Raw genomic sequence first — 223,161 nt, 5'->3', positions numbered from 1 at the left:
CCACCTCGGCCACCAGGCGTGGCAGATCGGCCATCGAACCGACCTCGACAAACGGTGCCTGCTCACGGGCGCTGCTGGCGATGCCGTACAACTCGATGCCGAACGGCAGCAGGAACTGCGCCACGCTCTGACCGATGTCGCCAGTGCCGACGATCAGCACTTTGCGTCCGACCAGACTCTGGCCGCTGCGATTGTCCCACTTGCGTTCGACCTGGCTGACCAGTCGCGCCAGCACTTCGCGCTCATGGCCGAGGATGTACGTCAGCACGTACTCGGCCATCACCTGACCAAAAATCCCCACCGCCCGGGTCAAACGATAATCGCGGCGCAAGCCGTCAGCGAGCAACGGCGTGATGCCGGCCCAGGTCGATTGCAGCCATTGTGGTTGATGGCCCTGACGCAACAGGGTCGCCAGCAAATCCGGCTGACCCAGCCACACCGGGCAATCGGCGGCCTGACGGGCCAGTTCGGCGGAATCGCCGCTGGTCAGTACTTCAAGCTCGGGCGCTGCCTGACGCAGCAGCCGGGCGTATATCGCGTGGTCGTGTTCAGCAATCAGAACGCGCATCTTCAAACCTTTCGCAAACCGTGCAGACGGCCGCCGGAGTTCAGACGGCCATCGCGGTAAAAACAGTTCCAGGGTTAACCGAGGCCCAGAACAGGGCCTCGCAGATCAGACCGGGTCGTTGCGTCGCAGCAACTCTTCGGGCAAGTGCTCGATGTACTCGTCCTCGGCCGGCGGCATCTGCAGGTGGTAGCCCTGCTTGTCGAGGTTTTCCAACACCACGACGATGTCCTCGCTGGCCAGTTTGCGCTCGGGCGTCAACACCAGACTGAAGGCAAATATGGCTTTGCCGAAAGCCGCCATCAGGCCCTCGGGCACGCGTTCCAGCTCATCGCTCTTGAGCACATAGAGATACATGCCCTTGCGCTTCGAGCTTTGGTAAATAGAGCAAATACGTTTCAAGGCTGTTCTCCGGCGGTGGCCAGGCTGTCGAGCAGCTTCTGGCCCATGAGTTCGCGGCGCCAGCCACGCAACGACTCAGGCAATTGGTAAGGACCCTCCGGGAAACCGCTTTTGACCAGGGCTTCGAGGGTTTTCTTGCGCAGCATCAGTTCCGGGGCGATGCCCAGACGCTCGGCCTCAGCCTGGCCCAATGCGCGCAGTTGTTTGATCAACGCAGCGGCTTCGATCGGCAAGGGCTCCGCTACGGCGGGCGGCCATTGATCAGGCCCCACACTGCCAGAGCGTTTGATCAGATCAAGCAGAAATTGGCCGTCCTGACGCACGGTACGCGGGTGCATGTCTTCGATCTTGCCCAGCGCCGCAAGGTTGTCCGGTTGCGTGCGGGCCAACGGCCACAGCGAATGCTCACGAACGATGCGATTGCGCGGCAGATCGCGAGCGCGGGCTTCTTTTTCCCGCCAGGCGCACAGCTCACGCAGTACCGCCAGTTGCGCACGCGAGAGTTTCCACGCCAGTTTGGCTTCGCGGTAAACCTCGTAAGGGTCGGTTTCGCGGCGCAGGTTGGCGACCAGTTCGGCACCGTCCTCCAGCACCCAGGCAAACTTGTCGTCAGACAATTTCGGCCGCAGTTGTACGAATACTTCCGCCAGATGCACAGCATCTTCAGCGGCGTAGCTGATTTGCGTCTCGGACAACGGGCGCTGCAACCAGTCGGAACGGGTTTCGCCTTTCGGCAGTTCGATACCCAGCACTTCCTGCACCAGCCGCGAATAGCCCATCGAGAAACCGAGGTTCAGGTAAGCGGCGGCCAGTTGCGTGTCGAACATTGGCGCCGGCAGGCTGCCGGTCAGGCGCAACAGCACTTCGAGGTCTTCGCTGCAGGCGTGCAGGACTTTCAGCACCGCCGGGTTTTCCAGCAGCGCGGCCAGCGGTTGCCAGGCGTTGATGGTCAGCGGATCGATCAGGTAGGCGCGTTTGCCGTCGCCCACCTGCAGCAGGCCGGCAATCGGGTAGAAGGTGTCGACCCGCATGAATTCGGTGTCGAGGGCAACGAACGGCAGCTGCTGCCACTCGGCGCAAAACTGCGCGAGGCTTTCGTTGTCGCGAATCCAGTGAATATCGATGGCCACACGGCTCTCCCTTGAAGAATGGCGCGCAGTATATATCGCCACTGGCGATTTACGCGCCTGCGAAGGGCAAGAGCTGTAACGAAATGTCCTGCCAAAGGACAAGAATAGTCTTACAGAGGAAGCCGAAATGCTCTCATTCGGCAGCATCTACGGCGGACGGGGTTCAGTCTTTGGCCAGGACGCCGTCGATCACCGCGCCACGGCAACCGGCAAACATGTCCAGATCAGGCTGATAGACCTTGCTCTTGACCTCCAGCAGGCCAAGCATCGAGTGGAACAGATTGTCCTGGCTTAACGGTTTATCGCGACTCATCTGCAGACAATGCGTGTCGACCGAATAGGCTTTCTGATAGTTGTCGGAGAACCACGCCAGCATCGCTACATGCTTTTGTTGTTCAGGCGCGAGCATGTAAGGCGTGCCGTGCAGGAACAGGTTGTACTCGCCCAGCGACTCGCCGTGGTCCGACAGATACAACATGGCGGTATCGACTTTGTCCTGATTGCTGCGCAACACATCGATCAGGCTCGCCAACACATGGTCGGTATACACCAGCGTGTTGTCGTAACCGTTGACGATACTTTCGCGGCTGCAATTGTTCAGCGCGTTACTTTCGCAAACCGGGGTGAAGTGCTCGTATTGCTTCGGATACCGCTTGAAGTATTCCGGGCCGTGACTGCCCATCTGGTGCAGGACCAGCACGGTGTCCTTGTCCAAATGATCGATAAAGCTTTGCAGGCCTTGCAGGAGGATTTCGTCACGGCATTCGCTGTTGGCGCACAACGCCGGATCTTTCAGGTTGCTGACATCCTGCAAGGTGACCCGATCGCAGGTGCCTTTGCAGCCGGACTGGTTGTCGCGCCAAATCACGTCGATACCGGCACGCTTGAGTACGTCGAGCAGGCCTTCTTCATTCTTCGCTTTGCTCGCGTCGTAATCCTTGCGCCCCATGTTGGAGAACATGCACGGCACTGATACGGCGGTTTCAGTGCCGCACGAGTGTACGTCGGTAAAGGCGATCAGCCCGGCTTCCTTGTCCAGTTTCGGCGTGGTGTCGCGGTCATAACCGAGGATGCCGAAGTTCTCCGCCCGCGCACTTTCACCGACGACCAGTACCGTCAGGGATTTACGCGGTTGAAGTTTCACCTGCGGATTACGCTCGGCGTCCTCACCGATCTTGACGAACGGTTGTTGCGCCGAAACCACTTGCTCCCGCAGGTAACCGGCCGATGCGCCGATGTAGTTGCTGGGCACCAACATCAGGCGAATTTCGTGATGGTTGCGAAACAGTGAGGAAAGGCCTTGATAGTTAGCCAGGGCCACGCCGCCAATTACCGCTGCCGAGGCGACACTGACAATAACCTTACTGAACAACTCACGGTGCCAGCGACGATAATTAATCGGCAACTTCCACAACAACCAGGAGGGCAAGACACCGAGCAGCAGAATATAAGCAAACAACTTCAACGAGAGCAGATCACGCACTTCCGTTGCATTGGTTTCGGCAAAGTTACGAAACATGCCGGCATCGATCATGACGCCATATTGACCCATGAAGTAAGCCACACCGGCGCTGATCAGAAATATCAGCATCAACAACGGTTTGAGCAACGGGCGAAAAGCCAGAAGCGTCAGCACTATGTTGAATGCCGCCAGAATCATCACCCCGAAAGCCACGCGCATGGCGATGCCCTTGCTATCGGCGGCAGTGATCTCGAACAGGTGCTGCCAGAGGACAAGATTGCAGCCGATTAAAAGAAAGGCGCTGGCAACCAACGTCACCCATTCCGGGCGCACGGCTTTTAACTTCAACATAGAAAGGGTAATTCCTGAAAAGAAGCGCCCCGGGCGCTGATGAAAAATTCATTTGTGAAAATTTCATCAACTAAGGCATGACAAACTTTAAGCAGGCAACCATCAATTTTTTGTGAAAAAGACGCCAACGATTAGTTGGCTTTTGGCAATACGCCGAAACTTGCGATGTATTTGAGAATGGTTCAGGTTTTATTCAGTAAAAAGAACTCGGCTGCCCATTGTGGGAGCGAGCCTGCTCGCGAAGAGGCCGGCACATCCAATATTTTCGGTGGCAGAAAGTCCGCTTTCGCGAGCAGGCTCGCTCCCACCGAGGGTGGCGGGTTATCGAGTTTTTAAATACTGCTGTGGATTTTCTGGTTTGCCCGGCGCAAGCGGTTCCGCGCCTAATCGTCGGCCCCGCTCAAAGGTCTGATGATGGAAAATCTCCGCGCCACCGCTCGCCCTGCTGTCTGGTTGATGCTCGCCATCATGCTTGTCGCGATCAATTTGCGTCCGTCGATGGCGGCGGTCGGCCCCTTACTCTCGGCGATTCGCGGCGACATCCCGCTGAGCTTCAGTGTCGCTTCACTGCTGACCATGCTGCCGGTGATGGCAATGGGGCTGGCGATGTTCTTCGGTCTGGGTATCAGTCAGCGGCTGGGCGAACAACGAACGGTGCTCCTGTCATTGTTGATCATTGGTCTGGCGACGGTGTCGCGGCTGTTTATCGAATCGGCAGCCGAACTGATCGCCAGCGCCGTGCTGGCCGGCATCGGTATTGCACTGATTCAGGCGTTGATGCCGGCACTGATCAAATCGCGCTTCGCGGATAACGTCGCACTGTGCATGGGCCTGTACGTCACCTCGATCATGGGCGGCGCGGCGATCGCAGCTTCGTTTGCACCACTGGTGATGATGCAAACCGGCGGCTGGCGCGCCGGTTTGGCCATCTGGGTGATCCTGGCATTCCTGGCGCTTGTGTTTTGGTTGGCGCAAAGCAGCCCGCAGTGCTCCAAGGTGGCGGCGACAACCGGAAAGGATTCGTTCTTCACCAATTCCCGCGCTTGGTTACTGGCGATCTTCTTTGGTTTGGGCACAGCGTCCTACACCTGTGTTCTCGCTTGGCTCGCGCCGTACTACGTGGAAAAAGGCTGGAGTGAACAAAACGCCGGGCTGCTGTTGGGTTTTCTGACAGCGATGGAGGTGATTTCCGGCTTGGTGGTTCCTGCTATCGCCAATCGCAGCCGGGATCGCCGCGTGATTCTGATGGCGCTGCTGACGCTGATCATCGCCGGGTTTTGCGGCCTGATCCTCAGCCCGCAACAATTCAGCCTGCTGTGGCCGTGCCTCTTGGGTTTGGGTATTGGCGGTTTGTTTCCGATGAGCCTGATCGTCTCGCTCGATCACCTCGACAATCCGCAACGCGCCGGTGCCCTGACCGCTTTCGTGCAGGGCATTGGCTACTTGATCGCCGGCCTTTCGCCGCTATTGGCTGGAGTGATCCGCGACCAACTCGGCAGCTTCGAGTGGGCCTGGTGGTCGCTGACGGCTGTAATGGCGGTGATGTTGCTGATGGTGTGGCGCTTCAATCCTCGACATTACGCTCGACACTTTCCCGCATCTAGCTAGAGGCCTCTGGCCATCTTTGTGCGGTTTAATTGTTAACGTCGTATTACTAAAACTTTCTGTCCCACAACTGACCGTGAAATGTCCTACAGGGGTTTCTCCTGGCACCATCGTTCCGCTAGGATCGTTCGCACACGTTTGCGCGGATTCAGCGCAAGGAGCACAGCGAGACAGTACGGATGCTGAACAGTAACTTGCTTCGAAAGCTCGATATGCAGGATCTCATGGTGTTTGTCGCCGTTTATGAGCAGAGCAGCGTCACCGATGTGTCAGAAACCCTGTTCGTCAGTCAGTCCACCGTCAGTTACTGTTTGAAAAAACTGCGCACCAGTTTCGAAGACGAACTGTTTATCAACACCCGCACCGGCATGCGTCCGACCTACAAGGCCAGCACCATGTACGGCCATGTGCAGAAAATCCTCGAAAGCATCAACCTCTGCCACGCCGGCGCCCCCACGTTCGATCCGACCCGGCAAGCCGTCACCTTCAACATCTGCGCGCCGGAATACTTCGAGCAACTGATTCTGCCGCGCCTGCTGAAGCGTTTCGATTTCGATGATTTGCCTGTGATGGTCAACATGCACAAGTTCGAGACCGACGTCCCGGCGGATGAACTGCGCGACGGCAGCCTCGATCTGGTGATCAGCTTCGGCCCCAACTTCCATCGCCACCACACCGATCTGAAATCACGGATGCTGCTGGAGGATGATCTGGTCTGCGTCTTCGACAAACGTGCCACGCCACTGGAACCGCGCCTGAGCCTGCAGGCCTTTACCGAACGCCGACATGTGTTCCCGACGCCGTGGACGTCGACCACCAACATGGTCGATGGCTGGCTGGCGCGGCAAGCGCAGAAGCGCCAGATCGTCGCGCGCTCGAACAGTTACAGCGCGGCACTGAAAATGATCACCGGGACCGACTTCATCCTCACCCTGCCCCGCCGTATCCAGCGCTTGCTGACCAACGAGGCGGTGTTCAATCACTGCGAGGCGCCGAACGGCTTGCCGGGCTTCACCCTCGACATGCAGTGGAGCCAGAGCGTTGATCAGGACAGCGCCAACCTGTGGTTGCGCGAGCAGGTAGTCAAGGTGTGCAGCGAACTCGAAGTGGCTTGAGTCCTACACGCCAATGGCAGTTTTGCTATAGGACTCGCGATCCATGTCGACCAGTTCGACGCACAACTGTACTTCGACGCCGGCCGGCCATTCGCACAGATCCTGCAACACCGCCAACAGGCTTTGGGACAACTGCTTCTTGATTTCAGGCGAACGTCCGCTGAGCAGCGCCAGCTTCACATATACGAACGCGCGTTCAGCCATGGCGGTGCCGACCTTGAAGGTCTCGACTTTCACCGCACGGCTCTTGATATCGAACTCCGCCGCAAACTGACCGGAGCCCACCAGTGTGTTGTTGAGGCGGATCAACGCGACGTCGGCGTTTAACTGCGGCAGGTTGGCGGTGTATTCCATGTGCAGGTGTGGCATTGCAGGTCCCCAGTCAGTTGGCAGAAAGGTCGTACATATAGCACAGCTCTGTCCTACCCTCCCGGGGACTTTCCAATGTGGGAGCGAGCTTGCTCGCGAATGCGGTCGTTCAGCGACACTTCAGGTGCCTGATGCACCGCTTTCGCGAGCAAGCTCGCTCCCACACGGTATGTGATGTTCATCAGGATGCATTCAGCGGCCGTTCACTCATGAACTGCTCGAGCCTGGAACGCAACCAGCGCTCGGCAGGATCACTGTCCACATGGCTGAGCCAGACCATCGACAGATCCAGCGTCGGCGTTTTGAACGGGAACGGCTCCTTGAACAGTAATCCGGAGGTGGCCATGGCCGCCGCGGTGTAGTCCGGCAGGCTGGCAATCAGATCAGTGCCGGCCAGCAGCGCCGGCAGGGCGCTGTATTGCGGCACCGACAGCACCACCTGACGAGTGCGACCGAGCTCCGCCAGCCACTCGTCCGCGAAACCACTGACATTGGCCGTGTGCGAAACCAACACGTGCGGGCGCGCGCAATATTCATCCAGCGTCAGCGGCGTATCGCTCGCGTCGGCGCGCAGAATGCTCGGCTGGATGTGCCGCAGCAGTTTGCGCTTGGCATTGGCCGGCAGCCCTCGGGTCTGGCTGATGCCGACCGTGATGTCGCCCGCCGCGAGCAAGTCGGGGATCCGCCAGTAATCGACGTGTTGCACCACGAACACCACATTCGGCGCTTCCTGACGCAACGCACGCAACAGCGGCGGCAGCAGACCGAACTCGACGTCATCGGACAGGCCAATGCGGAAAGTCATGGTGCTGACGGCCGGGTCGAAGTCGCGGGTCAGGCTCAGTGCGACCGACAGTGAATCCAGCGCAGGCTTGAGATGGCGGAAAATATCTTCGGCACGGGCCGTCGGTTCCATGCGATGGCCGACGCGGATAAACAGCGGGTCGTTGAGCATCGTACGCAGACGATTGAGTGCCGAACTGATGGTCGGCTGGCCGAGGAACAGCTTCTCGGCCGCCCGGGTCACGTTGCGTTCGAGCATCAAGGTCTCGAACACCACCATCAGGTTGATGTCGGCCTTGCGAAGTTCATTGCGGTTCATCCATTGCCCCCTGCCCCCCGGAATACCGGCAGTGTAGAAAGGCCTTGGGGCTGACGTCCATCAACCTTTGCACCACTGAGCGAAGCCTTAGCGAACGGTCAGCGATTTCAGCCCCAACCCCATCACTCGCGCATCATCGTTCAAGCCCAGATTTCGTGGGCTGGTGGCGTCGGGTAAATGCACCTTGATATTCAAAACCCGGCCATCGTCCAGTGTTGCCCGCACGGCCGCGTCGAGCGGGATTACCAGCAGATTGCCCTCAACCTGCGTCAACCGCGTCGACAAGGCCTCAACGCCATTGATGCTGACGATGACCCGCTGGGTCAACTTGGGCGGCATGACGAAAGCCAGAACGTCGATCACAATCGAAGAAGCCTGTGGCGCTACCCGCAGTGCAATTTCCGCGTCATGCCCCTCACTCCAGGTACCCCAGGTTTCCGGAGCGGCCCAACCTTTGACCAACTGCCGGGTCTTGCGGTTGAACACTTGCACCCGTCCTGGCTGGCTCAAGGGAACAACTGACATCGAGCGACCCTCATCAACCATCGCCAAACATTGATCGCAGCGTTTCCAGCCTGGTGCCAGTACGACAAAGTCGTCGACTCTGGTCAGCAGATCGGTATCGCTGTGAACATTCTCGATAGCCAGGTCCAGCGCATCATCGTCGAGGATGTACAGCGTATCGGCCTCGTACTGCCCCGAATTCAGCCGGCGTTGCGCCTCCCGCTGGGCGATGTCAAGCGCCTTGGGGCTCATGCGCCCCATATAAACAGCATCGGTATTCATGCCATGAACGGCAGCAAAATCGGCAATGACTCGCCACTGGTCCGACTGGTTTTTGGGGATCAACGCACGGATGTTCTTGTAGTGCGCCGCCGCGCTGCTCCAGAACGGATCGTGCATGGGGCTTGCCCAGGTCGAAGTTGGCGCAACCGTCTTTGCCGCTCTCAAGCCCGACCAGGCCATGCGGGTATCGACGACTTGTGCCGTCAGCGCCACTGCCAACAGCGCCATGGCGATCTGCGGACGATAGCCACGCACCACCAGAAACGTAATCAGCAAAACGATGGCGTAGAAGACAGGCCAGAACATACGGCCCGAGGCGCGGAAGATGCTTGCCAGCCCCTCGATCGTCTTCGGTAGCGGATAACTGAACGTCTGTGCGCCCAGACCCATTTGATTGGACAACGCAAACAGGCTCAGCCCGACCATCGCCAACAGTAGCCATGGCCAACGACTCAGCAGCGCGTTTACGCGAGTTTTGCCTCGGCATATGGAGAAAACCGCCAGAGGCACCAGCAGCAGGACACCGAGACCCAAATAGTTGAACCCCTCGTAATCCCCGCCGCCCTTGGCGAAGCCTGGCAAAACGAATGACCATCCTTCAGCGTCAATCAGCGATAGCAGATTCATCCGATACCAGCCGAAACCGCCACCTCCCGCTCCGTCGACAATGCTGAAATAACCCGCCTGCCAGCAACACACGCTGACCACGGCAAACAGGCTGCCAAATTCGATCAGCCCCTGACGACGGGTCAAATTGCCGGTCATGACTTTGCCAAAAAGATCGGCAATCCAGAGCAAAGCCACCATGACCAGCAGGTAGGCATGCACCAGCGCCGTGGCGGCAAGCAACACGCCCCATGCCCACCGTCGCCGGGCAAGCGCCGGATGGAGGGCCAGATAGAGGGCAGCAAGGATGAGAAAGTGTCCGGCAAGGGAAAGATGCCCGCCGGTGCGCAAAAACATCGGCGGCGAAAACACCAACAAACCGGCCCCCAACAAACGCAGCACCGGGTTGTCGGTAATCAGGCCGAGCAGTTTCCAGGCAAACCAGGCCTGCAAAACAAAACAGGCCAGCAGCCACAAGCCGAAATACTGGAATGTTTCCGGCAGCCAGCCATTAAAAGGTTTGAACAACAGGGCCATTAGTGGATTGGAGTCGGAAAAAATGATCGCACTGCCCAGCTCCAGCCCATAGGACGGGTTGAGTCCGAGCGGAAAAGTCCACGGCGAATGGCGGAAATACACCCAACCCAGATAATGCGTCGCCGGATCACCGTCCTTAAGCCAGGCGATGTTTTGCGGATCCAGCGCTTGCGGTCCGACCACCAGGAAAAACGCCAGTACACCCAACAATATTGGCAGCAGCGCGAGGGTTGGGTGCTTGCTCGACTCCCTCATCGGTATGTCCAGAAGTTATGCAGCACAAAGGTGAATGCCGGGATCGTCAGCGCCACCGCACCGATGCCCAGCAAATAGTGGAGCCCCGCCATTTGCGCAGCCCAGGCGACGAACATCGCCAGCCAAAACCCACAGACCGAAACCAGCAGAAACCGCAGCAGGGTTCGGCCATGCAATCGGGCCGAGAAGCTCCAGGTGGTATTGATCACATACGACACTAGCGTCGCCACGGCAAAAGCCACGCCGTTGGCGAGGGGCGGTAGCGGACTGATGAAGTTGATGAATAAAACCGCGACCAGTGCATGTAGGGCCGTGACGAACAATCCGGTCACGGCGAAACGCAAACCGCGCTGGATCAGCGTTGATTTCCCGGCTGGGGTCACGGTTTTTGCGCCAGTACAAAAACGCTCAAACCCGCCAGACGGTTCATGCCCATCAGCGGTAGCTCCAAGCTGCAAAGCGTCTTGAGCAGCGTGTTCACCAGCGGATGATGGCGCTTGAGCTGCGAACGCGCAGGCCGGGCTTGCGCGCTCTGCGGTAACAAGCGCAACGCCGCCGCAATCGGAAACACCGCGCCGAAATAATAGGCCCCACGCTGCACCGTCAAACCGGCATCGTGCGCCAGTGTTTCGAACTGCGCCAACGTATAGCGGCGCTTGTGCTCGAGAAAATCATCGTGTCCGCTCCACAGAAACTGGAACGCAGGCACTGTCATCAGGAATCGGCTACCGGACGGCACTTTATCGACATACATCTTGAGCAAGCCGAGGTCGTCGTCAACATGCTCCAGCACGTCCATCAACAACACTAGGTCGGCATCGATCGTTTCGATCCCTCGACGGTAGTGCACCGGTTTGCCGGCGGTGGTCGCACTGGAATCGGCGGGGTAGCTGATGTCCACGCACCACGCTTCTCGTGCATCGGTATGCGTCAGCAAATGATGGGAGAAAAACCCCGAGCCGGCGCCGACATCGAGGATCCGTGTGATCGGCGCCTCACCGAGCAACCGCGTGGTGGCCGAGGCTTTCGAGCAGTAGTACCAATGCTCGTTGATGCTGTCGCCGAGGATGTCGGTTTCCTTGAGATCCATATATCAGTCCTTGGGGTCGTAGACGCGACGCACCAGAAAAACCGGTCGGCGTTTTGATTCGATATAGGTGCGGCCCAGGTACTCACCGAGCACCCCGATGCCGATCAATTGCAACCCACCGAGAAAGGTCACGGCCACCATCAGCGAGGCATACCCGGGCATGTCGACACCGTGAATCAAAGTGCGCACGACAATGAAAATAGCGAAGGCGAAAGACACCAGCGACACCACCGCGCCCACATACGTCCAGACCCGAAGCGGTTCGGTGCTGAAACTGGTGATGCCCTCCAGCGCGAAATTCCACAGGCGCCAGCCGTTGAACTTGCTCTGCCCCGCCACGCGCTCTGGTCGTTCGTAATCAACGTGAGTGGTGCGAAAGCCAACCCAGGCAAACAGGCCTTTCATAAAGCGGCGAGATTCGGGCAACGTCAGCAAGGCATCGACCACGCAGCGATCCATCAGGCGAAAATCACCGACGTTCTCGGGCAGAGGCTGCTCGGCGATCCTGTTGTGCAGGCGGTAGAACCAGTGAGCCGAAGTCTGCTTGGCCCAGGTGTCGCTGCGCCGACTGATGCGGTGACCGAGCACAACTTCATAACCCTCACGCCAGCGCTCGATCATTTGCAGAATGATCTCCGGCGGGTCCTGCAGATCTGCGTCGATCGGCACCACGATCTGCCCGGTCGCGACCTGCAAACCGGCAGACAATGCTGCTTCTTTGCCGAAGTTGCGACTCAGGTCGACGATACGCAAACGCGCATCGTGCCGCTGATGTTCGAGCAGGCGTTCCAGTGTGGCATCGGTGCTGCCGTCGTTGATGAACACCAGTTCGAGATCGATCAACGCCTGCGTCTGAAAGACCTCATTGATGCGCCGCAGAAACGTGTCGAGGCTGTCCTCCTCGTTAAAAACGGGGATCACCAGCGATAATGTCACCTGCCCGGCCTGTTGCGTTCCGTGCTCAGTCAAAGGAGTGCTCTTTTTATAGTGTTTGTCGGTCGTTGAATGATTTTCGACGCCATGAGCCGTCCCGTATTAAGCAGTAGCGTCCTCGGCGTTGCAAGGGTCAGAGGGCGTCATATTGGCCAATCCAAAGGCCTATTGCTGCGCTCTAGCCCGCGCTCTTCAGAAACATCCGCGAACGATTGGAAACAAATGTCCGATAGCCAAAAAAACCGTCTGCGCTAGGCTTGCGAGCATGCGCCACAGAGGCTGTCGCACAAATGAATCGCATGGAGCGAACCGAATGTATTTCGAGATTTACAGGCAATCCAGAGGCACCCCGAGCACCGGCAAAGGGCAATGGCGCTGGAGACTGAGGGCGGGCAACCACGAGACCATTGCCAGTGGCGAGTCTTATGTGAACAAGGCGGATTGCCTGCATGTGATTGGATTGATCAAGGCTGTGCAGGGGGAAACACCGGTCAAGGAGATTTAACCGCGCGGGTCGATGCAGTCTTAATCCTCATGCCACGGAAGAAGTGAAAAAACCTCTTCAGATCGGCCTGCAAGGACAAGGCGCTGCATAACTCGACGCATAAGGATGTGTATGACTTGACCAAACGGAAGCTGGGGCATTCACAGTCGTGAATGCCTGATGCGGAGGTGATGTTGCTACCGCTGAAATGACAAAAAGCCCCATAGATTTTTCATCTGCGGGGCTTTTTCTGTAATGGCGAAGAGATGGGGATTCGCCGCCCTTATTAACCCCTAGCGAAATCCCCCTTTCGCAGTAGATTTCGCTAAAGGCCAAAGCTGTTTTCATTTTGCTGCTCGTCGCGGCAATTCGACCGGAGTTTCCTTGGCAACGAAATAATGGCACTATCGCGACCTTCCGCCCCTCGCCCTGCAACTAGCAAAAAAATGAGCCAACGTCAATGACAAACCCCAATTTAAAATATAGAAGAGACATAGACGGCCTTCGCGCGCTGGCTGTTATTTCTGTTGTGATTTTTCACGCGTTCCCGACTCTGGTGCCAGGGGGATTCGTTGGCGTTGATATATTCTTTGTCATATCCGGTTTTTTAATCGGCACCATACTACTTAAAAGCATTGACCGAGGCACTTTCAGCTTTTCAGATTTTTACGCCAGAAGGATACGTCGAATCTTTCCAGCCTTGACCCTGGTGCTAATAACTTGCTGGGTTATTGGAAAGCTTGTCTTGTTACCGAACGAGATGACTGAACTCTCCAAGCACATCGCAGCAGGCGCAGGATTTGTAGCAAATTTTGCATTCTGGTACGAGAGCGGATATTTCGACACCGCAGCAGAACTAAAACCATTACTGCATCTATGGTCACTCGCAATTGAAGAGCAATTCTACCTGCTTTTCCCCATGATACTTTGGGCGGCCTGGAAGGTAAGACTTAGCGCTATCAAGCTAATTTTAGCTATTGGATTAGTATCACTGATTTTGAATCTCTACTTCATCGGTATAGATCCAAACGCCACATTCTACCTACTGCCGACCCGCGCATGGGAACTGCTGGCAGGCACCTTGCTGGCTTGGGCCTGCTTACAGCCGTGGTGGGCGTCGAAGTTCGAAGGGCAGCAATCCAGGCTCAACGACGCGCTTAGCGCCGCCGGGCTCGCACTCATATTCTTCGCACTATTTAGTTTCAAGCCGAGCGATCAATTCCCCGGCTGGCGCGCAATACTTCCTGTGCTGGGGTCGGTACTCCTGATAGCAGCAGGACCTTCATCTATCATTAACAGACGAATTTTCTCAACACGGGTGGCTGTAGCCATAGGCTTAATCAGCTTTCCGCTGTACCTCTGGCACTGGCCTCTGCTTGCGTTCGCCCGCATAGTCCAAAGTGAAGAAACCAGTATCGAGATAAGATCGGCGGCGGTCGCAGCATCAATATTACTAGCATGGATTACTTATTCATTAATCGAGAAGCCGCTTCGCACCGGAATAGTAAAGCAGCCGCGTCAAACCCCGGCTTTTGTCGGATTGATGATAGTTATCGCGCTTGGCGGATTTGCAACCTATAAACACCCAGTCGCTACCCCGCTGGAGACTAAAAACGAAGCAGCCCGAGCCATCGAGAAAAATACCGCAATTTCGCTGACGAACTGCGCAACCAGATTTCCCGACTGGAACACCATGACTGATAACCCGTGCCTGATTCAGGATGGCTTGATTACCAGCGCAGTCATAGGTGACTCACATGCAGCACACCTGTTTGCAGGTCTAAGCACCTACTCTAAGGCCGACCAGGGTTTAGCTGTTTTTCCGGCCAGTTGTGCTGCGCCATTTTACGATACGTCTACTGCTCAAAAGGACAAAGCCGCCGCGAAGGTTCGCGCGAATGCATACCGCCTCATCAATGAGGCATATGATTACGCCTCAAAAGACAGCAGCGTAGTAAACGTACTTCTTGCGCATAACCCAAGATGCTCTTGGGAAGACGCTGTAGACATTCGAAACCCTGGCGAGAAGGATTTCAGAAAAGTTCTGGAATCAGGCATGAGAAGATCCTTCGAAATGCTATCTGAAGCCAAGAAGAATATTGTCGTGGTTCTAGACAATCCAAACCTGCCGTTTGACCCATCGGCATGTGTCACACGTCCTTTCCGAATTACCGAAAAGAATGATGGCTGCTCATTCCCAAGGAAAGTTTACGATCAGGACAGCGTAAATTCCGCCTATAACGAAATTGTTCAACGCGTCGCAAAAGACTTCACCAACGTAAAAATAATCGACTTATCGTCGTTGTTCTGCGATTCCGACAGTTGCTACGCTGCGAAGGGCGGAAAAGTTCTATACAACGACAGAAACCATCTATCTATGTACGGCTCGCAATACGTTGCTCCGTACATTCTAAAGTCCATGCGCCACGAAAAAAATGAGCGCACCACGCAGCTTTAGTCGTTATCGATAGCTATGACCCGGGCAGAGCTGAACTGGCTGAAATCAAGGATGACAATATGAAAATTCGTGCACTCGGGAAAGATTGCTGAATGCACGCCGTCTTTGGTGGCAAGGCCAGCACTGACATGATCAATGCGAGCGCAAACGGATTACATTGATAAAAGCTTGGCACAGACGGGGTGCAATCAGCCCCCGTTCGCCGATGTCTTTGATGCCCCATAACTCCATTCAATCTGTCAGCCCGCAGGGCCAGCATTGTCTTGCGAGCGATACCCCCCTTCGATCTGCCAGCGAGTTCAGCTCGCCCGCCCCACCCAAAACACGCGACCGACTCAGAGGCCCCTTGCAGCCGCTCAAGCAGCTCAGGGATGCGCAACAGTCGCTTATTGCTGAACAGAGCCTGGCTGCAGCGTAGGGAACCGCGCAATGCCCCGAAGCGACCTCACGGTGCCTTTGGCCCTGGAAACGCCCCGAACAAAAGTCCGAAAACGAAAAAGCCCCCGTAATCATCAATGATTACGGGGGCTTCGTCTTGTTCAATAATGGCGGAGAGATAGGGATTCGAACCCTAGGTACCGGTGAAGGTACAACGGATTTCGAATCCGTCCCATTCGGCCACTCTGGCATCTCTCCAACGGCGCGCATCATAACAACACTTTTACCGAAAGCAAACCCTCTTTCGAAAATTTCTTCGTGCTATCAGATGCTTGCGTCGATTAAAGCGGTACGCCCAGACGATTGGCGACTTCTTCGTAGGCTTCGATGACGTCACCGAGGCCTTGGCGGAAGCGGTCTTTGTCCATCTTCTTCTTGGTGTCCTTGTCCCACAGACGGCAGCCGTCCGGGCTGAACTCGTCGCCCAGGACGATCGAGCCGTCGCTGAATACGCCGAATTCAAGCTTGAAGTCGACCAGCAGCAAGCCGGCGTCGTCGAACAGCTTGGTCAGTACTTCGTTGACCTTGAGCGACAGTTCTTTCATGCGAACCAGTTGCTCGGCGGTGCCCCAACCGAATGCCACGACGTGGGATTCGTTGATGAACGGGTCGCCCTTGGCGTCGTCCTTGAGGAACAGCTCGAAGGTGTACGGGTTGAGCTTCAGGCCCTCTTCGACGCCCAGACGCTTGACCAGGCTGCCGGCGGCGTAGTTACGCACGACGCACTCGACCGGGATCATGTCGAGTTTCTTCACCAGCACTTCGTTGTCGGCCAGCAGTTTGTCGAATTGGGTCGGTACGCCGGCCGCTTCGAGTTTCTGCATGATGAAGGCGTTGAACTTGTTGTTGACCATGCCTTTGCGGTCGAGCTGCTCGATGCGCTTGCCGTCGAACGCCGAAGTGTCGTTGCGAAACAGCAGGATCAAGCGGTCAGCGTCGTCGGTCTTGTAAACCGATTTGGCTTTGCCGCGGTAGAGTTCTTCACGTTTTTCCATGATGGGCTCCGCTTGCTAAGTAGGTGGGCTAGGCGATGTGGCGCCAGTCGAGCCCTGAATCTTGATCGGCCAGTTGCAGCCAGTCCGGGTCGCACCCGAGGGTGTCGACAAAACATTGCCGGGCCAGCTGCGGCAGGTTGTTCTTGCTGCTCAGATGAGCCAGGACAAGGTGTTGCAAGCCCTGCCAGCCCAACTCGGACACCAGGAAAGCCGCCTGATGGTTGTTCAAATGTCCCAGCTCGCCGCCCACCCGCTGCTTGAGAAAGTACGGGTAATGACCACGGGCCAGCATGTCGCGACAATGGTTGGACTCGATCATCAACGCATCGAGGTCCCGATAACTGTCCAGCACCCGCTCGCAGTAGGAACCCAGGTCGGTCAGCAGGCCGAAGCGCCGCTGCTCATGATCACTGAAGACATACTGGGTCGGCTCCTGCGCATCGTGGGCCACGGCAATGACCCCGATGCTCAGTGCACCGATCTGCAGTTGCTCGCCGCCAGCCAGAAAGCCTGCGGGTTCAATCGGTTTGCGCATCCCGCGCAGGGTGCCGCGACTGAGGTAGACCGGTAGATTGTAGCGCCGAGACAGCAAACCCACGCCATGCACGTGGTCGGCATGTTCGTGGGTCACAAGTATCGCGCTCAGTTGCGCCGGGCTCACACCCAGGCGCAACAAGCGTTTTTCGGTTTCCCGCAGAGAAAAACCACAATCCACCAGCACGTACGTATCAGCACTGGCGATCAGCGTGCCGTTCCCTTGGCTACCGCTGCCGAGAACGGCAAAACGCATTGTTGATCAGCCCAGGTTATCCTGAATCACGCTCAACACTTTGCGTGCCACTTCAGCCGGCGCGACGGTGTTGATGTTTTTCTCGACGGTCACCTGAATATTCTCGCCAACCTTGCTCAGGCGAACCTGATAACGCTCGGCACGGGCTTCAACTTCTTCCTTACTCGGCGCACTGCCGAACAGGCTGCTGAAGAAACCAGGCTTGTCATCTTTCTTCTCGGCTTTTTCGGCCAGGTTGATGTAGTACAGGCCGAGGCTGCGGTTGATGTCTTCAACGCGCCATTCGCCTTGTTCCAGTGCACGGCCAACGCTCGACCAGGCACGGTCCAGATCGGTACCGACGTTCAACACCGGGTTGCCGCTGCCGTCTTCGCTGAGGCTGACACGGCTCGGCGTATCGAAATCACGCGAGGCCAGCATCGACACCGAACCGCCCTTCTCGGAGATTCGGCTCATGCTTGCGAGCATGTCGTCGACCAGCGCTGCGTCCAGGCCAGTGTTGACCGAACGATTGGTGAAGGCCACGTCGGCAGTGCTGCCGGCAGGACGTTCGGCGCTGACCACGTAGATTTCGCTGGTGTTGCGCTGCACGCCCGGCTCGATCCGCACACGCACGCGGGTTTCGCTGTCGCTGGCAATGCCGGCTGCGCTCAGGCGCTTGGCCATGGACGCGGACAGTTCGTCGGAATGCTGCCAGGTGGTGGTGAATTCGCCGGTTTGCGGACGTTGTTCATCCAGACGGAAACCGTTGTCCTGGAAGAACTGCACAGCCACTGGCCAGACTTCGGCCGGTGGATGCTGAGCCACGACCCAACGCGAATCACCGCTCTTCTGCAGCGAGTAATCGCTGGCATCGGCAACGGCCGACAGCGGCTGAGGACGCGGAACAATGTATTCGCCCTTGGCGGTGTCATCAGCGACGTTGCGCGGGATCGGCAACAGCGGATCCAGACGCTTGGAGGTGCTGACCTCTGGTGGCAGTTGCATCGGTGCAGTCTGTTGCGCTTCCAGGTAATCGCTACCACGGTCACGGAAATAACCTTCCGGGCCCCAGACCCATCCGCAGCCACTGGTGCTGGAGATAATCAAGGCAAGTGCGGAAAGTCCGGCCATTCGCTTCATGCGTTGTACTTCCTCAATTAAACCAGGACGCTGCACTGGCGCAGGGCCGAGCGCAGCGTTTCATGACAAGGTGTGCTCAGCCAGGTCAGTGGCAGGCGGATGCCTTGATGCATCAGGCCCATTTCGACCAAAGCCCACTTCACCGGAATCGGGTTGGCTTCGATGAACAGGTCTTTGTGCAGCGGCATCAGTTTTTCGTTGATTGCCCGTGCGGTGTCGGCGTCGCCCTTGAGCGCGGCCTCGCACAGATCGGCCATTTCGCGCGGCGCGACGTTGGCGGTCACCGAGATGTTGCCTTTGCCACCCAGCAGGATCAGCTCGACGGCAGTCGGATCATCGCCGGACAGCACGATGAAATCCTTGCTCACACCATCGATGATCGCTTTGGCGCGCTTCAGGTCGCCCGTGGCTTCCTTGATACCGATGATGTTCGGCACGGTAGACAGGCGAATCACGGTCTCGGCCTGCATGTCGCACGACGTGCGGCCAGGAACGTTGTAGAGAATCTGCGGAATGTCGACCGCTTCAGCGATGTGCTTGAAGTGCTGGTACAGGCCTTCCTGAGTCGGCTTGTTGTAGTACGGAACGACCAGCAGGCAGGCATCGGCGCCGGCTTCTTTGGCGTTGCGGGTCAGCTCGACGGCTTCGCGGGTCGAGTTGGCGCCAGTGCCGGCGATGACCGGAATGCGCCCGGCAACCTGTTTGACCACGGCTTTGATGACGGCGATGTGTTCTTCTACATCAAGGGTTGCCGACTCGCCGGTAGTACCGACCGCGACAATGGCATGGGTGCCGTTCTTGAGATGGAAGTCCACGAGTTTGCTGAGGCTGTCCCAGTCAAGACGCCCTTGTGCATCCATGGGAGTGACCAGTGCCACCATACTGCCCGCAATCATGAAACCGCTCCTGCCGGAAAAAGAGAGCGGTAATGGTACTGGCGCCAAGATGCTTGCACAAGCGAAGTACTGCGCTGCCGCCATTCCCCTTGGCGCCGCTTTTCGCTACCCTTCAGACTTTGATCGGTACTGATCAGCTTGTACGCCGGGTTCCAGCCTCCCTTTACGGCCTCCCAGACCCCGTTCCTGCGTCGCATCGACGCGCTCCCGCTACAGTGGAGCGAGCCGCGAGCGCTTGGCGGGTCTCTTTGTACGGACAGCCATAACAGGCACTCCCGGCGGCAAACGTCCGTAACCTACCGACCGCTCATCGCTTTAGGAATGCTGCATGTCCACCCCCACAGTTCGCGAACAATTCCTTGTCATCAGTGCCCTCGGCGCCAACCCCATGGAGCTGACTAACGTCCTGTGCCGCGCCAGCCATGAAAATCGGTGCGCCGTGGTTACTTCGCGCCTGACTCGCCACGGCGAATGCAGTGCGCTGATCCTTGAGATCTCCGGCAGCTGGGACGCCCTCGCTCGCCTTGAAGGCAGTCTGCCGGGCCTGTCCAAGAAACACGCTTTCACCGTCAATGTGGTGCGTAGCGCACCGCTGGAAAATCGTCCGCAGGCCCTGCCGTACGTGGCCTATGTGAGTTCGGCGTATCGCCCGGACATCATCAATGAGCTGTGCCAGTTTTTCATGGACCACAACGTCGAACTGGAAAACCTGACCTGCGACACGTATCAGGCGCCGCAAACCGGCGGCACCATGCTCAACGCCACGTTCACCGTGACCCTGCCGGCCGGCACCCAGATCAGTTGGCTGCGCGACCAGTTCCTCGACTTCTCCGATGCGATGAATCTGGACGCACTGATCGAGCCTTGGCGCCCACAGAACCCAATGTAAGGAAGCTTTCATGGCCGTTGTCATCGACCAACCGGTTGCCGATTTCGAAGCACCTGCCACCAGCGGGCAGACCGTCAAGCTGTCTGCCCTGAAGGGCAAGCAAGTGGTGATCTACTTCTACCCAAAGGACAGCACCCCGGGCTGCACGACTCAAGGCCAGGGCTTTCGTGATCAACATGAAGCGTTCAAGGCTGCCAACACGGAAGTCTTCGGCATTTCGCGCGACAGCCTGAAGTCCCACGAGAACTTCAAGGGCAAGCAAGCGTTTCCGTTCGAGCTGATCAGCGACAAGGACGAAGCCGTCTGCCAGTTGTTCGACGTGATCAAATTGAAGAAGCTGTATGGCAAGGAATATCTGGGCGTTGATCGCAGCACTTTCCTGATTGATAAGGACGGTGTGCTGCGTCAGGAATGGCGTGGTGTGAAGGTGCCGGGGCATGTGGATGCGGTGCTGGCTGCTGCTCAGGATCTGAACAAGGCATGATGGTTTTGCGTCGTTCCCACTGACGCCTTCGCGAGCAGACTCGCTCCCATTTTAAACCGTGTTCGCGTTGGCAACTCGGTCAAATGTGGGAGCGAGCCTGCTCGCGAATAGCCTTCCTGCAAAATCTGGATCAACCGCTACAGCAGCGGCGCCACCACCGGCTCCTTGCGCGGCCACGCATCCAGCACAGCTTTGAACAGCGTAGCCAGTGGAATCGCAAAGAACACGCCCCAGAACCCCCACAACCCGCCAAACAACAGTACGGCGCAGATGATTGCCACCGGATGCAGATTGACCGCTTCCGAGAACAGCAAGGGCACCAGCACGTTGCCATCCAGTGTCTGAATGATCCCGTACACCGCCATCAGATAGATGAACTGATCGCTCCAGCCCCACTGGAACAGCGCAATCAACAACACCGGCACGGTCACCACCACCGCGCCGACATACGGCACCACCACCGAGACGCCGACCAGCAACGCCAGCAGTGCCGCGTAGTTGAGACCAAGCGCGACGAAAGCGATGTACGTCACCCCGCCGCAAATCACGATCTCAATGCCCTTGCCGCGGATATAGTTGGCAATCTGCCGATTCATCTCCTGCGCGACCCGGGTGATCAGCGCGCGCTCACGCGGCAAGTAACCACGCACCCACTCGCCGATCATGGCCCGGTCCTTGAGGAAGAAGAACACCAGGATCGGTACCAGCACCAGATAGATCATGATGTTTACCAGCAGCGGCAGACTCGACAGCGAGAAAGTCAGCGCCCACTGGCCAAACTTGCCGATCTCGCCACGCGCCGCCTCAATCGCCTGCAACACTTGCTCGTCAGAGACCAGATGCGGGTAACGCTCCGGCAACAGCAACAGCAGCGATTGCCACTTGGCGAGCATGCCCGGCAGTTCATTGAACAATGTGATCAACTGATGCCAAAGCAGCGGCAGCACCACGACGATAAACAGCATCAACGCGCCCATGAACAGCGCAAACACCAGGCCCACCGCCACACCACCCGGCACGCGCAGGCGTTCCAGCGTGACCACCAGCCCCTGCATCAGATACGCCAGCACCATTCCTGCCAACACCGGCGCGAGCATGCCGCCGAGGGTAAGCACGGCCGTGAAGGCGAGAAACAGCAGCACCGCCAGCACCACCGCTTCTTCATCGGAGAAATAGCGCTGAATCCAGTCGCGTAACACTTTGAACATCAATAATCCTTAGGTCTTTTACGCTGTCGGTTTCAGGCTTTTTTCAACCAGTAACGGTAGACGCCCGCTTCGTCCTCTTCGCGCAGCAGCGTATGACCGGCCAATCTGGCAAAGGTGCGAAAGTCGCGTTGCGAGCCGGCATCTGTGGCGATCACCTTGAGGACGGCGCCACTCTGGAGTTTGTTGAGTTCCATTTTCGCCTTGAGCAACGGCAACGGACAATTCAGGCCACTGGCGTCCAGTTCCACGTCATGGGCTACAGCGTCGGTCATTGCGTCACTCCGGTTCGGGTCGTCGAGCTGCCTAGAATATCTGGTCGCAGCTCCGGTGTCCGGCTACAGTAAGGTCTTTGTCTTCTAAGGCTTTGTGCATGACTTTTCTGCGCCCTACCCTGCTGACGCTCGCTTGCCTGCTCGCCTCACCAGGCTTTGCCGACGATCTGCCGTCACTCGGCGACGCCAGTTCTGCCATTGTCTCGCCGCAACAGGAATATCAGCTCGGTCGCGCCTGGCTGGCCATGTTGCGTAGCCAGGTTTCCCAGCTCAACGATCCGCAGCTCAAAGACTACGTTGAATCCAGTGTGTACAAGTTGGTGGAGACCAGTCAGGTCACTGACCGGCGCCTTGAATTCATTCTGATCAACAGCCCGCAGCTCAACGCCTTCGCGGCGCCGGGTGGTGTGGTCGGGGTCAACGGTGGCCTGTTCCTCAATGCGCAGACCGAGGGCGAATACGCTTCGGTACTGGCGCACGAACTGGCTCACTTGTCGCAACGCCACTTCGCTCGCGGCGTCGAAGCCTCGCAGCGCATGCAAGTGCCGATGATGGCCGCGCTGCTGGCCGGCATCGTCATCGCGGCGGCCGGTGGCGGTGACGCCGGGATCGCGACCATCGCCGGCTCGCAGGCAGCGGCGATTCAATCGCAACGCACCTTTTCCCGCCAGAACGAACAGGAAGCCGACCGCATCGGCATCCTCAATCTGGAAAAGGCCGGGTATGACCCGCGTTCGATGCCGACCATGTTCGAGCGTCTGATGCGCCAATATCGTTTCGACGCCAAGCCCCCGGAATTCCTGCTGACTCACCCGGTGACCGAGTCGCGTATCGCCGATACCCGCAACCGTGCCGAACAGGCCAAACCGGGCGGCATCGAAGATTCCAAGCGCTATCAGTTGATCCGCGCTCGCGTGCAGTTGATCTACGAAGAAACCCCTGGCCTGGGCGCCAAGCGCTTCCGTGCGCAACTGGACGAGAACCCGAAAAACGATGTGGCGCGTTACGGTCTGGCGATCGCTCAGATCAAGGGCGGCCAGCTGAACGAGGCTCGCGAGAATCTCAAGCAATTGCTGGCAACGTCGCCAAACGAAATCATCTACAACCTCGCGCAGGTGGATCTGGACATTACCAACAATCGCCTGCCGGACGCGCAATCGCGGGTTGACCGGATGCTCGCGCAATATCCGGGCAACTATCCGCTGAATCAGGTGCGCGTTGATTTGCTGCTCAAGCAGAATCGCGCATCTGATGCCGAGAAAGCGCTGGAAGCGTTGCTCAAATCACGCCCGGATGATCCGGACGTCTGGTATCAGGTCGCCGAAACCCGTGGATTGTCGGGGAACATCATTGGCCTGCATCAGGCCCGTGCCGAGTATTTCGCGTTGGTTGGCGATTACCGCCAAGCGATCCAACAGCTCGATTTTGCCAAGCGCAAGGCGGGCAGCAACTTCCCGCTGTCGTCGCGTATAGATGCCCGCCAGCGGGAGCTGATGGAGCAGGAGCGGATGATCAAGGACATGATGGGCTAACCCTCGAGCCATCCAGACAAAAGCTTCAGGCATAAAAAAACCGCCTCTTTCGAGGCGGTTTGTTTTTTTACCTTAGCGCTGGATTATTCAGCCAGTTTGAAGGTGATGAAGCTGGCACGACCTTGACGCAATACGCGCATCGACACCGAACGGTTCTTCGGCAGCGCCTTGGCGATCTCACCGAACTCCTTGCTGGAGCCGATGGCCTGGTTGTTCAGGTGCGTGATGATGTCGCCAGGTTGCAGACCGATCAACGCTGCAGGACCGTCCTGCACTTCCTTGATCACCACACCACCTTTGAGGTCGTAGGTTTTCTTCTGCTCGGCAGTCAATTCACCCACGGCAACACCGAGACGGTTGCTGGTGGTTTCAACGCCGGACTTAGGCAGCGCATCCAGCTCTTTGTCTTCGTCCGGGATCGCGCCAACGGTCAGTTCGACATTCTTGCGCTTGCCTTCACGAATCACTTCCAGATTGGCTTTGGCGCCAGCTTTCAGTGCACCGACAAGATGCGGCAGGTCAGCCGACATGACGATCGGCTGGCCGTTCATGCTCAGGATCACGTCGCCCACTTGCAGGCCGCCCTTCGCAGCAGGGCCGTCATCCTGAATCTGTGCAACCAGCGCACCGGCCGGTTTATCCAGACCGAACGACTCGGCGAGATCCTTGTTCACTTCCTGGATGACCACACCCAGCCAGCCACGACTGACCTTGCCACCGCTCTTCAGCTGATTGGATACGTCCATCGCCACGTCGATAGGAATCGCGAACGACACGCCCATGAAGCCGCCGGAGCGGGTGTAGATCTGCGAGTTGATCCCGACCACTTCACCGTTCAGGTTGAACAGCGGACCACCGGAGTTGCCCGGGTTGATCGGCACGTCGGTCTGAATGAACGGCACGTAGTTTTCGTTCGGCAGGCTGCGGCCGACGGCGCTGACGATACCTTGGGTCACCGTGTGGTCAAAACCGAACGGTGAACCGATTGCCACGACCCACTGGCCGGCTTTCAGGTCTTGGGATTTACCGAGCTTGAGCACCGGCAGATCCTTGCCTTCGATTTTCAGCAAAGCCACGTCAGAGCGCGGGTCGGTGCCGATCAGCTTGGCTTTCATTTCACTGCGGTCGGCGAGGCGGACGAGAATTTCGTCGGCATCGGCAATCACGTGGTTGTTGGTCAGGATGTAGCCATCCGAAGAGATGATGAAGCCCGAACCCAGCGACTGTGCTTCACGCTGACGACCACCACCGCCCGGCGAACGCTGCTGAGGCGGCATGCCACGCTCGAAGAACTCGCGCAGCATCGGCGGCAGGCCTTCCAGATCAGGCATCTGCTGGTTCACTTTGCGATCCGGCAGTTTTTGCGTGGTACTGATGTTCACTACTGCTGGCGAAGCTTGTTCGACCAATTGGGTGAAGTCAGGCAAATCGGCCGCTTGCGCAGCAGGCACCGCCTGACCGAGCAACAGCACGGTGGCGAAAATGGAGAGATAAGATTTCAAACTTGGTATCGACATACAGCTCCCGTTACGACGAGCAGGGTTAAGCGATATGGAGCAAGGAACACCGGAAACCACCGACCGGTATTTTTGTCCGGGAACAACAAACAAGGCCAGAGCCGTGAGGCTCTGACCTATAAAAAATTTTCGGGGTATTTGCAAATGAAAATGCTCAGCAAACATTTCATCTACGTCTCGACGAAGAAGTTGTAATGACTGAAATCAGCTCACTGCTTGCTGGTTGCAGTGCCATCAGTGTTACGCATCGACAGAGCAATTCGTTCGGCGGTACCAATCGGGATTTCGCCAACCACCGTCACCATCATTTCGCCTTCAGGCGTGGTCAGGCGGCGGGAAACCGCAACGGTCGGGCCCAGTTGAGTCCGCGTGTCAGTGACGGTTGCGCCGTTTAATGGCTCAAGGAAAACCGAAAAACGCGCCAGACCATCGTCATACAGCAGGCTGTTGACCTGTGTCTTGGTTTCCGGATCCTTGTGCGAGGTGCTGCTGGTCAATTCAAAACCAGGTGGTAGCCATTCAGAATGCCAGACCTGTGCGGTCTTGATGGCCGAGGCCTTGTCGCTGTCGAGCGTAATCGCTTTACAGTCGGCATCAGCCTGCAAATCCTTGTCCGAAGGAACTTCGTCAGTATCGAGACTGGTGAACTGGAAGCGTTCGAGCAACTGCCCCTTGTCGTTCAGAAGCAACGACTTCAGCGGCAAGCCCGTTTTCTTGTCCAGATGCAATTCGAAGCCGTAACGATGCTGGTCGCGAGGTGTCAGCGATACGATCACTGCATCTCGCCCGGCCACGCGCGATTTGCCGATGACGGCAAGGTCATACCAGTTTTTCAGCTTTTGCGGATCGAGAGGACGAGCGGCTGAGTTGGGAGAATCCCCCAGCCCGGCAATCAGGGTGCCGCTGACGCATTGAGTATGCCCATCAATGCGCACGACTTCCTGTGCCGAACCGTCGAGCTGGAGTAAACGCTCGCGGACCTGGCCATTCTGGACGCGATGCCAGATGTTATGGGTAGAAAAGCTACCGTTACGCTCGTAAACGAATGTGCCGTGAAAGCTTTGCTGCTGCTCGGCCTGGCCCAGACGGGTCAACCAGTCCTGGGCCTCATCAGCGTGGGCTGGAACAATGAACCAGCCACTGAGCAGAAGCGAAAGTAGAGGTATGGCGCGCATGATCCTCCTTAACGGTTTTCCAGACTTGCAGCACGTGCGTAAGGCAACGCGCTTTCAGTACCTTTCAGTGCAGCCTGTTGAGCGTGCTGACGCAGGTAGCCTGGCAGACGCTGATCATGCCAGCCTGGTTGACCTTGCAATACGCCGTTGGCCATCGGGCCAGTGGCTTCCGAACTCTCGCTGTAGCCCGCCAGAACAGCCGGCCCCTTGACCTGTGGGGTCGCCAGGGTTGGCTGATTGGACTGCTGAGCCAGTTCGACACCGGCAATTTCGTCCTGGTTGTACAGGCGAACACCGGCCAGAACGGCAACAGTTACCGAGGCTGCAACAGCCAGACGGCCGAGGTTGCGCCATGGGCTGCGAGATACTTTGGCCGGAGCCGTTTCGTCTTCCAGTGCAGCAGACACTGCCGCAGCGATGTCCAGACGTGGCAGCAGCAGATCCTTGTGCATGGCTGCCCGAGCGATCTGGTAACGAGCCCAGGTCTCACGGGTTTCTACGTCGTCCAGTGCATTGAGCACTCGACGCAATTCCAGTTCGTCCGCTTCGTTATCCATCACTGCGGACAGCGATTCCTGCAGGGCTTCACGACTCATGGCGTTCCTCTCTTGGCTGTCGCCGCTGTCTCAGTTTTCCTGCAACAACGGCTGCAGGGCTTTATCGATGGCCTCCCGGGCGCGGAAAATCCGGGAGCGCACGGTACCCACCGGACACTGCATGACGCTCGCAATGTCCTCGTAACTCAGACCATCGAATTCACGTAAAGTTAAAGCCGTACGCAAATCCTCTGGCAGTTGCTGAATGGTTCGATGGACGGTGCCTTCGATCTCATCCCGCAGCAGTGCACGTTCTGGTGACTCGAGATCCTTGAGGCCATGATCGCCATCGTAGAACTCTGCATCTTCGGAACTTACATCGCTATCCGGTGGCCGACGGCCGCGTGAAACCAGGTAATTCTTTGCCGTGTTGATGGCAATACGGTACAGCCACGTATAAAACGCACTGTCGCCGCGAAAGTTTCCAAGTGCTCGATACGCCTTGATAAAGGCTTCCTGAGCCACGTCCTGGGCTTCATGGGTGTCGTGCACAAAACGCACGATCAACCCGAGAATCTTGTGCTGATACTTCAGCACCAACAGATCGAAAGCTCGCTTGTCGCCGCGTTGAACGCGCTCGACCAGCTGCTGATCCTCTTCCTGGGTTAGCATGAACACTCCTCGATAAGCCCGAAGGAGACTTGCATAACTAAACGACCAGACTTGCAAACATAGACTCGGGCTTTTCGCAAAAGTTCTCCCCCTCCAGGCAAGTTTCCTGCGGGCTCTGATTTGGCACGCACGAAAAACGCAGCTCGGGATAAACCGGCTGCGCGAATAATCTTGTCATCGGTTTCGCCGACAGGAATCCAAACGCGAATTCCGCACTGAAGCCGACACTGTCCCTTATCTCTGGCACCGACTATTGATCTTGGGCCTTTGGCAAAAGTTCCAATTATTTATAGCCTTCACCACCTGACATTGGGCAACCCTGTGCAGAAAAAGTCTGTTTCAGCACCGATACAGTCGTCTTTTCCCCAAACGGGTGAGAAAAACTTCCGACGAAGCACACGGTTTTTTCGCTCACAGTAGTTTCACAATGCCATATCGGCCCGGCTATTGTGCCGCTCCCCCCCTCTATATACTAGTGGGCTGTGTGGCTGTCTTGACTCGCCGATCCAGCTGTCTTGCGCCACCCCCGACCCGGGTCGCTTTGAGCGGAATCCTGTAATGAGCCAACAATTCCAACATGATGTTCTGGTCATAGGCAGCGGTGCTGCCGGTTTGAGTCTCGCGCTGACCCTGCCGGGTCATTTGCGCATTGCTGTATTGAGCAAGGGCGATCTCGCCAACGGTTCGACCTTCTGGGCCCAGGGTGGCGTCGCTGCCGTGCTGGATGACACCGACACTGTCGAATCCCACGTCGATGACACCCTGAATGCCGGCGGTGGTCTGTGCCACGAAGACGCCGTGCGCTTCACCGTCGAGCACAGCCGCGAAGCCATTCAATGGCTGATCGACCAAGGCGTGCCCTTCACCCGCGACGATCAGTCCGGCACCGAGGACGGCGGATTCGAATTCCACCTGACCCGTGAAGGCGGCCACAGCCACCGCCGCATCATCCACGCGGCCGATGCCACCGGCGCGGCGATTTTCAAAACCTTGCTGGCCCAGGCCAAAGAGCGTTCGAACATCGAGCTGCTGGAGCAGCGGGTCGCCGTCGACCTGATCACCGAACGACGCTTGGGCATGGAAGGCGAGCGCTGCCTCGGCGCCTATGTACTCAATCGCAAAACCGGCGAAGTCGACACCTACGGCGCTCGCTTTGTGATTCTGGCCTCGGGCGGCGCAGCCAAGGTCTACCTCTATACCAGCAACCCCGATGGCGCCTGCGGTGATGGCATCGCCATGGCCTGGCGTTCGGGCTGCCGCGTGGCAAACCTTGAATTCAACCAGTTCCACCCGACCTGCCTGTATCACCCACAGGCCAAGAGTTTTCTGATCACCGAAGCCCTGCGCGGCGAAGGCGCGCATTTGAAGCTGCCCAATGGCGAACGCTTCATGTCCCGCTTCGACCAGCGCGCCGAGTTGGCACCGCGCGACATCGTCGCCCGGGCCATCGACCATGAAATGAAGCGTTTGGGCGTTGACTGCGTATATCTCGACATCAGCCACAAACCCGAAGCGTTTATCAAAAGTCACTTCCCGACTGTTTATGAGCGTTGCCTGGGTTTCGGCATCGACATCACCAAACAGCCGATCCCGGTCGTGCCGGCCGCGCATTACACCTGCGGTGGCGTGATGGTCGATCAGAACGGCCGCACCGATGTGCCAGGCCTGTATGCCATCGGCGAAACCAGCTTCACCGGCCTGCATGGCGCCAACCGCATGGCCAGCAACTCGCTGCTGGAATGTTTCGTCTATGCCCGCTCGGCCGCAGCGGACATTCTCGCGCAACTGGACCATGTCGCCGCGCCAAACGCCCTGCCCGTCTGGGACGCCAGCCAGGTGACCGACTCGGACGAGGACGTGATTATCGCGCACAACTGGGATGAACTGCGGCGGTTCATGTGGGACTACGTTGGCATCGTGCGCACCAACAAACGCCTGCAACGGGCGCAGCATCGCGTGCGCCTGCTGCTGGACGAGATCGACGAGTTTTACAGCAACTATAAGGTCAGCCGCGATCTGATCGAATTACGTAACCTGGCGCAAGTCGCCGAGCTGATGATCTGCTCAGCCATGGAGCGCAAGGAAAGTCGCGGCCTGCATTACACCCTCGACTATCCCGACATGCTGCCCGAGGCACTCGACACTATTCTGGTGCCGCCCACCTACGCCGGCTGAACTTGAGCCGTACTCGCAGGCGTCGATGCACATCGGCGACCTGCGAATCTCGCGGCACGCAGATCGATCTGACCCGCCACTCCCCGCGCAAACGAAAGCGCAACACCACGATCATCGGCAGCGCCAGGCTGTCCGGCCGCAACTGTACGGCTTGCCAGCCATCCGCCTGATTCCACAATTGCCAGCCATCGGCATCACGGCGCAATCCGCAGAATGCTCGTGGATGACTCAGCAGAATCTGCCTCGGCAACACCCAAACGCCATGCAGCAGACAAGCAAAAGCACCGAGCAGACTGGCCCAGAGTGGAATAGATAGAAGAAACAAAGCACCCAGTGCGAACGCCTGGGCCAACAGATACGCCGCCAGCAACTGCCGTGAGGCATGCCAGCGGCATTCGAACGTGTTACTTGGGCTGGACACGGTCCAGGATCATGCGAACCATGCGCTGCAATTCCGGATCTTCAGACTCGCTGCGCTCCATGAACCAGCCGAACATGTCCTGATCCTCGCACGTCAGCAGACGCACATACAGATCGCGATCCACCTGATTCAACGTGGCGTAAACCTCCTGCACGAACGGCACCAGCAACACGTCAAGCTCAAGCATGCCGCGACGGCTGTGCCAAAAGAGGCGATTCAGTTCAACTTGTTCGACCATGGAGCCCTCCTCAAATTTGGCGGCAAGTATACAGCCCCGAGACAGGTCGCACAGTCGGCTTTGGTCGGGGACCACCGATCCTTTATCAACTACCCATTTCAACAACGCGCCCTTATGATGTGCCCCAGTCTATTTACCCTGCGAAGACCCATGGCCGATTCTGCTTTTTTCTGCACCCTGTCTCATGAAGGCGTTCTCGCGGTTCGCGGCGCGGATGCCGGAAAATTCCTGCAAGGCCAGTTGACCTGCAACCTCAATTACCTGAGCGACAACCGCGCCAGCCTCGGCGCCCGTTGCACGCAGAAAGGCCGGATGCAGTCGAGCTTCCGCATTCTGCTCGAAGGTGACGGCGTGGTCCTGGCGATGGCCAGCGAGCTGCTGGAGCCGCAACTGGCGGATCTGAAAAAGTACGCGGTGTTCTCCAAATCAAAGCTGACCGACGAAAGTGCCGCCTGGGCACGTTTCGGCCTGGAGCGTGGCGATAACGCCCTGACCAGCCTCGGCCTGGACCTGCCGGCCGAAACCGACAGCGTCGTGCGTCACGAAGGCCTGATCGCGATTCGCGTCTCGCCGGATCGCGCCGAACTCTGGGCACCGGCCGATCAGGCTGATGCGATCAAAGCGGAATTGTCCGCCGCCCTGCCTGAAGCCGAGCTGAATCAATGGCTGCTGGGCCAGATACGCGCCGGTATCGGCCAGGTCATGCCGAGCACCCGCGAGCTGTTCATTCCGCAGATGCTCAACCTGCAAGCCGTTGGCGGCGTGAGTTTCAAGAAAGGCTGCTACACCGGCCAGGAAATCGTCGCGCGCATGCAGTACCTGGGCAAACTCAAGCGTCGTCTGTATCGCCTGAGCCTGGACGCTGCCGAGTTGCCGGAGCCTGGCACACAACTGTTTGCACCAAGCCACAACAGCTCCATCGGCGAAGTGGTGCTGGCTGCCAAGGCCGGGCAAAACATTGAACTCCTGGCGGTGCTGCAGGCCGAAGCTGCCGAAGCCGGTGATCTGCATCTGGGCACCCTCGAAGGTCCCGCGCTGCATCTGCTCGACCTGCCTTACGAACTGGATCGCGACCGCGAAATCCAGCGCTGATCGCAGCATTTGTTGCAACACCCTAGAGAGTTTAAATGAGCGAACTGGCGGAAAAAGTCCAACAGGATTTGGTTGAGGCCATCGACAACGATGACCTGGTTCTGCCCACGTTGCCGGAAGTGGCCTTGCAGATTCGCAAGGCTGCTGAAGACCCGGAAATCAGCGTCAGCGACCTGAGCAAAGTAATCGGCCGGGACACGGCGCTGTCGGCGCGCCTGATCAAAGTGGTCAACAGCCCGCTGCTGCGCGCCGCCCAGGAAGTCACCGATCTGCACACGGCGATCACTCGACTGGGCATCAACTACAGCAGCAACCTGGCGATCGGTCTGGTGATGGAGCAGATTTTCCACGCCCGCTCCGAAGTGGTCGAACAGAAAATGCGCGAAGTCTGGCGCAAGAGCCTGGAAATCGCCGGGGTCAGTTATGCGCTGTGTCGCCGCTACACGCAGCTCAAACCCGATCAGGCAGCGCTCGGTGGTCTGGTGCATCAGATCGGCGTGCTACCGATTCTGACTTACGCCGAGGATCACTACGAACTGCTGTCGGATCCGGTCAGCCTCAACCATGTGATTGATCACATTCATCCGCTACTGGGCGACAAGTTGTTGCGCGTCTGGGAGTTTCCGGAACGGTTGGTGGAGTTGCCGGGGCGCTATCAGGACTTCAAGCGCGACTCGACGACCATCGATTACGTCGATCTGGTGCAGGTGGCGAGCCTGTATTGCCACAAGGACACTGATCATCCATTTGCGCGGATTGATCCAATGACAGTTCCGGCGTTCAGGAAGCTGGGAATCGATCAGGAAAACAAGGAACTGTGCGCGGATCTGGAAGAGTCGCGGACGATGTTTTACTGATCCAGCACCGAGACGCGCCCTTCGCGAGCAAGCTCGCTCCCACATTGGAATGCATTCCCCTGTGGGAGCGAGCTTGCTCGCGAAGGAGCCAGCAAAGGCGCCGAAATCATCCGGCGATAAAACTGACCCGCACCTTCAACCCCGCCTGCTCTCCATCATGCAGACTGATCTGCGCCAGATGCGCCCGGCAGATCTCGCCGACAATCGCCAACCCAAGCCCCGAACCCGCCACCTGCTGATTACGCCGGTAGAACCGCTCGAACACCCGATCGCGCTCTTCCAGCGGAATCCCCGGCCCGTCATCTTCAACCTCCAGCACCGCCGGCGCCGTCACGCGCAAAATTACATTGCCACCCGGTGGCGTGTGCGCCAAAGCGTTGTCCACCAGATTGCTCAGCAACTCATTGAGCAACGTCGGTTCACCGCGCAACCACACCGGCTCGTCGGCCTCCAGTGCCAGCGCCACGCCGCGTTTGTGCGCCAGCGGCGCCATGGCCATGCCCAGTTCCCGGGCCAACTGGCTCAGATCCAGTAATTGCGCACCGCCCTCGGCAATCGCCCGCGCACCATTTTCGACACGCGCCAGCGACAGCAACTGATTGGCCAGATGGGTCAGGCGATCAGTGCTTTGCGCCGAGGATTCCAATGTCGTGCGCCACGTCTCGGGTTCGTTCGAACGCAGGCCCAGTTCAAGCCGCGCCTTGAGTGCCGCCAAAGGCGTACGTAACTCATGGGCCGCATCGGCGATGAACTGCGCCTGGCGTTCAAACTGCCCGCGCAGACGCTCGGTAAAATGGTTGAGCCCACGCACCAACGGCCACAGTTCATGCTGCACTTCAACCAATGGCAGCGGGCGCAAGTCGTCGGGCTGACGCTCTTCTACCGCCGTGCGCAAGCGCTCCAATGGACGCAATGCCGCACTGACCGCGAACCAGACCAGCAACAAAGCGCCGATCGCCAGCATTCCCAATCGCAGCAAGGTATCGGCCGCCAGACTGCGCGCCATGCTCACCCGCGCTTCGTCGGTTTCAGCGACGCGGATTTCCGCCATGCCGTTCATGTTCGGCTCGGTCACGGCCTTGAGCAGGCTGACCACGCGCACGTTTTGCCCTTTGTAGGTAGCGTTGTAGAAACGCGCCAATGCAGGATAGCTGTCCGTACGCGGCGTACCCGGCGGCGGGCCGGGTAGGTTTTCATAGCCGGAAATCAGCTTCTGATGGATGTCATTGACCTGATAGTAAATCCGCCCGGCGCTGTCATAAGCAAAAGTGTCGAGTGCCACGTAAGGCACATCGGCACTCAGTGTGCCGTCACGTTGCGACAGTCCTGCCGCGATGGTCCGCGCCGAGGCCAACAAGGTGCGGTCGTACGCCGTGTCGGCGGCTTCGCGACCATTCCAGTAGGCACTCAAACCACTGGCGAGCATCAATACCACCAACAGCAACGCGAGGTTCCACAGCAAGCGCCAGCGCAGGCTGCTGGGCTTATGCATCGCGGCTTTCCAGCAAATAGCCGAGGCCGCGGAAGGTCACGATCGCCACCGGTTGACCGTCGAGTTTCTTGCGCAAACGGTGCACGTAGATTTCGATGGCATCGGGGCTGGCTTCTTCATCAAGACCGAATACCTGCGCGGCCAGTTGCTCCTTGCTCATCACCCGCCCCGGACGAGCGATCAGCGCTTCGAGCACGGCTTGTTCGCGTGAGGTCAGCGTCAGTAATTCTTCGCCGAGGGTGAAGCGTCGGGTGTCGAGGTCATAGGCCAGCACGCCACAACGCTGCTGGCGTTCGCCGCCGAGCACACTGCGTCGCAGCAAGGCTTTGACCCGCGCTTCCAATTCCGTCAGTTCGAAGGGTTTGGCGAGGTAATCGTCGGCACCGAGATTGAGGCCATGGACGCGATCTTTCACATCACTGCGCGCGGTCAGCATCAGCACCGGCAGATTTTTTCCGCGTGCGCGCAAACGCGCCAGCACCTCGAAACCGTCCATGCGCGGCAGGCCTACATCGAGGATCGCCACGGCGTATTCCTCGCTGCTCAATGCCAGGTCGGCGGCCACACCATCGTGCAACACATCCACGGTCAGACCGGTGCTCTTGAGCGCCTGAGCGACACTTTCGGCCAGTTGCAGATGGTCTTCGACGAGCAGGACACGCATGGATTTTTACCTCGTTCAGGGATGGCCGACGCCACGCTTTGCCGCGGAGTTTACAGCCGCAACCGCCGCTGTGAAGCCCGAAAACCGTGAAAGTCAGCTGAAAGGTTAGTGAAAGGTTAGCCGGTTAGAGTCGACCCACGGACAGTCCCGACTGCCGTCGCTGCTGCCACACAGCGCTACGAAAAACGCCACGAAGCGTTTTCGACCAATAAGAACAATAAACGGAGTACACCCGCATGCCGTCCATGCAGCCTCAGGCGTCCACGCCTGTTCGCCCTTCCCGTTTCAGCCACACCGCCCTCGCCAGTGCCGCCGCGCTCGCCGGTTTTTCGCCATTGAGTTTTGCCGACTTCATTGAAGACAGCAGCGCCACCTTCGAAACCCGCAACATGTATTTCAACCGCGACTTTCGCGACGGCACCAGCGCTCAGCAATCCAAGCGTGACGAATGGGCCCAGGGCTTCATGCTCAATCTGCAATCGGGCTACACCGATGGCACCGTGGGGTTCGGTGTCGATGCTTTAGGCATGCTCGGCGTCAAACTCGATTCGAGCCCCGACCGCACCGGCACCGGTCTGCTGCCGACCCACGATGATGGGCGCGCGGCAGACGAATACTCGAAAGTCGGCCTGACCGGCAAAGTGAAAATCTCCGCCACCGAACTTAAAATCGGCAGCCTGATTCCTGAACTGCCGATCCTCAAACCGAACGACGGGCGCATCCTGCCGCAGACCTTTGAAGGTGGTTTGCTGACCTCCAAAGAGATCAAGAACCTGACCTTCACCGGTGGTCGACTGGAGAAAGCCAAGGACCGCGACAGTACTGATTTCGAGGACATTGCCCTCAACAACAAAAACAGCCGTTTTGCTGGCACTGCTGCCGGCAAGCACTTCGACTTTGGCGGTGTGGACTACAAGTTCACCGACAAGATCACTGGCAGTTACCACTTCGCCCAACTCGACGAAGTCTACAACCAGCACTTCTTCGGTCTCGTTGCTTCGCGGCCGATGGGTCCCGGCACGTTTGCCACTGACCTGCGTTTCGCCGTCAGTGATGACCAAGGTGCCGCCCGCGGTGGCGAGATCGACAACCGCTCGCTAAACGGTCTGGTCAGCTACGCGCTGAGCGGCCACAAGTTCAGCGCCGGTTATCAGCACATGTCTGGCGACAGCGCCTTCCCGTATGTCGATGGCAGCGACCCGTATCTGGTCAACTTCGTGCAGATCAACGACTTCGCCGGCGCTGAAGAGCGCTCCTGGCAGGCACGCTACGACTTTGACTTCGCCAAACTCGGCATCCCCGGCCTGACCTTCATGAGCCGCTACTTGAGCGGTGACAACATCAAGCTCAAGAACGGCGAGGAAGGCAAAGAGTGGGAGCGCAACACCGAGATCAAATATGTAGTACAAAGCGGCGCCTTGAAGGATGTCGCCGTGCGTTTGCGTAATGCCACTTACCGTTCCAACTACTCGGCTCGCGATGCAGACGAAGTGCGTTTGCTGGTGAGCTACAGCGTCGCGCTTTGGTAAATGCCCGTAAGTGAAAAACACGTCGAATAACAACAATGCCCGTGGAGAATCGAATGAACCTGTCACTGCGTAAAGTTGCACTGGCCGCCAGCTGCGTCCTGTTTGCCGGCCAACTGATGGCTGAACCGAAACGTCCGGAATGTATCGCCCCGGCATCGCCGGGCGGTGGTTTCGACCTGACCTGCAAACTGGTGCAGAGCGCACTGGTCAACGAAAAACTGCTGACCAAACCGATGCGCGTCACCTACATGCCCGGCGGTGTCGGCGCAGTGGCGTACAACGCCGTGGTCGCTCAGCGCCCTGCCGATGCCGGCACGCTGGTGGCGTGGTCGAGCGGTTCGTTGCTGAACCTGGCTCAAGGCAAGTTCGGTCGTTTCGATGAAACCAACGTGCGTTGGCTGGCTGCGGTCGGCACCAGTTACGGCGCCATCGCGGTGAAAAGCGATTCGCCCTACAAGACCCTCGACGATCTCGTTCAGGCCTTGAAGAAAGATCCGAGTTCGGTGGTGATCGGTTCCGGCGGCACCGTCGGCAGCCAGGACTGGATGCAAACCGCCCTGATCGCCAAGGCTGCCGGGATCAACCCGCGCGACCTGCGTTACGTCGCTCTCGAAGGTGGCGGCGAAATCGCGACCGCCCTGCTCGGTGGCCACATCCAGGTCGGCAGTACTGACATCTCCGACTCCATGCCGCACATCCAGAGCGGTGACATGCGTCTGCTCGCAGTATTCGCCGACAAGCGTCTCGACGAGCCGGAAATGAAAGACATCCCGACCGCTCGCGAGCAAGGCTACGACATCGTCTGGCCGGTGGTGCGCGGCTTCTACCTGGGGCCAAAAGTCAGCGACGAAGATTACGCCTGGTGGAAAGACTCGTTCGACAAACTGCTGGCCTCGCCGGAGTTCGCCAAGCTGCGCGATCAGCGTGAACTGTTCCCGTTCGCCATGACCGGCCCGGAACTCGACACCTACGTGAAGAAGCAGGTCGCGGACTACAAAGTGCTGGCCAAAGAGTTCGGCCTGATCCAGTAACCGTCCCTGCATCCCACGGCCATGTCCCTCGTCAGGGGCATGGCCCAGGAGTTTGTCATGTCCACACTTCTACAACGCATTTTTGCCTCGGTGTTGCTGCTGGTCTGCGTCGGCCTGGCACTGATGGCGTGGCCGTACCAAGCGGCTTTTTCCTACGAACCGGTCGGCCCGCGCGCCTTTCCTCTATTGATGCTTGCCCTGATGGGCGCGGCACTGCTGTACATGGTGTTCCGCCCGGCAGCGATCAAACACAGTGATGACGAGCCGCCACTGGATCGCGAAACCCTGACCAAGATCGGCATCTGCGTGGTGCTGTTGCTGGTGTTCGCCGGCACCTTCGAACCCCTTGGTTTCATCGTCGCCAGCATCCTCACCGGCGTACCGATGGCTCGCCTCTATGGTGGCCGCTGGTTGCCGAGCGTGGTGATCATCAGCCTGATGGCCATCGGTCTTTACCTGTTGTTCGACCGCGTGATGGACGTTCCGCTGCCTCTCGGCCTGCTCAGCGTTCTGGAGAACTGATATGGATACTCTTGGCTATTTGGGTCAGGGTTTCGGCGTTGCGCTGAGCCCGTACAACCTGGTGACCGCGCTGTGCGGCACGCTGATCGGCACCGTCGTCGGCCTGCTGCCGGGCCTGGGCCCGATCAACGGCGTGGCGCTGCTGATCCCGATCGCATTCGCCCTTGGCCTGCCGCCGGAGTCGGCGCTGATCCTGCTGGCAGCGGTATATCTGGGCTGCGAATACGGCGGTCGGATCAGTTCGATTCTGCTGAACATCCCGGGCGAAGCGTCCACCGTGATGACCACCCTCGACGGCTACCCGATGGCCCGCAAAGGCCTGGCCGGTGTCGCGCTGTCGTTGTCGGCGTGGAGTTCGTTTATTGGCGCGTTTATCGCCACCTGCGGCATGGTCTTGTTTGCTCCGCTGCTGGCCAAATGGGCGATTGCTTTCGGCCCGGCGGAATACTTCGTGTTGATGGTGTTTGCGATTGTCTGTCTCGGCGGCATGGCCGGAGATCGACCGTTGAAAACCTTCATCGCGGCGTTGATCGGTCTGTTCCTGTCGACCGTCGGCATCGACGCCAACAGCGGTGTTTATCGCTTCACTGGCGACAATATTCACCTGACCGACGGCATCCAGTTCGTCGTGCTGGTGCTGGGCCTGTTCTCCATCAGCGAAATCCTGCTGCTGCTGGAAAAAACCCACCACGGCCAGGAAGCGGTGAAAGCCACCGGTCGCATGATGTTCAACTTCAAGGAAGCGGCGTCGGTGTTCGTGGTCAACGTCCGTTGCGGCGTGCTGGGCTTCATCATGGGCGTGTTGCCGGGTGCCGGCGCGACCCTCGCCAGCGCCGTGGCCTACATGACCGAGAAGCGCATCGCCGGGGCCAGCGGTAAGTTCGGTGAAGGTGATCCCCGTGGTCTCGCCGCACCGGAAACCGCCATCGGCGGCGCAGCCTGCGGCGCACTGGTGCCGATGCTGACCCTTGGCGTACCGGGTTCGGGCACCACCGCGGTGATGATCGGCGCGCTGTCGCTGTACAACATCACCCCGGGTCCGCTGCTGTTCCAGCAACAACCGGACATCGTCTGGGGACTGATCGCCTCGTTGTTCATCGCCAACGTCATGCTGGTGATCCTCAACATCCCGATGATCCGCATCTTCACCCGCATCCTTGCCGTGCCGAACTGGGCGCTGGTGCCGGTGATCGCGATCATTACCGGGATCGGCGTTTACGCGGTGCACGCCACCACATTCGACCTGTTCCTGATGATCGGCATCGGCATCTTCGGTTACATCCTGCGCAAGCTGGACTTCCCGTTGTCGCCGCTGCTGTTGGGCTTCATCCTCGGCGGTCTGATGGAGCAGAACCTGCGTCGCGCCCTGTCGATCTCCAACGGTGCACTGGAAATCCTCTGGTCGAGCCCGATCACTTTCGGTGTCTGGGTGCTGACAGCGATCATGTTGTTGATGCCGATCATCCGCATCTGGCGTAAACGTTCGGCCGCGCAACGCGCCATTGCCGATGTTTGATCGGTCCTCACTGAAATCCTGGTGGGGCACCCCGCTGGTCGGTCTGCTGGGCGGTTACCTCGCCAGTCAGATCGGCTGGCCTCTGCCGTGGATGGTCGGCTCGTTGCTGGCGATCATCCTCGTGCGCTGCCTGACCCCGTGGCAACTCACGGAAATCCCTGGCGGCCGCAAGTGCGGCCAGTGGATTGTCGGCATCGGTATCGGCCTGCACTTCACCCCGGTGGTGATGGAGCAGGTGCTCAGTCATTTCGGCTTGATCTTCTTCGGTGCGCTGGTCACCAGCCTGTCGGCGGTGGTCGGCGTGTGGTTGATGCGCCGTACCGGTGAGGATCGCGCCACGGCGTTTTTCTCGAGCATGCCCGGTGGTTCCGGGGAAATGGTCAATCTTGGCGCACGCAATGGCGCGATGCTCAGCCACGTCGCGGCGGGGCAAAGTTTGCGGGTGCTGGTGGTGGTGTTGTGCGTGCCAGCGGCGTTCAAGTATTTGCTCGGTGACGGAAATCCGATTGCTCACGCTGGCAGCGTCGATTGGCGCTGGCTGGCGATTCTGTTTCCGGCGGGCGGTTTGCTCGCGTGGCTCTGGCAGCGTTTGCGCCAACCCAATCCGTGGTTGTTCGGGCCGTTGCTGGTGAGTGCGGCGGTGAGCATTGGTTGGGATCTGCACATTGGCTTGCCCAATGGCGGCAGTCAGATTGGTCAGTGGTTGATTGGCAGCGGTTTGGGCTGTCACTTCAACCGCCAGTTCTTCCGCCGCGCGCCTTCATTCATGGGGCGGACGTTGATCGGCACGGCGTTGACCATGTTGATCGCGACACTGGCGGCGTTAGGGTTGAGTGCTTTGACCCATCTGGATCTGCGTTCGCTGACGCTGGGCATGATGCCCGGCGGGATTGCCGAGATGAGTCTGACGGCGGAGACGCTGCAATTGTCGGTGCCGCTGGTGACGGCGATGCAGGTGATGCGTTTGTTGTTTGTGCTGTTTCTGGCGGAGCCGTTGTTCAAGTACTGGAACCGTAATCCCGAGTAAGTCTGGAAGCTGATCGTTCCCACGCTCTGCGTGGGAATGCAGCCCGGGACGCTCCGCGTCCCAAGCGGACGCAGAGCGTCCATTGAGGCATTCCCACGCAGAGCGTGGGAACGAGATTACGCGACAGGTGGAAGACGCCACTCGATCGGCGTCTCGCCATTCTGTTCGAGAAACTTGTTGGTGCGGCTAAAGTGCCCACAACCCAAAAACCCGCGATACGCCGACAGCGGCGACGGATGCACCGACGTCAGCACCAGATGCTTGGTCGCGTCGATCAGCTTCTGCTTGCTCTGCGCGTGCGCGCCCCAGAGCATGAACACCAGATGCGGCTGACGCTCACTGACCAGTTCAATGATCCGGTCCGTAAAGAACTGCCAGCCCTTGTCCTTGTGCGCATTGGCGTTGGCGCGCTCGACGGTCATGGTCGTGTTGATCATCAACACGCCCTGATCGGCCCAACTCTGCAGGTAGCCGTGATTGGGAATGTCGATGTTGAGGTCGCGTTTCAACTCTTTATAGATGTTGACCAGCGACGGCGGTGCCGGCACGCCCGGTTGCACCGAGAAGCACAAGCCGTGGGCCTGCCCCGGGCCGTGATACGGGTCTTGGCCTAGAATCACCACCTTCACTTTATCCAGCGGCGTCGAGTTCAAGGCATTGAAAATCATCGGCCCCGGCGGATAGATTTCCTTGCCGGCGGCCCGCTCCTGCTGCAGAAACTGGCGCAACTCTGCCATGTAAGGCTGGTCGAACTCAGCACGCAGTGCCTCCTTCCAGCTCGGTTCGAGTTTGATACGGTCGTCAGCAGTCATGGTCATACCCGGCAAAAACAATGGGGCGAACCCTAGGAAAGCCGACCACGCTTGTCAATTGATCTGACGCAGATCCGGCATTTTCCCACACAACGATCATACTGATCGTTCAAATTCCCGATCGAGGTCACGATGAATCTGCACTTCGAAGAACTCACCGGCACCGACGGCGCCCGCATCGGTATCGCCAGCCTGGATGCTGAAAAATCGCTGAACGCGCTGTCCCTGCCGATGATCAATGCCCTCAGCGACAAACTGAACGCCTGGGCCAAGGACCCGCAAATCGTCTGTGTGCTGCTGCGCGGCAACGGCGCCAAAGCGTTCTGCGCCGGCGGCGAGGTGCGCAGCCTGGTCGAGGCCTGTCGCGCCCACCCGGGTGAAGTGCCGCCGCTGGCCGCGCAGTTTTTCAGCGCGGAATATCGCCTGGATTACAGCCTGCACACCTATCCGAAACCGCTGATCTGCTGGGGCCATGGGTATGTGCTCGGCGGCGGCATGGGTTTGCTGCAAGGCGCGAGTACGCGGATTGTCACACCGAGCAGTCGTTTGGCGATGCCGGAAATCACCATTGGTCTGTACCCGGACGTCGGTGCCAGTTGGTTTCTCGCCCGGCTGCCGGGCAAGCTCGGTCTGTTCCTCGGATTGACCGGTGCGCACATCAACGGTCGTGATGCGATCGATCTGGATCTGGCTGACCGCTTCCTGCTCGACGAACAGCAACCAGACCTGATCGAAGGCCTGCTGCAACTGAATTGGCAGGAACAGACCGACGTGCAACTCAACAGCCTGCTCAAGGCCCTGCAACAGGAAGCCGTGGCGCAAATGCCCGAGGCGCAATGGCTGCCACGTCGTCAGCAGATCGACGAACTCCTCGACGTCAGCGACGTGACCTGCGCCTGGAAAGCCATCAGCCTGCAACGCGACAGCAGTGATCCGCTGATCGCCCGGGCGGCGAAAACCATGAGCGAAGGCTCGCCTCTGACCGCGCATCTGGTCTGGGAACAGATCATCCGTGCCCGGCACCTGTCGCTGGCCGAAGTTTTTCAGATGGAATACACCCTGAGCCTCAATTGCTGCCGGCACCCGGAGTTCAGCGAAGGGGTTCGCGCGCGGTTGATCGACAAGGATCAGAAGCCGCACTGGCACTGGCCGGATATCAACAATGTGCCGGAGGCGGTGGTTGAGGCGCACTTTCACAAGGTCTGGGAGGGGCGGCATCCGTTGGCGGATTTGACGCAGTATTGAACTGACGCGATGCTCGCGATGACGACTGGATTCCCATCGCGAGCTGGCTCAATCGGTCGCCATACGACTCAGACATTCAGCTCGTAAAACTGAATGATCTCCGTCATCGCCCGCTGCGCTTCTTCGTCGCCCTTTATCAAAATGTCTTCGACATCCCTCAATGGCGGAAGAGGATGCAGACGTTCAGCAATCTGCATCGCGCTGTAGTCTTGAGTCGCTGTTCCTTCGCTGACTCTTATGAAGCCGATAGCGCTTTCGCCTGCGGCAAAATGATTGGAAACCCGGATTTTCGGTGCCATGCCGTAATCCACCACGATCACCAGATCATCGCGCTCACGGTGAAACTTCAAGTTGTCGATCATCAGCCTGCGTTCGGAAAAGTCGATCCCGTCAAGGCCTTCTCCGCGATTGATGATCACGTCCCTGCCGAGGCCATCGTATCGGTAGATATCATTTCCGGCGCCGCCGGTTAGCGTGTCATTGCCCGGCCCACCCAACAGCAGATCATCACCGGGGCTGCCCGTGAGCACGTCATGCCCTTCCATGCCTCGGATTTCCCCCGCGCCGCTTATCGTGTCGTTGCCTCGACCACCGACTAACGGCAGCGCCCGTCCGTCTCGCAGAGACGTAAAACGCGTTGAATTGTTAACGGTTACACCCGTATGAAAAGTCTCTGGCGCAGGGCCCAGCTGACTTGACTCCAAGAGTTGTTTCAAACTCACGACCGACCCATCGGCGAAATTCAAGAGCTCAATCCCGGCACCCTCAAGTTCACCGTTGAGGGGCAAGACGATGCGAACTTTCTGTATCCCACCCCAATTGATATCGAGTGTCGGATGGAGCATTTTGGCTCTTGGCGGATTGCGGTGTGCCCCACGACCTGGGTTGGGTTCCAGCTCGACAAGTGTGGTTTCTATCAGCGCAGCACCCCAGCTCAATTGCAGTGCATCGCGCTGCGCATCTGCTGGAAGGACGACCGTGTCCTGATCGATCAACCCGTACTCGTCTTTCCACCCCGCTACGCCAACTTCTGCTCGGTGGAAAACAGGGTTCGGCACATCCGCAATCGTGGTAGTTGCTCCGGCGTGCGCTTGCACGATGTAGGTGTCGGCACCGTCTTCACCGTAAAGCCAATCATCCCCTGCCCCGCTGACCAGATAGTCGGCGCCCTCGGAGCCCAGCAAGGTGTCGTCACCTGCACCTGCGGATAAAAACGCGCCCGGTGTTCTCTCGCCGACAGTGCCGTAGTCAAGTGGGGAGCCTGCATAAGCGACAATCAGATCGTCTCCCGCGCCGCCGTGGAAAACGTTTTCCACTTCGACGTTGACTCGCCCGCCGGCATCGTCGCCAGGGACGATTTTGCGTTTGATCGTTTCAGTTGTGACATCCCAGCGAAACGCCTTGGGCACCGTTTCCCCCGAACCGAAGCTTGCTGCCGGATAGATGTACCAGCCCTCAAGCGCGCCGGATTCCTTACGGTCTTCAACCAATACATCTCCCGTATTGAATGAAAAGCCGTTGGCCGAGCCGGATCGATAATAGCGAGGCGCCTGACTTGAAGAGGCTATGGCCCCATCGGCTTTCACCTGCTTATGTTCGACACGGGTTGTGGTTTTCGACTGCCTTTCACTGACCACGGCTTGCCCTGCATCAACCTTCATCCATGGCGGCGTTTCAGACAGTGTTCCCGCTTCGACGCCGTCATCGCTCAGCTCGGTGTGAGTGATGTAACCGGTGTCGCTAGTCGTGATATGACTGCGAACCCAGACGCCTTGATCACTCAAGGTGAAACCTGTGGCGTGTTTGCGGGCGTAGCGCTTGGATTTGATTTGCGCGAGGAATTTTTCAGTCCAGTCAACGGGGTGATCAGATGCCACAGGGCGTTGCGCCGCGATGGTTGCATCGTCTGGCTGAACCGGATCTTCAACTTTGCTTTGCTGGATTCCTGTGGCGGTTACAACTTCCGCTGCATATGACTCGGGCACCATTATCGGCGGCAATGTTTTGCGCAGGACATCCTCATAACCAAGTACAACGCCATCGCTGAAACTGAATGTGGAATCCGTCCATTGCTCGTGACTCTTGATGAGTATCGCGTCGCCCGCGCCATTGGCCAGCCGCAAAACCGTGCCGACGGCAACTTCGATAATGTCGGCTTTCAGACTTTGTGCGGAAAAGCCTGCGCCGAACCTGATGATGTTTCGGCCGCCGGCATCGGTAACAATATCCAGACCATCGCCAGCGCCGAAATAGTAAACATCAGCGCCGTCATGGCCTTCCAGCACGTCGTTACCGGCACCACCATCAAAAACGTTATTGCCGGAATCTCCACGAAGGTGGTCTACACCCTCCCCGCCCAACAATGTGTCGTTGCCACCACCACCCAGCAAGGTATCGTTGCCTGAACCACCGTCCAGATAATCTGCGCCGTGCTCAGCCTCGGCTGTCTGCTCGTAGTCGCCGGATAAAATGTCATCATCAGCACCACCGTAAAGTGTGTCGGCGCCCAAGCCGCCCAAAAGGGTATCGTTTCCTTCATCGCCTTGAAGGTAATCATTGTTGATTCCACCTGACTGCAGGTTGGACACATCGCCATCTAGCACGTCATTTCCTGCGCCACCAATCAAGGTATCGGAGCCACCCATTCCCTGAAGTGTGTCATCGCCCGCTCCGCCATCAAGTAAATCATTGCCGTGATACCGAATCGGATGCTCAGCATAATCTCCGGCCAGCGCGTCGTTACCTTCACCTCCAAACAGCAGATCATCCGCCCCACCGCCCCAGAGTGTGTCGTCTCCCGCACCACCGTCCAGCAGGTCATTTCCAAAAAAGTGGGAGGCATCACCGGCAACGCCGTTCAGTACATCGTCATCGCCCTTGAGAGTGTCATTGCCTGGACCACCATAAATCGCATCGGCTCCACCGTTACCAGCGAGCCAATCATCGCCACTGCCACCGTCCAATACATCGTTGCCATGGTGTTTGCTTTGCAGTCCACCTCCCCAGTCGAGGTTATCTCCCAGCACTGTGTCGTTACCGCTTCCTCCGGCCAGCGTGTCATTCCCCCCTTCCCCCCAAAGAAGATCATCTTCAGTTCCGCCATCGAGCAGATCGTCGCCCCATCCGCCATTGAGAACATCGCGACCGCCCTGGCCGTAGAGAACATCGTTATCGCCCTGCGTCGAACTGTTAAAGGAGGCCTTTGAAAAGACAGTTCGGTGACTGGTGACACCACCGCCTATAAGAACGTCGACGCGTTTGAATCCCCATTTCTGCTCCAGCGCGCCGGTCGTTTCATCCCCTGATAAAACGTCATCTCCCGCACCTCCAATCAGCGTATCCCGATCGTTACCGCCCAGAAGCACGTCCTGGGATGCCGTACCGATGAGCAAATCGTGACCTGCCCCTCCATCAAGCCAATCGCCGCGAGTTGCTTTCCCTTTAGAGTCGCCAGCGGCCATGGCTTTTTCGAGCGTCGTCTGTTTATCCCCAAACAACTGATCGTTTCCGTCCTTGCCGAATAATCGATCTGATCCGCCAAGTCCGAGAATGACGTCGTCTTTTGCAGAGCCATAAAGCACATCGGCCTTGTTTCTCTGTTTTACGTTGGCCAATAGCAAGGCGTTGCCCAGTTCATCGTATGAGAACTGATCCCCGGGAACATTGGGGTCGATATCTTTCGCTTTCCAGTCGCCCTGAAGAACTAGATCGGGAGCAGAGACCGTATGGCCTTGGTATTCAGGAAGACGGATGCCAAGCATCCCGGGGCGGAAGTGCTTGATAACGACGAGATCATTCAGACCATATTTGACGTTGAGCGTGGGTTCAGTAAGTTCTTCGATGAGGGTCAGGGTGATGGCCTGATCCTCGGTCGACCAGATATTGCTCAAAGGGGCACGACGTTTGAGTGAAGGAATCGGCGAGCCGTTGATCCACAGCTGGCCATTGGCGTTGGCGTCGAAGATCTCATCGATGCCATCACCGCTGGAAAATTCATAGCGATCGCTGCCTTCGCCACCGATCAAAGAATCGTTACCCATTCCTCCGAGCAAAACATCATCACCGGCCATTCCGTAAAGCACATCATTGCCGTCGCCTCCGGCAAGCAAGTCATTGCCGCGTCCACCCTCGATGACATCGTGACCTGCCTGCCCATTGATCGTGTCATTGCCCGCGCCGCCATAGAGATGATCAGTGTTCGCACCGCCCGCGAAAGACCGCGCGCCGTCATCACCGAACATGACCAGCGGATTCAGCACACCGGTGGTCATCGGCGCCTGTTTACCTGAAGCGAGATCGGAGTAGGAAAACTTCTGCAGCGAGTGTTCTCCAAACGAGCCCTGAGTTCGGGCAATCAACCGGGCCAACATCTGCGCACGATCGGCAAGCCATTGCGCAGTGATGAAACCTTCGCCGGTCAGCGGATCGTAGAGTTCCAGTCCGCGTCCGGAGTAACCGTCATCGCGTTGTATGACGATTTCACTGAGTTGCTTCAGAGAATTGCGCAGCGCCAGGCCGATGGGTGTCGACTCACCCGCCAGTTTTACCCATGAGTTCGCGTTTCCGTATTCACCTATTGATCGGGTGACGATGCTTTGAGACTGCTCTGGTGAAAATGCCGAGAAGAATGCGTGAGCGTTGGTGGCGAAGGTTTCATCGGTGGTAGGTGGCGCTGCTGAATCGCCGTCGTAGGTGCGCTTGAACATGTCCAGGAATTCGTTCTGGCCATAGCGCAATATCAGGTCGACCACCGCGGAAACCGGCGTGCCTTTCACTACATGCTGAATCAGCGGATTGAGGCTGCCACTGGCGAGCGCGATATTGATTTGCTCTGGCACCACGGAAAGCAGACTTTGCAATGGATTGACGCCGAAATTGCTGATCGCCGCCCGCAGGCCGACACTGTATGAATCGATGGCGAACAGAATATTTTTATAGTCATCGAGCCTGTTGGCTTGTGCTTGAGTCGGCGGACCGCCATCTTCTCCTTGCGAATCACCAGCGGAGATCAATCTCCAGGTTTCATAGGGCGGCGCTCCACCCAACAGGCTGAATCCGACGGTCCCGGACCAACCGGCGTTATGGCTCACGGCTGTATCCTTCTCTCCGCAAGCCTCACTGAACAGTGCCTTGCCGATCGCACTGGCATCAATCTCTGCAATCTGGCTGATGGATGGAACCGTCCAGGGTGCCAGTCGACCGGCGAGGGATCCGTCGATCAAGGTATTGATGAAATTGGCGGCGACCTGATTCGATGACAGCTGCATCAGCTCTCCACTGAAGATTTTATTCAGTCTCAGTTCACCTTGCCGCGAGGTATAACCGCGAATCAGGGCGGAGTAGGCACCCTTTCCGCCGTTGGCATCAATGGCCACGGCAAGCCAGAGCCTGGCGCTTTTGAGAATTTTTCCCGCTTCATTATCGACAGCGGTAACGTCGGAAACTCTTCCGCCAATAATATCGAATAGCTTTTGATACAGCGGAGCGCAGCTAGCCCCTGTTAATTTCAGCGCAAGATATTCGATATCTTCAGAATCGAACATCAGCCCCTTGCAAATATTTGCTGCATTTAAAATTTCTGATTTTTCCAGATCATTAAAAACATAACTCATCGTTACTTCCTTGTAATAACAGAGCGTGAAAGATAGCTACTGAGAAACTTAAGCATTTCAGGTGATTCGCGTAATGACGATAGACCGAGACTTACCCGACCGTGCCCTCCGGAAAAGTCAAAGCTGTGTAACTCCACGGTGCAAAAAAAATTCAAACTTCCAAAATCCAGATTTTCCAATTGGGTTCTGCTGAACTTGGCCAATTTCTCGTCAGTCAGTTCTTCCTCAGCAGCCGGGCGAATCAAGCCGTTACAGCTTATCAATCGAGGGGTGCCATCACGCCGCGGCCAGTCGGTAATGACAAACTTTCGAACGGAAGCCTCATTCTTGAAATGCGGCGGAGGTGCATTAAGCCAAAGCTCCAGCCCAGGATAGTTTTTCAACTTAACAATCAACTCATCCGGCCAATTGACGTGCCGATAGCCCCGCTCATGGGGCTCGGTATTCTCTTTTCTTGTATAAAGCCCGGCGTTCAGTTTATAAAGACGCCAACTTTCCGGGATCGATTTCAGGCTCTGATCCTGGTACCGGCGCAAACCCGTCCCTGTCCACCAGAAATGCCCCTTGAGCGTATTGGCAAGGCAGGCTTTTTTATTCGCCAATTCAGGCATGCCCACGTAAAACTCCGGGACCAGAGTCTTATCCACATAGCTGCCGCCCAGTATGGGCACCTGCTTCAGGCTCGCCAGCTTCTTTTGACAGGCCTCCTGATCCGCGTAATAGATTGCCATCGCCACGGCGACTTCTTCTTCACGGATATAAAAACCCACCACGCAATAACAGACATAAATAAACAAGCCGTATGCCAACAACTTCTTAAAGCATTTAACCCATTGCTTACGCGACATCCGGAGCACTTCAAATCTCCCTGTCAAACTGAGGAACAGGCTGTTTCTTCAGATAGCCGGACGTCGCGCTTTCAAAAACCTCAAAGTATTGTTTCGTGCCGGACTCCACATCGAATCTACTCGCCGTCAACTTCGCAGCGCTGCGAAGGCAGTCGTACTCATCAACGGAATCAAGAACTTTCGCTATACGTTTGGCGATACCGTGATGATCGAAGAAATCCACCAGCATTCCATTGTGACCATCGACGATCACCTCCCTTACCGGAGCCGTATCTGACGCTACTAACACACACCCTGCCGCCATCGCCTCCAAAAACGACCAGGACAAAACAAACGGATAGGTCAAATAAACATGAACCTTTGAACAATCCAGAACTGCCCGGAAAGTCTGGTAAGGAAGCTTCCCTGTGAAATGAACGGTGGAATGATCGAAACTTACCTCTGCCTCCATCCTGCTGCGCCAATTTGCATAGCCAACCGGCTTACATCCATAACTGACGTCATCACCGCCCACTATGATTATCTGGGCATCGGGATACTCAGCCTGAATATGCGGGATCGCTCGCATAAAACTGTGAAACCCGCGATAAGGCTCAAGATTCCTCGCGACATAAGTAACGATCGGCTGCCCGGCTCTCAGTTCGACGCCATTGGGCAACCTGACGACCCCAACTTTCGCCAGGTAAGAATTTTGAATGACGCCCTCGTGAATAACCCGAATGGCCGACTGATAAGCGGCCGGAAACAGACTGCGCTGCCACCGCGTGGGCGCAATGGCAATGTCGCATTGCTCGAGATTCAAAAGATGCAGCGAATTGAGCACTCGCAGCCTTGATGACTCTCTTGTGGCTCGCGGGAATTCAGGGTCGAACCCGGAATCCGCGCCGTGCGCTCGATAGTAATATTCGCAATAGTGAATAAGCGGCGTGTCAGGATAGACATCCTTGACGAAGAGCGTTTCCCCCCATCCGGGATGAGCGAGAATCACGTCTGGCCGATAACCTGACTGTTTCAGCCTGCTCAGAATTTCAAAAACCTTCTGTCCATCAGTCACCGCTTGTTGGTAACGGGTCAGATAGGGATGAATATCAGCCGGTGCTCTGCTGGCGGCGCGGTATCGATATATTTTCACCTCTGCGATACCCGGCGCAGTATCCCGACCTATCGCCAAAACCGCATAACGCCTGGCAATCGCCGCCAGCACTACGTGACGGAACTGGCCCGGAAAGTTTTGGTGAATCACAAGAAGCTTCATAGCGGCATCGTCCTTTTATTCGCCGCTATTGAACTGAGTTTTGCTCACCTCGTTCGGCACGAACAAACGCTAACAAATGCAAGGAAATGAAACTGTAGGAAGCGTCTGGGAATGCCCTAGGAGATGGCTAATGGGACGATTTTTCGACGGGCGTAAAAAGGCGGGGCGACATCCGTCGGCGGATTTGAGGGTTTACTGAGCCTATCGCCGGATTGGACAGGAAGCCCTGTTTACATCCTCTCCGGCCGAGCGACATTGGGCTCATCTGCCCTGTACGCAAAGTCTCATACTTGGTTTATGGCTTTTGCTCACGAAGTGTTTTTACTCTCGTGAACGCCGGAAGCGCCCACCCGCGTTTCCAAGGATGACTCTTTGACTATGGACAGTCTCATGACGGGCAATACCCTCGTAATCACACCTTCGCAGATTCACCCGCCCCCCCCTGACGATCAATCCACACCAGAACCTGACGACATCCACTCGTCAAACGCAGGCAGCAGCAGTGCCATCCGGCAACCGCTGGGTAATCCGGGTGGGGCGTTGTCCTGGCCTATCCCCCTCAGCGCGGACGAACAACGCCGCTTGCGGCTGATCACGATGAATCATGCACACCACTTGGGCGATCAGCCGCTGGTGATGCAAACCAAGGGCGGTGTGCTGGAGTTTTTGCGTTATTGCTGTCCACTCCCGGATAACATCGCGAACGATCCTGCCCGGATACTCGAAAGCCTGCTCCGCTCCCCGCAAGGGCAACTGATGGGCAAATCGCTGCAACAGAGAATGCAGGGTATCGGCAGCGAAAGCAGCGCAATGGATTACCTGCTGGCGGGGATCGCACTGCAGATGGATCCTGAGTCGATCACTGACCCCCATCGCAACAAGACAGCCGGCTTCGAGCTGGCCAGCTATCGACATTGCGGACGGCATGCATCTGACGTCGTTGCTGACCTCGCCGAACACTTGAGCCGTGAAGGGAGAACCTGCGCTGCCCTGGCGAAAACCGGTGCATACCTTTTGCTGGGCAGGTCGGCACCGCAGTTTCTGATTGCGGACATACCCGGGAATGTGAAAGTCGGCAGTCTGGCATGGGCGAACCTGACCATTGCGGCAATGACCATCGAGGCTCAAACACCGGGCAAAGTCCCTGCCATGTCGTTTGCCCAGGTCATGAGCAAGTCTGAAAGTGCCCGCCTGGTTGACGCTGCATCCAGCCAGCGCATTCAGACAATCGTGTTACTCGATTGGGCTGTCGCCAACCAGATCATCCTGCAAAGAAACGATGACACCTACACCGCCGGGCAACTTGAAACGATAAGAGCGGCATTTAACCAAGAGCTTGATGAGCGGCTAGCTGCCGCCAGAATACTGGACAAAGAATTACCGACACGAAAAGACATTGCCCTGGCCACATTGATAGAGCGGTTTGGCGATCTGGGCACGCTTTTCAAAGTCAAGGCACTCCACACGGATACGTATCGCGGCGAGAGTGGGCAGACGGGTTTTAGTGGCATTCATTCGCTACTGGATTACGCGATGATGGATTTACCCAATCCACGGCCACTTGCATCCAGTGATGCCCGCATCCCGCTGGAGGCTTTGAATAGCAACCCGACGTTTGGCGTGAGGGAAGCTTTCGAACAGCAGTTCACGTGCGCTATCCAGGATAAAAAAGCCGCCGTCAATACAACGGTCAGGCACATGATCTCGCTGCTTCCACCTGAGGACAGAAAGAACTTCGAGTGTGGAAAAATCGTTTTTTTCCAACAAGGCTCATTTGTGTCCGATGGCTTTTTCAATCACACATCTGGCCCGAACGAGCCCGGGCTGCTCATCAGGACGGAATTGAGCGGCAAGTTCCAGGCCTATGAAATCAACATCAATAAAAACTCGATTGAACGAACCGCCCTGCACAGGGCAAGGCAACAGGAATCAAGGGAAGCCAACAAGTATTTTACGACCAAAGCGCTTATCCCCCGTGACGCGGCGACTGAACTGGGTCGTGAGCGTGCTTTGAGCGAGTCACTGGTAAACAGTTTCAACAGCGCCCGGTCCTGGGCAATTGCCGACGCCTTTGTGCAACATCTCGATCTCGATGATCCTGCAATCAAAGAGCTGGCACGCGGGCAGACGCCCATGGACGACTATTACCGGCCCAAACCGTTAGGTGAGTTTTTGTTGAACCTGATCCCCTTCAGATCGGCCATTGTCAATTTTCAGAAGGGCAACTACGGCGAGGCGGTATTTGATCTCATCGTGGATATATTCGGTTTTCTCACGGCGGGCGTCGCCACTGCAGGGAAACTGATCAGGATCGGCAGCACTGCTTTGTCCTCCGGCGCCAAGGCCTTGAAGACCGCTCATGTCATCGGTGTCGCCACTATCGATGTGCTCAACCCGGTGGGCGGCTTGGGTGATCTGGCCAGACTCGTGGGGACCGGTGGTCTTTATCTCTTGTCCAAAGGCGCCAAAGCCGTCAACCGACTCAGGGGTGCCGCCGACCGTTACGAGGTGTTGAAGGCAATAAGCAATCAATATGACGCTGCGGCAACGGGCGCCATCAAAGTCGCCGACGAAACAGTGGAAGGCGCCGCCGTGCTCAAGGGCGGCCAATGGTATTCATTTGATGTCGACACGATGCGGCCTTACGGCAGCCCGATCAAGGAGTTCGCCGTCGCCACTCAGGCTGTCGCCGGTAACGTGGTCGCTTCATACGTCGATGAGTGGCACGAGCTAAGCCATGATCTGTTTCGTCACTACAGTGTGCCCGCGTCCAGAATCGCCGGGCTCTCTGGCAACAGCCAAGGGGTGTATGTGGCCGCCGATGGGCATCTCTCCCACATACGCCATACCGATAGCAACGGTAAAACAGCGGTGTACGAGGTCAGGCAAGTCACTCGCAATGAAGACGGCGTCGTGCAGGCGCGGGTCTATCATGGCAACCGGCAAACCGAATTACTCGTTCAGCGTATTCAGGGTGACCAGTGGCAACGACTGGGCGCGCGTGGAGGCGGAGGAGTGGCGGTGGAGATTACCGCGTTGCACTTGCGGATATGGGAAGCCTTGCCGCCGGCGGAAAGGCAGCAAGTGACTCGCAGCGGCTTTGCTCGCCAGTATCTATTGCCGCAAAAAACATTTCTGTATTACGTCAAGCCCGACGGCGAATTGAGCGCCGCCGGCGTACTGGTGCGTGACCGCCCCGCTGGCACAGCCTTTAATCTGCCGAACGCAGAGCATGTCCGTGAATGGCAGAACATGACGCAAAACGCCCGAGACGAAATGACCATGGGGGGATTTATCAGCCTGCATCACTTCAACCCGGGCGCCTTCAAAAATTACGTAACAGCTGAGGGTCGCTTGCGGCCCGCCGGCGAAGCGTTACTGCACAAGGCGAGCGGTGGGAGCTATAACAAATTAACTGATACCTATTTAAACCAGTGGTATGCGTTCTTCACACAACCGGGCAATACGGTCACACCGACGCAATTCATGCAGCAACGTAAGCTCAACCCCTCCATATGGCAAAAGTACGTCAGACAGGATGGAGCCCTGACAAAAAAGGCTATCAGACGTCTCAACGCGAGAAAAAACCTCGATCAGCCTGCCCCGGCCCAGCCACCTGAAGCGCAGGCGATGCAGGCAATCGAGGTGCCCGGTGGGTCCCCGAGGAACAGGACCCAGATGGTCACTGCCGAGCACCTGCGGCGATGGGAGGCAATGCCTCGAACTGAGCAGCTGACGCTGACCCGCGAAGGCTTTGCGCTGCAGAATAATCTGCCGCGAAAAACATTTGAGTACTACGTGAAGCCTGACGGTCAATTGAGCGAAACCGGCGTACTCGTGCGTGACCGTCCGACAGACAAAACCTTCAATCGGATAACCGAAACCCATATCCGTGACTGGCAAAAAATGTCTCAGCAAGAACGTAATGACATGACAATCAAAGGATTTTCCGGTCATTACTATCTTAACCCGGAGACCTTTACGACCCATGTACGAGCCGATGGAAGCCTGACGCCAGTGGGACAATCGATGCTGCACCGAGCGACCGGTGGCACCTATACCACGCTGACAGATGACCATTTACGCAGGTGGCAGGCGCTTTCGGGGCAGCAGAATAACACCCTCTCGGCAGAGGAATTCGTCCGTCAACACGCACTCGATCCTGCTAGATGGCAGGCCAGAGTCAAAGCTGATGGAACCCTCAGAACCGCAGCCTTGCAACGTACGGAGAAAGCGCCCAGGCGGACTTCGGAAGAACACAAGGACAGGATCACTGCCGGACACTTGCGGGCCTGGGAGGCGTTATCGAAAACGGAGCAACAGACGCTCAAGCGTCGGGGCTTTGCCCGACAGAACAACCTGCCTCGAAAAACATTTGAGTACTACGTGAAGCCTGACGGCGAATTGAACGCAACCGGCGTATTAGTGCGGGACCGTCCTGCCGACCTGGCGTTATACCAACCGGATGAGATACACGTCTGTCACTGGCAAAACATGTCTCAGCAAGAGCGAGACACAATGACCTTGGAAGGATTTGCCGGTCATTATCATCTTAATTCGAGTACCTTCTACAATTATGTCCGGGTCGATGGAGGCCTTAGGCAAAGAGGGGAGCTCCGGATGCACAGGGTAGCGAGCCTTGCTTATAACGAGATTACCGACCAACACTTACGCCAGTGGGACTCGCTTCTCAGGCTTGCGGACAACACCGTTACGGCGACGGAGTTCCTGCGCCAGAACAGACTCGATCCACGCCAATGGATAACCTTGGTCAACATAGACGGCACATTAAAAGAAACAGCCTTGCGACGTGTCGAAGGAGCGGGGCAAAGTACCCAGCCACTTCTCGAAGGCCAACAATCTGAAACGAGTACGGCACAAAAGCGGCCAGCGCAGGACTCGCTGGAATCACCGCCACCAAAAAGACCCGCCGACACGCCTGATCGTGTAGAGGAAGTTCCCGACCCCTCCTCGTACATCTTGCCTGTCGCTATCAAAGTTGAACCCGAGGCTTCCTCGTCATTGCCTCATCAAACCGACAATACGTTACCGATCCTGCAGGACCCGCGAGACCCGACAATCAGCCTGACCTTATCCCTCGAGGGGCCGATCAATGACATCCGTATCGCCAATTGGGGTGGCTTGTTTGACGGTCTCGATAGCGCAAGCAAAAAAAGCGTCTCAAGCCAGATCAAGGAATCGATCAAAGACTGGTTGCGTACCGAACGAAAGCATCAGTCGCGGTTTGATCAGACGCTGGAAGTGCTCACGGCACTGGATGACGGTGGCCCCTATCGCGGCGCGTCCGTGTGGGCGCGACGCGATATTGCCAAGTTCGAAGTGCTGGGACCGTACGCAGGCAAATTCCATGAATCAGATGCGTCGTTGTTTCAGGAGATACGCAAGCAAGGTTCACGGGCTGTACTGACGTACTTGTTCGGCACGCGCTCGGGCAATCGCTCGGTGAGTGCGCTGCACACGGGCAATACCCTGAGCCTGATCAATACTTCGCAACTGGGCGGCGGGCCGGCATGGCGGTCGAATAACGTCATTTCCATCGCAGTTGGAAAAAACCTGACGTTCTATGTGGCGCAGAACGACATCAAAAAAGGTGAAGAATTACTGGTGGACTATGGGTTGTCCTATCAGCCGATACCGGATATCGCCATCAAGCCGGAACCAGGTCACTGAATGTTCGGGCACCAAAGCTGCTACGGTTCTTGATTCGAGGGTGCGCTGTACAGCCAGCCCTAATCCTGAAGATATCCCCCGGGCACAAAAAAGCGGCGCTCTATGCGCCGCTTTTTCATTTGCGGGTGATTACCAGCGGTTGCCACGTCCGTTGTGGTCACCGCGTCCGCTATGGCGATCATAGTTGCCACGACCGCGGTGATCGTTGTCCCAACCGCCGCGACGTTGGCCATCCCAGCGTCCGCGATCATTGCCGTGCCAGCGACGGCTTTCGTAGTGACGCGGGGCCGGTTGATAGTAACGCGGCGCCGATTGGTAATAGCGCGGTTGCTGATAGTACCGCGGGGCTGGCTGGTAATAGCGTGGCTGCGCGTAATACCTGCTGCCACCGTTGTAATAGTTGCCGCCCGTGTTGTAGTAGGCCGGTGCAGGTGATGTGTAGACCTCTGAGCTGTAATACGAGTCCGCGTAGGAGTACGGGACGCAACCGGCAACGGAAAACATCAACGCAGCAAGCAGAAGAATTCGTCTATACATGGCGGCCTCCTGGACCGCGGGTTGGCCACACCAGCGACGCTGGCAGGCGACAGTCATTTAATCGGCGACTGTCGAAAAATCAGACAGCGTTTTCGGCATCTGGTGCGTTCCTGCAACAAGTTGAAACAAGTGATTTATGAAACCTTGTTCATCCGCAAAAACGCTGTCATTCAACCGCTGATTAATGGTGGCCACCGTGATATCCGCCGCCGTGATAACCCCGTCCGTAACCGCCCCGATATCCGTAGCCACCGTAGTAATAACGCGCGCCGCCGTAGTAGCGCGGACCGTAATAACCACCGTAAAAATAGGGTGAGTAATAACCGGGATAGTAGTAGGAGGCGGGGTAAGCATCGTAGGGGCCGGCGTAGTAGTAACAGCCGGACAAACCGAACATCAGCACTGCACCAAGCAACATCTTCTGAACACGCATGGCGGCCTCCTGAAAGACCCACGGCCACAACGGAACAGAGCAGCCGACACACGTTTGACTGGCGCGAATCAATCAAGTGCCCATTCCCGCTCGGCTTCAGATCAGCGGTGTCCGCACCATCGCAAGTCCCTGTGGGAGCGAGCTTGCTCGCGAAGGCGATGGATCAGACAAATCATTGTTGAATGACATACCGCATTCGCGAGCAAGCTCGCTCCCACAGGTTCGTGTCCATCCCTCCTACGATGCAGGAGCGACCATTCGCGCCGCACATGGAGCAGTTATTTCCACGCAGTGACACTAGAATGCATGCCATCGGGCCACTGCCAACGGAACTGCCATGCCGCTTCGTTCTCCCCTGTACTCGCAACGCTCGCTGGTCCTGACGCTGATCGCCCTGCTCGGCGCCGGTTTTCTCGCCACCTCGTTGCTCAGCTACTACGCCTCCCGCGAGTCGATCCGCGACAACATCGTCAACACCGAATTGCCGCTGACCTCCGACACGGTCTACTCGGAAATCCAGAAAGACCTGGTCCGGCCGATCCTGATTTCCTCGATGATGTCCCGCGACACCTTCATGCGCGACTGGGTGGTCAACGGCGAGCAGAATCCCGAGCAGATGACCCGTTACCTCGACGAAGTCATGACCCATTACGGCGCCTACACCGCGTTCTTCGTCTCCAACGCCAGCCACACCTACTACCACGCCAAAGGCGTGCTCAAGCAGGTCAAGGTCGATGAGCCGCGCGACGCCTGGTACTTTCGTGTGCGCGACATGAAGGAACCGTACGAAATCAACGTCGACCCTGATCTGGCCAACAAGGACAACCTGACCTTCTTCATCAACTACAAGGTTTACGACTACCACAACCGCTTCATCGGCGCGGCGGGCGTTGGTCTGACCGTGGACGCGGTGATCAAGCTGATCGACAAATATCAACAGCGCTATCAACGCAGCGTGTACTTCGTCGACACCTTTGGCCGACTGGTGTTGACCGGCGCCGACGGTGGCCCGGAAGGCGCGCACATCGGTCAGAGCCTGAGTGAACTGGAGAGCATGAAGAGCCTGGTCAGCCAGTTGCCCAAACCCCACAGCGGCAGCTACGAATATTCCGCCCACGGTCAGGGGCATTTCCTCAACGTGCGCTTTATCCCGGAGCTGAACTGGTATCTGTTTGTTGATAAACGTGAGGATGGCGCGCTGAGCGAAATCCGCCAGTCGCTGTACCTGAATCTGCTGATCTGCCTGTTGGTGACGCTGATCGTTCTGGCACTGCTCAACCGCGTGATCAAGCGCTATCAAAGCAAAATCCAGGCGCAGGCCATTCTCGACAGTCTCACCGAACTGCCCAACCGCCGTGGCTTCGACATTCTCGCCGCACAGGCCCTGCACGAAGCGCAACGCGAGACCAAACCGCTAACGGCGTTGCTGCTCGACCTCGATCACTTCAAAGTGTTGAACGACACTTACGGGCACATGGCCGGCGATCAGGTGTTGATCGGTTTTGCCCGCGATCTGCAAAGCTGCCTGCGCCACGCCGACATTGTCTGCCGCTGGGGCGGTGAGGAATTTATCGTTTTACTGAAGGACACCGACGGCGACACCGGTCAGAAAATTGCCGAGAAGATCCGCCAGCACGTCGAACAACACGAATATGCCTACGACGGTCACCGCCTCAATCTGACAGTGAGCATCGGCGCCACCACGCTGCAACGCGATGACACCTTGCACAGCCTGCTGTCGCGGGCCGATCATGCGATGTACCGGGCCAAACACACCGGCCGTAACCGCACCTGCGTGGAAATGCCTCACTCGACTTATGCCTGATTCCGACGTTAAACCCGACCTTTGCCCGGCCTGCGGCGCCCGCAACGACTGCAGCCTGGCCGACCCGCGCACTGCTGACCGCGAATGCTGGTGCTATGGCGTCAGCATCGACTCGGCCGTGCTTGAGGCGCTGCCGCCAGAACTGCGCGACCAATCCTGCCTGTGCCCGCGTTGCGCGCAGGTCGAGGCGCAACTGCAAGCGGCCAAGCGCTCGATCCCGTAAGATGCGCCGCCCTTCAATCACCGAAATCTGAACATGCGCGTCGACCGTTTCCTCAGCAACCTATCCCGCTACAACCGTCAGCAGGTTCGCCTGTTGCTGGTGGAAAAGCGCGTGCGGATTGACGGAAAAGTCGTCAGCGATCCGCACAGCGAGGTGCTGGAATTCAGTCGCGTCGAAGTCGATGACGAAGTCCTGCAAAGCGGCAAAGCGGCGCGCTATTTCATGCTGCACAAGCCGCCGGGCTGCGTCAGCGCTACCCGCGATCCGCAGCACCCGACCGTGCTCGACCTGATCGATGAGCCGGACAAGGACGATCTGCACATCGCCGGACGGCTGGACTTCAACACTACCGGCCTGATGCTGATTACCAACGACGGCGCGTGGTCACGCCGCCTGACCCAACCGCAGACCAAATTGCCGAAGGTCTACTACGTCGAGACCGAGCAGGAGATTGGCGCGCAATATGCGAGCACCTTTGCCGAGGGGATTTACTTCGCGTTCGAGGATCTGACCACGCAGCCGGCGCAGCTGGAACTGCTCGGCCCACGCTCGGCGCGGCTGAGCATCGTCGAGGGTCGTTACCATCAGGTGAAGCGCATGTTTGGGTTCTTCAACAATAAAGTCCTGCGCCTGCACCGCGAATCCATGGGCCCGCTACTGCTCGATAACGCGCTAAAACCGGGCGAGTACCGCGCTTTGCGCACCGAAGAGATTCATTTGTTCTAAGCCCGCGACCGCTCAGCAGAAGTTGTCGAACAATTTACCAACGGCACTTGCGCGATCCCGACTCCCCTGCTTGAATCAGGACGTCGGCCAGATTGTGACCGATGAGTCACAACATACCTCTAAGAAACTTTTTGCCGGTCGTCAGCCCTCTGGGTTGCGCCTCAGCCGGCAGACTGCCCGCCAATAACAATACCCGTCGACCTGCCGTACCGGATCGACATGGGCCAAGCAAATTCCAGGCGTATGCCTACCTGTCACAAAGCTCGTGCAATCTCTATTTGCGCGCATACCCGCTTGCTTGCCAGGAGTCTTATGACATGAGGCCAGAAATCGCTGTGCTGGATATACAGGGTCAGTATCGGGTTTACACGGAGTTCTATCGCGCAGACGCCGCAGAAAAGACCATCATCCTGGTCAACGGCTCGATGGCCACGACTGCGTCGTTTGCACAGACTGTGAAAAACCTGCACCCGCAATTCAACGTGGTCTGCTACGACCAGCCCTACGCGGGCCGGTCAAAAGCCCACAACCGCCACGAGAAACATCTGACCAAGGACGTCGAAGGGCAGATTCTGCTCGAACTCATCGACCACTTCGCCGCCGAACACGTGCTGTCGTTCTCCTGGGGCGGCGCCGCGACCCTGGTCGCCCTCGCCCACCAGCCACGGCGCATCGAACGGGCGGTGATCAGCTCGTTCTCGCCGGTGATCAACGCGCACATGCTCGATTACCTCGAACGCGGCGTCGACTACCTCGGCCAGCGCGACGGCGACCGCGTCGGCCATCTGGTCAACAACACCATCGGCAAACATCTACCGTCATTGTTCAAACGCTTCAACTATCGCCACGTCAGCAGCCTCGCCGAGCACGAATACGGGCAGATGCACTTCCACATCAGCGACGTGCTGCACAGCGATCGGCAGTGCTATCTGAATGCAGCGAAAAAAATCAACGTACCGGTGCTGTTTCTGAACGGCGAATGGGACGAGTACACCGCTGCCGAAGACGCACGCCTGTTCGGCAACCACGTAGCCCAGAGCACGTTCACCACGCTGCAAGCCACCGGGCACTTTCTCGATATGGAACACAAAGCGGCATGCCGCGATAGCCAGAACGCCTTGCTCGGCTTTCTGAAACCGGCGCAGCAGACCAGCCGAACGCGTTACTCGTTTGTTCAGGATCAACATGCACTGGCAATTTGAAAGAGAGTCGTCGCGAGCGAGTCTGTGGGGTGGGGATTCTGCTTTACGCACCGCAGTGCTCGCCCGCGATTGACCGTTTTCAGTGATTCAAAGCGTTCATGAGTAAAAGAAAAACTTCAAATCCGTGGCCGAGTCTGGTACAAAGTCAGCCGCTCTGAGCGGGTATAGTTTAATGGTAGAACAGTAGCTTCCCAAGCTTCCGACGAGGGTTCGATTCCCTCTACCCGCTCCACTCGAATTTTGGTCTCACGTTGTGTTTTTTGACGGGGGATGCAAGAACAGCAAAAACCGGCCTACAGGGCCGGTTTTTTTGTGGCTGGGATTTGGAAGAGTCAATATTCTGAAACCAGTCTATCTTCGCCCCGTTCGTGTCACGCCTTGAAAAACATGCCTCACCCCATACCGTCCAGATGCCTTCTAACCTAAAAAGAGGGGCCGTTTTATCGTCCCACTCATTGAATATCAGTGATTGCATCACTGGAAATTGACGACTAACATCTCCCAAAAAGGGAGGAGGCATGGATGCGGATAATGGCAAGAGCAACCTTGCGGCAATTCTGGGAAAGCAACCCTGCTTTCGCTGAGTCTGAGACACCGCTTGTTGAATGGTATCGCCACATGGAAAAGGCCAGCTACCGCACGCCACAGGAAGTAAAAGCCGAACTGAGAACAGCCAGCATCCTTAAAGGCGCAAGAGTTGTTTTCAATATCGGTGGTAACAAGTATCGAGTGATTTTGGCAATTGACTATCAACGACAGCTTGGCTTCATCCGTTTCGTTGGCAGCCATGCCCAATATGACAAGATCAACGCGGAGACCATCTGATGAACATAAAACCCATTCGGAGCCCGGAGGACCTGGCCGCAGCTTTTGTACGCATGGAGCAGCTTTGGGGCGCCGAGCTCAATTCGCTTGAAGGTGACGAGTTGGAAATACTCGCATTGCTCATCGAGAAATACGAAGACGAGCATTACCCAATGCCCCCCTCTGATCCAATAGAAGCGATTAAATTTCGCATGGATCAGCAGGGATTGACCCCACGTGATCTCGAACCGTTCATTGGCACCAGTGGGCGAGTATCTGAAGTATTGAATCGAAAACGTAAACTGAGTTTATCGATGATCAAGCGCTTGCACGAAGGCTTGCGAATCCCCTACGAAAGCCTGCTCGCAGGGTCCTGAATCTTCTGGTTTCAAAGAAAAACGGCTTCAACGGCCGTTTTTTGAGATGGGTGCCTTCGCGCAGTGAGGCGAAGTCACCAACCACAGTGATTCGCTGGCGATTTTCCCGACATTACAGATCCACAACACTCCACCGGTTTTCACCTCCCGCCCGACCGACTAGCATTTCCCCATCACCCACCACCCTCCCCCTGCGCGGCCATCGACGAATACGCGCCATCACTTTCGAGGGATTCCAATCGCGGCCACTTTGCCGCTGACGACCGAACTCAAAAGAGCCCTTCACCATGACGCAAAACATTTACGACGATCCCGAATTCTTCCAGGGCTACAGCCAGATGAACCGCTCCATCGGCGGCCTCGACGCGGCGCCGGAATGGCCGGCGCTCAAGGCGCTGTTGCCATCCATGCATGGCTTGAACGTGGTGGATCTGGGCTGCGGTTATGGCTGGTTCAGCCGTTGGGCCATTGAGAATGGTGCGGCGAGCGTGCTGGGGCTGGATGTCTCGGAGAAGATGCTGGAGCGGGCGCGGGCATCTACGACGGCGGCGAACATTCGTTATGAGCGCGGCGATCTGGAACAGCTCGACCTGCCCGCCTGCAGTTTTGATCTGGCTTACAGCTCACTGGCGCTGCATTACATCAAGGATTTGCCGGGGCTGTTTGCGCACCTGTACGCCGCGCTGAAACCGGGTTCGCATTTTGTGTTTTCCATTGAGCATCCGATCTTTATGGCACCGCGTAATCCGGGTTGGTTGATTGACGCTGAAGGGAATAAGCGTTGGCCGTTGGACAGCTATCAGTTGGAGGGTGAGCGGGTGACCAATTGGCTGGCCGAGGGTGTGATCAAGCAGCATCGTACGGTCGGGACGTTGCTCAACTCGTTGATTGATGTGGGGTTCACGATTCGTCATGTCAATGAATGGGGGCCGAGTGATGCTGAAGTGGCGGCGCAACCGGCGCTGGCGGAAGAGCGGGAGCGGCCGATGATGATGTTGGTGGCGGTGCAGCGCTGAGCGGGTTTGCAACTTGAGAAGCCCCCTCACCCTAACCCTCTCCCAAAGGGAGAGGGGACTGACCGCGGTGCCAGTACGAGCTACGCCGACGTGCAAAATCCAGCCGAACTCAGGTTTGGAAACAATACAACTCGGCTCCCTCTCCCTCGGGAGAGGGCTGGGCGGGCGGCGTTCCGATGAGGGGGCCGTCCGAAAGCGCACCAAAAATCTCAAGCCGAACAACAGACTCAATTGATTTCAACGTGTCGCAACGATAAACAGCCTAGGAAATGGCAACAGCACCGAGCCATCCGCCAACGCCGGATAAGCCTTCTCAACCTCCGCCAGATACTGCTCCAGGTACTGCGCCTTTTCCGCCTCGGTCAGCGGACTCAAAAACGGAATCAACCCGCTGCCCTTGAACCACTCCACCACACCCGCCGCCCCGCCAGACAACTGATGGTGGTAGGTTGTGCGCCACGCATCGACCCGCGCGCAGTGCCGTCGCAGCATAGAGAAATAATCGCTGGCACTCGCCATGTCGGTACGCTGCCCCGCAGCGCCTGAAAGCTTGCTCGCCCACGGACTATTCGCGGCGACTTCACGCATCAAACGGTGGGAGGGTTCATTGAGGTTGTCCGGCATCTGGATCGCCAGGCTGCCGCCCGCCGACAACTTGCTGGCCAGCGCCGGCAGCAACGTCGCGTGATCCGGCACCCACTGCAAAACGGCATTAGCGAAGATCACATCGAACGGCCCGTCATCGGACCATTTATCAATCTCGGCGACATCAAAGCGCAAATCCGGCAAGCGCTTGCGAGCCGCATCGATCATGTCTGCCGAGCTGTCCAGCCCGCTGACCTTCGCCCCGGGAAAACGCTGTACCAGCAACTCTGTAGAGTTACCGGGACCACAACCGATATCGACCACGGTTCGCGCCTCAGGCGTGGGAATCGCCCCCAGCAAATCACGGGCCGGGCGGGTGCGTTCATCTTCGAAAGCGACGTATTGTTTGGCGGACCAACTCATTGCGTTCTCCTGTCGGGGGGCATTCCAGCGGTTCGACACGATACCGCGATCTGGCACGCGTGCCTGCCCTACCAACGTCCGATGACGTGAGCGGATTTGTAATTAGAATTTTCCACCAGCCGCAGATGTCTGAATTTCAAGACTCCTCCCAATAAGGAACACGGCAATGAAATTCGCAAAAATCTCCCAGAAGCTCGCGATGGTGGCCGGTAGTCCGAAGACCTTCATGGGCGCATTGATCCTGATCGGCTTGTGGGGCTTGAGCGGGCCGATTTTCCATTACAACGACACCTGGCAACTGATCATCAACACCTCGACCACGATAATCACCTTCCTGATGGTCTTCCTGATCCAGAACACGCAGAACCGCGACACCGACATTCTTCATTTGAAGATCGATGAATTGCTCTTGGTGACCAAAGAAGCGCAGAACGCGATGCTTGGGCTGGAGGCGCTGGATTTGAAGCAGTTGGAGGCGTTGCGCAGGCACTACCGCTCGTTGGGCGAGGGTGAGGTTTTCAATCTTGAGGGGCTGGGCGAGAAGAGCAAGTCGAAGCAGGATTTGAATGAATGCTGAAATGCAAGAGACCGCCGCCCACGGCAGCGGTTTCTTGAAGCTTGATTAACGGCTGGCTTGCAGCTGGCGGGCCTTCTCCAGATGGCTTTGCAGCTTCGGCAGTGTCTCGTCGGCAAACGCCTTGATCTCCGGCACGTCGGTGGTCTGCGCTTCCTGCTGAATCTGCTCGATGGCCTCTTCAGTGGCTTTTACCTGACTGGCGGCGTAAGCCTGATCGAAGGAGGCGCCGTCGGTCACTTGCGGCATCAACTCCTTGGCCTTATCGGCCAGCTCCTCACGGGGCGCGACGGGCAGGTCGAGCTTCTTGGCGATTTTCGCCAGATGCTGGTTGGCCGTGGTGCGGTCGTTGATGACGACGATGGTGTAGTCCTTGACCTCTTTCGATTCGGCTTTGCTGTGGGCCAGACGACTGGCCTCGATGTCGGCCATGCCTTTGGCCGAGGCATCGTTGATGAAATCGGCGGGCGACTGGGCAAAAGCGCTGCTGGCACACAGGCCCAACAATGATGCAAAACTCATGGTGCGTATACGGGTGGCCATCCGGCTCATGGTCGCGCCCTCCTTACTTGCGAAATTCAAGCGGGAGCTTACGCCCCCGCCTCTCAATCAAAACTACCTTCACCGACTACTTCGATTTCTGAGCGGGCTTGCGGCCCATGTCTGGCTTTGGCTCTTTGTCGACAGTCGTTGTGGTGGTTTTCCCACCTTTGCGACCTGCTTCAGAGGCCTTGGTTCGATCGTTGGCGAAGTTTCCCGAGTTCGAGTTTCTTGAGTTAGGCATGATTCTCTACCTCTTGGTAATGATCGTGGCGGGCAGGTGCCCGCCTAAGATTGAGAATTTTCTCGCCGGCAAAGGTTTAGAAAAGTTGCAGTCGCTGCGACGAACGGCGCGGATTTATCAGCTGTTGAGTGCGTGATGGTTCAAGCGTTTGGCGGCGTACATCGCCTGATCGGCATGTCGAAACAGTTGCTGTTCCTCACTGCCGTGCTCTGGATAGCGGGCCACGCCGATGCTTGGTTCGATGTGCAGGTTGTGGCCATCGAGGCGCATCGGTTGCACCAGTACCTGTCGGATTTTTTCCGCCACGCCGTCAGCATCTTCCGAGGCCTGAACGCTGTGCAGCAGCACAACAAATTCATCGCCGCCGATTCGGGCCACGGTGTCGGTCTCTCGCACGCAGCCCTTGAGGCGATTGGCCACGGTTTGCAGGAGCATGTCGCCGACAGCATGGCCAAAGGTGTCGTTGACCTGTTTGAAGCGATCCAGGTCGACATACAGCAAGGCCATGTGCCCGGATTGCTCGCGAGCGCCAGCCAAAGCAGCTTTCAAGCGATCACGCAGTAATTCGCGGTTGGGCAGTTGCGTGAGTTGATCGTACTGCGCCATGCGCCGCAGGCGGGCGTGCAATTGCTGACGCTCGATGGCCGTGGCGACCTGGGCGCAGACGTATTGCAGCAATTCCTTGTCCTGCTCGGTGTAGCGCTCGCCGCCGGGCAGGCTTTTGACGATCAAGGCGCCGATGGTGCCGTTTTTCGAATTCAACGGTACGCCGAGCCAGCAAGGCGCATTCTGCCCGGCCACCAGTTCGGCGAAATCGGCTGGGGAATCTGCACTGTCCGGCGTCAGAAGAATCGGCTGGCCGCTTCGGATAACTTCCGTGCACAGACGCCCGGTGACGGTGCCGGGCTGTTCGGGCTGCAGCTCGTGATCGTCGACGTGATAAGGGAAATTCAGTTGCGCGCAATGCTCGTCGTAAAGCGCCACAGAGAAATTCATCGCCGGCAGCCATTCGCCGATGATCAGATGAATACGCTTGAACAGCGCCAGCAGATCTTCCGCCGCATGGGCCGCTTCGGAAATCGCGTACAACGCTGCCTGGCGGGATTCGGCCTGCTTGCGCTCGGTGATGTCGCGCGCCACGGCGATGCGCAGTTGATCGACTTCCGACCAGCGCGCCGACCAGAGGATATGCACGACGCTGCCGTCCTTGCGCAGGTAACGGTTTTCGAAGTTGAGCTTGGGTTCGCCGCCCATGATTTCGTTGGCGGCTGCGAGCGTGCGTTGACGATCCGCCGGGTGCACCAGCTCGATCATTTGCCGGCCGATCAACTCTTCAGGCGAATAACCGAAAACCCGTTCGCAGGCGGCGCTGACAAAAACGAAGCGGCCTTGCTTGTCGACCGCGCAAACGGCGTCCAGCAACAGGTCGATGTAACTCGCCAACGGCGCGGAGTTTCGGCTTTCCATGGTTCAGCGTGGGTGTCCGGGCAATGCAGCACTGATCAACCATCCCTGACCTTGGGTTCGCGCATCCTTGCAAACGATATCAAGCCTTGTGCGGCATCAGCCCCGGCAATGCGTGTACCAGCGCGTTGATGGCAAAACCGATGAACATCACGCCACACAGCCGGGTGATCAACAACTCATGACGCTGATACAGCGTGCGTACCCGTTGCGCGCCGACCACGCCAATCAGAATAGCGTAGGCCAGCAGGCCGCCGAGGAAACTCAAGGCAATCAGCGCCGGCAACATTGACCAGTTGAGCAGCTCGGCGCGGCTCGACAGCAGCGCGGTGAACGTCGCGACCGCCACCGGATAGGCCTTGGGATTGGTCAAGCCGAACAGAATGCCGTGCCAGAACGGCTTGCGCGCCGCGCCTTGGGGTTCGTCGCCGTTGCGGCGCTGGGCGCGCACCGCTCGCCAGCCGAGCCAGAACAGGTACAAGCCACTGAGCACGCCGAGCACATCGAATGCGCTGCTGCCGATTTCCCGGGCGCCGACAATCGCGATCAGCGCCGTGCTGCACCAGACCACATCACCGAGCAGATGCCCGCAAAGAAACCCCGCCCCGGCACGCCGCCCGTGGGCTGCACCGATGCCGAACACCGCCAGCACACCCGGCCCGGGCGTGATGCCATAAATGAAACCCGAGGCCAGCACGGCCATTAGCAACGATGGAGTCATGGGAAACCTGCAAGCGCCAGAACACGTGGCGGCCAGTCTATATCAGCCGCTTGCGCGTGTTCACTGCTCGTCGTAAAAACGCATGCCGGCGTACGGTTTTTGCCGGCAGGCTGCCAGTCGCAAAGCGAGATCGCCGACATGGGCTTCGAGTTTGTGGCCATCGGGATCAAGAAAATAGAACGAGGCACCTTCGCTGCGGTTGTCGCGCCATTCCTGCACATTCGCGGCTTTTAGCTTCTGCACAAAACCTGCGAAGTCGGTGGCACTGAGGCTTAACGCGTAATGGGTGTAATCGACGCACGGTTCGCTTGAGCGCAGCGGATCAAGCGACAGACACAACCACAGTCCCGGCAGCGACAGGTAGGCACCGGCGTCCCACGTCGCTTCGACACGCAAATGCAGCACATCACGGTAGAACGCCAGACTTCGCTGCAAATCGCTGACCGCAAGGGTCAAGTGGTTGAGGCCGGTGAGCATTGGGTCAGTAACCTCTGAGGTCTTCGGGGACGATGTATTGTTGACCGTCGTAAGTCAGGGTGATCTGTTTTTGCTTCAGGCGGGTGGTATTGGAAACGCACTCTTTACCCGATTGAGTATTTTTCATTTTGCTGCCGCTGGTGGTGACGATCAAATCGGCCAGACCATGATGACTGGAAGGACCGATCTCGACGGTTCGGCGAATCGTCTTTGTGTAGCCTTCGCAATCATTCATGAACTCGCCATTGCTCTTGGCAACCACCAAGCCCTCCAGCACCGGCCGCAACTCATTGCCTTCGCGAACATACAGCGCCAAATCGGTTTTTTCGTAGGGAATGGCGTGGGAACTGTGCGCGAACTTTGAACGCAGACCAAAAGCCCGAACCTCCGGCGCCAGTCGATAACGGGCGGTGTCGATGCGCAGATCCTCAAAGCGCACGGCATCGGAGTTGTAAGCGCCCGGTTTACGGTAAGTGGCGATGGGGTTGTAAGTGCTGGCGTTGACGATCGACAGATCCAGATCGAACACCCCGGCATCATCGCCGCCGGCGTCGGCAAGGTAGGTGGATTTGACTGCGATCGCCTGATTCTGCACGGCTGGCCAGTTTTTGCAGCGCGACATGGTTTTGCCGTCGAAGTCCTTGGTCTGGCAGGCGGCCTGGGCCTGGGCGGTCACCGACAAAAGACCCATTGCGATAAAAGAGCCCAGCAGTGTGTTACGCGAAATCATTGTTCTTCCTTGAGTAGAAAAAATCTGTCTTAGAGGCCTTTGAAATCTTCAGGCATTACGTAGTTTTTGCCGTCATAGCGAAGTGTCGTCAAGACCGGTTTTTGCGTGACGGTATTGGATACACACGCCTCGCCTTCGCCCTGGCCAACGGTCGAGCTACGGATCGTCTTGATGATCAGGTCGGCAAAGCCATGGCTGCTGGTCTTGGCCAACGCCACGGTTCGCGTAGTCTCGTAGCGCTCTCCCGCACAATTGCCATCCCACTCCCCGCCATATTCATAAACCACCAGTCTGTCCATTACCGGACGCAACGCGTTGCCCTCTTTCACATAAAGCGACAACCAGGTTTCATCCAGAGGATTCACGCGCGAAGAGCCTTTGAACCGTACTCGCACGCCAAAGGCCTGCAATTGCGGCGCGAGCTTATAGCGGGCGGTATCGAATTTCAGTTCGTCCAGCGCGATGGCATCCACAGAGAATGCCGAGGGCTGATAAAAGCTCGCTAACGGCTGCGAGTCTGCGCTCGCCACCAAGGCCAAACGCAGATCGTAAAGCCCTATAGTCTCTGACGCGCCATACACCGGATCGGGCGAGAAATGGGCGGCCGCGGTGAGCGTCAACCCTGGATACGCCGGCCAATCCTTGCAGAGGGAAAAATCCATCTCCTGCGCCGTTGGCGCCGGCGTGCAATCGGCCAATGCCTGCCCCGCCAGCAACCACCCGCACAATGCCGCACAACCGATCCAGCCAGACTTCACTGTCACTTCCCGCTCCTTGATAACGTTTCAGCCGCGCACTATCCCCTGCTGTATCGGCCCTTTCAACAGAATCATCAACACATCAAAACGTATTTCGCCTTACCCTGAATGGGCTGGCCGTTAGCTGATGTTATGAATCCACTATTTTCAGTGTCTGGAAGTCAGTCTTCGCGAGCAGGCTCGCTCCCACAGGGGAATGCATTTCAAATGTGGGAGCGAGCTTGCTCGCGAAGGCGTCAGAAATGACGCCGCAGATCTCAGAACTTGTCGAGCGTGCGCAATTTCTGCGGCAAGCCCCACAACAGCAACGCCGCCGCGATCAGGGCCGCCACGCCGATCACATACAGCGCCGGCGTGGTGCTGCCGGTCAGGTCCTTGATCCGCCCGACCATCACCGGGCTGACAATCCCGCCGAATTGCCCCAACGTGTTGATCACCGCAATCCCGCCCGCCGCACCCGCGCCAGCCCCGGCCAACAACTTCGGTGGCAGCGTCCAGAAACTCGGAATCGAGGCGATGATCCCGGCGCCAAGCAAGCCAAGAGCAACGATCAAAAACGTGGTGTGGCTGGCGAAAATGCCCGCACTGAAAAAGCCGATCGCACCGACGACGACCAGCCCGGCGACAAACTTGCGCCGCTCACCGGTGGCGTCCGACAAGCGCCCGATCACCACCATGCTGATCGCCCCGCAAATGTACGGAATCGCCGTCAGCAGACCGATCATCACCGGACTCTCGGTGCCGGCACTGCGGATCAGTTGCGGCGCCCAGAAATTCAGACCGTAGGACGCCACCTGGATCAGAAAGTAGATCAAACCCAAAGTCAGAAAACCGGGAATCTTCAACGCCGCGAGCAGTGAACCACCGCTCTTGTGCGGTTCATGCTGGGCAATGCGGCTGGAGAGCAATTTCTTCTCGTCAGCAGTCAGCCAGTGCGCATCTTCGATGCGATCCTTGAGCAACGTCAGCACCAGAAAACCGAGGCCGATACACGGCACGCCGCCGAGCAGGAACAGCCAGTGCCAGCCGCGCATTTGCAGCACGCCGTCGAGGTGTTCGAGCACCAGCCCGGAGAACGGCGCGCCGACCAGTCCGGCAAACGCCGAAGCGAGAAACAGCATCGAAGTGATGCGGCCACGGAAATGCTGCGGGAACCACAGCGTCAGGTAATACAAAACGCCCGGGGCAAATCCGGCCTCCATCGCACCGATCACAAAGCGCAGCGCGTAGAACTGCCATTCGCTGTTGACGAACACCATCGCTGCCGTCGCCACGCCCCACGACATCATGATCCGCGCGATCCAGCGGCGTGCGCCGACCTTGTACAGCATCATGTTGCTTGGCACTTCGAACAGCACGTAACCGACCACGAACAGCCCCGCGCCGAGGCCATAAGCGGTATCGCTCAGGCTCAGGTCGGTCTGCAACTGGAATTTGGCGAAGCTGATGTTGATGCGGTCGAAGAAGGCGAACAGGTAGCAGACCATGATCAGCGGCATCAGGCGCCAGGCGACTTTGCTGACCAAGGCTTTTTCAGCGTCGTGATCGACGGACGGACGGGCGCCCGCCTCCATTACATTGAGGCTCATAGCTTTTCTCCAGGCGGACTGCCGGTGGGCGTCCGATTGTTTTTGTTGTCTGGTCATGACGCTCACTGGGGAGCGCTTTTTTGTGGGAGCGAGCTTGCTCGCTCCCACAGGGGGATTTGTATATTCAGATGGGAAGCGGGTGCAGGTCGCAGTTGCGTCCGGCCTTGGCCAGTTGACCGGGCACTTCGTGGCCCAGAAGATTCGGCAAGCCACGCGAAAGTTTCAGCAGCAGCGGCAAATCGATGCCGGTGTGAATACCGATCTCATCGCACAGGTTCACCAAGTCTTCAGTGCAGATATTGCCCGACGCACCCGGCGCAAACGGGCAGCCACCGAGACCACCAAGCGCCGCATCGAAACGCCGCGCCCCCGCCTCATAAGCCGCCAGCACATTGCACAGCCCCAGACCCCGGGTGTTGTGGAAATGCAGGGTCAGATCGGCCGGCGCAACCCGCTGCAACACCCGCCGTACCAACCGATCCACTTGTCGCGGATTGGCCATTCCAGTGGTGTCCGCCAGAGTGATGCCGGCAATGCCGAGCTCCTGATAGGCGTCGACGATTTTCAGCACGCGATCCTCGTCGATCTGGCCTTCGAACGGGCAACCGAACGTCGTCGCGATACTGCCATTGAGGCGCACGCCGGAGCCGCTGGCAAACGCCACAATCTCTGCAAACGCCGCCAGCGAATCCTCGCAACGCATGCGCATGTTGGCCAGGTTGTGCGTCTGGCTGGCGGACATCACCAGATTCAGTTCATCGGCACCCGCCGCCAATGCACGCTGCGCGCCTTTGAGGTTGGGAATCAGTGCGACGTAAATCACTCCCGGCTGGCGCTGAATGCCGGTGAAGACTTGCTCGCCGTCCCGCAGTGCCGGAATGGCTTTCGGCGACACAAACGAACCGGCTTCGATACGGCTGAAACCGGCCAGCGATAGTTGATCGATCAGGGCGATCTTGTCAGTGGTTTCCACCCAGGTCGGCTCGATCTGCAAGCCATCGCGGGGCGAGACTTCCTGGACGACCAGGGTTTGCGAATAGTCTGTGATCATTGCACCACCCCTTGGCTTTTCAGGCGTTCGATGTCGAGTTCAGTCAGGCCCAGGCCGGCAAGGATGCCGTCGGTGTGCTGACCAAGTTTCGGCCCCGACCAGTTCACGCCGCCGGGGGTTTCCGAAAGTTTCGGCACGATGCCGGGCATCTTTACTGTCGCGCCGCCGGGTAATTCGGCATTGAGCAACATGTCTCGCGCCTGGTAGTGCGGATCGGCAACGATGTCGGCCACCGAATAGATCCGGCCCGCCGGCACTTCGGCGGCTTCGAGCGCGGCGAGTACGGCGTCGATCGGCAGACTGCTGGTCCAGTGAGTGATGGCGGCGTCGAGCAAACCGCTCCTGGCGGCGCGCCCGTCGTTGTGAGCGAATTCTTCTGCGTCAGCAAGATCGTCGCGACCGATGGTGTGCATCAGCCTTTTGTAGATCGGGTCACTGTTGCCGGCGATCACCACATAGGCGCCGTCAGCTGTCAGATAGGTATTGGAGGGAGCAATGCCCGGTAACGCGCCGCCGCTGCGTTCGCGGACATGACCGAGCATGTCGTATTCCGGGACCAGACTTTCCATGACGTTGAACACGCTTTCCGCCAGTGAAACGTCGACAATTTGCCCACCGCCCTGCCCGGTCTTGACCCGCAGCAGCGCCATCAGCGCGCCGATTACCGCATGCAACGACGCTAGCGAATCACCCAGGCTGACACCCACCCGCGCCGGAGGCGACCCCGGGGCTCCGGTGGTATAGCGAATGCCGCCCATCGCTTCGCCGATCGCGCCGAAGCCGGGACGGTCGCGGTACGGGCCGGTCTGGCCGTAACCGGAAATCCGTACAAGGGTGAGATTGGGGTTCAGCGCGTGGAGCACATCCCAGCCGAGGCCAAGTTTCTCCAGCGCACCGGGGCGCAGGTTTTCGATGATCACGTCAGCGTCGCTGGCCAGTTGCTTGACCAGTTCAATGCCTTCGGCGGACTTCAGGTTGAGTGCCAGGGATTTCTTGTTGCGTGATTGCAGGTACCACCACAGCGACGTGCCTTCATGCAGCTTGCGCCATTTGCGCAGCGGGTCGCCCTGACCCATGGCTTCGATCTTGATCACTTCGGCGCCGAACTCGGCGAGCATGCGCGCAGCGAACGGCGCGGCGATCAGGGTGCCGATCTCGATCACTTTGATCGCACTCAAGGGGGCAGTCATCGTGGGGTACCTCTTGTTCTTGGAATATGTCGCCAAGGCTAGAGGAACGATGATCGGGCAATCCAGCCGTCTCTCGGCAATGGGCGTTCGCCAAATGCGAACGCTCAAAGGTGATGTGGTGAATTCGAGGCCGCCTTCGCGAGCAAGCTCGCTCCCACAGGGTTTCGTGGCGGCTGCAGATTCTGTGTTCAACACATATCCACTGTGGGAGCGAGCTTGCTCGCGAAGAGGCCGGAACATTCACTGGAGATCTACGCGCCCTGCCCCCGCAAATGCTCAAACAACAACCGACTCACCGGCGACAACCCCGCCTCCTCCCGCACCACCACAATCAACGCGCGATCCGACCAGTCATCCGTCAACGGCACCGCGTGCAACCCCAGCGCCTGTCCAAACAGTTCATAAGCACGCTGCGGCAAAATCCCGATGCCCATGTTGGCCTGGACCATCCGGCACACCGCATCGAACCCCGGCACATGAATACGAATGCGCAGGACTTTACCTGCCTGTCGCGCCGCCGCATGGGTGCGCATGTTGATCGAACTGGCCGCGTGCAGACCGACGTAATCGCTGTCCAGCGTCTCATCGAACGCCACCGATTCACGCGCGGCCAACGGATGCTCCGGCAGCATCACCACCACCAGTTTGTCCTGACGGTACAACACGCTGTGCAGACCTTTGGTGTCGCTGTCGTTGGAGCAAATACCGAGGTCCGCCACGCCATCGAGCACACCCTGAATGACCCCGGCGCTGGGCCGTTCTTCAAGGTCGGTCTTGACCTGCGGATGCTGCGCGGAGAAGTCGCGCAGGTCTTCGGGAAGAAACTGAATGATCGCCGACAGGTTCGCCAGCATGCGCACATAACCGCGAACGCCGTGGCTGTGCTCGCCGAGTTCCAGGCCCATTTTCTCGACGTTGAACAGCATCTGCCGGGCATGGTGCAGCAAGGTTTCACCGGCCGGCGTCAGCGTCATGCCTTTGGCCTGACGCACGAACAGGCTGATCCCGAGCGCCTCTTCCAGCTCCATCAGCCGCTTGCTCGCCGCCGACACCGCGATGGCTTCACGCGAGGCCGCACGGGTCAGCGTGCCCTCTTCGTGCACGGCGACAAACAGTTGCAGGGTGATCAGGTCGAGGCGGCGGATCAGGCTTTTTTGCAGCATGGAGGGCTCGCTGACTGGGGTTCGTCCGAGTCGGCAGGATAGCCCGGATTTCAATCACGTCGACACTGTGATTACCCCGCCGTCAGTCCGCTGCCGTCAACAATCGCACCAGATGAGCCGCTTCATTTTTCTGCCCCAGCAGCAACACGGACGAACCCTGCAGACAGGCATCCAGTGCAATCCACTCGATACCGGCGGCGCCTTCGATATCAAATGCAGGATCCACGGCACCATCGACCAAAAAGCCCCCCGTGAGTAACCGTCGGGAGCCGTCCGAGGTCTGGCCGACCGTGACGATTCGCGGGCCGGGAGAGTCATTCAGCGCGAACCCTGCGCTCCAGCTTTTCAGATCCAGTGACTGCGCGGCTGCGGTAATGACGGGTGTCCCGCGGTTGAACGCTGGATCAGTCTTGCCAGTGAGATCGATCCCGCTGATGAAGCCATGCTGACGTTTCTCCCCGGCGGACGACTCGACGGCAGATCCGATCAACAACAAACGCTGCGCCGATTGCACAACGATACGATTCACCGAGGTTTCAAGCGGTACGCCGGCATTGTGCAGATTCAGCAGCAGCGTGCCTTTCGCGCCGAACGACTCAGCAACCTGCCCGGAACTGTCGTAAGCCATGACCAGGCCCTGATTGGTCACTTCTGTCTTGCCATGGACAAGAATCTGTCCATCGCTTGACTGTGTGACCCCGTGCAACGTGATCGCCAAACTGGAAAGCGTCACGTGAATCCAGCCTTTGCCAGCAAACGCCGGGTCATCCTTGCCATCCAGAGAGAAACGCGTCAACAACCCGCTGCCCCCTTGAGAGGTGACGAAAAGCAATCTGTCCGGCAGCGCTTTCGCTGGCGTGGATTGCGCCAATATCAAGCGCCCGCCCGTGGCATAGTCGAGCGCAGGAATACGCGTCGGCACGACTCGGTAGCCAGTCTGTGCGTCACCAAACTCGGGGTCGAGCGTACCGTCGGATTTGAATCGAGCGATGATTTGCTTGAGCTTGCCCTCGGTATCTGCAAGCACTGCGCTCATCCAGAATGCACCGCTCGCATCGACAACCAGATTCCCGCCTTGTGATAACCGACCCTGCGCAAACTGGCCAGTCAGGTAACCACCCTGGCCGAAACTGCTATCGAGATATCCGTTTGCGAGCAGTCGCGCCAGGCCGTAATGCGAGGCACCCGATGCATCGATGACAGTCGTACTGACCATGATCCGCCCCGAAGGCAGCACGGCGACACTTTTGCCGATGGTTTTGCGCGCATCAGGAAACTGCAGCGTTTGCAGGCCTGAATGGGCGAACGTCTGATCCAGCTCACCTGCGGACTGCGCTCTGTGTGCATTTTCTTTCGGCATGTTCGTGTGCTCCTCGAGAGATCGGAGTCGCCCCCCGTTGTCAGAGCATTCGATCCGAAGCAACCACGCCGGACAACTGACAGAAATGACAGTTTTTTAGAAGAAAACGAAATTACCGACCAAGCGAATGAAGCTAAAAAATTGGTAGTTTTTACAGGTTCGCAAGGAATCACGTCATGCCAACCTCTCGATTCAAATTCAGCCTGAAACGAGAAGAGCAATGAGCACTCCCGTTAAGCCCGATACCAAACCATTCCCGCCGACTATCACGTTCCCCGAAGAGGGAAAGGAAACGGGGGCTGCAACACTGTTCCTCGGCAGCGGTACACCGGAGGCTCTGGTGCAGGTTTGGAACATTGAAGAGACACATTCGCTGGGTGGAGGAAAGGTCAGCGCAAATGGACGATGGGCGTTTAGCTTCAGCGGTGCCCAATACCCGGGTGAGCATGGGATTAAGGCCCGCCAGGAGGTGAAAGGCGAGATGTCAGATTGGAGTGAGGTGCGCAAATACAAGGTGCTCTTGCGGCCCCCCATCAACATTCCGGTAATTATGGAACCGGAGGAAGAAGCCGAGGTAAATACCGTTCCGGTCTTTCATGGCGATGTCACCCAGCCCATTGGCATCGTTAGCATTATCAATTTGGACAACGACCTGGAGATTGCCAGAGCAAACGTCGGCAGCGATATGCAATGGCATACTCAACCTACCCTCCCCCTAGAGGAAGGCAGGTATCGTATATCCGCCATTCACAACATCAATGGAAAATTGTCAGATTGGGGCCGTGTTCGAACGTTTACGGTGATCACTGAGGACGAAGGCAAAGGCAAAGGCAAAGGCAAGGGCAAGGGCAAAACCTAGCATCCAAGCCCGTTGCCCTCGTCATGACCGCTCAAAACGCATTGCGAAAAATCTCCTCGATCTGGCGATGGTCCGCCGCCCGAGGATTGGTCAAACCGCAGGCGTCTTTCAACGCATTGCTCGCGAGCAGCGGAATATCACTGAGCTTTGCGCCGAGTTCACGCAAGCCACCGGGGATCTCGACATCCCTGGCCAGACAGCGGATTGCTGTGATCGCCGCCTGAGCGCCCTCTTCTGCGCTGAAACCGCGAATATCGGCACCCATGGCATGGGCGACATCGGTCAGCCGCTCGGCACACACCAGCGCATTGAACGTCTGCACATGAGGCAGCAGCACGGCGTTGCACACGCCATGGGGCAAGTCGTAGAACCCGCCCAGTTGATGCGCCATCGCATGTACGTAACCGAGCGAGGCATTGTTGAACGCCATGCCGGCGAGGAATTGCGCGTAAGCCATATTCTCGCGTGCGGCGAGGTCGCTGCCGTCGCGCACAGCCAGGCGCAGGTTGTTGCTGATCAGGGTCATGGCTTTCAGCGCACAGGCGTCGGTGATCGGATTGGCGGCAGTCGAGACATACGCTTCGATGGCGTGGGTCAGCGCATCCATGCCAGTGGCAGCCGTCAGACCTTTGGGCATGGCGACCATCAATTCCGGGTCGTTGACCGACAGCAGCGGCGTGACGTTGCGATCGACGATGGCCATTTTTACGTGGCGTGATTCGTCGGTGATGATGCAAAAACGAGTCATTTCACTGGCGGTGCCGGCGGTGGTGTTGATCGCGATCAGCGGTAGTTGCGGCTTGCTCGATTGATCGACGCCTTCGTAATCACGGATCTGCCCGCCGTTGGTCGCGCACAGGGCAATGCCTTTGGCGCAGTCGTGCGGCGAACCGCCGCCCAGCGAGACGACGAAATCGCAACGACTTTCCTTGAGCAGCCCCAGCCCCGACTCGACATTGGCAATGCTCGGATTCGGCTTGGCGCCGTCGAAAATCACCGAATCGATGTCCTGCATCGCCAGTTTCTCGGCGACCATCGTCGCCACACCCGCCTTGGCCAGCCCAGTGTCGGTGACGATCAGCGCCTTGCGAAAACCGTAGTTGCGGATCGCGACCATGGCTTCGTCGAGGCAGCCACTGCCCATGATGTTTACCGCCGGAATGAAAAAGGTGCTGGTCATGCGCGTGACTCCTGACAGGGCCGAATCGATTGCTGGAATCCGGCGGGTAGACACAGCATCGACCGATCAGTCATGGCGGATGTTGATCTGGCTCAATGCCCGCTCGTGATAAAGTCGCCGCCCATCAGCCCTTTGTTTTGAGACCGCCTACGCAATGACCGATTTTCTCGATGTCGACGCCACCCTCGAAGACTGGAGCGCCCTGCGCGCCGCGACCGACTTCAGTGGCTTGCTGGTGGGCAACGGTGCCAGTCGCGCGGTCTGGGATGACTTCGGCTATGACTCGCTGTTCGAAAACGCCCGTACGGTGGAAGAGAAACCGCTGAGCCCGTCGGAACTGGCGGTGTTCGACGCGATGCAAACGCGCAGTTTCGAGCAGGTCCTCGGCGCGCTGAAAACCACCAGTCGGGTCAACAAGGCACTGGCCGTCAGCTCAGCGGCGCCGCGCAACCGCTACTACGCGATCAAGGAAGCGCTGATCAACACCGTGCACGCTGTGCACATTCCGTGGCGACTGGTGAAAGCCTCGACTCTGGCGACGCTGAATGAAGAACTGACGCGTTATCGCACGGTGTTCACCACCAATTACGACTTGCTTAACTACTGGGCCGTGCAACACAAAACCGAGGTCATCGATGACCTGTTCAACGGTGCCAATGCCAGTTTCGATCTGAGCGAAAGTGCCTCTGAAAAACCGCGTTTGCTGTACCTGCACGGTGGTCTGCATCTGGTGCGCAATCAGGACGGCACCGCGCGCAAACTGACTTCGACCGAAGGCACGTTGCTCGGCAGTTTCGCGATCAACAACACGATCAAGACGCTGGATGACGTGCCGCTGTTCGTCACCGAAGGGCCGAGTGCGGACAAGCTCAAGAGCATTCGCAGCTCGGATTATCTATCGTTCTGTTATGAGCAATTGCTCGGGCACGGCGGCAGTTTGTGCATCTTTGGCCATGCCTTGGGCGAGCAGGATGCGCACATTGTGCGGGCATTGCGTTTGGCGAAACCGGCGACGGTGGCGATCTCGATTTATCCGCGCAGTGCGGCGTTCGTTCAGCATCAGAAGCGGCATTACGCGCAGGTGTTCGAGGGCACAGGGGTTGAGTTGCGGTTTTTTGATGCCAAGAGCCATGCGCTCGGCAGCCCGAAATTGTCGGTGCCGGTCGAGGTTTGATGTAAACCGGTCTGACGCCTTCGCGAGCAAGCTCGCTCCCACATTGGAACGCGGTCTACTGTGGGAGCGAGCTTGCTCGCGAAGCTTTTAGCAGACAACTCATTCCTCAGCGCTGTGCACCACCACCAGCAACTGCGCCTGCACATCCCCAACCGACCTTATCCGATGCGGTTTCTGCGCATTGAAGTGCAACGCATCGCCGCGCTCCAGCAGCACCTTCTCGTTCATGAAGTCCACTTCAACCTGCCCTTCATGAACGAATAGAAACTCCTCGCCCAAATGCTCCTTGAAGGTTTTGTCGCTGAACTCGCTTGGCGGATAGATGATGAACGGCAGCAGGTTGCGTTCGCTGACCTGATGGGCCAGCACCGCGTAACCGGGGCTCTGATCATTGGCGGCGAGTGACTGGCGCTCATGGCTGCGCACCAGGCTGTAGCTGTCGAGGCTGACGTTGTCTTCGGAGAACAATTCCTCGACTTTCACATTCAGCGCTTTCGCCAGTTTCAACGCGGCAGCGATCGACGGGGTGTTCAGCCCGCGCTCGACTTTGGACAGATAACTCTTGGTCATGCCGGATTTTTCAGCCAGTGCCTCAAGCGTTACGCCAAGTTTTTTTCTCAACAATTTCAATCGGATAGACATTCGCGACGGTTATTCCAGCAAGGAAGCGACGATTTGTGCTTGCCAATGACACTTTGTGTCATATAGCCTCTTTCGTGTCATTTGCACTCACCCAAAGGACACAGACATGGCCAAGACATTAGCACTACCCAAAGACCAACTGGTCAAGCAAGCGCTGACCCAGATGCAAAAAAGCCTGGCGGATAATACGTGGACGGACCGGCAAAAGCTGGCCCTGACCTGCCGGATTCTCTTCGAGAACGGCCACGACTCAGGGCTCGCCGGGCAAATCACCGCCCGTGGCCCGCTGCCCGGCACCTATTACACTCAGCAACTGGGCCTGGGTTTCGACGAAATCACCGCAAGCAATCTGCTGTTGGTCAACGAGGATCTGGAAGTCCTCGAAGGCCACGGCATGGCCAACCCGGCCAACCGTTTCCACAGCTGGGTGTACCGCGCTCGCCCGGATGTGAACTGCATCATCCACACCCACCCGACCCACGTCGCGGCGTTGTCGATGCTGGAGGTGCCGCTGCAGATTTCCCACATGGACCTGTGCCCGCTGTACGACGACTGCGCATTTCTCGAGGGTTGGCCGGGCGTGCCGGTCGGTAACGAAGAAGGCGAACTGATTGCCGGTGCGCTGGGCGACAAACGCGCGATCCTGCTTTCACACCACGGTCAGTTGTCGACCGGTACGACGATCGAAGAAGCGTGTGTCATCGCCCAACTGATCGAACGCGCGGCCAAGCTGCAACTGCTGGCGATGGCCGCCGGCACGATCAAGCCGATCATCCCTGCACTGGGCCGCGAGGCGCATGACTGGATCGCCAAGCCGAAACGCCACGCCGCCGCCTTCAATTACTACGCCCGGCAGAACCTGCGTCAACACGCCGATTGCCTGAACTGAACCCTGCTACGGAGAGATTCCCATGTCCACTATTCACGGCATCATCGGCTACACCATCACCCCGTTCGGCGCCAACGGCGAAGGGCTGGATCTGCCCGCCCTCGGTAAGTCGATCGACCGCTTGATCGACAGCGGCGTCCACGCTATCGCGCCATTGGGCAGCACCGGCGAAGGGGCTTACCTGAGCGATGCGGAGTGGGATCAAGTCGCCGAATTCAGCATCAAGCATGTGGCCAAACGCGTGCCGACCATCGTCAGCGTGTCCGACCTGACCACCGCCAAAGCCGTGCGCCGCGCGCGCTTCGCCGAAGCCCACGGCGCCGACGTAGTGATGGTGCTGCCGGCCTCGTACTGGAAGCTCACTGAAGCGGAAATCCTCGCCCACTACCGCGCCATCGGCGAGAACATCGGGGTGCCGATCATGCTCTACAACAACCCGGCCACCAGCGGCACCGACATGTCCGTAGATTTGATTCTGCGCATCGTCAATGGCGTGGAAAACGTGACCATGGTCAAGGAGAGCACCGGCGATATTCAGCGCATGCACAAGCTGCAATTGTTGGGCGACGGTCAGGTGCCGTTCTACAACGGCTGCAATCCACTGGCGCTGGAAGCGTTCGCTGCCGGGGCGAAAGGCTGGTGCACGGCGGCGCCTAATCTGATTCCGCAGTTGAACCTGGATCTTTATGACGCGGCCATGGCCGGCGATCTGGACCGCGCGCGGGATTTGTTCTATCGCCAGTTGCCGCTGCTGGATTTCATCTTGAAGGGTGGTTTGCCAGCGACGATCAAGGCCGGGCTACGTCAGACCGGGCTTGAAGTGGGCGATCCGCGCTTGCCGGTGTTTCCGTTGAGTGAGGCGGGTCAGACGCAGCTGCAAACGATCCTGAAAACCCTGCGCTGATCTCACTGACACAAAGCAAATTAAATGTGGGAGCGAGCCTGCTCGCTCTCACAGGGATTTTTGGTGGATTTGAAAATGGGTTCAGAGGACCGGCAAGGTCTTGTCCTTGATCACTTTGCTCGGCCCGTTCGCCTTCACACTGGCAATGCCTTTATCGCACGCCGCCTCCGAGGAATACGCTTCGCTGCTGCCGATGATCTGGTGATTGGCCGCTTTCAGGTTGAAATACGGATGGCCGTCCTTCGTCGACTTTTTCTCGTAGCGTTCCTCCAGCGGACTGTTGATCTGTACCGAAGCAATGCCGCTGTCCGCCGCCGCGCGGGTGGTGTACAGCTCACTGGTCAAAATGGTTTCGGCATTCGCCGCTTTCAGCACGAACCTGAACTGGCCGTTGCTGCTTTTACTGATTTCGTACCATCCGGACATGCTCGTTGCTCCTTGGCGATTGAGAGATTTCGCGCCTGTGAGTAAAGACCAGCCCCAGCCTTCTGTCGCCTGTACCGGCCCCTTCGCGAGCAGGCTCGCTCCCACATGGGACCGCATTCCAGTTGCAGAACGCGGTCGAAAGTGGGAGCGAGCTTGCTCGCGAACGGGTCGCTGCGGTGCCGGCTATTTCACCACCGCCCGCACCACCGAAAACTCCGGCGCACTCACCCGCCGCTGACTCAGATAACGCGTACAACTCACCCGCAAGAACGAAGCAAAATTCACCACCTCGCCGCGATAATCCATCACCTCTTCATACAGCTTGGCGATCAGTTGGTTGGTGGTCATGCCATCGACCTCTGCGATTTCGCTGAGGATGTCCCAGAACTGATTTTCCAGGCGCAGCGTCGTCACCACGCCGCAGATGCGCAGCGAGCGCGAGCGTGACTCGTAGAGAATCGGGTCAGCCTTGACGTAGAGCTCGCACATCGGCGAAACCTCGTTTACAGGGTGATTTTAGTGCCGAGCAAGCCGAGGAAACCGGCCAGCCAGTTCGGATGCGCCGGCCACGCCGGGGCGGTGGCCAGATTGCCTTGAACGTGGCCTTCCGTCACCGGAATGTCGATGTACGTACCGCCCGCCAGGCGCACCTCCGGGGCACAGGCCGGGTAGGCGCTGCATTCGCGACCTTCAAGAACGCCAGCTGCTGCCAGCAACTGCGCGCCGTGGCAGACCGCCGCAATCGGTTTGCCGGCCTTGTCGAAGGCGCGCACCAGATCGAGGACTTTTTCGTTGAGGCGCAGGTATTCCGGGGCGCGTCCGCCTGGGATCAACAGCGCGTCGTAGTCCGTCTCTTTGGCTTTGGCGAAGTCGAAGTTGAGGGCGAACAGGTGACCGGGCTTTTCGCTGTAGGTCTGGTCGCCTTCGAAGTCATGGATCGCCGTGCGCACGGTTTTGCCGGCGGCCTTGTCCGGGCACACGGCGTGGACGGTGTGACCGACCATCTGCAGGGCCTGGAATGGCACCATCACTTCGTAGTCTTCGACGTAATCGCCGACCAGCATGAGAATCTTTTTCGCGGCCATGGGGAGGACTCCTCTGGAAATTGCCTGGGAGTATTCAAGGTAGACCTTATCCAGCGGCTCGGGTAACAACCGGCTACTACCTGAAAGACCGTGTCATCGTTCTTCGCGAGCAGGCTCGCTCCCACATTTGGAATGCATTCTCCTGTGGGAGCGAGCCTGCTCGCGAAGAGGCCCTCAAACTGTACGCCTAAGTCCGTGCCTAGCTGTAACACTCCTAAATTCGCGGATTATGGCTAGATGAGGACACCTCCCAGCCACCTACGATTCTGGTCTCCCCTCATGTCCTCGCGCGAAAACACCGGCATGGCCCTCGGCCTGCTCGGCGTGGTGATTTTCAGCCTCACCCTGCCTTTTACCCGCATCGTGGTGCAGGAACTGCATCCATTGCTCAACGGTTTGGGCCGCGCATTGTTCGCGGCGATTCCGGCGGCGTTGCTGCTTTTGTGGCGGCGCGAGAAATGGCCGACGTGGCAGCAGGTCAAAGGTCTGAGCCTGGTGATCGCCGGGGTGATCCTGGGTTTTCCGGTGTTGTCGGCGTGGGCCATGCAAACCTTGCCGGCGTCTCACGGTGCGCTGGTCAACGGCTTGCAACCGTTGTGCCTGGCGCTGTATGCCGCATGGTTGTCGCACGAGCGTCCGTCGAAAGCCTTCTGGGCCTGCGCGGCATTGGGCAGTGCGTTGGTGCTCGGTTATGCGTTGTACACCGGGGCGGGCAGTATTCAGGCGGGTGATCTGCTGATGCTCGGAGCGATTGCCATCGGTGGTCTGGGTTATGCCGAGGGCGGCCGTTTGGCCAAGGAGATGGGCGGCTGGCAAGTGATCTGCTGGGCGCTGGTGCTGTCGACGCCGCTGTTGATCGGGCCGGTGTTGTACCTGGCGCTGCAACATCAGGGCGCGGTGTCGGCGAAAACCTGGTGGGCGTTTGGGTATGTCGCGTTGTTTTCGCAGTTTCTCGGATTTTTCGCTTGGTACGCCGGGCTGGCCATGGGCGGGATTTCCCGGGTCAGTCAGGTCCAGTTGCTGCAGATTTTCTTCACCATTGCGTTTTCGGCGCTGTTTTTTGGTGAACATGTCGAGCCGATTACCTGGGTGTTTGCCTGCGGGGTGATTGCGACTGTGGTGCTCGGGCGAAAGACCACCATCAAACCCCATGTGGGAGCGAGCCTGCTCGCGAAGGCGGACTGACAGTCAACGATGATGTTGGCTGTTAGGGCCCCTTCGCGAGCAGGCTCGCTCCCACAGGGTTTTGTGTCAGGCCAGGTAGCCGTCAGCGCGCAGCAGGGTTTCCAGGCAGTGCTCGCTGATGTTGTAGAAGGCTTTCAACTCTTCGATCTTCACCAACAACTGAGCCGGATCCACCGGCTCGGCGCGCTTCACCGCGAGAATCATCTTGTTCTTGTTGGTGTGTTCCAGCGAGATGAACTCGAACACTTTGGTCTCATACCCGCAGGCCTCAAGGAACAACGCACGCAGGCTGTCGGTGACCATTTCCGCCTGCTGCCCGAGGTGCAAACCGTATTGCAGCATCGGCTTGAGCAGCGCCGGGCTCTGGATCTGCAGACGGATCTGTTTGTGGCAGCACGGCGAGCACATGATGATCGACGCGCCCGAACGAATGCCGGTGTGGATCGCGTAGTCGGTGGCGATGTCGCAAGCATGCAGGGCGATCATCACGTCCAATTCACTCGGCGCGACGCTGCGCACGTCACCGCACTTGAACACCAGCCCCGGATGATCGAGCTTCGCCGCCGCGGCATTACACAGGTTGACCATTTCCTCACGCAGCTCGACGCCGGTCACTTCACCCTCGGCTTTCAAGGTGTTGCGCAGGTAGTCGTGAATCGCGAATGTCAGGTAGCCCTTGCCCGAACCGAAATCCGCCACGCGCACCGGTTTGTCCAGCGCCAGCGGCGACGAGGTCAGCGCATGACTGAACACTTCGATGAACTTGTTGATCTGCTTCCACTTGCGCGACATCGCCGGGATCAGCTCGTGCTGGGCGTTGGTCACGCCGAGGTCCTTGAGGAACGGTCGGTTCAGCTCAAGGAAACGGTTTTTCTCACGGTTGTGCTCGGCGGATGGAGCTTCGCGCAATTGCTGAGGTTTGCTCTTGAACAGCGAACTCTTGCCCTTTTTGCTGTATTCGAGCTGGGCTTCGTCGGTTACGGCGAGCAAATGCGCATTTTTGAACGAGACCGGCAGCAGCGCGGCAATCGTCGCCACGCCTTCACTCAACGGCAGGTTTTTGGTGATGTCGCGGGTTTTGTAGCGATAGACAAAGGACAGGTTCGGCTGCGCCTTGACCGTCACCGCTTTGATAATGACCCGCTGCAGTTCCGCCTCTTCACCGACGTATTTGGCCAGCACCAGTTTGATGAAGCCGTTCTGGTCGAGGCTGGTTTGCAGCAGCTCGACGAACTGGGTGTGGTGATCGGGCGCGGGTTTGGTGGCAGGAGCAGTAACGGACATGGAAAAGCGGCCTCGGACGGGCGAAATCGGGAATGGCGGGTATTTTAGGGGGGATGGAGGTTGGGGACACGTTCTTATTTACCGAACGGTTGGTTAAAGCGGCCCTCACCCTAGCCCTCTCCCAGAGGTAGAGGGGACTGATTGGGGGATATTGACGAGATACACCGACTTGAACGATTTGCTTTGAATCCATAATCGACACGGTTTTTCAGGTCGATGTCGAGCGCAAGACATCTCGGTCGGCCCCCTCTCCCTCTGGGAGAGGGCTGGGGTGAGGGGCTTTCAGGCCAACACCACTAGACGATTCGGCAACTCATTCCTCACCTGCGTCACTGGCACATGCACCTTCAGCAATTCCCCGCACGCTTCGATGCAAGTGACAAACCCCTCCAGCGTACGCCCCTGCCTGACCTGCTCGGTAAACGCCGCCACAATCGCATCCCAGGATTTATTGTCGAGCCGTTTGGAAATCCCCTCATCCACCAGAATCTCCACATACCGTTCAGCCTCGCAGACAAAAATCAGCATCCCGGTGCTGCCCACGGTGTGATGCAGGTTTTGCTCAAGAAACTGCCGCCGCGCCAAATTCGACGCGCGCCAATGGCGTACACGACGCGGGATCAGATGGGTGGTGATTTTCGGCAGACGAAACAGCAGGCACAGCACGATAAACGCGCCCCACTGCACCAGCAGCAGGCTGTGCATGGTCAGCCAGCCGGTCAGGTAGTGGACGACGCCCGGCACCACCAAAGCCAACAGGCTCGCCCACAACAGCGGGATGTACGCATAGTCATCGGCGCGCGCCGCGAGCACTGTCACCAGCTCGGCGTCGGTGTCGCGCTCGACCCGGGCGATCGCCTCGGCGACTTTGCGTTGTTCGTGTTCAGTCAGTAATGCCATGTTGAAAAGTGCCTGCTCATTATTCTTTTAAGGTCACCAGCCGCCGGATGAACCACCGCCGCCGAAACTGCCTCCGCCGCCGCTGAAGCCTCCACCCCCACCGCCGCCGCCAAAACCACCACCACCGCCGAAGCCGCCCCCTCCTCCGGAGCCTCCCCGGCCGGCAGGCAGGATACCGAGCATCTGGCAGACAAACACCGTCAGGATGAACAACATCACCAAAAACACGAACAATCCCGGATGCCGCGAGATGAAATCATCGGACGGGTCACCGCTCGACTCATATACCGTCGACGGCTCGTCGAGCGGATTGCCGCCCAGCACCACCAGCATCGCCGCCACGCCATCGCTGATGCCTTTGCTGAAATTTCCACTCTTGAACGCGGGCGTGATGACTTGATGGATGATCACCGACGTCTGCGCATCGGTCAGGCGGTCCTCCAGGCCATAACCGACTTCGATACGCAGTTTGCGCTCGTCACGGGCGACGATCAGCAGCGCGCCGTTATTCTTGTCCTTTTGCCCGATGCCCCAGTGCCGCCCGAGCTGAACGCCGAAGTCTTCAATGGTCGTGCCTTGCAGATCCGGCAACGTGACGACAACCAACTGCTCGCCGGTCGCCTGTTCGTGGGCCTGCAACTGCTGGCTCAGTTGCGCGCGCACTGATGGTTCGAGCATCTGCGCTTCGTCCACCACTCGCCCGCTCAGCGCCGGGAACGTCAATTCGGCCCGGGCGCTGACGGCGAACAGCCACAGCATCAGCACCAGGCCCATTTTCAACACGCGCATGGACAACCTCGAATCAGAATTTCACTTCCGGGGCCTTTTCCGCGCCGGGCGTGGTGGCTTCGAAGGTTTCGCGGACCGGCAGATCGCTGTACATCACGCTGTGCCAGAGGCGACCGGGGAAGGTACGGATCTCGGTGTTGTATTTCTGCACCGCCAGAATGAAATCGCGGCGCGCCACGGCAATGCGGTTTTCCGTGCCCTCGAGTTGCGATTGCAGGGCGAGGAAATTCTGGTTGGCCTTCAGGTCCGGGTAGCGCTCGGACACCACCATCAAGCGGCTCAATGCGCCGGTCAGTTGATCCTGCGCCTGCTGGAATTGCTTGAGCTTTTCCGGGTTGTCGAGGGTGCTGGCGTCGACCTGAATCGAGGTCGCCTTGGCCCGGGCTTCGATCACTGCCGTCAGGGTTTCTTCTTCATGCTTGGCGTAACCCTTCACGGTTTCCACCAGATTGGGGATCAGGTCGGCGCGGCGCTGGTACTGGTTCTGCACCTGGCCCCATGCGGCTTTGGCCTGTTCGTCGAGGGTCGGGATATTGTTGATGCCGCACGCCGTCAGCAACGTGGCCAGCACCAGCAGCGTGGCGACCTGCAAACGCGAGCGATAGGTTGGACTTGCATTCATCGCAGTGATGCTCCTTGGCACATATCATTATAAAAACCGAGCGCGAAACATTCTCAGCGGGCTCTTGGGGCATAATCGGCCGCGTCGCTGGATTACGACGGGGCAATGGGCTAAAAAGTGCCCTGCGTGATCATGCTGCCAAGTGTCGGCTGCCGTTTTTGGCTCTGTTTCTTTGAGCCTGTACCCGAACAACAATAGTCGCTCCCTAAATTTTGGCTGGCCGGCGTTGCATTGCCGCTTGGGCCCTTGAGAAAAATATTCATGAAGAAGCTGTGTTTGCTGGGTCTGTTCGTCAGTCTGGCCAGTCATCAAGTAGTGGCCGCTACGACCCCGGTACCCCTGGAAAACAAGGACGCGTTCATCAGCAACCTGATGAACCAGATGACCCTTGATGAAAAGATCGGCCAACTGCGCCTGATCAGCATCGGCCCGGAAATGCCCCGCGAGCTGATCCGCAAAGAGATCGCTGCCGGCAACATCGGCGGCACCTTCAACTCGATCACCCGCCCGGAAAACCGTCCGATGCAGGACGCGGCCATGCGCAGCCGCCTGAAGATTCCGATGTTTTTCGCGTACGACGTGATCCACGGTCACCGTACGATTTTCCCGATTCCGCTGGCCCTCGCGTCGAGCTGGGACATGGACGCCATCGGCCAGTCCGGCCGTGTTGCCGCGAAAGAAGCCGCCGCCGACAGCCTCGACATCACCTTCGCGCCGATGGTCGACATCTCCCGCGACCCGCGCTGGGGCCGCAGCTCCGAAGGGTTCGGTGAAGACACCTACCTGACTTCGCGCATCGCTGGCGTCATGGTCCGGGCCTACCAGGGTGCTACACCGAGCGCCGCCGACAGCATCATGGCCAGCGTCAAGCACTTCGCCCTGTACGGCGCCGTCGAGGGTGGCCGCGACTACAACACCGTCGACATGAGTCCGGTGAAGATGTACCAGGATTACCTGCCGCCGTACCGCGCCGCCATTGATGCCGGCGCCGGCGGTGTGATGGTCGCGTTGAACTCGATCAACGGCATTCCGGCCACGGCCAACACCTGGCTGATGAACGATTTGCTGCGCCGCGACTGGGGCTTCAAAGGCCTGGCGGTCAGCGACCACGGTGCGATCTTCGAACTGATCAAGCACGGTGTCGCTCGCGACGGTCGTGAAGCGGCGAAACTGGCGATCAAGGCCGGCATCGACATGAGCATGAACGACACCCTGTACGGCAAAGAGCTGCCGGGGCTGCTCAAGGCCGGCGAGATCGAACAGAAAGACATCGACAACGCCGTGCGTGAAGTGCTCGCCGCCAAGTACGACATGGGCCTGTTCAAGGATCCGTACCTGCGCATCGGCAAGGCTGAAGATGATCCGGTCGACACCTACGCCGACAGCCGTCTGCACCGCGCCGAGGCCCGTGAAGTTGCGCGTCGCAGCATGGTGTTGCTGAAGAACCAAAACGAAACCCTGCCGCTGAAGAAAGACGCGAAAGTCATGCTGGTCGGCCCATTGGCCAAAGCCCCGATCGACATGATGGGCAGTTGGGCTGCCGCCGGTAAGCCGGCGCAATCAGTGACCCTGTTCGACGGCATGAGCTCGGTGATCGGCAACAAGGCGAACCTGATCTACGCCCGTGGCGCCAACATCACCAGCGACAAGAAGGTCCTGGATTACCTGAACTTCCTCAACTTCGACGCGCCGGAAGTGGTCGATGATCCGCGCCCGGCCAACGTGCTGATCGACGAAGCAGTGAAAGCCGCCAAGGACGCTGACGTGATCGTGGCAGCGGTGGGCGAATCCCGTGGCATGTCCCACGAATCCTCCAGCCGCACCGACCTGAACATCCCGGAAAACCAGCGCGAGCTGATCCGCGCGTTGAAAGCCACCGGCAAACCGCTGGTATTGGTGCTGATGAACGGCCGCCCGCTGACCATTCTCGAAGAGAACCAGTCGGCTGACGCGATTCTGGAAACCTGGTTCAGCGGCACCGAGGGCGGCAATGCCATCGCTGACGTGCTGTTCGGCGACTACAACCCGTCGGGCAAACTGCCGGTGACTTTCCCGCGCTCCGTGGGCCAGATCCCGACGTACTACAACCACCTGAGCATTGGCCGGCCGTTCACGCCGGGCAAACAGGGCAACTACACCTCGCAATATTTCGATGACACCACGGGGCCGCTGTTCCCGTTCGGTTATGGCCTGAGCTACACCCAATTCGCCCTGAGCGACATGGCGCTGTCGTCGACCACCCTGAACGCCAGCGGCAAGCTCGACGCCAGCGTGATGGTGAAGAACACCGGCAAGCGTGACGGCGAAACCGTGGTGCAGCTGTACATTCAGGATGTCACCGGCTCGATGATCCGCCCGGTGAAGGAACTGAAGAACTTCCAGAAAATCATGCTCAAGGCCGGCGAACAGAAAGTCGTGCACTTCACCATCAGCGAGGATGAACTGAAGTTCTACAACGCCCAGCTCAAGTACGCAGCAGAGCCTGGCAAGTTCAACGTGCAGATCGGCCTGGATTCCCAGGACGTGACGCAGCAGAGCTTTGAATTGCTGTAACCCCCCGGCGCCCCTGATCGTTCCCACGCTCCGCGTGGGAATGCCTCAAGGGACGCTCCGCGTCCAGTGACGCGGAGCGTCACGGGCTGCATTCCCACGCAGAGCGTGGGAACGATCAACGGTGAGCGACTAGCCGCGGCGGTCGAGAATGTTGACCACCACCCGATCCACCCAGCCCCACACCCGCTGCTTCACCCGTCGCCACAACGGCCGGCGCTGCCACTCCTCAAGACTCACCAACTGACTCAGTCCGAAGTCCTTCACAAAACTCGCCTCGACCGCTGCCGTCAACGACGGATCCAGCGCCTCCAGATTCGCCTCCAGATTGAAGCGCAGGTTCCAGTGATCGAAGTTGCACGAACCGATGCTCACCCAGTCGTCGACCAAGACCATTTTCAGGTGCAGGAAGCACGGCTGATATTCAAAAATCTGCACCCCGGCCTTGAGCAGTCGCGGGTAGTAGCGATGCCCGGCATAACGCACCGAAGGGTGATCGGTGCGCGGCCCGGTCAGCAGCAAGCGCACGTCGACTCCGCGCGCCGCTGCCTTGCGCAGGGAGCGGCGGATTTTCCAGGTTGGCAGGAAGTACGGCGTGGCCATCCAGATGCGTTTTTGCCCGCTGTTCAGCGCGCGAAACAGCGACTGCAGAATGTCGCGATGCTGGCGGGCGTCGGCATACGCCACGCGGCCCATGCCCTCACCCTTGTCCGGCACCCGTGGTAACCGTGGCAAGCCGAAATGCGCGGCCGGGCGCCAGGCGCGGCGATAGCGGTTGGCGATCCACTGACGATCAAAGAGCAATTGCCAGTCGATCACCAACGGCCCACGGATCTCGACCATCACTTCGTGCCATTCGCTGCTGTCATGACCCGGGGTCCAGAACTCATCGGTGACACCGGTGCCGCCGACCACCGCCAGACATTGATCGACCAGCAGCAACTTACGGTGATCGCGGTAGAAATTACCGACCCAGCGCCGCCAGTTCAGCCGATTGTAGAAACGCAGTTCGACCCCGGCATGAGTCAGGCGCTGACGCAAATTGAGCGTGAACGCCAGACTGCCGTAATCATCGAACAGACACCGCACCCGCACGCCCCGCTCGGCGGCCAGCACCAACGCTTGCACAATGGTTTCGGCACAGGCACCGGCCTCGACCAGGTACAGCTCGAGTTCGATCTGTTCCTGCGCGCCAGCGATCTGCTCGAGCATGCGCGGAAAGAATTGCGGGCCGTCGATCAACAATTCGAACCGGTTGCCGTCGCGCCACGGGAACACCGCGCCGCGCATGTCAGCGCGCCGTGAAAATCAGCACCGCACCCACCGGCACCGACAGACTGATGGCCGACAAGTCGGCGAGTTTGCGCAGGCTTTCCAGCCCCGGCGCGAGGTCGAAATCCTCGGCGTTGATCACCAGCGGCTCCAGAGTCACCACTTGAAAGCGGCGGTCATCGAGACGCGTCGCCAACAATTCAGCGGGGTATTCGTGTTGTTTGCCGTGCAGGTTGACGGTCAGCGGCAAACGCAATTCCAGCTGCGCGCCGGGGGCCAGATCGTTGATCGGGCGCAGATCGATCTGGGTGGTGATGGTCGCTTCGGGGAATTGCTCGATCTGGAACAGCTCCTTGCGCATGCGCTCATCGCGCAGCGGGATGCCGCTGTTGATCGAGTCCAGCTCGACTTCGACTTCAGCGCGACCGTTAGGGTCGACCTTGCCGTGCAGCACCAGAAAGCGCTGAACTTCGGAAACATTGGCGTTTTTCGTGCTGACGAACGACAGCCGCGACGACTCGCCGTCCAGGTACCAATTGGCCTGCGCCGGCAGCGCGACGGCGGCGAGCAGCAGGCTGGACAGGGTTGCACAGAGGGAGCGGTTGAACATTGAACACTCGTGGGGCCGATAAACCTGCACGAACCTTAACCGCCCACGCGGTTATTGCAAACTGAAGATCATCCAGTGGGAGCGAGCCTGCTCGCGAAGACGTCATCTGCCTCAACAGAGAAGGTGCGCCTGCTATTGCCTTCGCGAGCAGGCTCGCTCCCACAAAAAACCATCGGGTGTTTTCAGGGATTGAGACGACAGCCCTGGCGTTCGCTTTGCCAATGCGCGCTGTTGCTGCGGCCCATGCCGCTGACGGTGATGGTTTTACTGGCACTGTCATCCGTGAAACCGCTGGTCGGCAGCCATTGTTTGACATAGCCACGGCAATATTCGGAATCGTTGTTCATCACGTAACGGCACGAACAATATTCCTTGGCGGTGTACGCACTGATGATGTCCGGAAACGCCCACAGATTCTCGCGCTCGTAAACGCCCCAACCGAGCAGCAGGACAAGCAACAACAGCAAAAAGCGCTTCATGGCTGCACCGCCTTCAACACACGCTTAAGCAACTCGTTGTGGCGATAACTGCCGTCGCGATCATCGGCGTAACGCACGATCACCAGCCTCTCGCCAGGAATCACGTACAACGCCTGGCCCCAGTGACCAAGGGCTGCGAAGGTATCGGGCGGTGCATCGGGCCACGGAGACGCGGCGCCATCCGCCGGACGATTGAGCCACCACTGACCGCCGGGCACGGCTTCGTCCTGATGAGCCTTGTAACCGGCGAACGGTTTAAGGTTGAACGCGAGCCAGTCTTTGGGCAGCAATTGCCGATCATTCCAGCGCCCGTCGCGGGCCATCAACAGACCGACGCGCGCCAGATCCCGGGCTGTCAGGTAAGCGTAAGACGAGGCGACAAACGTGCCGCTGGCATCGGTTTCCCACACGGCGTGGCGAATGCCCAAGGGCTCGAACAACGCCGTCCACGGATAATCCGGATAACGTTGTGGGCCGACGATGTTTTTCAACGCTGCCGCCAAGAGATTGCTGTCGCCACTGGAATAACGGAAGGTCTGCCCCGGTTCGGCGTAGGTGTCGTGCTCAGCGGTAAATGCAGCCATGTCGCGATGACCACGGGTGTAGAGCATCGCCACCACCGATGATTTCAGTGGCGCGTATTCGTAGTCCTCCTGCCAATCGATGCCGGACGCCCAGTGCAGCAGATCGGCGATTTTGATGGCGGGATGTTTTGCCAGCGGCGGGTAAAACTTCACGGCTGGATTGTCGAGTTTGAACAGGCCTTCGCCGTAAGCGACGCCGAGGACGGTGGCCATCAGGCTTTTACTGATCGACCAGGTCAGGTGCTGTGTTTGTGCTGTGGTCGGGCCGGCGTAGCGTTCGTAGATGATCTGGCCGTCGCGGATGATCAGCAACGCGTCGGTACGGATGCCTCTACGGGTGGTGTCATCGCGGGGTGGGAAGGCGTAATTTTCCAGTGCCTCTGTATCGGTGACCTTCGGGCCGGTTGGCCATTCTTCGCCCGGCCATTGTTCGGCGTGGACGGTGAAGCTGATCAGCAACAGGAACAGGGTCAGGCCTTTGCACATGGGGAGGGCTCTGGGAATCAACCTGCTGAGATTAGTCGGGGTTTATGACAGATGTGTGGTGTTGTTGAGGCCGCCTTCGCGAGCAGGCTCGCTCCCACAGTTGAGCGAGTTCCTTCAGTTGGAATGCCATCAAACTGTGGGAGCGAGCTTGCTCGCGAAGAGGCCAGTCAAGCCTGCGCCAACGCCTTGGCCAACCGCTTGGCCCGAGCGCCGGAGGCCAACTGCATCACCCCCTGATCGCGCTGCCACATCTGCGCCCACTCTGCCGGCCCGTCAGCCAACGCTTGGCTCACCTCCCCCTCCAGCGCTTCAAACTGCGCAAACAATCCACCCAACAACACATGCCCGGCCGGATTGTTCGGCGGTTGCCGGCTCGCCTCGGCACAACCGGCCAACAGCGCCAGCAAACGCAGTTGCAGCGCCTGCGGCCAGTCACTGTCCTGCCCGACGCCATACAACCACGCGGTCATCGCGCTCAGCACGTAGACATCCTCAAGGGTGCGAAACGGTTTGACGTAAGCATCCCAACCATCACCGGCGAGCAACTCACACAACGCCCCATCAAGCTGCAAGCGGCCATGACTGATGTCCGGCATCAACGGCAGCGCCGGCAGTTTCTCCACGGTCACGCCGGGTTCGCCGGGATAGACCACGGCCAGACTCAGGCGCGGCGTTTCACCCGGTGCTTCACTGCGCGCAGCAATCAGCAACCAGTCCGCCGCATCGCCCGCCGTGACGAAATCCTTGCGTCCACTCAAGCGCAAATCGCTCAGCCTTGTGTGCATGTCCGCCGGGCGCAAACTGCGCTGTTCGGTCGCACACAAAGCGCCCAGGCTCAGCGGCGCACTCGGCCACAACATGCGCAAAGCCGCTTGATAACCGACCAGAAACGCCAGCCCCGGCGTCGCCATTCGCCGCCCGCCCGCGACCGCCAATTCGAACGGTGTGACGTTACCCAGTTGCTGCAACAACGTCGCAAAACCCTCGGCCAGGTCAGCAACGGCGGGTAATCGGTCACGGCTGTGCAGCAGATCTGGCCAGGGCATAAGAGGCTCCTTGTGGGCTGTCATATAAGCATCACCGAACGTTCATGGCGATGACACCGGGGCTACATAGCCTGACTTTGCACAACACGGCTGCATAAAGAAAGTCGATCGGCTGCAACCCACGACGGGTTAAAGGCCCGTACGGAGATTCACATGACTCAGATCGCCCGCATCAGCGACACCGGCAATGAACGCCGCCTGCAAGCCGAACGCCTGATCGGCGCCGAGGCCTTGCAGCAAGCCCAGGCCCTGCGCTTCAACGTCTTTAGCGGCGAGTTCAACGCCAAGTTGAAGGGCGCGGAACTGGGTCTGGACATGGATGATTATGATGTTCACTGCAGCCACATCGGCGTACGTGACTTGAACACCGGGCGCCTGGTGGCGACCACGCGTTTGCTCGATCACACGGCCGCCAGCAGCCTCGGCAAGTTCTACAGCGAAGAAGAATTCAGCCTGCATGGCCTGGCGCATCTGCAAGGCCCGATCCTCGAAATCGGCCGCACCTGCGTCGACCCGGCTTACCGCAACGGCGGCACCATCGCGGTGTTGTGGGGGGAGTTGGCCGAAGTGCTGAATCAGGGCGGCTACAGCTATCTGATGGGTTGCGCGAGCATCCCGATGCAGGACGGCGGCATCCAAGCCCACGCGATCATGCAGCGTCTGCGCGAACGGTATCTGTGCACCGAACACCTGCGCGCCGAGCCGAAAAATCCGCTGCCGACGCTGGATATTCCATCGAACGTGATCGCGGAAATGCCGCCGCTGCTCAAGGCCTACATGCGTCTGGGCGCGAAGATCTGCGGCGAGCCATGCTGGGATGAAGATTTCCAGGTCGCCGACGTGTTCATCCTGCTCAAGCGCGACGAACTCTGCCCGCGCTACGCCAAGCACTTCAAGGCGGCGGTGTGATGAGCCGGTTGCGCGTGTACGCGCGGATCGCGCGGGTGCTGCTGGTGGTGGCGCTGGGTTTGACCATGGCCAGCGTCTTCGGCGTATTTGAACGGATTGGCCTGGCGCATTCGATGGAGCGGCGTCAGCGCTGGTCGCGGTTCTTCATGGCGCGCCTGAGCAACGCCCTGCCCTTTCGCCTGACCGTGCACGGTGAGCTGCCGAAACAGCCGATGCTATGGGTCAGCAATCATGTGTCGTGGACTGACATTCCATTGCTTGGCATGCTCACGCCACTGTCGTTTCTATCCAAGGCCGAAGTGCGTACCTGGCCGGTGGCCGGTTGGCTCGCGGCGAAGGCTGGCAGCCTGTTCATCCGTCGCGGTTCGGGCGACAGCCAGTTGATCCGCAAGCAGATGACCCGTCACCTGCAAACCGATCATGCGTTGCTGATGTTTCCGGAAGGCACCACCACCGATGGCCGTTCTTTGCGCACCTTTCACGGTCGTTTGCTGGCGGCGGCGATTGATTCCGAGGTGATGCTGCAACCGGTGGCGATCCGTTATCTGCGTGACGGCAAAATCGATGCGCTGGCGCCGTTCATTGGCGACGACGATTTGCTCTCGCATCTGATGCGTTTGTTCAGCAACGATTGCGGCGATGTTGAAGTGCACATTCTCAAGCCGATTGCCTGTCAGGGGCGTGAGCGTGCGGCGCTGGCATTCGAGGCGCAGCAGGCGGTGCAGAAGGCGTTGTTTGGTGAGGTGGCGAAACCGTCTGAACCGCGTCGTGCAGGTGAATTGATTGCTGCTTGAAATCCCCCCTGTGGAAGCGAGCCTGCTCGCGAAAGCGGTGTTTCAGCCAATATAGATGCTGAATGAAACGCCGCCTTCGCGAGCAGGCTCGCTCCCACATTTAGATCCTCGGTGATTCGGGGTTTTGTGCGAAGTCCTGGAGTTGGGGGTAAAACAAGCGGAAGTCTTCGCTAAGCGGCTCATACAACCGCCGCAACTCCTGCATCGCCCCCGCCAGTTCTTCCGGCCGGGTCAGACGCCGCGAGATCCCGCGCAACACCTGCTCCAGCACTTCAAATTGCTGATACGAACCCAGCCAGTCATTGGCGACCATGTGCGGGGCGATCTTCGCCAGCCGCTCCGGCAGTTGCCGCTCGTGGCTCAGCACCCGATACACGTCAGCGGTGAAAACCTCCAGCGGCTGATCGGCATACAGCCGCCAGTCCCGCGCCAGGCAATGATCGAAAAACACATCGAGCACGATTCCGGCATAACGCCGGCGCGTCTCGGTAAACCGCCCCAGCGCGACGTCCACCAGCGGATGGCGATCGGTGAATACGTCAATCCGTCGATGCAGTTGAATGGCTGCTTCCACCTCCGGCGCAAACTGCCCTTGCAGCCGGCCTTTGACGAAGTCGCCATACAGACTGCCGAGCAGTTGCCCGGGGCGCTGGCCACCGAGGTGTAAATGTGCGAGATAGTTCATGGGCGCAGCTTAGCACTGCGGCCCATAAGCCATACACCCATGTATCGTTATAACGCGATATACCAATTTATGCTGACGTCAGATCAAAATCATATTGGTGTATCGCGATCTAACGATTTATATTTCGCCACATCGCGATATAGCGTTGTACACATTGTGAGCACCCTGCCATGAACCTCGACCTCGACGAAATAATAAAAGCCCTGGCGCACCCAGTACGGCGAGACATCCTCAACTGGCTGAAAGACCCGAAGAACGAATTTCCGGAACAGTTGCACAACCACGAGTACGGCATCTGCGCCGGGCAGATCGATCAACGCTGCGGCCTGTCGCAGTCGACTGTTTCCGCACACCTCGCAACGTTGCAACGCGCCGGTCTGATCAGCAGCCAGAAGGCCGGGCAATGGCACTTTTTCAAACGTAACGAGGACGTGATCCAGGCGTTCCTCAGCACCCTCAGTAAAGAGCTCTGACCCTTAACGTCAGCCAGCCGACAAGGAAACCTGCATGCCCCTCTCGCTACTCATCCTCGCCTTGAGCGCCTTCGCCATCGGCACCACCGAATTCGTCATCATGGGCCTGCTGCCCGATGTGGCGGCCGACCTCGGTGTGTCGATCCCCGGCGCCGGCTGGCTAGTGACCGGTTACGCCCTCGGCGTGGCGATCGGTGCGCCGTTCATGGCAATGGCCACCGCCAAACTGCCGCGCAAAGCAGCACTGGTCGCGTTGATGGGCATCTTTATTGTCGGCAACCTGCTCTGTGCCATTGCCAGTGACTACAACGTACTGATGTTCGCCCGAGTGATCACCGCGCTGTGCCACGGTGCCTTCTTCGGCATCGGTTCTGTCGTCGCGGCCAATCTGGTGCCGGCCAACAAGCGTGCGTCGGCGGTGGCGTTGATGTTCACCGGCCTGACTCTGGCCAACGTCCTCGGTGTGCCGCTGGGTACCGCGCTGGGTCAGCAATACGGCTGGCGCTCGACCTTCTGGGCGGTGACCGTCATCGGCGTGATTGCGCTGATCGGCCTGATCCGCTTCCTGCCGGCCAAGCGTGACGAAGAAAAACTCGACATGCGCGCCGAACTCGCCGCCCTCAAAGGTGCCGGGATCTGGCTGTCGCTGAGCATGACCGCGCTGTTCGCCGCTTCCGTATTCACCCTGTTTACCTACGTTGCCCCGCTGCTCGGCGAAGTCACCGGCGTGTCGCCACGTGGCGTGACCTGGACGCTGATGCTGATCGGCCTGGGCCTGACTGTCGGCAATATCATCGGCGGCAAACTCGCCGACAAAGGCATGGCCGCGACGCTGATCGGCGTGTTCATCGCCATGGCCGTGGTCTCCACCGTGCTGACCTGGACCAGCGTCGCGCTGATCCCGACTGAAATCACCCTGTTCCTCTGGGCCACCGCGTGTTTTGCCGCCGTGCCGGCGCTGCAAGTCAACGTGGTGACCTTCGGCAAAGCCGCTCCAAACCTGGTTTCGACTCTGAACATCGGCGCCTTTAACGTCGGTAACGCCCTCGGCGCCTGGGTTGGCGGCAGCGTCATCGCCCACGGCTACGGCCTGACCAGCGTACCGCTCGCAGCCGCCGCGCTGGCCGTGCTCGCCTTGCTGGTGACCCTGATTACTTTCCGTCAGAACGGCAATGCCGATCTGGCCCCTGCTACTAACTGATTAACTTTCCACTTACGAGGGTTGTAGACATGGCAACTATTTTTGATCCGATCAAACTCGGCGACATCGAGCTGGCCAACCGCATCATCATGGCGCCGCTGACCCGCTGCCGCGCTGACGAAGGTCGCGTACCAAACGCGCTAATGGCCGAATACTACGTACAGCGCGCCTCCGCTGGCCTGATCCTCAGCGAAGCCACGTCGGTAACGCCGATGGGCGTTGGCTACCCGGATACCCCGGGCATCTGGTCCAACGACCAAGTGCGCGGTTGGGCCAACGTCACCAAAGCCATTCACGGCGCGGGCGGCAAGATTTTTCTGCAACTGTGGCACGTCGGCCGGGTTTCCCACCCGTCGTACCTTAACGGTGAAGCACCGGTGGCCCCGAGCGCGATTCAACCGAAAGGTCACGTCAGCCTGGTGCGTCCACTGGCCGACTACCCGACGCCGCGTGCACTGGAAACCGCTGAAATCGCCGACATCGTCGACGCTTATCGCACCGGTGCCGAGAACGCTAAAGCCGCCGGTTTCGACGGTGTGGAAATCCACGGCGCCAACGGTTACCTGCTCGACCAGTTCCTGCAAAGCAGCACCAACCAGCGCACCGACAACTACGGTGGCTCCTTGGAAAATCGTGCGCGCCTATTGCTGGAAGTGACTGACGCAGCGATCGAAGTCTGGGGTGCAGGCCGTGTCGGCGTGCACCTGGCGCCGCGCGCTGACTCCCATGACATGGGCGACGACAACCTGGCGGAAACCTTCACTTACGTCGCACGGGAACTGGGCAAGCGCGGCATCGCGTTCATCTGCTCCCGTGAGAAAGAAGGCGCCGACAGCCTCGGCCCGCAATTGAAAGAAGCCTTCGGCGGCCCGTACATCGCCAACGAGCGCTTCACCAAGGACAGCGCTAACGAGTGGCTGGCCAGTGGCAAGGCTGACGCTGTGGCGTTTGGTGTGCCGTTCATTGCCAACCCGGATCTGCCGGCTCGTTTGAAGGCGGATGCGCCGTTGAATGATGCGCGTCCGGAGCTGTTCTACGCTAAAGGCCCGGTGGGTTATATCGACTATCCGACGCTGTAAGGCATACCGCAGAAACGCGAAAGCCCCCGACTTGTGAGAGTCGGGGGCTTTTTTTGTGTTCGCCTGGAGAGCTATTGCGCGGCTGAGTACGTAGCCCCTCACCCCAGCCCTCTCCCAAGGGAGAGGGAGCCGATCGGGGAATGTTCGAAATCGCAGTTCAACCGGATATTCCACGTCGGCGTATCTCGAAAGAACACCTCGGTCAGTCCCCTCTCCCTCTGGGAGAGGGTTAGGGTGAGGGCAAGCGGCTCACACTCATTCACACAGAAGACACAAATTCCCTACAAAATGCGTAGCTCGCTACGTTTAAACTCCCCGCCGCACGCCTATATAAAGGCAGGCCAATTGACATAACCTGTGCCAATTACGCATTTTGTTTCATTTGCGCAGGCTGGGGCTCAGGCGCAGCATATCCAACCCTGTATCGACCCAACGCTCGGCCTCGGCATGCAGCTCAAAGCTGTCCGGCGCCAGAAGCCATCCATACAGCAGGCCATCGATGTAAGCGTGAATGCTGATGGCCGCGCGGGCAGTGTCGAGATCTTCCGGCAACTGGCCGCGATTCACCGCATTACGCAGGGTCAGTCCGATACGCTCATTGCACTCGAGACTGGCCACCCGGCGCTGCTGGCGCAAATCGCACATTTCATCGGTGAACTCGCACTTATGAAACAGAATTTCGTTGATACGCCGGGTTTTCGGGTCCAGCGCAACTTGATGAAACAAATGAATCAGCAATTTGCGCATGCAGCCCAGCGGGTCGAGTTCGTCTTCGCTCTCGCTGGCCTTGGCCAATTCATCCAGTGGCTCATGCAGGCTGTCGAGCATCGCCTGGACCAGGTCCGCCTTGTTGCTGAAATGCCAGTAGATGGCACCGCGGGTGACACCGGCCATTGTCGCGATGTCGGCCAACGTCGTACGAGCGACGCCCCTTTCATAAAAGGCTTTCTCCGCCGCTTCCAGAATCTGGCTGCGGGTTTCTTGAGCTTCCTCTTTGGTACGACGGACCATGACAGTAAAACCTCAAACAGGATGTTTCAGGGATGGCTGAATATCCGCTGAATAAAGAGGGGGCGATCTCTCGCGGATCGGCTCCCCGGCCTACAATTTCAAACCTTGCAACGACTTTTGTAACGGGCTGGGTACGCGGCAAAGGTATTTACAAACAACCATGAACGTAAGTATATTCCTTAGCAAGCTACTTATCCACCCGGTATCCTTTTTTTACCCTTACACACTTCTTGTGCGCTCTTTGCGCGCCTGACCCGAGGATCTTCATGCAATTCAAGCCAGCTGTTACCGCTCTGGTCACTGCCGTCGCCCTGGCATCGCTGCTCAGCGGATGTAAAAAGGAAGAAGCGGCACCGGCCGCTCCACCGCCTCAGGTCGGCGTCGTCACCCTGCAACCACAAGCCTTTACCCTCACCTCCGAACTGCCGGGCCGCACCAGTGCGTACCGCATCGCTGAAGTTCGACCGCAGGTCAACGGCATCATTCTCAAGCGTCTGTTCAAGGAAGGCGGCGATGTCAAAGCCGGCCAGCAGCTGTATCAGATCGATCCGGCGGTCTATGAGGCGACCCTGAAAAGCGCCGAAGCCAGCCTGCGTTCGACCAAGTCGATCTCCGACCGCTACAAGCAACTGGTCGATGAGCAGGCCGTGAGCCGTCAGGAATACGACACCGCCGTGTCCAACCGCATGGAATCCGAAGCGTCGCTGCAGAGCGCGCAGATCAACGTGAAATACACCAAGGTGTACGCGCCGATCTCCGGCCGCATCGGCCGTTCTTCGGTCACCGAAGGTGCACTGGTCAGCAACGGCCAGGCCGACGCGATGGCAACGATCCAGCAACTGGACCCGATTTACGTCGACGTGACCCAGTCTTCGGTTGAGCTGCTGGAGCTGCGCCGCGAGCTGGAAAGCGGTCGTCTGCAAAAATCCGGTGAAAACTCGGCAGCGGTCAAACTGACCCTGGAAGACGGCAGCCAGTACAAGCTCGACGGTAAGCTGGAATTCTCCGAAGTCACGGTCGACCCGACTACCGGTTCCGTGACCTTGCGCGCGGTGTTCCCGAACCCGGATCACACCCTGCTGCCAGGCATGTTCGTCCGCGCCCAGTTGCAGGCCGGTGTCAACGCCGCGGCCATTCTGGCACCGCAGCAAGGCGTGACCCGCGACCTCAAAGGCACCCCGACCGCTCTGGTCGTTGGCGCCGACAACAAGGTCGAACTGCGTCAGCTCAAGGCCAGCCGCACCGTCGGCAGCCAGTGGCTGATCGAGGACGGCTTGAAAGCGGGCGATCGCCTGATTACCGAAGGGCTGCAATACGTGCGTCCGGGTGTTCAGGTCAACCCGTCCGAAGCCACCAATGTCGGCACCAAGAACCCGGCCCCCGCTCAGGCAGCTGACAAAGCCGCCGGCGGCAAAGGGGAGTAATCCATGTCAAAATTCTTCATCGACCGTCCGATTTTCGCCTGGGTAATTGCCCTGGTGATCATGCTGGTCGGGGCACTTTCGATCCTGAAATTGCCGATTAACCAATACCCGAGCATTGCGCCACCGGCCATTGCGATCTCCGTGACCTACCCGGGCGCTTCGGCGCAAACCGTGCAGGACACCGTGGTCCAGGTGATCGAGCAGCAGCTCAACGGTATCGACAACCTGCGTTATGTGTCCTCGGAAAGTAACTCCGACGGCAGCATGACCATCACCGCGACTTTCGAGCAAGGCACCAACTCCGACACCGCGCAGGTGCAGGTTCAGAACAAGCTGAACCTCGCTACCCCGCTGTTGCCGCAGGAAGTGCAGCAACAAGGTATCCGCGTGACCAAGGCAGTGAAAAACTTCCTCTTGGTGATCGGTGTGGTATCGCGTGACGGCAGCATGACCAAGGACGACCTGTCCAACTACATCGTGTCGAACATGCAGGACCCGATCTCGCGGACCGCCGGTGTCGGTGACTTCCAGGTCTTCGGTGCCCAGTACGCGATGCGCATCTGGCTCGACCCGGCGAAGTTGAACAAGTACAACCTGACCCCGGCTGACGTCAGCTCCGCGATCTCGGCGCAGAACGTCCAGGTGTCGTCCGGTCAGCTCGGCGGTTTGCCAGCGCTGCCAGGTCAGCAACTGAACGCCACGATCATCGGCAAGACCCGTCTGCAGACTGCCGAGCAGTTCAAGGCGATTCTGCTGAAGGTCAATCAGGACGGCTCGCAAGTGCGCGTCGGTGATGTCGCCGATGTCGGTCTGGGTGGTGAGAACTCGACCATTTCCGCACAGTTCAACGGCAAGCCATCGTCGGGTCTGGCGGTGAAACTGGCCAACGGCGCCAACGCCCTCGACACCGCCAAAGCCCTGCGCAAGACGATTGACGAGCTCAAGCCGTTCTTCCCGCAAGGCATGGAAGTGGTGTTCCCGTACGACACCACCCCGGTGGTGACCGAGTCGATCAAAGGTGTGGTTGAAACCCTGGTCGAAGCGATCGTGCTGGTGTTCCTGGTGATGTTCCTGTTCCTGCAGAACTTCCGCGCTACCGTCATCACGACGATGACTGTGCCGGTGGTATTGCTCGGTACATTCGGCATCCTCGCGGCCTTCGGTTTCAGCATCAACACCCTGACCATGTTCGGTATGGTGCTGGCCATCGGCTTGCTGGTGGACGACGCCATCGTCGTGGTGGAAAACGTCGAGCGGGTGATGAGCGAAGAAGGCTTGTCACCGAAGGAGGCGACCAAGAAGTCCATGGGCCAGATCCAGGGCGCACTGGTCGGTATCGCCCTGGTGCTGTCGGCGGTATTGCTGCCGATGGCGTTCTTCAGCGGTTCCACCGGTGTGATCTACAAGCAGTTCTCGATCACCATCGTTTCGGCCATGGCCCTGTCGGTGCTGGTTGCGCTGATCTTCACCCCGGCGCTCTGCGCAACCATGCTCAAGGCGATTCCGAAAGGCGAGCACGGCACACCTAAAACCGGTTTCTTCGGCTGGTTCAACCGCAGTTTTGACCGTGGTGTCAGAAGCTATGAGCGCGGTGTCGGCAACATGCTCTCGCGAAAAGCCCCGTACCTGTTGGCCTATGTGCTGATCGTGGTCGGCATGATCTGGCTGTTCACACGCATTCCGACCGCGTTCCTGCCGGAAGAAGACCAGGGCGTACTGTTCGCCCAGGTGCAGACCCCGGCCGGTTCCAGTGCCGAACGTACGCAAGTCGTGATCGACGAAATGCGTTCCTACCTGCTGGAGAAAGAATCCGGTGCGGTGTCTTCGGTGTTCACCGTCAACGGCTTCAACTTCGCCGGTCGCGGTCAGAGCTCGGGTCTGGCATTCATCATGCTCAAACCGTGGGACGAGCGTGACGCGAGCAACAGCGTGTTCGCCCTCGCCCAACGTGCGCAGCAACACTTCTTCAGCTTCCGCGACGCGATGGTGTTTGCTTTCGCCCCGCCAGCGGTACTGGAATTGGGTAACGCCACCGGTTTCGACGTGTTCCTGCAGGATCGTGCCGGTATCGGTCACGAAAAACTGATGGAGGCGCGCAACCAGTTCCTCGGTCTGGCGGCGCAGAGCAAGGTGCTCTATCAGGTGCGTCCGAACGGCTTGAACGACGAGCCGCAATACCACCTGGAAATCGACGATCAGAAAGCCCAGGCCCTCGGCGTGAGCATTGCCGATATCAACAGCACGCTGTCGATCTCCTTCGGTAGTAGCTACGTCAACGACTTCATCGACCGTGGTCGGGTGAAGAAGGTCTACGTGCAAGGTCAGGCCGGTGCTCGCATGAGCCCTGAAGACTTGAAGAAGTGGTACGTGCGCAACAGCGCCGGGACCATGGTGCCGTTCTCGGCGTTCGCCAAAGGCGAGTGGATCTACGGTTCGCCGAAACTGGCGCGCTACAACGGTGTAGAAGCGATGGAGATCCTCGGTTCTCCGGCGCCGGGTTACTCCACCGGTGAAGCGATGGCCGAAGTCGAAGCGATTGCCAAGAAACTGCCGGCGGGTGTCGGTATCTCCTGGACCGGTCTGTCTTATGAGGAACGTCTGTCGGGTTCACAAGCGCCAGCGCTGTACGCCCTGTCGCTGCTGATGGTGTTCCTGTGTCTGGCGGCGTTGTACGAGAGCTGGTCGATTCCGATCGCGGTTATGCTCGTGGTACCGCTGGGGATCATCGGTGCGCTGCTCGCTACCAGCCTGCGCGGTCTGTCCAACGACGTGTACTTCCAGGTGGGTCTGTTGACGACCATCGGTCTGGCAGCTAAAAACGCCATTCTGATCGTTGAATTCGCCAAGGAACTGCATGAACAGGGACGCAGCCTTCGTGACGCGGCGATTGAAGCCTGCCGCATGCGTCTGCGCCCGATCATCATGACCTCGCTGGCCTTCGTCCTCGGTGTTGTACCGTTGGCGATCTCCACTGGCGCAGGCTCGGGAAGTCAACATGCGATCGGTACCGGCGTGATTGGCGGTATGCTCACGGCCACGATCCTGGCGATCTTCTGGGTCCCACTGTTCTTCGTTACGGTTTCGTCCATCGGCCAGCGTAAGATCGCTGACGAGGATGAAACGACTGAAACTCCTAAAGAGGCTGGCCAATGAGCAAGTCGCTACTCTCCATCGCAGTCGCCGCCTTCGTGCTGAGCGGTTGCTCGCTGATACCTGATTATCAGCAGCCTGAGGCTCCGGTCGCAGGTCAGTACCCGCAGGGGCCGGCCTATTCGCCGGCCCAGGCTCCGGCGCAGGCCGCTGCCGAGCAGGGCTGGAAGCAGTTTTTCCATGATCCGGCGCTGCAACAGCTGATCCAGGTGTCCCTGGAAAACAACCGTGATCTGCGTGTCGCGGCACTGAACATCGATGCGTATGCGGCCCAATACCGCATCCAGCGTGCCGACCTGTTCCCGGCGGTTTCGGCTAACGCTGCCGGCAGCCGTCAGCGTCTGCCAGCCCGCGCCTCGCAAACCGGCGACTCGATGATCAGCAGTTCGTATTCCGCCACTGTCGGCATCAGCGCCTATGAACTCGACCTGTTCGGTCGGGTTCGCAGCCTGAGCGAACAAGCCTTGCAACAATACTTCGCCACTGAAGAAGCACGTCGCAGCACCCAGATCAGTCTGGTCGCCAGCGTCGCCAATGCTTATCTGACCTGGCAAGCGGACAAGGAACTGCTCAAGCTGACCCAGGACACCCTCGGTGCCTTCGAAGAAAGCTACAAGCTGACCAGCCGCAGCAACGAAGTCGGTGTGGCTTCGGCACTGGATCTGGCGCAGTCGCGCACCTCGGTCGAGAACGCTCGTGCACAATTGGCGCGTTACACCCGCCAGGTGGCGCAGGACGAAAACAGCCTGACCCTGCTGCTCGGCACCGGTATCCCGGCCAATCTGCAAGCGGCCAAACCGCTGGCGGATGACCTGCTCAGCGACGTACCGCCGGGGCTGCCTTCGGATCTGTTGCAACGTCGTCCGGACATTCTGCAAGCCGAGTACAACCTGAAAGCGGCCAACGCCAACATCGGCGCGGCCCGTGCCGCGTTCTTCCCGAGCATCAGCCTGACCGCCAATGCGGGCAGCCTGAGCCCGGATCTGTCCGGCCTGTTCAAGGGTGGTTCGGGGACGTGGCTGTTCCAGCCGCAGATCAACCTGCCGATCTTCAACGCCGGCAGCCTGCGCGCCAGCCTCGACTACGCCAAGATCCAGAAGGACATTGGCGTGGCGAACTACGAGAAGTCCATTCAAACGGCCTTCCAGGAAGTCGCCGATGGCTTGGCCGCACGCCAGACCTACACCGAGCAGTTGCAAGCGCAGCGTGACTTCGTGCAGGCCAACCAGGATTACTACCGCCTGGCCGAGCGTCGCTACCGCATCGGTGTCGACAGCAACCTGACCTTCCTCGATGCCCAGCGTCAGCTGTTCAGCGCACAACAAGCGCTGATCACCGACCGCCTCGCGCAGCTGACCAGTGCGGTCAACCTGTACAAGGCCTTGGGCGGTGGCTGGAATGCGCAAACCGCGCAGAATGAACCGCTGAAAGAAGAAGCACCGAAGATGAAGTTGTTCTGATCATCGGCTGAATACAAGGAGCCCACCGATTGGTGGGCTTTTTGTTGCCTGTCAGAAAGGTGTGTTGTCTGGGCTGGCCCCTTCGCGAGCAGGCTCGCTCCCGCAGGGGAGCGCATTCCAAATGTGGGAGCGAGCTTGCTCGCGAAGAGGCCCTGACATTCACCCAAAAATCCCGGCTCAATCTTGCGTTCGATAATCGCCCAAAACCCGCTTTTCCCAATTGAATCCGAACATCCGCGCCCCGCACCATTCGCTTCACAAAACCAATAACAACAGGTTCGACACCATGTTCCCGCGCCCTGCCCCGTCCGGCTGATTGCCGTCGTTTCACCTCTGACCACTTTTCATGTCTGCACCCCGAAAACCGGTGGCAGCGCACCCGTTCGCCTTAAAAAAACAAGAGAGACCCGAGCCCATGACAGCTTCCCCTGCGCCTTACGCATTTCCCGGTCTGATAGCCCTGGCCCTGGCTGGCGCGGCCCTGCCCGTTGCGGCTGAAGAAGCCGGTTTTATCGAAGGCGCGAAGGTCAACCTGAACCTGCGCAACTTCTACATCAACCGCAACTTCACCAACCCGACCAAGGCCCAGGGCAAGGCCGAAGAGTGGACGCAGAGCTTCATCCTCGACGCCAAGTCCGGTTTCACCCAAGGCACCGTCGGCTTCGGCATGGACGTGCTCGGTTTGTATTCGGTGAAGCTCGATGGCGGCAAAGGCACCGGCGGCACACAATTGCTGCCGCTGGATCACGATGGACGCCCGGCGGACAACTTCGGCCGCACCAACGTTGCCTTCAAAGCCAAACTTTCCCAGACCGAAGTAAAGGTCGGCGAGTGGATGCCGGTGCTGCCGATCCTGCGTTCGGACGACGGCCGCTCGCTGCCGCAAACCTTCCGAGGTGGGCAGATCACCTCGAAGGAAATCGACGGACTGACCCTCTACGGCGGCCAGTTCCGCGCCAACAGCCCGCGCGACGACAGCAGCATGAGCGACATGTCGATGACCGGCAAAGCGGCGTTCACCTCTGATCGCTTCAACTTCCAGGGCGGTGAATACGTTTTCAACGAAAAACGCACGCAGATCGGTCTGTGGAATGCCGAACTCAAGGACATCTACAGCCAGCAATACGTCAACCTGATTCACAACCAGCCGCTGGGCGACTGGACGCTGGGCGCCAACCTTGGCTTCTTCTACGGCAAGGACGATGGCAGCGCCCGCGCAGGGGACCTCGACAACAAGACCTGGTCGGGCATGTTCTCGGCCAAATACGGCGGCAACACCTTCTACGTCGGCCTGCAGAAACTCACCGGCGACAGCGCGTGGATGCGGGTCAACGGCACCAGCGGCGGCACTCTGGCCAACGACAGCTACAACGCCAGCTACGACAATGCGCAGGAACGCTCCTGGCAGTTGCGTCACGACTACAACTTCGCCGCCATGGGCGTGCCCGGCCTGACCCTGATGAACCGCTACATCAGCGGTGACAATGTGCACACCGGGACGATCACCGACGGCAAGGAGTGGGGCCGCGAATCGGAACTGGGTTACACCGTGCAGAGCGGCGCGTTGAAGGACCTCAACTTCAGATGGCGCAACTCGACCATGCGCCGGGACTTCAGCAACAACGAGTTCGACGAGAACCGCCTCATCGTCAGCTATCCGATCAGCCTCCTGTAAACACCGATACTCCCCTGTGGGAGCGAGCTTGCTCGCGAAGAGGGCTTAACATTCAACAGAGATGTTGACTGATACACCGCCTTCGCGAGCAGGCTCGCTCCCACATTTGATCTCCTACAGGCAGTTAATCGCCATTGGTCAGGTGAAGTGGCACTTCGCCGGGCGGCGGGTAAAGTGACAAAACCTGAAAGTCTCAGGCGCTTCACCCTTCCCGCTTCCGTTTGTTGTAGTTGGTCCCCCAGTAGTGAACCAGGTTGTCATCGGAAGACACCGCCGATCACCGGAGGACCTCCTCATGATCACACCCGTCAAAGCAACACCCGACTGGGACGCCAAGGCGTACCAGCAGTTTTCCCGCCTCAGGCAACGCCCGGTCAATGAATTGCTCGACCGTGTCGACCTGCACAACCCGCAACGTATTTACGACCTCGGCTGCGGCACCGGCATTGCCACGCAGTTATTGGCCAAGCGCTGGCCGCGCGCGCAGTTGCAGGGGATCGACAGCTCCGCACAAATGCTCGCCGAAGCGCGCTGCCTGCCGGTCAAGGCGCTGTGGAAACACTGCGACTTGCTCAATTGGCAACCGGAGCAACCGGCGGACCTGCTGTTTGCTGCGGCTGTCCTGCACTTCATCGATGACCATGAAACGTTTTTGCCGCACCTGCTGGGCTTTCTCAATCCCGGCGGCTGTCTGGCGGCGCACATGCCGGACTGGCGCGATGCGCTGTGGTATCGGCTGATGCTCGACACCCTGGAAGACGCCGGCCCGGGCGGCACGCCGTTGGGCACACCGCATCTGCGCCAGCGCATGGCCGCGCGGCCGTTGTTGTCACTGGAGGATTACTACCGCTTGCTTGCGCCCATGACCACGTCGCTGGATATCTGGGAGACCGAGCAGTTGCAGGTGGTCGACGGCAAGTCGCCAATTTATGACTGGGTAAAAGTCTCGGCGCTACGGCCGGTGATGCAGGCGCTGAGTTCAGAGGAACAGGCGCGGTTTATCTATCACTATCTAATGCGGGTGCATAAGCATTATCCGCAGGAGGGGGATGGGCATACGTTGTTTGCGTTCAAACGGATATTTATTGTCGCCAGCGTTTGAATGAGTTGTGCTGATTGATGCGCAACGGCGTCTGCCCCCTTCGCGAGCAAGCTCGCTCCCACATTGGACTTGTGTCGATCACAAAACAAATGTGGGAGCGAGCTTGCTCGCGAAGGCGTAATTTCAGGCGCCTTCACTCCCGGGATTCAACACCCAGCTCATCCCACACCGATTCGGCCAGATGAAACGTCGCATTCGCCGCCGGAATCCCGCAATAAATCGCACTCTGCATGATCACTTCCTTGATCTCGCCACGGCTCACGCCATTATTGGCCGCCGCACGCAGGTGCAGTTTCAGCTCGCCTTCACGGTTCATGCCAATCAGCATGGCGATGGTGATCAGGCTGCGCGTATGCCGAGGCAGCCCCGGACGCGTCCAGATATCGCCCCAGGCATGCCGGGTGATCATTTCCTGAAACTCCGAGTTGAACTCGGTCAGCGCGGTCAGGCTGCGATCGACATGCGCATCGCCCAACACCGCGCGGCGAACTTGCATGCCTTCGTCGTAACGTTGTTTCTCGTCCACAAAAACTTCCTCACTTAGCCTGCAAAAACGCCAACACGCGATCACTGAAATCCGCGCCAGCCTGCACGTTGGACAGGTGCGCCGCATAGAACTCGGCGTATTCGGCACCGCGCACATGCTCCTGAATGAAATGCCCACCGGCCGGCGGCGTCACCGCATCTTCGGTGCCGGCAATCACTAGCAACGGCACATTGATCGAGGTCAGTTGCTCGCGAAAATCGGCATCACGCACCGCTGCGCAGTTGGCCGCGTAACCTTCAGGCGAAGTGGCCGCAAGCATGTCGGTAATCTGCTTGGCTGCCGCCGGATGTGCTGCCGAAAAGTCTGGGGTAAACCAGCGGGCAATCGATGCATCACGCAGGGCAACCATCGCCGCCACGCCATCGCGCAGCACGGTTTCGATGCGTGGATTCCACACCGACGGATCGCCGATTTTAGCCGCTGTGTTGCAGACGATCAGCTTGTGCAGACGATGACCAGCATTGATCCCCAGCCACTGGCCGATCAGGCCACCCATCGACAATCCGCAGAAATGCGCACGCTCGATGTGCAGCGCATCCAGCAGACCAAGGACGTCGTGCCCGAGTTGCTCGATGCTGTACGGGCCCGGCGTCACCAGCGATTGGCCGTGACCACGGGTGTCGAAACGCAGCACACGAAAATGCTCGGTGAACGCTGGCATCTGCGCGTCCCACATGTGCAGGTCGGTGCCCAGCGAGTTGGACAGCACCAGCACCGGTGCATCGACCGGGCCCTCTATTTCATAGTGCAGTTCGCCATCGGCGAGTTGAACGAAAGCCACAGCCCTCTCCTTTCAGACAGACAATGCGTTGTGTTCGGCCACCGCACGCTCGACCCAGGTTTGCGCCTGACCGAGGTAATGGGCGGGGTTCAAAAGATGATCGAGTTCAGCGCTGCTCAATTCGGCGGTGACCTGCGGTTCGTCACCGAGCACGGCGCGCAAATGACGTTGCTCGGCCACCGCGCGTTTGCAGCATTGCTCAAGCAGATGATGCGCGGTGTCGCGGCCGACTCGTTGCGCAAGCACGATGCTTACCGCTTCGGCCAGCACCAGCCCTTGGGTCAATTCGAGGTTGCGCGACATACGCTCAGCGTCGACCTCCAGCCCTTGCGCCAACAAGCGAGCCTGTTGCAGCGAACCGGAAACCAGGCAGCAAATCTCCGGCAGGGTTTCCCATTCGGCATGCCACAGACCGAGGCTGCGTTCGTGTTCTTGTGGCATCGCGCTGAACAGCGTCGAGACCAGACCGGGCACCCGCGTCGCCGCACCGATCAACACCGCTGCGCCGACCGGATTGCGCTTGTGCGGCATGGTCGACGAACCGCCCTTGCCCGGCGCCGATGGCTCAAAAACCTCGGCGGCTTCGGTCTGCATCAACAGGCTGATGTCGCGGCCGAATTTGCCGAGGCTGCCGGCGATCAAACCGAGTACCGCACCGAACTCCACCACGCGATCACGCTGGGTGTGCCACGGTTGTTCCGGCAAGGTCAGTTGCAGTTCTTCGGCCAGCGCTTGGGCAATCGGCATCGCCTGATCGCCCAAGGCTGCGAGCGTGCCGGAGGCGCCGCCAAATTGCAGCACCAGCAGACGCGGTTTCAGTTCGCGCAGACGTTGGCGACTGCGAGTGACAGCGCCCAGCCATCCGGCGATTTTCATGCCCAGGGTCACCGGCGTCGCGTGTTGCAGCCAAGTGCGTCCGGCCAGCGGTGTCGCTGCATGGCGTTGCGCTTGGGTGGCGAGAGAATCGGCCAGTTGCGCCAGATCACTTTCAATCAATTCCAACGCCTGACGCAATTGCAGCACCAGACCGGAATCCATTACGTCCTGACTGGTCGCACCCAAATGCACATAACGCTCAGCATCGGCATCGGTGGCGGCAATCTGTTTGCCCAATGCCTTGACCAGCGGAATCGCAGAGTTACCGGCCGTGGCAATCGCCTCGCCCAGCGCCGCGAAGTCATACAGACCAGCGTTGCAAGCCGCCGCAATCGGCGCCACCGCAGAGGACGGAATCAAGCCGACCCGCGCCTCGGCCCGAGCCAGCGCCGCTTCGAAGTCGAGCATCGCCTGCACACGGCCCTGATCGCAGAACACCTCGCGCATATCGCGGGCAGTGAAGTAGGCATCGAACAATTGATTGCCCGGTCGCTGAGTCATAAACAGTCCTTGCCGGCGCGGGCCATGGCAGCCCGCGCACTTCGGGTTAGAGATCGTGGTGCAAGTACGCCGCCTGCTTCGGCAAGCGCAGACTGAACAGGAACGCGATCGCCATCATCGCCGTCACGTACCAGTAGAAGGAGTTTTCCATGCCGATGTTCTTCAGGCTCAGCGCGACGAATTCCGCCGAACCACCGAAGATCGCATTCGCCACCGCATAGGCCAGACCGACGCCGAGGGCGCGGACTTCCGGCGGGAACATTTCGGCTTTCACCAGGCCGCTGATCGAGGTGTAAAAACTGACGATCGCCAGCGCTATTGTGATCAACACAAACGCGAGAAACGGGCTGCTGACGCTTTTCAGGCTCAACAGAATCGGCACGGTGAACAGCGTACCCAGCGCGCCGAACCACAGCATCGAGTTACGTCGACCGATCTTGTCTGCGAGCATGCCGAACAGCGGCTGCATGCACATATACAGGAACAGCGCGCCGGTCATGATGTAGCTGGCGGTCTTGGCGTGCATGCCGGCGGTGTTCACCAGATATTTCTGCATGTACGTGGTGAAGGTGTAGAAAATCAGCGAGCCACCGGCGGTGTAACCGAGCACGGTGATGAACGCGGCTTTGTGATCGCGGAACAGCGCGCTGATGCTGCCGGCGTCTTTGTGCGCGCGGGTTTCCTTGTTGGTGGTTTCTTTCAAGCTACGACGCAGGAACAGCGAAATCAGCGCCGCCACTGCACCGACCACAAACGGAATCCGCCAGCCGTAGGCGCGCAGGTCTTCTTCGGTGAGGAACTGCTGCAGGACCACTACCAACGACACCGCCAGCAGTTGCCCGCCGATCAGCGTCACGTACTGGAACGAGGCGAAAAATCCGCGCTGGCCCTTGAGGGCGACTTCGCTCATGTAGGTGGCAGTGGTGCCGTACTCGCCGCCGACCGACAGGCCTTGCAGCAAGCGTGCGAACAACAGCAGGACCGGTGCCCAGACGCCGATGTCCTTGTAGGTCGGCAAGCAGGCGATCAGCAACGAGCCGAAGCACATCATCAGAATCGAGATGAGCATCGAGTTCTTGCGCCCGTGCTTATCGGCGACCCGGCCAAAAATCCAGCCGCCAATCGGGCGCATCAGGAAACCGGCGGCGAACACGCCGGCGGTGTTGACCAGTTGCACCGTCGGGTTGTCCGAGGGGAAAAACGCCGGGGCGAAATAGATCGCGCAAAAGGCGTAGACGTAGAAGTCGAACCATTCGACGAGGTTGCCGGACGAGGCGCCGACAATGGCAAAGATACGCTTGCTGCGCTCTTCACCGGTGTAATGGGAGGTGGTGGTTGTCATTGTTTTTCACTCGATAGGGACAGTGAGAGTCTAGACATACTTTGCAACAGTCCCGTTCCACATCCTATATCGATCGTTCCCACGCTCCGCGTGGTAACGCATCCGGTGACGCTCCGCGTCACGGTGGACGCGGAGCGTCCAGGGCGGCATTCCCACGCAGAGCGTGGGAACGATCATGTAGGAGCTGCCGTAGGCGGCGATCTTTTGATCTTAATAATCGAAGAACACGGTCTCGGCATCGGTGCCCTGCAGAATCACATTCCACTGGTAAACGCCCGACGCGTCCTGCTTGGCCAGCAAGGTACTGCGACGCTCGGCCGGTACGCATTCGAGCAACGGATCATCAACGTTGGCCGGCTCGCCTTCAAAATAAATCCGCGTCAGCAAGTGCTTGACCAAACCACGGGCAAACACCAGCACCACCAAGTGTGGCGCCTGGATCGAGCCTTTAAGCCCTTCAACCGTGCCCGGTTTGATCGTGGTGAAGCGAAAGCGCCCTTCAGTATCCACCGGCACCCGGCCAAAGCCTTCAAAATTCGGATCGAGCGGTTTGTCCTGCTCGTCTTCCGGGTGGTCGTATTTGCCGGCGGCGTTGGCCTGCCAGACTTCGAGCATGGCGTCGTTGACGACATCACCATTGCCATCCACCACCTGCCCGGTGATCGCCACGCGCTCGCCGAGGGTTTGTTCGACGGTGAGGTCTTCGCGGTTCAGCCAGGTCAGACCGATGTGGTAATACGGCCCGACGGTGTGGGACGTGGTCGCAGTCAGCGTCATCTTATTTCTCCATCGGCGTGGCTTCACGCCCGCGCAGCACGATGTCCCAACGATAACCGAGGGCGTAGGACGGAATGGTTTTTTCCAGATCGAAACTGGCGATCAGGCGTTCCTTGGCCGAAGTGTCCGGCACGCAGTTGTAGATCGGGTCGTACGCCAGTAGCGGATCGCCCGGGAAATACATTTGCGTAACCAGACGGGTGAGGATGCTCGGCCCGAACAGCGAAAAGTGGATATGCGCCGGGCGCCAGGCATTGTGGTGGTTACCCCACGGATAAGCGCCGGGCTTGATGGTCTGGAACTGATACCAGCCATCGGCGTCGGTGACGGTACGGCCGGTGCCGGTAAAGTTCGGGTCCAGCGGCGCGTCATGCAGGTCGCGCTTGTGGTTGTAGCGGCCGGCGGCGTTGGCCTGCCAGATCTCGACGAGAATCCCCGGCACCGGCAGACCGTTTTCGTCCAGTACACGACCGTGAACGATGATGCGTTCGCCCTGTGGCTCGCCTTCATGCTGGGCGGTCAGGTCGTTATCGGTATCGCCTACACGCTCGGCGCCGATGGTCGGCCCGGTGATTTCCGACAGCGAATGCGGCAGAAACACCAACGGCTTCGACGGCGAACGCAGGTTGGTGGATTGATACGTCGGGTGCAGGTACTCAGGCTGAGTGCCTTCCTGCGGACGACGGTAACCAGGCTTGTCAGACATGTCGCTTTCCTCTGTTCTTTTTCGTCACGGCTTGCGTCAGACGCGTTCGATGGCCAGGGCCAGACCTTGGCCGACACCGACGCACATGGTCGCCAGACCTTTCTTGCCACCGGTCTTTTCCAACTGATGCAGCGCGGTCAGCACCAGACGCGCACCGCTCATGCCCAACGGGTGACCCAAGGCAATGGCGCCACCGTTCGGGTTGACCTGCGCAGCGTCGTCGGCCAGACCCAATTCACGCAGCACCGCCAAACCCTGGCTGGCAAACGCTTCGTTGAGTTCGATCACGTCGAAATCGTTGACGGCTACGCCCAGGCGCTCGATCAATTTTCGCACCGCCGGCACCGGGCCAATGCCCATCACACGCGGTGCCACACCGGCGCTGGCCATGCCGAGCACTTTGGCGCGGGCGGTCAGGCCATGTTTTTTCACCGCTTCGGCGGAAGCCAGAATCAGTGCGGCAGCACCGTCGTTGACCCCGGAAGCGTTGCCGGCGGTAACGGTTTTGTCCGGGCCGTTGACCGGTTTGAGTTTGGTCAGTGCTTCAATCGTGGTGTCGGCGCGCGGATGTTCATCCTGGCTGACCACGGTTTCACCCTTCTTGTGGGCAATCCGCACTTCGACGATTTCTTCAGCGAAAAATCCTGCAGCCTGCGCGGCGGCGGTGCGTTGCTGACTGCGCAGGGCGAAAGCGTCCTGATCGGCGCGCGAGACTTTATAGTCGTCGGCGACGTTGTCAGCGGTCTGCGGCATCGCGTCGACGCCGTATTGCGCCTTCATCAGCGGGTTGATGAAACGCCAGCCGATGGTAGTGTCTTCCAGTTTCATGTTGCGCGAGAACGCCGCATCAGCCTTGCCCATCACGAACGGTGCGCGGGACATCGACTCGACGCCGCCGGCAATCGCCAGCTCCATCTCGCCGCTGGCGATGGCGCGGAATGCCGTACCGATCGCGTCCATGCCCGAAGCGCAGAGACGATTGAGGGTCACGCCCGGCACGCTGTCCGGCAGGCCCGCCAACAGCAGCGCCATGCGTGCAACGTTGCGGTTGTCTTCGCCGGCCTGGTTGGCGCAGCCGAGGAACACTTCGTCGATGGCGTTCCAGTCCACCGAGGGATTGCGTTCCATCAGGGCCTTGATCGGCACGGCGGCCAGGTCATCAGCGCGAACGGCGGACAGTCCGCCGCCGAAACGGCCGATGGGTGTGCGAATCGCGTCGCAGATATAAACGTCGCGCATCATGCTTCTCCCGGTGCCTGGCCGTGGGCCGCGGCGGTGCGCGCTTCGAGATCGCGCAGCGCCGTCAGTTCGACGTCGGTCGGCTCAGCGGTGGTCTCAACGCTGTCAGCAAAACGAATCGCCCAACCGGTGGCCGCGACCACTTGCTCGCGGGTCACCCCCGGATGCAGTGCAGTAACCACGAATTCGTGGGTGCCCTCTTCCGGTTCCATGATGCACAGGTCGGTGATGATCCCGACCGGTCCGGCGCCCGGCAGGCCCAGACGTTTGCGCGAATCGCCGCCCTCGCCATGACCGACCGAGGTGATGAAATCGAGCTTGTCGACAAACGAACGCGCCGACTGTTTAAGGATGATCAACACGCTTTTTGCCGAACCGGCAATTTCCGGCGCGCCACCGGCACCCGGCAGGCGCACTTTCGGCGAGAAGTAATCGCCAACCACGGTGGTGTTGATGTTGCCGAAACGGTCGACCTGCGCGGCGCCGAGAAAACCGACGTCGATGCGCCCGCCCTGCAGCCAGTAGCGAAAAATCTCACCGGTCGGCACCACGGTGTCGGCGGTTTCCGCCAGCTCGCCGTCACCGATCGACAGCGGTAACACGCTTGGTTTCGCACCAATCGGGCCGGATTCGTAGATCAGCACCACATCCGGCGACGAAGTCAGGCGCGCGAGGTTGGCGGCTTTCGACGGCAGGCCGATGCCGACGAAGCACACCGAGCCGTTCTTCAGGCGACGTGCCGCGGCGACGGTCATCATTTCATTGGTGGTGTAAGTCATTACTTGGCCTCCGAAGCAGCGGCCAACTTGGCCTGGAACTCGCTGAAATCAGCGCAGCCATGGATGTATTCGTTGATCCACGCGGTAAACGTCTCACGGTCGCGGGCGATCGGATCCCACGCCTGATAGAAACGATTGTCACGCTCGTTGTAACCGTGGGCGTAGGACGGATGTGCGCCGCCGGGCACATGACAGACCGCGCTCAAGGCCCAGGTCGGCAATACACAAGAATTCATCGGTGCGTTGAGATCGTCGACAATTTCTTCGACGGTGACGATGCAGCGCTTGGCAGCCAGTGCGGCTTCTTTCTGCACGCCGAGAATGCCCCACAGCAACACGTTGCCCTTGCGGTCGGCTTTCTGCGCGTGGATCACGGTCACGTCCGGGCGCACCGACGGCACGGCCGCCAATACTTCACCGGTAAACGGGCAAGTCACAGTTTTGATCAGCGGATTGACCTTCGGCAGGTCGGAGCCGGCGTAGGCGCGCAGCACCGCGAATGGCAGGCCGGATGCGCCGGCCACGTAGGCATTGGCCAGGTCGGCATGGCTGTGCTCTTCGATTTCCAGCGCGTGCGGCCATTGCTTCTCGACCGCGTCACGCAGGCGGTGCAGTGAACCGACCCCCGGGTTGCCGCCCCAGGAGAAAATCAGTTTGCGCGCGCAACCGGCGCCGATCAGTTGGTCGTAGATCAGGTCAGGCGTCATCCGCACCAGTGTCAGATCTTTCTTGCCCTGACGAATGATTTCATGACCCGCTGCCGTAGGGATCAAGTGAGTGAAGCCTTCGAGTGCGACGGTGTCGCCGTCGTTGACGAATTGCTTCACCGCGTCGTGCAGCGAAAGGATCTCAGCCATGGAGCGGGCTCCTGTTTTTGTAATGAATCGCCAGTGATAAAAAGGCGCGAGGTTCAGCGCCGGAGTCACTGCAGATTAAGCCTGGGAAATTCGCCAAACAATCCGATAATCGACTGAGTGTTCGTTTATCGAACAGATTGTTGTCAACCTATCGTTCGGTATTGATCGCTCCCACGCTCCGCGTGGGAATGCATCCCGGGACGCTCCACGTCTCTTTCAAAGGCCGGAACGCGGAGCGTCTCTAGAGGCGTTCCCACGCAGAGCGTGGGAACGATGAGGCGCTGAAACTCAGGTCGCATCCGCATGACTCACCATGCCCTTGATCAATACTGCCGCCGTTGCCAACGCCGCCGGGATCACCAACGCCGTCAACACCTGCTCGAAATTCCAGCCAAGGCCCAGCAACGTAGCGCCCATCCACGCCCCGAGAATCGCGCCAAAACGGCCAATCCCGAGCATCCACGACACACCAGTCGCCCGCCCCTGCGTCGGATAAAACCGCGCCGCCAGCGACGGCATCGCCGATTGCGCACCGTTTACACACATCCCCGCCACCAGCACCAAAGTCGCCAGCAACGTGATGTTGCCCAGGCTCTGACCTACTGCGTAGGCAAACACCCCGGCCAGCAGGTAGAAAGTGCCGATGACCTTGTGCGGATTGAAGCGATCCATCGCCCAGCCGACCGCGACCGCACTCAGCACCCCGCCGAACTGGAACAACGCACCGATAAATGCGGCTTGCTCCATGCTCGCGCCACTGTCACGCATCAGCGTCGGCAGCCAACTGGTCAACAGATAAACAATCACAAGTCCCATGAAATAGGTCAGCCACAACAGCAGAGTGCCCGTGCTGTAAGTGCCGGAGAAAATCACCGCAAACACGTTGCGCGCCTTGACGGTTTTCTGTTCCGGCACGCTGAAACTGGAGGCTTGGGCGACGGTGACCGGATCGATCGGCGCCAGGGTTTTGCGCACTTTGTCGGTGCCACGGTTACGGACGACAAGGTAACGCGCCGATTCCGGCAGCCAGAACAGCAGCACCACCGCGAGGATCAGCGGCAAAATCCCACCGATCAACAACAGACTGTGCCAGCCGAACGCTGGAATCAGCTTGGCGGAAATAAACCCGCCACCGGCCATGCCGAGGTTGAAACCGCAGAACATGCTGGTCACCAGCAGCGATTTCTTGCGTTCCGGGGTGTATTCCGAGAGCAGTGTGGTGGCGTTCGGCATCCCCGCACCCAAGCCGAGACCGGTCAGGAAGCGCAGCACCAGCAGTTGTTCAACGTTGCTGCTGTACGCCGACGCCAGGCTGAAAGCACCGAACAGAATCACGGCACCGACGAGTACGACTTTTCGCCCGAAGCGGTCAGCCAAAGGCCCGGAACCCAGTGCGCCGAAAACCATGCCGATCAACGCGGCGCTCATCACCGGGCCGAGGCTGGCGCGGTCGATGCCCCAATCCTGCGACAGCGCCGGGGCAATGAAGCCCATCGCGGCGGTGTCGAGGCCATCGAGGAAGACGATCAGGAAACACAGGATCACCACCCGCCACTGATAGCGCGAGATCGGTTGGGCATTGATGAAGGTCTGCACGTCGAGGCAGTTACCCACAGCGGACTGAGGCTGGTTCATTATTTTTATTCCACGCAAAAAACGCAGTCGAACGGCGGCCGGCCAGAGAGCGGCACAGCTACAAGAATAGAAGGTTGCAATCAGGCGTTGCGGTGAATCCGGCAACAGCGGTTGGAGCGGAGACAGTCGGGGAGCATGCGCATGGTGAGTTGCCTCTTGTCATTATTATGGGAGTCGACAGTCCGGCGGGCTCATTCACATCAGCGCCGGATGACGCTGCCGCGACATTAATGATCCGAGGGTTTTAGCGTCAATTCGATAAACGCAACACTGTGCGTTTATCGAACAGCTTCATCAGGCAAACAATTGCGCGCTGAGATCGCGACTGGCGCTGAGCAGGCCCGGCAGAAAGCGTTGCTCCAGCTCGGTACGGCTGACACGACCGGCGTGGGTACTGACGTTGAGCGCCGCCACCACTTGGCCAGACGCGTCGTAGACCGGCACGGCAATCGAGCGCAGGCCTTGTTCCAGCTCTTGATCGACGATGCACCAGCCTTGCTGCCGCACTTCTTGCAGGCATTCGAGCAACGCATCAGGTGTATGGATCGTGCGGCTGGTCTTGGCGACCAGTTCGGCGTGGTCGAGGTATTCACGCAGCGACGTGTCGTCGAGTGCTGCCAGCAGAATCCTGCCCATTGAGGTGCAATACGCAGGCAAGCGACCGCCCACCGACAGGTCCACCGAAATCAGCCGCTGGGTGGTCGCAGAGCGGGCGATGTAGAGAATGTCGTCGCCTTCGAGCGTGGCCATGTTGCAGGCTTCGTGCAGTTGCTCGCTCATCCGGTCCAGATAAGGCTGGGCGGATACCGCCAATGGCGTCGACGACAGATACGCGTGACCGAGAGTCAGGACTTTTGGCAACAATGAATAGGTGCGACCGTCGGTGGTCGCGTAACCGAGCTTGATCAGCGTATGCAGGCACCGGCGCACGGCGGCGCGGGGGATTTCCGTGCGGTGGCTGATCTGGGCGATGGTCAGATGCCGCTTGCGCTCCTGAAACGCCTGCACCACCGCCAGACCCCGGGCCAGCGAGGTCATGAAGTCTGGATCACCGGTCAGCGCCTGGATGCGTTTGGCCGGCGAGGCGACGATCGGCGGCGCCACGGAGGTGAAGGAGTTGCGCATTTGATCGTTCATTTCTTGTCCTTTTATCCGGCACGGATCAATGGGCTATACAAGCGGCTCGCCGACCAATGCACAAGCGTCGGACCTGCAAGATTGGGCGATTATCGAACCGTCGACCGATAATCGCAATCAACGGTTGCGGCCGTTTCATGCTTCTTTCGGGGTTTACTCAACTTTTCTCGTTATCCGAATCACACCCTTAGTTGTTCGACTAAATGGCGCCAAAAACCGATCGCTCGCCCAATAAAGGCCATCACGCACTTCAACTAGCGACAAAAGTTGCGAGTCACAAAACAATCACACATCCAGAACCGTTTTTAACTTGGCAAAGATAGTCATTCCTGAATCGACCGCTATAATGCACCTCAGTGGCACCTCGTTTTTAATCGCTGAGGTCGCCACCTGCTGAGGTGATGTCCATCACCAACAGCCCGGCCAGCGCCTGACGCTCATTACTCATGCAACGCCTGCGCTCGCTGAAACAGGAAACTGATGCTGCGTCAGTTTTTATCTGGTGCCGTAGCCGCCTGTAACACGGAAGTCTTGATCGCCCCACCGATGACGCCAATGCCTGTCCGGGCGTTGAACTCGCGGTGGTTACGTTCAATCGATTCGTTGCAGTGCGTTTCACCAGACAACTAAATCAACTCATACAGGTAGCACTGTGACGAAAGACGAACTGCGCGCGGAACTTGAGCGCCAGGAACAACGTTACAAGGAAGTTTACGGCGGGGAAGTCACCACCTACGCCGCTCAGCCCGAACCGGAACGCAAAGCGTGGCGTAAACGCCCGACCGTTCAGGATCAGGTCTTCAAGCAAGAAATCGAAAAGATCGAAAAGGAACTCAAAGCCGAAGAGCCTTGAGCCACGGTTTTGTATCTTTTGAGGTTTACGTCCACACCGGTTACAAGCGCGGTGGAACGACGATGCCTTGCGCGCCCGCTACCCGCGGGCAGCGGCCATCAACCGGTCTGGCTGACTGAGGACGGGCGTCCTACAGGTTTCACAGATATTTCAGACAAGCGTTTGAGCCCTCGATGCGCGGGTGAAACTGCCTGTAAAAAATGTCTTTAATCAATTAAATCAAAGACTTGAAAAACCCTGCACCACGCTAGGTTTTCATGTACTGCAACAAATTAAATCGAAGAAGTGTGTAACCGATGAGCAGGTAGGGGATCGATTTCCAGTCTTTTCTGGCATAATCGCGCCCCCTTACGACCGGGTCAGAAAACCTTCATGATCGATTTATTCAGCGGACTGGATGCTTGGGTGCTTGTGAGCCTCTTGCTCGCCCTGACGTTTGTCCTCGCCTTCGAGTTCATCAATGGATTTCATGACACCGCTAACGCGGTAGCCACTGTTATCTACACCAAAGCCATGCCGCCCCACCTGGCGGTGTTCTTTTCCGGTGTGTTCAATTTCCTCGGCGTGCTGCTGGGCGGCGTTGGCGTGGCGTATGCCATTGTCCATTTGCTGCCGGTTGAACTGCTGATCAATGTGAACACCGGCCATGGTCTGGCGATGGTGTTCTCGTTGCTCGCCGCGGCAATCGCCTGGAATTTGGGCACCTGGTACTTCGGTATCCCGGCGTCCAGCTCGCACACCTTGATCGGCTCGATCCTCGGTGTCGGCCTGGCCAACGCCCTGATCAACGATATTCCGTTGGCCGACGGCGTGAACTGGCAGAAAGCGATCGACATCGGCGCCTCGCTGGTGTTCTCGCCAATGGCCGGCTTCCTGATCGCCGCGCTGATCCTGATCGGCCTGAAGTGGTGGCGCCCGCTGTCGAAGATGCACAAGACACCGGAGCAACGCCGCAAGATTGACGACAAGAAGCACCCACCGTTCTGGAACCGCTTGGTCCTGGTGATCTCGGCCATGGCCGTGAGCTTCGTGCACGGTTCCAACGATGGCCAGAAAGGCATCGGCCTGATCATGCTGGTGCTGATCGGTATCGTCCCGGCGCAGTTCGTCCTCGACCTGAACAGCACCACGTATCAGATCGAACGCACTCGCGATGCGACCTTGCACCTGAGCCAGTTCTACCAGCGCAACGCCGATTCGCTGGGTGAATTCCTGGCCTTGGGCAAAAGCGTGGAAGGCGACCTGCCGGAGAAGTTCCGCTGCAACCCGCAGCAGACCGAACCGACCATCAGCGCCCTGCTGCACACCCTCAAAGGTGTAGCGGACTACCACTCGCTGTCGTCCGATAGCCGCATCGAAGTGCGTCGTTACCTGCTCTGCCTGGACGACACCGCGAAGAAGGTTGGCAAACTGCCTGGCCTGGAAGCCCGTGAAAAGGCTGACCTCGACAAGCTGCGCAAAGACCTGACCACCACCACCGAGTACGCCCCGTTCTGGGTAATTCTGGCGGTCGCCCTGGCCCTGGGCCTGGGCACCATGGTTGGCTGGAAACGCGTGGTACTGACCATCGGCGAGAAGATCGGCAAGCAAGGCATGACCTACTCGCAGGGCATGTCGGCGCAGATCACGACTGCCAGTCTGATCGGCATGGCCAACATCTTCAGCCTGCCAGTGTCGACCACTCACGTTCTGTCTTCGGGCGTGGCGGGCACCATGGTCGCCAACAAAAGCGGCCTGCAGGGTGGCACGGTTCGTACCATTCTGTTGGCGTGGGTGTTGACCCTGCCGGCGACTGTTGCGCTGTCGGCTGGGTTGTTCTGGCTGGCGTCGAAGGCGTTGGGTAGTTGATAGATAGCGGCACATGAGAAAGGCGCGATTCGAGAGGATCGCGCCTTTTTTTGTGTTTGGGGGATTGGATTGGGGGCATATCCGTTGCTGCAGGGGCTGCCGCTGGCGGTTTCGCTCTTACAGCGAGTCCCTTTTTCAAACGCCAAAAAGGAACCAAAAGGCTTTGCCCCTGGCGTACGGCACTTCGCTTAGGCTCAGTGTTCCCTCGCTACGGTGTCCATCCGGGGGCATCGCCTACGGTTTGCTTCGCTGCACCTCCTCTCGATGTATGCGGCTTCGCCGCACGGCGCTGCGCGCCTACCCCCGGATGAACACCTCCGCTCGGCCTGCCGATGGGGCAAAAGATCAAAAGCCAAAGCCAAAGCCAGATCAAAAGCCACATCAAGAGCCCCTCACCCTAGCCCTCTCCCGGAGGGAGAGGGGACTGATTGCGTGGAATGGAAGAGGTACGCCGACTTGGGATACCGAGTCGAACTCAGATTTTGAAAAGCCCAAAAACCGGCTCCCTCTCCTCGGGGAGAGGGCTGGGGTGAGGGGTGAATCCAACACCGAACAAAAGCCGGCCGCATGCTCTTCCCCACTCAATAGGCCGAGTGTCAGCTCGCCTGCTCTTGATCTTGCTCCACGGGCGACGTCGGAAGGCTGAGTGGAGGGATTGATCCGGGCGTGGGAGCGCAGCGACCGTTTGGCGAAGCCAAACACAGCGAGAGGAGGTGCAGCGAAGCAAACCGTAGGCGCTGCGCCCGGATCGATCCCGGAGCGAAGGAACCCCGAGCCCCAGCGAGCGGGCCGCACGCAGGAGCAAGCCTTTTCGGTTACCTTTTCGGCGTTTGGAAAAGGTGACCCGCCGTCAGGGCGGAACCCTAAGCCGCCATCACCCAAAAAACGGATATACACACAAAACCACCAAAAGCCTGGTCGGCCCAAAGGCCGCCAAGACACAAAAAAAAGGGGCAACCGAAGTCGCCCCAAAATGCCTTGCGTGCTCATCAACCCAGAAGAATCACTTCTTGCGCTTATTCGCATCCTTCCAGATAAAAAATCCAAACCCTGCAAAAAACAGAACCATCAGCCCTACAGTCAGGACCCCGGCAAATACCACGTTATCGAAAAACATGACTGGCCTCCTGGCCCCTGCTCTGCTGCGATGGAACTAAGTTACCAAACACACAGGCGCACAAATTGACCGGGATCAATACCAGCAACGAAGGAGAGTAAAGGAGGGAAAATAACTGACCTGCATCAACGGATGCAGGAGGAGATCAACGCTTTTTCGGCTTGTTTTTTGACTTTTTCCTGGCTTTTCCCAGGGGCATAGCCTGCTCGAAGGCCTGACGCACTTCGTTCAGGCGCTTCTCGTTAAGGTCATGCACGCGCTTGGCGCGTTCAGCGCCGAGGTCAATCAGTTTGTCGTCTTGGCTCATGGCGTCATTACATCACTTGAATGAATCACAACTGCCACATCACCGGCAGGACTGCGCCAATAATGCCGCCTGACGCTGGCACTGACCAGCCATTGCCAGCGACGACAGGCAACAATTGATGTACCGAACAACAGTTTTGCCCGCAGAATCTGCGCTTTGCGCCAAACCCGAGGATGTTTGCCGTGCCTTTGCACCAGGATCTGCCACCGCTGATGGCCTTGCGCGTCTTTGAAGCCGTGGCCCGCCACTTGAGCTTCATCAAGGCCGCCGACGAGTTGTCGGTGACGCAAAGCGCGATCAGCCATCAGGTGCACAAACTCGAAGCATTTCTGGATCAGCGACTGTTTGTCCGGCGTACCCGCGCAATCGACCTGACACCCGCCGGCGCAGCCTACTATCGCCAGATCGAACCGGCACTCGCCGCCATCGCCGCCGCCAGCCGCGAATTGCGCGGCAATCAACGCACGACCTTGCGAATCGGCCTGCTGGCGTCGTTTGCCACCTTGTGGCTGGCCTCGCGACTCAGCGACTTCCGGGCCAGACACCCCGACATCCATGTCGAACTGATACCCGCCGTGCAGTTGGCCGACGTCAAGGGTGGCGAAGTCGATTTGGCCATTCGTTACGGCAAGGGCCGTTGGCCGGACGTACAGGCCCGACGCTTCATGACCGAAACGCTGACACCGGTGTGCAGCCCGGCCTTCAAGCGAACGGGTGTGCAAAACGGTCCCCTGTTGATGGCCAAATCGCTGCAACCGTTCGAATGGACTGACTGGAGCCAGCACAGCGGCATCGATCTGGCTCAGGTACCGAGCGTCATGCTGCATGACTACAACATCGTGGTCGAATCAGCCGTCGCCGGTCAGGGCATCGCCATGGGACGGCAATGCCTGATCGCTCGCCGTCTCAAGGAAGGCTCCTTGGTGCCGGCCTTTGATACCACGCCTCTACGGGGTGACATCGGCTATTGGCTGGTGACGCCGGAGCGGCCCTTGTCCGCGCCGGCCGCGTGTTTCAGCCAATGGCTGGATGAAGCCGCCGACGCATGAGCCATTTCGATTCATCGGATTAAATCTATCCGTTTGTCGCCCTCCCCTCGTTTCAACATGCTGAGGCCCTTCATTCAGGAGGTCTCAACATGAGCGAATCTCTGCGCGAGCGTATCGAACAACTCGGCCTGCACCTGCCAACACCGAGCCAGCCCATCGCCAACTATATCAACCACGTTGTCAGTCAGAACCAGTTGTTCATCTCAGGACAGATTCCGTTGCTGGATGGCAAACCTGCATTCATCGGGCGGCTCGGTGAAGCCATCAGCGAAGCAGAGGGGATCAACGCTGCCGAACTTGCCGCACTGGGTTTGCTTGCCCAACTGAGCGATGCCCTGGGCGATGACCTATCGAAACTGGTGAGAATTATCCGCCTCGGTGTTTTTATCGCCGCCACGCCCCAATTCCAGCGTCAGGGCGCGGTCGCCAATGGCGCTTCCAACCTGCTGGTCAACGCGCTGGGCGACAAGGGCCGGCATGTCCGCACCGCCGTCGGCGTCGCCAGCCTGCCCAGCGGAGTCGCGGTAGAGCTCGACGCGATTTTCGAGCTCAAGCCGTGAACAGCGAGGACGTCGAACACCTGCGGGCAGCCACACCAGGCTGCGCGCGGATCATTCACTTCAACCACGCCGGCTCTTCATTGCCAAGTCAGGCCACCCTCGATGCGATAATCGAGCAGTTGCAACGCGAAGCACTGGGCGGGCCGATGGAGGCCGCCGATCTGCAGATTCAGCAACGGGCGCGCACCGCGGCCGCGCAAATGCTGAATACCGAACCCGAGAGCATCGCCTTCGCCAGCAGCGGCTCGGCAGCATGGAGTCAGGCATTCAATGCGCTGGGGTCCTGGCAAGCGGGTGAGCGGATTCTGGTCGGGCGCCATGAGTGGGCCGGCAATCTGGCGTGCATCGCTGAAGCGGTGAAGGCCGGGGCACGTCTGGACGTCATTCCCTGTGACGCCCACGGTGCAGTCGATCCGCAGGCACTGGCGCAGATGATTGACCACAACGTGCGGCTGATCGCACTGACCTGGTTGCCCGCCAACGGTGGCCTGATCAATCCCGCCGCGCAGATTGGTCAGGTCGCGCAACGACACGGCATCCCCTACTTCGTCGATGCCGGCCAGGCCTTGGGGCAGTTACCTTGCGATGTTCAGGCCTTGCATTGCGATGTGCTCAAAGGCGCGGGACGCAAATACCTTCGAGGCCCGCGCGGCACCGCTGTGCTCTATGTGCGGCCGGGCTTCATGCAGCGTTTGCTGCCGGTGCAGCGCGACGTGCTGTCGGCGCCGTGGGACGGCCAGCGGTTTGCCTTGCGCGAGGATGCCCGGCGTTTCGAAACCAGTGAAGTGTCATTGGCGCTACTGGCCGGACTGGCCAATGCGCTGGAAGAACACAACCGCATCGGTGCGCAGGCCATACGCCGGCGAATCGAGCAGATGAGCCGCCCGCTGCGCCAACGCTTGCAGGACATTCGCGGATTGTCATTGCAGGATCTCGGCCGCGAGCGTCAGCAATCAGGGCTGATCGCCTTTACGCTTGAGGGCTGGGATTGTCTGGCCTTGAAACAGGCGCTGGCCATGCGAGGGATCAACATTGGCGCCAATGGTGTCGCCTACACCCCGCTGGACATGCAGGCGCGAGGGCTTCAGAACATTGCGCGGATCTCGCTGAGCTACCTGAACAGCGAGGCAGAAATCGACATATTACTGACAGCGCTGAGCGAACTGGCCGCCCAGCCTCAGATCTCGATATCCACCCACAAGCCCTGACGCGGTTGATCTTCCATCAGCGGCACCACCGGCACGGTGTTATCGGCGTTCAGCTCGGTACCGGGCACGGCCAGATGCTCTTCGGGATCTTCGTCGGCTTCGCGCCGACGACGATCACGCTCCTGCTGGCGGCGCTGTTCTTCGCGCGCCATCAGGCGATCCTCTTCCGGATCGCGCTTTTGCAGATCGATCGTGCTTTCGTTGGAGCTTTCCTGCACCGGCACCACCGGCGGAATATCCGGCCGCTGGCGGATCGGATCCTGCTGGGATGTGATCGGCACAGCGCTCAGGGGGAGCATCGGTGGCAACATATAAAGGGTCTCCTGTCAGCAGGCTATCGGCTGCGGCAAAGGCGCCTTGAGCCGTCGGTCGCAAACTTGTGACCGGGTTAACACTCACCGGTGCCCTGTTCTCTCGTAAAACCGACGCATGACCGCCGCCTGCTTCGACTTGCAGCTTGCAGCTAAAAGCTCGCAACTGCTGCTAATCCTTTGGCCTCGAGCCCTCATTCCGTTAAGATAGCCCGCTTTTTCAAGGTGGGAGTCAGGCAGCATGGCGCAGCAGTATCAACCGGGGCAACGCTGGATCAGTGACAGCGAAGCAGAGCTTGGTTTAGGCACCGTTCTGGCACAGGACGGCCGCTTGTTGACCGTGCTTTACCCGGCCACTGGCGAAACCCGCCAGTACGCGCTACGGAATGCGCCCCTGACCCGCGTGCGGTTCTCGCCGGGTGACAGCATCACCCACTTCGAAGGCTGGAAGATGACCGTGCAGCAAGTCGACGATGTCGACGGGCTGATGGTCTATCACGGCCTCAATGGGCAGAACGAAGCCGTCACCCTGCCGGAAACCCAGCTGTCGAACTTCATCCAGTTCCGTCTCGCCAGCGACCGTCTGTTCGCCGGGCAGATCGACCCGCTGGCGTGGTTCTCGCTGCGTTACAACACCCTCGAACACACCAGCCGCCAGTTGCAATCTTCGCTCTGGGGCCTGGGTGGCGTGCGTGCGCAGCCGATTGCGCACCAATTGCACATCGCCCGTGAAGTCGCCGACCGTATCGCGCCGCGCGTTCTGCTGGCGGACGAAGTGGGTCTGGGTAAAACCATCGAAGCCGGTCTGGTGATCCATCGCCAACTGCTTTCGGGCCGCGCCAACCGCGTGCTGATCCTCGTCCCGGAAAACCTCCAGCACCAGTGGCTGGTGGAGATGCGCCGCCGCTTCAACCTGCAAGTCGCGCTGTTCGACGAAGAACGCTTTATCGAAAGCGATGCCACCAACCCGTTCGAAGACACCCAACTGGCGCTGGTTGCGCTGGAGTGGCTGGTCGACGACGAGAAGGCCCAGGACGCACTGTTCGCTGCCGGCTGGGATCTGTTGGTAGTCGACGAGGCGCACCACTTGGTCTGGCACGAAGAGAAAGCCAGCCCGGAATACTCGCTGGTCGAGCAACTCGCCGAAGTCATCCCGGGCGTGCTGCTGCTCACCGCCACCCCGGAACAACTCGGTCAGGACAGCCACTTCGCCCGACTGCGCCTGCTTGATCCGAACCGTTTCCATGACCTGGCTGCATTCCGCGCCGAGAGCGACAACTATCGCCCGGTGGCCGAAGCCGTTCAGGAACTGCTCGACAAGGGCCGTCTCTCGGCCAAAGCGCACAAAACCATTCAGGGTTTCCTCGGCAACGAAGGCGAAGCCCTGCTGACCGCGGTCAACGACGGTGACACCGAAGCCAGCGCGCGCCTCGTGCGTGAACTGCTCGACCGCCACGGCACCGGCCGCGTGCTGTTCCGTAACACCCGCGCCGCCGTGCAGGGTTTCCCGGAGCGCAAACTGCACCCGTACCCGCTGCCGTGCCCGGACGAATACCTCGAACTGCCGCTGGGCGAACACGCCGAGCTGTACCCTGAAGTCAGCTTCCAGGCGCAGCCGGACGCCAGCGAAGAAGAGCGTTGGTGGAAATTCGACCCGCGCGTCGAATGGCTGATCGATCAGCTGAAAATGCTCAAGCGCACCAAAGTGCTGGTGATCTGCGCCCACGCTGAAACCGCGATGGACCTGGAAGACGCCCTGCGCGTACGTTCCGGCATTCCGGCCACGGTGTTCCACGAAGGCATGAACATCCTTGAACGTGACCGCGCCGCCGCCTACTTCGCCGATGAAGAGTTTGGCGCGCAAGTGCTGATCTGCTCGGAAATCGGCAGTGAAGGCCGCAACTTCCAGTTCGCTCACCACCTGGTGCTGTTCGATCTGCCGTCGCACCCGGACCTGCTCGAGCAGCGTATCGGTCGTCTCGACCGGATCGGCCAGAAACACATCATCGAACTGCACGTGCCGTACCTGGAAACCAGCCCGCAACAGCGCCTGTTCCAGTGGTACCACGAAGCACTGAACGCGTTCCTCAACACCTGCCCGACCGGCAACGCCTTGCAGCATCAGTTCGGCCCGCGCCTGCTGCCGCTGCTCGAAGAAGCCGACGACAGCGAGTGGCAAGCGCTGATCGACGAAGCACGCACCGAGCGCGAACGTCTGGAAGCCGAGCTGCACACCGGTCGCGACCGTCTGCTGGAACTCAACTCCGGCGGTGCTGGCGAAGGTGAAGCGCTGGTCGAGGACATCCTCGAGCAAGACGATCAGTTCGCCCTGCCGATCTACATGGAAACCCTGTTCGACGCGTTTGGCATCGACAGCGAAGACCATTCGGAAAACGCCCTGATCCTCAAGCCGAGCGAGAAGATGCTCGACGCCAGCTTCCCGCTGGGCGACGACGAAGGCGTGACCATCACCTACGACCGCAATCAGGCGCTGTCGCGCGAAGACATGCAGTTCATCACCTGGGAACACCCGATGGTGCAGGGCGGCATGGACCTGGTGCTGTCCGGTTCGATGGGCAACACCGCCGTCGCGCTGATCAAGAACAAGGCGTTGAAGCCGGGCACCGTGCTGCTGGAACTGCTCTACGTCAGCGAAGTGGTCGCCCCGCGTTCGCTGCAACTGGGCCGTTACCTGCCGCCGGCCGCCCTGCGCTGCCTGCTCGATGCCAACGGCAACGACCTGTCGCCACGGGTCTCGTTTGAAACGCTGAACGATCAGCTGGAAAGCGTGCCGCGCGCCAGCGCCAACAAGTTCATCCAGGCCCAGCGCGATCAGCTGACGCCACGGATCAACGCCGGTGAAGACAAGATCGCCCCGCGTCACGCCGAGCGCGTGGCCGAGGCCCGTCGCCGTCTGGCGGCCGACACCGACGAAGAACTGGTGCGCCTGACCGCGTTGCAAGCGGTCAACCCGACCGTGCGTGACAGCGAACTGGATGCGTTGCGCCAACAGCGTGAGCAGGGTCTGGCGATGCTGGATAAAGCGGCGTTGCGTCTGGAAGCGATTCGGGTGTTGGTAGCGGGCTAAACCGCCCTGCTCCACCGCTGAAAACAACAAGGCCCGCAGTGATGCGGGCCTTTTTTGTTTGCCGTAGATCGTTCCCACGCTCTGCGTAGGAATGCCTCAGGGGACGCTCCGCGTTCCAGCTCCGGAAAGGGACGCAGAGCGTCCCGGGCTGCGTTCCCACGCAGAGCGTGGGAACGATCATCATGCCGTCGCCACTGCAACCTCTGGCTCAACCACAGCAACCAACCCCTCCTTCATCCGCTGCGCATCCCGCACAAAACAACGCGCTGCCAGAAACAGAAACACCATCGTCAAGAACAGCGCCACCGGAATCAGGTACATCGCATCATGCAGCCCGACTGCCTTGAACGCCTCGGTCATCTGCTCAGCTCCCGCCGACAGCATCGCGGTGTGCGCAAAGTGATCGGACAATCCACCGACCACCACCGGCCCCAAACCACCGCCGAGCAAATACAACCCGGCGAAGAACAACGCCATCGCCGTCGCCCGCAGGCGCGGCTCGACCACGTCCTGAATCGCCGTGTAAACGCAGGTGTAGAAGTTGTAGGCAAACAACCAACCGACGCTGAACACCGCGACAAACACGCCAATCTCGATCCGCCCCGAATGCAGGGCCCACGCCGTGCACAGGGTCGAAATAATCAGGCTGAACGCCGCAAACAGCAGCCGCCCGTTGGCCACGCGCTGGTGAATCTTGTCGGCGATCCAGCCGCCCAGGGTCAACCCAACCAGCCCGGTCACGCCAACAATTATCCCGGTGGCCACCGCCGCTTCCTGCAACGGCATGAGGAAATAGCGCTGCAGCATCGGCACCAGAAACGAGTTGCAGGCGTAGGTAGCGAAGTTGAAGCACAACCCGGCCATCACCAGCCAGAGAAAGGTCGGCACCGCCAGAATCCGTCGGATCGGCTTGTCGACCTTTTCTTGCGAAACCTGCACGTTTTCCGCCGCGCCGCGCTTCGGCTCTTTGATAAAGAACATGAAAATCGCCAGCAGCAGACCCGGCACCGCTGCAATAAAGAACGGCGCGCGCCAGCTGTCGAACGCCTTCACCATCCAGCCAATGGTGAAGAACGCCAGCAACAGCCCCAACGGCAAACCCAGCATGAAGATGCCCATCGCCCGCGCCCGACGATGGGCCGGAAACAAATCACCAATCAGCGAGTTGGCCGCCGGCGCATAACTGGCTTCGCCGATGCCGATGCCCATGCGCACGATCAGGAAACTCCAGAAACTGCCGACCAGGCCGTTGACGGCAGTCAGCGCACTCCACGTTGCCAGGCCCCAGCCCATCAATTTGCTGCGCGAACCGGTATCGGCCATCCGCCCCAACGGCAGACCGGCAATGGCATAAACGATGGTAAACGCGGTGCCGACGATGCCCAGTTGAAAGTCACTGAGGTGCCATTCCATGCGGATCGGCTCGATGATGATCGCCGGAATGGTGCGGTCGAAGAAGTTGAACAGGTTAGCGAGGAACAGCAGGAACAGAATGCGCCAGGCATTCGCCGCTTGGGTCGAGTTCTGCATGGGTCCGTCTCTTTATTGTTATGGGGCTTCACTGCCAGCGCATCCGAGCCCGGAACCTGCAATCTAGTCAGCCCTGACAGGCCTGTCTGTGATTATTCGTCTGCCTGATATCGGGCCATGGCACTGTAACGAAACGTAAGCCCTTGAAAACGCTTGAATCCCCCGAAAACCGGGGCTTTTGCGGCAAAACCTTGCCACAAAAAAATAGTTTCGCGCCCCCCTTCCCAAGTCTGCGGCAAAGCCTAGAATGGCCGCCGGATCCGTCCGGATCTCCCGATCAATCCCTTTGATACCCTCGCCCATGTCTGAAGTCAGTCCGTGTCTGAATTGCGGTGCCTGCTGTTCCCATTTTCGCGTGTCTTTCTTTTGGGGTGAGTGCTCATCTTCCGGGGGCACGGTGCCTGATGAACTGGTCACACAGATCAGTCCCAGCCGGGTGGCGATGAACGGCACCGACTGCAAATCGCCGCGCTGCACGGCGCTGGTCGGCGAAGTCGGCAGCGAGGTGAAGTGCTCGATTTATGAATTGCGCTCCAGCCCCTGCCGTGAATTCGAGTCGTCATGGGAAAACGGCGAGCAGAATGTCGATTGCGACAAGGCCCGTGCGCGTTTCGGTTTGCCGCCCCTGCAACCGGACTGGGCGCAAATCCCTTTCGAACAGATCGCTTAAGCCTTTAGCGCCAATCGCTATGACGCTAATGCCGAAATCATTAGCGCCAATGTGCCACTACCCCTTGCGCAGCAAAAACCGCCTCTATACTCCTGACATTCGCCTGCGTTCATCACGCAGTCAGGACGACTTCAGTAATGGGGCATGCTATGGAGTGGCTTGGTTTGCAGTTTGTTACCGAGCTGCCGGAGAGCGGGCAGGTCATTTTAGATTGCACACATAATCCCTTGCTGGTGCTGGTCGCCTATCTGGTCGCCTGCGCCGCGAGTTTTGCCACTCTCGACATGGCCGAGCGGGTTGGCCACGCCGAAGATCTGCGCTCGCAGAGACTCTGGCGCTGGATCGGCGCGACGTGCCTGGCCGGCGGCATCTGGGCCATGCATTTTATCGGCATGCTGGCGTTTCAGGCGCCGATTGAAATCGGCTACGACCTGCCTATCACGCTGTTCTCCCTGCTGATCGCCCTCCTCGCTTCGTGGCTGGCCATGCATACGCTGAGCGAATCGCAGCCCAGCCTGGTGCTGTACCTGAAGACCGCCATCGTCATCGGTCTGGGCATCGCCGGCATGCATTACGTCGGCATGGCGGCGATGGAGTCGAGCGCCACGGCCTACTACCAACCAACGCTGTTCGTGCTGTCGATCGCCATTGCCATCGGCGCCAGTTTCGCCGCGCTGTGGGTGGCCGGCTATTTGCGTGAAGGCAGCGGTCTGGGTCATCAGATGCTCAAGTACAGCGCCGCACTGATTCTCGGCGCCGGTATTTTCAGCATGCATTTCACCGGGATGGCCGCGCTGAATCTGGTCTTGCCGGCAAACAGCTCGCCGTCTATAGCAGCCGAAACCAGCCACCTGCAATTGGGGCTCACGGTCGCGCTGATCATTTTGCTGATCCTTGGCAGTGCGATCAGCGCGGCGCTGGCCGACAAGAAACTGCAGAACAAGGAACACGACCTGCGCCGGGTCAACGCCCTGCTCGGTCAACTCGATCAGGCACGCATGTCGTTGCAGCAGGTGGCCAACTACGACGCATTGACCAACCTGATCAACCGCCGGGGCTTCAACCAGATCTTCGCCGAGAAGCTCAGCCAGAAGGCCAGTGAAGGCGGCATGCTCGCGGTGATGTTTCTCGACATCGACCACTTCAAACGCATCAACGACAGCCTCGGCCATGACGCCGGTGACGAACTGCTCAAAGTCATCGCACAGCACATCAAAGGCTCGGTGCGCAGCCATGAAGACGTGGTCGCGCGTTTCGGCGGCGACGAGTTCTGCATCCTGATCGGCCTGCGTGACCGCGAAGAAGCGCGCACCATGGCGCAACGCATCATGCTGAAAATGAAGGAGCCGATCGAACTGGCCGGGCGCCGCATGGTGATGACCACCAGCATCGGCATCAGCCTGTTTCCGGAGGACGGCACCACCTGCGAGGAACTGCTCAAGCATGCCGATCTGGCGCTCTATCAATCCAAGGGAGCGGGACGCAACGGCCTGCATTTTTTCAGTTCCAACCTCAAGACCCGCGCCAGCTTCGAACTGCAACTGGAAGAAGAACTGCGCCATGCCCTGCGTGAAGAAAACGGTCTGACCCTCTATTACCAACCGATCTTCGAACTGAAAACCGGCCGCGTCACCAAACTGGAAGCGCTGATCCGCTGGCAGCATCCGCTGCATGGCTTGCTGACCCCGGATCGTTTTATCAGCATCGCCGAAAACAACGGCCTGATCGCCGAACTGGACAATTGGGTGCTGCGCCGGGCCTGCAAGGATCTGGGTGAACTGTCACGACATGGCTGCGAAGAACTGAAAATTGCCTGGAACTGCTCACCGCTCAACCTCGCCCGTGAAGAGCTCGCCATTGAAATCGAACAGGCATTGCACAGCGCCGGGGTCGCGCCGGAACGGCTGGAACTGGAAGTGACCGAAAACGCACTGATGGGCAACATCGCCAACACCTTGGTGCTGCTGCGGCAGATCCGTGCGCTCGGTGTGTCGTTATCGATCGACGACTTCGGCACTGGCTATTCGTCGCTGGCCTACCTCAAGCGCCTGCCGCTCAACACCTTGAAAATCGACCGTTCGTTCATCCTCGACATTCCCACGGCGACCGCCGACATGGAGATCGTCCAGGCGATCATCGTCATGGCCCACACCCTGCATTTGCAAGTGGTCACCGAAGGCGTCGAAAGCCTCGAACAGTACGAATTCCTTGAGCGCTCGGGCTGCGATTTCATTCAGGGTTACCTGCTCAGCCGCCCGGTGCCGCTGGACGAGCTGCGCCCGGTGCTGGAAGAAATCAATCAGCGCAAACATTCACATGCGGTCAATCCGTTGATTCTGGCGCGCGGTACATTTGCACCAGTGTCGCTGGATCCTGCGCCAAATAGCCTTGCGCCCCATGCAGGCGCATCAGTTGTGCGGCCAATCCGCTGATCGGCGTCGCCGAACCCTGTTCGCGGGAGAATTTCACGGCGGTGTCGAGATCCTTGAGCAGCGTGCGCACGTGCCATTTGATCGGTTCGAAACGGCTTTCAGCCATTTGCGGGGCGAGGATCTGCAAGGGTTTGGAATCGGCAAAACCGCCGGCCAGCGCTTCGGCAATCAGGCTGGCATCGACCCCGGCCTGTTCGGCCAGCGCCACTACTTCGGCAATCACCAGCGCATTGCAGGCGACGATCATCTGGTTGCAGGCCTTGGTCACCTGCCCGGCACCGATGCCGCCCATGTGCGTGACGCGCTGACCGAGATTGAGCAATACCGGGCGCACACGCTCCAGATTTGCCGCATCGCCACCGACCATGATCGCCAGACTACCCGCCTCGGCACCGACCACGCCGCCGGACACCGGTGAATCCAGCCAGACCATGCCGGTTGTATCCGCCAGCGTCGCCGCCATTTCCCGCGTTGCAGTCGGTTCAAGGCTGGAAAAGTCCACCAGCAACTGGCCGCCTTTCGCCCCTTCGGCGATGCCGCCAGCGCCAAAAACCACCTCGCGCACCACCGCCGTATCGGCCAGACACAACATCACCACGTCGGCGTGCTCGCACAATTCAGCCGGGCTGGCCACCTGCCGGGCACCGGCCTCGACCAGTGGCGCGCACTTGGCCGGGTTGCGATTCCATACGGTCAGCGGGTAACCCGCCGCCAACAGACGCCGGCACATGGGCAGGCCCATCAGACCGATTCCGGCGAACCCCAACGAAGGTAGCGTTGACATCATTTTGCCTCTTTTCGATTAAAGATCGCCGAATAATGGCCGATTCATCAACGATCAGGAAAGGATTCCCCCCAGCGACAGTCAGGCCAAGTCCCTGACGCTCGGGCTCAATTCGCGCACATAAAAGACGCGAGATCTTATTCCGTGAGGTTCGCAGGCAACTGGCCAGCGAGCCAACCAGTCCAGGTATATGGCGCACAATGACTTCTAAAAACAATCCCGCCACTGCGGTATCCGATCTGACTTTGAGCCCCGCCGCCAACAGCCCGTCATCGTCGAAACCATTGGTCCCGTCGCGCCCGCTGTCGACCCAGCAATACCTGTACTTCACCGAAACCAACACCGATCGCATCCTCGACAACCTCGACGGTCTGCGTGATCTGGTGTTCCCGCGCCCACCGCACCTGGAAGGCGATAACGAACAGCACAACGACCAGGAATTCCCATCGGTGTGCCTGATCGGCCTCGGTCGTTGCGGCTCGAACATCGCCCTCGACGTGGCGGAGTTGGTGTACAACGCGCGCAAGTTCTACCTCAACGAATTCAACAACGAAGACCGCGCGGCGGACCGCCGATTGGCCGACAAGGGCTACAGCCCGGCACAGTGGATCAAGCAAAACCTGCGCATCGGCCCGAACAAATCGACCAAACCGGTGTTTCTGGTCGAACCGCTGGTGATGCTCGGTGACCTCGACAAGGACATCGCCGGGCGCATCCGTTTCTCGCGCAAGGGCGAGAAAAGCGGCTTCCTGCGCGACTACAGCAAAATGAAGATCATGGACTTGTCCGAAGTCCACGCCGGTGGCGCCGGTAACGCGCCGATCCTCGGCCAGTACCTGGCGAAGATCATCCTCAACAAGGACACCCAGCGCTTCTCCAGCCCTGACTGGAAAATGATCCACTCGTACCTGATCGACAGCTGCGGCATCAAGGCCAACCAGTCGCGCCTGTATTTCTCGATCTTCAGTGCCGGCGGCGGTACCGGTTCGGGCATGGCTTCGGAATTCGGTCTGGCCCAGCAGCACTCGTATATGAACAAGACGTTCGACACCAAGCCGATGGACGAGCATGACGGCAAAAGCGGTCATTCGTTCGTGTTCGAACCGATCTTCACCAGCGGCATCTGCGTACTGCCGAACATTTCCGACCACCGCAGCGAAATGTCCGAGGCGCTGCACATCAACGCCGGTCGCCTGCTGTGCAAATACCTCTCGGAAGAATGGGACTTCTCCTACAACTTCGCCAACGAAGACAGCAGCGAAGCCAGCGTCATGGGGCGTATCCGCCCATGGAACGCGATGATGCTGATCTCCAACGACATCATGCGTTACGCCGAAGAGAGCGATGACGGCAACATCCAGAACATTGATGTCAATGCGATGGAAAAGCACGCCAACCAGTACATCTCGCAGCAGATCTTCAACATTCTGACCGCGCAGGCAGTTACCACGGACTACGACCAGAACTATTTCCGCCGTGCCGGCATCGACATTGGCGAAACCATTCGCCTCGACGCCAACGACCTGTTCATGAGCCTGGCCGGCCCGGTGGCGATTGCCTACGCCGAATCGGTGGTGCCGGAAACGCCGCCGCCGAGCAGCGACAAATTCAAGGTGTTCGATAAAGAGCCTCAGCGCCTGAACATCGACGACCTGTTCTTCCGCTCGATCGACCTGCCGCACTTCAACAAAGTGACGCAGGCGATCGAAGGCATCAGCCTGTTGCCGATCGAGTCCAAGCGTTATCGCGCGTCGCTTGAGCAGTACAAGAATTCCGGTTACGACGCTGCGGCACTGCACGACCTGCACTTCTTCAAGAACTGCTCGTCGGTGGTCTCGATTGTCTCGCTGCCGAAAGACTACAAGCTGTCGTACATGGACCTGAACCGGTTGAAGACCCACCTCAACAGCCTGTTCCCCAACACCACGCTCAAGCGTTACGCGCTGGTGATCGGTGCCTCGGCCAACCTGTCGCTGACCACGTTGATCGCGAAGAGCCCGTGCCTGTCGGACGACTTCCTGACTTTGATCGTGGCGTTTATCAAGCGCTGCTTCGCGAAGAACCCGTACCGTTTCGACGAGACCCTGGACAACTCGATCCTCGACTTCATCATCAATGAAGAATTCGACGAAGACCGTATCGACGACCTGCTCAACGAATTCGAAAACCCGGCGAAGATCCTCGATACCAACTGGTACGCAATCAAGCCGATGTACGAGAAGAAGTACCGCGAGCTGATCAACGACAAAGAGAAGTTTGTCTCGATCAACGACATTCGCCTGTCGCGTGATTGCGTGAAGAAGTCGATCAAGTACCTGCGTGAGATCTATCGTCACCGGATTGGCAAGACCAAGGTTATTTCCCTGAATAACCATACCGGCAAGTCGTTCTCGGTCTGATCTGAGACCGAGTCGCCCCCTTCGCGAGCAGGCTCGCTCCCACGATCGTTCCCACGCTCTGCGTGGGAATGCCGCCCGGGACGCTCTGCGTCCCAATGCGGACGCAGAGCGTCCATTGATGCATTCCCACGCGGAGCGTGGGAACGATCATATCCAGAAACAATTAAGCAGCCGTTAGGCTGCTCACTAAACTGTTCCCGTTACGTTTACGTCACCGTGATGCCACCCGCGCTTGTGGTGTTTCTCTACGGCAACGTGCCATCACGCTACTCCGCTACACACTTTTCGCTGACGGCCGTACGCACCATCAAGGTGCGACGTCGGAAGTGGCTGCCCTTTCCTGGATCAGAATCCACGGCGAAACCACCACCGCCCACAACGCCGGATCACGTTCGAAAATATCCAGCGCCCGCGTTTCAGACAGCTTGGCGACTTTGTCTTCGGCCAGCCAGGCGGCGACTTTCTCGCCCTCATCCGAGGCCACAGCCTCGGCGGCAGCAATCAAATCAAGCATAGGGTCGACCCACAATAGGGCACCCTTGGCGAAGAACGGCTCCAACTCTTTCCAGGTAATAGATGCGGTTTCACCAAGCAGCTTGGCATAGAGGGTGCTAGGTTCTTGATTCATGGGTGCTGTCCGGAAAAGAAATCGACGCGAATGATAACGTTGGTGGTCCGTCAGCAAAACCCGGTTGCAAAAGGCTGCACCGAACGAAAAGAGCAGGAACGCCAAGGAATGCTGCAGATTGGGATATATGCCCGCTAACGCCCCGCCGCGATTCTGTCTTTTTCATTCAAAAATGCGACACCCCCAGGTTTTGCCCCTCGGCGCCCGCTTCCCAGGCTGACAACCGGCGCTCTACACTGTACCGGTACAGTTGCCGGGGGCATTTCCGGAGGGTATCGCAAAGATATCTGACCCGGTTCTGCTGCTACGGCGCCAGAACTCAAAAAAATTACAACAGTAAGAGTGGAGCACTATGACTAAGGCTACTAAGCAGATTTCCAAACTGTTTGCCGCTATGGTTCTGGCCGGGGTTGCCAGCCATTCGTTCGCAGCTGACACCATCAAAATCGGTATCGCCGGTCCTAAAACCGGTCCAGTAGCCCAGTACGGCGACATGCAGTTCAGTGGCGCAAAAATGGCCATTGAGCAAATCAACGCCAAGGGCGGCGTCGACGGCAAGAAACTCGAAGCCGTTGAATACGACGATGCCTGCGATCCGAAACAAGCGGTAGCCGTTGCGAACAAGGTCGTCAACGACGGCGTCAAGTTCGTGGTCGGTCACCTGTGCTCCAGCTCCACTCAACCGGCTTCGGACATCTACGAAGACGAAGGCGTGATCATGATCACTCCGGCTGCCACTAGCCCGGACATCACCGCCCGTGGTTACAAAATGGTCTTCCGCACCATCGGTCTGGACAGCGCCCAGGGCCCTGCCGCCGGTAACTACATTGCCGATCACGTGAAACCGAAAATCGTCGGCGTGCTGCACGACAAGCAACAGTACGGTGAAGGCATCGCCACCGCGGTGAAATCGACCCTCGAGAAGAAAGGCACCAAGGTTGCCGTGTTCGAAGGCGTCAACGCCGGCGACAAAGACTTCTCCGCCATCATCGCCAAGCTCAAGCAAGCCAACGTCGATTTCGTCTACTACGGCGGCTACCACCCAGAGCTGGGTCTGATCCTGCGTCAAGCTCAGGAAAAAGGCCTGAAAGCCAAGTTCATGGGTCCGGAAGGCGTGGGTAACGACTCGATCACCCAGATCGCCAAGGATGCGTCCGAAGGCCTGCTGGTGACCCTGCCGAAATCCTTCGACCAGGATCCGGCCAACATCGCCCTCGCCGATGCGTTCAAAGCGAAGAAAGAAGATCCAAGCGGTCCATTCGTGTTCCCGTCCTACTCGGCGGTTGAAGTGATTGCCGAAGGCATCAAGGCAGCCAAGTCCGAAGACGCGGCCAAAGTGGCTGAAGCCATTCACGCCGGGACTTTCAAGACTCCGACTGGCGACCTGAGCTTCGACGCCAAGGGCGACCTGAAAGACTTCAAATTCGTGGTCTACGAGTGGCACAACGGCAAGCCTAAAACTGAAGTATCGCCTCAGTAAGGCGTTGCCTGACTGACTGCCAATAAAGCCCACGGCGTGCCGTGGGCTTTGTTTTACGAATGTAATGGGCCGCGCTGGCGTGATCCGCCAGTCTCCCCACCTGAAAATCTCAAAACCGTCATCAGCGGTTCGCTGGCAAAACCCGGATTCGAAGTGGATAAAGATCCACGGGGCCGGGCGGGAAAATGACTCCACCAGTGAAATGCGTATCAGGTTTTTAGGAGCGCTGTAATGCCTGACATCTATCACTTCTTCCAACAGCTGGTTAACGGCCTGAACGTTGGCAGCATGTATGCCTTGATCGCCATCGGCTACACGATGGTCTACGGCATCATTGGAATGATCAACTTCGCCCACGGCGAGGTGTACATGATCGGCTCCTACGTGGCGTTCATCGCCATTGCCGGGCTGACCATGATGGGACTCGACAGTGTCCCGCTGTTGATGACCGCAGCGTTTATCGCCAGCATCGTCGTCACCAGTTCCTACGGTTACAGCATCGAACGGATCGCCTACCGCCCCCTGCGCGGCAGCAACCGTCTGATCCCGCTGATTTCCGCGATCGGTATGTCGATCTTCCTGCAGAACACGGTTCTGCTGGCGCAAGACTCCAAGGACAAAGCTATCCCCAACCTGATTCCGGGCAACCTTGCCTTCGGCCCAGGTGGCGCACAAGAAGTGCTGATTTCCTACATGCAAATCGTGGTGTTCGTGGTGACAGTGATCGCCATGCTCGGCCTGACGCTGTTCATCTCCCGCTCTCGCTTGGGTCGCGCCTGCCGCGCCTGCGCCGAAGACATCAAGATGGCCAATCTGCTCGGCATCAACACCAACAACATCATCGCCCTGACCTTCGTCATTGGTGCCGCGCTGGCAGCCGTTGCGGCTGTGCTGCTGAGCATGCAATACGGGGTGATCAACCCGAACGCCGGTTTCCTCGTCGGCCTCAAAGCCTTCACCGCAGCGGTACTCGGCGGTATCGGCAGCATCCCTGGCGCCATGCTCGGCGGCTTGGTGCTTGGGGTGGCGGAAGCGTTTGGCGCCGATATCTTCGGCGACCAGTACAAGGACGTCGTGGCTTTCGGCTTGTTGGTTCTGGTGCTGTTGTTCCGTCCGACCGGCATTCTGGGCCGTCCGGAGGTTGAGAAAGTATGACTAGGAATCTTAAACAGGCGCTGTTCAGCGCTTTGCTGGTGTGGGCCGTGGCCTACCCGGTACTCGGTCTGAAACTGACCATCGTCGGCATCAACCTGGAAGTGCACAACACCAGCCCGACCGTGCTGGCGACCATCGCCATCTGTTCGGTGCTGATGTTCCTGCGCGTGCTGTTCAACCAGCAGATCAGCAAAGCCTGGCGTTCGTCGCCGGGCTTGCCGCTGATCCCGGCCAAGGCGAGCAACTTCCTCACCCTGCCAACCACCCAGCGCTATTTCATCATTGCGCTGATCCTGGTGGCGCTGGTGTGGCCGTTCTTCGGCTCCCGTGGCGCGGTGGACATCGCGACGCTGATCCTGATCTACGTGATGCTCGGCCTCGGTCTGAACATCGTCGTCGGTCTGGCCGGTCTGCTTGACCTCGGCTATGTCGGTTTCTACGCCGTCGGCGCCTACAGCTACGCGCTGCTGTCGCACTACTACGGCTTGAGCTTCTGGATCTGCCTGCCGATTGCCGGCCTGATGGCGGCGACGTTCGGCTTCCTGCTGGGCTTCCCGGTGTTGCGTTTGCGCGGTGACTATCTGGCGATCGTGACCCTCGGCTTCGGTGAGATCATCCGTCTGTTCCTGCGTAACCTGACCGACATCACCGGTGGCCCGAACGGCATCAGCAACATCGAGAAACCGACGTTCTTCGGTCTGACCTTCGAACGTAAAGCCGCAGAAGGCATGCAAACCTTCCACGAATACTTCGGCCTGCAATACAACTCGATCAACAAGGTGATCTTCCTTTACCTGGTTGCTCTGTTGCTAGCGCTGGCTGCGCTGTTCGTCATCAACCGCCTGCTGCGCATGCCGATCGGCCGTGCGTGGGAAGCGCTGCGTGAAGATGAAATCGCCTGCCGTGCACTGGGTCTGAATCCGACGATCATCAAGCTGTCCGCGTTCACCCTCGGCGCTGCATTTGCCGGTTTCGCCGGTAGCTTCTTCGCAGCGCGTCAGGGCCTGGTGACGCCGGAATCGTTCACCTTCATCGAGTCGGCAATCATCCTCGCCATTGTGGTGTTGGGTGGCATGGGCTCGCAGCTGGGTGTGATTCTTGCGGCCGTGGTGATGATCCTGTTGCCGGAAATGATGCGTGAGTTCAGCGAGTACCGCATGTTGATGTTCGGTGCCCTGATGGTGTTGATGATGATCTGGCGTCCACAAGGTCTGCTGCCGATGCAACGCCCACACATGGAGTTGCGAAAATGAGCCGCGAGATCTTGAAAGTTGAAAACCTGAGCATGCGCTTCGGCGGCTTGCTGGCGGTCAACGGCGTGGCCCTGACCGTCAAAGAGAAACAGGTGGTTGCACTGATCGGGCCGAACGGCGCGGGCAAGACCACCGTGTTCAACTGCCTGACCGGTTTCTACAAGCCATCTGGCGGCAGCATCCTGCTGGACGGCGAGCCGATTGAAGGCCTGCCGGGCCACAAGATCGCCCTCAAAGGCGTGGTGCGCACCTTCCAGAACGTGCGGTTGTTCAAGGACATGACGGCGGTCGAGAACCTGCTGATCGCCCAGCACCGTCACCTGAACACCAACTTCCTGTCCGGCCTGTTCAAGACCCCGGCGTTCCGCAAAAGCGAGCGCGAGGCCATGGAGTTTGCCGAGTACTGGCTGGAAAAGGTCAACCTCAAAGAGTTCGCCAACCGTACCGCCGGCACCCTGGCCTACGGTCAGCAACGGCGTCTGGAAATCGCTCGCTGCATGATGACCCGTCCGCGGATTCTCATGCTCGACGAACCGGCCGCCGGCCTGAACCCGAAGGAAACCGAAGACCTCAAGGCGCTGATCAGCGTGCTGCGTGAAGAGCACAACGTCACCGTGCTGCTGATCGAACACGACATGAAACTGGTCATGAGCATTTCCGACCACATCGTCGTGATCAACCAGGGCACGCCTCTGGCTGACGGCACGCCGGAACAGATCCGCGACAATCCTGAAGTGATCAAAGCCTACCTGGGGGAAGCGTAAATGCTGCAGTTCGAAAACGTTTCCACCTTCTACGGCAAGATCCAGGCCCTGCACAGCGTCAACGTCGAAGTCCGTCAGGGCGAAATCGTGACCCTGATCGGCGCCAACGGTGCCGGCAAGTCGACGCTGCTGATGACGCTTTGCGGTTCACCGCAGGCGCACAGCGGCAGCATCCGCTACATGGGTGAGGAACTGGTCGGCCAGGACTCGTCGCAGATCATGCGCAAGAGCATCGCGGTGGTGCCGGAAGGTCGTCGGGTGTTCGCCCGTCTGACCGTTGAAGAAAACCTCTCCATGGGCGGTTTCTTCACCGACAAGGGCGACTATCAGGAACAAATGGACAAGGTCCTCGGCCTGTTCCCGCGCCTGAAAGAACGCTTCAACCAGCGCGGCGGCACCATGTCCGGCGGCGAACAGCAAATGCTCGCCATCGGCCGTGCGTTGATGAGCAAGCCGAAACTGCTGCTGCTCGACGAGCCGTCGCTGGGCCTGGCACCGATCATCATCCAGCAGATTTTCGACATCATCGAAATGCTGCGCAAGGACGGTGTGACGGTGTTCCTGGTCGAGCAGAACGCCAACCAGGCGCTGAAAATCGCTGACCGGGCGTACGTTCTGGAGAACGGCCGCGTGGTCATGCAAGGCACCGGTGAAGCGCTGCTGACCGACCCGAAAGTACGCGAGGCATACCTCGGCGGTTGATGAGTGTTGCTGAATGAAAAACGGCCTTCGGGCCGTTTTTTTGTGCCTGCACGATTTTCAGATTCTCCAAAAATCCCTTGTAGGAGCGAGCCTGCTCACGATGGCGTCGTGTCATTCAACATCGCCGGTATCTGACATGACGCCATCGCGAGCAGGCTCACTCCTACAGGGTTTTGCGTTTTTCAAAAAAGATTTTGAGCGGGCTGTAACGCAACGCCACCTCGTTTCTCTAGAGGGACAAGCAAGCGCAACAGCGCTTGTAAAAACCCTGAACAAGACTGGAGAAACATCATGACTGCTACCACCCGCACCCTGTCCGCTACCGCCCTGGTTCTGGCCCTCGGTTCTGCCCTGAGCATGACCGCTGTATCGACCGTCCACGCTGCTGACGCCGACATGGAAAAATGCTTCGGCGTGGCCATGAAAGGCAAGAACGACTGCGCCGCAGGTGCAGGCACTACCTGTGCCGGCACCGCAAAAATGGACTATCAGGCCAACGCCTGGAAACTCGTTCCTAAAGGCACCTGCGCCACCACCGAGAGCAAGACCTCGCCGACCGGTTTCGGTCAGATGGAAGCCTTCAAAGCCAAGTCCTGATCTGCGAACTGCCTGAGTGACGATCATGCTCACTATCAATGACCATGCCCAATCCCGCACTCAGGCAGCCCGCACCGGGCTCCCGCCCCGTGCCGGGCTGGGGCTCAAGACCGGGCACTTTCGTGAAGTGCTCGGTTCATCACCGGACATCGGCTTCTTCGAAGTCCACGCCGAAAACTACATGGTCGACGGCGGTCCGTTTCATCATTTTCTCGGTTTGATCCGCGAGCAGTATCCGCTGTCGCTGCACGGTGTCGGCTTGTCCATCGGTGCCGAAGGACCTCTGGATAAACCACATCTTCAGCGCCTTGCCGAACTGATTCGACGCTATCAACCGCAATCCTTTTCCGAACACCTGGCCTGGTCGAGCCATGGCCCGATGTTTCTCAATGACCTGCTGCCGCTGGCCTATGACACGCCGACGCTGAACCGCGTCTGCGAGCATATCGATGAGGTGCAGAACACCCTCAAACATCCCATGCTGTTGGAGAACCCGGCGACGTATCTGGCATTTCAGCGCTCGACCCTTGATGAGGCGGAGTTCATCGCCGAGGTCATCCGTCGCAGCGGTTGTGGTCTGTTGCTGGACGTCAACAATGTCTACGTTTCCTGCGTGAACCATCAGCGTGATCCGCTGGCCTATCTCGATGCCCTGCCCTTGCACAGGGTTGGCGAGATTCATCTGGCCGGGTTTGCCGAAGATTGCGACAGCCTCGGCGACCGTTTGCTGATCGATGATCACGGTGCGCCGATCGATCAAGCCGTCTGGGCTTTGTACCGGCAAGTGCTGCAACGTATTGGCCCGATAGCAACGTTGATCGAGCGCGACAATCAAGTGCCAGCGTTCGAGGTGCTACTGGCGGAAGCTCAGCAAGCTGACGCGCTTTTGCTGGATGCCGGAGCACGCACATGAGCACTCAACGCGCTTTCGCTGCAGCGCTCATCGACACGCGGCTGCCTTGCCCCGAAGGCCTGTGCAGTGCCAACGGCGCTGATCCGGCGAGCCGTTTCGCGGTGTATCGCAATAACGTGCAAGGTTCGCTGATCAATGCGTTGGGCGACAGCTATCCGGTGGTTGCGCAATTGGTGGGCGACGAATTCTTCCGTGCCATGGCGGCCGTTTTCGTACAACAGCAACCGCCGCAAAGTCCGTTGATGAGTTGCTACGGCGAAGCGTTCGCGGACTTCATTGCAGCGTTTGAACCGGCCGGCGGCGTACCTTATCTGGCCGACGTGGCACGCCTTGAGCACCTGCGTACCCTCGCCTATCACGCGGCCGACGCGCTGCCCGTCCGGCCAGAAGAAATCACAGCAGCACTGACTGATGCGCAAACGCTGAGTGAACTGCGCCTCGACCTTCATCCCTCCCTGCACCTGCTCGACTCAGACTTTGCCGTGGTTGCGATCTGGGGCGCACATCAGCACGACTCGACGCTGGAGGGAATCGACGTCAACCAAAGGCAACACGCCTTGGTGTTGCGCAATGGCCTGGATGTCGAAGTATTTGCCCTCGACCCCGGTGCCAGCAGATTTATCCGCAACTTGATCGATGGCCAGACACTGCTGGCAGCGGCTGAAAACAGCCCTGAGTTCGACCTCGCGCAAACCCTCGGCTTGCTGATCGCGCGCAACGCCATTACCCACTTGAATAACAAGGAACTGCCATGAAAACGCTCATCACTCGCGCCATCGCGCTGCTGGAAAAAATCCCCCACAGCCTGATCGCATTCATTGCACGTTTCTCGATTGCCGCGGTTTTCTGGAAGTCAGGGCAGACCAAGGTTGAAGGCCTGGCCATCGACCTGATCGACGGCAGCTTTCAACTCGGCTGGCCACGGCTGGCCGACTCGACCATCCCGTTGTTCAAGAGCGAATACCATGTACCGCTGCTGTCGCCAGAGATTGCCGCGCACATGGCGGCGTTCGCCGAACACTTTTTTCCACTGCTGATCCTGATCGGCTTCGCTACGCGGTTTTCGGCGCTGGCGTTGTTGGGCATGACCCTGACCATTCAGCTTTTTGTCTATCCGGATGCTTATCCAACCCACGGCACCTGGGCGGCGGTGTTGCTGTACTTGATGACGACGGGGCCGGGCAAGTTGTCGATTGATCATTTGATTGCCCGCCGCTTCGCAAAATAAACACAATCTTTGTGGGAGGATGTCAGCGCTGGAGGCGGTCCAGCGCTTCGCCACTGCGCTTGAACCAGCCGATCAGATAATCCGCGAGCACCTGCGTGCGCTTCGGCAATCCGCCCTGATACGGATGCACCAGGTACATCGGCATGCGCCGGGTCTGAAAATCGCGCAGGAGCCAGCGCAATCTGCCGTCAGCCAATTCCGCTTGCAACAGGTAGGAAGGCAATCGCGCGATACCGGCACCACTGAGCGCGGCTTTCTTGAGGAGGTTGTAATGGTTGCTGGCAAACGGTCCTGACACGCGGACACGCAGCAATTCATGCTGCTGGTGATACAGCCATTCTTCACGCCCGCTGTAGTGGCTGTTGAGCAGACAGCGATGCTCGGCAAGTGCCTGTGGCGTCAGCGGTTCACCGAAACGCTCGAGATACGCCGGGCTGGCACAAGTCATTTCCTGCCAGGCCAGTAACGGTTTGGCCACCAGACGTTCGTCATTGGCCACGTCACTGCGGATCGCCAGATCAAAGCCGTCCCGTGACAGATCGCGGTAACTGTTATTCAACTCAAGCTCGATCTGCACCTCGGGGTACTTATGCGAAAACTCCAACAGCAGACCGTCGAAGAAGGTTTCTCCCAGTGACACCGGCACCGTCATACGTACCGGACCGGCCATGTCGTCCTTCAACCGCGCCAAGGCCTGACGCGCCCTTTCCACCTGGACGACCAGCGCCTGCGCTTGTGGCAACAATGCTGCGCCAGCGGCGGTAAGGCTCAAGCGCCGGGTAGTGCGTTGCAGCAACACCACAGAAAACTGCGCTTCGAGCTGGCTGATGCGCTTGGACAACTGGCCCTTACTGCAACCCAATTGCTGCGCCGCCAAGGTAAAACTGCCGGCCTCGACCAGCACAGCGAACGCCGCCAGATCATCCATTTCGCTCATGGATTGTTTCCATTTGAAAACCAAAGGTTGCCTATTAGCGCGCTTATCCGCAGAAAAAACCACTCTAGACTGAAACCTCATTCAATCACTTGAGGTACAGCACGATGAAGATTCTGTTGATAGGCGCTGGCGGCACCATCGGTTCGGCGGTGGACAAAGAGCTCTCGCAACGCCATGAAGTCATCCGCATTGGCCGCACCAGCGGTGACTTGCAGGTGGATATCAGCGACAGCGCATCGATCCGCGAACTGTTCGAAAAGACCGGCAAGTTCGATGCACTGGTGTGCGCTGCGGGCAACGTGACCTTCGCGCCGCTGGGCGAGATGACTGAAGACAGCTTCGTCCTCGGTCTAAAAGACAAATTGATGGGCCAGGTCAACCTGCTGCTGATCGGCCGCGAATTCGCCAATGACGGCGCTTCGTTCACCTTCACCACCGGCGTGCTCAGCCACGATCCGATCCGCAGCGGCGCATCCGCAGCGCTGGTTAACGGTGCTCTGGACAGCTTCGTCCGCGCCGCCGCCATCGAACTGCCACGCGGCCTGCGAGTGAACTCGGTCAGCCCGACCGTGCTGCTGGAAGCGATGGGCAAATATGCACCGTACTTCCGTGGATACAAACCGGTTCCTGCGGCGGATGTGGCATTGGCCTACGCGAAAAGTGTCGAAGGCCTGCAAACAGGTCAGACGTTTCACGTTGGCTAAACCCTTGTGATGAACGGTCAGGCTGCGTAACGTGGCGGCACTTGTCTGGAGAGCCGAAGATGCGTGTTGCCCGTTCGTTAGTCGTTGTTGCCCTGCTGCCATTATTTGCCGCCTGCCAGTTGTTCGATGGCCAGCGAGAAAGTGCCTCGCATGTCGGGCAAACGCGGATGCAGGGGCAACTGACCGCTGCTGACGGCAAACTGGTGTTTCAGCCATGTCAGGATCAGCGTCAACTGGTGGTCAATGACATCGGTGGCACCAGCATTCTGCAAGAGGCCGCTACCCTCGCCGACGAGCAAGGCAAGCTGTTCGCCGATGTGCGTGGCAAGGTGGCCGGCGATCGACTCGACCTGACTCAGCTGTATCGCGTCGAACGCTCGGGCACGGCGTGCGATGATCCGAATTTCAAACTGCTGATCCTGCGCGCCGCCGGCCATGGCCCGGAATGGAACGTCAAGGTCAGCGGCAAAGGCATGGTCATCGACCGCGAAGGCCAGCCAGCACTGGCCGTGCCGTACATTGAAGATCAATTGGGCGACGGCCGCTTCAACCTCAGCAGCGAAGCCAACAACCAGCGCATCGAATTGTGGGTCGCGCCCCAGCGCTGCGTCGACAGCAACACCGGCAGCGTGCAGCACATGAGCGCCGAGTTGCGCATCGACGGCCAGGTGCAGCGCGGTTGCGGGTATTTCGGCGGATCGCGCAACGACTGAGCGTTTTAGCCTCACCGGATCCGGCCTTTGCGGCTTATAATCGCGGCCTTCAAACGCCCTGGCGCAGTTGTGCGCCCCGCGAACCCGGATCCTCGCCATGTTACGAATCACTGAACTCAAGCTGCCAATCGACCATCCCGAAGAAGACCTGCGCCCTGCCATCGTGCAGCGCCTGGGCATCGCCAGCGATGACTTGCTCGATTTCACCTTGTTCAAGCGCAGCTACGACGCGCGCAAAAAGTCCTCCGAACTGTGCTTCATCTACACCATCGACCTCGAAGTGCGCGACGAGGCCAAGGTGTTGGGCAAGTTCGCCGACGACCGTAACGTCAACGTGGCGCCGGATGTCAGCTACAAATTCGTCGGCGAAGCGCCAAGCGACCTGAGCCAGCGTCCGATCGTCGTCGGTTTCGGCCCGTGCGGCATCTTCGCCGGCCTGCTACTGGCACAGATGGGCTTCAAACCGATCATTCTCGAACGTGGCACAAAAGTGCGTCAGCGCACCAAGGACACCTGGGGCCTGTGGCGTAAAAGCGTGCTCAACCCCGAGTCCAACGTGCAGTTCGGCGAAGGCGGCGCGGGGACGTTCTCCGACGGCAAGCTGTACAGCCAGATCAAAGATCCGAAATTCCTCGGGCGCAAAGTCCTGCACGAGTTCGTCAAGGCCGGCGCGCCGGAAGAAATCCTCTACGTCAGCAAGCCGCACATTGGTACGTTCCGTCTGACCGGCATGGTTGAAAACATGCGCGAGCAGATCCGCGAACTGGGCGGCGAAGTGCGCTTCCAGGAACGCGTCAGCGACGTGCTGATCGAAGACGGCCAATTGGTCGGCGTGCAACTGGCGAGCGGCGAAACCCTGCATTCGAAACACGTGGTTCTGGCCCTCGGCCACAGCGCCCGCGACACCTTCCGCATGCTCCACAGCCGTGGCGTGTTCATGGAAGCCAAGCCGTTTTCGGTGGGTTTCCGCATCGAACACCCACAATCGCTGATCGACCGCGCGCGCCTGGGCAAGTACGCCGGCCACCCGAAACTCGGTGCTGCCGACTACAAACTGGTGCACCACGCCAAGAACGGCCGTTCGGTCTACAGCTTCTGCATGTGCCCGGGCGGCACCGTGGTCGCGGCGACCTCCGAGCCGAACCGCGTGGTCACCAATGGCATGAGCCAGTACTCGCGTAACGAGCGCAACGCCAACTCCGGCATCGTCGTTGGCATCACCCCGGAAGTCGATTATCCGGGCGGCCCGCTGGCGGGGATCGAGTTGCAGGAACGCCTGGAATCCCACGCCTTCATCCTCGGCGGCAGCGATTACAAGGCGCCAGCGCAACTGGTTGGCGACTTTATCAATGACATTCCATCGACCGAGCTGGGCGAAGTCGAACCGTCGTACAAGCCGGGCGTGGCGCTGGGCGATCTGGCCTTGGCGTTGCCGGATTTTGCCATCGAGGCAATCCGGGAAGCATTGCCGGCGTTCGAGAAGCAGATTCGCGGCTACTCGCTGCATGACGCGGTGTTGACCGGGATCGAGACGCGTACTTCGTCACCGCTGCGCATCACTCGTAACGAAACGCTGCAGAGCATGAACGTGAAAGGCCTGTTCCCGGCCGGTGAAGGCGCCGGTTATGCGGGCGGGATTCTGTCGGCGGGGGTTGACGGGATTCGCATTGCCGAAGCCGTGGCGCGCGACATTCTCGGCCTCGAAGCTTGATCGGCATTAGCTGACACAACACAAACCCCCTGCTCGCGAAAGCGGAGTGCGTTGCCTGACACACTGCCTTCGCGAGCAGGCTCGCTCCCACATTGGTTTGTGTGTTTCTTCAGATATTGGCGCGTAACACTGAGGTCGGGAGCGGCTCACCGTGCTCGGCACTCGCCGCCACCGCTTCGATCAACCTATTCAATTCATACCCCTGCGCCTTCAGCCAATCCTGATCGTAATAGGTGTCGGCATAGCGCTCGCCGCCATCGCACAGGATCGCCACGATCGACCCCGACTCCCCCGCCGCTTTCATTTGCTGCGCTGCCATCAAGGCGCCGATCAGATTGGTCCCGCTCGACCCGCCAACATGGCGGCCCAGGCGCTGCGCCAGATAATGCATGGCCGCCAGTGACAAGGCATCCGGCACTTTGACCATCGCATCAATCACCTTGGGCAGAAACGACGCTTCAACGCGCGGTCGGCCAATGCCTTCAATGCGCGACCCGCAATCCAGACGCAAACTCGCATCGCCGGTCTGGTAGTAATCGAAGAACACCGAACGCTCGGCATCCGCGCACAACACGCGGGTGCAGTGCTGGCGATAGCGCACGTAGCGGCCAAGCGTTGCGGTGGTGCCGCCGGTGCCGGGGCTGGAAATCAGCCAGCTCGGCTCCGGGTGCTTTTCGTAGCGCATCTGCTGGAAGATCGATTCAGCGATGTTGTTGTTCGCCCGCCAGTCAGTGGCGCGTTCGGCGTAGGTGAACTGATCGATGAAGTGACCATCGTGCTCACGGGCCAGACGCTCGGATTCGGCGTAGATCTGCGTCGGATCTTTTACCAGGTGGCTTTTGCCGCCATAGAACTCGATCTGAGCGATCTTCTCTTTGGAGGTAGTCGCCGGCATCACCGCAATAAACGGCAGCCCAAGCATCCGCGCGAAATACGCCTCGGAAATCGCCGTCGAGCCGCTGGACGCCTCGATCACCGGCGCGCCGGGCTTGAGCCAGCCGTTACACAGCGCATAGAGAAACAGCGAACGCGCCAGGCGATGTTTGAGACTGCCAGTCGGATGGCTGGACTCATCCTTGAAATACAACTCGATGCCGGCAAAACCTGGCAGCGGCAAAGGGATCAGGTGGGTGTCGGCGCTGCGCTGAAAGTCCGCCTCGATGATGCGGATGGCTTCGCGGGCCCACTGTCGGGTGTCGCTCATGGTGAGGGTTCTCATTGAATCGGCAGAGATAAATCGGTTCGAAAGGCTCACTCATAAGCTTAGGAAAAAACCTACAGCCCGCACAGATACAGCTGAGTCTCAATATGTCAGGCAACTGCTAGGCTCAGCGTGGCTTGGGCTAGACGCCTTGTAACGACATATAACAAAAAAGAATATAACTTTTGTTTTAACAACTAACAGTACGGGTTAGGGTGTCCCACCTTTTTGACGATTCGATGGAGAGCGACCTTGCCTCTGCGTAGCACTTTCACGCGTTTCTTTCAGTTGGAAGCTGCCAGCGGTCTGTTATTGATCGCCGCAGCCATTCTGGCCCTGATTATCAACAACTCGCCACTGTCGTGGCTGTACACCGGCCTGCTCGACACACCGGTGGTGGCGCAGATCGGTGCGTTGAAAATCGCTAAACCCCTGCTGCTGTGGATCAACGACGGTCTGATGGCGATGTTCTTCCTGCTCATCGGCCTGGAAGTGAAGCGCGAAGTCCTTGATGGCCAGCTGTCGAAACCGTCGCAGATCGTTCTGCCCGGTGCAGCCGCGATCGGCGGCATGCTGGTACCGGCGCTGATCTACTGGTTCCTCAATCGCGACAATCCGGCAGCCCTCGACGGCTGGGCGATCCCGACCGCGACCGACATCGCCTTCGCCCTCGGCGTGCTGGCTCTGCTCGGCAAGCGTGTACCGGTTTCGCTGAAGTTGTTTCTGATGACCCTGGCGATCATCGATGACCTTGGCGCCATCGTGATCATTGCGATCTTCTACTCGGGCGAACTGTCGACCCTGTCACTAGGCTTGGCGGCAGCTTGTATCGCGGCGCTGGTGGCGATGAATCGCTTGGGCGTGGTCAAACTCGGGCCGTACATGATCATCGGTCTGATCCTGTGGGTATGCGTGCTCAAGAGCGGTGTCCACGCGACGCTGGCCGGTGTGACATTGGCGTTCTGCATCCCGCTGCGCACGAAAAACGCCGAGCCGTCGCCGTTGCTGACCCTCGAACATGCGCTGCACCCATGGGTGGCCTACGGCATTCTGCCGCTGTTCGCCTTCGCCAATGCCGGCCTGTCGCTGAGCGGCGTCACCGTGGAAAGCTTCACTCATCATGTGCCGATGGGCATCGCGGTAGGCCTGCTGTTGGGCAAGACCGTCGGCGTGTTCGGTCTGACCTGGCTCGCGGTCAAAACCGGCATCGCCGCCCTGCCCCAAGGCGCAAATTGGGGTCAGGTGCTGGGTGTGGCAATCCTGTGCGGCATCGGCTTCACCATGAGCCTGTTCGTGGGTTCGCTGGCGTTTGAACCGGGCGTGAGTGATTACGCCGGGATGGACCGGATGGGCATTTTGACCGGGTCTATTCTGGCGGCGTTGATTGGTTATGCGGTGACGGCGGCGGCGAGTCGCCGCAATACTCTGCAAAACGCTTGAGACGCATTTTTCTACAAAAGTCGAAGCCCTTCTATCCAGAGGGGCTTGGCTCTGAACCTTGCAAGTGTGCTATATCTTTGGTCGACAGCCGCACCTTCTCAGCACCGACTCTGGAGTCATCCATGTCACGTAAAGCAGAAAAACGCCCTATGACGGACGATCAGATCTCCGTACAGGAATCGCGGATTCCGGATATCGCTCTGAAGGCATTCAGCAACGCCTACAGAATGGCGCTCGCCAATGGTGCTGCAGTGCTCGTTGCTAAAGATGGCCAGCTATTTGAAGTGACACAGAAGAGTTCCGTTGTTTTGCGCACAATCGGTACCTACGGAAATCTGAAAAGCGGCACTCGCCTGCACATCAATAAATCCTCGAAACAGGTTATTTCTTGAGCACACCGAGAATACGGATATTCGCAGGCCCGAACGGGTCAGGAAAAAGCACCTTCAATCGACTCGTTCCAGCGCATTTGCTGGGAAATTACATAAATCCTGATGACATAGAACGTTCAATCAAAGATACAGGGTATTTTGACTTCACCTCCTATCGCATCGAAGCTCACAAAGAACACATCTTTGAATTCTTTCGTGAGCACGCTCTACTCAAGAAATCCCCTCACTTATTGGCAAAGCTTGATTCCCTGACAATCGACGGTGAACGGCTTAGCTTCGTAAATACTGTAATCGACTCGTACGTCGCATCAGCCCTTTCCGACTTCATACGAAGATCTTTGATCAAAGAGCGAATCAGCTTTACGTTTGAAACTGTCATGTCGTCCTCTGACAAGGTCAAACTGCTCGCCGAAGCTCATGCTTCCGGTTACCGGGTTTATGTTTACTACGTCGCTACCGCCGACCCTCAGATCAACATTGCCAGGGTTGCGTATCGTGTTAAACAAGGTGGGCACAGCGTTCCTCCTGAAAAGATAGAGGCGCGGTACTGGAGATCTTTGGAGCTTCTGTCTGATGCCATCCTGACCTCCAACAGAGCCTACATTTTCGACAACTCGGATGAAGGTAGCGAAGGCCTCACGCAGATTGCGGAGATCACCGATGGCGAGCTGATTGAGATCAAATCAGATACTCAGCCACCTTGGTTCAAAGAGTTCGTGCTCGACAAATTACTGTAGTGCGCTGAACAAATTTTCCCTGCGGGCCAGTTCTCTGAGTCTCGAAAAACAGCCTATCTACAGATCAGCATCCGTCGAACAATCCCCACGTATTCGGAGACGGTCCTACAGCCACCATTTTCCTGCTTCGTTAACGTTGCGCAGCCCTTTGCGAAGGGCTGTCGATGGATGAACGAAAGGACGATCAGTGGCTGGCAACCAGGACATTCCTCGGGTTCAAAACCCACCGCAAGGCGACGGGCATCACATCACCTACCGCTACATGACGGCCACTGAACTGGCCGAACGCGACGCCAGACAAAACGCTTACGACGCCATGCTGGCGCGGCAGGAGGCTTTCGAGCGCAGCCGTGAGGTGGCGGTTAAAAAGACAGAGCCCGTTCGTGCCGGCTGCGTATTCGCCAAGTCCTGCAAATTGCCGGATGCGATTATCGATTACTCCAATCCTGCGGGGATGGTGCCGACTGACAGCCTGAAGGATTACGGCGATCTGACCCTGTTGGGCGCGCGTGCGGCGGATGAAAGTGGCGCAGTTCCTCTCAAGAAAATCGGCGCAACTGCTATTCCAGTTGGATTTGGCAGTCTGGCTCTGGCGGGGTCGGTATTTGAAGCACTGCCCGCCGTGGTATCCAGCGCGGCTGTTGCGCCTTTGGTTGGTTTGGTTGCGTTGTTTACGCCATCGAATCTTGGCGACAGTGCGCTGTATACCGACGAACAACTGCGTGGACTTGAACAGGCGCGAACGCGTGTTCGGTTGAGGGTCGAACAGCAGGCCGACGGCAGTCTGAAGGGCTACGGCTTTTACACCGGCAAGAATCGCGATTGGGAAATGGTTGATGTCGTGCAGTTCAAGTTGCGTGGCAGCCAGTTCATTGCTGACTTGGGTGAAGGTGTAGAACTGATCTGGACGCCTGCCGTGGATGGCTCGGACATCCTTGGTATTCCCGCGCTGGAAGCTGCACCGCAGGCACCGCACATCTGGGTGTATCCGCCGACGAAAGCGGCAGAAGGGATTCTGGTTAACCCGGTTTATCCGCCGGAGTATCGGGATTTTATTCTGGTGTTTCCGGCGGAGTCGGGGGTTAAACCGGTATATATCGTTATCAATTCCCGAGCTGGGGATCACGAGTACCATCCGCCGCCTGATTTCCTGCCTGCCTTCCCTGATGCGAAAGTTGTGGGACGTAAAACAGCGGTGCAAGGTGGCGGGGCGAAACGCAAAAGATGGAAAACCGCCAAAGGATTTATTCTTGAATGGGACTCGATGCATGGCGCGGTAGAAAAGTATGACGCCAGAGGTAAACACATTGGCGAGTTCGATCCAGACACGGGCGAGCCAACATCTACAAAAAAGAACAAAAAATCGAAAAAAGGAAAGAAAAGGAGTATTGAGCCTTGAGATTCTTGGTAGAAGCTTTTGACAAGAAAACTGACTTCCAAACAGCGGTAGTTGAACTGCCCGAGAATTGTGCCGAGCAACTCAAATCGATCATGGGTTGGAAAACAGAGCAGCAAGGGTGGGAAGGCTACGACCTGAATCAGCTACAGCTCAAAGCCATTGAGGCACTGATTCACAAGTCCATCGAAGATCCGCGCTATTACTTTCAACTGACGTGTAATGGACGTTGAACAGACTAACAAAAAACCCCGACCAGTCACCTGATCGGGGTTTTCTTTACCCTACATTCCGCTTAGTGCGAAACGCGGCTGGTCCCGCCAACGGTGGAGATGCGCACGCGCTCGCCAACGCGGAACACTTCATTCTCCTGAACCTGCTGCACATAGGCACGCATGCTGCCGTCGTCTTCACGCACGGTGATTTCCACGCCTTGGGTACGGGTCAGACCTTCTTCCGTTGCCGAACCGATCAGACCGCCCGCCACCGCACCGATGACCGCAGCAACGATGCTGCCCTTTCCGCCACCGATGGCGCTACCGCCGACGCCGCCGACTGCTGCACCGGCGATGCCGCCGATCGGGGTCTTGGTGCCTTCGATTTTCACCGGGCGCAGGGATTCGATGGTGCCCATGCGAATCGTCTGCACACGACGCGCTTCGTCACGGGAGTAGGAGTCACCGGTCAGGCTCGATTGGCAGCCGGTAAGCAACATCGCCATCGTGGAAAAGGAAGCAACCAGCAGAACAGACTTACGCATAGCATCAACTCCAAAGAAACATATAGTCATTAAACTCCGTGGCTTGACGCCTGTCACGACACTGCCCGGATAAATTGGCTTTCATTCAGGCGCGGTACAGACACCTGCACACTCTCCCTGATGTAGCCCCTACAGTAGCGCCAAATCACCGATTCTGCGCCACGGAGACCAAGGATTTTCATGGATTACTTCATCATCGTCGTCACCACTGTCGCCGGTTTGTACTTCCACGGGTGGTTGTACGTGCGGATCAAACGCTGGATGGATCGCGATCTGGCGCTGTCGCTGGCCGGCAAGGATGAAGGCAAACGCGCCTTCATGCTCGAACAGTTAGCGAATGCTCAGATGCAGAAGATCAAGCGCCGGGATCTGCCGCAGTGGCTTGAGGCCGCTGCGGCAGGCTATCCCGCTCGGTAGACTGCTCAGGGTGCCAGACGTTCAAGAATCCAGTCGGCGCCCTGCACACGGTAGTTGAGGCGATCGTGCAGACGGCTCGGACGGCCCTGCCAGAATTCGATGCGCTCAGGCAGCAAGCGGTAACCACCCCAGTGTTCCGGGCAGTCGGGTTGGGTGTCGGAGAAACGCTGCTCGGTGGCCTTGAGCAAATCTTCCAGTTCACCGCGACCGTTGATCACCCGGCTCTGCGGTGAAGCCCAGGCACCGAGGCGGCTGCCCAGTGGCCGCACCTGATAATAGGCATCGGACTCTTCAGGCGTGACCTTCACCACCCGCCCTTCGATGCGCACCTGACGCTCCAGGGTTGGCCAGAAGAAGGTCATGGCGGCGAACGGGTTGGCCGCCAGATGCTGGCCCTTGGCGCTGTCGTAGTTGGTGAAGAAGGTGAAGCCCTGCTCGTCCAGGCCTTTGAGCAGCAGAATGCGGCAATGCGGACGCCCATCCGCATCGACCGTGGCCAGGGTCATCGCATTGGCTTCCACCGGCGCCTGTTCGGTTTTCACCGCGTCGGCGAACCACTGGTGGAACAACGCAAACGGCTCTGCCGGGGCTTGCGCCTCGGTCAGACCATCCCGGGTGTAATCACGACGCATATCTGCCAGAGCCTGGGTCATGGCGCATTCCTTTTCGTTAGCGGATCACTTCTTGGTGGTATCGGCTGCGGCGACTTTCTTGTCGGTCGCGGCGGCTTTGGCTGGAGCAGTCTTTTTAGCTGGGGCCTTGGCCGGAGCCTTTTTAGCTGGAGCCTTGGCTGCTGCTTTCTTCGCCGGAGCCTTTTTGGTAGCGGGTACAGCGGCTTTTTTCGCCGCTGGGGCTGGGGTCACCGGTTTGGCGGCTGGCTTGACGTCTTGCGCGGCGACCATGGTCACTGGCTTCGGTGCTGGCATGTTGTACTTGCTGAGCAGCGCGACCATGGTGTTTTGCGGGGTCACCAGCAGTTCGACGCGACGGTTCAAGGCGCGACCTTCAACGCTGTCGTTGGCCGCACGCGGTGCTTCGGAACCCATGCCGCGCAGCATCAGGCGATCACGCTGCAAACCGCTGAGGCGAAAGATCGCCGCAATGGCCTGGGCACGTTCCTGGCTCAGCTTGATGTTGGCAGGTGCGGCACCACTGGAATCGCTGTGGCCAAGGACCAGCACGGCAGTTTTCGGGTCGGCTTCAAGGATTTTCGCCACTCGGGTGAACGGGCCGAGGGTGACCGGCAGCAGCATGGCAGGACGATCCGGGTTGAACGAGCCTTCGACCGGTGCCGTCACGACCAGCACGTTTTCACGGCGTTCGAGTTGCAGATTGCTGTCCTTGACCGCTTCACGCAGACGCGGCTCGTAGTCGTCGAGCCAGGCCTGGGTCACTTTCGGATCCGGCATCGGCACGGCTTGGGTGGTTGGCTGATCCTTGCCGCCGAACGGCCACCACCATTTGCCACCCGCGTCGGCTTCAGCTTTGGCGACGGTCGCCGGTTTTTTCGCTTCAGGGGCGACTTCAGCCTTCATGTCAGCTTTGACCGCTTCATCATCAGAGCCAAACGGCCAGTACCAAGGGCTGCTGCTTTCAGTTTTGGCGACCGGTGCAGTGGCGGCTGGCTTCAAAGGCGCAGGAGCCGGTTCTTTAGCGGCTACTTTGTCGGAAGAGCCGAACGGCCACCAACTACCGCCGTCCGCATCGTTTTTCGGGGTCTGTGCACAACCGGTGATCGCTACACACAGGGCCAGGGCGAGGGTCTTTTTAGATGACATTGAAAATCCACAAAATGAAGTAATGAAAAATCAGAGCACTTTCGCCCGGATAAACAGCCGTTTTGAAACGAAAAACCGCTTGAGGTTCCGACCCTGGAACCCCGGATGCAACTTTACAGACAAGTGGCAAGCACCCGCGCGAGCTTCTGCGCGCGCGGATCCATCAAGACGTACGGCCCGAGGGTATTTGTCACAAAACCGAAGGCAACATCATGCTCAGGGTCAGCAAAACCGATGGAGCCGCCCGCGCCCGGATGACCAAACGCCTTGGCGCCGAGGCCATAAGTGGCATTAGGCACGTCCGGTTGATCGAGCATGCAGCCCAGACCGAAACGGGTGCGGGTCAACAAGGTCTTGTCTTCGCCGAGGCTGTGTTCGCGGGTCAGCTCTTCGAGCATGTCGCTTTCGAGCAGACTGCCGTCGAGCAGGCCCGCGTAGAAACCGGCCAGACTGCGCGCATTGCCGTGGCCATTGGCCGCCGGTTGCTGCATGCGCCGCCATTCCGGTTTGTTGGTGCTGGTGAGCACTGAAGGTGGGTTGGTAAAAGCGCGGGTGGTCATCGCGGTGGGCTCGCGCATGGTCACCTGCAGCAGACGTTGCGCGGCAGCATCGCCAGCGTTGCCCTTGCCGCGTGCGATGTGCGCCACGCGATGGAATTCTTCGTCAGCCAGACCGACATGAAAATCCAGACCCAAAGGTTTAGCGACACGGGCGACGATGGATTCGCCCGGCCCACGACCGTCAGCGCGGCGTAACAATTCACCAACCAGCCAGCCGTAAGTGATCGCGGCGTAACCGTGACCGGTGCCCGGCGTCCACCACGGTGCCTCAGCGGCGAGGGCGTCGACCATGGTTTGCCAATCGTAAAGAGCTTCGGGGGCCAGCAGTTCGCGCAGGGCCGGTAGACCGGCCTGATGGCAGAGCAACTGGCGCAAAGTGACGGATTCTTTGCCGGCAGCGGCAAACTCGGGCCAATAGCGGGCAACCGGAACATCCAGTTGCAGCTTGCCTTCGCCGACCAGTTGCAGCGCGGTGACGGCGGTAAAGGTTTTGGTGCAGGAGAACAGATTGGCGATGGTGTCGCTGTGCCAGGCTTCGGCGCCATCCTTGTCGGCAGTACCGGACCAAAGGTCGAGGACGGTTTCCCCACCGACCTTGATGCACAGAGCTGCGCCGCGTTCCTGGGGATCGTCGAACAGTGCGGCGAAAGCTTCGCGCACCGCTTCGAATTGAAGCTCGTAATGTCCCTGAATCTGCACCCGCAACTCCCCCGCGAAAACGCTCTACAAAGTGGCCCGCATTGTTCCAGCCCTTGAGGGATTTGGGAACAGCTGCGGGCCGGACGGTTATTTCAGAAATTTCGCTGAGGCGGCTGACGCCTTCGCGAGAAGGCTCGCTCCCACACTGGATCTCTGTATTACTGAAGATCTCCTGTGGGAGCGAGCCTGCTCAGGGCGGCGTTCCGACGAAGAACGATGACGCGGTGCCTCAGGACTCAGTGACCATTGCCGGAATGTCCACCGGCATGCCCTGCCCCCGGCCCTTTGCCGGCCTCGCCTTTCCTGCCGCCCTCGGCCTCACGCCCCGCCGCTGCGGCCGCTTTCTCAGCCTCTTTGCCAAGCTGATCAATCGCCTGCAAGTTGCTCTTGCGCACCGTTTCGACAAAACCCTGATACGGCAAATCCGTCACGCCCACCAGACCAAAGTGACCATTCTCACCATCAAGCAAGCGCCCAGTCACCGGTTGATCCAGATACTGGAACCAATGCACGCCGACAATCGACGGTTCGCTCAAGGCCTGCTTGAGGAAGTTCGCGTACGCCGGGCCGCGATCGTCTTCCTTGGCCACTTGCGTGACGCCGCCCCAGAACGGGCCACGATCCGCTGAGCCAAAGTTGAATTCGGTGATCAATACCGGTTTGTCCAAAGCACCCAGCGCGGCAAAGTCATAACCGTCCTGCGGCTTTAGCGTGTACATGTTGAAACTCAGCACATCGCAATACTGCGCGCAGGACACCACGGCTTCCGGCGTGCTGATGGCAAAACGGCCGCCGAGCAGCAACTGGTTCGGTGCGTGCCATTTCAGCGAGTCGGAAATGGTTTTGAAGTAAGTGTCGGCGAAGACTTTCTGGAAATATTTGAAGTCCGCCTCTATTTCCGGATGTTCCGGGTTTGGCAATGGCGGCTCGAAGCCCGGGTCTTCCATCAACTCCCACGCCGGCAGATCAATGCCCCAGGCTTTCGACAGTCCGGCCTGATTGCGGTACTTGTCGCGCAATTGCTTGAGGAACGCACGCTTGGCCGGTACGTCGGTGGTCATTTTCAGCGTGCCATAGGCCAGCGCGTAACGGGATTTCGGATCATCGCCGGGACCAGCCCAGGCCAATTCGTTGTCGGCGTAATAGCCGATCAGCCATGGATCGTCACGGTGATCGCGGGCAGCAATGGCGACGGCGCGTTCGGTGGCCATGGCGAAACGCGGATCGAACGGATCCGGCATGCCGCCCCACCAGTCGCTGCCAGTGCTGATGCTGGTGTAGTCGCCGACAATCGACAGCGGCAACGTGTACGGCACGCGTTCGGCTTCACTGAGCGAATCGGCGCTCCAGTTGCCGACCGTGTTAAAGCCCCAGGCTTGCAGGCGATCAAGCGTGTGGCTGGCCCACTGCTGCTCATCGATAGTGGCCTTGCACGGTTCGGCAGCCTTTTCCGTCGTCGCTTGTACGGTTTCGGTTTTGGCTGCTTCAGCGACGCCGGACTTCGGCTCGGCAGGCGCGGTGACAGGCTCGGCGGCTTTCACCGCAACCGTTTCAGCGGCTTCAGTCCTGGCCGCTTCTGCTACCCCGGACTTGCTCTCACTGTCGGCGTTGCACGGCTCACCGTACACGCGCTGCAGGTTGGCGCCGTAGAAGTCGTACCAGCGCCCGTTGCCGTAACCCCGGCCCTGATCGACGCCGTTGCCGCCACGGTTATCGCCTTCGCCAAAGTGTCTGGCCAACGGCTCTTCAGGTTTAGGCAAGGATTCGAACATGTACTCACGACCCGCCACGTAGGTCTGGTTGACCTGCGGGCTGACGGTGTTCACACCCAGCGAGTAAAACGGTTGACCTTCCGGCGTCACCAGATACCAGCGGCCATCGCGCTTTTCGGTGCGGAAAAAGCCGCTGGCCTTGAAGGCCGGGCCTTTGTTCCAGCCACCGAACTTGTCCAGCGACGACTTCTCGCGCTCAGCCAGCCAGGTTTTCAGCTGTTGCTGTTCCTTGGCGGCGGCGGATTTCAGTTGTTCGTCGTTGCTGACCTTTTCCGGCCACTTGCTGCGGGCCGATTGCCCGTAGGCGTCGACCAGATTGCCATACACCGCTTGGGTGACAGAGTCGCCGTCCTGCACACCGAAACGCTCGAGCAGCAAACTCTGGGCGACTTTTGGCTGATCCATCGACAGACTCACCGAGACCACTTGGCTGCGATCAATCTCACCGCTGCTGCTGGCCAGCAAAATGCGTTGACCATCGACGGTCATCGGCATTGGCGGCCCGGCTTTCATGCCTTGGCTCAAAGGCGTGGCAGCCACCAGTGGCACCAGCAATGTCTGCGCCGGACCGGCCGGCAGGTCGACGCGGCTGACCAGTGTGCGGCCGTCATTGCTCTGGATCTGCACGTAGACCGTCACCGCCCAGTCCATTGCGCTCTGCAACCGCAAGGTCATCATGCCGGACTGCGACCAGTCCCACGCACCGGTCTGCGGCGTCAGGCGCAAGGTCGGACGGGCGACCGGATTGAACGTCACCCGGCGCAGTACTTCGCCCTCAGGCGTTTGCTCGGCGTTGGCTTGCGGCAGATCAGCGTTTTCGGTGGCGATTTTCACCACGTCGGCAGGACGAACAAAGTTGAACAGGGTCTGCTGACCCGCAGGCGCCGCGAACAGTGGCGTGGCGAAGATCAAGGCGAATACGGCAGGCAACGAACGGCGGATCATAAGAACGGAGTTCTCCCTAACGACCAACAAAGGCCAATGGAAAAGCGATAGCAGAGAGATAGACAACGCGGCGGGCAAAACTGCCCACCGATGTCTCAGGATATTTCACGACGGAAAGGAGGCAACGCATTGAGGATCGCCTTGCCATAGCGCTGGGTGACCAGGCGCCGGTCGAGCAAAGTGATGGTGCCGCGGTCTTCTTCGGTGCGCAGCAGACGCCCGCAGGCCTGAACCAGCTTCAGCGAAGCATCGGGCACGGAGATTTCCATGAACGGATTACCGCCACGGGCTTCGATCCACTCCGAAAGCGCCGCTTCAACCGGATCATCCGGCACCGAGAACGGAATCTTGGCGATCACCACGTGCTCGCAGTAGGCCCCAGGCAAGTCGACACCTTCGGCAAAACTGGCGAGACCGAACAGCACGCTGGAATCACCACCATCGACGCGCGCTTTGTGCTTGTTCAGGGTTTCCTGTTTCGACAGGTTGCCTTGAATGAACACTTGCTTGCGCCAGTCGCGGTCGAGGCCGTCGAACACGTCCTGCATCTGTTTGCGCGAGGAAAACAGCACCAGCGTGCCGCGCGAGCCTTCGACCAGATCCGGCAGCTCACGGATGATCGCTGCCGTGTGGGCGGCGGCATCGCGCGGATCGGCCTTCAGATCCGGCACGCGCAAGACACCGGCATCAGCGTGATGGAACGGGCTCGGCACCACGGCGGTGACAGCTTTTTTCGGCAGACCGGCGCGCATGCGGAAACGGTCGAAAGTGCCCAGCGCAGTCAGGGTCGCCGAGGTCACCAGACAGCCGTAAGCCACATTCCAAAGGCTACGGCGCAAAGTCTCAGCGGCAAGAATCGGGCTGGCGTTGACCTCGATATCGAACAGCGAGCCGCTTTCAGCGAGGGTCAACCAACGCGCCATCGGCGGGCTGTCTTCCGGGTCTTCGGCGGTGAACGCCGTCCACAGTTCCCAGTTGCCCGATGCGCGGGACAACAGGCTGCCGAACAGCGGATACCACTCTTCGGCCTGATTGCTGGCGATACCGATGTTCACCTCGCCATCCATGCCTTCCTTGAGCAGGTCGGTCAGGCGCGTGAACAGATCGTTGAGGCGCGAAAAGCCTTTTTTCAGTTCAATGCCCATTTCACGCATGTGTTCGGGAATCACCCCGGCGACGAAACGATGCCGCGGCCGCTCACGGCCCTCGACGTCTTCGCCGGGTTTGAAATCAGCGACTTGTTCGCAGGCGCTGAACATGAACTGTTGCTGCGCCTTGATCTCGCGCGCCAGTTCCGGCACTTGTTCGATCAACTTGCCGAGATCCCCCGGCAGCGGATGCTGGGCCAGCAGTTTGGTCAGGTTCTTCGCGGTGGTTTCCAGCCAGTCGGCGGTGGAGCGCAGGCGCGTGTAGTGGGCGAAGTGGCCGATGGCCTTGTCCGGCAGGTGGTGACCTTCGTCGAACACATAAATGGTGTCGCGCGGATCGGGAAGCACCGCACCGCCGCCCAGCGCAAGGTCAGCCAGCACCATGTCGTGGTTGGTGACGATCACGTCAACCTTGCCCATGCCTTCGCGGGCCTTGTAGAAGGCGCACTGGCCGAAGTTCGGGCAATGACGGTTGGTGCACTGGCTGTGATCGGTGGTCAGACGCGCCCAATCGGCGTCTTCCAGCGCATTCGGCCAGCTGTCGCGGTCGCCGTCCCATTTATTGCCGGCGAGTTTCTCGATCATGCTGGTGAACAGCTTCTGACTGGCCTCATCAACCTCGATCTTGAAGCCTTCTTCTTCGAACAGCTGGGCGGTGGCGGTTTGCGCGTGGCCTTCCTGCAAGAGCATGTCGAGTTTGGACAGGCACATGTAGCGGCCACGGCCCTTGGCCAGAGCAAATGTGAAATTCAGCCCGCTGTTGCGCATCAGGTCGGGCAAATCCTTGTAGACGATCTGCTCTTGCAGGGCGACGGTCGCGGTGGCGATGACCAGACGCTTACCGGCGGCTTTGGCCGTGGGGATCGCCGCCATGCTGTAGGCCACGGTCTTGCCAGTACCGGTGCCGGCTTCCACCGCAACAATTGCGGGGTCGCCACTGCGCCGGCCTTCGTCATCGGTGTCGATATCCCCGAGGACTTTGGCGATTTCAGCGATCATCAGGCGCTGGCCGTAACGCGGCTTGAGGCTCTTGGCTTCAAGAAAACGCGAGTAGGCGCCCTGGATCGTGGTTTTGAGTTCAGTGCTGATCATTGAGTGTCGGGCGCAAAAAACGCTGGATAAATTTTCAGTGGTTTGGATCGGCGGCTATCATACCCCGCGAATCGATCCTGCGCAGAACGGAGTAACCCAATGACACTTTTTAGCCTCGTTTACCCCCTGCATGTCCTGTCCGCCCTGGTCTGGGTCGGCGGCATGTTTTTCGCCTGGATGATCCTGCGCCCGGCGGCTGTGAAGGCCCTCGACGGCCCTGCCCGGCTGACCTTGTGGGTGGAAGTGTTTCAAGGTTTTTTCCGCTGGGTCTGGGTCGCGGTGATCCTGTTGCCGATCAGCGGCGTGGGCATGTTGCATCTGCAGCAGGTCGGCTTTGAGACTGCGCCGAAATATGTGCAGGTGATGATCGGGTTGTACGTGGTGATGACGGCGCTGTTTATCCGCATTCAGGGGCTGATGCTGCCGGAATTGCGTACGGCGGTGGACGCTAAGGACTGGCCGGCGGGTGCAGCGGTGCTGGGGCGGATTCGCAGGGTGGTGGGGATTAATCTGATTGTAGGGTTGGTGCTGGTGGCGATCGCGGCGGCTCGGCCGATGCTCTGAAAATCAAAAGCCCCTCACCCTAACCCTCTCCCAGAGGGAGAGGGGACTGAATGGGGGATATTGAAGAGATACGCCGACTTGAAAGATTGGCTTTGAATCCATAATCGACTCGGTTTTGCAGGTCGATGGATAGCGTGAGTCAGCTCGGTCGGCCCCCTCTCCCTCCGGGAGAGGGCTGGGCAGGCGGCGTTCCGATGAGGGTCTGCTCTTACAGGCGCTGCACAGTCACAGCCCCCGCCGCCCCCACCGGCCCAGGCTGTCCATCAGCCCCGGCCTTGCCATTCTTGCCGCCATCGGCGCGATACACCAGGCAACCCTTGGACTGGCCGCCCTTCCCTGCTTTGCCGCCAACACCTGCCGGACCACCGTTGCCACCCGCCACGTTGACCTTGATCAGCTCCGCCGGAAACTCGCGTGGCACTTCCAGCCGCACCAGCGCACCGGGTGCGCCGGGTTGGCCGTCGCTGCCGTTGCTCCCATCAAAACCGTGCCCGGCCGAGCCATACGTGCAGCCCGGGTCTTCACCGTTACCACCGTCGAGGCCGACAAAACCCGGCGCACCAGTGCCGCCACGGGCATCGACCAGCAGTTGCGGCGCGCTCAATGCCTTGAATTGCAGATTCAGATTACGCCCTGCACGTGCAGCCTTTTCGTAAGTCCCCGGCGCCCCGCGCGCGGTGATCTGGCTGCCTTCGCTGAGTTCGGCGCGCGCCACTTTCAGCTCCAGCGCCTGTTCAGCCGGAACGATCGCAATGCGCGCTTCATGACCCAAACGCAATTCGCCCACCGTCAGTTCGGTCACGTTGGCAGGAATCAGCAAGGTGCCGTAATCAGCCACGTCCAGACGTTCGAGCTGCAAGGTGCTGGTGGTATTGGGCAAACGCATCAGGGAATTGGTTTCGACGCTGACCACTTGGGCACACGCCAAAGGACTGATGAATGCAGCGAACAGGCAAAGTTTACGCATGGGAAGAAGCCTCCGGAGCGGCCGGGGCCGGGATGGATTGCAAGTGGAATACGCCGAACAGCAGGATGCGGCCACGATCACGCCAGGGGTGCGGACGGCCTTTGAGGCTGCGATTGCACAGCAGTACTTCGAGCACATGGATCAGCAACAACAGAGCGCCGGCCAGATTGACCAGCAGATGCAGCGGATGTACGAACGGTACCAGTTGATTGACCAGCACCACGCAGCAGAACAGCAGGGTCAGCAAACGCCCCAGCCCCCAGAACACTTTCATACGCTCCCCCGTGTTGCGAATTATTCTTTGGGCGCACAGTAACGGCTTCTGCGGGGGATAAGCCAGAGGGGTAAATGAAAAAACTTCCATCGCCTGCCAAATGGCTGCCGAAACGACGCTCATCGTCGCCCGGCAGCTCTAGCCTGCGCCCTACAGACGCGTCCTAACGATTGATGTGCAACTCCACGCGCCGGTTTTGCGCGCGGCCTTCATCGGTGGCGTTATCGGCGACCGGCTCACTTTCGCCGCGACCTTCGCTGGTGAGTTTGTTCGGCGCCAGGCCTTGGCTCAGCAGATACGCGGCGACACTGCTCGCACGCCGTTCCGACAACGCCTGGTTATACGCATCCGAACCTTTGCTGTCGGTGTGACCGATGACCTTGATGCTCACCACGTCGGCATTGCGCAGCTTGTCCATCAGCGTATCGAGCTGGGCCTTCGCCGCCGGGGTCAGGTCGGACTTGTCGAAATCGAACAGCACGTTGCCGGCATCGCTGAGGGTGATGACCTCGGTTTGCGGTGCAGGCTCCGGCACTTTTTCCGTGACCGGGTACTGCGGCAGTGGGCAACCACGGTGATCGACCGGGGTATTTTCCGGGGTGTCAGGGCAACGGTCGCGGCGGTCGAACACGCCGTCGCTGTCCTCATCGCCGTCCTGGGCATAACAAATCAGTCCGCCGGTAAGAATCCCCAGCGCTGCGCCGCCACCGGCCCAGCCAGCGCTTTCGATAGCGCCAAGGCCGCCACCGACCAGTCCGCCGATAACGCTGCAGATCGGCCACGTACGTTGATTGAGGGGTGCAGTGCCATCGCTGTGGGTGGCGCAACCGGTGAGCAAACTGCCTAGCAGCAGCACCGGCAAGACGGACCTTGAGAAAACAGTCATTGTGAAAGCTCCTGTGTCACCGGCCCATACCGGTTACACAGGAGTAAAGACCCGCATCCGCGACTGCACAAGCCGCGGATGCGAGAGGGACTTAACGCTGGATTTTGATTTCGGTACGACGGTTTTGCGCACGACCGTCAGCCGTTTTGTTGTCGGCCACAGGCTGGCTTTCACCCAGACCGGACACCGAAACGAAGCTGGCGCGCGGCACACCTTGTTGAATCAGGTAGTCCACCACCGAGTGAGCACGACGATCCGACAGTTTTTTGTTGTAGGCATCGCTGCCCACGCTGTCGGTATGACCGGTTACGGTCAGTTGTGCAGTTGAGGATTCCTGTTTCAGGCGCGTGGCGACCTTGTCGAGTACTTGCTTGTCAGGGCCGGTCAGCGTGGCTTTGTCGAACTGGAAGTGCACATCACGGATAACAATGGTTTCTTCCTTGACCACTACAGCTTCTTCGACCACGGGTGCAGGCGCTGGTGGAGGGCAACCGTCAGCGTCGACCTGTACGCCTTTAGGCGTGCCCGGGCACTTGTCGCGACTGTCCGGCACACCATCGCCGTCTTCGTCGCCATCACCGTGTACCCAGCAATAGGCCGCTGCCGTGCCACCGACCAGCAACGCACCGTAGCCGGCCCATGCCGAACTTTCGGTTGCGCCGAGACCGGCACCGACGACACCACCGACCGCCGCACAGGTCGGCCAGTCGGTTTTCTGCAAACCTGCGCAACCAGTCAACACACTGGTTAGCAGAATCAAAGGTAATGCTGTCCGAACTATGCTCATCTGGTTTTCTCCTGAGGGATCGGCTTAGAACCGATTCAGGGAGTAAAGACCGGAGTTTTAATCTCCGCCAGCAATAGGCCACCGCAGTTTGCGACCGTGTTCACAGGACTTTGGCGCTTTTGCCGCAAAGCCACGAGACAGGGCGCTAGGCTCCGATGAAGGAGCGCGCTAGTCTTGGCGGTCTGATTGAGGAGCTTCGATGAACGTCGCCATTTCTTCCCGTACGCCGCAACAGGCGTTGGCCGCTTTGCTGGATCGATATGCTCCGGCGCGCTTGCTGTTGATCGGTGCCAGTGAGTTTCCGGCATTGAGCGCCTTTAAAGAGGCGCATCCGGATACGAGCGTCGCCCACGCCGCGCCCGGCGCCTTGCCTGCCGAACTGGCGGCGCAGCGTTTCGATCTGGCGCTGGTGGTCGACTGCCTGGAACATTTGCCCAAGCGTGATGGCCTGAATCTGTTGGGCGGGATTCGTAATCTCAACGCCAGCCGCATCGCCGTGCTGGCGGACCTGTCGGCCAGCGGCTGGCAGGAAACCGATTTCTATTCACTGGCGCTGCAGGCCAGTGAACGTTTTCAACGCGACGATCAAGTACTGACCCTGTTCACCTACGATCTGCTTGACTACAAACAAGTCCCCGACTGGCTCAACTCACGGTTCTGGGCCAATCCGGAAAACTTCGGGAAATACTGGTGGTAATGCAATGAGTACAGCCATTTGCCCGTGCGGCAGCGGCAATCTGCTGGATGCCTGCTGCGGCCACTATCACGACGGCCATCCGGCGCCGTGCGCCGAAGCCTTGATGCGTTCGCGCTACAGCGCCTATGTACTGGGGCTGGTCGATTACCTGGTGACGACCACCCTGCCCGCCCAGCAAGCGGGACTGGATCGCCAGTCGATCAGCAACTGGAGCGCGCAGAGCACCTGGCTCGGCCTCGATGTCGAAAGCTCGGAAGTCTTCGGTGGCCAGCCGGAACACGCCTTCGTCACCTTCACTGCACGCTGGCACGATGATCAGGGTGAGCACAGCCACCGCGAGCGTTCCTCGTTCGTGCAGAACGCCGGGCGCTGGTATTTCATCGACCCGACCGTGCAGTTGAAGTTGGGGCGCAATGACAGTTGCCCGTGCGCCAGCGGACAGAAGTTCAAGAAGTGCTGTGCGGGGTATTTCGGCGCTTAGAGGGCGAGGCGACTAGACTGGGGGCCAAAGGGAGTTCTACTCGATGCTCAGTCAATGGCGCACATTCCAGGTTTTCACCCTGATGCTGATCCTGAACCTCGGCGGCTGCGCGTCGTGGTTCAGCGGCGACAGCGTCGACCCCGCCGTGCATCTGGTGAAAGTCGAAGTGGTGCGCGCCAAACTGCTCGAGCAGAAATTCATCCTGCACTTTCGCATAGACAACCCCAACGACAGCGACCTGACCGTGCGCGGCCTCGAATACCGCATTCATCTGGCCGACATGCTGCTGGCCGAAGGCGAGCATGAACACTGGTTCACTGTCGGGCCCAAGCGCAGTGCCTACTTCAAGGTGCCGATCCGTACCAACCTGTGGCCAAAGGTAAAAGACGTGGTGAAAATGCTGAAAAATCCGAACCAGCAGATTCCCTATCGTTTGCAGGGCGAAATGGAAACCGGTTTATTCATCGCTCACTACGTGCACCTTGAGCGCAATGGCGTGATAATCCCCGCCGATTTAATTCCGGAGCAACACCGATGACCCAGCAACCTCATGTCCATGGCCCTGACTGCAACCACGATCATGATCATGACCATCATCACGATCATGACCACGGCCACGTTCACGGCCCGAACTGCGGCCACGCCCACCAGGAACCGGTGCGCAACGCCTTGAAAGACGTCGGCCGCAACGACCCTTGCCCTTGCGGCAATGGCAAGAAATTCAAGAAGTGCCACGGGGCGTGATGCCCGGGGCGGACAGTCGTTTCGCCTGACAGACCGCTTTCGCGAGCAGGCTCGCTCCCACATTTGATCTGCGCCGGTCATGGCTTTTGTGCCCACCGCGATCCTTGTGGGAGCGAGCCTGCTCGCGAAGGGGCCGGCACATACGGTGAAGTTTTTCAGCCGGTCTTCAAAATCTGTGCAGAACTGACCACCGTCGCATACTCCCCGTGCAAATTCCCCAGCGACATCCCGTGTACCTCTTCAGCCGTACGCAACGTGCCGAAATAGTCGGCCTTGTCGAAGGTGAAACAGGCATCCTCCGCCACCCACGCATCGAACCCCAGATTCCCCGCCGTGCGCGCCGTCGACTCAACCGAGTTGTTGGTCGCCACGCCAACGATGATCAACTGCCCGATCCCCGCCTCACGCAATCGCACCTCCAGCCCGGTGGCACAAAACGCATCCGGCACCTGCTTCTGAATCAGCCATTCGCCATCCTGCGGCAAAAACCTCTCCTGAAACTCCACCCCTGCCTGCTCCGGCCAAAACACCGAATCCGGTTCACGCGACAGATGTTGCACATGAATCACCGGCCATGCGCTATGCCGCCACAGCCCCAGCAGATCAAGGATTCGCGCTTCCGCCTGAGGATTATTCCTGCGTCCCAAACGCGGCTGCAGGATGCCTTTTTGCTGGTCGATGATGATCAGTGCAGCGTTGGCCTGAAGCTCCATGGCGATTTTTCTCACGCGGGGTCATTGAATTCTGCGCAGTTCAGCATCACCTGTTCTTGTTAAGCAAGCTATCGAACGCACACGGGACGACCTGACGCCGGCGTTTGCTGTCCGCACGCAAGTCCACTTCAGTTTTGGAGTTTTCCATGATCGACCTGTATTACTGGACCACCCCCAACGGCCACAAGATTTCCCTGTTCCTCGAAGAAGCCGGCCTGCCGTACAACGTGCACCCGATCAACATCAGTCAGGGTGAGCAGTTTCAGCCGCACTTTCTGAAGATCGCCCCGAACAACCGCATCCCGGCGATCGTCGATCATGAACCGGCCGATGGCGGCGAGCCGTTGTCGCTGTTCGAATCCGGGGCGATTCTTTTGTACCTGGCGGAAAAAACCGGGAAGTTTCTGCCCAAAGACCTGCGCGGTCGGCAAACGGCGCCGCAATGGTTGTTCTGGCAGATGGGCGGATTGGGTCCGATGGCCGGGCAGAACCATCATTTCAGCCAGTTCGCACCGGAAAAAATCCCCTATGCGATCAAGCGCTACATTGATGAGACGGCGCGGTTGTATGGCGTATTGAACAAACAACTGGCCGATAACGAATTCGTCGCCGGCAGCGAATACAGCATTGCCGACATGGCGATTTATCCGTGGATCGTCTCGCACAAGTGGCAAAGCCAGAATCTTGAAGACTTCCCGCATGTGCTGCGCTGGTTCAACCACATCAAGGATCGCCCGGCGACGGTGAAGGCCTACGCGTTGGTGCAGAAAATCAATCCACCCAAATCCTGAACCGCCCTGATTCTGATCGTTCCCACGCTCTGCGTGGGAATGCAGCCCGGGACGCTCTGCGTCCTTTCAGGGCCGATCGCGGAGCATCCGTTGAGGCATTCCTTTGCTGCGCGTTGGAACGATCGTCGAGAACTGAAGAAATAACTCTGTCGCCCGCTTGCGCGGCCACCTCCTGCTCACTAACGTAGCGCCTTTACTGACGCTACCCCCCGCAGGAGCTTTGCCATGGCCTCGCCAGCCCTCACACATTTTCTTCCCCGGTTCGGCGTTGCCGCAGCAGTGGCCGGTGTTTTGGGCCTGTCCGGTTGCCAGACCTGGAACGCCCAGGACACCCTCCCACCGACCTCCGGCGTGCAACCGCTCAAGGGTCTGGCGCAGAACGTGTCGGTACGTCGCAATGCCATGGGCATGCCGCTGATCGAAAGCAACACCTTCCATGACGCGCTGTTCAGCCTCGGTTACGTGCACGCCAGTGACCGCATCAATCAGATGGTCACTTTGCGCCTGTTGGCTCAGGGCCGTCTGGCGGAAATGTCCGGTGCGTCGCTGCTCGACGCCGACCGCTACATGCGTGCGGTCAATCTGAAGAAAAGCGCCGCCGAGCTTTATAAAGCCTCGTCGCCACGCCTCAAGCGCTTTTTCGAAGTCTATGCGCGGGGCGTCAACGCCTACCTGTTCCGCTACGCTGACAAGCTGCCAGGCGACCTCGCCTCCAGCGGTTACAAACCGGAATACTGGAAGCCGGAAGATTCGGCGCTGATTTTCGCCCTGCTGAATTTCAGCCAGTCGGCCAACCTGCCGGAAGAAATTTCCTCGCTGGTGCTCGCGCAAACCGTGACCAGCGACAAACTCGCCTGGCTGACGCCGTCCGCACCTGACGAGAACCTGCCACTGGCCGAGGCCGACAAACTGCAAGGCCTCAAGCTCAACGGGCAGATCCCGGGACTGACCGAGCTGAGCAATGCCAGCCAGCAACTGTCGGCGCTGAATCTGCTGGGCACCACGTCTTCGAACAACTGGGCAATAGCCCCGCAACGCAGTCGCAGCGGCAAAAGCCTGCTGGCCAGCGACGCCCATGGCCCGCTCGCCGCGCCGTCGCTGTGGAGCTTTGTGCAGATTCGCGCACCGAAATATCAAGCCGCCGGCGTTACCGTGGCCGGTCTGCCGCTGGTCCTCGGTGGCTTCAACGGCAAAGTCGCGTGGAGCACCACCAGCGTGCTCGGCGACAATCAGGATCTGTTCCTGGAAAAAATCCGTCGCCAGGGCAGCAGCCTGACCTATGAGGTCAATGGCAAATGGCAGCCGCTGGGCGTGCGCAACGAAACCTACTTCGTCAAAGGCCAGCGACCGATTCGCGAAGCCGTGTACGAAACCCGCCACGGCGCATTAGTCAACAGCGCTCAAGCGGCGGCTCAAGGCAACGGTTTTGGCCTGGCCTTGCAGACGCCAAGTTTCACCGACGACAAGTCGCTGGATGCGTTTTTTGACCTGACCCGTGCGCAAACCGTCGAGCGCGCCTCGGACGCCAGCCGCGAAATCCGCGCCATCGCCCTGAATCTGGTATTCGCCGATGCGAGCAATATCGGCTGGCAAGTCACCGGGCGTTTCCCTAACCGTCGCGAAGGCGAAGGCTTGTTGCCGTCGCCGGGCTGGGAGGGGCGTTACGACTGGGATGGCTACGCCGACCCGATGCTGCACCCCTACGATCAAGACCCGGCGCAAGGCTGGCTCGGCACCGCCAACCAGCGCGTGATTCCACACGGTTACGGCATGCAACTGTCGAACTCCTGGGCGGCGCCGGAACGCGGCGAACGTCTGGCGGAACTGGCCGGCAGCGGCAAACACGACAGCCGCAGCGTGATCGCCATGCAGTACGACCAGACCACCACTTTCGCCGCCAAGCTGAAGAAAGTCTTTGAGGCGCCGGGCATGAAGCAGCCGCTGAAACAGGCGATCGACGCCCTGCCGGAAGCGGATCGCAGCAAGGCCCGCGAGGCGTTCACGCGGTTGATGGCATTCGACGGCAAGCTCAGCCCGACCTCGGCGGATGCGGCGATCTATGAGTTGTTCCTGCAGGAAAGCATGAAGCAGATTTTCCTCGACGAGCTCGGCCCGGAATCGAGCCCGGCGTGGAAGGCGTTTATCGCCAATGGTGATTTGTCCTACGCAGCGCAGGCCGACCATTTGTTGGGACGTGAAGACAGTCCGTTCTGGGATGACATTCGCACGCCGCAGAAAGAGGATAAGGCGCAGATTCTCGCCCGGAGCTTCGCAGCGGCGATCAGCGCGGGCGACAGTCAGTTGGGCGGCGACCATCGCGCCTGGCAGTGGGGCAAGTTGCACAGCTATACCTGGAAGAACAGCAATAGCCAGACCGTGCGCGGGCCACTGGCGGCGGGCGGTGATCACACGACGCTGAACACCTCGGCGTTCGCTTGGGGTCAGGACTTCACCACCACACGTGCGCCGTCGATGCGTTTCATCGTCGACTTTGGCCAGGCTGAGCCGTTGATGGGGCAGAACGGTACGGGGCAGTCGGGTAATCCGGTGAGTCCGAATTACCTGAACGGCATCGATGCGTGGCTGAAAGGGCAATACATCGGTTTGCCGATGCAGCCGCAGAACTTTGACCGGGTTTACGGCAAGACCCGCCTGACTCTTACTCCTGGCAAATAAGCTGAACGTCAAAAGCCCCTCAACCTAACCCTCTCCCAAAGGGAGAGGGGACTGATTGGGGGTGGCTGAAGTTTCTCGCCGACCTGAACGTGCGGCGCCGAATCCGGAGTTAACTCGGTTTGTGTAGTACCGAATCCAGAGTCAGCGCGTTTCGTGTGGTCACCCAATCCAGAATCAACTGGGTTCGTGCTGTGCCGAATCCATAATCGACTCGGTTTCTCAGGTCGATGGATAGCGCCAGACACCTCGGTCGACCCCCTCTCCCTCCGGGAGAGGGCTGGGGTGAGGGTTGCCCTTCAAAGTCGATAGAACTTCCGGACACGCGCCAACCTCATAGCTAACAAGCCCCCCATTTCTGGTAACGACATGGACCTTGTTATCGCCCGCCCCGAGGGTTTGTACTGCCCTGCGGGAGATTTCTACATTGATCCGTGGCGCCCCGTCGAGCGCTCGGTCATTACCCATGCCCACGGTGATCACGCCCGCACCGGCAATCAGCATTACCTCGCCAGCAGCGCCAGCGAAGGGATTTTGCGCGCGCGACTGGGGCAGGACATCAACCTGCAAACCCTGGCCTACGGTCAGCGCCTGACGCACCACGGTGTCACCTTGAGTTTTCATCCTGCCGGTCACGTGCTCGGCTCGGCGCAGGTACGTCTGGAATACGGCGGCGAAGTCTGGGTCGCTTCCGGTGACTACAAGATCGAACCCGACGGCACCTGCGCCCCGTTCGAGCCGGTGCGCTGTCACACCTTCATCACCGAATCGACCTTTGGCCTGCCAATCTACCGCTGGCAGCCGCAGGCGCAGGTGTTCGCCGAAATCAATCAGTGGTGGGCAGCAAACATCGCCGCCGGCAAAGCCAGCGTGTTGTTCTGCTACTCGTTCGGCAAGGCTCAGCGAATTCTCCACGGCATCGACGAAAGCCTCGGCCCGATCCTCAGCCACGGTGCGGTCGAGCCGCTTAACCGGGTCTATCGCGAGGCCGGCGTGTATTTGCCACCGACGATCTACGCCGGTGACGTGAAAAAAAGCGACCCGATCATGCGCCAGGCTCTGGTCATCGCCCCGCCTTCAGCCGGAGGCAGTACCTGGATGCGCCGATTTGGCGAGTTCAGCGATGCGTTTGCCAGCGGCTGGATGCGTTTGCGCGGCACCCGACGGCGGCGCGGCGTCGATCGCGGTTTCGTCCTTTCCGATCACGCCGACTGGCCCGGTCTGTTGTGGGCCATCGAACAGACCGGCGCGGAACGGGTGATGGTCACCCATGGTGCGATCGGCGTGCTCGTGCGGCATCTGCGTGAAAAAGGCCTGGATGCCCAGGGTTTCAATACCGAATACGGCGATGACGAAGAAGAAAGCCTCGCCACCGAACCGACCATCGCCGAGATGCCCGCATGAAAGCATTCGCCGAGCTGTACGCCGAACTCGACGCGACCACGTCAAGCAACGCCAAACTGGCGGCGATGCAGGCCTACTTCGCCCAGGCCGAACCGCATGACGCCGCTTGGGCGGTGTACTTTCTCTCCGGTGGCCGGCCCCGGCAACTGGTGCCGGTGAGAATCCTGCGCGAACTCGCCGTCGAGGTCTCCGGGCTGGAACCATGGTTGTTCGAGGAAAGCTATCAAGCGGTCGGCGACTTGGCGGAAACCATTTCCCTGGTGCTCGCGGAAAACCCGCACAGCTCCGAGGCCGGTCTTGCCGAATGGATCGAAGACAAGCTGCTGCCGCTGCGCGGTGAAACCCCGCAATACCTGGCCCGACAACTCCCTGCCCTATGGGCGCAACTGGATCGATCGAGCCTGATGCTGTGCATCAAATTGATCACCGGCAGTTTCCGCGTCGGCGTCTCGAAATTGCTGGTTACCCGCGCCTTGGCGTCGATGGCCGGGCTGGACAGCAAGCGCGTGGCGCAACGATTGGTCGGTTACACCGATCTGTCGAACCGGCCGAGCGCGGCCAGCTACCTGAAACTGATTGCCCCTGAATCCAGCGATGAACATGCCCAGCGCGGTGGTCAGCCCTACCCGTTTTTCCTCGCCCACGCCTTGTCGCAACCGGTGGAAGAATTTGAGGCACTGATCGGCCCGGCCAGCGATTGGCAGATTGAATGGAAATGGGATGGCATCCGCGCACAAGTGGTCAAGCGTGAAGGCCGGCTGTGGATCTGGTCACGGGGCGAGGAACTGGTGACCGAGCGTTTTCCCGAACTGGATGTACTGGTGCACGGTTTGCCCGATGGCACGGTGATCGACGGCGAAATCGTCGTATGGAAAAGCACGCATCCGAGCACCGAAGACGCTTTCGATCCGCAATCGACCGAACCTCCGGCGGTACAACCTTTCGCCCTGCTGCAACAACGCATCGGCCGCAAAACCCTCGACAAGAAAATCCTCGAAGAGGTGCCGGTGGTGGTGCTCGCCTATGACTTGCTCGAATGGCAGGGCGAAGACTGGCGCAACCAGCCGCAGGCCAAACGCCGCGCGCAACTGGAAGAGGTTATCGCCCGCTGCAACAGCCCGGTATTACTGCCCTCACCGGTGCTGACCGGCAGCGACTGGTTCGACCTCGCCCGCCAGCGCGAGTCCTCGCGGCGGCTGGGCGTTGAAGGGATGATGCTCAAGGCGCGGGATTCGCTGTACGGGGTTGGCCGCACCAAGGACATGGGCGTGTGGTGGAAGTGGAAAGTCGACCCGTTCAGTGTCGATGCCGTGTTGATTTACGCGCAGCGCGGTCACGGTCGCCGGGCCAGTCTGTACAGCGATTACACCTTTGCCGTGTGGGACGGCCCGCCCGAGTCCAGCCAACGCGCGCTGGTGCCGTTTGCCAAGGCGTATTCGGGGCTGACCGACGAGGAAATGCGTCAGGTCGACAGCATTGTGCGCAAGACCACCGTGGAGAAATTCGGCCCGGTGAGCAGTGTGAAGCCGAGCCTGGTGTTTGAGCTGGGATTCGAAGGTATTGCCCTGTCGCGGCGCCACAAGAGCGGAATTGCCGTGCGTTTTCCCCGGATGCTGCGCTGGCGTCAGGACAAAACCGTGGATGAGGCGGATAGCCTTGCCACACTGCAGGATCTTCTCGCCTGACCCCTTTTCCAGGGACATTGATCGTTCCCACGCTCCGCGTGGGAATGCCTCAACGGACGCTCCGCGTTCGGCTCTGGATGGGACGCGGAGCGTCCCGGGCTGCATTCCCACGCAGAGCGTGGGAACGATCAGCCCTAAATCAGTGCAAGCTATTTTCAGTGCCCGTTTGCGGGCACTGATTCGCTCACCCAATCGCTGCGTCAACCTTTTAAAACACTTGTTCGGGACTCTGGTTCGGAAATTGCTACTTTCTATAGGTCGTACGCGTTCCAGTAACAATAATTCTGCGCCACAAGCGCTCATATTGGTTCTTAGGGATTGAATAATGAAAAAAGCATTGCTGACCCTTTCTGCACTGGCGTTGTGCATGGCCGCTGGCTCCGCGCTGGCCAAGGAATACAAAGAGCTGCGCTTTGGCGTTGACCCTTCGTATGCACCGTTCGAGTCGAAAGCGGCCGACGGCAGCCTGGTGGGCTTCGACATCGACCTGGGCAACGCGATCTGCGCCGAACTGAAGGTCAAGTGCAAGTGGGTCGAAAGTGATTTCGACGGCATGATTCCGGGCCTCAAGGCCAATAAATTCGACGGTGTGATCTCGTCGATGACCGTGACCCCGGCCCGCGAGAAAGTCATCGACTTCTCCAGCGAGCTGTTCTCCGGCCCGACTGCCTACGTATCGAAAAAAGGCTCCGGCATTACCGCCGATGTCGCTTCGCTGAAGGGTAAAACCGTCGGCTACGAGCAGGGCACCATTCAGGAAGCCTACGCCAAAGCCGTGCTGGACAAGGCCGGCGTGAAAACCCAGGCCTATCAGAACCAGGATCAGGTGTACTCCGACCTGACCTCCGGCCGTCTCGACGCCGGTATCCAGGACATGCTGCAAGCGGAACTGGGCTTTTTGAAGTCGCCACAGGGCGCCGACTATGACGTCAGCAAGCCAGTCGACAGCGAATTGCTGCCAGCCAAAACCGCTGTCGGTATTAAGAAAGGTAACACTGAGCTGAAAGCGCTTTTAGATAAAGGTATCAAAGCGTTACACGATGACGGCAAATACGCCGAGATTCAAAAGAAACACTTTGGCGATCTGAATCTGTACAGCGGCAAATAATGCCCCGGCGCCCATCCTCGATGGGCGCCTTTTCCATCCGCTCAGGTTGCTGATTTATGTTCGAAAACCTCTTACAAAATCTGGGGCTCGCTGCCTTCAGCCTCAAGGGTTTTGGCCCTTTGCTGTTGCAAGGCACCTGGATGACCATCAAATTATCGGCGTTGTCGCTGCTGGTGGCCGTGTTGCTTGGCCTGCTCGGCGCCAGTGCCAAACTGTCGAAAGTCAAACTGGTGCGCTTGCCCGCCCAGCTCTACACCACGCTGATTCGCGGCGTGCCGGACCTGGTGCTGATGCTGCTGATCTTCTACAGCCTGCAAACCTGGCTGACGTCACTGACCGACTACATGGAATGGGAATACATCGAGATCGACCCGTTCAGCGCCGGGGTGCTGACCCTCGGTTTCATTTATGGCGCGTACTTCACCGAAACCTTCCGTGGCGCGATCCTCGCGGTACCGCGCGGTCAGGTCGAAGCCGCCACCGCGTATGGCCTCAAACGCGGCCAGCGCTTTCGCTTTGTGGTGTTCCCGCAAATGATGCGTTTCGCCCTGCCGGGCATTGGTAACAACTGGATGGTGATGCTCAAGGCCACCGCGCTGGTGTCGATCATCGGTCTGGCCGATCTGGTCAAAGCCGCGCAAGACGCCGGTAAAAGCACCTATCAACTGTTCTACTTCCTGGTCCTTGCCGCATTGATTTACCTGCTGATCACCAGTGCTTCGAACTTCATCCTGCGCTGGCTCGAACGCCGCTACGCCGCCGGTGCCCGGGAGGCCGTACGATGATCGAACTTCTGCAGGAATACTGGCGCGCTTTCCTTTATACCGACGGCCAGAACATCACCGGGCTGGCGATGACGATGTGGCTGCTCAGCGCCTCGATCTTCTTCGGGTTCCTGGTGTCGATCCCGCTGTCGATCGCACGGGTGTCGCCGCACTTCTACATTCGCTGGCCGGTGCAGTTCTACACGTATCTGTTCCGTGGCACGCCGTTGTATATCCAGTTGCTGATCTGCTACACCGGCATCTACAGCCTCGCCGCCGTGCGGGCGCAACCGTTGCTCGACAGCTTCTTTCGCGACGCGATGAACTGCACGATCCTCGCCTTCGCCCTCAACACCTGCGCTTACACCACGGAGATTTTCGCCGGGGCGATCCGCAGCATGAACCACGGCGAAGTCGAAGCGGCCAAGGCTTATGGGCTGACCGGCTGGAAGCTGTATGCCTACGTGATCATGCCATCGGCGCTGCGCCGTTCGTTGCCGTATTACAGCAACGAAGTGATCCTAATGCTGCACTCGACCACCGTGGCCTTCACCGCGACCATTCCCGACATCCTGAAAGTTGCACGGGACGCCAACTCGGCGACCTTCCTGACCTTTCAGTCGTTCGGCATCGCCGCGCTGATCTACCTGACCATTACCTTTGCGCTGGTCGGCCTGTTCCGCCTTGCCGAACGCCGATGGCTGGCCTTCCTCGGGCCGACTCACTAGGACACCTTTGCAATGCGCCACCAGATACATGACTTGCTGGCCCCGCTGCCGGGGACTGCACGACAGATCCACAGCTTTCACTTCGGCCCGGAACAGGCCAAAGGCAAGGTTTACATCCAGTCCTCACTGCATGCCGACGAATTACCCGGCATGCTCGTCGCCTGGCACCTCAAGCAGCGTCTGGCCGAGCTGGAAGCCGCCGGCCGCCTGCGCAGCCAAATCGTATTGGTGCCGGTGGCCAACCCGGTCGGCCTTGAACAAGTGCTGATGGACGTGCCGCTGGGCCGCTACGAACTGGAGAGCGGGCAGAACTTCAACCGCTGGTTCGTCGACCTCAGCGAAGAAATCGGCAATGCCATCGAAGGCAAGCTGAGCGATGACCCGCAACACAACCTTGAACTGATCCGCAGCCACCTGCGCGCCGCCCTCGCCCGCCAGACTGCCACCACGCAACTGCAATCCCAGCGCCTGACCCTGCAACGGCTGGCCTGCGACGCCGACATGGTGTTGGACTTGCACTGTGATTTCGAATCGGTGGTGCACCTCTACACCACGCCGGAAGCGTGGCCGCAGGTCGAACCGCTAGCGCGCTACATCGAAGCCCAGGCGAGTTTGCTGGCCACCGACTCCGGCGGCCAATCGTTCGACGAATGCTTCACGCTGCTGTGGTGGCAATTGAAGGAACGCTTCGGCGAACACTTCGAGATTCCACTCGGCAGCTTCTCGGTGACCGTCGAGTTGCGCGGTCAGGGTGACGTCAATCATCCAATGGCCAGCCGCGACTGCCAGGCGCTGATCGATTATCTGATCCAGTCCGATGCGATCGTCGGCGAGACCAAACCGCAGCCGCCATTGCCCTGTCCCGCTACGCCACTGGCGGGCGTGGAACCGGTAACCACGCCAGTCGGCGGTCTGCTGGTGTACACGGCGGTGGCCGGCCAATACCTGGAAGCCGGGCAACAGATCGCCGAAATCATCGACCCGATCCACGACCGGATCACCCCCATTCACTGCACCGCCGCCGGCCTGCTGTACGCCCGCTCGCTGCGCCGCATGGCCACTGCCGGCATGGTCATCGCCCACGTCGCGGGCGCTGAAGCCTACCGCAGCGGCTACCTACTTTCGCCTTGAGGATGTCTGTCCCATGTACAAACTGACCGTTGAAGGCCTGCATAAAAGCTATGGCGACCATCAGGTGCTCAAAGGCGTTTCGCTCAAGGCCAGGACCGGCGATGTGATCAGCCTGATCGGCGCCAGCGGCTCGGGCAAAAGCACCTTTTTGCGCTGCATCAACTTTCTCGAACAACCCAACGACGGCGCCATGAGCCTCGATGGCCAAGCAATTCGCATGGTCACCGATCGCCACGGTATGCACGTCGCCGACGCCGATGAGCTGCAGCGTTTGCGCACGCGGCTGGCGATGGTGTTCCAGCACTTCAACCTGTGGAGCCACATGACCGTGCTGGAAAACATCACCATGGCCCCGCGCCGGGTGCTGGGTTGCAGCAAGCAGGAAGCCGATGATCGCGCGCGGCGTTATCTGGATAAGGTTGGTTTGCCAGCACGGGTGGCCGATCAATATCCGGCGTTTCTTTCTGGCGGCCAGCAGCAGCGCGTGGCGATTGCCCGGGCGCTGGCGATGGAGCCGGAGGTGATGCTGTTTGATGAGCCGACGTCGGCGCTCGACCCGGAATTGGTGGGTGAAGTGTTGAAGGTGATTCAAGGGCTGGCCGAGGAAGGCCGGACCATGATCATGGTGACCCATGAGATGAGCTTCGCTCGTAAGGTCTCCAGCCAAGTACTGTTTCTGCACCAAGGCTTGGTGGAAGAAGAGGGTGCGCCCGAAGAAGTGCTCGGCAATCCGAAGAGCGAACGTCTCAAGCAATTCCTCAGCGGCAACCTGAAATAACGCCGTACACCGTCCTCTGTGGGAGCGAGCCTGCTCGCGAAAGCGGTGTGTCAGTTTAGAAATTGTTGGCTGACACACCGCATTCGCGAGTAGGCTCGCTCCCACATTCGTTTTTCATCGCGTACAAAAATCAAACTTGTCGACCTGCCGTGCGGTCACTGGAAGAACACCTCCAGAGCGCGCGCAGCCGGCATGGCGAAATCTCCCGACCACGCAAAAACCTGGTTCAGCGCTCGCGACTGGAAGCCGTTCGCCTTTCAGAAACAGGTCTGGGCAGCGGTCAAAAACGGTGAGTCAGGGCTGCTCCACGCCAGCACCGGCGCCGGTAAAACCTATGCAGTCTGGTTCGCGGCGCTCAATCGCTTCGCGCGCTCGCAGCCTTTCGTCGAAACACCGCGCAAACGAAAACAACCTGCCGAACCGCTGACCGTCCTGTGGATCACCCCCATGCGCGCCCTCGCCGCCGACACCGCGCGCGCCTTGCAAACACCTGTCGATGATCTGCAAATCCCGTGGAGCATCGGCCTGCGCACCGGTGACACCAGTAGCAGCGAACGCGCCCGGCAGAGCCGGCGCCTGCCGACCACGCTGATCACCACCCCGGAAAGCCTGACCCTTCTCCTCGCCCGCGCCGATGCAAAAGTGGCGCTGGCGAGCCTGCGCATGATCGTCGTCGATGAGTGGCACGAACTGCTGGGCAACAAGCGCGGCGTGCAACTGCAACTGGCTCTGGCCCGCCTGCGGCATTGGCAACCTGAGCTGATCGTCTGGGGCGTGTCCGCCACCCTCGGTAATCAATCTCACGCCGAGCAGGTGCTGATCCCACAGGGCGGCGGCATCAGTATTCAAGGAAAGAGCGAAAAAACGCTGAAGGTCGACACCCTGCTCCCACCGGCCATCGAGCGTTTTCCGTGGGCGGGACACATTGGCCTGAAGATGCTGCCGCAGGTCGTTGCCGAACTGGATGCCTGCGCCAGCACCCTGGTGTTCACCAACACCCGGGCGCAATCGGAAATCTGGTATCAGGCCCTGCTGGAGGCGCGGCCGGACTGGGCCGGGTTGATCGCCTTGCATCACAGCTCACTGTCTCGCGACACCCGTGACTGGGTTGAGCAGGCCTTGAAGGATGGCCATTTGAAAGCCGTGGTCTGCACGTCAAGCCTGGATCTGGGCGTGGATTTCCTGCCGGTCGAGCGCGTGCTGCAAATCGGCTCGGCCAAAGGTGTCGCGCGCTTGATGCAGCGTGCCGGGCGCTCCGGTCATGCACCGGGACGCACGTCGCGGGTGACGCTGGTGCCGACTCATAGCCTTGAGCTGATCGAAGCCGCCGCCGCCCGTGATGCCGTCGAACAACGGCGTATCGAACCGCGACAATCGCCGCATAAACCGCTGGATGTGCTGGTCCAGCATTTGGTCAGCATGGCCCTCGGCGGTGGGTTTATTCCTGAAGAATTGTACGAAGAAGTCCGCGGCGCTTGGGCCTATCGCGACCTGACGCCCGCCGATTGGGCTTGGGCGCTGGCTTTCGTACGCCATGGCGGGATGTCTCTGACAGCCTATCCGGATTACCGACGGGTCGAGCCGGACGAGCATGGCGTCTGGCGCGTACCGGATGCGCGCCTGGCGCGGCGCCATCGCATGAGCATCGGCACCATCGTCAGCGATGCGAGCATCCATCTGAAATTCTGGAGCAAGGGTGGCGGGGGCAAGCAGTTGGGCAGTGTCGAGGAAGGCTTTATCGCGCGGCTCAAACCCGGTGATGGTTTTCTGTTCGCCGGGCGTTTGCTGGAGCTGGTGCGGGTGGAAAACATGACCGCTTACGTCAAACGCAGCACCGCAAAAAAAGCCGCCGTACCGCGCTGGAATGGTGGGCGGATGCCACTTTCCAACGAATTGGCCGAAGCCGTGGTCAGGCGCTTCAGTGCGGCGGCGCAGGGTGATTTTGTCGGCCCGGAAATGCAGGCCTTGCGACCGTTGCTGGAAACCCAGATGCGCTGGTCGGGTTTGCCCACGACAGACAAGCTGTTGGCTGAAGTGCTGAAGTCCCGCGAAGGTTGGCACCTGTTCCTCTATCCGTTTGCCGGGCGCCAAGTGCATCTGGGGCTGGCAAGTCTGTTGGCCTGGCGCGTCAGTCAACGCCAACCCGTGACGTTTTCCATCGCGGTGAACGATTACGGCCTCGAATTGCTCAGTGCCACGCCAATCGACTGGGCCGAGCATTTGAATGCCGAGCTGTTTTATGCCGATGATTTACTAGCGGATGTTTTGGCCAGTCTGAACGCTGGCGAATTAGCGTTGCGGCGTTTTCGCGAGATCGCACGGATTGCCGGGCTGGTCTTCGCCGGCTACCCCGGTGCACCGAAAAGCACCCGACAGGTGCAAGCTTCCAGCGGTTTGTTTTTCGAAGTGTTCAAACAATACGACGCTGACAACCTGTTGCTGGCCCAGGCCGGGGAAGAAGTCTTACGAGAAGAACTGGATATTCGTCGTCTGGAGCAGACACTGGAGCGGATAAACGGAATGAAACTGGACGTGCATCAGCTTAAACGTCCTACGCCACTAGGATTTCCACTGCTGGTGGAGCGCATGCGCGAAAGCATGAGCTCGGAAAAACTCGCTGATCGCATCCGACGGATGGTCGGTGATCTGGAGAACAGCGCCGACAAGGATAAATCCCGATGAATGCGGCCTACCCGGTGCGTCTGGCCGGCGAAGAACTTTGGCTCCTGCCGGAAAAAGCCCTGTACTGGCCCGCGCAACAAGCATTGCTGATTGCCGATGTGCATTTCGGCAAAGCCGCCGCTTACCGAAGCCTCGGTCAACCAGTCCCGCAAGGCACTACGGCGAGCAATATCGCGGTGATTGATCGATTGCTGGCGAAACTGCCCTGCCGGCAGCTGATATTTCTTGGCGACTTTCTGCACGGGCCTGGCTCACATGCGGTGGGTACCTTAAACGCCTTGGCGCAATGGCGTGCACGCCACGCGGATCTGCCAATGACGCTGATTCGCGGCAACCACGACAAACGCGCTGGCGATCCACCCGAGTCGCTGAATATCCGCGTGGTGCCCGAACCACTGCTGATCGGGCCATTCGCCTTGCAGCATGAACCCGACGCGCACGCTGAAAGGCATGTGCTAGCGGGTCATGTACATCCGGTCTATCGGCTGTATGGCAAGGGTCGGCAGAGCTTGCGCCTGGCGTGTTTCAGGCTTGGCGAACGCATCAGTCTGCTGCCGGCATTTGGCGCCTTTACTGGGGGCTATCCGGTCGAAAAGGAGGAAAGCTGCAGAATTTTCGTCATCGGCGACAACGAAATATGGCCAGTCAGTTGAAGTCTTTGCAGACCTCAGCTGACTGGCCATTCACTTTTAATGCAGATCAGGCGACCGGCGCTGGTGGTGGCTCGTCCGGAAGCGTCGGTTCTCCCGGCTCGGTCGGTTGTTCGTTAGGGGTATCGGGATCAGGCTGTCCGGGAATTCCGCCGGCCATGCTCAGCGGCGGATGCGCCAACAAGGACCAGGCCAATACGCCAATCTGATTGGGCTCGAGCCTTGCCAGTTCGGCAGTGATTTGCGGATCGATCTTCATAGGGCACTCCTCGGCGAAGGCCCGTTTTGCCGAAAGCAAAAACGGGCAGTACACCCCATAGAGTGTCTGCCCGCCAAAGAATTCCCGCGATCTGTCGGATGGACCGATCAGGTGCGCGGCAAGGTCACGCCGCGCTGGCCCTGGTACTTGCCGCCGCGATCCTTGTAAGACACTTCACATTCCTCGTCGGATTCGAGGAACAGCATCTGCGCCACACCTTCGTTGGCGTAGATCTTCGCCGGCAGGTTGGTGGTGTTGGAAAACTCCAGCGTCACGTGACCTTCCCACTCAGGCTCGAGCGGCGTGACGTTAACGATGATGCCGCAACGCGCATAGGTGCTTTTACCCAGGCAGATGGTCAGCACATTGCGTGGAATACGGAAATATTCAACGGTGCTGGCCAGGGCGAAGGAGTTCGGCGGAATGATGCAGACGTCGCTGTGAATGTCGACGAAGCTGCCCGGGTCGAAGTTTTTCGGGTCGACGATCGACGAGTTGATGTTGGTGAACACCTTGAAGTGATTGGTGCAACGCACATCGTAGCCGTAGCTCGACACACCGTAGGAGATCACTCGGCTGTCATCGCTGCCGCGCACCTGGCGCTCGACGAAAGGCTCGATCATGCCCTGTTCCTGCGCCATGCGGCGAATCCACTTGTCCGATTTGATGCTCATGGCGGGGGTGTCCTGAATAGCGAGGTGGAAAAATTCTGTCCGGCATCTTACCGGGCGCGCCGCCGGGTTCAAAGTGCGCGAAGCAATTCTCGGCGAACACACTGGAAATACGGGCTCTGGCGACGAACTGTCACACCGCCGATCCCGAAAACAGAGAAACCTTCGCAAGAAGCATTGGCACGTCCCGGAAAAAGGGTTAAGGTGGCGCCACTGTGCTGCTTGTGTCACTGAGAATCTCTACACGATATGTTGAATTTCGATCCAACCATCTACAAGAATTTTTCCTGCTCTTTGCACTCAGTCTCGGCCAGGGTTCTTCCTGCGTCGCAGTTATCTTTGTTCAAGGAGTTACACCATGTCTAATCGCCAAACCGGTACCGTTAAGTGGTTCAACGATGAAAAAGGCTTCGGCTTCATCACTCCACAATCCGGTGACGACCTGTTCGTTCACTTCAAAGCTATCCAATCCGACGGCTTCAAAAGCCTGAAAGAAGGCCAACAGGTTTCTTTCATCGCTACCCGCGGTCAGAAAGGCATGCAAGCTGAAGAAGTACAAGTTATCTAACTTGTAGATTCTTTAGAAAAGAGCCCCGCCCTTAAAAGCGGGGCTTTTTTGTGTCCGTTTGTTTTGTCAAGCCTCAACGCTGCCACAGCTCTATATGATTCGCGCCCTGGAAAACACATGGAAGAAGCAGGATGCAATTCATCTCCTGGAACACACTCAACGCGCTACTTTTCGCATTCGCACCACCACTAAATGCAGATCCAAAGCCCGATCACCCAACAGTGATCCTCGACATGAACACCCGAGCGACTTATCTGGCTAAAGGGCCAGAAGTGAACGGTCACTCATCGATGCAGCTAAAAGCTGCAGCCCTCCTGACACTTTCTACGCCACACGCCTGTGGGAGCAACGAGGTTTACCTTACCCCGGAATCGTCAGGCATCCCGGTCGAGTCATTTCGCCGCGCACTCGACGAAGTCCAGGACTTGATCGACCAAAAAATTCCACTTCTACTCACGCTCTCAGCTTGCGAGCGAAAACGCGCCTTCTTCGAAAAGGTACGGCCATGCACTCCGGAAGAATGCGGCGACCTGACAAACCCATTGATGGACGGGAAACTTTATCTCGACCAGCACGTGAAGCCGACCGGCAAAGGCCAAGCGTCGTACTACCTACAAATGCCAATGGCTTACGACAAGAAAAACAAGGCATGGCACGCACAAATTTTTTACGTGGACACCCAAACCTTACGCAGCGAGCACTATGTTGATAAGGAGGATTTTGTTTCGGGAAAAGCCGTTTACACATACAAAGCTTACTACCGAGACGGCAAACCCCGGAGAAGCTACTACTACGACGTAAACGGCCTGCGCCATGGCGAGGCGTTAACCTACTCCGATCAAGGCGTGATCATCAAGCGAGAGAGCTACTTGAACAATGATCTGGAAGGTTGGCAATTTATCTATCATGAAAATGGCAAGGTAGCCGAATCCTACAACTGGCATCTGGGCAAGCACGTCGATGGTGAATACCTCGAATATGACGAAGACGGCGCGTTAATCGGACGCAGCAGTTATCGAGATGATGTCCTCGACGGCCCCGTCCTCAGCTACCATCCGAACGGACAGCTGAAGTACGAAACCGTTTACATTAACGGCAAAGCTCAAGGGCCGAATAACCAGTATTTTGATAATGGAGCCTTAGAGTTCTCCGGCAACTACGTTGACGGAAGGCCTGACGGCTGGCTAACCACTTATTTCATCGACGGGACAGTCAAAGAAAAGCAGTATCACAAGGATGGCGTTCAGCGAAGCTATGAGCAATGGAATGAGCAGGGCAAGCAAACCTTGCAGTGGCAGTGGGACGAACAACATCGCAAACAGGGCGACTTCAAACAGTGGTACGCAAACGGCCAGTTGAAGGAGCACCGAAAATACAAGGACGACAAGCTTCAAGGGGCGTCAACGACTTGGCACGAAAATGGTGAGACTGCTTCATCTTCCAGCTATGTCAATGGCGCTCAGGACGGCCCGGTACGCTTCTTCAGAGAAGACGCCAGCCTCAGTTACGAATGTCAATACCAAATGGGCGTCCAGCAGGGAAAATGCGTTTCGATTCGCGCCCGCAAAGCCAAATCAGAAAGCTGAAAATAAAAAGCCCCGCAATCACGGGGCTTTTTCTACCTTTGCCTCAACAAATCTTACCAGGCCACGCCAAACCCGGCGGTGTAACGGGTCTTGTTCAGATCGGCATCGTTGGTACCGCTGATGATGTCGCGCTCGGCCTTGAGGTTGAGCGAGGCCCAGTCGGTGACCTTGTAACGCAAGCCCAACTCAGCATCCAGCGCGTAATCGGCGACACCCGACAGCGGCTTGCCCACCTCACCGTTGGTGAAGAACTCGACTTTCTTGCCGATCAGGTAACGGTTGTAATCCCACTTCATCGCGACGGAATAGAAGTTGTCCTTGCTGCCATCGCGATACTCGTAATCGGTGCGGTTAAGCAGCGAGCCCAGCGAGAAAGCACCCAATTCGTCATCCCAGAACTGGTAGCCGGGACCGGTACCGACCACGCGCTGGCGGGCCAGCTCTTCGATGTGATCACGCTTGTAGTTCAGACGGCCCTGCCAAAACCATTTATCGGTCAGGAAGCGGTCGAGTGCGTACTCGGCGCGCCAGTTATCGGTAGTGGTCTCGTCGTCCTGCACTTCGCGGTTGTACTCACCTTCGGCGGTATGACGCCAGCGACCATGACGCGCCGTGGTCTTGAAGCCGACATCGTAGTCGTCGGTGTCTTTCTCGGCGCGCTGATAGTCCAGCGCCAGGTCGACATTGCCTTTCCAGACCAGATCCTCGACCACCGGTTTCGGTTTGAGAATCTGCTGAATGCTCGCCAGCTCCACGGTTTTCGGCGCCTCACCGTTGGCGAGGGTGACCTTGCCATCTTCGGCTGCCGTCAGCGACTTGGACACTTCACCGGTGTAGGCATCCTGCTTGACCAGCAAATGCTGATCGCTGTCCAGGGTTTTGACCTCTTTCCAGTCAATCGTGACCGCACCGGCGTATTTGGTCTGGATCAACAGCTTGCCGCCATCGAACACGGTGATGGTGCCGCTCAACTTGTCACCGTTCTTCAACCAGACGGTGTCGGCAAGCAGGGGCGTGGACACACTGAAAACAGCAAGGCACAGCAAGGATCTGGAAAACATAAGCGAATCGAAGGCTCAAGTTTGCGAAAAAGGTCGGCATTATCCGTAGGAATAAGACCCTGACAAGGACTGACCGGACTATTTCTGATGAGTTCATTTCTCAACTGCGCGATCACCGATTACTCTGAAAGCCATCGAACTGTTCTTGCTCAGGAACCGCGTACGTGAAAGACCCGCTCGACAGCGTTGAAAACGATGCGCAAATCCGACGCACGGCGCTCTACTCGACGCTCGCCCAAGTGCCCGAAGGCAAAGTCGTCAGCTATGGTCAATTAGCTGAACTGGCCGGTTTGGGGCGCGCCGCCCGCTGGGTCGGCCGCACCTTGAGTCAGCTACCCGGCGATACCAAGCTACCCTGGCACCGAGTTCTTGGCGCTGGCGGTCGGATCAGCCTGCCGGTAGGCAGTCCCTCGGGCGATGAACAGCGGGCCCGATTGCGCATGGAAGGCATCACCGTCCTGAACAATCGTGTGGATATTCAGCGCCATGGCTGGCGTCCGGTAGAGCACAGCGGTTAGAGTGCGCGCTTTGTTTTCGCAATCTTGAGGCAGACTTCAGCCCATGCCCCGTAAAACCTGGCGCGCCGCGCTAGCCGCTTATGCCAGTCCTTCGACGCTCGTGCTGTTGTTGCTCGGTTTCGCCGCCGGCCTGCCGTACATGCTGGTATTTTCAACGCTTTCCGTCTGGCTGCGTGAAGCCGGTGTCGCCCGTGAAACCATCGGCTACGCCAGCCTGATCGGCCTGGCCTATGCGTTCAAATGGGTCTGGTCACCGCTGCTCGACCAATGGCGCCTGCCGTTGCTGGGCAAGCTCGGCCGTCGCCGTTCGTGGCTGGTGCTTTCGCAGGCGCTGGTGATTCTCGGCCTGATCGGCATGGGTTTCTGCGATCCGCAGAAGCATCTGTCCTGGCTGATCGCCATTGCCGTTGTCGTCGCCTTCGCTTCCGCCACCCAAGATATCGCGGTGGATGCCTATCGCCTGGAAATCGCCGAAGACAACCGTCAGGCCGCCCTCGCCGCCAGTTATATGTCCGGCTATCGCGTGGCTGCGCTGCTGGCGACCGCCGGTGCGCTGTTCTTCGCCGAGGGCTTCGGCTCTACTGGCTTCAACTATCAGCATTCGGCCTGGGCCGGCACTTATGCGCTGTTCGGCGCGCTGATGATTCCCGCACTGCTGACCACACTACTGATGCGCGAGCCACCGGTACCGCTGCGCACGCAGTTGCAGGCCGGGCGCTACACCTTCATGCATCAGTTAATGTCGGTTTTTGTGCTGATCATCTTGCTGGTCTCGGTACCGGCGATGTTCACCCAGCTGTACAACACCGATTTCGCCAGCGTGCTGTTCGGCGACATGAGTCCGCTCGACCTGCTGCTGGAAGACCGCGCTTTCCTGCGCGCGATTCTCTATACGCTACTGACCGGCCTGTGCCTGTCGACCATGGGCCGTCGTGGCCTGGCGCCGGTGCTGACCCCGGTCAACGACTTCATCCTGCGCTACCGCTGGCAGGCCTTGCTGCTGCTCGGCCTGATCGCCACCTATCGAATGTCGGACACGGTCATGGGCGTCATGGCCAACGTGTTCTACATCGACCAGGGATTCACCAAGGATCAGATCGCCAGTGTCAGCAAGATCTTCGGCCTGATCATGACGCTGATCGGCGCCGGCATGGGCGGCCTGTTGATCGTGCGTTTCGGCATTCTGCCGATTCTGTTTATCGGAGGTGTTGCTTCGGCAGCTACCAACCTGCTGTTTGTGATGCTCGCCGACATGGGCCCAGACCTGCAGATGCTGGTGGTGACCATTTCCCTCGACAACTTCAGCTCGGGACTGGCCACATCGGCGTTCGTCGCCTATTTGTCGAGCCTGACCAACCTGAAGTTCTCCGCCACCCAATACGCTTTGCTCAGCTCCATCATGCTGCTGCTACCGCGTCTGATGGGCGGCTATTCCGGGGTCCTGGTCGAGAAGTTCGGTTATCACAGCTTCTTCCTGATCACTGCCCTGCTCGGCGTGCCGACGCTGGTGCTGATCGCCCTGCACTGGTTCCAGGAGAGCCGCCGCGAAGGCCCGACGCCAACGCCCGAGCCTGTGCCGACATCGGTCGCAGAAGAATCGTAAGACGTTTCGCCAACGGCGGGAGGAATCCCGCTGTTGGACCCCACCACCGGCCACACGCCTGTACGTCAGCAAAACTCGCCGGTACACTGCTCCGTCATTTCCAGTCATAGCAACCGACAACGGCCAACCATGCGCACCAGTCAATTTTTGCTCGCCACACAGAAAGAAACGCCTTCCGATGCGGTCGTGATCAGCCATCAGCTGATGCTGCGCGCCGGCATGATCCGCAAACTCGCCTCGGGCCTGTACACCTGGCTGCCCATGGGCCTGCGAGTCATGCGCAAGGTTGAAGCCATCGTTCGCGAAGAGATGAACGCTGCCGGCTCTCTGGAAGTGTTGATGCCGAGCACCCAACCGGCCGAGTTGTGGCAGGAATCGGGGCGCTGGGAAGAATACGGCCCTGAGCTGCTGCGCATCAAAGACCGTCACGGTCGCGACTTCTGCGCGGGCCCGACCCACGAAGAAGTGATCACCGATCTGATGCGCAACGAGTTGAGCAGCTACAAACAGCTGCCAATCAACCTGTACCAGATCCAGACCAAATTCCGTGACGAAATCCGTCCACGCTTCGGTTTGATGCGCGGCCGCGAATTCGTCATGAAGGACTCGTACTCCTTCCACGCTGATCAGGCGTCGTTGCAGATCACCTACGACCGCATGCATGAAGCCTACTGCAACATCTTCACGCGTCTGGGCCTGAAATTCCGTCCGGTGGAAGCCGACAACGGTTCGATCGGCGGTGCCGGTTCCCACGAGTTCCACGTACTGGCCGAGTCCGGCGAAGACGACATCGTTTTCAGCAACGGTTCCGACTACGCGGCGAACATTGAAAAAGCCGAAGCCGTGCCACGCGAAACCTCGCGTCCAGCACCGACTGAAGAGCTGCGTCTGGTCGATACCCCAGACACCAAGACCATCGCCGCGCTGGTGGAAAAATTCAATCTGCCGATTGAAAAGACCATCAAGACCCTGATCGTGCGCGCCGAAGAAGAAGGCAAGCTGATCGCGCTGGTCATCCGTGGCGACCACGAACTCAACGAAATCAAGGCTGCCCAGCAACCAGGCGTAGCAAACCCGCTGGTCATGGCCACCGACGCCGAACTGCGTGACGCCATCGGCGCAGGTGCAGGTTCGCTCGGCCCGCTGAACCTGCCGCTGCCAATCATCATCGACCGTTCGGTCGAGCTGATGAGCGACTTCGGCATCGGCGCGAACATCGACGACAAGCACTACTTCGGCGTGAACTGGGAGCGTGATCTGCCGGTTCCGACCGTGGCTGATCTGCGCAACGTGGTCGCCGGCGATCCAAGCCCGGACGGCAAAGGCACGCTGGAAATCAAGCGCGGCATCGAAGTCGGGCACATCTTCCAGCTGGGCAACAAGTACAGCAAGGCGATGAAGTGCGAAGTGCTGGGCGAGAACGGCAAGCCAGTGACCCTGGAAATGGGTTGCTACGGCATCGGCGTATCCCGCGTGGTGGCGGCTGCCATCGAGCAGAACAACGACGAAAACGGCATCATCTGGAGCGACACCCTGGCGCCGTTCCAGATCGCTCTGGTGCCGCTGCGCTATGAAACCGAGCAGGTACGCGAAGCCACCGACAAGCTGTACGCCGAACTGACAGCGGCCGGCTTCGAAGTGCTGCTGGACGATCGCGACAAGAAAACCAGCCCGGGCATCAAGTTCGCGGACATGGAGCTGATCGGCATTCCTCACCGGATCGTGGTCAGCGACCGCGGCCTCGCCGAAGGCAACCTGGAATACAAGAGTCGTACCGAAGGCGAAGCGCAAGCATTGCCGGTGGCCGACGTATTGTCCTTCCTGCAGGCCCGTATCCGCCGCTGAAACCAGATAGAGACGTCATGTTCAAGCGAAACACCTTAGGCCTCGGAGGCACCGCCCTGTGCGGTGCCCTGCTGGTCAGCGGCTGTGCCAATCACATGTCACAACGCAGCGAGCACGAAGAGCGGGTCGAACGAAAGTTGCTCGACCACAGCCTGCAGATCGATGTCGGTGAGCCTAAGGCGCTTGAGCTGCCGCAGCGACGCGTGAAGATCAACGAACAGAAGACTTTTGAAGTCACCGAGTTCGAAGTCACCCGTCGTTACGATCGCTATACGCCTTACCAGCCCTGGCGGGAGGTCTACGAGATTCCGCTGGGTGCGGTGGCCGTGGTCGGCGGCGTCGGCGCCAACGTGGTCAATGTGTTCGCCCTCGGCAACCTGCCGGACAGCATTACCAAGGACTGGCTGAGTTACGGTTTTGCCGGGCTCAACCCGTTCATGAACGTGCAGTCCAACGGTCGTGCGCAGCAGAACCTCGCCGGTATCGATGAAGTCCAGCGCGACAAGCGCACGGAGTATTCGAGCCTGCCGTGGAGCGAGCGTCCGGTGCAGGTCAAGGCTGGCAAGCAGACCTTCGACATGACCACCGATCGCAACGGTGTGCTGCGCCTGAACCTGCTCGACAGTCCGTTTGCCGAAAATGATCTCAATCACGTCGGCAAACTGCAGATCAGCGTCGAAGATGCCAAGGATGACGTGCACTCGGACTCATCGCTGATGATCAGCAGTCATCTGCGTGGCAAGCTGCTCGAAGCGCACGGGCTGATTTACGACGATCTGGAAGACGACGAAGTGAGCCAGTGGGTACACCGGGTCAAACGTCTGTCGGAACTGGGTCTGGAAGAAGAAGCCAGCGAGCTGGAACAAAGCCTGATCGAACTGACGCGCAACGATCCTGAGTTGCAGACTGAGTTTCTCAAGTCCTTGACGAAGGATGCCGGGCGTCTGGTGGCGGATCCAGGTCCGAATTAAAAGCTAAAAGCTTCGCGAGCAGGCTCGCTCCCACAGGGGATTCGTGAACGACACAAATCCAATGTGGGAGCGAGCCTGCTCGCGAAGAGGCCCTGACAGACACCGCAAAACTACCGCTCAAACAACTCCATCTGCTCAAACCCGCCACGCAAATCCTCAAGCCTCACCCCAACCCCCAACAACCGCACCGGTTTCCCGCCGCGATTGAACGCCTGCGTCAGCATCAACTGATAACTGCCCAGATCCCGCCCTGCCCCGGCCTGCTCCAGCGTGGTCTGGGTAAAGTCATGAAACTTCACTTTGACGAACGGCTTGCCCGGTCGATAACTGCTGTCAATTCGAGCCATGCGGGTTTTCAGGGTTTCCAACAGCTCTGGCAATTTATCCAGGCAACTGCGCAGATCCGGTAGATCAACGTCGTAGGTGTTTTCCACGCTGATCGACTGACGACGACTGTCGTTGTGTACCCGGCGGTCATCAATCCCACGGGCAAGACTCCACAGTCGCTCGCCAAAACTGCCGAATTCGCGCACCAGCGCCAGTTTGTCCCACTCGCGCAACTGCGAGCAGTCAACGATGCCGAGCTTGCCCAACTTATCGGCGGTGACCTTGCCGACACCGTGTAACTTGCTCACCGGCAAACCACTGACAAAGTCTTCGACCTGATCCGGCGTAATAACGAACAGCCCGTTGGGCTTTTTCCAGTCGCTGGCGATTTTGGCCAGAAACTTGTTTGGCGCCACACCCGCTGACACGGTGATGTGCAATTGATTGGATACCCGGCGGCGAATGTCTTGGGCAATGCGCGTGGCACTGCCGCCGAAATGCGCGCTGTCGGAGACGTCGAGATAGGCTTCATCCAGCGACAGGGGTTCGATCAGATCGGTGTAGTCACTGAAGATCGTATGAATCTCTTTCGAGGCTTCACGATAGGCGTCCATACGCGGCTTGACGATGGTCAGATCTGGACAGAGCTTCAAGGCATGCCCCGACGCCATCGCCGAACGCACTCCATATGCTCGCGCTTCATAATTGCAGGTAGCAATCACTCCACGCCGATCCGCCGAACCACCCACTGCTAACGGCTTGCCGGCCAGACGCGGGTCATCGCGCATCTCAATGGCGGCATAGAAACAATCACAGTCGATGTGGATGATTTTTCGCTGAGTCATGTCAGAAAAGGAAATGTGGCGAGCCGGATCGGCAGTATCTCACTGGCACCTGTATATAGCACCAGTGGTATGAATGTTCTTTCCAAGCGGTAGGAAATATCCTTTGAATTTATTTTCTCAATCGAGGAGCGGCCGCCAATAGAGCTGAAAGCCTTGCCCCGCCTGCCCTGCGCCCGGAAAAACACCCGAGAAAAAGCGCTAACCGATTGAACCTCAACAGATTTATCCATATTGAAGGTTGACACCCCGGCGTTCCTCTGTAGAATGCCGACACACAGACGCGGGATGGAGCAGTCTGGTAGCTCGTCGGGCTCATAACCCGAAGGTCGTCGGTTCAAATCCGGCTCCCGCAACCAAACATCAAAAAAGGCTACTCGAAAGAGTGGCCTTTTTTGTGCGCGTCTGTTTTGTCGATTTCCTCTTCTTATAAAGAACTGATCGCCAAACAGGAATTCTTTGCATTTCCGAAACTTAAGCCTCCACCTGCGACCGTTTGACGCGATATCACACTTATTTGACCCTTTACGGGATTAGCGGTTGACACCTCGCCGTTCGCCTGTAGAATGCCGCCACACAGACGCGGGATGGAGCAGTCTGGTAGCTCGTCGGGCTCATAACCCGAAGGTCGTCGGTTCAAATCCGGCTCCCGCAACCAAACATCAAAAAAGGCTACTCGAAAGAGTGGCCTTTTTTGTATCTGTTGAAAAAGTCCTTTCGCAACAATGATCTGTCACTGTGCAGTGAACCGCTTGGGATCTTCAGAAGTATTGACTTGCGACTATGCTTGAGTCGCAGGCAAGACGTCTGCGATCCAGGAACTGCCCTCGCCGATACCCGGTGAGAGGCGTAGTATTTTGTGATTATTTTTTTCTACAGGGATTGGTAACTTGGCTGGATACCTCCATCCTGTCGCGCACAATCCAAGAGGTGATTGATGCGCGCCAACTCGTCTGATCCACAAGACACCGTCACAGCGGAACATCCGATCAAACCCGAGCGTCTGCGCTTGCTGGATCGGTTGAGCAAATACCGGCAACCGATTGGTCTGGCGGTTACGCTGCTGCTGTTTGCCATTGCGCTGATTGCCTGTCGTCATCTGCTTGCCGAGCTCGATCTCGATGCGCTGCACGACTCGATTCTCGATGTGCCGAAACCCGCCCTGCTCGGCGCATTCGCTGCGACTGTAGTCGGCTTCATCATTCTGCTCGGCTACGAATGGTCGGCCAGCCGCTATGCCGGCGTGACCTTGCCACCGCGCACATTGGCGCTGGGCGGATTCACCGCGTTTGCGATTGGTAATGCCATCGGTCTGTCGCTGCTGTCCGGCGGTTCGGTGCGCTACCGTTTATATGCACGTTTAGGTCTGGGGGCGTCGGAAGTCGCGCACATGACCTTGTTCGCCAGTCTATCGTTGGGTTGCGCCTTGCCGCCGCTGGCCGCACTGGCAACGCTGAGCGACCTGCCTGCTGCCTCGCAGGCGCTGGGGTTGTCCGAAGGCCTGCTCGGCACTATTGCCGCTGTCGTGCTGTTGCTTGGCGCAGTACTGGCTATCGGCATCTACCGTCGGCGCTTGCCGGAACAACCGTTGCGCGACAACCTGCTGGTCAGGGTTGGCCGCCGCACGCTGCGCTTGCCGGGCCGTCGCCTGACTTTCCTGCAACTGATCATTACCGCCCTCGACGTTGCGGCTGCCGCCACGGTCCTTTATCTATTGCTGCCGGAAGCGCCACCGTTCGGTGCATTCCTGCTGGTGTATCTGTTGGCATTGGCTGCCGGCGTACTCAGCCACGTACCCGGCGGCGTGGGTGTGTTCGAAGCGATTCTGCTGGCCGCTTTCGCCGACAAGCTCGGTGCCGCGCCATTGGCCGCAGCGCTCCTGCTGTATCGCTTGATCTATGTGGTACTGCCGCTGCTGGTCGCGTGCGTATTCCTGCTGATCAACGAAGGTCAGCGCCTGTTTCAGACTCAGACCATGCGCGCAGCGTCGGGTCTGGCGGCACCGATTCTGGCGGTGCTGGTGTTTCTGTCCGGTGTGGTGCTGCTGTTCTCCGGCGCTACCCCCGAGATTGATACACGCTTGGAGCACATCGGTTTTCTGATCCCGCATCGCCTGGTCGACGCTTCGCACTTCGGCGCCAGCCTGATCGGCGTGCTCTGCCTGATGCTCGCTCAGGGCCTGCGTCGTCGCCTGTCCGCCGCGTGGATGCTCACCACCATTCTGTTGCTGGTCGGCGCCCTGCTCTCGCTGCTCAAAGGCTTCGACTGGGAAGAAGCGACCCTGATGACCCTGACGGCTGCGCTGCTCGGTGTGTTCCGTCGCTCGTTCTATCGCCCGAGCCGTCTGACCGAACTGCCCTTCTCGCCGCTGTACTTGGTGGCCAGCCTCTGTGTGCTGGGCGCTTCGACGTGGCTGCTGCTGTTCGCCTATCAGGACGTGCCTTATAGCCATCAACTGTGGTGGCAGTTCACCCTCGACGCTGACGCGCCACGTGGCCTGCGTTCGCTGCTCGGCGCCGCCGTCCTGCTGCTGGTGATCGCGCTGACCTGGCTGCTGCGCACCGCACGCCCGGTCATTCACCTGCCAACGCCAGACGAACTCGATCGCGCCGCGAAAATCCTCATGGCGTCGTCGCAACCCGACGGTGGCCTGGCGCTGACCGGTGACAAGGCGCTGCTGTTTCACCAGAACGACGAAGCGTTCCTGATGTACGCGCGGCGTGGCCGCAGTCTGGTGGCCCTGTACGATCCGATCGGCCCCGGCCAGCAACGCGCCGAAATGATCTGGCAGTTCCGCGACCTCTGCGATATTCACCACGCCCGCCCGGTGTTCTATCAGGTGCGTGCGGAGAATTTGCCGTACTACATGGACATCGGCCTGACCGCGATCAAGCTCGGCGAAGAAGCCCGGGTCGACCTGCTTCGCTTTGACCTTGAAGCCAAGGGCAAAGAGATGAAAGACCTGCGCTACACCTGGAACCGTGGCACCCGCGACGGTCTGTCGCTGGAAATCCATGAGCCGGGTCAGGCGCCGATGGACGAGCTGAAAGTGATTTCCGATGCGTGGCTGACCGGCAAGAACGTGCGCGAGAAAGGCTTCTCCCTCGGCCGTTTCAGCGACGATTACCTGAAGCATTTCCGCATTGCGGTGATTCGCTTCGAAGGTCGTCCGGTGGCGTTCGCCAACCTGCTCGAGACTTATAGCCACGATCTGGCCAGTCTCGACCTGATGCGCGCGCACCCGGACGCCCCCAAGCTGACCATGGAATTCATGATGGTCGGCTTGATTCAACACTATAAGAGTCACGGATACGCGCGCTTCAGCCTGGGTATGGTGCCGTTGTCGGGGTTGCAACCCCGGCGTGGTGCACCGCTGACCCAGCGTCTGGGCTCGATGGTTTTCCGCCGTGGTGAGCAGCTGTACAACTTCCAAGGCTTGCGCCGCTTCAAAGACAAGTTCCAGCCTGACTGGGAACCCCGTTATATGGCCGTGCCCGCCGGACTCGATCCGTTGGTGGCGCTGGCCGACACTGCTGCCCTGATCGCGGGCGGCTTGACTGGATTGGTGAAACGCTGATGATTCAACGCTCCCTGAAGTACATCCTGGCCGCACTGATCGTGCTGGCCGTGATTGCCGGCGGCGGTTTCTGGTACCTCAAACGTCCGGCACCGGAACCGACCGTAGAACAGCTGACCCCGGCCGACGGCGCCGCCATGACCCGCGTTATCCCGGGCACCAAGCCCAAGGCGCAGGTGCTGGTCGCGGTCAACGACGACCAGAAACTCTCTGAAAAACAACTGACCACCCTGAGCCGCAGTGCCTCGGCGCAGATCGTTCAAGTGATTCTGCCCAAGGACTGCCTGCTGCAAAGCCGCGCCCTGCAATCGGGCCTGCGTGAACTGAACGGCCCGGCCACCCTTGTCAGCGGCATCGGCCCAGGTGCTGTGCTGGCCTGGCGCTGGCTGGCGGAACAGAAAGACGACAAGGCCCAAGCCATCTCCGTCGACCTCGCTCTGGAAAAAGGCGGCTGCACCCACCTGCTGCCAAAATCCGCCGCCCACGGCCACTGGCTGGCCGCCTGGAACGACAACCCGGACGACGCCAGCGCAGGTTTCGTGCGCGATCAACCGAACGCCGAGACCAGCATCAGCGACTACGACATCAACCTGCCGCAAGTGCTGAACAACGAACTGCGCAAAATCCTCGTCGGCGGCGACAAGGCCAACGGCGGTCTGGCGATCCCGGTGGTTGAAGTGCCGGCGGGCCAAGCGAAAGACACCGTGACCCTGTTCCTCTCCGGTGACGGCGGCTGGCGCGACCTCGACCGCGACGTCGCCGGTGAAATGGCCAAGATTGGCTACCCGGTCGTCGGCATAGACACCCTGCGCTACTACTGGCAGCACAAGAGCCCAGAGCAAAGCGCCCTGGACCTGACCGAACTGATGCAGCACTACCGGCAGAAATGGGGCACGAAACGCTTCATTCTCACCGGTTACTCGTTTGGTGCTGATGTTCTGCCGGCGATCTACAACCGCCTGCCAGACACCGAGCAGCAACGCGTCGACGCAATCATCCTGCTGGCCTTCGCCCGCACCGGCAGCTTCGAAATCGAAGTCGAAGGCTGGCTGGGCAACGCCGGTAAAGAAGCCGCCACCGGCCCGGAAATGGCCAAGCTGCCAGCGGCAAAGGTTGTGTGCATCTATGGTGAAGAAGAGACCGATGAAAGTGGCTGCACGGACAAGACTGCAGTGGGTGAAGCGGTGAAACTGCCAGGCGGCCACCACTTCGACGAGAACTACCCGGCGCTGGCCAAGCGTTTGGTGGACTTGATCGAGAAGCGTCAGAGCAAGGACTCGGTCGCCGAGGAGTGATCTGAGCAACCACAAAAAGCCCCCGCAACTTCGCAGTTGCGGGGGCTTTTTACATCTCGGACGATGAACCCATTCCCCTGTAGGAGTGAGCCTGCTCGCGATAGCGGAGTGTCAGCCACTGATTTGCAAGCTGACACTCCGCTATCGCGAGCAGGCTCACTCCTACAAGGAACTGCGTGTCCGACGCGTAGTTTCGTTTACTTCCAGTCTCGCAATATCAGATGACGCCCACAGACCTTGTAGGCAAACTCCGAATCTCACATTGAGGGGGCTTGTGGCCCTATTGCGCTGTTTTTTCACGGGATACTCTCCGGACGTCGATGACCCATTCAGCGATCGGGCTTGGTAACCCGGTGGAATAAGGCGCAACAGCGCACTCGACACGACTCAGGCGAAATCCCGCCCGAGCCCCTGTGTCATGGCAGCTGTGTGTGGGACGCTTTCGAGCGTGCCGGTTTCCTTGGTTCCCCGGTTTACCAACCCGCGCACAGCTGCCACCCATTCGCTTGGTATCGGATGCGGCAGCTCTCGAAATCAAGGGACCTGACAATGAACAATCCATCTGATCTTAAAACCATCGGCTTCACCCCTTTCCTCTACAACTCGGATCAAGCGTTCTTCAACGTCCGCTCCGGCATCCCGATCATCGATGCCTTGTCCCAATCCTCCGACCTGCTATACCTCGCCAAATCCTTCGCAGAAGACGCCGCCTTCATCAGAGACACCGACCGCCATGCCTGGGCTGCGCATTACCTGACGGTGATGGGCAAGGCTTTGCTTGATGATGTGATCCAGGCGTTGGTGCCACGACCTGCGCGGACGAAGACCGAGTCTGAAGCAGAGATGCCTGAAGGCTTGTAGAGGTTTGAAGATCAAAAGATCGCAGCCTTCGGCAGCTCCTACATGGAATGCGAAACCTGTAGGAGCTGCCGAAGGCTGCGATCTTTTGATCTGAAGTTGCCGCCCACAAAAAAGCCCCCGCCAGCCACTAGGCCAACGAGGGCTTTTCAGTTGAAGCCAGGCTTACATCTCCACCTGCGTCCCCAACTCAATCACCCGATTCAACGGCAGATTGAAGAACCGCAAATTCCCATTGGCATTCTTCAACATGAACGCAAACAACGCCTCACGCCAACGCGCCATGCCCTCAAGTTTCGAGGCAATCACCGTTTCGCGGCTGAGGAAGTAGGTGGTGCGCATCGGGCTGAAATCCAGATCTTCCAGATGGCACAGCTTCAGCGCCTGCGGCACGTCCGGTTCGTCGGTGAAGCCGAAGTGCAGGATCACCCGGAAGAAGCCTTCGCCGTGGGCCTCGACCTCGAAGCGCCGCGATGGCGGTACGCGCGGGATGTCTTCGTAGACGACCGTCAGCAACACCACTTGCTCATGCAGCACCTGGTTGTGCAGCAAGTTGTGCAACAACGCGTGCGGCACGGCGTCGGAGCGCGCGGTGAGGAACACCGCGGTGCCCTGCACGCGATGCGGCGGTTGCACACGAATGCTGCTGATGAAGATCGGCAGCGGCAGCGCGCCTTCGTCTAAGCGTTCGACCAGCAGTTGTTTGCCGCGTTTCCAAGTGGTCATCAGCACGAACAGGGCGATACCGGCGATCACCGGAAATGCGCCGCCCTGCACGATCTTCGGCACGTTGGCGGCGAAGTACAGGCCGTCCACCAGCAGGAAGCCGAGCAGCACCGGCACCGCGAGGATCGGTGGCCATTTCCACAGCAGCAGCATCACTGCCGACACCAGAATGGTGGTCATCAGCATGGTGCCCGTCACCGCTACGCCGTAGGCCGAGGCCAGTGCGCCGGAGGATTCGAAACCGAGCACCAGCAACACAACGCCGACCATCAACGCCCAGTTCACCGCGCCGATGTAGATCTGCCCCTGTTCGTCGCTGGAGGTGTGCTGGATGTACATGCGCGGGATGTACCCGAGCTGAATCGCCTGACGGGTCAGGGAGAACGCACCGGAAATCACCGCTTGCGAGGCAATCACTGTGGCCAGCGTCGACAGGCCGACCAGCGGAATCAACGCCCAGCTCGGTGCCAGCAGATAGAACGGGTTGCGCGCCGCTTCCGGATTGTCCAGCAGCAAAGCGCCCTGACCGAAGTAATTGAGCACCAACGCCGGCAGCACGAGGATGAACCACGCGCGGGCAATCGGCTTGCGACCGAAGTGGCCCATGTCGGCGTACAGCGCCTCGGCACCGGTCAACGCCAGCACCACGGCGCCGAGAATCGCCACGCCCATGCCCGGATGAACGACGAAGAAATTCACCGCCCATATCGGATTCATTGCATGCAGCACTTCGGGGGTGTGGCTGATGCCGTACACACCAAGGGCGCCAAGGACGAGGAACCAGGTGACCATGATCGGCCCGAACAGAATGCCAATCCGCGCCGTACCGTGTTTCTGGATCAGAAACAGCGCGACCAACACCACCAGCGAAAGCGGCACGACCCAATGGTCGATGCCATCAAACGCCAGTCCCAGACCTTCAATCGCCGACAGCACGGAAATCGCCGGGGTGATCATGCTGTCGCCATAAAACAGCGCCGCGCCGATCAGACCGCACACCACCAGCAACGAACGCAATTTCTTGCGATGCCCTGCCGCGCGACGGGCCAGTGCGGTGAGCGCCATGATGCCGCCCTCGCCCTGGTTGTCGGCGCGCAGCACGAACATCATGTATTTGATCGACACGACCCAGATCAGCGACCAGAAGATCAACGACAGAATGCCCAGCACGCCGTCGTGGTTGACCGGTACGCCGTAACCGCCGGAAAACACTTCTTTAAGGGTGTACAACGGGCTCGTGCCGATGTCGCCGTAAACTACCCCGACCGCCGCGACCAGCATGCTCAGCGGCTTGGAGGCCGAACCCTCGGCGCCTGCCGCATGACTACTTGCCTGACCCATCCAACACTCCTGATTTTAGAACCGGCTTCTTTGAATGAAGCACTATGCTTTGTGCTGCAGCATGCGCTGTTTTACCTGTTGTTACAGACGATTTGTTGACTGTAAAAAATTGGTAAAACCCAACGGCGCGAAGCATAGCGCAGCACTCGTCGTATTTCCCGGCATAAAGCTGGTCAAGTGCGCTTCTCGCCGCTAGAATTGCGCACTTTTTGATCAGAGGCGCACCCTAAGCGCCCATCCGTCGGCTTCCGCACTGCGCAAGCGGCGTCACAAAATACCGAGGTTAGACATGTCCACCACTCCTGCGCCGGCCAATCCAAAGGTTGGCTTTGTATCTCTGGGTTGCCCGAAAGCACTGGTCGACTCCGAGCGCATCCTGACCCAGCTGCGCATGGAAGGTTATGACGTGGTGTCCACCTATCAGGACGCCGACGTTGTAGTCGTCAACACCTGCGGTTTCATCGATTCGGCCAAGGCTGAGTCGCTGGAAGTGATTGGCGAAGCGATCAAGGAAAACGGCAAGGTGATCGTCACCGGTTGCATGGGCGTGGAAGAAGGCAACATCCGCAACGTCCACCCGAGCGTGCTGGCCGTGACCGGTCCGCAGCAGTACGAGCAAGTGGTCAACGCGGTACACGAAGTGGTGCCGCCGCGTCAGGATCACAACCCGCTGATCGACCTGGTGCCGCCGCAAGGCATCAAGCTGACCCCGCGCCACTACGCCTACCTGAAGATTTCCGAAGGCTGCAACCACAGCTGCTCCTTCTGCATCATCCCGTCGATGCGCGGCAAACTGGTCAGCCGTCCGGTGGGCGACGTGCTCGACGAAGCTCACCGTCTGGTCAAATCCGGCGTCAAAGAGCTGTTGGTGATCTCGCAAGACACCAGCGCTTACGGCGTTGACGTGAAATACCGCACCGGTTTCTGGAACGGCGCGCCGGTGAAAACCCGCATGACCGAACTCTGCGAAGCGCTGAGCACCCTCGGCGTCTGGGTCCGCCTGCACTACGTTTACCCGTACCCGCACGTTGACGAGCTGATCCCGTTGATGGCCGCCGGCAAGATCCTGCCGTACCTGGACATCCCGTTCCAGCACGCCAGCCCGAAAGTCTTGAAGTCGATGAAACGCCCGGCGTTCGAAGACAAGACCCTGGCGCGCATCAAGAACTGGCGCGAGATCTGCCCGGATCTGATCATCCGCTCGACCTTCATCGTCGGCTTCCCGGGCGAAACCGAAGAAGACTTCCAGTACCTGCTGAACTGGCTGACCGAAGCCCAGCTCGACCGCGTTGGCTGCTTCCAGTACTCGCCGGTTGAAGGCGCTCCGGCCAATGATCTGGATCTGGAAATCGTTCCGGACGACGTCAAGCAGGATCGTTGGGATCGCTTCATGGCGCACCAGCAAGCAATCAGCTCGGCACGCCTGCAAATGCGCATTGGCCGTGAAATCGAAGTGCTGGTGGACGAAGTCGACGAGCAAGGCGCGGTTGGCCGCTGCTTCTTCGATGCCCCGGAAATCGATGGCAACGTGTTTATTGATAACGGCAGCAATCTGAAGCCGGGCGACAAGGTCTGGTGCAAAGTGACTGATGCTGACGAATATGATCTGTGGGCTGAGCAGATCTGATCTGAAGATCAAAAGCCCCTCACCCCAGCCCTCTCCCGGAGGGAGAGGGAGCTGACCGTGTTGTTCTTTCGAGGTACATCGACCTGAGCGATCCGGTCGAACTCAGGTTTGAAAAGTACGAAGATCAGCTCCCTTCCCCCTCGCCCCCCTTGGGGGAGAGGGTTGGGGTGAGGGGGAGAGTTCTTGCTGGCGACAGAAATAGCCAGCCAGACACCGCAACAAATACAGAAAGCCCCGCTCTTTTTCCGAGATGCGGGGCTTTTTTACGGCTATCGTTTAGCGGGGGATGGACTCCCTTGAAACGGACAAGAGGCAGACGGGCATGCGTCACCATTCGGTCATCCACACGCCGAAACTCAGCGATTATCAGGAACTGACCCGGGTCTGGGAGGCCTCGGTCCGCGCCACCCATGATTTTCTGCCGGACAGTTACATCGAATTGCTGCGCAATCTGGTGCTCACCCGTTATCTGGATGCGGTGATGCTGATCTGCACCAAGGACGCCGACCAGCGCATCACCGGGTTTGCCGGGGTTGCGGCGGGCAAGATTGAAATGCTGTTCATCGACCCTGACCATCGCGGCCAAGGGTTGGGCAAGAAGCTGCTGAACTACGCGATGCAGCATTTGAATGCCGATGAACTGGACGTCAACGAACAGAACCCGCAGGCGCTGGGATTTTACTTCAAGCAGGGTTTCGAGGTGATTGGCCGTTCGGAAGTCGATGGCATGGGGCAGCCGTATCCGCTGTTGCATATGCGTTTACGCCAGAACCAGCAGCGCTCCAGCAACGGCTGACACAACCCAGAACAACTGTGGGAGCTAGCCTGCTAGCGATGCAGGCGACGCGGTCAGTCAGATACACCGCGGTGATGCAATCGCCAGCAGGCTGGCTCCCACAGGGAATTGCGAACAGCCTGTAAATGGAACCGGGCTTAACCGGCGCCACACAGGTACAATGCCCACCCCTTTTTTGTTACGGCCCTGTCATGACTGACCCGATTCGCCTGTCCAAACGCCTCATCGAACTGGTCGGTTGCTCCCGCCGGGAGGCCGAGCTGTTCATCGAGGGCGGCTGGGTCACCGTGGACGGCGAAGTGATTGACGAGCCGCAATTCAAGGTCGGCGACCAAAAGGTCGAACTCGACAAGGACGCCCAGGCCACTGCGCCGGAGCCGGTGACCATCCTGCTCAACGCGCCGGCTGGCATGGACATCGAGACCGCCATGCAGTCGCTCAGCGCCGAAACCCTCAGCGAAGAACACCGCTTCAGCAAACGCCCCCTGCGTGGGCACTTCCTGCGCCTCACCGCCAGTGCCGATCTGCAAGCCAAGGCCAGCGGCCTGCTGGTGTTCACCCAGGACTGGAAAATCCTGCGCAAGCTCACCGCCGACGCCGCGAAGATCGAGCAGGAATACGTGGTTGAAGTCGAAGGTGACATGGTCGCCCATGGCCTTAATCGCTTGCAGCACGGCCTGACCCACAAGGGCAAGGAGCTGCCGCCGGTCAAGGCCAGTTGGCAGAACGAGAACCGTCTGCGCTTCGCCATGAAAAACCCGCAGCCGGGGATCATCACCCAGTTCTGCGAAGCGGTCGGCCTCAAGGTCGTCGGCATCCGCCGCATTCGCATCGGCGGCGTCTCGATCGGCAAAGTCCCGGTCGGCCAATGGCGCTACCTGTCCGGCAAAGAGAAGTTCTAAGGCTTCCACTGCCGCCACACATTCCGGCAGCGCGCCAGCGTGCTGCCCACAACGCTTATCAGGATTACTCACATGATTCATAACGACGTATTGCGCAGCGTGCGCTACATGCTCGACATCAGCGACAAAAAGGTTGTCGAGATCATCAAACTCGGCGGCATGGAAGTAGAGCTCGCCGACGTAGTGACCTGGCTCGATAAGAAAGAAGAAGACGAAGAAGGTTTCGTGCGCTGCCCGGATGAAGTCATCGCGCACTTCCTCGACGGCCTGGTGATCTTCAAGCGTGGCAAGGACGAAAGCCGTCCGCCGCAGCCGATCGAAGTGCCGGTGACCAACAACATCATTCTGAAAAAGCTGCGCGTGGCCTTCGAACTGAAAGAAGACGACATGCACGCGATTCTCAAGGCTGCCGAGTTCCCGGTGTCCAAGCCTGAGCTGAGCGCATTGTTCCGCAAGGTTGGCCACACCAACTATCGCCCGTGCGGCGACCAGTTGCTGCGTAACTTCCTCAAAGGTCTGACCCTGCGCGTTCGCCCGGCTTGATCCCCTCTGCGGTGGTGATCGATGGTCGCCACCGCAGCGCATGACTGTTCATTCCCTCCAGAAATAATGGCTCCGCTTCGCGCGGCTGACGACTAGGGTGTACTGATCCCTAATCTTCAGGACTCGCCATGCATCCGTATTTCTCCCTGCAAGGCCGCACCGCTCTGGTGACCGGCGGCACCCGTGGTATCGGCAAAATGATCGCCAAAGCCTTCGTCGAGGCCGGCGCTCGGGTTTATGTCTGCTCACGCGACGCTGAAGCCTGCCATCAAACCGCCGAAGAACTCAGCGCCTTGGGCAAATGTCATGGCGTGGCGGCGAATCTGGCGACGGAAGAAGGCGTACAGGAGCTAGCCGCGCGGCTGGGCGAGCAGATCACCCATCTGGATATTCTGGTGAACAACGCTGGCACCACGTGGGGCGCGCCGTTGGAGAGTTACCCGGTCAAGGGCTGGGAGAAGGTCATGCAGCTCAACGTGACCTCGGTGTTCACCTGCATCCAGCAATTTCTACCGCTGCTGCGCAAGGCAGGCTCGGCGGCCAATCCGGCGCGGATTATCAATATCGGTTCGGTGGCGGGGATTTCTTCGTTTGGCGAGCAGGCGTATGCCTACGGGCCGAGTAAAGCGGCCCTGCATCAATTGTCACGGATTCTCGCGCGGGAACTGGTGAGTCAGCACATCAACGTCAACGTGATCGCGCCGGGGCGGTTTCCGAGCAAGATGACTCAGCATATTGGCAGCGATCAGCAGGCATTGGCTGAGGATACGGCGCTGATTCCGATGAAGCGTTGGGGGCGCGAGGAAGAGATGGCGGCGTTGGCGATCAGCTTGGCGAGTACGGCTGGGGCGTATATGACCGGGAATATCATTCCGCTGGATGGTGGGTTCAGTCTGTAGATCGGTGGCGCGGCCTTCGCGAGCAAGCTCGCTCCCACAGGGATCTTGTGCACGCCATAGATCCACTGTGGGAGCGAGCTTGCTCGCGAAGAGGCCAGCCCTACCAGCACCAGACTTGAGAGCTGCCGGGTTATCATGCCCACCCTGCCCCGCTTCGAATGCAAACCATGACTTACAGCGTCTCCCCCATCGGCTTCGTGCGCTCCTGCTTCAAGGAGAAATTCGCCATCCCTCGCCAGCCACAACTGGCCCCCGCCGCCCGTGGCGTGCTGGAACTGGTGGCGCCGTTCGATCAAGGGGACGCGGTGCAGGGCCTGGAACAGGTCAGCCACGTCTGGTTGCTGTTTCTGTTCCATCAGGCGCTAGAAGACAAACCTCGACTGAAAGTCCGTCCACCTCGTTTGGGCGGCAACAAGTCCATGGGCGTGTTCGCCACCCGCGCGACTCATCGACCGAACGGCATCGGCCAATCGGTGGTGAAACTGGACAAGGTGGAAGCCAATCGACTGTTCATCTCAGGTATCGACTTGCTCGACGGCACGCCAATTCTCGACATCAAACCCTACGTGCCTTACGCCGATATCATCCCCGAAGCCGCCAACAGCATCGCCAGCGCGGCGCCGCAGTTGATTGACGTGCAGTGGACGGACTCGGCGCTGAAACAAGCGCACACACACGCTCAGCGCCTTGGCGAACCCTTGGTTGAGCTGATTGAACAGTGTCTGGCACAGGATCCGCGCCCGGCGTATCAAACCCCGGCACCTGAGCGCGAATACGGCGCGCAGTTCTGGGATCTGGACGTGCGCTGGCATTACCCGACACCGGAGCAGATCCGCGTCCTCGAAGTCATTCCCGCCGAGGCGTAATCCCCGGAAACGAAAAAGCCCGCGCTGCCCTCTCAGGCAACGCGGGCTGATCGTTCCCACGCTCCGCGTGGGAATGCATCCAGTGACGCTCCGCGTCACCGGCAAAACGCTTATTTCTCGACGAACGCACGCTCGATCAGGTAATCACCCGGCTCGCGCATCCGCGCCGAGATCTTCAGGCCGAAGCTGTCGAGTACTTCGCTGGTCTCGTCGAGCATGCTTGGGCTGCCGCAGATCATCGCGCGGTCGTCCTGCGGGTTGATCGGAGGCAGACCGATGTCGCTGAACAGCTTGCCGCTGCGCATCAGGTCGGTCAGTCGGCCCTGATTCTCGAAAGGCTCGCGGGTCACGGTCGGGTAGTAGATCAGCTTGTCACGCAGCGCTTCGCCGAAGAACTCGTTCTGCGGCAGGTGCTCGGTGATGAATTCGCGGTAGGCGACTTCGTTGACGTAACGCACACCGTGAACCAGGATCACTTTCTCAAAGCGCTCGTAGGTTTCCGGGTCCTGAATCACGCTCATGAACGGCGCCAGACCGGTGCCGGTGCTCAGCAGGTACAAATGCTTGCCCGGGTTCAGGTCGTCGAGCACCAGGGTGCCGGTAGGCTTCTTCGAGATAATGATCTCGTCGCCTTCCTTCAAGTGCTGCAGTTGCGAGGTCAGCGGGCCGTCCTGCACCTTGATGCTGAAGAATTCCAGATGCTCTTCCCAGTTCGGGCTGGCGATCGAGTAAGCGCGCATAAGCGGGCGGCCGTTAGGCTGTTGCAGGCCGATCATCACGAACTGACCGTTCTCGAAGCGCAGGCCCGGATCACGGGTGCACTTGAAGCTGAACAGAGTGTCGTTCCAGTGATGAACACTGAGGACACGCTCGTGGTTCATGTTGCTCATGTACGTTTGACTCCTGGAGATTGGGTCTGCGCTGGCTTTTGCAGGCGACGGTGCGCAATTGCATCGCATTCTAATAGCGACGACAATATCTGTTAACTGGATTATTAAGATAAGGGTTATCGGTTATATCGATATGCGATTTACTCTCCGTCAACTGCAAGTCTTCGTCGCCGTCGCCCAGCAGGAAAGCGTATCCCGTGCTGCGGGTCTGCTCAACCTCTCGCAGTCGGCCGCGAGCACCTCGATCACCGAACTCGAGCGCCAATCCAGCTGCCAGCTGTTCGACCGCGCCGGCAAACGTCTGAGCCTCAACGCCCTCGGCAAACAGCTGTTGCCACAAGCGGTGGCCCTGCTCGATCAGGCCAAGGAAATCGAAGACTTGCTCAACGGCAAATCCGGTTTCGGCTCACTGTCGGTGGGCGCGACGCTGACCATCGGCAATTATCTGGCGACGCTGCTGATCGGCAGCTTCATGCAGCGTCACCCGGAAAGTCAGGTGAAGCTGCATGTGCAGAACACTGCCAATATCGTGCAACAAGTCGCTCATTACGAAATTGATCTGGGTCTAATCGAAGGCGATTGCAGCCACCCGGACATCGAAGTGCAGAGCTGGGTCGAGGATGAGCTGGTGGTGTTCTGTGCGCCGCAGCATCCGCTGGCGCAACGCGGCAGCGCGACCATGGAAGAGCTGACGCATGAAGCGTGGATTCTGCGCGAACAGGGTTCTGGCACACGACTGACCTTCGATCAAGCCATGCGCCACCATCGCAGTGCGCTGAATATTCGTCTCGAGCTGGAACACACCGAAGCGATCAAACGCGCGGTGGAGTCGGGGCTGGGGATTGGCTGCATCTCGCGACTGGCGCTGCGCGATGCGTTCCGCCGCGGCAGTCTGGTGCCGGTGGAGACGCCGGATCTGGATCTGGCCCGACAGTTCTACTTCATCTGGCACAAACAGAAGTATCAGACTTCTGCCATGCGCGAATTTCTCGATCTGTGCCGCGCTTTCACCGCCGGGGTGCAGCGCAGCGACGAGATCGTCTTGCCGACCATCGCTTAAAGCAGAATCACTGCCCACACCAGCGCGATCATGCTCAGCGCGACGAATTGCGCGGCGCTGCCCATGTCCTTGGCGTTTTTCGACAGCGGGTGCAGTTCCAGCGAGATGCGGTCGATGGCCGCCTCCACTGCCGAGTTCAACAACTCGACGATCAGCGCCAGCAGGCACACGGCAATCAACAGCGCTTGTTCGACCCGGCTGACATTGAGGAAGAACGTCAGCGGAATCAGCACCACATTGAGCAGTACCAATTGACGAAAAGCTGCTTCACCGGTGAAGGCTGCACGCAGGCCGTCCAGCGAATAACCGGAGGCGTTGAGGATGCGTTTCAGGCCGGTCTGGCCCTTGAAAGGTGACATAAAGTAGAAACCAACCAAAAAGGAGTGGGAAAGCTAGATCAACAAAAGTCAAAAAAGCGTGAAGACGCCAGCCTTTATTGGCTCGGAATTGACTCAAGTTGTTGCAGCAGTAAAGCCGCTTGCGTGCGAGTGCGCACATTCAGCTTGCGAAAGATCGCCGTGACGTGGGCCTTGATGGTCGCTTCCGACACGCTCAGTTCATAGGCAATCTGTTTGTTCAGCAGGCCTTCGCAGACCATGGTCAGCACGCGGAACTGCTGTGGCGTCAGGCTGGCGAGGCCATCGCTGGCAGCTTTGGCTTCGTCGGAAACGGCGACCGCTTCGAACGCCTGCGGTGGCCAGAACACATCGCCATCAAGCACTTTGCGCACGGCTTCCTGAATCACGCTGAGGTCGCTGGACTTGGGAATAAAGCCACTGGCACCGAACTCACGGGATTTGACCATCACCGAGGCTTCTTCCTGCGCCGAAACCATCACCACCGGAATCTGCGGGTATTGTCCGCGCAGCATGACCAACCCGGAAAACCCGAAAGCGCCGGGCATGTTCAGGTCCAGCAGGACCAGATCCCAGTCAGCCTTTTCGGTCAGGCGGGTTTCCAGTTCGGCGATGCTCGCCACTTCCACCAGCCGCACATCCGGGCCAAGGCCCAGCGTCACCGCTTGATGCAGGGCGCTACGAAACAGGGGGTGATCATCGGCAATCAGGATGTCGTATGTGGCCATTTTTCAAATGATCCTGTTTTTGATGGCAGACGCGGTGCATTCCGGTCTGGCCAAAGCAACTCAAGATGCCGCTTTCGAGCGATATCCACAGGGGCACGTTCAACGCCAATCAACAGCAAACACGGCGTTTCAAACCTTGGCCGCACCCTAATCGGCGCCAAGCATGCCCAGCGAAGACAGGGTGGTCAAGCAGCACGGCCGCCGCTGCGTACAGTATGGGCCACTATTGGGCCAACTCCGGCTGCGGCTTTCGTATATAGGGCAGCAGCTCGGCGTGCGCGGGGGTCGATTCATTCATGTCCAGTTGTTGCTTGGCGCCGAGGTAATGCTGGCTGAACACGTCGAAATAGGCGTCCAGCGCAGAAGCGGCGTCGCTGTCACCGGCCAGTTCCAGGCACAGCGCCGCGACTTCGGCGGTGCACAAGTGCTCACTGCGGGTTGATCGGCGCAAGCGATAACGCGAGAGTTTGTCGGGCAGCAGGCTGAGGATCGGCAAACGGTCAAAATACGGGCTCTTGCGGAAGATCTTCCGCGCTTCAGTCCACGTTGCGTCGAGCAGAATGAACAACGGGCGCTTGCTGCTATCGATGGCGACGGTGTTGGTCACTCGCGACGGCTCCACGTATTCGCCGGGGAACACCAGATACGGTTGCCATTGCGGGTCGCTGAGCAGCGCCAGCATCTGCGGGTCGGGCTCGGTGCGCGACCAGATGAACGCGTGGTTATCACGTACCACGTCAGCAATCAGCCAACCGGTGTTGCTCGGTTTGAACACTTCCTTGCCGGTCATGATCAGGCACACGCCCGAGCGCGTTTCAACGCTTGGCCGCCACGCGCACAGACAATGGCTGATGATCACTCGGCAGTCGCGGCAACGTTCGGAGCGAAAGCCCCGGGCCTGAATCGGCTTGATGCCTTCATCTTCGCGCTGGTCGCGCAGACGGGCGACAGCGTTAGGGGCATGGTTCATCGTGGATAACGCCGAAAAGCAGGAAAAATCGACACGAACAACACTCGGCAGGGCAATAAAGGCCGGCAGTTTACCAGAGCGCCGGGCACAAGCCTGTACCCTCCCGACCGGCTCCCCTATAATTCGCCGCCACTGAACGCACAGCCCCGAGGCTGGTCGAACCACCAGTCACCGAATCAGGAGAGTTTCATGCTGCGCCTTATCGTTCCCACCGCTGCCATTCTGCTGGCGTCGTCCTTCACCGCTCAGGCTGCCTCCCTGAGTGAGCAGAATCTGAACCGCGAGCTGCGCAACGTCGCCGCCCAGAGCAGCGTCGGCACGCCACGCGCCATCAGCGAAGACATTCTTGATCAGGGCTTCACCGTTGAAGGCACGCAGTTGATCAATCACCTGAGTGTGCAAAAAAGCCACGCCGACAAAATGCGCGCAGACCCAAAAGCGGTGTATTTCCAGTTGGGTGCTTCGGTGTGCAACAACCCGTCGTTTCGCAAGCTGATGGCCAAGGGCGCGATCATGCGTTACGACTTCACGGAAGTGAAAACCAACAAAGCGATCGGCTCTGCCAGCTACCAGGAATCGGATTGCCCGAAAGCCGGCCCGGCGAAGAAGAAGTAATCATCGTGAATTGGCGCGCCGCTGTTCATCCTCGGCGCGCAGTTCGGCCAGCAAGGCCTGTAAATAGTGGGAACGGCGCTCGCCGCCCGCCAACCGCCGGCAGCACTCCTCTTCGAGACTGAGATGATTGGTCTCGGCTGATGCCTTCAACATTCGATACAACTGCGTATCAATCTCCAGAATCACTCTGGCCATGTGTCCCGCCTCCTTGCCACCCGCAAATCCTTGAATCGCGTGCACCTGGCGTACGGTGGTTGACGAAAAGCTGTCGTACGGCGCCTGTAAGTTAGTTAATCAGAGGGATCGCCACTCGGCGCACGTTCGGACGAGCGGTGAAGCAACGCGGGAAAATCAATAAACGATTGCCAGCCAAAACTCTACGGCGCAATGATCAAGTCAGCGCAAATGCGCGCCAGGGTCTAAATTCAGTGTATTCCCGGTCTTTTTTCAACGGCAGGCAAGGAACTGCCGATCGTGTGTTTTTTGCAGCGCGGCACTGACGCCGCTCGTCAGGGCCATCCGCTCTGTGCAGAAGGAGACGTTGAATGCCTTACCAACCGAATGACCTCTTGAGCCGTCATTTTCAGGAAAGCGGTCCCGACCTCATCATCAAGGTCGAAGAACAACTCAACCGAATTTCCCCCAATAGCCCGAATATTCCCATCTACCGCGACATGATCCTGACCGTGCTGCGCATGGCCCAGGAAGACCATAACCGCTGGAACGCCAAGATCACCCTGCAAGCCCTGCGTGAACTGGAGCAGGCGTTCCGGGTGCTGGAGCAATTCAAGGGCCGACGCAAAGTCACGGTGTTTGGCTCTGCGCGCACGCCGGTCGAACATCCCTTGTACGCCATGGCCCGTGAGCTCGGCGCAGCACTGACGCGCTCGGACATGATGGTCATCACCGGCGCCGGGGGCGGCATCATGGCCGCTGCACACGAAGGTGCCGGCCGCGATCACAGCCTCGGCTTCAACATCACCCTGCCATTCGAACAACATGCCAATCCGACCGTCGATGGCACCGGCAATCTGCTGCCGTTCCACTTCTTTTTTACTCGCAAGTTATTCTTCGTCAAAGAGGCTGACGCACTGGTTTTATGCCCGGGCGGCTTCGGCACACTGGATGAAGCGCTGGAAGTACTGACGCTGATCCAGACCGGTAAAAGTCCGTTGGTGCCGGTGGTGCTGCTCGACGCGCCGGGTGGCACGTTCTGGCAAGGCGCGATGGACTTCATTCGCCAGCAACTGGAGGACAACCGTTACATCCTGCCCACCGACATGAAACTGATGCGCCTGGTTTACAGCGTCGAAGAGGCGGTGGAACAGATCAATCAGTTCTACAGCAACTTCCACTCCAGCCGCTGGCTCAAGCGTCAGTTTGTGATTCGCATGCATCACAAGCTCAGCGATCAGGCGCTGGCCCAAATGCAGGAAGCGTTCGCCGATCTGTGCCTGAGCGACCAGTTTCATCAACACACCTACAGCGGCGAGGAACACGACGAAGCGCAATTCAGCCATCTAGCGCGACTCGCCTTCGCCTTCAACGCGCGCACTCATGGCCGCCTGCGGGAGCTGATCGACTACATCAACCTGCCGGAAAACTGGGCGGATTCCAAACCGCAAACGGCGCAACGCGGCCGCGAACCGTCAAAGGTAATCTGAAGGCAAAAAAAAACGGCCCGCTATTTTCATAGCGGGCCGTTTTTATTGAATCGGATTAATCGTCCATGCCTCGACCGCTGAACAAGCGGTTGATCATCTCCATCGAAAACCCTCGATACGCGAGGAACCGACCTTGCTTGGCCCGTTCTTTTGAATCAATCGGTAAATGTCCGGAGAACTTCCTGCGCCAGGTTTCCTGAAGTTGTTCCTGCCAACTGATACCGCTTTCGCGCAGGGCGAGTTCGATATCGGCGCGTTGCAAACCGCGCTGGCTCAGCTCTTCGCGAATCCGCAGAGGGCCATAGCCGGAACGGGCACGGTAGGAAACAAAGCTTTCAAGGTAACGGGCTTCGGAAAGCAGCCCCTCTTCCGTCAAACGGTCGAGGGCTGTTTCGATCATCTCCGCCTCAGCGCCGCGTTGACGCAGCTTGCGCGTCAGCTCGACTCGACCATGCTCGCGACGTGCGAGCAGGTCCATGGCGGTTCGCCGCACAGCGACGAGGGTATCGAGTACGGCGGTGGTCATCGCTGCAATCAGATATCAGCGTCGGCCAGGTCGTCTTCAGTCTCTTTGACTGCAGAGGCCTTGGAGTCGATCACCGCAGGAGTCAGCAGCTTGTCACGCAGTTGCTTCTCGAGCTTCGCGGCGATTTCCGGGTTGTCTGCCAGGAACTTGGCCGAGTTGGCCTTGCCCTGACCGATCTTGGTGCCTTCGTAGGCATACCAGGCGCCGGACTTCTCGACGAAACCGTGCAGCACGCCCAAGTCGATCATCTCGCCGTTGAGGTAGATGCCTTTGCCGTAAAGAATCTGGAACTCGGCCTGACGGAACGGCGAAGCGACCTTGTTCTTCACAACCTTGACGCGGGTTTCGCTACCAACCACTTCGTCGCCTTCCTTCACCGCGCCGGTACGGCGGATGTCGAGACGAACCGAGGCGTAGAACTTCAGCGCGTTACCACCGGTGGTGGTTTCCGGGCTACCGAACATCACGCCGATCTTCATACGGATCTGGTTGATGAAGATCACCAGACAGTTGGCATTTTTGATGTTACCGGTGATTTTACGCAGCGCCTGGGACATCAGACGGGCTTGCAGGCCCACGTGCATGTCGCCCATTTCGCCTTCGATTTCGGCCTTCGGTACCAGTGCAGCCACGGAGTCGACGATGATCACGTCAACGGCGTTGGAGCGCACCAGCATGTCGGTGATTTCCAGGGCCTGTTCACCGGTGTCCGGCTGGGACACCAGCAGGTCGTCGACGTTGACGCCCAGCTTGCCGGCGTACTCAGGGTCGAGGGCGTGTTCGGCGTCGACGAATGCGCAGGTCGCGCCGGCTTTTTGAGCCTGGGCGATCACGGACAAGGTCAGTGTGGTTTTACCGGAAGATTCAGGACCGTAGATTTCAACGATACGGCCTTTTGGCAGGCCGCCGATGCCGAGTGCGATGTCCAGACCCAGAGAGCCAGTCGAGATAGCCGGGATCGCCTGACGGTCCTGATCGCCCATACGCATCACGGCACCCTTGCCGAATTGACGTTCGATCTGACCCAGGGCCGCAGCCAAGGCTTTCTTCTTGTTGTCGTCCATTAAAGTCCTCACGTAATCAATAAGGCCTGACGGCCAACACCTGTATAAGTAGCCAGTATTATTCCACAGCGTTCGCGGATCGCCTACCCCTGATTTTCGATTTCTCGTGCCGCTAGTCGCAGGAGCCCCTCTAGCGCGGCCTTCACCGTTTGTCGGCGGACTTCATCGCGGTTGCCGGGAAAGTGCTGAACCTCACTGGTTAGCGATTCACCAACGCCCCAGGCCAGCCACACCGTGCCCACCGGTTTGTTTGGCGAGCCACCGTCGGGCCCGGCCACGCCACTGACTGCCACGGCAAACCGCGCCAGGCTTTTTTCCTGCGCGCCACGCACCATCGCTTCGACCACTTCAGGACTGACTGCGCCCACCGTCTCGAACAGTTCGTGCGGGACATTCAGTTGCTGGGTTTTCTGCCGATTGGAATACGTGACGTAACCTGCTTCGAACCACGCCGAACTGCCCGGAATACGGGTGATCGCTTCTGCGATGCCGCCGCCCGTACAGGATTCAGCGGTTGTGACGTGGGCATTGAGCACTTGCAGACGTCGGCCCAGTTCAGCGGCCAGTTGAGTGATCTCTTTCACGGCATGCTCCGGATCGTGTGGAATGCCTCCACCGTACACGACCCGGTTGCGCTTTCAATACACAGACTCATTCAAAATGTTCGGGCGCGAGCGCTCTGACATACGCCTGACACGCCTGCAATGCAATCAATCCACGGTCGCCGGTGTCGGTGATGGCGACAATTCGTTGAGCATGCGCCGGGTCAAGTCGGGCGCGTACGGTTGCATGATCCACGCTGCCGGCGCCGGCGGTGGCTGGCACGTTGCAGCCTGGGGCAACGTCGCCGGCGTCGAGAAGGACTGACAGGCGCACATCAGCAGTGGCAAGACGATCGCGCAGGCGATCCTGATCACGTTGGGCATCGCTCAGCGCTCGGTAGTGGTTTTGTTCACTGGACGCGAGCCGTTGCTCCAGCGCCAGACGTTTATCCTGCTCGGCCTGTTGCGCGGTGGCGGCAGTCTGCGTCAGTTGATTAAGGGTTTCGGAGTTTAACCGGGCCTGCTCGGCCAGTTGTCGGCCATATCGCCATTCCTGAAACTGCCACGCCGCGGCAAAAGCAGCAGCGGCCAGCAACACAAGGCCAATCATTCGCCAGGGGATTGGCATAGCACCGCCCTCGCCCGCGCCCAGATTTCCAGACGATCCTGCAAGCCGTTCAACCCGCCGTTGATGCGACGGGTAATGGCGTTGAACTCGTCGCGGTCGGCCAGTGCGTTCAAACCTTTCTGCTCCCAGAACCATGCCGCGGACTCGGCGGCCCATTGCGGCTGTTCCAGCAACTCGGGCAAAGACAGCAGCCGTTCATCGCCGAACAGGCCAAGGCTGCACTGGCGGTAATTCGAACGGCCGGTAATCTGGATCAACCCGCGTCCTCGGTATTTTTGCCCGTCGCCGTCGGCTTCAGGTGTGTTGCCCAGACGCAAGGCCAACGTACCTGTGTCGTATTTGCTCAGATATTGGTTGTTGCCCAGTTCGCGCACATAGCGCAGTTGCCCGGACTCGTGTCCGACTTGCGCGAGGAACGCAGCGACGCGTTTCAGCGAGTCGATATGACGGCGCGCCATGGCACTGTTGAGCGCAGAAACAAAAACGCCCGCTTGGGTGCGGGCGTTGGGCATGATGTCGATAAGGTTGTTTTCGGTTATTTGCATAATGCTTGATCCTCCCTGGATATTGCCCCGATTGAATCACGACTGACGGCCAATACCTGTCAGCCATTTTTTTGCCAGAGTTGTCACTGAGCTGTCCGGGGCTGCTTTTTCGAGAGTTTCATTCAATGGCAGGACTTGGCCGCCAGATAACAGCCAGGCTTGATAGTCAAGCCAGTCGCGATTGGTTGCGTCCTGCGGGATAAACGAAGAATCCTCCGTGCGCAGCACTCCGCAAGTGGTTAGTTGATAAGTCATGGGGTCACTCCTAGATCTCAGCGTCTGCTGTCCATTCAATCTGCAATCCGTTACCGGGCTGGCTGTTTACAGGCGTCACAGTGCCGATCGCGAAACTACGCTGCGTTACACTTTGCACAGTGGTCCCTGTGCAAGGCACTCCCTGCGAATAGTTCCAAACCTGATTACTTGCATTTCCAGGGCAATACAGGACAACAGTAGGCTGTACTCTTTTCTGAGTCTGCATGTCTACGACCATACCGTATTGACCGGAATTTCCAGCCGCCGCCTGAGTAAACGAGACGATGCAGGTGCCCGTGCCGTTGTTTGCACGAATCGGTAAACGGTTGGCAAAAGACTTTTCGAAATAACGCTGACACAACGCCAATTCTTCGCCAGAAAGACGGTATTCGAATGGCGTGGAAACCGGTCCCTCTTCCAATTGCACCTGAGTCAGATCCACGGTTTGCAAAACGTTGAGCGGCAAATCAAAAGCCAAGCGCAAATAATCATTGGCGCCGAGCATTTTCCCCGCGATCGATGGCACCTGGAAGGTTGCGCTGTACTTGCCCCATGCAGTGCTCAATGGAAAAACATCGACAACTTTGACGACGGCTTCCGAACCACCATTGCCAAAGTACTGGCCGACCGTCACTTTCAATGAGCGTGTGGCATCGGAGCGCGCCCAAAAGGTCACGGTGGCGGTTCGTCCGGCCAGAGTCCTGACGGATTCAACGTTTTGGAGAATCTTGTGCTCGGTAGCGCCGACGCCCGCCGTGGTTTGCTGCCAACGTAAAAAATAACCCGGCTCGCCTGTCACTTCTGTCTGGCCCGGGGCAAAGTCCTGACGAGAGATGGTCACGGCAGCATTGCCATTCCAGTCGCAGCGAAAACGATCGGCGACATATCCACCGATATTCGGGCCCTGGTTGGTCGTGCCGCGCTGCCAGATATCGAACCCGCCATTGATCAGGACATTCCTGCGATACACCTGCACAGGAAACTGCTGTAGCGGATCAGGCCTGGCCAATTGACGGATCGCCTGTGCCAGTTGATCGGTCTGGTTTTCATCGGGTTTCAGACCCGCTGCGGTAATCGCGCTGAGAATTTCCTGGGTAACACTGTTGCCCCAGCTCGCGGGGATCAACGACCCCGGCGTTCCAACTATGGCATCTTCATCGACAAACTTGCCGTCGACCAAGCCTGAGCCTGGGACGTTTTTTGGGTAATCCATGCGTATCTATCCTCGATGGAAGGGCGAACCGCTCAGCCATGGGTCCGTAGCAAATCTTCAAGCCAGTCAGGTTCGACCGGGCGCGAGCGGGCATCCGGGAAGTCCGGATGACTGGGCCAGTCGCGCAGCGCCTGCCGATAGGCGAGGAGTTCTTCGAACTCCTCGGTACGCAAGGTTGTGCCCTCGCCCATTTCCAGTTCTTCGGCATCGCGAAGGACCAGCCATTGAGTACGATCCAGTGCCTTGTCGCGCCAGAACCTTTCTGTGGCATCGGTGGTTTGTCCGGCCAATACCACCCGCTCTGGACGCCCTTTAGCATTTAGCGAAAGAACTGTTCCTGCTGGAGCATTAGAGACCAGCGCGCAATACTCGCCCTCGCTCAACTCGAACGCATCTGCGGGGATATTCGCACCGTGTAGATCGGGATGATAAAAGCCAGAAGTTTGCGGAGAAAAATAATACATATTCAGTACCCTATTCCGATTACGCGAGCAGCAATGGAACCTGTCGGATAATCAGGACAGCGAACATTGATGCCCGCCAGCCGACTGATCGTCGCATTATTCCAGACCAGTAAAGTTGCCGATGAAGTGCCCTCATGGGTAGCGACTGCGAGAAATAATGCGTTGGGAAAAATCAATGGCCATGGATTTACATCGCCATAATTATTATTGCCTGCCTGGCTGGCACTGCCACTGATCCATTGGATGATCACCCCACCCATCCACGAAGGAAAAACAACATAACCCGAAGCCCCTAATCTCACCATGAAGCCGAGCCTGAGCTTTTTAGGGGTCACAATAGATGTGTCGCTGACACCGGCGTTAACCTCTGCCTGAGAGGCGATTTTTGCAGTTCCTACGAGGGACTCTGTCGCCTGTTGCACTTTTTTCGCAATGGCTTGAAAGACTCTTAACGGCGTCATCAATCGGGTAGTGCTGGCGCCGGATTCAGCTTCGTCCTGACTGGCAAGACTCTCGCTTTGCTTCCTCGCTATAAGCGTATCAATGGCCGCTTTTAGTTGAGTGTTATCACTTTCATCAGCGGCCGCTCCTGAGCCTTTGATGACTTCCAGAACTTCCTGCGTAACGGCATTGCCCCAACTCGCCGGAATCAAGGAACCTGGCGTTCCGGTAAGAGGGTTTTCATCAACAAACCTGCCATTCACCAAACCGGCACTGGGAATGTTTTTTGGGTAATCCATCAGTCTTCTCCATATCTTCAAAGCATCAACTACAGATTCAGCCAGAAACGCCGACCATCCATCCCGGTGCACTCGGACGGAAGACCACTCCCGGGAAATGGCTGGAATCCGGCCAGTCGCGCAGCGCTTGCCGGTACTCGAGCAATTCCAGATATTGCGCAGCCTTGAGCAAGGTTCCGCGCCCCAGTACCTGCTCATCACGATGGCGAGTGACCAGCCATTCGGTCGCTGAAAGGGATGCCTGACGCCAGCTACGTTCCGCTGCCGCAGGCGCTTGATCTGCAACAACCGGCGCCTGGAGGATCACCGCACGTTGCGGCGCGGGCAGTGGTTCGACAGCTGTCGGCAACTCACGGATCGGCGCGCCGATTTCGACCGCCTGCCCCTCCGGCACTCGCACCATCGACTCGACAAAAGACGGCGCGAACAGTTGGCTGATTGCGTAGTCACCGGTGTCGATCCGTTCAACGACCACGCCGTTTTCGATCCGTGCATAAACGGCCATTATTCGTAC

Annotated in this window: 215 protein-coding genes, 4 tRNA genes and 1 pseudogene (2 of these 220 only partly in view); 107 read left to right on the top strand and 113 right to left on the bottom strand. The window is 59.0% G+C overall.

All coding sequences use genetic code 11. From position 1 onward, the window contains the following. The 4 genes from ACZZ0G_RS19215 to ACZZ0G_RS19200 all read right to left on the bottom strand — a co-directional run. Positions 1-568, bottom strand: the 5' portion of a protein-coding gene (locus ACZZ0G_RS19215) for a D-2-hydroxyacid dehydrogenase (protein WP_463557171.1). It extends 365 nt beyond the left edge of the window; only the first 568 of its 933 coding nucleotides appear in the window; the start codon lies at positions 566-568; its stop codon lies beyond the left edge, outside the window. A gap of 105 nt (positions 569-673) precedes the next feature. Next, positions 674-967 carry a YcgL domain-containing protein gene (locus ACZZ0G_RS19210; protein WP_064119667.1) on the bottom strand — a complete coding sequence of 98 codons (294 nt, stop codon included), beginning with the start codon at positions 965-967 and terminating at the stop codon, positions 674-676. Beyond that, positions 964-2,097, bottom strand: a complete 1,134-nt coding sequence (gene rnd, locus ACZZ0G_RS19205) for a ribonuclease D (protein WP_463557170.1) — start codon at positions 2,095-2,097, stop codon at positions 964-966. The genes ACZZ0G_RS19210 and rnd overlap by 4 nt, the downstream gene beginning before the upstream one ends. A gap of 163 nt (positions 2,098-2,260) precedes the next feature. Further along, the gene (locus tag ACZZ0G_RS19200; protein WP_463557169.1) at positions 2,261-3,910 is read right to left on the bottom strand and encodes a phosphoethanolamine transferase; all 1,650 of its coding nucleotides are present in this window, start codon (positions 3,908-3,910) and stop codon (positions 2,261-2,263) included. Positions 3,911-4,324: 414 nt separating this feature from the next. Here ACZZ0G_RS19200 and ACZZ0G_RS19195 point away from each other — a divergent pair, with 414 nt between their 5' ends. Both ACZZ0G_RS19195 and ACZZ0G_RS19190 read left to right on the top strand, forming a co-directional pair. Next, positions 4,325-5,518 carry a cyanate transporter gene (locus ACZZ0G_RS19195; RefSeq protein WP_463557168.1) on the top strand — a complete coding sequence of 398 codons (1,194 nt, stop codon included), beginning with the start codon at positions 4,325-4,327 and terminating at the stop codon, positions 5,516-5,518. 176 nt (positions 5,519-5,694) lie between these two features. After that, positions 5,695-6,630 (top strand): LysR family transcriptional regulator, encoded by a 936-nt coding sequence (locus ACZZ0G_RS19190; RefSeq protein ID WP_463557167.1) that lies wholly within the window; start codon positions 5,695-5,697, stop codon positions 6,628-6,630. A gap of 3 nt (positions 6,631-6,633) precedes the next feature. Here the strand turns inward: ACZZ0G_RS19190 and ACZZ0G_RS19185 are convergent, their stop codons facing one another. The 6 genes from ACZZ0G_RS19185 to ACZZ0G_RS19160 all read right to left on the bottom strand — a co-directional run bounded on the left by ACZZ0G_RS19185 (position 6,634) and on the right by ACZZ0G_RS19160 (position 12,344). Beyond that, positions 6,634-6,999 carry a 5-carboxymethyl-2-hydroxymuconate Delta-isomerase gene (locus tag ACZZ0G_RS19185; protein ID WP_463557166.1) on the bottom strand — a complete coding sequence of 122 codons (366 nt, stop codon included), beginning with the start codon at positions 6,997-6,999 and terminating at the stop codon, positions 6,634-6,636. Between the two features lie 181 nt (positions 7,000-7,180). After that, positions 7,181-8,101: a LysR substrate-binding domain-containing protein gene (locus tag ACZZ0G_RS19180; RefSeq protein ID WP_414871183.1), complete on the bottom strand. Its 921-nt coding sequence runs from the start codon at positions 8,099-8,101 to the stop codon at positions 7,181-7,183. 87 nt (positions 8,102-8,188) lie between these two features. Continuing rightward, a complete protein-coding gene (locus ACZZ0G_RS19175; RefSeq protein ID WP_463557165.1) occupies positions 8,189-10,285 on the bottom strand; it encodes a DUF6311 domain-containing protein in 2,097 nt (698 codons plus the stop codon). After that, complete coding sequence (locus tag ACZZ0G_RS19170; RefSeq protein ID WP_463557164.1) at positions 10,282-10,668, bottom strand: GtrA family protein; 387 nt, start codon at positions 10,666-10,668, stop codon at positions 10,282-10,284. Before ACZZ0G_RS19170 ends, ACZZ0G_RS19175 begins: the two co-directional genes overlap by 4 nt. Next, a complete protein-coding gene (locus tag ACZZ0G_RS19165) occupies positions 10,665-11,375 on the bottom strand; it encodes a class I SAM-dependent methyltransferase (protein ID WP_463557163.1) in 711 nt (236 codons plus the stop codon). Before ACZZ0G_RS19165 ends, ACZZ0G_RS19170 begins: the two co-directional genes overlap by 4 nt. 3 nt (positions 11,376-11,378) lie before the next feature. Then, entirely contained in the window at positions 11,379-12,344 is a 966-nt protein-coding gene (locus ACZZ0G_RS19160; RefSeq protein WP_463557162.1) for a glycosyltransferase family 2 protein, read from the bottom strand. Positions 12,345-12,621: 277 nt separating this feature from the next. Here ACZZ0G_RS19160 and ACZZ0G_RS19155 point away from each other — a divergent pair, with 277 nt between their 5' ends. Beyond that, positions 12,622-12,813, top strand: coding sequence for a YegP family protein (locus ACZZ0G_RS19155; protein ID WP_016984684.1), 192 nt, complete (start codon positions 12,622-12,624; stop codon positions 12,811-12,813). Between the two features lie 439 nt (positions 12,814-13,252). Beyond that, positions 13,253-15,250, top strand: a complete 1,998-nt coding sequence (locus tag ACZZ0G_RS19150; RefSeq protein ID WP_463557161.1) for an acyltransferase family protein — start codon at positions 13,253-13,255, stop codon at positions 15,248-15,250. Between the two features lie 546 nt (positions 15,251-15,796). Here ACZZ0G_RS19150 and ACZZ0G_RS19145 read toward each other — a convergent pair. The 5 genes from ACZZ0G_RS19145 to dapA all read right to left on the bottom strand — a co-directional run bounded on the left by ACZZ0G_RS19145 (position 15,797) and on the right by dapA (position 19,491). Next, positions 15,797-15,886: transfer RNA gene (locus tag ACZZ0G_RS19145), tRNA-Ser, on the bottom strand. 83 nt (positions 15,887-15,969) lie between these two features. Beyond that, positions 15,970-16,683 (bottom strand): phosphoribosylaminoimidazolesuccinocarboxamide synthase, encoded by a 714-nt coding sequence (purC, locus tag ACZZ0G_RS19140; RefSeq protein WP_007911389.1) that lies wholly within the window; start codon positions 16,681-16,683, stop codon positions 15,970-15,972. Positions 16,684-16,711: 28 nt separating this feature from the next. Further along, the gene (locus tag ACZZ0G_RS19135; RefSeq protein WP_463557160.1) at positions 16,712-17,473 is read right to left on the bottom strand and encodes an MBL fold metallo-hydrolase; all 762 of its coding nucleotides are present in this window, start codon (positions 17,471-17,473) and stop codon (positions 16,712-16,714) included. 6 nt (positions 17,474-17,479) lie between these two features. After that, positions 17,480-18,595 (bottom strand): outer membrane protein assembly factor BamC, encoded by a 1,116-nt coding sequence (bamC, locus tag ACZZ0G_RS19130; RefSeq protein ID WP_038358367.1) that lies wholly within the window; start codon positions 18,593-18,595, stop codon positions 17,480-17,482. Between the two features lie 17 nt (positions 18,596-18,612). Further along, positions 18,613-19,491, bottom strand: coding sequence for a 4-hydroxy-tetrahydrodipicolinate synthase (dapA, locus tag ACZZ0G_RS19125; protein WP_122608855.1), 879 nt, complete (start codon positions 19,489-19,491; stop codon positions 18,613-18,615). A 328-nt stretch (positions 19,492-19,819) separates the two neighbouring features. Here dapA and ACZZ0G_RS19120 point away from each other — a divergent pair, with 328 nt between their 5' ends. Next, entirely contained in the window at positions 19,820-20,380 is a 561-nt protein-coding gene (locus tag ACZZ0G_RS19120) for a glycine cleavage system transcriptional repressor (protein WP_463557159.1), read from the top strand. Between the two features lie 10 nt (positions 20,381-20,390). Continuing rightward, positions 20,391-20,864 (top strand): peroxiredoxin, encoded by a 474-nt coding sequence (locus ACZZ0G_RS19115; RefSeq protein ID WP_463557158.1) that lies wholly within the window; start codon positions 20,391-20,393, stop codon positions 20,862-20,864. A gap of 137 nt (positions 20,865-21,001) precedes the next feature. On the opposite strand, the gene ACZZ0G_RS19110 is transcribed toward ACZZ0G_RS19115, so the two are convergent. Then, a complete protein-coding gene (locus tag ACZZ0G_RS19110; protein ID WP_463397330.1) occupies positions 21,002-22,072 on the bottom strand; it encodes an AI-2E family transporter in 1,071 nt (356 codons plus the stop codon). Between the two features lie 32 nt (positions 22,073-22,104). Beyond that, entirely contained in the window at positions 22,105-22,344 is a 240-nt protein-coding gene (locus tag ACZZ0G_RS19105; protein WP_038358357.1) for a sulfurtransferase TusA family protein, read from the bottom strand. 98 nt (positions 22,345-22,442) lie between these two features. Here ACZZ0G_RS19105 and ACZZ0G_RS19100 point away from each other — a divergent pair, with 98 nt between their 5' ends. Beyond that, complete coding sequence (locus tag ACZZ0G_RS19100) at positions 22,443-23,876, top strand: M48 family metalloprotease (protein WP_463557157.1); 1,434 nt, start codon at positions 22,443-22,445, stop codon at positions 23,874-23,876. An 83-nt stretch (positions 23,877-23,959) separates the two neighbouring features. Here the strand turns inward: ACZZ0G_RS19100 and ACZZ0G_RS19095 are convergent, their stop codons facing one another. The 4 genes from ACZZ0G_RS19095 to rpoE all read right to left on the bottom strand — a co-directional run bounded on the left by ACZZ0G_RS19095 (position 23,960) and on the right by rpoE (position 27,776). Next, complete coding sequence (locus ACZZ0G_RS19095) at positions 23,960-25,393, bottom strand: DegQ family serine endoprotease (protein ID WP_463557156.1); 1,434 nt, start codon at positions 25,391-25,393, stop codon at positions 23,960-23,962. A gap of 209 nt (positions 25,394-25,602) precedes the next feature. Beyond that, positions 25,603-26,568 (bottom strand): MucB/RseB C-terminal domain-containing protein, encoded by a 966-nt coding sequence (locus tag ACZZ0G_RS19090; protein WP_463557155.1) that lies wholly within the window; start codon positions 26,566-26,568, stop codon positions 25,603-25,605. A gap of 8 nt (positions 26,569-26,576) precedes the next feature. After that, on the bottom strand, positions 26,577-27,164 hold the full coding sequence (locus tag ACZZ0G_RS19085) for a sigma-E factor negative regulatory protein (protein ID WP_007911408.1): 588 nt from the start codon (positions 27,162-27,164) through the stop codon (positions 26,577-26,579). A 30-nt stretch (positions 27,165-27,194) separates the two neighbouring features. Beyond that, a complete protein-coding gene (rpoE, locus tag ACZZ0G_RS19080) occupies positions 27,195-27,776 on the bottom strand; it encodes an RNA polymerase sigma factor RpoE (protein WP_003172477.1) in 582 nt (193 codons plus the stop codon). 558 nt (positions 27,777-28,334) lie between these two features. Here rpoE and nadB point away from each other — a divergent pair. Beyond that, the gene (gene nadB, locus ACZZ0G_RS19075) at positions 28,335-29,951 is read left to right on the top strand and encodes an L-aspartate oxidase (RefSeq protein WP_463557154.1); all 1,617 of its coding nucleotides are present in this window, start codon (positions 28,335-28,337) and stop codon (positions 29,949-29,951) included. Here the strand turns inward: nadB and ACZZ0G_RS19070 are convergent. Beyond that, entirely contained in the window at positions 29,920-30,372 is a 453-nt protein-coding gene (locus ACZZ0G_RS19070) for a protein YgfX (protein ID WP_463557153.1), read from the bottom strand. The genes nadB and ACZZ0G_RS19070 overlap by 32 nt on opposite strands. Then, positions 30,356-30,610 carry an FAD assembly factor SdhE gene (locus ACZZ0G_RS19065; RefSeq protein ID WP_007911418.1) on the bottom strand — a complete coding sequence of 85 codons (255 nt, stop codon included), beginning with the start codon at positions 30,608-30,610 and terminating at the stop codon, positions 30,356-30,358. The genes ACZZ0G_RS19070 and ACZZ0G_RS19065 overlap by 17 nt, the downstream gene beginning before the upstream one ends. A 150-nt stretch (positions 30,611-30,760) precedes the next feature. On the opposite strand from ACZZ0G_RS19065, the gene ygfZ reads away from it, so the two are divergent. After that, a complete protein-coding gene (ygfZ, locus tag ACZZ0G_RS19060; RefSeq protein WP_463557152.1) occupies positions 30,761-31,702 on the top strand; it encodes a CAF17-like 4Fe-4S cluster assembly/insertion protein YgfZ in 942 nt (313 codons plus the stop codon). A gap of 35 nt (positions 31,703-31,737) precedes the next feature. Next, complete coding sequence (locus tag ACZZ0G_RS19055) at positions 31,738-32,559, top strand: HDOD domain-containing protein (protein ID WP_397481519.1); 822 nt, start codon at positions 31,738-31,740, stop codon at positions 32,557-32,559. Between the two features lie 106 nt (positions 32,560-32,665). On the opposite strand, the gene ACZZ0G_RS19050 is transcribed toward ACZZ0G_RS19055, so the two are convergent. Together ACZZ0G_RS19050 and ACZZ0G_RS19045 are read right to left on the bottom strand one after the other, a co-directional pair. After that, positions 32,666-34,051 (bottom strand): sensor histidine kinase, encoded by a 1,386-nt coding sequence (locus ACZZ0G_RS19050; protein WP_016984705.1) that lies wholly within the window; start codon positions 34,049-34,051, stop codon positions 32,666-32,668. Continuing rightward, a complete protein-coding gene (locus ACZZ0G_RS19045) occupies positions 34,044-34,715 on the bottom strand; it encodes a response regulator (protein WP_007898613.1) in 672 nt (223 codons plus the stop codon). Before ACZZ0G_RS19045 ends, ACZZ0G_RS19050 begins: the two co-directional genes overlap by 8 nt. A 236-nt stretch (positions 34,716-34,951) precedes the next feature. Between ACZZ0G_RS19045 and ACZZ0G_RS19040 the strand changes: the two genes are divergently transcribed. Genes ACZZ0G_RS19040 through ACZZ0G_RS19020 form a run of 5 tightly spaced genes read left to right on the top strand, consistent with a single transcriptional unit; the run spans position 34,952 to position 40,340 of the window. Then, a complete protein-coding gene (locus tag ACZZ0G_RS19040; RefSeq protein ID WP_463557151.1) occupies positions 34,952-36,244 on the top strand; it encodes an OprD family porin in 1,293 nt (430 codons plus the stop codon). 53 nt (positions 36,245-36,297) lie between these two features. Further along, entirely contained in the window at positions 36,298-37,275 is a 978-nt protein-coding gene (locus tag ACZZ0G_RS19035) for a Bug family tripartite tricarboxylate transporter substrate binding protein (protein ID WP_322846223.1), read from the top strand. Between the two features lie 57 nt (positions 37,276-37,332). Then, positions 37,333-37,797 (top strand): tripartite tricarboxylate transporter TctB family protein, encoded by a 465-nt coding sequence (locus tag ACZZ0G_RS19030; RefSeq protein WP_158953977.1) that lies wholly within the window; start codon positions 37,333-37,335, stop codon positions 37,795-37,797. 1 nt (position 37,798) lies between these two features. Beyond that, positions 37,799-39,313 (top strand): tripartite tricarboxylate transporter permease, encoded by a 1,515-nt coding sequence (locus tag ACZZ0G_RS19025; RefSeq protein ID WP_123594781.1) that lies wholly within the window; start codon positions 37,799-37,801, stop codon positions 39,311-39,313. Next, a complete protein-coding gene (locus ACZZ0G_RS19020; protein WP_463557150.1) occupies positions 39,306-40,340 on the top strand; it encodes an AbrB family transcriptional regulator in 1,035 nt (344 codons plus the stop codon). Before ACZZ0G_RS19025 ends, ACZZ0G_RS19020 begins: the two co-directional genes overlap by 8 nt. 116 nt (positions 40,341-40,456) lie before the next feature. On the opposite strand, the gene ung is transcribed toward ACZZ0G_RS19020, so the two are convergent. After that, complete coding sequence (gene ung, locus ACZZ0G_RS19015) at positions 40,457-41,152, bottom strand: uracil-DNA glycosylase (protein WP_463557149.1); 696 nt, start codon at positions 41,150-41,152, stop codon at positions 40,457-40,459. 132 nt (positions 41,153-41,284) lie between these two features. Here ung and ACZZ0G_RS19010 point away from each other — a divergent pair, with 132 nt between their 5' ends. Then, positions 41,285-42,397 carry an enoyl-CoA hydratase/isomerase family protein gene (locus tag ACZZ0G_RS19010; RefSeq protein ID WP_463557148.1) on the top strand — a complete coding sequence of 371 codons (1,113 nt, stop codon included), beginning with the start codon at positions 41,285-41,287 and terminating at the stop codon, positions 42,395-42,397. A 68-nt stretch (positions 42,398-42,465) separates the two neighbouring features. Here ACZZ0G_RS19010 and ACZZ0G_RS19005 read toward each other — a convergent pair whose 3' ends face one another. From ACZZ0G_RS19005 to ACZZ0G_RS18995, 3 genes are read right to left on the bottom strand one after another with little or no spacing between them, the layout of a single operon-like run. Further along, a complete protein-coding gene (locus ACZZ0G_RS19005) occupies positions 42,466-48,009 on the bottom strand; it encodes a calcium-binding protein (protein WP_463557147.1) in 5,544 nt (1,847 codons plus the stop codon). Positions 48,010-48,011: 2 nt separating this feature from the next. Next, a complete protein-coding gene (locus tag ACZZ0G_RS19000; protein WP_463557146.1) occupies positions 48,012-48,857 on the bottom strand; it encodes a hypothetical protein in 846 nt (281 codons plus the stop codon). Between the two features lie 10 nt (positions 48,858-48,867). Next, entirely contained in the window at positions 48,868-50,112 is a 1,245-nt protein-coding gene (locus ACZZ0G_RS18995; protein WP_463557145.1) for a glycosyltransferase family 4 protein, read from the bottom strand. A 390-nt stretch (positions 50,113-50,502) separates the two neighbouring features. Here ACZZ0G_RS18995 and ACZZ0G_RS18990 point away from each other — a divergent pair, with 390 nt between their 5' ends. After that, a complete protein-coding gene (locus tag ACZZ0G_RS18990; RefSeq protein ID WP_463557144.1) occupies positions 50,503-55,803 on the top strand; it encodes an SET domain-containing protein-lysine N-methyltransferase in 5,301 nt (1,766 codons plus the stop codon). Positions 55,804-55,932: 129 nt separating this feature from the next. Here the strand turns inward: ACZZ0G_RS18990 and ACZZ0G_RS18985 are convergent, their stop codons facing one another. Beyond that, complete coding sequence (locus ACZZ0G_RS18985) at positions 55,933-56,340, bottom strand: hypothetical protein (protein WP_463557143.1); 408 nt, start codon at positions 56,338-56,340, stop codon at positions 55,933-55,935. Positions 56,341-56,521: 181 nt separating this feature from the next. Beyond that, positions 56,522-56,773 carry a hypothetical protein gene (locus ACZZ0G_RS18980; protein ID WP_463557142.1) on the bottom strand — a complete coding sequence of 84 codons (252 nt, stop codon included), beginning with the start codon at positions 56,771-56,773 and terminating at the stop codon, positions 56,522-56,524. A 337-nt stretch (positions 56,774-57,110) separates the two neighbouring features. Here ACZZ0G_RS18980 and ACZZ0G_RS18975 point away from each other — a divergent pair, with 337 nt between their 5' ends. From ACZZ0G_RS18975 to ACZZ0G_RS18940, 8 genes are all read left to right on the top strand, one after another. Beyond that, the gene (locus tag ACZZ0G_RS18975) at positions 57,111-58,598 is read left to right on the top strand and encodes a sensor domain-containing diguanylate cyclase (RefSeq protein WP_463557141.1); all 1,488 of its coding nucleotides are present in this window, start codon (positions 57,111-57,113) and stop codon (positions 58,596-58,598) included. Continuing rightward, positions 58,591-58,821, top strand: coding sequence for a cysteine-rich CWC family protein (locus tag ACZZ0G_RS18970; RefSeq protein ID WP_463557140.1), 231 nt, complete (start codon positions 58,591-58,593; stop codon positions 58,819-58,821). Before ACZZ0G_RS18975 ends, ACZZ0G_RS18970 begins: the two co-directional genes overlap by 8 nt. 33 nt (positions 58,822-58,854) lie before the next feature. After that, complete coding sequence (locus ACZZ0G_RS18965) at positions 58,855-59,547, top strand: pseudouridine synthase (protein ID WP_463557139.1); 693 nt, start codon at positions 58,855-58,857, stop codon at positions 59,545-59,547. 317 nt (positions 59,548-59,864) lie between these two features. Then, a complete protein-coding gene (locus tag ACZZ0G_RS18960; protein WP_064119706.1) occupies positions 59,865-60,749 on the top strand; it encodes an alpha/beta fold hydrolase in 885 nt (294 codons plus the stop codon). A 158-nt stretch (positions 60,750-60,907) separates the two neighbouring features. Continuing rightward, positions 60,908-60,981 (top strand) — tRNA-Gly (locus tag ACZZ0G_RS18955). A gap of 290 nt (positions 60,982-61,271) precedes the next feature. Further along, complete coding sequence (locus ACZZ0G_RS18950; RefSeq protein ID WP_463557138.1) at positions 61,272-61,574, top strand: type II toxin-antitoxin system HigB family toxin; 303 nt, start codon at positions 61,272-61,274, stop codon at positions 61,572-61,574. After that, a complete protein-coding gene (locus tag ACZZ0G_RS18945; RefSeq protein WP_064119708.1) occupies positions 61,574-61,930 on the top strand; it encodes a helix-turn-helix domain-containing protein in 357 nt (118 codons plus the stop codon). Before ACZZ0G_RS18950 ends, ACZZ0G_RS18945 begins: the two co-directional genes overlap by 1 nt. Before the next feature lie 287 nt (positions 61,931-62,217). After that, positions 62,218-62,946 (top strand): class I SAM-dependent methyltransferase, encoded by a 729-nt coding sequence (locus tag ACZZ0G_RS18940; protein WP_463557137.1) that lies wholly within the window; start codon positions 62,218-62,220, stop codon positions 62,944-62,946. Positions 62,947-63,183: 237 nt separating this feature from the next. Here the strand turns inward: ACZZ0G_RS18940 and tam are convergent, their stop codons facing one another. Beyond that, complete coding sequence (gene tam, locus ACZZ0G_RS18935; protein WP_463557136.1) at positions 63,184-63,954, bottom strand: trans-aconitate 2-methyltransferase; 771 nt, start codon at positions 63,952-63,954, stop codon at positions 63,184-63,186. Positions 63,955-64,120: 166 nt separating this feature from the next. Here tam and ACZZ0G_RS18930 point away from each other — a divergent pair, with 166 nt between their 5' ends. Then, positions 64,121-64,531 (top strand): low affinity iron permease family protein, encoded by a 411-nt coding sequence (locus tag ACZZ0G_RS18930; protein ID WP_123594790.1) that lies wholly within the window; start codon positions 64,121-64,123, stop codon positions 64,529-64,531. A gap of 45 nt (positions 64,532-64,576) precedes the next feature. On the opposite strand, the gene ACZZ0G_RS18925 is transcribed toward ACZZ0G_RS18930, so the two are convergent. The 12 genes from ACZZ0G_RS18925 to ACZZ0G_RS18870 form a co-directional block, all read right to left on the bottom strand. Then, positions 64,577-65,080 (bottom strand): DUF4142 domain-containing protein, encoded by a 504-nt coding sequence (locus ACZZ0G_RS18925; RefSeq protein ID WP_034153112.1) that lies wholly within the window; start codon positions 65,078-65,080, stop codon positions 64,577-64,579. Between the two features lie 76 nt (positions 65,081-65,156). After that, positions 65,157-65,312, bottom strand: a complete 156-nt coding sequence (locus tag ACZZ0G_RS18920; RefSeq protein ID WP_007911485.1) for a KGG domain-containing protein — start codon at positions 65,310-65,312, stop codon at positions 65,157-65,159. Between the two features lie 117 nt (positions 65,313-65,429). Further along, positions 65,430-66,779 carry a sensor domain-containing protein gene (locus ACZZ0G_RS18915; RefSeq protein ID WP_463557135.1) on the bottom strand — a complete coding sequence of 450 codons (1,350 nt, stop codon included), beginning with the start codon at positions 66,777-66,779 and terminating at the stop codon, positions 65,430-65,432. Positions 66,780-66,858: 79 nt separating this feature from the next. After that, the gene (locus ACZZ0G_RS18910; protein ID WP_463557134.1) at positions 66,859-67,497 is read right to left on the bottom strand and encodes a LysE family translocator; all 639 of its coding nucleotides are present in this window, start codon (positions 67,495-67,497) and stop codon (positions 66,859-66,861) included. A gap of 60 nt (positions 67,498-67,557) precedes the next feature. After that, positions 67,558-67,974, bottom strand: a complete 417-nt coding sequence (gene fos, locus ACZZ0G_RS18905; protein ID WP_463557133.1) for a fosfomycin resistance glutathione transferase — start codon at positions 67,972-67,974, stop codon at positions 67,558-67,560. A 4-nt stretch (positions 67,975-67,978) separates the two neighbouring features. Next, on the bottom strand, positions 67,979-68,704 hold the full coding sequence (locus ACZZ0G_RS18900; RefSeq protein WP_463557132.1) for a PA3715 family protein: 726 nt from the start codon (positions 68,702-68,704) through the stop codon (positions 67,979-67,981). Positions 68,705-68,733: 29 nt separating this feature from the next. Then, a complete protein-coding gene (locus tag ACZZ0G_RS18895; protein WP_397481488.1) occupies positions 68,734-69,468 on the bottom strand; it encodes a PA3715 family protein in 735 nt (244 codons plus the stop codon). Positions 69,469-69,719: 251 nt separating this feature from the next. Then, positions 69,720-71,051, bottom strand: a complete 1,332-nt coding sequence (locus ACZZ0G_RS18890; protein ID WP_242204615.1) for an MFS transporter — start codon at positions 71,049-71,051, stop codon at positions 69,720-69,722. 124 nt (positions 71,052-71,175) lie between these two features. Further along, a complete protein-coding gene (locus ACZZ0G_RS18885) occupies positions 71,176-72,102 on the bottom strand; it encodes a hydroxymethylglutaryl-CoA lyase (RefSeq protein ID WP_463557131.1) in 927 nt (308 codons plus the stop codon). After that, positions 72,099-73,292, bottom strand: coding sequence for a CaiB/BaiF CoA transferase family protein (locus tag ACZZ0G_RS18880; RefSeq protein WP_463557130.1), 1,194 nt, complete (start codon positions 73,290-73,292; stop codon positions 72,099-72,101). Before ACZZ0G_RS18880 ends, ACZZ0G_RS18885 begins: the two co-directional genes overlap by 4 nt. A 251-nt stretch (positions 73,293-73,543) precedes the next feature. Continuing rightward, the gene (locus ACZZ0G_RS18875; RefSeq protein ID WP_463557129.1) at positions 73,544-74,455 is read right to left on the bottom strand and encodes a LysR family transcriptional regulator; all 912 of its coding nucleotides are present in this window, start codon (positions 74,453-74,455) and stop codon (positions 73,544-73,546) included. 82 nt (positions 74,456-74,537) lie between these two features. Further along, positions 74,538-75,815, bottom strand: coding sequence for an NHL repeat-containing protein (locus ACZZ0G_RS18870; protein WP_463557128.1), 1,278 nt, complete (start codon positions 75,813-75,815; stop codon positions 74,538-74,540). A gap of 220 nt (positions 75,816-76,035) precedes the next feature. Here ACZZ0G_RS18870 and ACZZ0G_RS18865 point away from each other — a divergent pair, with 220 nt between their 5' ends. After that, on the top strand, positions 76,036-76,674 hold the full coding sequence (locus tag ACZZ0G_RS18865; protein ID WP_463557127.1) for a hypothetical protein: 639 nt from the start codon (positions 76,036-76,038) through the stop codon (positions 76,672-76,674). A gap of 31 nt (positions 76,675-76,705) precedes the next feature. Here ACZZ0G_RS18865 and yiaY read toward each other — a convergent pair whose 3' ends face one another. Beyond that, entirely contained in the window at positions 76,706-77,854 is a 1,149-nt protein-coding gene (gene yiaY, locus ACZZ0G_RS18860) for an L-threonine dehydrogenase (RefSeq protein ID WP_463557126.1), read from the bottom strand. 154 nt (positions 77,855-78,008) lie between these two features. Here yiaY and ACZZ0G_RS18855 point away from each other — a divergent pair, with 154 nt between their 5' ends. Next, positions 78,009-79,028 carry a DUF4917 family protein gene (locus ACZZ0G_RS18855; protein WP_463557125.1) on the top strand — a complete coding sequence of 340 codons (1,020 nt, stop codon included), beginning with the start codon at positions 78,009-78,011 and terminating at the stop codon, positions 79,026-79,028. Positions 79,029-79,127: 99 nt separating this feature from the next. Here the strand turns inward: ACZZ0G_RS18855 and ACZZ0G_RS18850 are convergent, their stop codons facing one another. Beyond that, positions 79,128-79,670, bottom strand: coding sequence for a helix-turn-helix domain-containing protein (locus ACZZ0G_RS18850; protein ID WP_134178084.1), 543 nt, complete (start codon positions 79,668-79,670; stop codon positions 79,128-79,130). 106 nt (positions 79,671-79,776) lie between these two features. Here ACZZ0G_RS18850 and ACZZ0G_RS18845 point away from each other — a divergent pair, with 106 nt between their 5' ends. After that, positions 79,777-80,559 carry an aldolase gene (locus ACZZ0G_RS18845; protein ID WP_463557124.1) on the top strand — a complete coding sequence of 261 codons (783 nt, stop codon included), beginning with the start codon at positions 79,777-79,779 and terminating at the stop codon, positions 80,557-80,559. 22 nt (positions 80,560-80,581) lie between these two features. Then, positions 80,582-81,463, top strand: coding sequence for a dihydrodipicolinate synthase family protein (locus ACZZ0G_RS18840; RefSeq protein WP_463557123.1), 882 nt, complete (start codon positions 80,582-80,584; stop codon positions 81,461-81,463). 81 nt (positions 81,464-81,544) lie between these two features. Here the strand turns inward: ACZZ0G_RS18840 and ACZZ0G_RS18835 are convergent, their stop codons facing one another. The 3 genes from ACZZ0G_RS18835 to ACZZ0G_RS18825 form a co-directional block, all read right to left on the bottom strand. After that, a complete protein-coding gene (locus ACZZ0G_RS18835) occupies positions 81,545-81,889 on the bottom strand; it encodes a YegP family protein (RefSeq protein ID WP_463557122.1) in 345 nt (114 codons plus the stop codon). A gap of 183 nt (positions 81,890-82,072) precedes the next feature. Beyond that, positions 82,073-82,378, bottom strand: a complete 306-nt coding sequence (locus ACZZ0G_RS18830; protein ID WP_463557121.1) for a ribbon-helix-helix domain-containing protein — start codon at positions 82,376-82,378, stop codon at positions 82,073-82,075. A gap of 14 nt (positions 82,379-82,392) precedes the next feature. Further along, positions 82,393-82,974 (bottom strand): DJ-1/PfpI family protein, encoded by a 582-nt coding sequence (locus tag ACZZ0G_RS18825; protein ID WP_463557120.1) that lies wholly within the window; start codon positions 82,972-82,974, stop codon positions 82,393-82,395. A 279-nt stretch (positions 82,975-83,253) separates the two neighbouring features. Here ACZZ0G_RS18825 and ACZZ0G_RS18820 point away from each other — a divergent pair, with 279 nt between their 5' ends. After that, positions 83,254-84,159, top strand: coding sequence for a DMT family transporter (locus tag ACZZ0G_RS18820; protein ID WP_463557119.1), 906 nt, complete (start codon positions 83,254-83,256; stop codon positions 84,157-84,159). A 66-nt stretch (positions 84,160-84,225) separates the two neighbouring features. Here the strand turns inward: ACZZ0G_RS18820 and ACZZ0G_RS18815 are convergent, their stop codons facing one another. From ACZZ0G_RS18815 to ACZZ0G_RS18800, 4 genes are all read right to left on the bottom strand, one after another. Next, on the bottom strand, positions 84,226-85,443 hold the full coding sequence (locus ACZZ0G_RS18815; protein ID WP_463557118.1) for a class I SAM-dependent methyltransferase: 1,218 nt from the start codon (positions 85,441-85,443) through the stop codon (positions 84,226-84,228). 282 nt (positions 85,444-85,725) lie between these two features. Further along, positions 85,726-86,343, bottom strand: coding sequence for a TPM domain-containing protein (locus tag ACZZ0G_RS18810; protein WP_463557117.1), 618 nt, complete (start codon positions 86,341-86,343; stop codon positions 85,726-85,728). Between the two features lie 33 nt (positions 86,344-86,376). Then, the gene (locus ACZZ0G_RS18805) at positions 86,377-87,132 is read right to left on the bottom strand and encodes a TPM domain-containing protein (protein ID WP_460367747.1); all 756 of its coding nucleotides are present in this window, start codon (positions 87,130-87,132) and stop codon (positions 86,377-86,379) included. A gap of 13 nt (positions 87,133-87,145) precedes the next feature. Beyond that, the gene (locus ACZZ0G_RS18800) at positions 87,146-87,754 is read right to left on the bottom strand and encodes a LemA family protein (RefSeq protein ID WP_463557116.1); all 609 of its coding nucleotides are present in this window, start codon (positions 87,752-87,754) and stop codon (positions 87,146-87,148) included. Positions 87,755-88,015: 261 nt separating this feature from the next. Here ACZZ0G_RS18800 and bglX point away from each other — a divergent pair, with 261 nt between their 5' ends. Beyond that, on the top strand, positions 88,016-90,307 hold the full coding sequence (bglX, locus tag ACZZ0G_RS18795) for a beta-glucosidase BglX (RefSeq protein WP_463557115.1): 2,292 nt from the start codon (positions 88,016-88,018) through the stop codon (positions 90,305-90,307). A 129-nt stretch (positions 90,308-90,436) separates the two neighbouring features. Here the strand turns inward: bglX and ACZZ0G_RS18790 are convergent, their stop codons facing one another. From ACZZ0G_RS18790 to ACZZ0G_RS18770, 5 genes are all read right to left on the bottom strand, one after another. Further along, a complete protein-coding gene (locus ACZZ0G_RS18790; RefSeq protein WP_463557114.1) occupies positions 90,437-91,594 on the bottom strand; it encodes a phospholipase D-like domain-containing protein in 1,158 nt (385 codons plus the stop codon). Position 91,595: 1 nt separating this feature from the next. After that, complete coding sequence (locus tag ACZZ0G_RS18785; protein ID WP_016982797.1) at positions 91,596-92,186, bottom strand: YceI family protein; 591 nt, start codon at positions 92,184-92,186, stop codon at positions 91,596-91,598. Between the two features lie 182 nt (positions 92,187-92,368). After that, positions 92,369-92,665, bottom strand: coding sequence for an amidase (locus ACZZ0G_RS18780; protein WP_463557113.1), 297 nt, complete (start codon positions 92,663-92,665; stop codon positions 92,369-92,371). After that, complete coding sequence (locus ACZZ0G_RS18775) at positions 92,662-93,735, bottom strand: serine hydrolase domain-containing protein (RefSeq protein ID WP_463557112.1); 1,074 nt, start codon at positions 93,733-93,735, stop codon at positions 92,662-92,664. The genes ACZZ0G_RS18780 and ACZZ0G_RS18775 overlap by 4 nt, the downstream gene beginning before the upstream one ends. A 167-nt stretch (positions 93,736-93,902) precedes the next feature. Continuing rightward, positions 93,903-94,781 carry an acyl-CoA dehydrogenase middle domain-containing protein gene (locus ACZZ0G_RS18770; RefSeq protein ID WP_463557111.1) on the bottom strand — a complete coding sequence of 293 codons (879 nt, stop codon included), beginning with the start codon at positions 94,779-94,781 and terminating at the stop codon, positions 93,903-93,905. A gap of 153 nt (positions 94,782-94,934) precedes the next feature. Here ACZZ0G_RS18770 and olsB point away from each other — a divergent pair, with 153 nt between their 5' ends. Beyond that, on the top strand, positions 94,935-95,690 hold the full coding sequence (gene olsB, locus ACZZ0G_RS18765; protein ID WP_007916280.1) for an L-ornithine N(alpha)-acyltransferase: 756 nt from the start codon (positions 94,935-94,937) through the stop codon (positions 95,688-95,690). Then, positions 95,690-96,484: a lysophospholipid acyltransferase family protein gene (locus ACZZ0G_RS18760; protein ID WP_463557110.1), complete on the top strand. Its 795-nt coding sequence runs from the start codon at positions 95,690-95,692 to the stop codon at positions 96,482-96,484. The genes olsB and ACZZ0G_RS18760 overlap by 1 nt, the downstream gene beginning before the upstream one ends. 100 nt (positions 96,485-96,584) lie before the next feature. Here the strand turns inward: ACZZ0G_RS18760 and ACZZ0G_RS18755 are convergent, their stop codons facing one another. Then, the gene (locus ACZZ0G_RS18755; protein WP_463557109.1) at positions 96,585-97,169 is read right to left on the bottom strand and encodes an acyl carrier protein phosphodiesterase; all 585 of its coding nucleotides are present in this window, start codon (positions 97,167-97,169) and stop codon (positions 96,585-96,587) included. 170 nt (positions 97,170-97,339) lie between these two features. On the opposite strand from ACZZ0G_RS18755, the gene ACZZ0G_RS18750 reads away from it, so the two are divergent. From ACZZ0G_RS18750 to ACZZ0G_RS18740, 3 genes are read left to right on the top strand one after another with little or no spacing between them, the layout of a single operon-like run. Beyond that, positions 97,340-97,642, top strand: a complete 303-nt coding sequence (locus ACZZ0G_RS18750) for an ArsR/SmtB family transcription factor (RefSeq protein ID WP_007917068.1) — start codon at positions 97,340-97,342, stop codon at positions 97,640-97,642. A 34-nt stretch (positions 97,643-97,676) separates the two neighbouring features. Next, positions 97,677-98,843, top strand: coding sequence for an MFS transporter (locus tag ACZZ0G_RS18745; protein WP_034153084.1), 1,167 nt, complete (start codon positions 97,677-97,679; stop codon positions 98,841-98,843). 29 nt (positions 98,844-98,872) lie between these two features. Continuing rightward, the gene (locus ACZZ0G_RS18740) at positions 98,873-99,922 is read left to right on the top strand and encodes an alkene reductase (protein ID WP_007917079.1); all 1,050 of its coding nucleotides are present in this window, start codon (positions 98,873-98,875) and stop codon (positions 99,920-99,922) included. Positions 99,923-100,300: 378 nt separating this feature from the next. Here the strand turns inward: ACZZ0G_RS18740 and emhR are convergent, their stop codons facing one another. Beyond that, positions 100,301-100,933, bottom strand: coding sequence for an efflux system transcriptional repressor EmhR (emhR, locus tag ACZZ0G_RS18735; RefSeq protein WP_038358223.1), 633 nt, complete (start codon positions 100,931-100,933; stop codon positions 100,301-100,303). Positions 100,934-101,199: 266 nt separating this feature from the next. On the opposite strand from emhR, the gene ACZZ0G_RS18730 reads away from it, so the two are divergent. The 5 genes from ACZZ0G_RS18730 to ACZZ0G_RS18710 all read left to right on the top strand — a co-directional run bounded on the left by ACZZ0G_RS18730 (position 101,200) and on the right by ACZZ0G_RS18710 (position 109,744). After that, on the top strand, positions 101,200-102,357 hold the full coding sequence (locus ACZZ0G_RS18730) for an efflux RND transporter periplasmic adaptor subunit (RefSeq protein ID WP_463557108.1): 1,158 nt from the start codon (positions 101,200-101,202) through the stop codon (positions 102,355-102,357). Positions 102,358-102,360: 3 nt separating this feature from the next. Then, on the top strand, positions 102,361-105,510 hold the full coding sequence (gene emhB / locus ACZZ0G_RS18725) for an efflux RND transporter permease subunit EmhB (protein ID WP_463557107.1): 3,150 nt from the start codon (positions 102,361-102,363) through the stop codon (positions 105,508-105,510). Beyond that, complete coding sequence (gene emhC / locus ACZZ0G_RS18720; RefSeq protein WP_463557106.1) at positions 105,507-106,967, top strand: efflux RND transporter outer membrane subunit EmhC; 1,461 nt, start codon at positions 105,507-105,509, stop codon at positions 106,965-106,967. The genes emhB and emhC overlap by 4 nt, the downstream gene beginning before the upstream one ends. A gap of 415 nt (positions 106,968-107,382) precedes the next feature. Beyond that, positions 107,383-108,642, top strand: coding sequence for an OprD family porin (locus ACZZ0G_RS18715; protein WP_463557105.1), 1,260 nt, complete (start codon positions 107,383-107,385; stop codon positions 108,640-108,642). 295 nt (positions 108,643-108,937) lie between these two features. Beyond that, positions 108,938-109,744, top strand: coding sequence for a methyltransferase domain-containing protein (locus ACZZ0G_RS18710; RefSeq protein ID WP_463557104.1), 807 nt, complete (start codon positions 108,938-108,940; stop codon positions 109,742-109,744). A 133-nt stretch (positions 109,745-109,877) separates the two neighbouring features. Here ACZZ0G_RS18710 and pcaC read toward each other — a convergent pair whose 3' ends face one another. The 11 genes from pcaC to pcaR all read right to left on the bottom strand — a co-directional run bounded on the left by pcaC (position 109,878) and on the right by pcaR (position 120,921). Further along, positions 109,878-110,270 carry a 4-carboxymuconolactone decarboxylase gene (gene pcaC, locus ACZZ0G_RS18705; protein WP_427576327.1) on the bottom strand — a complete coding sequence of 131 codons (393 nt, stop codon included), beginning with the start codon at positions 110,268-110,270 and terminating at the stop codon, positions 109,878-109,880. Between the two features lie 10 nt (positions 110,271-110,280). Then, positions 110,281-111,072 carry a 3-oxoadipate enol-lactonase gene (pcaD, locus tag ACZZ0G_RS18700; RefSeq protein WP_463557103.1) on the bottom strand — a complete coding sequence of 264 codons (792 nt, stop codon included), beginning with the start codon at positions 111,070-111,072 and terminating at the stop codon, positions 110,281-110,283. 12 nt (positions 111,073-111,084) lie between these two features. Further along, positions 111,085-112,449 (bottom strand): 3-carboxy-cis,cis-muconate cycloisomerase, encoded by a 1,365-nt coding sequence (locus tag ACZZ0G_RS18695; protein ID WP_463557102.1) that lies wholly within the window; start codon positions 112,447-112,449, stop codon positions 111,085-111,087. A gap of 46 nt (positions 112,450-112,495) precedes the next feature. Continuing rightward, positions 112,496-113,791 carry an MFS family transporter gene (locus tag ACZZ0G_RS18690; RefSeq protein ID WP_463557101.1) on the bottom strand — a complete coding sequence of 432 codons (1,296 nt, stop codon included), beginning with the start codon at positions 113,789-113,791 and terminating at the stop codon, positions 112,496-112,498. 210 nt (positions 113,792-114,001) lie between these two features. Beyond that, on the bottom strand, positions 114,002-114,568 hold the full coding sequence (pcaG, locus tag ACZZ0G_RS18685) for a protocatechuate 3,4-dioxygenase subunit alpha (RefSeq protein WP_463557100.1): 567 nt from the start codon (positions 114,566-114,568) through the stop codon (positions 114,002-114,004). 1 nt (position 114,569) lies between these two features. Next, complete coding sequence (gene pcaH / locus ACZZ0G_RS18680; protein ID WP_038358206.1) at positions 114,570-115,274, bottom strand: protocatechuate 3,4-dioxygenase subunit beta; 705 nt, start codon at positions 115,272-115,274, stop codon at positions 114,570-114,572. Positions 115,275-115,310: 36 nt separating this feature from the next. Further along, a complete protein-coding gene (gene pcaF, locus ACZZ0G_RS18675) occupies positions 115,311-116,516 on the bottom strand; it encodes a 3-oxoadipyl-CoA thiolase (RefSeq protein ID WP_463557099.1) in 1,206 nt (401 codons plus the stop codon). Beyond that, on the bottom strand, positions 116,513-117,292 hold the full coding sequence (locus ACZZ0G_RS18670) for a CoA-transferase subunit beta (RefSeq protein WP_016982817.1): 780 nt from the start codon (positions 117,290-117,292) through the stop codon (positions 116,513-116,515). The genes pcaF and ACZZ0G_RS18670 overlap by 4 nt, the downstream gene beginning before the upstream one ends. Further along, the gene (locus ACZZ0G_RS18665) at positions 117,292-118,149 is read right to left on the bottom strand and encodes a CoA transferase subunit A (RefSeq protein ID WP_463557098.1); all 858 of its coding nucleotides are present in this window, start codon (positions 118,147-118,149) and stop codon (positions 117,292-117,294) included. Before ACZZ0G_RS18665 ends, ACZZ0G_RS18670 begins: the two co-directional genes overlap by 1 nt. Positions 118,150-118,437: 288 nt before the next feature. Next, positions 118,438-119,784 (bottom strand): 4-hydroxybenzoate transporter PcaK, encoded by a 1,347-nt coding sequence (gene pcaK / locus ACZZ0G_RS18660; protein WP_463557097.1) that lies wholly within the window; start codon positions 119,782-119,784, stop codon positions 118,438-118,440. Positions 119,785-120,078: 294 nt separating this feature from the next. Further along, on the bottom strand, positions 120,079-120,921 hold the full coding sequence (pcaR, locus tag ACZZ0G_RS18655; protein WP_007917109.1) for a pca regulon transcriptional regulator PcaR: 843 nt from the start codon (positions 120,919-120,921) through the stop codon (positions 120,079-120,081). Between the two features lie 652 nt (positions 120,922-121,573). Between pcaR and ACZZ0G_RS18650 the strand changes: the two genes are divergently transcribed. Then, positions 121,574-121,774 (top strand): hypothetical protein, encoded by a 201-nt coding sequence (locus tag ACZZ0G_RS18650; RefSeq protein WP_008080067.1) that lies wholly within the window; start codon positions 121,574-121,576, stop codon positions 121,772-121,774. A 372-nt stretch (positions 121,775-122,146) separates the two neighbouring features. After that, the gene (locus ACZZ0G_RS18645; RefSeq protein WP_064119763.1) at positions 122,147-123,622 is read left to right on the top strand and encodes an inorganic phosphate transporter; all 1,476 of its coding nucleotides are present in this window, start codon (positions 122,147-122,149) and stop codon (positions 123,620-123,622) included. Between the two features lie 1,003 nt (positions 123,623-124,625). On the opposite strand, the gene ccoM is transcribed toward ACZZ0G_RS18645, so the two are convergent. Both ccoM and ACZZ0G_RS18635 read right to left on the bottom strand, forming a co-directional pair. Then, on the bottom strand, positions 124,626-124,739 hold the full coding sequence (gene ccoM, locus ACZZ0G_RS18640) for a cytochrome c oxidase subunit CcoM (protein WP_003222396.1): 114 nt from the start codon (positions 124,737-124,739) through the stop codon (positions 124,626-124,628). Between the two features lie 145 nt (positions 124,740-124,884). Continuing rightward, the gene (locus tag ACZZ0G_RS18635) at positions 124,885-125,046 is read right to left on the bottom strand and encodes a hypothetical protein (protein WP_463557096.1); all 162 of its coding nucleotides are present in this window, start codon (positions 125,044-125,046) and stop codon (positions 124,885-124,887) included. A gap of 182 nt (positions 125,047-125,228) precedes the next feature. Here ACZZ0G_RS18635 and ACZZ0G_RS18630 point away from each other — a divergent pair, with 182 nt between their 5' ends. The 3 genes from ACZZ0G_RS18630 to ACZZ0G_RS18620 all read left to right on the top strand — a co-directional run bounded on the left by ACZZ0G_RS18630 (position 125,229) and on the right by ACZZ0G_RS18620 (position 127,863). Beyond that, positions 125,229-126,095, top strand: a complete 867-nt coding sequence (locus ACZZ0G_RS18630) for a LysR substrate-binding domain-containing protein (RefSeq protein WP_463557095.1) — start codon at positions 125,229-125,231, stop codon at positions 126,093-126,095. An 89-nt stretch (positions 126,096-126,184) separates the two neighbouring features. Further along, positions 126,185-126,655, top strand: coding sequence for a RidA family protein (locus ACZZ0G_RS18625; protein WP_141129658.1), 471 nt, complete (start codon positions 126,185-126,187; stop codon positions 126,653-126,655). Next, positions 126,652-127,863, top strand: coding sequence for an aminotransferase class V-fold PLP-dependent enzyme (locus ACZZ0G_RS18620; RefSeq protein ID WP_463557094.1), 1,212 nt, complete (start codon positions 126,652-126,654; stop codon positions 127,861-127,863). The genes ACZZ0G_RS18625 and ACZZ0G_RS18620 overlap by 4 nt, the downstream gene beginning before the upstream one ends. Here ACZZ0G_RS18620 and ACZZ0G_RS18615 read toward each other — a convergent pair. After that, positions 127,833-128,174: a hypothetical protein gene (locus ACZZ0G_RS18615; protein WP_025110749.1), complete on the bottom strand. Its 342-nt coding sequence runs from the start codon at positions 128,172-128,174 to the stop codon at positions 127,833-127,835. The two genes, ACZZ0G_RS18620 and ACZZ0G_RS18615, sit on opposite strands and share 31 nt — an antisense overlap. A 241-nt stretch (positions 128,175-128,415) precedes the next feature. On the opposite strand from ACZZ0G_RS18615, the gene rapA reads away from it, so the two are divergent. Then, positions 128,416-131,262 (top strand): RNA polymerase-associated protein RapA, encoded by a 2,847-nt coding sequence (gene rapA, locus ACZZ0G_RS18610; RefSeq protein ID WP_463557093.1) that lies wholly within the window; start codon positions 128,416-128,418, stop codon positions 131,260-131,262. A gap of 180 nt (positions 131,263-131,442) precedes the next feature. Here rapA and ACZZ0G_RS18605 read toward each other — a convergent pair whose 3' ends face one another. After that, on the bottom strand, positions 131,443-132,792 hold the full coding sequence (locus tag ACZZ0G_RS18605) for a spinster family MFS transporter (protein WP_463557092.1): 1,350 nt from the start codon (positions 132,790-132,792) through the stop codon (positions 131,443-131,445). Positions 132,793-133,093: 301 nt separating this feature from the next. Between ACZZ0G_RS18605 and ACZZ0G_RS18600 the strand changes: the two genes are divergently transcribed. Next, complete coding sequence (locus ACZZ0G_RS18600; protein WP_007918504.1) at positions 133,094-133,462, top strand: YkgJ family cysteine cluster protein; 369 nt, start codon at positions 133,094-133,096, stop codon at positions 133,460-133,462. A 149-nt stretch (positions 133,463-133,611) separates the two neighbouring features. After that, positions 133,612-135,894, top strand: a complete 2,283-nt coding sequence (locus ACZZ0G_RS18595) for a putative bifunctional diguanylate cyclase/phosphodiesterase (RefSeq protein ID WP_463557091.1) — start codon at positions 133,612-133,614, stop codon at positions 135,892-135,894. Here ACZZ0G_RS18595 and ACZZ0G_RS18590 read toward each other — a convergent pair. Continuing rightward, complete coding sequence (locus ACZZ0G_RS18590) at positions 135,785-136,681, bottom strand: NAD(P)-dependent oxidoreductase (RefSeq protein WP_463557090.1); 897 nt, start codon at positions 136,679-136,681, stop codon at positions 135,785-135,787. The two genes, ACZZ0G_RS18595 and ACZZ0G_RS18590, sit on opposite strands and share 110 nt — an antisense overlap. Before the next feature lie 197 nt (positions 136,682-136,878). On the opposite strand from ACZZ0G_RS18590, the gene ACZZ0G_RS18585 reads away from it, so the two are divergent. Further along, positions 136,879-139,077, top strand: a complete 2,199-nt coding sequence (locus ACZZ0G_RS18585; protein WP_463557089.1) for a hypothetical protein — start codon at positions 136,879-136,881, stop codon at positions 139,075-139,077. Positions 139,078-139,384: 307 nt separating this feature from the next. Here the strand turns inward: ACZZ0G_RS18585 and ACZZ0G_RS18580 are convergent, their stop codons facing one another. Next, a complete protein-coding gene (locus ACZZ0G_RS18580) occupies positions 139,385-139,705 on the bottom strand; it encodes a DUF2288 domain-containing protein (RefSeq protein ID WP_463557088.1) in 321 nt (106 codons plus the stop codon). 352 nt (positions 139,706-140,057) lie between these two features. Here ACZZ0G_RS18580 and ACZZ0G_RS18575 point away from each other — a divergent pair, with 352 nt between their 5' ends. From ACZZ0G_RS18575 to ACZZ0G_RS18530, 10 genes are all read left to right on the top strand, one after another. Then, positions 140,058-141,185: a branched-chain amino acid ABC transporter substrate-binding protein gene (locus ACZZ0G_RS18575; protein WP_122845042.1), complete on the top strand. Its 1,128-nt coding sequence runs from the start codon at positions 140,058-140,060 to the stop codon at positions 141,183-141,185. Positions 141,186-141,416: 231 nt separating this feature from the next. Then, positions 141,417-142,340 (top strand): high-affinity branched-chain amino acid ABC transporter permease LivH, encoded by a 924-nt coding sequence (livH, locus tag ACZZ0G_RS18570; RefSeq protein WP_116028816.1) that lies wholly within the window; start codon positions 141,417-141,419, stop codon positions 142,338-142,340. Continuing rightward, on the top strand, positions 142,337-143,593 hold the full coding sequence (locus ACZZ0G_RS18565) for a high-affinity branched-chain amino acid ABC transporter permease LivM (RefSeq protein ID WP_064393061.1): 1,257 nt from the start codon (positions 142,337-142,339) through the stop codon (positions 143,591-143,593). The genes livH and ACZZ0G_RS18565 overlap by 4 nt, the downstream gene beginning before the upstream one ends. Beyond that, the gene (livG, locus tag ACZZ0G_RS18560) at positions 143,590-144,357 is read left to right on the top strand and encodes a high-affinity branched-chain amino acid ABC transporter ATP-binding protein LivG (RefSeq protein ID WP_463557087.1); all 768 of its coding nucleotides are present in this window, start codon (positions 143,590-143,592) and stop codon (positions 144,355-144,357) included. Before ACZZ0G_RS18565 ends, livG begins: the two co-directional genes overlap by 4 nt. Further along, positions 144,358-145,059 carry an ABC transporter ATP-binding protein gene (locus tag ACZZ0G_RS18555; RefSeq protein ID WP_008082262.1) on the top strand — a complete coding sequence of 234 codons (702 nt, stop codon included), beginning with the start codon at positions 144,358-144,360 and terminating at the stop codon, positions 145,057-145,059. 13 nt (positions 145,060-145,072) lie between these two features. After that, positions 145,073-145,354: a hypothetical protein gene (locus tag ACZZ0G_RS18550; RefSeq protein WP_463557086.1), complete on the top strand. Its 282-nt coding sequence runs from the start codon at positions 145,073-145,075 to the stop codon at positions 145,352-145,354. Next, the gene (locus ACZZ0G_RS18545; RefSeq protein WP_463557085.1) at positions 145,351-145,656 is read left to right on the top strand and encodes a BufA1 family periplasmic bufferin-type metallophore; all 306 of its coding nucleotides are present in this window, start codon (positions 145,351-145,353) and stop codon (positions 145,654-145,656) included. The genes ACZZ0G_RS18550 and ACZZ0G_RS18545 overlap by 4 nt, the downstream gene beginning before the upstream one ends. A 25-nt stretch (positions 145,657-145,681) precedes the next feature. Next, the gene (bufB, locus tag ACZZ0G_RS18540) at positions 145,682-146,569 is read left to right on the top strand and encodes an MNIO family bufferin maturase (RefSeq protein WP_463557084.1); all 888 of its coding nucleotides are present in this window, start codon (positions 145,682-145,684) and stop codon (positions 146,567-146,569) included. Next, a complete protein-coding gene (locus tag ACZZ0G_RS18535; RefSeq protein WP_463557083.1) occupies positions 146,566-147,324 on the top strand; it encodes an HvfC/BufC N-terminal domain-containing protein in 759 nt (252 codons plus the stop codon). The genes bufB and ACZZ0G_RS18535 overlap by 4 nt, the downstream gene beginning before the upstream one ends. After that, entirely contained in the window at positions 147,321-147,797 is a 477-nt protein-coding gene (locus tag ACZZ0G_RS18530) for a DoxX family protein (protein WP_463557082.1), read from the top strand. Before ACZZ0G_RS18535 ends, ACZZ0G_RS18530 begins: the two co-directional genes overlap by 4 nt. A gap of 22 nt (positions 147,798-147,819) precedes the next feature. Here the strand turns inward: ACZZ0G_RS18530 and ACZZ0G_RS18525 are convergent, their stop codons facing one another. Then, positions 147,820-148,734 (bottom strand): LysR family transcriptional regulator, encoded by a 915-nt coding sequence (locus ACZZ0G_RS18525; RefSeq protein WP_463397417.1) that lies wholly within the window; start codon positions 148,732-148,734, stop codon positions 147,820-147,822. Positions 148,735-148,838: 104 nt separating this feature from the next. Here ACZZ0G_RS18525 and ACZZ0G_RS18520 point away from each other — a divergent pair, with 104 nt between their 5' ends. The 3 genes from ACZZ0G_RS18520 to ACZZ0G_RS18510 all read left to right on the top strand — a co-directional run bounded on the left by ACZZ0G_RS18520 (position 148,839) and on the right by ACZZ0G_RS18510 (position 151,862). Then, positions 148,839-149,438, top strand: coding sequence for a short chain dehydrogenase (locus ACZZ0G_RS18520; protein WP_463557081.1), 600 nt, complete (start codon positions 148,839-148,841; stop codon positions 149,436-149,438). Between the two features lie 59 nt (positions 149,439-149,497). After that, positions 149,498-150,151 (top strand): COG3650 family protein, encoded by a 654-nt coding sequence (locus tag ACZZ0G_RS18515; RefSeq protein WP_463557080.1) that lies wholly within the window; start codon positions 149,498-149,500, stop codon positions 150,149-150,151. Between the two features lie 97 nt (positions 150,152-150,248). After that, entirely contained in the window at positions 150,249-151,862 is a 1,614-nt protein-coding gene (locus ACZZ0G_RS18510; protein ID WP_463557079.1) for an NAD(P)/FAD-dependent oxidoreductase, read from the top strand. A gap of 109 nt (positions 151,863-151,971) precedes the next feature. Here the strand turns inward: ACZZ0G_RS18510 and ACZZ0G_RS18505 are convergent, their stop codons facing one another. Then, positions 151,972-153,066 (bottom strand): PLP-dependent cysteine synthase family protein, encoded by a 1,095-nt coding sequence (locus tag ACZZ0G_RS18505; protein WP_463557078.1) that lies wholly within the window; start codon positions 153,064-153,066, stop codon positions 151,972-151,974. 249 nt (positions 153,067-153,315) lie between these two features. On the opposite strand from ACZZ0G_RS18505, the gene nhaA reads away from it, so the two are divergent. The 5 genes from nhaA to ACZZ0G_RS18480 all read left to right on the top strand — a co-directional run bounded on the left by nhaA (position 153,316) and on the right by ACZZ0G_RS18480 (position 157,261). After that, complete coding sequence (gene nhaA, locus ACZZ0G_RS18500; protein WP_150651395.1) at positions 153,316-154,503, top strand: Na+/H+ antiporter NhaA; 1,188 nt, start codon at positions 153,316-153,318, stop codon at positions 154,501-154,503. 122 nt (positions 154,504-154,625) lie between these two features. After that, a complete protein-coding gene (locus tag ACZZ0G_RS18495; RefSeq protein ID WP_463557077.1) occupies positions 154,626-154,895 on the top strand; it encodes a hypothetical protein in 270 nt (89 codons plus the stop codon). Continuing rightward, positions 154,892-155,632 (top strand): zeta toxin family protein, encoded by a 741-nt coding sequence (locus tag ACZZ0G_RS18490; protein WP_463557076.1) that lies wholly within the window; start codon positions 154,892-154,894, stop codon positions 155,630-155,632. The genes ACZZ0G_RS18495 and ACZZ0G_RS18490 overlap by 4 nt, the downstream gene beginning before the upstream one ends. A 187-nt stretch (positions 155,633-155,819) precedes the next feature. Beyond that, the gene (locus ACZZ0G_RS18485; protein ID WP_463557075.1) at positions 155,820-157,031 is read left to right on the top strand and encodes an S-type pyocin domain-containing protein; all 1,212 of its coding nucleotides are present in this window, start codon (positions 155,820-155,822) and stop codon (positions 157,029-157,031) included. Further along, positions 157,028-157,261 (top strand): DUF7683 domain-containing protein, encoded by a 234-nt coding sequence (locus tag ACZZ0G_RS18480; protein WP_463557074.1) that lies wholly within the window; start codon positions 157,028-157,030, stop codon positions 157,259-157,261. The genes ACZZ0G_RS18485 and ACZZ0G_RS18480 overlap by 4 nt, the downstream gene beginning before the upstream one ends. Before the next feature lie 62 nt (positions 157,262-157,323). On the opposite strand, the gene ACZZ0G_RS18475 is transcribed toward ACZZ0G_RS18480, so the two are convergent. Beyond that, positions 157,324-157,788 (bottom strand): outer membrane lipoprotein, encoded by a 465-nt coding sequence (locus ACZZ0G_RS18475; protein WP_008086349.1) that lies wholly within the window; start codon positions 157,786-157,788, stop codon positions 157,324-157,326. 180 nt (positions 157,789-157,968) lie between these two features. On the opposite strand from ACZZ0G_RS18475, the gene ACZZ0G_RS18470 reads away from it, so the two are divergent. Next, positions 157,969-158,205, top strand: coding sequence for a hypothetical protein (locus ACZZ0G_RS18470; protein WP_463557073.1), 237 nt, complete (start codon positions 157,969-157,971; stop codon positions 158,203-158,205). A gap of 5 nt (positions 158,206-158,210) precedes the next feature. Here the strand turns inward: ACZZ0G_RS18470 and pdxH are convergent, their stop codons facing one another. From pdxH to dinG, 5 genes are all read right to left on the bottom strand, one after another. Next, positions 158,211-158,858, bottom strand: coding sequence for a pyridoxamine 5'-phosphate oxidase (gene pdxH, locus ACZZ0G_RS18465; RefSeq protein ID WP_463557072.1), 648 nt, complete (start codon positions 158,856-158,858; stop codon positions 158,211-158,213). Positions 158,859-158,882: 24 nt separating this feature from the next. Next, positions 158,883-159,983, bottom strand: a complete 1,101-nt coding sequence (locus ACZZ0G_RS18460; RefSeq protein ID WP_463557071.1) for an OmpA family protein — start codon at positions 159,981-159,983, stop codon at positions 158,883-158,885. A gap of 113 nt (positions 159,984-160,096) precedes the next feature. Then, a complete protein-coding gene (locus ACZZ0G_RS18455; RefSeq protein ID WP_463557070.1) occupies positions 160,097-161,242 on the bottom strand; it encodes a serine hydrolase domain-containing protein in 1,146 nt (381 codons plus the stop codon). A 236-nt stretch (positions 161,243-161,478) separates the two neighbouring features. Then, a complete protein-coding gene (locus tag ACZZ0G_RS18450; protein WP_463557068.1) occupies positions 161,479-163,959 on the bottom strand; it encodes a beta-agarase in 2,481 nt (826 codons plus the stop codon). A 95-nt stretch (positions 163,960-164,054) separates the two neighbouring features. Next, complete coding sequence (gene dinG, locus ACZZ0G_RS18445; protein WP_034154974.1) at positions 164,055-166,199, bottom strand: ATP-dependent DNA helicase DinG; 2,145 nt, start codon at positions 166,197-166,199, stop codon at positions 164,055-164,057. A 99-nt stretch (positions 166,200-166,298) separates the two neighbouring features. Here dinG and ACZZ0G_RS18440 point away from each other — a divergent pair, with 99 nt between their 5' ends. Then, positions 166,299-166,763, top strand: a complete 465-nt coding sequence (locus tag ACZZ0G_RS18440; RefSeq protein WP_463557067.1) for a CopD family protein — start codon at positions 166,299-166,301, stop codon at positions 166,761-166,763. 208 nt (positions 166,764-166,971) lie between these two features. Here ACZZ0G_RS18440 and ACZZ0G_RS18435 read toward each other — a convergent pair whose 3' ends face one another. The 4 genes from ACZZ0G_RS18435 to ACZZ0G_RS18420 form a co-directional block, all read right to left on the bottom strand. Continuing rightward, positions 166,972-167,730, bottom strand: coding sequence for a collagen-like protein (locus tag ACZZ0G_RS18435; protein ID WP_463557066.1), 759 nt, complete (start codon positions 167,728-167,730; stop codon positions 166,972-166,974). Then, positions 167,723-168,004, bottom strand: coding sequence for a DUF1145 domain-containing protein (locus ACZZ0G_RS18430; RefSeq protein WP_463557065.1), 282 nt, complete (start codon positions 168,002-168,004; stop codon positions 167,723-167,725). Before ACZZ0G_RS18430 ends, ACZZ0G_RS18435 begins: the two co-directional genes overlap by 8 nt. A gap of 163 nt (positions 168,005-168,167) precedes the next feature. Further along, entirely contained in the window at positions 168,168-168,890 is a 723-nt protein-coding gene (locus ACZZ0G_RS18425) for an OmpA family protein (protein ID WP_463557064.1), read from the bottom strand. Positions 168,891-168,981: 91 nt separating this feature from the next. Next, complete coding sequence (locus tag ACZZ0G_RS18420; protein ID WP_007918596.1) at positions 168,982-169,677, bottom strand: PA1041 family peptidoglycan-binding anchor lipoprotein; 696 nt, start codon at positions 169,675-169,677, stop codon at positions 168,982-168,984. Positions 169,678-169,876: 199 nt separating this feature from the next. On the opposite strand from ACZZ0G_RS18420, the gene ACZZ0G_RS18415 reads away from it, so the two are divergent. Genes ACZZ0G_RS18415 through ACZZ0G_RS18400 form a run of 4 tightly spaced genes read left to right on the top strand, consistent with a single transcriptional unit; the run spans position 169,877 to position 171,599 of the window. Continuing rightward, positions 169,877-170,374 carry a DUF6231 family protein gene (locus tag ACZZ0G_RS18415; RefSeq protein ID WP_463557063.1) on the top strand — a complete coding sequence of 166 codons (498 nt, stop codon included), beginning with the start codon at positions 169,877-169,879 and terminating at the stop codon, positions 170,372-170,374. A gap of 4 nt (positions 170,375-170,378) precedes the next feature. Next, positions 170,379-170,855 (top strand): YchJ family protein, encoded by a 477-nt coding sequence (locus ACZZ0G_RS18410; protein ID WP_463557062.1) that lies wholly within the window; start codon positions 170,379-170,381, stop codon positions 170,853-170,855. A 43-nt stretch (positions 170,856-170,898) separates the two neighbouring features. After that, entirely contained in the window at positions 170,899-171,393 is a 495-nt protein-coding gene (locus ACZZ0G_RS18405; RefSeq protein ID WP_463557061.1) for an LEA/WHy family protein, read from the top strand. Next, entirely contained in the window at positions 171,390-171,599 is a 210-nt protein-coding gene (locus ACZZ0G_RS18400) for an SEC-C metal-binding domain-containing protein (RefSeq protein WP_008083915.1), read from the top strand. Before ACZZ0G_RS18405 ends, ACZZ0G_RS18400 begins: the two co-directional genes overlap by 4 nt. Positions 171,600-171,754: 155 nt before the next feature. Here the strand turns inward: ACZZ0G_RS18400 and ACZZ0G_RS18395 are convergent, their stop codons facing one another. Continuing rightward, positions 171,755-172,312, bottom strand: a complete 558-nt coding sequence (locus ACZZ0G_RS18395; protein WP_463557060.1) for a cysteine hydrolase family protein — start codon at positions 172,310-172,312, stop codon at positions 171,755-171,757. Between the two features lie 146 nt (positions 172,313-172,458). Between ACZZ0G_RS18395 and ACZZ0G_RS18390 the strand changes: the two genes are divergently transcribed. From ACZZ0G_RS18390 to pdeM, 11 genes are all read left to right on the top strand, one after another. Next, the gene (locus ACZZ0G_RS18390; RefSeq protein ID WP_463557059.1) at positions 172,459-173,103 is read left to right on the top strand and encodes a glutathione binding-like protein; all 645 of its coding nucleotides are present in this window, start codon (positions 172,459-172,461) and stop codon (positions 173,101-173,103) included. 225 nt (positions 173,104-173,328) lie between these two features. Continuing rightward, on the top strand, positions 173,329-175,779 hold the full coding sequence (locus tag ACZZ0G_RS18385) for a penicillin acylase family protein (RefSeq protein ID WP_463557058.1): 2,451 nt from the start codon (positions 173,329-173,331) through the stop codon (positions 175,777-175,779). A gap of 366 nt (positions 175,780-176,145) precedes the next feature. Next, positions 176,146-177,180 (top strand): ligase-associated DNA damage response exonuclease, encoded by a 1,035-nt coding sequence (locus ACZZ0G_RS18380; protein WP_463557057.1) that lies wholly within the window; start codon positions 176,146-176,148, stop codon positions 177,178-177,180. After that, positions 177,177-178,865: an ATP-dependent DNA ligase gene (locus ACZZ0G_RS18375; protein WP_463557056.1), complete on the top strand. Its 1,689-nt coding sequence runs from the start codon at positions 177,177-177,179 to the stop codon at positions 178,863-178,865. The genes ACZZ0G_RS18380 and ACZZ0G_RS18375 overlap by 4 nt, the downstream gene beginning before the upstream one ends. A 325-nt stretch (positions 178,866-179,190) precedes the next feature. Beyond that, positions 179,191-179,973, top strand: coding sequence for a transporter substrate-binding domain-containing protein (locus ACZZ0G_RS18370; protein ID WP_150651376.1), 783 nt, complete (start codon positions 179,191-179,193; stop codon positions 179,971-179,973). Positions 179,974-180,029: 56 nt separating this feature from the next. After that, positions 180,030-180,758 carry an ABC transporter permease gene (locus ACZZ0G_RS18365; protein WP_463557055.1) on the top strand — a complete coding sequence of 243 codons (729 nt, stop codon included), beginning with the start codon at positions 180,030-180,032 and terminating at the stop codon, positions 180,756-180,758. Further along, complete coding sequence (locus tag ACZZ0G_RS18360) at positions 180,755-181,465, top strand: ABC transporter permease (RefSeq protein WP_007918610.1); 711 nt, start codon at positions 180,755-180,757, stop codon at positions 181,463-181,465. The genes ACZZ0G_RS18365 and ACZZ0G_RS18360 overlap by 4 nt, the downstream gene beginning before the upstream one ends. Positions 181,466-181,477: 12 nt before the next feature. Further along, positions 181,478-182,596, top strand: a complete 1,119-nt coding sequence (locus ACZZ0G_RS18355; RefSeq protein WP_463557054.1) for a succinylglutamate desuccinylase/aspartoacylase family protein — start codon at positions 181,478-181,480, stop codon at positions 182,594-182,596. A 13-nt stretch (positions 182,597-182,609) separates the two neighbouring features. Then, entirely contained in the window at positions 182,610-183,374 is a 765-nt protein-coding gene (locus ACZZ0G_RS18350) for an ABC transporter ATP-binding protein (RefSeq protein WP_180699748.1), read from the top strand. Between the two features lie 192 nt (positions 183,375-183,566). Then, complete coding sequence (locus ACZZ0G_RS18345; RefSeq protein WP_463557053.1) at positions 183,567-186,056, top strand: ligase-associated DNA damage response DEXH box helicase; 2,490 nt, start codon at positions 183,567-183,569, stop codon at positions 186,054-186,056. Beyond that, positions 186,053-186,709 carry a ligase-associated DNA damage response endonuclease PdeM gene (gene pdeM / locus ACZZ0G_RS18340; RefSeq protein WP_463557052.1) on the top strand — a complete coding sequence of 219 codons (657 nt, stop codon included), beginning with the start codon at positions 186,053-186,055 and terminating at the stop codon, positions 186,707-186,709. Before ACZZ0G_RS18345 ends, pdeM begins: the two co-directional genes overlap by 4 nt. 46 nt (positions 186,710-186,755) lie before the next feature. Here pdeM and ACZZ0G_RS18335 read toward each other — a convergent pair whose 3' ends face one another. Both ACZZ0G_RS18335 and dcd read right to left on the bottom strand, forming a co-directional pair. Further along, on the bottom strand, positions 186,756-186,965 hold the full coding sequence (locus ACZZ0G_RS18335) for a hypothetical protein (protein WP_007918615.1): 210 nt from the start codon (positions 186,963-186,965) through the stop codon (positions 186,756-186,758). 107 nt (positions 186,966-187,072) lie between these two features. Next, positions 187,073-187,639 carry a dCTP deaminase gene (dcd, locus tag ACZZ0G_RS18330; RefSeq protein WP_463557051.1) on the bottom strand — a complete coding sequence of 189 codons (567 nt, stop codon included), beginning with the start codon at positions 187,637-187,639 and terminating at the stop codon, positions 187,073-187,075. A gap of 355 nt (positions 187,640-187,994) precedes the next feature. Between dcd and ACZZ0G_RS18325 the strand changes: the two genes are divergently transcribed. Next, positions 187,995-188,204 carry a cold-shock protein gene (locus ACZZ0G_RS18325; protein ID WP_002554837.1) on the top strand — a complete coding sequence of 70 codons (210 nt, stop codon included), beginning with the start codon at positions 187,995-187,997 and terminating at the stop codon, positions 188,202-188,204. A 131-nt stretch (positions 188,205-188,335) separates the two neighbouring features. Then, positions 188,336-189,790 carry a toxin-antitoxin system YwqK family antitoxin gene (locus ACZZ0G_RS18320; protein ID WP_463557050.1) on the top strand — a complete coding sequence of 485 codons (1,455 nt, stop codon included), beginning with the start codon at positions 188,336-188,338 and terminating at the stop codon, positions 189,788-189,790. A gap of 53 nt (positions 189,791-189,843) precedes the next feature. Here ACZZ0G_RS18320 and ACZZ0G_RS18315 read toward each other — a convergent pair whose 3' ends face one another. Further along, positions 189,844-190,851 (bottom strand): DUF481 domain-containing protein, encoded by a 1,008-nt coding sequence (locus ACZZ0G_RS18315; protein WP_463557049.1) that lies wholly within the window; start codon positions 190,849-190,851, stop codon positions 189,844-189,846. Positions 190,852-191,015: 164 nt separating this feature from the next. Here ACZZ0G_RS18315 and ACZZ0G_RS18310 point away from each other — a divergent pair, with 164 nt between their 5' ends. From ACZZ0G_RS18310 to ACZZ0G_RS18295, 4 genes are all read left to right on the top strand, one after another. Next, positions 191,016-191,369: an MGMT family protein gene (locus ACZZ0G_RS18310; protein ID WP_016985281.1), complete on the top strand. Its 354-nt coding sequence runs from the start codon at positions 191,016-191,018 to the stop codon at positions 191,367-191,369. Between the two features lie 43 nt (positions 191,370-191,412). After that, positions 191,413-192,972 (top strand): AmpG family muropeptide MFS transporter, encoded by a 1,560-nt coding sequence (locus tag ACZZ0G_RS18305; RefSeq protein ID WP_463557048.1) that lies wholly within the window; start codon positions 191,413-191,415, stop codon positions 192,970-192,972. Between the two features lie 129 nt (positions 192,973-193,101). Next, a complete protein-coding gene (locus ACZZ0G_RS18300) occupies positions 193,102-194,817 on the top strand; it encodes a proline--tRNA ligase (RefSeq protein ID WP_463557047.1) in 1,716 nt (571 codons plus the stop codon). A 17-nt stretch (positions 194,818-194,834) separates the two neighbouring features. Next, positions 194,835-195,788, top strand: coding sequence for a hypothetical protein (locus tag ACZZ0G_RS18295; RefSeq protein ID WP_463557046.1), 954 nt, complete (start codon positions 194,835-194,837; stop codon positions 195,786-195,788). Between the two features lie 110 nt (positions 195,789-195,898). Here the strand turns inward: ACZZ0G_RS18295 and dinB are convergent, their stop codons facing one another. Then, positions 195,899-196,960, bottom strand: a complete 1,062-nt coding sequence (dinB, locus tag ACZZ0G_RS18290; RefSeq protein ID WP_463557045.1) for a DNA polymerase IV — start codon at positions 196,958-196,960, stop codon at positions 195,899-195,901. Continuing rightward, positions 196,957-197,205 carry a hypothetical protein gene (locus ACZZ0G_RS18285; RefSeq protein WP_463557044.1) on the bottom strand — a complete coding sequence of 83 codons (249 nt, stop codon included), beginning with the start codon at positions 197,203-197,205 and terminating at the stop codon, positions 196,957-196,959. Before ACZZ0G_RS18285 ends, dinB begins: the two co-directional genes overlap by 4 nt. 34 nt (positions 197,206-197,239) lie before the next feature. On the opposite strand from ACZZ0G_RS18285, the gene ACZZ0G_RS18280 reads away from it, so the two are divergent. From ACZZ0G_RS18280 to ACZZ0G_RS18260, 5 genes are all read left to right on the top strand, one after another. After that, positions 197,240-197,316: transfer RNA gene (locus ACZZ0G_RS18280), tRNA-Met, on the top strand. A 222-nt stretch (positions 197,317-197,538) separates the two neighbouring features. Then, positions 197,539-197,615 (top strand) — tRNA-Met (locus tag ACZZ0G_RS18275). 279 nt (positions 197,616-197,894) lie between these two features. Beyond that, positions 197,895-200,534, top strand: coding sequence for a bifunctional lysylphosphatidylglycerol flippase/synthetase MprF (gene mprF, locus ACZZ0G_RS18270; RefSeq protein ID WP_127926079.1), 2,640 nt, complete (start codon positions 197,895-197,897; stop codon positions 200,532-200,534). Continuing rightward, positions 200,534-201,829: a virulence factor family protein gene (locus tag ACZZ0G_RS18265; protein WP_034154947.1), complete on the top strand. Its 1,296-nt coding sequence runs from the start codon at positions 200,534-200,536 to the stop codon at positions 201,827-201,829. The genes mprF and ACZZ0G_RS18265 overlap by 1 nt, the downstream gene beginning before the upstream one ends. Positions 201,830-202,378: 549 nt before the next feature. Continuing rightward, positions 202,379-202,690, top strand: a complete 312-nt coding sequence (locus ACZZ0G_RS18260) for a DUF3077 domain-containing protein (protein ID WP_463557043.1) — start codon at positions 202,379-202,381, stop codon at positions 202,688-202,690. Between the two features lie 162 nt (positions 202,691-202,852). On the opposite strand, the gene ACZZ0G_RS18255 is transcribed toward ACZZ0G_RS18260, so the two are convergent. Continuing rightward, on the bottom strand, positions 202,853-204,694 hold the full coding sequence (locus ACZZ0G_RS18255) for a potassium transporter Kup (protein ID WP_463558869.1): 1,842 nt from the start codon (positions 204,692-204,694) through the stop codon (positions 202,853-202,855). Between the two features lie 349 nt (positions 204,695-205,043). On the opposite strand from ACZZ0G_RS18255, the gene rimO reads away from it, so the two are divergent. The 6 genes from rimO to tsaA all read left to right on the top strand — a co-directional run bounded on the left by rimO (position 205,044) and on the right by tsaA (position 210,387). Continuing rightward, a complete protein-coding gene (gene rimO, locus ACZZ0G_RS18250; RefSeq protein WP_463557042.1) occupies positions 205,044-206,381 on the top strand; it encodes a 30S ribosomal protein S12 methylthiotransferase RimO in 1,338 nt (445 codons plus the stop codon). A 322-nt stretch (positions 206,382-206,703) separates the two neighbouring features. Continuing rightward, entirely contained in the window at positions 206,704-207,177 is a 474-nt protein-coding gene (locus ACZZ0G_RS18245) for a GNAT family N-acetyltransferase (RefSeq protein ID WP_105707423.1), read from the top strand. 191 nt (positions 207,178-207,368) lie between these two features. Continuing rightward, on the top strand, positions 207,369-208,079 hold the full coding sequence (locus ACZZ0G_RS18240) for an rRNA pseudouridine synthase (protein ID WP_463557041.1): 711 nt from the start codon (positions 207,369-207,371) through the stop codon (positions 208,077-208,079). A 72-nt stretch (positions 208,080-208,151) separates the two neighbouring features. Next, positions 208,152-208,622, top strand: a complete 471-nt coding sequence (locus tag ACZZ0G_RS18235) for a YehS family protein (RefSeq protein WP_463557040.1) — start codon at positions 208,152-208,154, stop codon at positions 208,620-208,622. A 128-nt stretch (positions 208,623-208,750) separates the two neighbouring features. Beyond that, a complete protein-coding gene (locus tag ACZZ0G_RS18230) occupies positions 208,751-209,521 on the top strand; it encodes an SDR family oxidoreductase (protein WP_127926074.1) in 771 nt (256 codons plus the stop codon). 167 nt (positions 209,522-209,688) lie between these two features. Beyond that, positions 209,689-210,387, top strand: coding sequence for a tRNA (N6-threonylcarbamoyladenosine(37)-N6)-methyltransferase TrmO (tsaA, locus tag ACZZ0G_RS18225; protein WP_463557039.1), 699 nt, complete (start codon positions 209,689-209,691; stop codon positions 210,385-210,387). Between the two features lie 110 nt (positions 210,388-210,497). On the opposite strand, the gene fpr is transcribed toward tsaA, so the two are convergent. Further along, positions 210,498-211,277, bottom strand: a complete 780-nt coding sequence (fpr, locus tag ACZZ0G_RS18220) for a ferredoxin-NADP reductase (RefSeq protein ID WP_007908723.1) — start codon at positions 211,275-211,277, stop codon at positions 210,498-210,500. Positions 211,278-211,410: 133 nt separating this feature from the next. Between fpr and ACZZ0G_RS18215 the strand changes: the two genes are divergently transcribed. Further along, positions 211,411-212,337: a LysR family transcriptional regulator gene (locus tag ACZZ0G_RS18215; protein WP_038358063.1), complete on the top strand. Its 927-nt coding sequence runs from the start codon at positions 211,411-211,413 to the stop codon at positions 212,335-212,337. Here the strand turns inward: ACZZ0G_RS18215 and ACZZ0G_RS18210 are convergent. Together ACZZ0G_RS18210 and erdR are read right to left on the bottom strand one after the other, a co-directional pair. Beyond that, on the bottom strand, positions 212,334-212,696 hold the full coding sequence (locus ACZZ0G_RS18210) for a diacylglycerol kinase (protein WP_003222276.1): 363 nt from the start codon (positions 212,694-212,696) through the stop codon (positions 212,334-212,336). The genes ACZZ0G_RS18215 and ACZZ0G_RS18210 overlap by 4 nt on opposite strands. A gap of 74 nt (positions 212,697-212,770) precedes the next feature. Beyond that, the gene (gene erdR / locus ACZZ0G_RS18205) at positions 212,771-213,421 is read right to left on the bottom strand and encodes a response regulator transcription factor ErdR (RefSeq protein WP_008077176.1); all 651 of its coding nucleotides are present in this window, start codon (positions 213,419-213,421) and stop codon (positions 212,771-212,773) included. Here erdR and ACZZ0G_RS18200 point away from each other — a divergent pair. Further along, on the top strand, positions 213,414-213,572 hold the full coding sequence (locus ACZZ0G_RS18200; protein ID WP_463397454.1) for a hypothetical protein: 159 nt from the start codon (positions 213,414-213,416) through the stop codon (positions 213,570-213,572). The two genes, erdR and ACZZ0G_RS18200, sit on opposite strands and share 8 nt — an antisense overlap. A gap of 72 nt (positions 213,573-213,644) precedes the next feature. On the opposite strand, the gene ACZZ0G_RS18195 is transcribed toward ACZZ0G_RS18200, so the two are convergent. Beyond that, entirely contained in the window at positions 213,645-214,391 is a 747-nt protein-coding gene (locus tag ACZZ0G_RS18195) for a tRNA-uridine aminocarboxypropyltransferase (RefSeq protein ID WP_463557038.1), read from the bottom strand. Positions 214,392-214,580: 189 nt separating this feature from the next. On the opposite strand from ACZZ0G_RS18195, the gene ACZZ0G_RS18190 reads away from it, so the two are divergent. Further along, on the top strand, positions 214,581-215,006 hold the full coding sequence (locus ACZZ0G_RS18190; protein ID WP_008077172.1) for a PA3611 family quorum-sensing-regulated virulence factor: 426 nt from the start codon (positions 214,581-214,583) through the stop codon (positions 215,004-215,006). Here the strand turns inward: ACZZ0G_RS18190 and ACZZ0G_RS18185 are convergent, their stop codons facing one another. Continuing rightward, positions 215,007-215,201 (bottom strand): hypothetical protein, encoded by a 195-nt coding sequence (locus ACZZ0G_RS18185; RefSeq protein WP_034154934.1) that lies wholly within the window; start codon positions 215,199-215,201, stop codon positions 215,007-215,009. A gap of 350 nt (positions 215,202-215,551) precedes the next feature. Between ACZZ0G_RS18185 and ACZZ0G_RS18180 the strand changes: the two genes are divergently transcribed. After that, complete coding sequence (locus ACZZ0G_RS18180) at positions 215,552-216,670, top strand: LOG family protein (protein WP_463557037.1); 1,119 nt, start codon at positions 215,552-215,554, stop codon at positions 216,668-216,670. Between the two features lie 55 nt (positions 216,671-216,725). Here the strand turns inward: ACZZ0G_RS18180 and recX are convergent, their stop codons facing one another. The 12 genes and pseudogenes from recX to ACZZ0G_RS18120 all read right to left on the bottom strand — a co-directional run. Continuing rightward, positions 216,726-217,196, bottom strand: a complete 471-nt coding sequence (gene recX, locus ACZZ0G_RS18175; protein ID WP_463557036.1) for a recombination regulator RecX — start codon at positions 217,194-217,196, stop codon at positions 216,726-216,728. Between the two features lie 8 nt (positions 217,197-217,204). Then, complete coding sequence (gene recA / locus ACZZ0G_RS18170) at positions 217,205-218,260, bottom strand: recombinase RecA (protein ID WP_007908746.1); 1,056 nt, start codon at positions 218,258-218,260, stop codon at positions 217,205-217,207. Between the two features lie 83 nt (positions 218,261-218,343). Then, positions 218,344-218,844 (bottom strand): CinA family protein, encoded by a 501-nt coding sequence (locus ACZZ0G_RS18165; protein ID WP_463557035.1) that lies wholly within the window; start codon positions 218,842-218,844, stop codon positions 218,344-218,346. A 67-nt stretch (positions 218,845-218,911) separates the two neighbouring features. Beyond that, a complete protein-coding gene (locus tag ACZZ0G_RS18160) occupies positions 218,912-219,430 on the bottom strand; it encodes a lysis system i-spanin subunit Rz (RefSeq protein ID WP_463557034.1) in 519 nt (172 codons plus the stop codon). Further along, positions 219,409-219,975 (bottom strand): glycoside hydrolase family 19 protein, encoded by a 567-nt coding sequence (locus ACZZ0G_RS18155; RefSeq protein ID WP_463557033.1) that lies wholly within the window; start codon positions 219,973-219,975, stop codon positions 219,409-219,411. Before ACZZ0G_RS18155 ends, ACZZ0G_RS18160 begins: the two co-directional genes overlap by 22 nt. A 36-nt stretch (positions 219,976-220,011) precedes the next feature. Continuing rightward, positions 220,012-220,230 (bottom strand): hypothetical protein, encoded by a 219-nt coding sequence (locus tag ACZZ0G_RS18150; RefSeq protein ID WP_463557032.1) that lies wholly within the window; start codon positions 220,228-220,230, stop codon positions 220,012-220,014. Positions 220,231-220,240: 10 nt separating this feature from the next. Next, a complete protein-coding gene (locus tag ACZZ0G_RS18145) occupies positions 220,241-221,443 on the bottom strand; it encodes a carbohydrate binding domain-containing protein (protein WP_463557031.1) in 1,203 nt (400 codons plus the stop codon). Between the two features lie 32 nt (positions 221,444-221,475). Then, complete coding sequence (locus ACZZ0G_RS18140) at positions 221,476-221,907, bottom strand: phage tail assembly chaperone (RefSeq protein WP_463557030.1); 432 nt, start codon at positions 221,905-221,907, stop codon at positions 221,476-221,478. A gap of 2 nt (positions 221,908-221,909) precedes the next feature. Further along, positions 221,910-222,167, bottom strand: a complete 258-nt coding sequence (locus ACZZ0G_RS18135; protein ID WP_463558868.1) for a gp53-like domain-containing protein — start codon at positions 222,165-222,167, stop codon at positions 221,910-221,912. Between the two features lie 264 nt (positions 222,168-222,431). After that, positions 222,432-222,647: pseudogene (locus ACZZ0G_RS18130) on the bottom strand (hypothetical protein); the annotation flags it as partial. Positions 222,648-222,684: 37 nt separating this feature from the next. Then, entirely contained in the window at positions 222,685-223,152 is a 468-nt protein-coding gene (locus ACZZ0G_RS18125) for a phage tail assembly chaperone (protein WP_463557029.1), read from the bottom strand. Beyond that, positions 223,152-223,161, bottom strand: the end of a protein-coding gene (locus ACZZ0G_RS18120; protein ID WP_463557028.1) for a glycine-rich domain-containing protein. Its footprint extends 917 nt past the window's final position; the window shows 10 of its 927 coding nt (coding positions 918-927); its start codon lies beyond the right edge, outside the window — the gene reads right to left on this strand; the stop codon is at positions 223,152-223,154. The genes ACZZ0G_RS18125 and ACZZ0G_RS18120 overlap by 1 nt, the downstream gene beginning before the upstream one ends.

Source organism: Pseudomonas sp. AC169 (genome assembly GCF_979258515.1).
Note: the sequence above shows the minus strand (reverse complement) of the source record. Positions and strands in the feature narration are given on the sequence as shown.

What these genes read in the sequence shown, in the direction of transcription:
- ACZZ0G_RS18770 (WP_463557111.1), bottom strand. Translation starts at nt 94,781, where the DNA reads ATGCCCTGGCCAGATCTGCTGCACAGCCGTGACCGATTACCCGCCGTT.
- ACZZ0G_RS18730 (WP_463557108.1), top strand. Translation starts at nt 101,200, where the DNA reads ATGCAATTCAAGCCAGCTGTTACCGCTCTGGTCACTGCCGTCGCCCTG.
- ACZZ0G_RS18855 (WP_463557125.1), top strand. Translation starts at nt 78,009, where the DNA reads ATGACCGATTTTCTCGATGTCGACGCCACCCTCGAAGACTGGAGCGCC.
- tam (WP_463557136.1), bottom strand. Translation starts at nt 63,954, where the DNA reads ATGAGTTGGTCCGCCAAACAATACGTCGCTTTCGAAGATGAACGCACC.
- ACZZ0G_RS18875 (WP_463557129.1), bottom strand. Translation starts at nt 74,455, where the DNA reads ATGCTGCAAAAAAGCCTGATCCGCCGCCTCGACCTGATCACCCTGCAA.
- ACZZ0G_RS19165 (WP_463557163.1), bottom strand. Translation starts at nt 11,375, where the DNA reads ATGGATCTCAAGGAAACCGACATCCTCGGCGACAGCATCAACGAGCAT.
- ACZZ0G_RS18830 (WP_463557121.1), bottom strand. Translation starts at nt 82,378, where the DNA reads ATGTGCGAGCTCTACGTCAAGGCTGACCCGATTCTCTACGAGTCACGC.
- ACZZ0G_RS18825 (WP_463557120.1), bottom strand. Translation starts at nt 82,974, where the DNA reads ATGGCCGCGAAAAAGATTCTCATGCTGGTCGGCGATTACGTCGAAGAC.
- ACZZ0G_RS18760 (WP_463557110.1), top strand. Translation starts at nt 95,690, where the DNA reads ATGAGCCGGTTGCGCGTGTACGCGCGGATCGCGCGGGTGCTGCTGGTG.
- ACZZ0G_RS19180 (WP_414871183.1), bottom strand. Translation starts at nt 8,101, where the DNA reads ATGAACCGCAATGAACTTCGCAAGGCCGACATCAACCTGATGGTGGTG.
- yiaY (WP_463557126.1), bottom strand. Translation starts at nt 77,854, where the DNA reads ATGACCAGCACCTTTTTCATTCCGGCGGTAAACATCATGGGCAGTGGC.
- fpr (WP_007908723.1), bottom strand. Translation starts at nt 211,277, where the DNA reads ATGAGCAACATGAACCACGAGCGTGTCCTCAGTGTTCATCACTGGAAC.
- livH (WP_116028816.1), top strand. Translation starts at nt 141,417, where the DNA reads ATGCCTGACATCTATCACTTCTTCCAACAGCTGGTTAACGGCCTGAAC.
- ACZZ0G_RS18740 (WP_007917079.1), top strand. Translation starts at nt 98,873, where the DNA reads ATGGCAACTATTTTTGATCCGATCAAACTCGGCGACATCGAGCTGGCC.
- ACZZ0G_RS18815 (WP_463557118.1), bottom strand. Translation starts at nt 85,443, where the DNA reads ATGTCCGTTACTGCTCCTGCCACCAAACCCGCGCCCGATCACCACACC.
- dinG (WP_034154974.1), bottom strand. Translation starts at nt 166,199, where the DNA reads ATGATCAGCACTGAACTCAAAACCACGATCCAGGGCGCCTACTCGCGT.
- ACZZ0G_RS18555 (WP_008082262.1), top strand. Translation starts at nt 144,358, where the DNA reads ATGCTGCAGTTCGAAAACGTTTCCACCTTCTACGGCAAGATCCAGGCC.
- pdeM (WP_463557052.1), top strand. Translation starts at nt 186,053, where the DNA reads ATGAATGCGGCCTACCCGGTGCGTCTGGCCGGCGAAGAACTTTGGCTC.
- ACZZ0G_RS18530 (WP_463557082.1), top strand. Translation starts at nt 147,321, where the DNA reads ATGAAAACGCTCATCACTCGCGCCATCGCGCTGCTGGAAAAAATCCCC.
- ACZZ0G_RS18505 (WP_463557078.1), bottom strand. Translation starts at nt 153,066, where the DNA reads ATGAGCGACACCCGACAGTGGGCCCGCGAAGCCATCCGCATCATCGAG.
- olsB (WP_007916280.1), top strand. Translation starts at nt 94,935, where the DNA reads ATGACTCAGATCGCCCGCATCAGCGACACCGGCAATGAACGCCGCCTG.
- ACZZ0G_RS18475 (WP_008086349.1), bottom strand. Translation starts at nt 157,788, where the DNA reads ATGCGTAAGTCTGTTCTGCTGGTTGCTTCCTTTTCCACGATGGCGATG.
- ACZZ0G_RS18690 (WP_463557101.1), bottom strand. Translation starts at nt 113,791, where the DNA reads ATGACAACCACCACCTCCCATTACACCGGTGAAGAGCGCAGCAAGCGT.
- pdxH (WP_463557072.1), bottom strand. Translation starts at nt 158,858, where the DNA reads ATGACCCAGGCTCTGGCAGATATGCGTCGTGATTACACCCGGGATGGT.
- ACZZ0G_RS18495 (WP_463557077.1), top strand. Translation starts at nt 154,626, where the DNA reads ATGTCACGTAAAGCAGAAAAACGCCCTATGACGGACGATCAGATCTCC.
- ACZZ0G_RS19185 (WP_463557166.1), bottom strand. Translation starts at nt 6,999, where the DNA reads ATGCCACACCTGCACATGGAATACACCGCCAACCTGCCGCAGTTAAAC.
- ACZZ0G_RS18535 (WP_463557083.1), top strand. Translation starts at nt 146,566, where the DNA reads ATGAGCACTCAACGCGCTTTCGCTGCAGCGCTCATCGACACGCGGCTG.
- ACZZ0G_RS18215 (WP_038358063.1), top strand. Translation starts at nt 211,411, where the DNA reads ATGCGATTTACTCTCCGTCAACTGCAAGTCTTCGTCGCCGTCGCCCAG.
- fos (WP_463557133.1), bottom strand. Translation starts at nt 67,974, where the DNA reads ATGCTCACCGGCCTCAACCACTTGACCCTTGCGGTCAGCGATTTGCAG.
- ACZZ0G_RS18385 (WP_463557058.1), top strand. Translation starts at nt 173,329, where the DNA reads ATGGCCTCGCCAGCCCTCACACATTTTCTTCCCCGGTTCGGCGTTGCC.
- ACZZ0G_RS19155 (WP_016984684.1), top strand. Translation starts at nt 12,622, where the DNA reads ATGTATTTCGAGATTTACAGGCAATCCAGAGGCACCCCGAGCACCGGC.
- ACZZ0G_RS18880 (WP_463557130.1), bottom strand. Translation starts at nt 73,292, where the DNA reads ATGACTGCCCCCTTGAGTGCGATCAAAGTGATCGAGATCGGCACCCTG.
- ACZZ0G_RS19005 (WP_463557147.1), bottom strand. Translation starts at nt 48,009, where the DNA reads ATGAGTTATGTTTTTAATGATCTGGAAAAATCAGAAATTTTAAATGCA.
- pcaH (WP_038358206.1), bottom strand. Translation starts at nt 115,274, where the DNA reads ATGTCTGACAAGCCTGGTTACCGTCGTCCGCAGGAAGGCACTCAGCCT.
- ACZZ0G_RS18125 (WP_463557029.1), bottom strand. Translation starts at nt 223,152, where the DNA reads ATGGCCGTTTATGCACGGATCGAAAACGGCGTGGTCGTTGAACGGATC.
- pcaR (WP_007917109.1), bottom strand. Translation starts at nt 120,921, where the DNA reads ATGAACGATCAAATGCGCAACTCCTTCACCTCCGTGGCGCCGCCGATC.
- emhR (WP_038358223.1), bottom strand. Translation starts at nt 100,933, where the DNA reads ATGGTCCGTCGTACCAAAGAGGAAGCTCAAGAAACCCGCAGCCAGATT.
- ACZZ0G_RS18370 (WP_150651376.1), top strand. Translation starts at nt 179,191, where the DNA reads ATGAAAAAAGCATTGCTGACCCTTTCTGCACTGGCGTTGTGCATGGCC.
- ung (WP_463557149.1), bottom strand. Translation starts at nt 41,152, where the DNA reads ATGACTGCTGACGACCGTATCAAACTCGAACCGAGCTGGAAGGAGGCA.
- pcaG (WP_463557100.1), bottom strand. Translation starts at nt 114,568, where the DNA reads ATGACGCTGACTGCGACCACGTCCCACACCGTCGGGCCGTATTACCAC.
- bufB (WP_463557084.1), top strand. Translation starts at nt 145,682, where the DNA reads ATGCTCACTATCAATGACCATGCCCAATCCCGCACTCAGGCAGCCCGC.
- ACZZ0G_RS18360 (WP_007918610.1), top strand. Translation starts at nt 180,755, where the DNA reads ATGATCGAACTTCTGCAGGAATACTGGCGCGCTTTCCTTTATACCGAC.
- mprF (WP_127926079.1), top strand. Translation starts at nt 197,895, where the DNA reads ATGCGCGCCAACTCGTCTGATCCACAAGACACCGTCACAGCGGAACAT.
- ACZZ0G_RS18850 (WP_134178084.1), bottom strand. Translation starts at nt 79,670, where the DNA reads ATGTCTATCCGATTGAAATTGTTGAGAAAAAAACTTGGCGTAACGCTT.
- ACZZ0G_RS18265 (WP_034154947.1), top strand. Translation starts at nt 200,534, where the DNA reads ATGATTCAACGCTCCCTGAAGTACATCCTGGCCGCACTGATCGTGCTG.
- ACZZ0G_RS18320 (WP_463557050.1), top strand. Translation starts at nt 188,336, where the DNA reads ATGCAATTCATCTCCTGGAACACACTCAACGCGCTACTTTTCGCATTC.
- ACZZ0G_RS18515 (WP_463557080.1), top strand. Translation starts at nt 149,498, where the DNA reads ATGCGTGTTGCCCGTTCGTTAGTCGTTGTTGCCCTGCTGCCATTATTT.
- ACZZ0G_RS18380 (WP_463557057.1), top strand. Translation starts at nt 176,146, where the DNA reads ATGGACCTTGTTATCGCCCGCCCCGAGGGTTTGTACTGCCCTGCGGGA.
- ACZZ0G_RS18185 (WP_034154934.1), bottom strand. Translation starts at nt 215,201, where the DNA reads ATGGCCAGAGTGATTCTGGAGATTGATACGCAGTTGTATCGAATGTTG.
- ACZZ0G_RS18335 (WP_007918615.1), bottom strand. Translation starts at nt 186,965, where the DNA reads ATGAAGATCGATCCGCAAATCACTGCCGAACTGGCAAGGCTCGAGCCC.
- ACZZ0G_RS18995 (WP_463557145.1), bottom strand. Translation starts at nt 50,112, where the DNA reads ATGAAGCTTCTTGTGATTCACCAAAACTTTCCGGGCCAGTTCCGTCAC.
- ACZZ0G_RS18350 (WP_180699748.1), top strand. Translation starts at nt 182,610, where the DNA reads ATGTACAAACTGACCGTTGAAGGCCTGCATAAAAGCTATGGCGACCAT.
- ACZZ0G_RS18325 (WP_002554837.1), top strand. Translation starts at nt 187,995, where the DNA reads ATGTCTAATCGCCAAACCGGTACCGTTAAGTGGTTCAACGATGAAAAA.
- ACZZ0G_RS18180 (WP_463557037.1), top strand. Translation starts at nt 215,552, where the DNA reads ATGCCTTACCAACCGAATGACCTCTTGAGCCGTCATTTTCAGGAAAGC.
- ACZZ0G_RS19055 (WP_397481519.1), top strand. Translation starts at nt 31,738, where the DNA reads ATGAGCGAACTGGCGGAAAAAGTCCAACAGGATTTGGTTGAGGCCATC.
- ACZZ0G_RS18910 (WP_463557134.1), bottom strand. Translation starts at nt 67,497, where the DNA reads ATGACTCCATCGTTGCTAATGGCCGTGCTGGCCTCGGGTTTCATTTAT.
- ACZZ0G_RS18975 (WP_463557141.1), top strand. Translation starts at nt 57,111, where the DNA reads ATGCCGCTTCGTTCTCCCCTGTACTCGCAACGCTCGCTGGTCCTGACG.
- ACZZ0G_RS18405 (WP_463557061.1), top strand. Translation starts at nt 170,899, where the DNA reads ATGCTCAGTCAATGGCGCACATTCCAGGTTTTCACCCTGATGCTGATC.
- tsaA (WP_463557039.1), top strand. Translation starts at nt 209,689, where the DNA reads ATGACTTACAGCGTCTCCCCCATCGGCTTCGTGCGCTCCTGCTTCAAG.
- ACZZ0G_RS18865 (WP_463557127.1), top strand. Translation starts at nt 76,036, where the DNA reads ATGAGCACTCCCGTTAAGCCCGATACCAAACCATTCCCGCCGACTATC.
- ACZZ0G_RS18745 (WP_034153084.1), top strand. Translation starts at nt 97,677, where the DNA reads ATGCCCCTCTCGCTACTCATCCTCGCCTTGAGCGCCTTCGCCATCGGC.
- ACZZ0G_RS18985 (WP_463557143.1), bottom strand. Translation starts at nt 56,340, where the DNA reads ATGTATAGACGAATTCTTCTGCTTGCTGCGTTGATGTTTTCCGTTGCC.
- ACZZ0G_RS18450 (WP_463557068.1), bottom strand. Translation starts at nt 163,959, where the DNA reads ATGATCCGCCGTTCGTTGCCTGCCGTATTCGCCTTGATCTTCGCCACG.
- ACZZ0G_RS18365 (WP_463557055.1), top strand. Translation starts at nt 180,030, where the DNA reads ATGTTCGAAAACCTCTTACAAAATCTGGGGCTCGCTGCCTTCAGCCTC.
- ccoM (WP_003222396.1), bottom strand. Translation starts at nt 124,739, where the DNA reads ATGTTTTTCGATAACGTGGTATTTGCCGGGGTCCTGACTGTAGGGCTG.
- ACZZ0G_RS18425 (WP_463557064.1), bottom strand. Translation starts at nt 168,890, where the DNA reads ATGACTGTTTTCTCAAGGTCCGTCTTGCCGGTGCTGCTGCTAGGCAGT.
- ACZZ0G_RS18715 (WP_463557105.1), top strand. Translation starts at nt 107,383, where the DNA reads ATGACAGCTTCCCCTGCGCCTTACGCATTTCCCGGTCTGATAGCCCTG.
- ACZZ0G_RS18245 (WP_105707423.1), top strand. Translation starts at nt 206,704, where the DNA reads ATGCGTCACCATTCGGTCATCCACACGCCGAAACTCAGCGATTATCAG.
- ACZZ0G_RS18605 (WP_463557092.1), bottom strand. Translation starts at nt 132,792, where the DNA reads ATGCAGAACTCGACCCAAGCGGCGAATGCCTGGCGCATTCTGTTCCTG.
- ACZZ0G_RS18970 (WP_463557140.1), top strand. Translation starts at nt 58,591, where the DNA reads ATGCCTGATTCCGACGTTAAACCCGACCTTTGCCCGGCCTGCGGCGCC.
- ACZZ0G_RS18315 (WP_463557049.1), bottom strand. Translation starts at nt 190,851, where the DNA reads ATGTTTTCCAGATCCTTGCTGTGCCTTGCTGTTTTCAGTGTGTCCACG.
- ACZZ0G_RS18155 (WP_463557033.1), bottom strand. Translation starts at nt 219,975, where the DNA reads ATGCAAATAACCGAAAACAACCTTATCGACATCATGCCCAACGCCCGC.
- livG (WP_463557087.1), top strand. Translation starts at nt 143,590, where the DNA reads ATGAGCCGCGAGATCTTGAAAGTTGAAAACCTGAGCATGCGCTTCGGC.
- ACZZ0G_RS19135 (WP_463557160.1), bottom strand. Translation starts at nt 17,473, where the DNA reads ATGCGTTTTGCCGTTCTCGGCAGCGGTAGCCAAGGGAACGGCACGCTG.
- ACZZ0G_RS18415 (WP_463557063.1), top strand. Translation starts at nt 169,877, where the DNA reads ATGAACGTCGCCATTTCTTCCCGTACGCCGCAACAGGCGTTGGCCGCT.
- ACZZ0G_RS19120 (WP_463557159.1), top strand. Translation starts at nt 19,820, where the DNA reads ATGTCCACCCCCACAGTTCGCGAACAATTCCTTGTCATCAGTGCCCTC.
- ACZZ0G_RS18190 (WP_008077172.1), top strand. Translation starts at nt 214,581, where the DNA reads ATGCTGCGCCTTATCGTTCCCACCGCTGCCATTCTGCTGGCGTCGTCC.
- ACZZ0G_RS19025 (WP_123594781.1), top strand. Translation starts at nt 37,799, where the DNA reads ATGGATACTCTTGGCTATTTGGGTCAGGGTTTCGGCGTTGCGCTGAGC.
- ACZZ0G_RS18925 (WP_034153112.1), bottom strand. Translation starts at nt 65,080, where the DNA reads ATGAGCCGGATGGCCACCCGTATACGCACCATGAGTTTTGCATCATTG.
- ACZZ0G_RS18430 (WP_463557065.1), bottom strand. Translation starts at nt 168,004, where the DNA reads ATGAAAGTGTTCTGGGGGCTGGGGCGTTTGCTGACCCTGCTGTTCTGC.
- ACZZ0G_RS18820 (WP_463557119.1), top strand. Translation starts at nt 83,254, where the DNA reads ATGTCCTCGCGCGAAAACACCGGCATGGCCCTCGGCCTGCTCGGCGTG.
- ACZZ0G_RS18915 (WP_463557135.1), bottom strand. Translation starts at nt 66,779, where the DNA reads ATGGAAAGCCGAAACTCCGCGCCGTTGGCGAGTTACATCGACCTGTTG.
- ACZZ0G_RS18615 (WP_025110749.1), bottom strand. Translation starts at nt 128,174, where the DNA reads ATGTTGCCACCGATGCTCCCCCTGAGCGCTGTGCCGATCACATCCCAG.
- ACZZ0G_RS18295 (WP_463557046.1), top strand. Translation starts at nt 194,835, where the DNA reads ATGTTCAAGCGAAACACCTTAGGCCTCGGAGGCACCGCCCTGTGCGGT.
- ACZZ0G_RS19150 (WP_463557161.1), top strand. Translation starts at nt 13,253, where the DNA reads ATGACAAACCCCAATTTAAAATATAGAAGAGACATAGACGGCCTTCGC.
- pcaF (WP_463557099.1), bottom strand. Translation starts at nt 116,516, where the DNA reads ATGATGCGCGACGTTTATATCTGCGACGCGATTCGCACACCCATCGGC.
- dapA (WP_122608855.1), bottom strand. Translation starts at nt 19,491, where the DNA reads ATGATTGCGGGCAGTATGGTGGCACTGGTCACTCCCATGGATGCACAA.
- ACZZ0G_RS18800 (WP_463557116.1), bottom strand. Translation starts at nt 87,754, where the DNA reads ATGAATGCAAGTCCAACCTATCGCTCGCGTTTGCAGGTCGCCACGCTG.
- ACZZ0G_RS18635 (WP_463557096.1), bottom strand. Translation starts at nt 125,046, where the DNA reads ATGAGCCAAGACGACAAACTGATTGACCTCGGCGCTGAACGCGCCAAG.
- ACZZ0G_RS18840 (WP_463557123.1), top strand. Translation starts at nt 80,582, where the DNA reads ATGTCCACTATTCACGGCATCATCGGCTACACCATCACCCCGTTCGGC.
- emhC (WP_463557106.1), top strand. Translation starts at nt 105,507, where the DNA reads ATGAGCAAGTCGCTACTCTCCATCGCAGTCGCCGCCTTCGTGCTGAGC.
- ACZZ0G_RS18565 (WP_064393061.1), top strand. Translation starts at nt 142,337, where the DNA reads ATGACTAGGAATCTTAAACAGGCGCTGTTCAGCGCTTTGCTGGTGTGG.
- ACZZ0G_RS18525 (WP_463397417.1), bottom strand. Translation starts at nt 148,734, where the DNA reads ATGAGCGAAATGGATGATCTGGCGGCGTTCGCTGTGCTGGTCGAGGCC.
- ACZZ0G_RS18645 (WP_064119763.1), top strand. Translation starts at nt 122,147, where the DNA reads ATGATCGATTTATTCAGCGGACTGGATGCTTGGGTGCTTGTGAGCCTC.
- ACZZ0G_RS18240 (WP_463557041.1), top strand. Translation starts at nt 207,369, where the DNA reads ATGACTGACCCGATTCGCCTGTCCAAACGCCTCATCGAACTGGTCGGT.
- erdR (WP_008077176.1), bottom strand. Translation starts at nt 213,421, where the DNA reads ATGGCCACATACGACATCCTGATTGCCGATGATCACCCCCTGTTTCGT.
- ACZZ0G_RS19190 (WP_463557167.1), top strand. Translation starts at nt 5,695, where the DNA reads ATGCTGAACAGTAACTTGCTTCGAAAGCTCGATATGCAGGATCTCATG.
- ACZZ0G_RS18135 (WP_463558868.1), bottom strand. Translation starts at nt 222,167, where the DNA reads ATGGGTGGGGTGATCATCCAATGGATCAGTGGCAGTGCCAGCCAGGCA.
- ACZZ0G_RS18775 (WP_463557112.1), bottom strand. Translation starts at nt 93,735, where the DNA reads ATGTGCAAAGGCCTGACCCTGTTCCTGTTGCTGATCAGCTTCACCGTC.
- ACZZ0G_RS18395 (WP_463557060.1), bottom strand. Translation starts at nt 172,312, where the DNA reads ATGGAGCTTCAGGCCAACGCTGCACTGATCATCATCGACCAGCAAAAA.
- ACZZ0G_RS19090 (WP_463557155.1), bottom strand. Translation starts at nt 26,568, where the DNA reads ATGCGCGCCATACCTCTACTTTCGCTTCTGCTCAGTGGCTGGTTCATT.
- ACZZ0G_RS19020 (WP_463557150.1), top strand. Translation starts at nt 39,306, where the DNA reads ATGTTTGATCGGTCCTCACTGAAATCCTGGTGGGGCACCCCGCTGGTC.
- ACZZ0G_RS19045 (WP_007898613.1), bottom strand. Translation starts at nt 34,715, where the DNA reads ATGCGTGTCCTGCTCGTCGAAGACCATCTGCAACTGGCCGAAAGTGTC.
- ACZZ0G_RS18665 (WP_463557098.1), bottom strand. Translation starts at nt 118,149, where the DNA reads ATGGCTGAGATCCTTTCGCTGCACGACGCGGTGAAGCAATTCGTCAAC.
- ACZZ0G_RS18810 (WP_463557117.1), bottom strand. Translation starts at nt 86,343, where the DNA reads ATGGCATTACTGACTGAACACGAACAACGCAAAGTCGCCGAGGCGATC.
- ACZZ0G_RS19050 (WP_016984705.1), bottom strand. Translation starts at nt 34,051, where the DNA reads ATGCATAAGCCCAGCAGCCTGCGCTGGCGCTTGCTGTGGAACCTCGCG.
- ACZZ0G_RS18410 (WP_463557062.1), top strand. Translation starts at nt 170,379, where the DNA reads ATGAGTACAGCCATTTGCCCGTGCGGCAGCGGCAATCTGCTGGATGCC.
- ACZZ0G_RS18145 (WP_463557031.1), bottom strand. Translation starts at nt 221,443, where the DNA reads ATGGATTACCCAAAAAACGTCCCAGGCTCAGGCTTGGTCGACGGCAAG.
- ACZZ0G_RS18260 (WP_463557043.1), top strand. Translation starts at nt 202,379, where the DNA reads ATGAACAATCCATCTGATCTTAAAACCATCGGCTTCACCCCTTTCCTC.
- ACZZ0G_RS18625 (WP_141129658.1), top strand. Translation starts at nt 126,185, where the DNA reads ATGAGCGAATCTCTGCGCGAGCGTATCGAACAACTCGGCCTGCACCTG.
- bglX (WP_463557115.1), top strand. Translation starts at nt 88,016, where the DNA reads ATGAAGAAGCTGTGTTTGCTGGGTCTGTTCGTCAGTCTGGCCAGTCAT.
- rimO (WP_463557042.1), top strand. Translation starts at nt 205,044, where the DNA reads ATGTCCACCACTCCTGCGCCGGCCAATCCAAAGGTTGGCTTTGTATCT.
- rpoE (WP_003172477.1), bottom strand. Translation starts at nt 27,776, where the DNA reads ATGCTAACCCAGGAAGAGGATCAGCAGCTGGTCGAGCGCGTTCAACGC.
- ACZZ0G_RS18590 (WP_463557090.1), bottom strand. Translation starts at nt 136,681, where the DNA reads ATGATGTCAACGCTACCTTCGTTGGGGTTCGCCGGAATCGGTCTGATG.
- ACZZ0G_RS18585 (WP_463557089.1), top strand. Translation starts at nt 136,879, where the DNA reads ATGACTTCTAAAAACAATCCCGCCACTGCGGTATCCGATCTGACTTTG.
- ACZZ0G_RS18390 (WP_463557059.1), top strand. Translation starts at nt 172,459, where the DNA reads ATGATCGACCTGTATTACTGGACCACCCCCAACGGCCACAAGATTTCC.
- ACZZ0G_RS18580 (WP_463557088.1), bottom strand. Translation starts at nt 139,705, where the DNA reads ATGAATCAAGAACCTAGCACCCTCTATGCCAAGCTGCTTGGTGAAACC.
- ACZZ0G_RS18885 (WP_463557131.1), bottom strand. Translation starts at nt 72,102, where the DNA reads ATGATCACAGACTATTCGCAAACCCTGGTCGTCCAGGAAGTCTCGCCC.
- ACZZ0G_RS18600 (WP_007918504.1), top strand. Translation starts at nt 133,094, where the DNA reads ATGTCTGAAGTCAGTCCGTGTCTGAATTGCGGTGCCTGCTGTTCCCAT.
- ACZZ0G_RS18750 (WP_007917068.1), top strand. Translation starts at nt 97,340, where the DNA reads ATGAACCTCGACCTCGACGAAATAATAAAAGCCCTGGCGCACCCAGTA.
- ACZZ0G_RS18845 (WP_463557124.1), top strand. Translation starts at nt 79,777, where the DNA reads ATGGCCAAGACATTAGCACTACCCAAAGACCAACTGGTCAAGCAAGCG.
- ACZZ0G_RS18835 (WP_463557122.1), bottom strand. Translation starts at nt 81,889, where the DNA reads ATGTCCGGATGGTACGAAATCAGTAAAAGCAGCAACGGCCAGTTCAGG.
- ACZZ0G_RS19000 (WP_463557146.1), bottom strand. Translation starts at nt 48,857, where the DNA reads ATGTCGCGTAAGCAATGGGTTAAATGCTTTAAGAAGTTGTTGGCATAC.
- ACZZ0G_RS18920 (WP_007911485.1), bottom strand. Translation starts at nt 65,312, where the DNA reads ATGCCTAACTCAAGAAACTCGAACTCGGGAAACTTCGCCAACGATCGA.
- ACZZ0G_RS18785 (WP_016982797.1), bottom strand. Translation starts at nt 92,186, where the DNA reads ATGTTCAACCGCTCCCTCTGTGCAACCCTGTCCAGCCTGCTGCTCGCC.
- ACZZ0G_RS18235 (WP_463557040.1), top strand. Translation starts at nt 208,152, where the DNA reads ATGATTCATAACGACGTATTGCGCAGCGTGCGCTACATGCTCGACATC.
- ACZZ0G_RS18375 (WP_463557056.1), top strand. Translation starts at nt 177,177, where the DNA reads ATGAAAGCATTCGCCGAGCTGTACGCCGAACTCGACGCGACCACGTCA.
- ACZZ0G_RS19065 (WP_007911418.1), bottom strand. Translation starts at nt 30,610, where the DNA reads ATGGTCGAACAAGTTGAACTGAATCGCCTCTTTTGGCACAGCCGTCGC.
- ACZZ0G_RS18545 (WP_463557085.1), top strand. Translation starts at nt 145,351, where the DNA reads ATGACTGCTACCACCCGCACCCTGTCCGCTACCGCCCTGGTTCTGGCC.
- ACZZ0G_RS18300 (WP_463557047.1), top strand. Translation starts at nt 193,102, where the DNA reads ATGCGCACCAGTCAATTTTTGCTCGCCACACAGAAAGAAACGCCTTCC.
- ACZZ0G_RS19035 (WP_322846223.1), top strand. Translation starts at nt 36,298, where the DNA reads ATGAACCTGTCACTGCGTAAAGTTGCACTGGCCGCCAGCTGCGTCCTG.
- ACZZ0G_RS18355 (WP_463557054.1), top strand. Translation starts at nt 181,478, where the DNA reads ATGCGCCACCAGATACATGACTTGCTGGCCCCGCTGCCGGGGACTGCA.
- ACZZ0G_RS18790 (WP_463557114.1), bottom strand. Translation starts at nt 91,594, where the DNA reads ATGCGCGGCGCGGTGTTCCCGTGGCGCGACGGCAACCGGTTCGAATTG.
- ACZZ0G_RS18440 (WP_463557067.1), top strand. Translation starts at nt 166,299, where the DNA reads ATGACACTTTTTAGCCTCGTTTACCCCCTGCATGTCCTGTCCGCCCTG.
- ACZZ0G_RS18470 (WP_463557073.1), top strand. Translation starts at nt 157,969, where the DNA reads ATGGATTACTTCATCATCGTCGTCACCACTGTCGCCGGTTTGTACTTC.
- ACZZ0G_RS18210 (WP_003222276.1), bottom strand. Translation starts at nt 212,696, where the DNA reads ATGTCACCTTTCAAGGGCCAGACCGGCCTGAAACGCATCCTCAACGCC.
- ACZZ0G_RS18230 (WP_127926074.1), top strand. Translation starts at nt 208,751, where the DNA reads ATGCATCCGTATTTCTCCCTGCAAGGCCGCACCGCTCTGGTGACCGGC.
- dcd (WP_463557051.1), bottom strand. Translation starts at nt 187,639, where the DNA reads ATGAGCATCAAATCGGACAAGTGGATTCGCCGCATGGCGCAGGAACAG.
- ACZZ0G_RS18890 (WP_242204615.1), bottom strand. Translation starts at nt 71,051, where the DNA reads ATGAGCCTCAATGTAATGGAGGCGGGCGCCCGTCCGTCCGTCGATCAC.
- ACZZ0G_RS19095 (WP_463557156.1), bottom strand. Translation starts at nt 25,393, where the DNA reads ATGTCGATACCAAGTTTGAAATCTTATCTCTCCATTTTCGCCACCGTG.
- ACZZ0G_RS18950 (WP_463557138.1), top strand. Translation starts at nt 61,272, where the DNA reads ATGCGGATAATGGCAAGAGCAACCTTGCGGCAATTCTGGGAAAGCAAC.
- ACZZ0G_RS18670 (WP_016982817.1), bottom strand. Translation starts at nt 117,292, where the DNA reads ATGACTTACACCACCAATGAAATGATGACCGTCGCCGCGGCACGTCGC.
- ACZZ0G_RS18710 (WP_463557104.1), top strand. Translation starts at nt 108,938, where the DNA reads ATGATCACACCCGTCAAAGCAACACCCGACTGGGACGCCAAGGCGTAC.
- ACZZ0G_RS18345 (WP_463557053.1), top strand. Translation starts at nt 183,567, where the DNA reads ATGGCGAAATCTCCCGACCACGCAAAAACCTGGTTCAGCGCTCGCGAC.
- ACZZ0G_RS18780 (WP_463557113.1), bottom strand. Translation starts at nt 92,665, where the DNA reads ATGAAGCGCTTTTTGCTGTTGTTGCTTGTCCTGCTGCTCGGTTGGGGC.
- ACZZ0G_RS18980 (WP_463557142.1), bottom strand. Translation starts at nt 56,773, where the DNA reads ATGCGTGTTCAGAAGATGTTGCTTGGTGCAGTGCTGATGTTCGGTTTG.
- ACZZ0G_RS18900 (WP_463557132.1), bottom strand. Translation starts at nt 68,704, where the DNA reads ATGATTTCGCGTAACACACTGCTGGGCTCTTTTATCGCAATGGGTCTT.
- ACZZ0G_RS19085 (WP_007911408.1), bottom strand. Translation starts at nt 27,164, where the DNA reads ATGAGTCGTGAAGCCCTGCAGGAATCGCTGTCCGCAGTGATGGATAAC.
- ACZZ0G_RS19175 (WP_463557165.1), bottom strand. Translation starts at nt 10,285, where the DNA reads ATGAGGGAGTCGAGCAAGCACCCAACCCTCGCGCTGCTGCCAATATTG.
- ACZZ0G_RS19040 (WP_463557151.1), top strand. Translation starts at nt 34,952, where the DNA reads ATGCCGTCCATGCAGCCTCAGGCGTCCACGCCTGTTCGCCCTTCCCGT.
- ACZZ0G_RS18150 (WP_463557032.1), bottom strand. Translation starts at nt 220,230, where the DNA reads ATGACTTATCAACTAACCACTTGCGGAGTGCTGCGCACGGAGGATTCT.
- ACZZ0G_RS19030 (WP_158953977.1), top strand. Translation starts at nt 37,333, where the DNA reads ATGTCCACACTTCTACAACGCATTTTTGCCTCGGTGTTGCTGCTGGTC.
- ACZZ0G_RS18520 (WP_463557081.1), top strand. Translation starts at nt 148,839, where the DNA reads ATGAAGATTCTGTTGATAGGCGCTGGCGGCACCATCGGTTCGGCGGTG.
- ACZZ0G_RS18990 (WP_463557144.1), top strand. Translation starts at nt 50,503, where the DNA reads ATGACGGGCAATACCCTCGTAATCACACCTTCGCAGATTCACCCGCCC.
- ACZZ0G_RS19100 (WP_463557157.1), top strand. Translation starts at nt 22,443, where the DNA reads ATGACTTTTCTGCGCCCTACCCTGCTGACGCTCGCTTGCCTGCTCGCC.
- ACZZ0G_RS18195 (WP_463557038.1), bottom strand. Translation starts at nt 214,391, where the DNA reads ATGAACCATGCCCCTAACGCTGTCGCCCGTCTGCGCGACCAGCGCGAA.
- ACZZ0G_RS18400 (WP_008083915.1), top strand. Translation starts at nt 171,390, where the DNA reads ATGACCCAGCAACCTCATGTCCATGGCCCTGACTGCAACCACGATCAT.
- ACZZ0G_RS19195 (WP_463557168.1), top strand. Translation starts at nt 4,325, where the DNA reads ATGGAAAATCTCCGCGCCACCGCTCGCCCTGCTGTCTGGTTGATGCTC.
- ACZZ0G_RS18140 (WP_463557030.1), bottom strand. Translation starts at nt 221,907, where the DNA reads ATGTATTATTTTTCTCCGCAAACTTCTGGCTTTTATCATCCCGATCTA.
- ACZZ0G_RS18575 (WP_122845042.1), top strand. Translation starts at nt 140,058, where the DNA reads ATGACTAAGGCTACTAAGCAGATTTCCAAACTGTTTGCCGCTATGGTT.
- ACZZ0G_RS19200 (WP_463557169.1), bottom strand. Translation starts at nt 3,910, where the DNA reads ATGTTGAAGTTAAAAGCCGTGCGCCCGGAATGGGTGACGTTGGTTGCC.
- dinB (WP_463557045.1), bottom strand. Translation starts at nt 196,960, where the DNA reads ATGACTCAGCGAAAAATCATCCACATCGACTGTGATTGTTTCTATGCC.
- ACZZ0G_RS18930 (WP_123594790.1), top strand. Translation starts at nt 64,121, where the DNA reads ATGAAATTCGCAAAAATCTCCCAGAAGCTCGCGATGGTGGCCGGTAGT.
- emhB (WP_463557107.1), top strand. Translation starts at nt 102,361, where the DNA reads ATGTCAAAATTCTTCATCGACCGTCCGATTTTCGCCTGGGTAATTGCC.
- ACZZ0G_RS18435 (WP_463557066.1), bottom strand. Translation starts at nt 167,730, where the DNA reads ATGCGTAAACTTTGCCTGTTCGCTGCATTCATCAGTCCTTTGGCGTGT.
- ACZZ0G_RS18805 (WP_460367747.1), bottom strand. Translation starts at nt 87,132, where the DNA reads ATGCGCGTGTTGAAAATGGGCCTGGTGCTGATGCTGTGGCTGTTCGCC.
- ACZZ0G_RS18695 (WP_463557102.1), bottom strand. Translation starts at nt 112,449, where the DNA reads ATGACTCAGCGACCGGGCAATCAATTGTTCGATGCCTACTTCACTGCC.
- ACZZ0G_RS18460 (WP_463557071.1), bottom strand. Translation starts at nt 159,983, where the DNA reads ATGTCATCTAAAAAGACCCTCGCCCTGGCCCTGTGTGTAGCGATCACC.
- ACZZ0G_RS18255 (WP_463558869.1), bottom strand. Translation starts at nt 204,694, where the DNA reads ATGCTGGTCGCGGCGGTCGGGGTAGTTTACGGCGACATCGGCACGAGC.
- ACZZ0G_RS19110 (WP_463397330.1), bottom strand. Translation starts at nt 22,072, where the DNA reads ATGTTCAAAGTGTTACGCGACTGGATTCAGCGCTATTTCTCCGATGAA.
- recX (WP_463557036.1), bottom strand. Translation starts at nt 217,196, where the DNA reads ATGACCACCGCCGTACTCGATACCCTCGTCGCTGTGCGGCGAACCGCC.
- ACZZ0G_RS18755 (WP_463557109.1), bottom strand. Translation starts at nt 97,169, where the DNA reads ATGAACTATCTCGCACATTTACACCTCGGTGGCCAGCGCCCCGGGCAA.
- ACZZ0G_RS19105 (WP_038358357.1), bottom strand. Translation starts at nt 22,344, where the DNA reads ATGACCGACGCTGTAGCCCATGACGTGGAACTGGACGCCAGTGGCCTG.
- ACZZ0G_RS18945 (WP_064119708.1), top strand. Translation starts at nt 61,574, where the DNA reads ATGAACATAAAACCCATTCGGAGCCCGGAGGACCTGGCCGCAGCTTTT.
- ACZZ0G_RS19115 (WP_463557158.1), top strand. Translation starts at nt 20,391, where the DNA reads ATGGCCGTTGTCATCGACCAACCGGTTGCCGATTTCGAAGCACCTGCC.
- ACZZ0G_RS18550 (WP_463557086.1), top strand. Translation starts at nt 145,073, where the DNA reads ATGAAAAACGGCCTTCGGGCCGTTTTTTTGTGCCTGCACGATTTTCAG.
- ACZZ0G_RS18420 (WP_007918596.1), bottom strand. Translation starts at nt 169,677, where the DNA reads ATGAGCATAGTTCGGACAGCATTACCTTTGATTCTGCTAACCAGTGTG.
- pcaK (WP_463557097.1), bottom strand. Translation starts at nt 119,784, where the DNA reads ATGAACCAGCCTCAGTCCGCTGTGGGTAACTGCCTCGACGTGCAGACC.
- ACZZ0G_RS18940 (WP_463557137.1), top strand. Translation starts at nt 62,218, where the DNA reads ATGACGCAAAACATTTACGACGATCCCGAATTCTTCCAGGGCTACAGC.
- ygfZ (WP_463557152.1), top strand. Translation starts at nt 30,761, where the DNA reads ATGGCCGATTCTGCTTTTTTCTGCACCCTGTCTCATGAAGGCGTTCTC.
- ACZZ0G_RS18595 (WP_463557091.1), top strand. Translation starts at nt 133,612, where the DNA reads ATGGAGTGGCTTGGTTTGCAGTTTGTTACCGAGCTGCCGGAGAGCGGG.
- ACZZ0G_RS18965 (WP_463557139.1), top strand. Translation starts at nt 58,855, where the DNA reads ATGCGCGTCGACCGTTTCCTCAGCAACCTATCCCGCTACAACCGTCAG.
- purC (WP_007911389.1), bottom strand. Translation starts at nt 16,683, where the DNA reads ATGGAAAAACGTGAAGAACTCTACCGCGGCAAAGCCAAATCGGTTTAC.
- bamC (WP_038358367.1), bottom strand. Translation starts at nt 18,595, where the DNA reads ATGAAGCGAATGGCCGGACTTTCCGCACTTGCCTTGATTATCTCCAGC.
- ACZZ0G_RS18960 (WP_064119706.1), top strand. Translation starts at nt 59,865, where the DNA reads ATGAGGCCAGAAATCGCTGTGCTGGATATACAGGGTCAGTATCGGGTT.
- ACZZ0G_RS18305 (WP_463557048.1), top strand. Translation starts at nt 191,413, where the DNA reads ATGCCCCGTAAAACCTGGCGCGCCGCGCTAGCCGCTTATGCCAGTCCT.
- ACZZ0G_RS19010 (WP_463557148.1), top strand. Translation starts at nt 41,285, where the DNA reads ATGAATCTGCACTTCGAAGAACTCACCGGCACCGACGGCGCCCGCATC.
- ACZZ0G_RS18510 (WP_463557079.1), top strand. Translation starts at nt 150,249, where the DNA reads ATGTTACGAATCACTGAACTCAAGCTGCCAATCGACCATCCCGAAGAA.
- ACZZ0G_RS18160 (WP_463557034.1), bottom strand. Translation starts at nt 219,430, where the DNA reads ATGCCAATCCCCTGGCGAATGATTGGCCTTGTGTTGCTGGCCGCTGCT.
- rapA (WP_463557093.1), top strand. Translation starts at nt 128,416, where the DNA reads ATGGCGCAGCAGTATCAACCGGGGCAACGCTGGATCAGTGACAGCGAA.
- ACZZ0G_RS18870 (WP_463557128.1), bottom strand. Translation starts at nt 75,815, where the DNA reads ATGCCGAAAGAAAATGCACACAGAGCGCAGTCCGCAGGTGAGCTGGAT.
- recA (WP_007908746.1), bottom strand. Translation starts at nt 218,260, where the DNA reads ATGGACGACAACAAGAAGAAAGCCTTGGCTGCGGCCCTGGGTCAGATC.
- nadB (WP_463557154.1), top strand. Translation starts at nt 28,335, where the DNA reads ATGAGCCAACAATTCCAACATGATGTTCTGGTCATAGGCAGCGGTGCT.